Here is a 220157-nt window from a genome sequence, read left to right as displayed (position 1 = left end):
CCGTTACGTAAGCCGTACCGCCTGTTGCCGTAAGCAGGTCCGTTTTGGAAACTGTTACTTCCGTTGCGCCTTCTGCTACCGTTGCAGTCTCAAGTACCGTGCCGCCTGTTGCTACGCCGTATACGTTCACGATGTCGCCTTCTGCTAGGCCTGTTACTTTTACCGTATCTGCACCGCCTGTTGGGCTGTTTGTTATGGTAATCGTCGCTGCTGCCGGCGCTGCACTAATTTCAGCATCATACGCTTTTGTCGTTCTCGTGCTGACTAGCTTGTCCACGCTCTTTACGCCGACATATACGCTGCTTGCTGTTGCGCCTAACTGTTCTATCGTAACCGTCGCTGACGTTGCACCTTCGGCCACCGTTGCTGTTCCGATTGCTGTTCCGCCTGTCGCTGCTTTATACACGCTCACAACGTCGCCTTCGATAAGACCTGTAACGACCACTGTATCGTTCACGCCTACTTTGTTGTTCAATACTGTAATATTCGCTGCTGCTGGCGCTAGCGATACGGTTTCCGTTACGTATACTTTCGAGGTACGAGTACTCTCCAGCTTGTTCACTTTCGTTACCGTTACGTAAGCCGTACCGCCTGTTGACGTGAGCAAATCTGATTTTGAGACCGTTACTTCAGTAGCGCCTTCTGCTACTGTTCCTGTTTCTAAGACTGTCCCGCCTGTCGCAACGCCGTAAACGTTCACGATGTCGCCTTCTGCTAAGCCTGTTACTTTTACCGTATCCGCACTTCCTGTTGGACCATTCGTTATCGTTACGTTAGCCGCGACTGGTGCTACGCTGATTTCAGCATCATAAGCTTTAAGCGTTCTTGCACTCTCCAGCTTATCTACGTTTTTCACGCTCACATACACACTGCTAGCTGTTGCGCCAAGCTGATCAATCGTTACCGTTGCTGATGTTGCTCCTTCAGCTACTGTAGCTGTTCCGATTGCCGTTCCGCCTGTTGCTGCTTTGTAGACATTAACTATATCGCCCTCTACAAGACCTGTTACTACTACTTTATCTTGAACTCCAGACTTATTATTAGCTACATTAATGGTGCTGGCAGCTATTATAGTGGATATTGGCTCACTGATATACGTTTTTGATGTGCGTGTACTCTCTAGCTTATTTAGCTTTGTCACTGAAACCTGTGCTGTTCCGCCTGTAGCAGTAAGCAAATCTACTTTGGAAACGGTAACCTCTGTTGCGCCCTCCGCAACAGTTGCGCTTTCAATTACGCTACCATAGACAGTTACAATATCGCCTGCAGTAAGCCCGACTACTTTAACAGTATCAGCACTTCCTGTTTTTTCATTGTTAACCGTGATATTAGCTGCAACCGGAGCTATGGATGTCTCCGAATCATATGCTTTAAATACGCGAGTGCTTTCCGAATCCGCACCACTCGTAACTGTTACGTAAATGCTTCCGACTCCGCTGCCGAGTTGATCAATTTCCACTAATGCTTCAGTTGCATCAACGGCAACGGTTGCTGTTCCCATAAGCGTGCCGGATGTTGCAGCATTGTAGACCTTTACAATATCGCCTGCTAACAGGCCTGTTACTTTTACCGTATCTTTAACTCCTGCTTTATTATTAGCAACAGAGATAGAAGCGGCTACAGGAGAAGTTGAAGCTGCTGCATACCCAATGGCTGGGCTTATTGCGGATAAAAGCAATGTTGCGCTTATTATTCCTGTTGCAAGTCTAACAGAATTAGCTTTTGCTCTAGGTTGTACTTTTGACTTTGGCTTCAATTTCATCGGCTTTGCCTCCACAATAGATCTAGTAGTATACTACTATTACTATCGGAAATAGCTTTCATATTATTTAGGTATTTTTTCAGCCTGATACCTCATTCACAAAGTATTAATATTATAGTTGTAGAATGGGTATGCGGCTGTAGTTCAAATAAACCCCAGTAGTTCAAAGAAAAGACTTAATGAAAACTATAAAGTACATAGTAATAACCAATAAGCTATAATTAATATTTAATGATAATCAAGATAGTTCTTTGGAACTACCCCCTTCATAAGCTTCCTCTTGTTTATAACTTAATGCTCTGTAATTTAACGATCTCCATAATTAGCAAAATCTATATTCAGTCTACATAAAACCTACTTATTAAAAATATGTGGATGTTATGCAGCTACAGGACCGAAGCGTTCATGAACTCAGCCAAAAGACCGTAAACATCTACCTTCCCTTTATCTCGGGACCAGCAAGATCTAAGTGCTCCTCGAAGCGCATGACGCTCATACCGTGGTTTTCAGACGAAAAAAAGAGCTGCTTCCACGAGATGGAAAGCGGCTCTTTGTACATTCATTGTGCAGCTATACGATCACTTTGCCAAAAGCCTGAATGATATCCGCTCGGAAGGAAGTTCCAGCCAGCTTCCGAATTTCCTCGTAAGCCTCCCGCTTAGACATCGCTTGGCGATAGGATCTTGGCGTTGTCATGGCCAAAAAGACTTCCACTACGCCGAGCATTTGCGATAGCAGCGGTATCTGATCCTCTTTCAGACAATAAGGGTATCCGGTACCGTCAATCTTCTCATGGTGATAGAGGAACACGTTTTGCACTTCCAGAAATCCTGGGATGCCCTCGCATAGCTCCTTCGCCATATAGCAATGCTCCTGCACCACTTCAAGCTCAAATTCCGACAGCTTTCCTTCCTTTTCGAACATGTAATCGGGGAGCTTGACCCGGCTTACGAAATGCAGCAGCGACAATAGCTCGATCTCCCAATCCTTCGTCTGAGTGCCGCCGCACTCCATCCACAGCCCCTTCAGCAGCAGGCTCATTTCGCTTATTTCTTTGCGTGAGGTTTGCGTTTTGCGCTCCCCGACGGGTACGAAGCATTGCAGCATATGAATGATTTGCTGCTTCTGCTGCTGCAAAGCACGCACTTCAAGCTGCTTTGCCTGCTGATGGCGCGCAATAACGACAATGCCCCCAAGCAATACGCTCCCAAGCGCAAGCAAGATTCGCATAAAGGCAGATTGCACAGTCGTATCCGCCTCTCCGCCCATGCCAGTCGTCCCGGCAACCGTATAAACAACGAAATACGCAAAAAAGAAAATACATGAGTAAGCGTACTCTCTATAAGTCGTAAGCAAGCTGCTCATGACCGGAATAAAAAAAACAATGGCCCATATTTGTCTAAACAGCATCGGGTAATAAAGAGAAAGAGCAAGCATGATCAGATATAAAAATAAAACGACAACAAGCTTTATGTATTTGCTGTCCCCAAACCATTTTTTCTGATAATCGAACATTCCCCATGCGAGGATGGCGATGGTCATCGCAGCCATGACAAATGTTAAAGACATATTGCTTCTGCTAAATGCAGCATCCACGATCGCCAACAAGGCGATCATAGACGTCATACAGCCAATCAAGATCAGAATCATATGATGGATAGGCATGGAAAGCAGTTTATTGTATTTCATGGATCTCCCTCCTGATTTCCATGAAATCAACGTTCTCTTTGGACTGGAAGACACTCGCCCCATTCATGACTTGCTGTATGGCGTGCAATATGTGCTCAGGGTCCGTATCCTTCATTAAATAACCGTCAATCCCGGCCTTAAAGGCAAGGTAGATGTCTTCACAATCGTCAAAGGCCGTTAACACGACGATTTTTATATGCGGTATTTTGTTTTTCAGCCGTTTGGCACCCTCAATAATGGAGACACCAGGCATCTTCAGGTCTGTAAGCAGGAGATCGGGAAGCAGCTCCTCAGAAACCTCAACCGCTTCATTCCCATTCGAGGCTTCCCCTACAATGCCATAAATATCGCTGCTTTTAAGCAGCATGCGGAGACCTAGCCTTGCATAGGGCCGATCATCTGCAATCACTACCTTATACATAAGCCAAGCTCCTCTCACGCGGAATAGCCGCCATTATGGTTGTTCCCATCGTTCCGTCAGAACGAATGGATATCGACCCGTTCAACGCTTTTATCCGATTCGTCATGCCATTAATCCCCAATTTGCCTCCCTGAGCTGCCTCACTGTCATTCATAATGCCTTGCCCATCGTCTTTAATCATGATGTTCCATTGAACGCTCGTTACTTCAACCTTCACATGAATCATCGTTGCTTTTGCATGCTTTATGACATTATTGGCTGCCTCTTCAATGAAATGGTAGATGGTCTCTTCGATTTCAACTCTCTCTTGAGCAATCCAGCCTACGTTCTCGTAATCAAGCCTCACGCCAGTATGATCCGTAATTCGGTGAAGCATCCTTTCAATGGCATCATGAAGATTGAACCTTCGCTTCTCCCCTTTAAGCTCCGTAATGAATTTACGGATATCACGATGGCTCTCTTTCACCTTTTTTTCCATTTCCGTCAACAAGGACAGCGCTTCGTCCTTCGATTCTCCCTGCAGCACATTTTTCAATTGAAATAGTTGAATGGAATAGAAGAAGAGTTCCTGCGCAATGCCGTCATGAATATTTTGAGCAATGGAGTCTCTCTCCATCGCAATCGCGATATCCTTTATTTCCTTTATTTTTATATTAATGTCATAATATGTTTCAAATTTCATTAAAACGAGCTGAATATACGCTTTTTGCAGCATAGATAACTCTCCCGTATTGGCCTGTACGAGCAACCACCCATATCTGTTTCCGCTCCGGTCTTGCATTGCACGCATATAAAACGAAGTCATCTCTCCTGTCGGCGAGGGCAGCTGAATGTACCCTTTAGAAGAATGATCAGCTATTTGCTCCATGCCATTCGAAAAGTAGGTATGCGTCCAGGTCTGATCCAGCTGGTGTGAACCCGCTCCGCTTATGCATAACCATGCCTTGCGCTTTTCCAAAATCTCTTTTAGAAACTCCTCCACGTATTCAATTGCAGCCTGATAGCTAATTCCATTATGCAAGTGGCTGGAAGAATAGAGCTTCACTAAGGTTCGAATATGGGCATACAGGCGAATGGAGCAATAGTGTACCGTCGCCGCCATACTATAGAAGAGGACGACGTATAGGATATACGCCCCATGTATCGTTAAATAGGCGTTTATGGTGATCCCCTCCAGTAAAGAGAGAAGAATCGGATTAAACAAGAAGAAAAGGAACGTGACCGCGTAATAAGTCTTCCACTTCGTATATGCTTTCAGCATGGCTAAACTTGATAGGCTATAAAAAATGAACGGACCGGTTAGCCCGCCCGTAGACCAGAGAAGATAGATTTGGAAAAGCAGATCCATGCTTATCGCTAACCACGCAAGCCTTTTCAGAGATTTGTTCAAAAAAAACAAGCTGTAGAGCGTTTGAAGGCTGACTGCAGCAAGCACGAGTCCAGCGTCCCCGCTTACGAACTCTCCAGAATGGACCAAAAGACCTATTATCAATGAAAGCCAACGACATCCGATGACAATATATAAACTGGTACGACTATGCAATATCATTATTTACTCCTAGAAACAACAAATTATAGTAGTCAAATAGTCTTACATCATATACAATGGTAATTAGTGTAAAGGTAGGACTAATTAACTAATATCAGTATAGCATAACTTATTTATATATGGAGGTAACCGGCATGATAAATATGATTATCCTCGATGATCATCCACTTGTACGCCAAGGGATACGAATGATTGTATCTATGGAAAATAAAATAAACATTGTCGGAGAGGCATCCAACGCGAAGGAAGCGTTGGTTATCATGGGGCAAACGCACCCTGATCTTGTGCTTGTCGATTTGAACTTGGGTAATGACAATGGTTTGGATTTCATCCAGCACGCTAGAAGTATGGGACATCATTGCAAATATCTCATCTTGACGTCCTCCGCTACAAGCAACGAGCTGCGATTGGCGCAATCGCTCGGTGTCGAAGGCATGTGTCTGAAGGAAGCGCTGCCGGAGGACTTATTATATGCAGTTGATGTCGTAGCAAGAGGGCGTAAATATTATGATCCTGTTTTTATGGACTCTTTAATGGATACTGCTCCTACGACCGGAGAGCTCGCGTTCGCAGAGCTGACCCCCAAGGAGCTTGAAGTTCTTATTTCGCTAGGCAAGGGCCGCTCGAACAAAGAGGTTGCAAGCGATCTATACATAACGGAATTTACAGTCAAAAAGCATGTCAGCCAAATATTAGCCAAGCTGAGCTTAGCTGACCGGACACAAGCGGCCTTATATGCTTTGTCGAAAGGACTCGTTCAGTTTGAGCTCGCCAAATAGATGAGCTTGGTACAATAGGAAGCTCCGCCTATAATACGGCGGAGCTTCTGCTGCTTACAGCTTTAATGGCTTAGCAAGTGTGTGCATCGGCCATAGCGAGAAGGCCGCATAGCCTTTAATGTCACGAATATGAATAGGACCCAGTTCAGGATCCCTGCTGTCCAGGCTTTCTCCGAGCGTACGATTGTCACCCGCGACAAACAGCTCATCCATTCCTATAACAACCTCTTCCATATCTTCAGATTGGCCATAGGTGTAAGACTCCAGCAGCGGCAATCCGTTTACATAGGTCACACCCTCTTCTATGGCAACCTTATCGCCTTCAACTGCTATGACCCTTTTCACAAGGCTATAACCCAGACGATCCTCATTTATAATGACGATATCCCCGTACTTGGGAACGCCAAGAAACAAAGCCAGCTTATTGATAAGCAGAACGTTGCCGCTCTGCAGCGTGGGATTCATGGAATTTCCTGAAACTCTCATTAGCCCGGTCAAGTTGTTAAGCACAACAAATATGATGCCTACAATTAAAAGAAGCCGTACCCAGCTCCATACCCCCTGTTTCTTTTGAGGTACGTTGGCTTTACTGTCCAACACTTCCAGCTCTTCTGCCATTCTCCGATGTCACCGCCTTCAAATTAATATTCGTATACAGCGTCTGTGACGGATTGGGATTCTGAGGGAACGAATGTCAATTGAGGCGGCGCATAACTTCCTGCAAGTGATTGTATAGCTTCCTTCGCACTGTCTACAATAACCTGGATCTTGTCTAGCATTTGCTTACGGTCTTGCTCGTTATTGATGACCACGTTTTCTAAAATCGCTGCTGCATATTGTTCAATTGCCTGAGTATGCACAAGCTTCTGCTCTTCCGTATATGCATCCAGCTGCTTGGATGACGCCTCTAGTCGAAGCTGCAATTCTTCCTTCAACATGGCCTTTTGCTTATCGGTTTCGGACTGGATAGAATGCTCCAAGCTCTCCATAACGATCTCGGTTTTCTTGTTGAACCAGGCTTCGATTGTAGCCCCAAGGTCTACATCTGCATAAGCAATACCCGTTGTCGCTGTGATCGCGACTGTTAAAGAAACAATTCCAGCTGCGATCTTTTTCTTTGACCACAAAGCTTTATGTCTGTTCGTTCTGCTTTTCATATGAACCACTCCTTCCTTTCATGCTCAAAAAAATAACCGGGAAGCCCCTTTCAAGGGCTTCCTGCGGTTTCATTCTACATGGATAGGGAACTACTGGATGCTTAGAACGATTTCATCAAGTTTATCAAGAGCATCTTTTTGAAGAGCTGCACCATTAGCCGCAATTGCTGCTTCTGCATCAGCGACGCCTTTGTTTGTCAAAGTAACAAGTTCTGCTTGAAGAGCAGCGATTTTGTTATTCAAGTTCGTTTGAATTTCAGTAGTTGCCGTTGTGCTCTCACCAGCCAGCAATGCATTCAGCTCGGATTGCGTTTCAGCGATTTCGGCGTTCAAAGCGGCAACGGCTGCGCCTTTAGTAGTAGCTGCTGCATCATTTTGTCTATTCAAGTAAGTGTTTTGGTGGTTTTTAATAGCTGCGTTAAGCTCTTTCTTGTTCGAAACTCCGATAGTATCAATTGCATCGTTTGCGGAAGCATTGGTTGTACCAACAAATGCATCATATTCAGCTGGCATACTGCCTGTAATTGCATCTTGAGCCGTGTTGATTTGTGTTGTATATTCATTCACTTGATCATTGATCGCTTTATTAACGTTTTTGATCTCTGCATTTCCAGCATCTCTGATGTCTCTTTGAGCTTGGCCTTTCAGGTCGCTTACAGCAGCCGCATGAGTTGTTTTGCTAGTCGCATAATAATTTGCGAAGTCTCCGGAAATGGTTGATTTTACAGCTTTAGAAGCCGTTGTGTACCAGCCTTGCAGTTGAGTTCCCGCATTAGTTGCTGCGAATACCGTCCCCATGGAAGCTACCATACCTACTACTACTACTCCTGCTACTACTTTGCTTTTAATCATTTTCATTGTCGTCAATCTCCTCTTTTTTGGTTTATTGGTTTAGACTATCTCATTCTAATTGCTGTCTACCCGAGCTTCGCCGCCGTCTAATTGCTGCGTCAGTTCTTTAATTGTGGCCTCAGCAAGTTGTTCAAGCTCTTCGTTATTCTCGTTAGTCACTGTTCTTATGTAAGGTTCAAACGTCTGTTCCTTGGTGATACGGGCAAGTTCAGAGGCTTTTGCCTCGATTTGGCCGATATAAGCTTGGCTCGACGATTGTATGGTCAGCTTCGACTCTTCAAGACTTACACTCAGCGCATTCGACAGGTCGGCATCGGCCTTATCTGCCAAGTTGCCTGATGCGCTGCTCACGCTCTGTGAAGCTTGCAATAATCCTTCCACGACAACATAATCCAAGATTTCAGCGGTTAGCTGATGCGATCTATCCTTGTACCAATCCTGTACAAGCAAGCTCTCATTGGATTGTGCGTACACGCTGCCGATGGCTAGGAGAGAGGAGATCCCCACCGAAGCAGCAATCCATTTATATCGACTACGTTTCAATGTGGGGCCTCCTTTCGTTTCTCGCTAAAGCAATTATATCGCTTGCGCAAATTCGAAACGTCACCCATCCGTGTGATTTAATTGTCTCCATTAGAGGGGATGCATGGTATACTTTCGTACCAGATCGAAGCAACTCCGATTCCAGGTCCTCCTTCTAGGCCTCCAAGCGCTATCTCTTACTTCATATGAGAACCTACCTGCCGCACAGCTATGGATGGGAAGAAAATGATAAAAAGGACTGCCGAGGTGAAAAAATGTGAATGCTATGCTACAATACTACAATTGCACAGGCATAGATCATAGGGAGGTTTATTGCAGCGCCATGCTTATCATTGGAATCGCCGGCGGCACCGGATCCGGCAAAACAACGGTTGCCCGTTCTGTCATTGATCGTCTTGGATCAGACAAAGTAACATTTATATCCCAGGATAATTATTATAAAAACCCGACGCATCTCAGCTTGGCTGAGCGTGAGCTTATCAATTATGATCATCCGCTTGCATTCGACATCGAGCTGCTCGCAAACGACCTCATGACGCTGAGAGCAGGTCAAATGGCTTTTGCACCCGTTTATGATTTCACCATCCACGGACGATCAGAGGATGAGACAATAGAGCTTAAGCCGAACAAGATCGTTATTCTGGAAGGGCTTCATGTGCTGGCTGAGGAGAGTATCCGCAAAGTGCTCGACATTAAGGTTTTTGTCGATACCGATCCGGATGTACGCATATTGCGCCGGGTATTGCGGGACATCGAGGAGCGTGGAAGGACAATCAAGTCCGTACATGACCAATATTTGAATACAGTGAAACCGATGCATGAAGCGTTTATTGAGCCCTCCAAAAAATATGCGGATATTATCATCCCGGAAGGCGGACACAACGAGGTAGGCATCCAGCTGCTGTCGATACTGACAGAGAAATATTTGACGGACAGCCCGGGTATTCTGGAGTTATAGCTGCTGCGGTCATCTATGGCATCAAAAAAGAGCACCCTCTCGGTGCTCTTTTTAATACTTGCCTATGGAACACTACGGCTTAGCGAATTGAAGCACGGCTATCGCTGCACGTTCTCTTCGGTCTGCATCACCGCTTCTCATCGCCTTTCTTAATATATCCAGCGCCAATGTAATGGTCTCCTGATCGACTGCACATGAGCGTTCCGTATCCGCCGCCTGTCCGAAAGGCTTATCCAGCCAGTGCTCAATCTGCTCCGGCGTTACCTTCCGTTCGAGCATTGAGATGGTTACCTTCCTGTCTACAAAGGACTTCAGCTCCGGATGCAGCTCCGACCTCAGCAAGCTCTTCAGCCAAGTCACGCCTCGCCGATGGCAGAGGCCCGCTTCCTCCTCAGACGGTCTATCTACATAGTAATAGTCGCCTAAATCGCCCATATGAACATGATCGCCATCTGCCAGAAAGAGATAATCCCCATCCTGCATATCGTAAACAAAGGAGCCGATCTCGAGCAGCCGATCCAGCAGCACCGCCCCCTTTTGATCGCAGGCTTGAACCACCTTTTCCTGTCCAGCCTCCTTGCTTAACTGCTCTAAATCCCCTATTCCCGGCCATTCGAAACCTACGTAATGGTCTCTCAAAAATGTAGGGACATGCCGCGCACCGTGAAATTCAGAATTAAGAAGAAAAACATTCATTCGTTGTGCCTCCAATCGTATGCAAGAACCGCACTGATGCTTACTCTTAAATTTTCTTTATTATCCAGTATAGATAGCTGGAAGTAAATATGAGGGCACTCCGCAACGAAAATAAGCAGCTGCAATCTCGTTAGAGAATGAGCCGCTTATCCGAAAAGATCAATCCCGTACCCTATTTAACGTTTTTCTTATTTCGTTTCCTTGACGAGCTCTACTTCCTTCTGAAAAATAACCTTTGCATTTCCCCCGGCTGCATTCAGCCATACCGCTTGAATAATCGCTCTCCCGCTTAATCCTTTATTCGAAAGGGACACCGTTCCGTTCAGCTTTACGTTTACCGCTTGGTCTCCAGATAGCTTAATCCACTTCACGAATGCAGACGGCAGCTCTACCCCTAATACGCTAAGCCTGTATTGATGCTTCGTGCCATTATCGCTAATAGTCACCGTTTCCTGAACCTCGGAACGAATATATGCCATTAGCCAAGCATGCATGGCCGGCTTCTCCTTCTCCAGCGCTTGCTGAAAGCCTAGGGAAACGGCTTGCCACTCAGCCGCCGTAATGCCCAATCCATGAAACCATTCACTTAAGGCATACCGGTCTTTTTGCTGCAATACCTCGGTTAAAGATTGATTGATAAGGGTGCTTGCCGCTTTCTTATTAGCAAACAGTGACGTGATCTCCTTCGGTTTCTTGGCTGCTAGAAGCTCGCGAACAGTTCCCTCGATTCCCTTTGCCTGACTCCCATCGCCGAATAGAAAAACAACCATATCGTTGATATTCACATCTGTAGTGCCGCCGGCTTCCGTCAGGATTGCTAGTGCAGCCTGATATTCGGGATTCGCCAACATGGCCTTAAGCTCTGATGCTTGAGGATCATACTGAAAGGCTCCAGCAGCCTTGAATATTCGGAATAGGCTGGTCTTTAGCTGTACAGCATCAACGGAGGCTGGCAGCTTATCGCTTAATTTATTCCATATCGGATCTATGATGTACTGCATCTCGGTATCATCAAGCCCGGCTATCTCTTCTTGAACAGCGTGTATTTTCTGTGCCGATTGGGAGCCTCCAGCTGCAATAGCCTCATGCAGCCTGTTCATACGCTCCAGCAGGAGCGCCGGGATAACGGGCTCGCTTCCTGTATCGGCGGCCTTCAATGTTATTTCTTTCCGGAAAAGAAGGCTCTCCGATTGTCCATCCGGGCTGATCGCCTTTGCCTGGATGACAGCAGACACCTCCGGCGTATAGGGCGGGATCGTAACGACGCCATCAGGCAGTACCGTCACAGCATTGCTGCCTGATACTTTGGACCATGTCAGAAGCTCGGCAGGGACGGACTTTCCAAGCACAGACAACGCATAGGCATGCTTCAGCCCATCATCGCTAATGATCGCCGTTTCCTGTGCTTCTGAGCGAAAGTAGGCGCTCAGCATGGCACTGGCAGCTGATTCGCTATGTGCAAGCTTATCTTCAAAGCCGCTCAAGACGCTTAGGATATCCTCCGTTGTCACCCCTCTTTGCTTAAGAGCGCTGCCCAAAGCATAAAAATAGGTCGCTTGCTGCCCGTCATCCGATTCGCTAAAGACCGTATCGATTGCCGATCGAAGCTGTTGCTTGCGCTTCTCATCATTATGAAGCAGGGCGATCAAGTCCTGCGGAGATTGTCTTGCAAGAAGTCCCAGCCATTCGCCTTGCACCCCGCCCCTTGCGGCGTCATCGCCGAACAGTAGGATCAGAAGCTGCTCAGCGCCGTTGGAGTAAACCGGGATGATGTTATTAAACAGCAGCTTATAGTCAGCGTTAGTGCGAATGGCATCCAACCGGGCCTCCTGCGGGTCGAAATACAAGCCTGCAGTCTCTTTCAGCAGTTGAAACAGGGCCCGTTTCATTCGGTCCGCTTGTGCTGCCGAGAATCGGATCGCCAGCTTATTCCAAATGGGATCGAGCAGTTGCAAATTTGAATCCACATCAAGAGCCGCCCACTCGTCCTGCAGGCTGCGTACATTTGACAAGTCAGAAGGCGGCCCCTCTGCGAGCGTTCCGTACAACTTGCTCATTCTCGCGAAGAAGGGCTCCTCCGGAAAGTCCGCAAATGAATGCGAATGCCTCATCTCTTCCTCGAGGATTACCTTGTCCGGACCGCCGTATGGATGAAGCAGGTTGACTTGAATAAGCGCTTCTCCGCTGGCTGCAGGGTAAACTAATTGCATGCCCCCCCTAGGAAAGACCAACAGATCAGAGCTTCCCGAAAGCTTGGACCAAACCAGTTGATCAGGCAAAACATAGGATCCGAATACGCCTAGATCATAATGATAAATACGGCCGTCCGTGACATTGCCATCGTAATGGGCTATACGGTAGCTGGTGCTCACATTCGAGCGCATATAGGCGACGGCGATTCCGACAAAAGCATCCGTATCGAGCTGTAGCCTATTCCCGAAGCTTTGCAGCACCTCCTGCATGTTCAGAGCGGTTATTCCTAGATTGCGGAAAACCCTGCTAACCTGATAGTCATTGGATAACCCAAGCACCTCCTTCAGTTCGGAGAATAGAAGATCGTTTACCTTCTCTCTTTCCTGCGTCAGCGCCATTAGCGAAAACGGATCCATATTACGGATTTCTTCTCTGATGGTCCCTTCAAGCCCTTTGCGGCTGTTGCCGTCGCCATATAAGAAGATTAGAAAATCCTCGAGTGTCAGGCTTGGCTGCCCCGCCGCAGCAGAGATTGCTTGAAGCGCCGCACGGTAATCGGAATTGCTACGGATATTTTCCAATTCGCTGGCCTGCGGATCCAATTGAGTTACAATGACTGCTTTGAAAAACCGAAAAAGATCGGCTTTCACTTTTACTTTATCGACATGTGCAGGAAGCTTCAGCGCCATCTTGTTCCATATCGGATCAATAAGCGACTGGTCATTCAAGTCATCCAGCCCATCAAGCTCGTCTCGCAGATTGAACACATGCTGGGCATCGGCCTGATCACCAGCGGCAAGCGCCTCATGAAATTCCCGCCACTTAACCAAGCTAGCTTTAGGCACCGCTTCGGCGGCGCTCGCAATCCCCAAGCTGCCTCCACCTACTGGCTGGTTCCAGCTTCCCAGCGGCAAACCCGTGAGCAGCGCGGCGAACAAGCTTGAAATGATAACGGATACCATTATTTTGTTTCGTACATTCACTTTCTTCATCCTCCATTTCGATTTAAATTCTATGCATGAATAGGCATCTATCGTCTTTCTCTGAGCTGGAAATAATGTGCATGGTAAGCATTATTATATACAAAATTATTCTTTTTGAATAACTAATTATATAATATATTCATAAAGAGAACTTTTTTTACTCATAGATAGCAAAAAGAGCGCCCGATATAGGCGCTCTTCTAACTTATCACTGCATTTATTTCACCGCACCAGCCGTAATTCCGCTTGCGATCTGCCGTTGGAAAATAATATAGACGATGAGGACCGGAATAATCGTAATCAGCAGTGCCGCGAATAACGGGCCCCATTCGGTACGGTACTGCATCTCTGCCTGCATAACCCCGATCTCTACCGGCAAGGTGTATTGCGTAGGATCATTGATGAGAATGGTGCCTACGATATACTCATTCCATATATTTAGAATATTGACAATGCCGATTGTAATTAGGCCAGGTTGGGATAACGGCAGCATGACCTTGAAGAACGTCCCGTAATAAGAAGCGCCATCCACGATAGCCGCTTCCTCCAGCTCCTTCGGCAGCGATTTGAAGAAGCCGACCAGCACGAAGATGCCGAAAGCGAGCAAGCTTGAGGTATATACGAATATCAAGCCTAGCTTCGTATTGATCAATCCCATGGCATTCATTAAGAAAAACAAAGGAATGAGCGCAAGGACAAAGGGTACCATCATCGAGGAAATATAAAGCAGAAAGAGCGTATTGCTGCCCCTGAATTTATATCTCGCCAGCACGTAAGCCGTCGTTGCCGAGAGCAGCAGCGCCAGCAAGGTTGACCCTAGCGTAATGACAAGCGAGTTGACAAAATACGTACTAAAGTTGTATTTGCTCCATACATAGGAGAAATTGGACCAAAGCAGCGGCATTTCCGGTAAGGACCACGGCGCATTCAAGAAAAATTGCTCATTATCTTTTAAGGAATCGAACAAAGTCCACAGCAGCGGGTACAAAACCGATATGCCCCATAAAAGCAAAATCACGTAAATAATTAGCTTTGCTATCGGATTTTTAATTCTGATGTCCATCTTATTTCCCCCTTAGCTCATCTCAACGGAATCATGACGCATTAACCGCTGAAGCACGATGGTCGTAATTAGCGACAGGACCAAGATGACAAACCCGATCGAAGCGCCGTACCCGAAATGGTATTGACGGAATGCCATTTGATACAAGTAAGAGCCCATAACCTGCGTGCTGTTGTCCGGCCCGCCCTCGGTCATGATCCAGACGATTACGAAAGAGCCGTTCAGGGTGGTCATCATAATGTTCAAGATTGACACTTTTATTTGCTCCCACGTCAGCGGTACCGTAATGCTCCAGAACTGCTTCCACTCGCCTGCGCCTTCTATGTTCGCCGCTTCGTAATACGATTCGGGGATGCTTTGAATGGCTGCGATGAGCAGAATCATATAGAATCCGATTCCCGCCCAAATAGCAGGAGGAAGCAGCATCCATATTGTATGGTCCGTGAAGCCAAGCCATGTTATCGTGACCTGCTCCTTCGTAAACAAGGACAAAAACCCATTCAAAAACCCAATTTGCGGATTATATATGAAATTCCACAATACGCCGATAACAACGACGGAAATAACGTTCGGAATGAAGAAGATCGAGCGGAAAAAGCCTGCCAAGCGGAAGCCAAAACGCGTGAGCGCTACGGCGAAAAAAGTCGCGAGCAGCATAATGCCGACTACTTTGCCTGCCACCAAAAAATAATCGTTGCCAATCGCTCGCCAAACGATAGGATCGTGGAACATCTCTACGAAATTGTCAAAGCCTACAAACGTTTTTTTGTCCGACATGCCGGACCAATCAAAGAAGCTGTAATAAAGCCCTTGCACAACCGGATAAATCGTAAATACGCCGAAGAAAAGCAGCGTAGGGATGATAAACGATGCGATAAATATATTTCTCTGCCACTTTGCCGTACCTGCGTTCATCTTTCCATCCCCCCAAGTAAACTCGCAGAGGGCGATCGAGGCAGCATGCCTTGATCACCCCGCTTTGCATGCTAGTAAAGGCTATTATTTGCTCGCTTTTTTCACGGCGTCCGTAACCCGCTTTACCCATTCCTCCGGCGTAATGGAGCTGATGGTCAATGCATCTGTCGCATCCATCATCGCTTTGTCTACATCGGCATTGTAAGTAATCGTCGGAATGACAATCGTGTTCGGGTCAGTCAAATATTTGGCAGCGTCCTTCACAAAGCTTGGAGCGTTCGAAGCGCTGATGTCGCCTTTAATGTTGGAAGGCGCACCGCTTAGCTCTGCCCACTGGGAAGCTTGCTCTTTGGAGAAAATAAACTGCAGGAACGCTTTTGCGGCTTCTTTGTTTTTGCCGTTTTTCGCGATCGCTACGGTTGCCGTAGACGTATTCGCGACAACCTTGCCGCCTGCTTCTTGCGTTACGGAAGGAATAAAGCCAAAATCAAAGCCGGCTGGCACATCTTTTGCCATCTCGTTAGGCAGCCAGAGGCCGTTCGGAATAAATGCATCTTTATTTTGCAGGAAAAGCATTTGGGAATCGGTGTGGTTGATTTGAATCGATGCTTTATCAATGAAGCCTTTGTCGCGCAGCTCCACGATTTTGTTCAAAGCCGTAAGCACCGCCGGGCTCTCGAACGCTTCGACCTTGTTAGCCGCCATATCTTGAAGAATCGTGTAATCGTTATTGTTTGCCGACACGATAGCCGGATAAAGAATGGAACCGTTAATATAGTACGGGTATTTGCCTGTGTGAATAAAAGGCGTTACGCCGTCTGCTTTGATTTTGTCGCTGATCTCAATGAACGATGGGAAATCAGTCGGCTCGGCCCAGCCTTTTTCCTTGAAGAGCGCTTTGTTCCAGAATACGCCCCATGAATTAAGCACGAGCGGAATGTTATACACCTTGCCGTCGAATTGCTGCGCAGGCTGTGCAAGGATATCCGTGATCAAGTCGCCATCGACATTCTTGGCTTCTTTCAGCCATTCCGTCAGATCCTCAAGCTGGCCATCCTCGACCATTTGGCGGTCATTAAGCACGGGGCCGTCAATGTATACGAAGTCCGGCGGATTTCCCCCGATCCAGCGAGGCCTGTTTTGATCATTTATTTTTGGTCCGGCAGATTCTTTGATTTTGAGCTCGGGGTTTGCGGCTTGGAAATCGGCAATAACCTTTTTCCACCATTTGTCTCCATAACCGCCAACGAAGTATTGAATTTCGAAATCGCCAGTCAGCTTGGTTGTCTCTGTTCCTGCATCGGGGGTTTTTGTTTCTTCTGCGGCAGGAGCCGAGTTAGAAGGGGCATTCGTCGCGTTGCTGTTTCCATTGTTTGATCCGCAACCAGCTAGCGATACGGTTGCCAATACAACGGCAATCCCGAGCGCTGCAAATTTTTTCTTCATCATCATTAAAGCAAACCCTCCCAAAAATAATGTTTTACGCTGTTTGTACGAGCATGCTGCTGCGCTCTTTCGCGTAAGTTCATCATAAATTGGGAGGGCTTTTATCTCTATTGAATATCTTCCATATATTCTTTATTATCTTCTTTTCTATGATCTAGTTCATTTGAACACGTTTGCTCTCAGCGAACTGCTGCAGCTGGTCGAGTGCCGCTTTTGGCGTCATATGCTCATAAAGGACGGCATCGCCCATTTTGCGGGCGTAATCTAGCACCGCCTGCCAGGAAGGCTGTTTTATCGGATAAAATTTCGCTTTGCTGAGCGCCTCGAGGTCGCTTTTTATGGCATCGTTCTTTGCCGACAAACTCGATCCAACCGTCGTCGTGGCGGGCAGAAAGCCCTCCCGCTTGACCATTTCCTCATATTCCTTGTCATCGTACAAGAAATCCAAAAACTTCGACAGCGCTTCTTTGTTCGTGTGGTCCGTCTTGAATGAAACGAGTACGTCATGCACCCCGAATGTAATCGGCGGCATTCCGTCTTTAACGGGAATCGGGCCCTTGCCCCAGTTCAAATCCGGAAATTCCTTCGGCACGACGGATGAGAAATAATTGCCGGAAATCATCATGGCAAGCTGTCCGCCGCCCAGAATCCGCTGCTTCTCATCCCGCGTCGTTACGGTGGGCTCTGGATCCGTCAAGCCTTTGTCGAATAGCTCCTTCAGAAAAGCTACCCCTTCTACATTAGCCGGTGAGTTAATGCTCCACTTCCCGTCCTTTGTCCATTCGCCCCCTGCACCATAGAAAATATACGTCAGTGAAGCCTGGGTTTCATTATCGGTAAGATCCAAGCCAAATCCTTCCGCTATGCCAAGTTCCTTCACTTTCTGCGCGACTTGCTCTAGCTCGGACCAGGTGGTTGGAGGAGCATCCACACCTGCTTTCTGCAGCAAATCCTTGTTGTAATAGAGGTTACGGGTTGTCGCTACATAGGGAACAGCGTACTGAATGCCGTCCATCTGATCCATTTCCACTAAATTCGGATATAGCTTAGCCGTAAGCTCCGGTGATAAAATATCACCCATGTCGTTTAGCAATCCATCCTTGGCGTAATGCGCGTACACATTCGTATTCAGCAAATCCGGCGGCTGGTTTTTACTAATCATGGATGTATAGATTCCGTCGAGAATATCCCAGTTCGCTACCTGCAGCTCCACATCGATCAGCGGGTTTCTTCGTCCGAATTCCTTCACCAGCTTCTCGAGCAGCGGTTTTGTCTCCGTGCTGTATTCGGCCGCAACGAAACGAATCAAGGCTCGCTCCTCCTTCGGGGGCGCAGTAGGCTGCGGCGCCGCATTCATGCAAGAAGCGAGGAGAGCCGAAAGGAGAAGCAATGGAATAGCAGAAATCAACGGCTGCATCAAACGATATTTTTGCACCATCTTGTCATCGTATCCTTTCACGGAAGTTCTACTTGCTATTAATAAAAGGAAACAATAACTTCTGATTTTCGGAGGTATACATGTTCTGTTTCGTAATGACGTTTGAATCCATGTAAGTAATTGGCTCGACAGCGCTGCCTTCTATCAGCTTCAGTGCTGTTTTCACACCAAGATAGCCCATGTTGAATGGCTTCTGTACAATCGCGGCCCGGATGATGCCTGCTTCCAGCAGCTTCACTTCATCGCTGGTGCTGTCGAACCCAATCAGGCTGATACTCTTTGCCCGGTTATACTCCATGAGAGCCCTTGCGGCTCCTTGCGATGCCGATGCATTCATGGTGATGATCGAATTAATCGGCGAATCGCTGAGGAGCAATTGCTTAGACAGTTCATAGGCACGCTCCTCGGAGCCTTCTGCATATAAAGGAGAAAGCATAGAGCCCGGATAACCATCCAAAGCAAGCTTCATGCCTGCCAGACGCTCCTCGGAGGTAAGCGAATCCGCAAAATCGCTTATGACAGCTATAATCGGCTTTCCGCTTGTTTCCTCAATGGCCGTAAGACCAGCTAACTTCCCCGCCTCTGTATGGTTGCTGGAGACTACCGCAGGAGCAGGCTTCATAGCAGGCGAATAATTGATAATAACTAGTTTTATCCCTGCCTCACGTGCCTTGGCAAGTGCTGCCGGCATGCGATTATGCTTAATTGCAGCAATTACAATAGCCTGGGGCTTACGTACGATGGCTTCTTCCAAAAGCCTAATTTGCGAGGCTGCGTCCTCTTCGGATAGCGGCCCCTCCACATTCAGCTTTGCGCCAATTTCCTTGGCAGCGGCCTCGGCACCCTCATTGACGGCTTGCCAGAAATCGTGGCGAACGTTTAAAGTTTGCAGGATTAACGTTACGCTTTTCTCGTCATGTGCCGCTCCGGAAAATAGCCTAAGATTAAACAACAAATAAATCGAGACTACCGCTACTACAACGATAAGTCCTATCGTAAATCGATGCTTCCGCACAACTCTGCACCCCTTAACCGAGCTTAGGTATGACGATGGTAATGCAAGTACCCTCCTCGATTTCACTGCGAATGTGAATGCCGTATTCATGGCCAAAATAGAGCTTAATCCGCTCGTTCACGTTGCGAATGCCTATTCCTTGATGGCGGGAATCCTCCTCCTGATTGATGAGGAGCKTTCCAAGCTGCTCTTGCGACATGCCACGGCCATTATCCTCGACCTCGAATATGATATGCTCGCCCGATTGCCTTCCCCGTATCGCAATTAGTCCGTCTCCCATGCCGTACATGCTGCGAATGCCATGATAGATGGCATTCTCGATAAACGGCTGAAGCAATATTTTTAGCGTCTTATAGCCGAGAATAGATTCTTCCATATCGATGATATAATTCAGCTCATCGTTGTAACGCATTTTCTGAATCAGCAAATAGTTGGTAATATGCTCAATCTCCACACGGATCGGCACAAGCTCTTGGTCCTTCGTAATGCTGGCACGGAACAGCTTCGCAAGCGCGGACGTCATCAGCACGACCTCCTCATGCTGCTTCTGCTCGGCCATCCAGACAATCGAATCGAGCGTATTGTACAGAAAATGCGGGTTGATCTGCGATTGAAGCAGCAGCAGCTCGCTCTTTCGCTTGTTCTCCTGGTTCTGGATCGTCTCTTCCATCAGAAACTTCGTTCGACTGACCATTAAATTGAACGACCGGCCAAGCTGGCCAATCTCATTCATCTGCCCGATCTCCGTCTGAATGTCGAAATTCCCTTTTTCCACCTGCTTCATATCCGACTGAAGCACTTTGATCGGCTTCGACAGCCGGTGCGAGAGACCAATCGAGATCAGCAGGGATATGGCTAAGCCAAACAGCGAATAAAAAATAATCGAATTTCGCAAGTCATCCTTGCTTGCAATAAGATCGTCCGTATAGGCGACACCGGCGATGCGCCAGCCAAAGTTAGTATCCTGGACCGAGTAAATCCGTTTGCCGTCGCCTTCGTTAACGACAAAGGATCCGCCGCTCGATGCTTGCAGCACCTCGGGAATGCGCTCCGAGCGCAGCTTGCTGTCAATAAGCTGCTGCTGCGGGTGATACACGATATTTCCTTTCTCGTCGACTATGAACAGATAACCCTTTTTGCCGAGGTTGATTCTGTTGCAAATGTCGTTGATCACGCTTAGGTTAAGATCGACAAGGAGAACGCCCTCGGCCGTTATGCCGTCGGTGTTCTTAAGCTCGCGGCTGAGGGATACGACCCAGCGGTATTCGTTCTCGATCAAGTTTTGTACATGCGGCGAGGAAACAACCGATTGCCCGCCTGCCGCCTTCGCCAACTGGTACCAGCCCTGGTCCTCGAGCTTCGTGTTCGGGTTAAGCGCTGTAATCCTCCGGTCAGATACGAAACGGCCATTGTAGCCAAATACCATGATGGAGGCTATGTCATTGCGCGTATAAAGAATCGCCTGGAACAGGTCCGAAATACGTTTCTCGTAGGTGCGGCGATTCTCGGAGCTAATGAAGCTGTTGTCGGATATGTAATATTTCACGTCCTTGTTTGTCAGGGCCAGCAGCGAAATATTCTCCATATTATCGACGTAGGATTGAATGTTTAAGTTAACCTGCTTTATGATTTCCTCGATGTAGCCCTTCGAATTGCGCTCGACGGCTGCTACCGATATCTGGTAGCTGACTAAGCTTGTCAGCACAATGGCCGCCAGAATGAGCAAAGAAAACGCTAATGAGATGTTGGATTGAATGCTTTTGAGGGGGAATAAAGGAAAGAAACGTTCTTTGAGCATGCTAGGCTCCGCTCCCCTTCACTTGTTTGTCCCGATAATCCTTGGGCGTGATGCCCGTATGCTTCTTGAATAAAATACTGAAATAGTTCGGGTCCTTGTAGCCGACTTGCTCGGCAATTTCGTAGAGCTTCATCGTCGTGTTATGCAGCAGCTCCTTGGCCTTGGCTACGCGTACGCCTGTCAAATATTCAATAAAGGTTTCTCCAGTATGCTGCTTGAATACAAGGCTGAAATAGCTTGAACTCATCAGGACATGACGACAAAGATCCTGAAGTGACATTTTTTCGTTCGCATAATGACTATCGATGTATTCCACCGCCCGATGAATCTGCTGATTGGTTAAATAATTGCGGTTTTCGGAGAGGGTGGCGATAACCGAGCCCACGACTTCCTTCAGCCATGCTTCCATTTCATCCAACGTCTTGAATTTATACACATGCATTAAATTTATCCGCTGCTCCAGAGGGGGATCCAGCTCGTGGATAGCCAGCTCCTGGACCGAGTTCATTAGTGACAGCACGACCTTCTGCATTTGCAGCAAACAGGACTCTACGGGAACCAATGACCTTTTCAGCTCGGCTACCCCTGCTTCGATCAGCGTATAAGCCTCTTTAGCCGCTCCCGTCTTTACCGCCGAGGCAAGCTTTCGGTCCAAGTCAAAGCTAAGCGGCAGCCCATTAGAGGGCTGGCCCTCCATATCCATAATGCTAAGCACCCTGTTTTTCCCAAACAGAAACCGGTAGTCCAGCACGGACAATGCGCTTTTATAAGAGAATGGCAGCTGCCCAGCGCTCGTGCAAGCCCTGCCGATTCCAACCGTGACCGTGAATTTCAAATATTTCTCCACCTGATAACGAACTTCCTCCGCAAGCGAGAATACCTGCTCATACAGCAAGCTCTCACTCTGCTCGCCGAAAACGATTGCAACCATCCGCTCCTCGCGAGTCCGGAAAGTGAGCACGTGGTCTCCCGCAAGCGTCTCCCTCAAAATATCATAAGCCGCAAATCGCAAAATCTCAGCATCATGCTCATAGGAAGTAAGCTCACGCTCGCCGAAATCATCAATATCAACGACCATGACCAAAAATAAAGGAGAAAGCGGCCGCAAATTGAAATAGGCGAAGCGCTCCGCAATCTCCGCTTCACCTAAGCCGACAGCGACCAATCGCTCCAAAAAACGCTCCTTAAGCAGCGGCAGGCTCTGCTCCAGCTGACTGGTCAGCCTGCTCAGATCCTCGCGGCGCTGCTTCTCTTCATCCATCTCCGCCCGAATGCGATCGAGCAGATTGCGAATTTCCTGCGCCGTAATCGGCTTTAGGATAAAGTCGGATATTTTCAGCCGAATCGCCTGCTGGGCATATTCGAATTCATCGAAGCCCGTTAATATAATCATTTTGATATACGGAAACCGGGATGATATTAATCCCGCCAATTCAAGCCCATCCATGAAAGGCATGCTGATATCGGAAATGACCAGCTCCGGCCGGTCCAGCTCCACCGCATCCCAAGCTTCCCTGCCGTTGGCATAGTCGCCGATTAGCTCGAAGCCATGCTCATTCCAATTAATCGTATTTTTTAACCCAATCCGGACTACTGCTTCATCATCGACAATAATTACTTTGTACATCAAAGCCTCTCCAGTCTGTTGGCATTGCGTATCACACCGTACAATATACACCAATTATGCATGAGAAGGGAGCTGCTTACAATTCATTCATAAACGCACACATAAAAAAAACGACCTGCAGAGGCCGATATTTTGGCGCTTATATGAAATTGGCTGACTTGAAAGCCTTTATGATGCTTTCTGCCTTAGAAGTATCCAGCACAGCAAATATGATTTCATCAAAATGCGTATCATACCCCTCATCCATAAGCAGCTCTTTCCACCATCGGGCAACGTTAGCGGGGTCATTGCGGAATACGCCACAGCCGTATGCCCCGAGAACGACAGTTTGATCTCCTTTTGCCGCTAGGATAGTTAGCGCTAAACGCATGCGATCCTTCATCGTTTTTTGCGCTTGCTTGCTGTCCTCTCCCTTTAGAATGACCTGTCCGTAATTGACAGCGGGCAGCGTAAGCACCGAAGCGGTAACCGGCTTCTCCAGCAAGTTGAAACGCTCATCACGGAAAAAGACCACGTCAGGCGAGTAAATCGCATAATCGGTGTACATCATGGAGCTGAAAGCACGGTTGGCTAAGTAATAGCCTTCATGGCAGAGCTGTGTGGCGTACAAACCGCTGGATGCGGCGAGGCTTTCCTCCTGTGCCATGGCTCCATTAAGGAATCCGCCGCCGGGATTTTTGGCGCTTGCAAAATTGAGTACGCCAATCTTGCTTTTCCTCGCCTCATTCAGCTGCAAAATGGCTTGAACCGTAGCTATGTTCGCGACCGTCTTTTTCGCTTGCGGCGCATCCGGCCTTGAATGATAATTTGTTGCTAGTTTTTTTCCTTCTTCAGGCGTAATGAGTACGCTCTTTTCCTCTGAAGCTTTTTGCTGCTCCGCGAATGCAATCCGCTTTCCTTCACGCATATAAAAGCCTTGCTGCATGATATGAAGCGATTCCTGTGCTATTTTCTTACGATCCATCTAACTTCTCCTCTTTCTCAAGCCGCTCATTGCGCACTTCGGTTAGAGCAAAGCCCAGCAGGTTTGTGCCGCGCCATTGCATTGGATTGAGCGCATGAGGGTCGCTCTTCTCCATGCCGATTCCCCAAATCCGGTCAAACGGACTGGCTTCAACCAGAATACGGTTTCCCGTTTGCTGCAGAACGTCCCACAGCTCCGGGTTCTGCTCAAATTTGGCTGCGTTGCCGCGTTTAACGATGTCATAGCTGCGCTGCTCCCATAGATGGCTATCAAAGTTTTTAACAGCCCGGCCGTAGGCTTTAATCGCTTTGGGCTTATTGGTTTGCATGATTTTCTCCAGCATATTCTCGTCTTGGAATAAACGGGCTTTCTCCGCCATCATATATTGTTCGGTACTGGAATAACGAGTGCCTTCGATTTGAAAAGAGCACAGCCACCATTGGCTAAAGCAGCTATGATCGATTTTTCCTTCTGCAGGCGGTGTATGACCCCAGAAGAATAAGAAGCTCATGTTTTTTCCCGTACGGTACTCCTTTTGTAATAGCTCCAAATGATTTTTCATTGGTTTCTCCTTTCCGGTTTGAAACGCTCCGTTTCAATAAAGATGACTTACGGGGATTCATATTTCATTTAATGAGGCAGCCTCTACACGATACGTTAATATCGTTGTAATATTATCAATATGATAATATTAAAATATATCATTTGGTTCCTTATGTCAAATGCTTTTTTAGCCACTGGAATCTGCAAAAGGAACAACCACAGCCCTCTTTTAACAGCTGCGGTTTATCACGTAGGGACAACTAACTCATTTTTTAGCTAACTCAGTTCCCGCCTTTTCCATATCATAGAGTTGCAAAAGAACCTTTAACTCCACTTTCACAGTGTGTTAAAGGTCCTTCTATTCTTGTCATGGAATTGCCCTACTCTGGGTACCCTTTTTGGGACAACCTTTTTTACGAATATCAGCTTTATTTTATAGCGGTTATGTTCACGAATTGCGTCGGTTACTTTCCTTTTCCTGCTTCATTTACTATCCTTTGTCCCCGTTATTTACTTTCCTTTTTATAAGCGCCTATCAGCTATCCAGCAATCCAACCAACAGACGGACCACTCTTACCTCTCCATTCCCGCCCGACAGCCTGATCGTGTTGCGATCCCCCTGTTCCAAAGGAACCGTAATTCTCGCTTCACCACTAAATTCGGACAAGCTGCCTGTCGAAAGCGCATTAAGCAAGGAATAATCGCTTCCGTTTACCGTCAAATGCAGCTTCGCTAATCGATCCTCCGTTGCATATTGGATAAGAAGCGCTGCTCGGCCACCCTCTTCGCCTGCAATATGTTCAAACTCGCAATATGAGCCTGCATTCTGCAAGCCGCTGACGAAACGATTTCCTTGTTCATCCACTTCAAGGCTCGCACCTCCGCCCGTGCTGCACGCTGCTGCCTCATAAATTTGAAAATCCAACGTTTCGCTTGGCGCATCGCCTGCTGGCAGCACGCCCTCTTTTGTCTGAACAACGGTCTGAATCGTACCGTCCTCATTAAAATGAAGATAATCGATGCACACGCTTCTTAAATTTCCTTCGCCCGAAATCTCTTGATTATGGTAGAACAAATACCATTGGCCTTTAAATTCGGCTACGGAGCCATGGGTAGTGGAGCAGCCGGTCGGCTCAAGGAAAATACCACGGTACGTCCAAGGACCGAGCGGCTTGTCGCTAGTCGCGTATCTCATCCGGTTGTTTCCTTCTAGGTTATCCGCGTAAGTGAGGTAGTACAGCCCCTCGCGTTTGAACACCCAAGCCGCTTCGTGGAAATCCTCCAGCCCTTCCATTTCCAGCATGCCGCCCTTAATTGACAGCATATCGTCGTTCAACTCGCCGCCCTCGCATCTGCTGCCGCCGCCATAATACATATACGCCCGATTATCCTCATCAACCAGCACGCAAGGATCAATTAATGCAAATCCGCCTAGTCCAGGAACATAGCCTTGATCAACAAAACCGCTTGCCGGTTTTTTGCTCGTCGCAACACCGATTTTCCATGTATCGTTCCATGCCGAGCCGCTTGGATGCGGATAATAGAAATAATAGGTCCCGTTCTTATACGCACAATCCGGCGCCCACATAAAGCCGCCCTCCGGCCGGCCCCAGGATACATCTTCCGAGCGCAGAATCTCCCCTTCATCCTGCCAATTCACCATGTCAGCCGATGAGAATACATGGTACCTGTCCATGAGATCGCAGCCTCTTGCCGGGTCCATGTCATGGGAAGCATAGATATATACGCGGCCATCCTCCCACACATGCGCGGACGGATCAGCCGTATATATCGTGTTGATAATCGGATTGCGTGAAGAAAGCTTATCGGCTTGCCTGTCTTTCCTATTCATAATGGTTATCCTCCCATATATCATGCGAATGAAGTGAAGCTTTCTCCAGCATAACCCGCACCGCATCCTTGCTGCCATGAGGCAATCGTAAACAATATAGGGGGTTTATAAATTTAAAAAGCCTGCTCCGTTATATCCATAACGGAGCAAGCTGCTTGACTGCTTAGTCATTAAAGCACATATTCGAATTTGACCGCGTCAGCTATGACAAAACCGTTTGCTTCAGTCTCGTTACATGCCGCGAGACGGGGCGGTTACCAATATAACCGCCACTCCGTCATTACCCTAGCCAGCGCCTCCACGTAAAAATAATCACCCCAAATGGTGCATTCATCCACTCCCATTCCTCTTGGCTTGTTGTAAACGGCATGCTGTAATATCCCATTCGATGCCGAATCGCCTTTTGTCGTGTAGTTTTTAGAAAGCGAGCTCAGCATGGTTAAAGCCGCTTGCTCATATCGCTGCCTATCCGGATCACCCTTTGGCAAATGCTTCACCAGCTCCAGCAGCCCGCATACGGCGATGGCCGCTGCCGAGCTGTCCTTCTCCTGCTCTGTTCCTTCGGTAAAGATCAGATCCCAATAAACAATCCCATCCTCTGGCAGCCTGGTTAGAAAATAATCGGCAAGCGACTTCGACAGCCCAAGCAGCGCTTCATCCCTTGTGTAGGCATAGCTAAGCATAAAACCATAAATGCCCCATGCCTGCCCTCTCGCCCAGCAGGAATCATCGGCATAACCCTGATGGGTATTGCCGTATTTCGGCTCCCCCGTCTCCACGTCCATATAATAGGTATGATAAGTCGAGAAATCCGGCCGCACGAGAAAAACAGCAGACTGCTTCACATGGGAGCGTGCCATTGCCGCATATTGGCCATTCCCTGTTTCTTCCGAAGCCCAGTACAGCAGCGGCAGGTTCATCAGGCAATCAATAATCATTCTGCCGCATTGCTCCGGATCATTCAGATCGCCCCAAGCCTGAATGATGCCCGCCTTCGCGAAATACCGCTCCGCCAGCAGGTCGGCAGCCAGCAGCGCCGCTGCCCTAGCCTCCTCATTGCCTGTAATCCGATATTCCGCAACAGCGGATAAGCTGTAGAGAAAGCCGAGATCATGCGTATCAACCGCAATACGCTCTCTGGCCCGTTTCTTAAAGCTCGGCAGCTGGCGCTCTGCCGCGTTACGGTATTGTTCTCCCCCCGTCAGCTCATAAGCCAGCCAGAGCTGGCCGGTCCAGAAGCTGGCGGTCCAGTCTTCGTTCACGATGCCGGCATATACTAAGCCCTCGCTGGCGGGGGATGGGAAAAGCTCCGTAAACGTTGAAAGATTATGATGAATACGTTCAAGCGCAAACTGGACAGCTTGCCCATAACCGCCGTAATTCGTCATCGTATTTGTCTGCATGCCTTACACTCCCTCTGCCCGCTTCGCAAGCGTCAGCTCGATTCTTACAGGCTTGCCCGGCAATTGAAACCTAAGAAAGGCCAATCTTTCTTTAATGAGCTGCACCTGAACCCCATCCGAGCATGATTGAAGCTCATAGCCGCTCAAGTCGTCCCAGTAGGTCAGTCCGAACGGCATCGGATTCCAATAGCCAATATCGAAGGCCATATGGATGAGATCCGTTGTTTTCTCATATTCCTTCACGAATACCTGAGGAAGCGGCTCATTAAATTCCTCATTCATGTTGCCTTTTCCGATGTAATTCCGAAGCCTATGGGGTCTGCATTCACCTTGTACGAACGACAATTGGCATTCATGGTCGTAATAGAGGAAGGTCGTCGGCCAAGGCCCCTCTCCCGTTCCGCCCAGCGTAATTGTATACTCATTAACCTCGGGACGAATAAGCGTATCCCGAGTAAGCATGGATACCGGCGCCGTAATTTCGTTTTGCTCATGGTAGAGCTCTATGGCGTTAGGCAATGTCGTCAGCGTAATGGGAAATTCCGTAATATAAGCGAAGAAGAGATCCAGCATGCCTTCGCATGCTTCCACATGGGAGGCAGGGAATACGGCAAAACGTTCGGTGAACTCCATCTCATGCGCTTCCTGCTGCTGCAGGAAATACACTTGCTCGTTATGGTCCGTATTGTCCAAATAGTCGTCAAATAGGTTTTTCCAATAGGTAATATCCTCACCTGTGCAAAGCCCCGCGCGAAGCACGTCATTCGGATCTGTCGAGTATACGCACGGGCTTCCCGAATGATAGGTTAAATTCAAGTCGCGTGCCGTCCATTCGCATGCGACGATCTTCCCTTTGCCGGAATGAGGAACCTTATATCTGCTGCTGTCCACGTACCAGGAGCCCCAAGGAATACCCTTGTGCGTAATGCCGTCCCACCAAACCTGCTCCCAGCAGTAGCCCCACATGCCTTTGAAATCAAGCTCCTCCAGCACTTCAATTAATTCGTTATAAATTTTCCCGCGCGCAGCAACCTTCGTTTTTGCCCATGGGAAAGCTTCTTCCACGATGCGCCAATCGCTCTCCAGTTTGTTCTTCAGCTTCTCCTTAGACATCCCGGTATCCTCGATGAAGAATGGGCACTGAAGGATGACATCATCGCCGTACTGGTCATGCCACTCTTGAATACGGTCCTTCAGCACAGGAACCGAGCCTCCATTAACAATCCAGGTCACGGGAATCCCGTATTTGTGGGCAATTTCAGCTGTTCGTTCGACGCCCTCTACAGCTGTCCCTTGCCCCCATGGGGCGTCATAATGCGATGCGTAGCTGACAAACGTATAAATTAACTTCTCCGGTCTCAAGGAAGCGTCCCCCTAATCGTATGTTTTCATTTTTAGTAAACAAAGAGCCCCCATCGGAGACTCTTTGGCTATCTCTTCGCATTTGTCTATTTCTTGTTCTCGGCCCACCAAACGTCAATTTGCGATTGCAGCTCGGCTTGAACCTTCTCAAGTCCAGCCGTTTTCAGCTTTTTGTTTCTCTCCTCCAGCAGCTTGGATGGATCTTTCACCGCTCCCGTGAAGATCGATTTGTATTCCGTCACGACAGCCGTAATTTGCGTAATCTCGTTTTTCACTTTCGCGTCATCGAATACGAAGCCCATAAGCGGGAAGCGAGTCGCTTCGTTGTTGAACTTCTCCCAATTGATATAAAGGTCATCCGGCTGTCCTGGCTTCAAATAGTTAATCATTTGATTGCCGACTACCCAGAATAGAGCTGTCTTGCCATAACCCGAATCCGCAATGGGTTCGATGCGGTTATCGCCGACCTTTTTGTAATGCTTGCCTTCGATGCCATTAACGAACAAGTTGACCACGTACGGATCGGTATGCAAATAGTTCAATACCATCATCGCCCGATCCGGATCTTTGGACGTTCTGGAGATCGCAAACATGGAGCCCGCAGCCAGATCCGTCGTTACGATCGGCTCCTCTACGACATGGGATACATATTCATACTGGTTGTTGTCAGCTATCTGCGCTTCAATATCCGCGCCTGGCTTCCAAGTCGCCGATTGCATCCAAATCTTTCCTTGCTTTCTCAGCTCGCCAATATCCGTTGTGCTCGTGCCGGCATCCGAATTGATATAGCCTTTTTCATAGAAAGAACGGAACATTTCGATTTCGTTTTTGTTAAGCTCTACAACTTCAGGGTCAAGCACGGACTTCACCTTCATATCCAATGCTTTGTAATCAATCAGGAACATCGGTGTTTTAGCTGGAGTAGGTCCGATTGGACGAAGGTTCGAGTTCGTTTCATACATCATAAAACCGCCGCCGAAGTTGCCAGATCCACCCGCTACATACTGGTTAATCATTTCCGGCTCATCTTTTTTCATTTTTTCATACCAAGGCTCTAAATCTTGTACCTTATTAATGGAATCAATGGGAATGCTATATTTCTCCACAATATCCTTGCGGTACGTGAATGCTTTTCCTTGCGTAATCTCCTTGTTCGTCGGAACCGCATACAGCTTGCCTTTCAGGCGCGGCGCTTCCAAGTAGAGCGGGTTAATCCTCTCTTTAATGCCTTGGCCATGCTTCTCCAGCAGCTCATCGAGCTCTAGATAAGCGCCCTTGGATGCGTTGCCGAAGAAATTGAGCCACGAAGCCGAGAATACGAGGTCCATCTTCTCGCCCGTATTCATCATCAGCTCCGTACGGTTCTTATAATCGCTTGAAGCGATAGGCTGAAGAGATACCGTCGCATTGATCTTCTCTTTGAAAAATTCGTTCAGCTTCTCCTCGATCAGAGCATCATCCTCTTGCGGCGTTCCGAAGTACACGATGGATACCTCGTAGGGCTCAAGCTTCGGCTCTTCTGCCGGCGCATTCGTCGCTTTATCCGGCTCTGGCGACTTTTCCCCGTTAGTTTCGGCAGCTGCGTTGGTCGGCTTTTCACTGTTCCCTCCGCCTGAACACGCTTGCAAGAATACGGATAATACCATTACCAAGGCAAGCAGCATGATGAATGTCTTTTTCTGTTTCATTTCATTTAACCCTCCCAGAACTGATTTATAATAGCTCGCCCTTGGCGTGATAACCTCAGGCCGTTACTACCGTACCGTAATGCTTCAGCCTTTAACGGCGCCTACCGTCAAGCCTTTTACGAAATACTTTTGAAAGAACGGATAAACGAGCAGGATTGGGCCCATGCCGACGACAGCCATTGCCATCTGCAGCGACTCATTGGGCAAATCCTTCATCAGCTGCGGATTCTGCGCTGCCAGCTGGACGTTGGACCGCATAAACTGGACATCGTTGAGCACACGCATCATCAAATATTGCAGCGGGTATTTCTCTTCCGTCCGAATAAATAGGAGAGCATTAAACCAATCGTTCCAATACACGATCGTACTGAGCAGAGCCATCGTCGCCATAACGGGAAGAGAGAGCGGAATAACGATCCGTATAAAGATTAAGAGTTCTCCGCCCCCGTCAATTCTGGCCGATTCGATTAACGCAGGATGGATCGTCGTCTGAAAGAATGTCCGCATGATGATGACGTTAAACGGAATAATGAGCAGCGGCAATATTAAGGCGGCATACGAATCCAGCAGTCCGATCGTTTGCGTGAATACGATGTATTTGCTTACTATGCCCCCGTTGAACAGCATCGTGAAGAAAAGAAAGAAAGTAAATACTCCGCGAAACGGATAATCTGATCTGGAGATTGGATACGCATAAAGAGCCATAAATATGACGCTAAGTATCGTCCCAACGACCGTAACACCGATGCTGACGCCATATGCGCCAAAGATCGTGGAGTAATCCTTAAACAAGCTTTCGTATGCGATCCATGATAATTTCTCCGGCAAGAAGCTGTAGCCTCTATTCAGCAAGGAATCATTGTGGGTAACGGATACGATAATGACCAGAATGACGGGTAGTACGCACGCCAAGGATAAGAGAATGAAGCCGATGTTCAATACGATATTGGTCAGCGGCGAAATTTCATTTTCCCTGCGGCTTGTTTGCGAGCTCATCGTTATCACCTCTGCTTCTGCCTTAGAAAAGGGCCTGATCTTTATTGATTTTGCGTACCGCCGAGTTAGTCAATATGACCATAATGAAACCTAGAACAGATTGCACCAACGCCGCAGCCGAAGACATTCCAATGTCATTAAGCTCCATCAATACACGATACACGTACGTGTCAACGGTATCGGTGACCGGGTACAGCGCCCCCGAATCCATCGGCACTTGGAAGAACAAGCCAAAGTCCGAGTTAAAAACATGTCCCATAGACAAAATCGTCATAATAATGATAATGGGCTGGATGGATGGCAGCGTAATATGAAAGATTTGACGCCATTTCGAGGCTCCGTCTATAACCGCCGCTTCATAGTATTCCGGGTCGATACCCGCAATGGCCGCAATGTAGATAACCGCCCCAATACCGACACCCTTCCAAGCATTAACCAAGGTCAGAATATACGGCCAGAAGGCTTGCTCCGAATACCAGAATACGGGGTCTTTGCCGAACCATTCAAGAATGGACGTATTCAGAAAGCCCTTATCCGGATTCAAGAAGGCATAGGCCAGATAGCTGATGACGACCATCGATAGGAAGTAAGGCATGATGAGAAAGGTTTGATAGCCCTTCGCCAGCAGCTTGCCGCGAAGCTCGTTAATGGCAACGGCAATGGCTACCGATAAGCCTAGATTGATAACCATGAATACCAGGCTGTACAGCACGGTGTTTCTCGCAATGCGCCATAACGATCCGGATGAGAACAAGAATGTGAAATTATCAAAGCCTACCCACGGGCTTCTCCATATGCCATCGATGTAATTGATATTTTTGAATGCAATGAACACCCCGAACATAGGCAGATAGTTATTCAGAATAAGCACGATGAGAGTAGGCAGCATCATCATCGTCAAATATCGGTACTTCCATAGCAAGTGGAAAAACAAGGCCATGCCCGTTTTCGAATGGCTCTTCAAGCCCGTGCTCTGGACTGCTGTTTTTGCTCTCAATATGTCAACCTCCCTTCTGTTGACTTTAGTATAGAATGGCCGCCCCCTAATGACGATGATGTATTCCTACTAGAATGTGATGTAAACTTGGCTCGCTATTCCGGAATAAGTCACAGTACCTCAATCCCCAAAAGAAAGAGCCCCGGCGATCTGCCGGAGCTCTTAACTACACACTTTGTTCCTGAAGCGGAAGGTTGATGATTGCCCTGATGCCGCCGCCTTCCCGCCGCTCGTAACGCAGGCTGTACGCTTCGCCGAAATGCAGCTGAATGCGTTGGTTGACATTACGGATGCCGTAGCCTTTGTCGGTCGCATTTCCATTTACAATCTGCTCCAGACGCTCCATATCAACCGGCAGGAAGCCATTATCCTCCACCGTCATATGAATCTCGTTCACCGCGCGGTGCACCCTTATCCAGATTTCTCCTTCCCCGTCCATGCTGCTTACGCTATGGAAGATTGCGTTTTCCACCAGAGGCTGCAAAATTACCTTTGGCGTCATGTATCCTTTCAAGGAATCGTCAATATCCCAATAGACCTCGAATGTATCCGGGTATCGCTTCATTTGAAGCCGGCTGTACGCCTGGACATGCTCCATTTCCTCGGCGATTGTAATAATGGACTTGCCTTTGCTGAGCCCGATTCGGAGCAGCTTCGATAGATCCTTAACCATGTCGCCAACGCCGGTATTTCCGCTATCCAGCGCATACCAGTAGATCGAGTCGAGTGTATTGTACAGCAGATGCGGGGTAATCTGAGAATGGAGCGTCGCCAGCTCATTCTCCTTCTGCTTAATCTTCATGACATAGTTTTCATCGATCGAGTTGTCCAATCGGGTGGTCATTTTGAGAAACGCGCCATACAAAATACCGAACTCGTCCGATCGCAGCAGCTTCCCGTCCATATCCAGCTTTTTCCCCGGCTCATAAATTTTCGTAATGGACACTAATCGAACTAGCGGCTTCACGATAATCCGCAGCAAGTAGAGGACAAATACGAGCACGAATGCCAGGTAAATAGCCGATATGCCCATAATCATCCACTGGAATACCGTTTGGTTTCCGGTAATGGACTCGAACGGTATTTTATAAACGAGGCGCGTATTGAACGCAGAACGCTGGGAATACGCGTACAGCCATTTCTTGCCCCCCTCGCTGGCAAAATAATAGCCGTCTATCTGGTTTTCCGCTTCCTTGGGAATGGACGTCATTTGCAGAGCCTGCGATCCTGCCTTCATAAGCAGTTCATTCTGGTCGTTGAACAAATAAATGCCTGCATGGTCCGGCAATTGCACGGAAACGATATCCCTATTCAACAGCACCTCTACCTTCGTCACAACGAGAAAGCCAATCGATTCGTCATACTTCTCCGGATTCAAGATGCTCCGCAAAAAGCTAACCGTAGCCGCTCCGCCTTCCGCTTGCAATAAATGCAGCGTTCCGCCGCCGCCTTCCCGCAGCGAGCGCTCCGCCCATTCAGGCTGCTCCGCGATTTCCTTATTAAAGTATTTGAACCCCTTGGTCTTGTAAGAGAGATCGAAGGGTGTGCTTTTCCCTGCCGTGTTCATCATATACAGCGTATAGTCGGTCCCGTCCGACGACCATCGCTCCAGAATGTCGTCTGCTTCCCTAATTTGTCCCAGCGTCTCGATGTTCGTCCAGAAGCCGTATTGCTTCGAATCGCTAAAAAAATAGTTGTCGAGCAGCGTCACCGTTCGGTCATTAACCGACGACAGCGTCTTCTCGATGGTGACATGGTTCTGTTTCACCAGCTGCAGCGTCGTCCTGCCCACCTCATCCCGCATCGAATCAGAGGCTTTGTAAGCAGAAAACCAGGCGACGACTAGGCATGGACCCACGATAAACAAGGCAAACGCAAGCGTAACCTTATATTTGAGCTTCAGCCTAATCCCCCCTGACCTTCTTTTCTATACTCAGCGGGACTGACGCCTGCATACCGCTTGAACATGCGGCCGAAATGCTCCGGTGACTCATAGCCCACCTCATAAGCAACCTCGTATCGTTTTTTGTCCGTAGTGGCAAGCAAATGCTTCGCCTCTTCAATACGCAGCTCGGTTACGTAATCCCAAAGGTTCTTTTTCATCTCCTGCTTAAACAGATAGCTTAAATACGCCGTACTGAAATGGACCTCATTCGCTATATCTTGAATTTTGAGCGCAGGATTCCGGAAATTCAGACGAATATAGCCCGTTATTCTCGCAAGTATGGATTGATCCCGTTCCTTGACGAGCAGCCGGACCAGCTTGGCGGTCTCCTGAATGTATTCCCGCAGACGTTCAATTCTTGCCTCTCCAGCCATATGCTTGAAATAAACGTCCGGGTCAAACCGCTGCAGCGAGATGCCATTTGCCGTTCCGTATTCCAGCATCAAGCCATATAAGCGGTAAACCAGCATGCCGAAATAGCTGTTAAACAGCTCGGCTGATTGGCCAAGCTCCTTCAGCGGCTTGATAATCGTTCCCGTATCGACTGGCAGCGGTTTGTCGAGGCCCGTTTTTAGACCCTGCACGTACTCGTCAACCTTTGCCATCCACTCCACGACACTGAGGTTTTCCTGCGCTAGAACATCCTCGTAATAGAAGACGTGGTTGCTTGGGTGGAGGGTTTTCCACTCGGCTGCCGTATTGGCTTCCTCCATAAGCTTAGGCAGCATGAAAATGTCCGAATGAAGCGTGCTCATCCCGATCGTTGTCTCGACATTCAAATATTGCTTTAAGTTCATATGGATCATCTGTCCGATCAAATGCATTTGCGACTTGACATGAAAGCGCTGGCCGGACATCTCTTGCTCATTTAGTTGAATAATGCCGATCAACTCATTGCCGAACCCGTTGAAGGTTAAGCCATGCCACTCGGACAGGCTTTCCTCCATAATATTAATCGATGCGTATTTAAGCAGCTTGCGATCCTGAAGCGTAATTTCGCGGTTGCTGAAGCCGCCGTGATTCAAGCCTAGCCGAATGGATACAACCCCCAGATAATGGCCCTTAATCTGCTCGCCAAGCTCAGCGATCAGCTCCTTATAGTCCCTCTTGGTTAGGTTGCGCTCCGTAACGAGCTCCATTAGCAGCTCATTGCGGCTTAACGCTTCCGTTTTTTCCTTTTCCCGCTGCCACTTCGATAGCTCCAGCGACTTCCTCCCTATCTCTTCCTTTTCGTTCAATACTTTTCGCACGACGCGCAGCAGGTCCTCCTGCTCCACCGGCTTAACGAGGTAATCACGGGCTCCGAGGCGCATCGACTTTTTGGCAAAATCGAATTTCTCATGCGCGGAAATAACAATGATGGGCAGATTCGGCTGCTCCATATATATCGTCTCCATCAGCTCGATGCCGCTCATTCTTCCCATCTGGATATCGGTAAGCACCAAGTCGAACGTATCCATTCTCAAATAATCGATCGCTTCGAAGCCGTTCAATGCCGTCTCTACATAGGTAATATTCAAATCCGAGCTGAGCAAAAAATTTTTAATGCCCATGCTCACACGCGGCTCGTCGTCTACAACCAATATCTTGTTCATGAATGTGAGCCTCCAATTTGAGCAGAATAGCTAGCCTATCGGGACGATATAGATCCGATTCCAATCTTCTACTAACAGTCTAATGACGCTGCCTCGGCTTAGCCATGATCTTTCCTTCGCGAATTGTGATGTATATGAGGAACCTTTACGTATGATCGGTGAATCTGGAAGGAGGCTGCTGATGAAAGCGTTTAAATATTTTGGAAAACGTATAAGGATCGGAAAAGCCAAGCTGATAGGCGATCTGCTTGACCGTCAGCTTGCGGCCCATGAGCAGCTCCCGAGCGCGGTTCATTTTCATTTTGGTAATGTAATGCTGTGGCGTCAGCCCTATATTCGCTTTGAAAAAGGCATAAAAATATTTAGGGGACATGCTGATCAGCTCGGCTAAATGTTCGGCTGAGATTTGTTTTTCGATATGGTCGTCGATATATTGAAGCACTGGCTTTAGCTTGTCGTAGCTCCCTCTTTGAGGAGCGGAGGGCATCTTGTCTAAGGGGTTACGTGCAGACGCAGCAAGAAGCTTGGCAAGAAGTACAAGGAAATACCCCTTCAACACAAGCGCTGACATCGGCTCCTTGTTTTTGAAGGCGTCAAAGCTGGCTCGAAACCGCGGTCCTTCCTCTTGAAAATAACGCTGCGGAATTAACCCCATCAGCCCAAACTCGTCCAGAAAGTTGATCCGCTTGCCTACGGGAAAATCGAAATGAATAAATATATGGGTACAAGCCGCAGCATGGCATTCCGCGGAATAAGGCACGCCTGGATTAAAAAACACAATATCGCCTGCTCGGGCGACAGCTCTGCCTCCATGGCATTCAATTGTGATCTCGCCGCTTGTCACATACCACAAATCGTAGTCCGGATGCTTCTTCTTCTCCGACCAGCCAATCTCATGTGCAGCATACCCGCTGTTGTTGAATCTCAGCTCGACGTCCTCGATTAAGGCATTCATCCTGTTTCTATCCAGCACCGGCTATCATTCCTTATCCTGAAATACTCTCAGCCATCAATCCATACTTGTAACCATTTTATGTGATTACTCCCCTTTGTACAATGAAATCAATGACTAAATATCCCGTATAGGAGTGCTGAAAAATGAACCGAATAGGCTGGTGCATGGGCATTGAGCAAGCAGCTTTTCTGGCAAGCAAAGGCTTCGATTATATCGAATGCCCTTTATCCTCGCTTCCCCTTGAGGATGAGCTCGCTTTGGCGGAGCGGCTGCCGCTGTTTCTGGACTCCCCGCTTCAGGTGGGCGCCATGAACCTGTTTCTTCCGCAAGGCATGCTTGCGGTTGGACCGGAAGTTGACCGGGAACGACTTCGCCGATATGTAAGTAAAGCCGGTGAGACGATAAGCGCAATCGGAGCCCAGATTGTCGTGCTTGGGAGCGGCCGACAGCGCATGATTCCCGAAGGCTGGTCGAAGCAGCAGGCGGAGGAACAGCTGCTTGAGCTGCTGCAGTGGATTTCGGAGGAATGGACAGGCAACGGAGCCGTACTCGCGCTTGAGCCGCTGAACCGAAAGGAATCGAACCTGATTAACCGTGTCGAGGAAGCTGCACAGCTTGTCAGACAGCTGGGTCATGCGAATATACGCGTGCTCGCCGATTTCTACCATATGGATGAAGAGGAAGAGCCGCTTGATACTCTGCTGATTCACAAGGAATGGATTGCCCACATTCATGTTGCGGATACGGGAAGATTGGCTCCGGGAACGGGCTCCTATCCCTATGAGCGGTTTTACCAGCTGCTGCGGAAGATGAACTATACCGGCATGATTTCAGCCGAATGTACGCTGACGGCGGCAGATACGGAGCTGGCGGATAGTTTGGCGTTTATGAGGCGAATGGCGGCGAATGGGGCCTAGTATACGGAGTAGAGCTTGCGGTGAATAGGTGTTAGAGCATGAAAGAGCTGCCCGTCTATAGCGGCAGCTCTTTCTTTATTTTTTAATTTAGGTCAGCTTTTTTGTGAAAATAATTTCTAATGGCTGGCTTTCGAGTAATAGGCTTCCCGCGTCTTTGTAACCTAATTTTCGATAAAAGTGCTGCGCGCCTTCGTCAGCTTGAGTCGATGTCATGACCATCGAAAAACCTTGCTGCTTCATTTCATTTTCCCAAAACTCGACGACATGCTTTCCTAGGCCTGTACCACGGTACTTCTCTTCGATCCAAATCATATTCATAAACGGAGTATTATCCCAAAAGTAACCGAAGCGCATCCATCCTATTATGGCTTCACTATCATCCCGCAATAAGTAGATTTCCCTCTCCCTTATTTTGGGTGCAATTAATTTCTCCGCCAGATGATGATCCCGGCCTCTGATCCAATCCGAATCCTTTTCCGTTGCAGCTGAGATTTTCATGGTTTGCTTTTCCTCATTTCAACACCTTACATGCTTGCGTTTGAATCCAATTCGCCCTTTATCTACTGCTGTTTGAATATTATCGGAAGCGCATATCAACTTGCTTTTTGCTTTGTCCTTGTTCACTTCTACCGGACCTACTGCCTTCGCCGTCTCGAATGCCTGATCATGAAGAGGCGCATAGGATACTCCTACAGTAAAAAGAAAATTATTCATCGAGTATACGGCTCGTTCAGGAACATCGCGAATCGTTTTTTGTACGATTTCAAGCATATTGGCAAGCTTGCTTTCGGAGAATTCATGGTCCGGCCGACTACCCAATAGCCAGCAATAACAGCTCCAGCCCGCTGACATCTTCAGCTCTTCACCGCTTGCGATCCATTTGTCGGCAACTTCCTGTGCAATATCGGTTTCGGACAAGGTTACGGCCACTACAAAGTCAGAAATCATATAAAAATAAGCCGCGTCTATCCAACGGTCAAAATCAGCTTCCGTCATGGCTTTCGGATCTGCAATGACGCCCGCAAAGTACATCGCGTCATAATTCCCCGTGGCATACAGCTCCTCTGCCAGAGGTTGATCCTTTTTGATTTTCTTCGCGATGGGCTTCATCTCGCCTGTAGTCACACCGAATAGCGGTTCCTGTGCGCCATTGGATACATATATTTTTTTCATTCGTTCCTTGCTGAGACCTTCAAGCTCCTGCATGACCATTTCTACATTCATTGTTTAACACTTCCCTTTAGGTGAAGGATATCATCCATTCTATCATAAAATAGTCGGTACCATCCCTCCATCCATACGAATCGGAGAACCTTTAAACGCGGAAGCATAAGGACTGCATACAAAGGCCGCTAGTCTACCGATTTCAATAGGCCTGATAAATCGCTGTATTTCAGATTGAGGCAGGTTCGTAGCCATGAAATGTTTTTCTTTTTCCGAAAAAGCCATACCATCATTAGCGTATATGCCCTCAATAATGTGCTGCACCTTTTCCGAAAGCGTTGGGCCTGGCAGAATCGTATTGACGGTGACTTCCGTTCCTATCGTTAATTTGGACAAGCTTTTGGATAAGGATAACAGCATGGATTTGGTCATAGCGTACTGCGGCATTTGTCCCGAAGGCATAATGGCTTCCTCGCTCGCAATAAAGATTATGCGGCCATATTCGTTTTTTAACATTTTGGGCAAATAAAATTTAGATAATGCGTTTGCAGCCAGAACATTCGTCCGGAAGTATTTTTCCCACACTTCATCGTCAATGTCCTCGTATCTCATTATTTCATAAATACCCATGTTGTTAACCAAAATATCGATAGTAGGGTATTTCTCAAATAAAGCTTCCCTTTGCGCAATATCCACAATATCGGCGGCAGCATTCTGTGGAGAGGTACCTGGAAATCGTGACTTTATTTCATTTACCGTTTGTTCGACCTCTTCATTATTCCGTCCGTTAATGAGTACATGCACGCCTTCTTTGGCGAGCTCTATGGCGATTGCTTTGCCTATCCCTTTCGTCGACCCTGTGACTAAAGCTGTTTTATTATTTAATCCCATATCCATCATTTATTTCTCCTTTATATGTCGGATAGGGATTATGTTACCTTGTACGTTTTATTCAGTAACTAGCCTATTGCGCCAAAGTTCTTGTTTAACACGCCAATTCGAAGGCGTGTCCCCTTCCCATAGACGGAAGGCGCGGTAGAAGGAGTTCTGGTCCTCATATCCAATCAAGAAAGCTACCTCTTTAATATCGAGCGAGGGGTCTGCCAAATATGCCAACGCCTGTTCATGCCTAGCTTGTGTCAACACCTGCTTAAAGCTCATGTTTTCATCCGCAAGCCGGCGCTGCAAGGTACGATTGCTCAACCCCATTTCCTTCGCGGCAGTCTGGATGTCGGGGCGCCCTCCAGTGAGGCTGCGTTTCATAATCCATTTGACCGTCTCGGTAAAGGAGCGGCTGCTCTGCTGTTCATCCAATGATTGGTCCAGAACAGGAGTCAGAACCTCCAGCAATTCTTCGTTGTATGAGACAAATGGACGGTCCAGATCGCTTCGATGCAGCGTTAAACGATTATATGGCGTACCCATCCTCACGGGACAGCCGAAGTACGCTTCAAGTGTCTGTGTGTCACCCATTGCTTGCGAAAATTCGACAAGCCTTGCCGTCAACGGTTGACCCGTGCCCCGGCGCCCAAGCTCCAGAAGGCATGCCAATGTGATGCCAACCAGCATCGGCGGGCCGGATTGCTCGTTATGCAGCCATTCCAATTCGATTGCGCAGAGCTCGCCTTCCTCCGTGATACGCAGGTTTTCAGGCGGGCACAGCTGTTTGTACCGTGCCATTCGATTTAGAGCGTCGCGATAGTCACGAGCGTGGTAAGTCGCTAAGACGGTCGGCGGGTACTTCGCTGTTTCAAAGGCGGTCGCAAGCAAGGTGATTCCTTTCGCCGTATCGCCAATAAGATCGGAATACGCCTGCCAGATCGCGAAATATTGGGCGGTATTCACGATAGGTTCATTCACAATGGAGAGCGGCAGACCTGCTTTGCGTGCTACTTCATGGGTGGCGATGCCTAAATCTCGTATTCCTGCCCAGAGACCTAACGGAATTTTAATACGCTCAGAAACATGAGACTTCATACATATGGACTCCTTTATCTGCTTGCATATTCATATATGTTCATTCCTGTTGGTTGAAGCTCGGTATCCTGCATGAAGTCGCCTTGAAAGGTTCTATTATAGTCGTTAATATATGCGTTCCGTTAATCATCCATCATTATCGATCTTCTTGCAAACAAGCCTCGATGAATTCGAATAAACTTTTTCCTTCTACGGAACGGTATCCCCAATCATGCCAGAAGTATAACACTTGCCCCACGACTCCCGCTTCTGCTGGGTCCGTATCTATGCATAGGTAATCCCCGCCGCCGTTTCCGGCAATGGGAATCCACTTGGCATTCCATAGAACTGGCTTAATTTCACTGTCTATACTCATCTCCAAATCATCGGGATCGAATTCCTCTTGGAGGAAAGTCCAGTTGTCTATGATTTCCGAAATCGGGGAAAGAGTCAGGTTCCTAACAAAAGAACGAACCCCCACTCCGCCATTTTGTCCGTTATGCACGCTATAGAAGCTTTTTAACGATTCAGGTAGGGTGATTTCCAGTGTACGCTCGATGAGCTGGAAATCCTCATCCCTTGCGCCTGGTTGCAGATGCAATGATTCTTTAACATTCGCTTCCGTATCCGAACTTCTATCCACTATACGCTCCCATAGCCGATCAGCTTGGTTGTTCATGACATTAGCCTCCCTTTCTTTGAACGTTTCTTTCCGATCCTACAAACCGCATATACGATTGATCACGTTCGGCAGATCCATCAAGTTATCACAAATCGCGTCAGGCTCTGTATGCGATTCATCCTTGCTTTTAAGAATGGCAAACATCCCGAGCTCTTTAGCGGGAATAATATCTGCCCTGAGACTATCCCCTATAAATACGGTACGCTCACACGAGGAATCTAAATCTTTTAAAGCAATGTTGAAAATGGCGTGATCCGGCTTTTTAATATGGACCTCACCTGAAGTAACAATGACGCTGAAATAATCGGTTATCCCTAATGCGGAAATCTTATTGCGTTGATAGAAATCTCTGCCGTTCGTAATTAGACCCAGTTTATAGCCTTGCTGCTTTAATATGACGAGCATCTCATGCAACCCGGGGAAACCCACGCTGTGCAAATGAAAATTTGTGTTCAAATCAGTTAACAGCTCCGCGTACAGGCTCTTCTCGATATGGAAGATGTCTATCAGCTTCGCATAAACTTCCTCTTTAGGCATAACGACGTTGTTTAATTCGGTGAACTTGTCTATGAACTCTCTTTTATTCGGAATAAATCTAATTAAACCAAACTGATTATACTGGTAATTCGCAAAGCTTAGAAGTGACTGGTTTTTATCGAACAATGTCTGATCCAAGTCAAAAATGACGGTATCTATTTCCCTTAAAACAGTCCTCACCCCTTACAAGCTGCTTATTATGAAAATACTGTTCTACAAAGTTCGACAAAAAGAAAACAGGACTTCTATAACATTACATTGAATCAATGGCTTTATCCATATAACATCTTTCATTTCTTGATTATGATTGTTTTTGCAATCTGATATAAAGCCACTTTATGATCAGTTGAAGCTCCAAATTCCATTAACCCCACTTTCTTGAACTTACCATCATCAGTAGGTGTTGCAATATACCACCCTTTCTTATTTTTGCGGTATCCAACAATAAACAAATATCGTAACGCCAGTTAATTATTTTTACCCAAACGTCTTTTTTTCGAATACTCGGTTGTCCGTCCGTTGAATAGTACCGTGAATTTTTTGACTTAGCGACCATGCCTTCAAGTTCAAATTGTTTGATTTTTCCGAAGAGCTCAATGCCCTTTTCTTGTATATAAAATAATTGTGGTTGATTAACAGTCACCTCATCTAGCAGCTGCTTTCGTTCGAGAAGCGGCATATTCATTACTGACTTTCCACGATGTTTTAATATATCGAAATATTTTTTATCTTGTCCAAAAAAAAATAAAACTCCGACGATTGGAGTTTTCAAATGACAACAAAAAAAGACTAGTCCGAAGATTAGTCGTTTGCATGTAATTTCTATATTGACTACCTCGTAGTTTCATCAACTTCACGACGGGCATTAATCATTTCCTTTTGAGCAGCGACTTTCCGAAGTTGTGTATTGTGTTTCTAGCGCTCGTTTGCCATATGAGCCTTCATTCCAGCTTTCGCTTCCTTATGGGCTTGTGCAAATAACATGGCTCATTCCTCCTTAAATATCTACGATAGTTTCTGCGAGGTTTTTTCTCTAGAGACTAAGGATTTGATTCTAACTGGAGGGGTTGTCCTTCTTGTGCTAAAGTCTCATCTTTTATGAGTCTATCTAACTCTGTAACCTTATTTGAATCTATTACATTTAAAAATTTACGTACAACTCTTGATTTCGTGGGGTCTTCCTTTATCGTATAATAGCAGAAATCAACCAGTGTGTCTTGTTCCATTAATTTGTTCGGATTATCTTCATCCCATGTCACTAAAATAGGAGTATCTTGAATAACTTCTCCAATATCATAGTCATTACTACATATAATCGATGCACCTATTAAAAGTGCTGCTGCTAAACTATGTATTTCACCGAGATTATTCGTATGTTTTATTGGACGATTTTGTGCTTTTTTCTTTTCATCTAATTTAGCAAAGGCTTCTCTCATATCGCGAAAATAGCTTTGGTACAAAGCAAAATCTTCGTCTGTTAATGCTTTCTCATCTTCTGGATTGAATAATTTCCATTTTCCTTGGGCAATATAATCTTCGACGGGTTTTCTAACTTCAGATTTCAACAATTCTTTGAGTACGACTTGATGGATATATATTTCACTATACTGTGAATCGATCCATGAAAACACGTTGGCGGATCTAAAGGTTGCAGCATGAATCAATATATTTGAATCTACAAATACTTTACCTTTACGCATCTTCTTCGTGCCTCTTTGTAAGTGAGTCATGCTGAATCTGTTCTGCAATCTTGGGTGAATATTTTGATATTTTATTAGCGGCTGTAAGAATATCTAACCCTTTGTGCTCAACATTTTCTAAAACTACTTTCTCATACTCAACAAAACGCACTTCTGGACTTGAATGGTCTGAAGCGGAAGCTGGAAGACCTAGTTCGTTACGCCGAGCTAGCCATTCTAATTCTTCCAATTTATTAAGTTTATTACCTGATATGATTTCACCTAACTCGCCCAGTCTTCTAACTACAGTTTTATAAGGAGCGTAAGAAAGATCTGCAATTTGTAGAATAGCTCTTTCTTCACCATATTTAGTTTTAAATTTATTCCAGAAGTGCTTTGTTAGAGCTTTAGGAAGCATAATTGCTGCTGAGAAACGATCTGCAGCACGTTCATGGTCAAAATCATTATCTTGCATCTTACTTCCTTCTATTAAATGCCACAACTCATGAGCTGCTGTAAAATAACGTGTACGCAACGAATGAAAAGTATTCAATGCAACAAACTGATCCCCATTTTGATGAGAAATAGCTGCACCAAAATATTTTTCATCTTCCACATATTGATATATTATTTTCACTTTGTCAGATAGCAAACGCTCAATATGAGAACCAATGAATATATCTTGACCTATTGCATCTTCCAAAAAGTCAGCTGCATAAGCTTCGGCAACCTTTTCAGCCTTTTCTCGATGATCCATTAAGTCACCTGCTCTGTTAACTGCTCTTTGAGTCCCACATAGTCTTCAATTGCAAATAACAAGGAATCAAATTCTATTTTTGAATGACGATTTGACGTACTGCCTCTTAACTGATACGTCAATACCCCCCGCTCTTGTGTTTCTGGCTGAAGAAGATCTGACATCTGTTTGTTCAACAATTTTGCTAGTGGTTCAATATAATATGGCTGTAGCACACGTTTTCCTGACATCACATGACCTACCATAGCTTTACTAATGTTAAGTTCATTTGCTATATCTTGATAAGATTTGCCCTCTTTGTCCAACCAAGCCTTAACTTTGCTAATTATAATTTCATCTGTTTTCATACATACTTCCCCCTGTTCCGTATACAAATATAATACCATTTTCTGTAGACGTATACAAACCGACTCATCTTATTATATGCATTTTAGTAAGAAATGATACAGACGTTGATTATTTAAAATTCTTAGAGCCTGTATTCTTTTAACTAACGTTTCCCGTTAAGAGGATAACTAACTCCAAATTGGCGACCTACTTTAAATATTATGATTTTCATGTTTGTCAGTTATCATCCAATTTCCATTTTTTAAGTTTTACCTTTAATTTCATTGGAACTTTTGATGAACCATATATAACTTTCTTTGAGTCTTTGTCTAATCATCTGCTTCACCAACTGATTGAATTATTGTTCGAGCAGTGCAGGTAGCTATTTATTCCCGTATTAATTGTACTTATAGTATTTGGGATATGGAATTTAGTCTGGTTGACATTAACAAAGAACAGGTATCAGGACTTTATTGTAGCTGTGCCTAAAAATGAACGGAGGACATATGTAATTCAAGAAGAGGGGTATGCCTATAGTGTGAAACTACCCGATTACATAAGCTTCACTGGTAATCTAGCGATTACCAATTCCGAAAAAGGGGAGCTTTTAATTATATGGCCATTAATTAATGGCGGTTATGAATATGGAATGAGATTTCAGAAAGACGGAGAAGCCTATGAGATTTATGTCGATGATAATATGCAACCAGTGAATAAGGATGATGTTCAAACGGTACAACTCGTACAAAAATACAAATCTGAGATAGATGAATTATTTGAAAGAGCCCGGGAAAGTGGAGTCTTAAATAATGATGGGTTCGGGTCAATAAACTAGTTAAGGGTGCAGTTCATACGGCATCTGCTCCCTTTCTTTATATGGCAGCTAATCTGGATTCACTTGCATGTGCTTACTAATAACTTCTACTTGTTCGGCTCCTGTACGTTTATATCTATTCGTTGAAGGTTGGTGATGAACGATAGTGTCACGTTCATACCAATCGTACAATCAGACAAAACATGGCTGCAATAAGCTAGAATTGATCACAACATAAAGAGATTACATCATCGTTGGCCATCGCTTGTTCTTCTATACTTTATAATGTAAGCGATTACATATTAAAAGGAGGCGGATTGATGATTGCGCTTTGAGGCGCTCATTGGAATGGTAACATGTACGGCGTTATACTCAACGATTCAAAAAAAATGGAGGAATGAAAAATGATGGCTGCACCCCCGAGAGCTAATCGGGCAAGAAGAGCTTTCTACTACTATTTGGGTCTTATTGTATTCCTGAATACGCTATTGCTGGTCCCTGCCCCCTCTTCAGCTGCTGTAGCACCTTTCCCCGGTCCAAACAATCCGCTTATCTATGATGATTTCAACGGTGGCGGCGTGTTTAAACTGAACTGGATGAACTGGTTTAATCAAGCGGGCGGCACCGGAGCCTTCACGAAAACGACGGTTGATACGCGCTCCGTAGGCAAATTTGCACAAACGCCGGCAACGAACGCCTCTTGGGCCAAATTCCAGCCATGGAATGAGGTTGTGAATTTAACCGGCTACCGCTACCTGAACTTTACCATGAAAAATCCTGGATATGCCGATTCCCTCATTCGTATCGTGATTAACGACGGTTCGAGAAACTATACCCTTACCAACAACTGGGTAGCCGTGTCTAACGATTGGAGCGTAAGCCAGTTCGATCTCGATGCGCTCGTTCCGGCCATGAATAAAGAGAAGATTAAATTTGAAATTTGGCTGAGACAAAACGGCGGCGCTTACGGTGAAATTTTAATTGATGAGATATCCGCCACAACCGCTTCCAGCGGTACTGCCCCAACGCTAACCGCTACAAGCATGACCTCCAACTCAGATTCAGCGAGCAATCAGAACACGCTGTTCACCTTTCAAGCGACATATACGGATGCAGATAATCAAAAGCCTTATGCCATGTAGGTTGTAGTTGACGATAAAGCCTACGACATGCGGGAAACGGACAGCGCGGACACCACCTATTCGGATGGCAAAAGCTATGTCTTTATGACGAAGCTGCCGGTGGGCAGCCATGCGCATTACTTCCGCACAACGGATCTTACCTCGAACGAGGTCAAAACCGCTGTTCAAGCTTCACCCGTCGTGGCCTTCTCCGAGCAGGTCATTGACGTGGTCGTCAGCCAAGTCGGCTACAACACCAACGATTTCAAAAACGCCAAGGTCACCTCCTCAGTGAAACTGACGGATACCTCCTACGCGGTTAAGGGTGGCGGAAACGTCGTCGCATCAGGCAGCATGGAATATGAAGGCGTTGTGTGGAACAAGCATGTCTATTCCATCGATTTCTCCTCTGTGACAACAAACGGCAACGCATATACGCTCAAAAGCAACGGAGTTTCTTCATTCATCTTCCCGATTCAGTCCAACATTTGGGATGGATTTAAAGACGAAATGACAGCCTTCTATCGTCTCCTGCGCGCGAGCGCAGCCACCTCGGATGCCTATCCGGCAGGCTATAGCAGCGTAGCGCCTTCGGCGAAGATGTTTCATCCGGCTGGGCATCTCGATGATGGGGCGTCCGCCGACGGCAGCACGCATTATGATCTGACCGGCGGCTGGTATGACGCTGGCGACTACGGCAAATACGGCGGCAACCAATGGGTTGGCGCGCAGATTGCCCTCGCCTATGTCCGCTATGCTGATTCAAGCAGCGTTAAGTACGATAATGACAACAACGGCATCCCCGACCTTGTCGATGAGGCGATCTTTGGAAGCGAGTACTTAGTCAAGTATGCCGACCAGCTTGGCGGGGCCATGTATGATCTTAAGAATAACGCTTCGTTCGTCCACCCGCATAAATCAACGGATAACATTGTCGGAACGGCTGATGACCGTAAAATTTCCGGCTATGGCGTAGGAGGCTCCGCCAAATCCGCAGGAACCCTTGCCGCTACGGCGCGTGCCATACGTATTGCGATTGCAGAAGGCGACATTGCTCCTGCCAAAGTCACGGCACTCACTGCTTTTGCCGAATCATGCGAAGAGGCTGCCGTTACTTTTTACGATTATGTCGTAGCCCATCCCACTGACCCGCATGGCTCCTACAGTACGAACGGCGGTATTGCTAACGCAAAGCTGCTGGCGGATGTAGAACTGTATCTTTTGACGAACGACGCGAAATATAAGGATGCTGCGACTGCTAATATTAATACGCTGACCTTCGGCGACCTATATGCGACTAATTACTGGGATATGCGCCCGATGTCGCTTGCTGAGTTTTACCCGGCTGCCGATTCCGCAACGCAGACTCACATCCACGGCTTGCTGAAGCAGCAGTTAAACTACTTCCTCTCCAATACAGACGATACGCCTTATGGCGTTTTCAATCAGTTCAAAAACTTCGGCGTCAATGAGCCGCATGCTTCTTACTTGGGCGACTTGCTTCGGTATTACGAGCTGTTCGAAGATCCTGCCGCCCTGCGCGCCGTATTAAAGGGCATGTACTGGATTTTTGGGGAAAATCCTTGGAATATTAGCTGGGTTTCCGGCCTTGGCTCCGACTTTGTTGACTTCCCGCATACGAGATATGACGAGGAATCCAATACGGCCGGCGGTACAGGCGTTGTATTCCCAGGCGCCATGGTCAGCGGACCGAATATGAAAAATACAAAGGACAAAAAAAGCGTAAGCCCTTGGTATGAAGACCGTTCGCTTTTCTTGGATGATACGAATCAATGGCGGTACAACGAATTCAGCATAAGCATTCAGTCCGGGCTGCTCTACACGATTATGGGTTTAAGCGCGACCGACACCTCCAATACTTCCGGCGGCACCTATCCGGTAGAGGTTCCCATTCTATCGCCTATCATTGGCGATTACGTCCGCGGCAACGTAACGGTATTTGCGGATCCAGAGCCTGGCTTAACCGCCATGGAGTATAAGGCCGGCGGCGCATACAGCGCAATGACGGTTTCCGGTTCCGTTTATTCTGCCACTATTAATGAGAGTGCTTCGGCTCCTTATAGCAACAAGCGGGTTGATATTAGAGGCACTGACACGCTCGGCAACCATACGTTCAGCTCCACCCACTATACCGTTGCGGCACCGCTGCCTGATCCATCGACACCGCTGCTTTATGATGATTTCGGCGGGGGCGGCCTGTGGGGATCTACGGGCGGCAATAACCAATGGGTAAATTGGTACAGCCAAAACGGCGGAACGACAACCTTTGCCAAAACGACAGCGGATAGCCGTACGGTTGGCAAATTTACGCAAACGCCAGCTTCTGCTACCTCCTATGCCAAATTTCAGCCATGGCATGACGAGGTTGATTTATCCGGCTACCGCTACTTGAACTTCGGATTAAAAAATCCTGGATCTGCTGATCTACGTGTCAAAATCGAGCTTTCAGACGGTACCCGCACGCATAACCTGACAGGCGGCTGGGCGACTGTACCTGCCTCGTGGACGAACCTGCAGGTTAATCTGGACGGACTCGCTTACAGCGTCAATAAGACAAAGGCAAAGCTGGCTATATGGCTCAGCTCAACCTCCGGCGTCTACAACGAGCTGCTGGTCGATGAAATTACTGCGACAAATATAGCAAGCGGAAGCGCGCCGACCCTCACATCGGGCAGTGTAGATCTCGCTGCGGGAGATGCCGCAACCGACTTCACGTTTAACGTGACGTATACGGATGCAGATAATGAAGCGCCTTTTGCTATGGAGCTTATCCTTGACGGCGTCGTACGGAACATGACCCCAGTAAATACAGGCGATACCACGTATTCGGATGGCAAAGCCTATACGTACACGGCGAAGCTGCCGCTCGGCGTCCATTCCTACTACTTCCACACGACGGACACGACTTCTAACGCAGTCAGTAGCGCCGTGCAGTCTGGTCCCGAGGTCAGCAAGGCGCTTTTCTCCGATGATTTTGGCGACGGGAATGCCGATGGATGGTCCCCCGTCAGCGGAGCATGGGCCGTACAATCCGGGCAATATAACGGCCAAGCAGCCGGCGGCAACAGCCACTCCGTAACCGGCAGCGTCTATTGGACGGACTACACGCTGGAGGCCAAAGTGAGCGTCACCAACAACTCAGGCGGCAATAAGGATGCAGGCCTCGTATTCCGTTACACGGACGAGAGCAACTATTACGTGCTTTATCTTAAGAACAACGATAAATCAGGCCGCAAAATGGAGCTCGTCAAAATCGTTGGCGGGGTTAAAACCTCGCTTGGCTTCGCTAACCCGAGCATAGCTGCGGATACTCTGTATCCTTATAAAGTAGTTGTTGATGGAAGCTCCATTACCGCCTATAAGGATGGCATTGCCGAGATCAGCGTAACCGACAGCTCCTTTAGCAGCGGCAAAATAGGCGCACGAGTATATGCGCACACCAAAGCCATTTTTGATGACGTGATTGTAACGAGATAAGAGGGGCTGTATAGAAAACAGAGCTGTCTCTGAGGTCAATTCAAACCTTTTAGACAGCTCTATTTCTGCTATAAAGATATGTAAGTTTAAAATCACCTCAGTGTACGCTCTTCTCGCCCGCCCCTTCTTCCAGCTCATAAAACGATTTCCGCCCCCAAACGATGAATGCCGTAGCGGCCACACCAATCACGGCGCACATTAGATACATGGTTGAATAAGAGGTCAGGTCGGCAACCGGTCCCATAATTATGCCTCCTAAGGATACACCGAGATCCGCTGTCGCGATAAACAATCCGATTAACACGCCTCGTTCCGCCTTAGGCAGAACAAAGCTCAAGTATGTCGTCAACGTTGGATAGAGCATTGCCTGCGCGATACCGAGCAATATCGCGCCTGCATAGAACAAAGCAGCCCCCGCGCTCGCGGAGAAACTGACGGCAAGCAAAGCTGAGATGAGAAGCAGCATCAGCCCTCCGACGAAAGAGGAACGCCACTTGCCATCGGACGGTATCCATTTTCGGAGCAAAAATCTTGCAGCCACCACAACCGAGGCCTGAATCATGAGGTAAACTGCCGCACTGCCTCCACTGATCTGCGGTGCATACAGCGGTACAAACGTGGTTACTGCACCAAACACCAATGAGGCACTTAGCATCAACACGCCGCATCTGAATAGATGTGGATTCCTAATAAACTGGCCCATGGCTTTCATCATTGACCTTTTAGGACTCCGCTGTTCACTCCCGTTTCCCGCTTCCGCTGTCTTTTGCCCAATGCGTGCTGTAAAGCCCACAATGCCAGTCAATATCGCGATTGTAGTCATCGATATGGCAAATGCGCTCATCTCTCCCGTCTCCCACATGCCAATAGCCAGCAGCGGTCCGAATATTCCAGGCAAATAGGAGCATAGAGAATACATAGAGATACCTTGCGAGCGGTCCTTGTCGGGCAGTGCGTCGATAATGCCAAGCTGCAATGCCATTGAGAAGAAGGCGGTGCACACACCTTGCAGCATGCGTGCCAAGAAGTATCCCTCAAGACCAGTAAACGTGTATAACAGAAGCGCAAGAGCATTGACGGTAAGCAGGACGCGCAGCACATGGACCGGCCCGTAACGCTGAATCAGACCGCCGGCCCACGGCCTTAAGACCATCGTCGTTAACAAGTAGGCTCCCATAATGATGCCGATGGTCGTATTTGTCGCCCCCAGCGCTTCTCCCTTCAATGGAATAATGACATTCAGAATCGAGTTGGCACTGAAATAGAGCAGCGTAAGCACATACAGCCGAAGAAATGACCAGGATAACGCACCTTTCACAGCTTTTTCTCCTTTCCTTATTCCCTCGGGTATAGCTCTCGTGCATCGTTACGATATGACCTTGCTTAGCAGTTCTTTTGCATACGGAGATTGGACATGCTTCAGCTCCACGGTTTCTACGAGCTCCACAATTTCTCCGCCGCAAATGATCATGATTCTGTCACATAGATAAGCAGCCGCCTGAATATCATGGGTGATAAAGATATAACCCATGCCATATGAATTTCTCAGCTTTTTCAGCAACTCCAGTACTTGCATTTGGACCGAACCGTCGAGCGAGCTTATCGCTTCGTCCAGAAGGATGCATTGGGGCTCCGCGGATACCGCCCGCGCGATGCATACCCGCTGTGCCTCACCGCCGGACAGCTCATGCGGATATCTCGTAAGATAAGATTCGTCTAGCCCAACTTGCCGCAGCAGCTTGCCTATGTCGAACGATCCGCTTGCCATCCCTGTAAGTCTTAGAGGCTCGAGAATGGCCTGGCGAACCGTAAAAAACGGATTTATGGATGACGTATAATCCTGAAAGACTGCGCTGATAGCTCCCCGTCGCGTCCTTCGATCCGCGACGGGTTTATCGCCGAATGTTATGATGCCGCTATCCGGTTCCTCGATGCCGAGAAGCAAGCGGCCCAGCGTCGATTTGCCGCTGCCGCTTTCGCCGATAATGCCTAATGTCTCGCCCTGCCTCCATTCGAACCCGATATCGCGAAGCACTTGATTACGAGCTTTGCCGAACCAGCCCGTCTGCCGATATGATTTATTAACACCCTCAACCTTCAGCAACGTCTGCATCTCCCATCAATTGTTCGAAATGGCGACTCATCGCCTGCTTGGAGGAAACCAGATAACGGGTATACGGATGGCGCGCGCCGGCGAAGATGTTGCTGGTCGTACCGTGTTCGACGACTTCCCCGTCTTTCATGACGAGCATATTGTCCGCAATGCGTCTGACTACGCCTAAATCATGGGACACAAAAATCATGGCGCTTCTCAACCGCTCACGCAACTGCACGAATTGCTCCACCACCTCATATGCATTGACGGCATCTAACGCAGTCGTAGGTTCGTCGGCGATGATAACATCAGGCTCCAGCACAATGGCAAGCGAGATCATGACCCGCTGCAGCATGCCGCCAGACAGCTCATGGGGGTAGCTGCGCATCACCACAGCTGGCTCCTTTAAGCCTACGCTGGACATCGTCGCCGTGAGTCTGGTCTCCATTTCGACACGACTCCAATTGAAATGGACGCCTAGCGTCTCTAACAGATGAGCGCCGATTGGTCGCGAAGGATCGAACGCGCTCATACCGTTCTGCATAATCATGCAGAATCGCCGCCCTCTGAACTTTCGCATCTCCTTGTCAGACAGCTTTGACAAATCCTCTCCGTTCAAAGCCACGAAGCCCGACTGTCTAACGCCCGTCCGATTAAGCCGCATGAGAGCTCTGCACGTTAACGACTTGCCGCTTCCGCTCTCTCCGACGATGGCCAAGCATTCCCCCTGTGCGAGCCGGAAAGAGCTGTCATGCACCAAAACGCGATTGGAGCGCTCCTCCCAAATTTTTAAATGTTCGACCTCGAGTACATTCATTCCGTTCATGCTACCTCCTTTCCGCGCAGCCCCGGCGGAATAACGCCTGCGCCTGCCGTGGCGCGTTTTCCCGAGAGCATCAGCTTGGGGTCAAGTGCCTTCTGCAGGCCATCCGACAGGAAGTTAACCGCCGACACCAAAATGATAATCGCCAGACCCGGACCCAACATCAGCTCGGGGCGAGTGAACATGACCGATCTCGCCTCGTTCATCATCATTCCCCACTCTGCGTGGGGAGCCTGAATACCGAGACCGAGAAAGGACAAGCCGGATATTTGGAGAATCATCGATCCGAAAGCACCGCTGGAAATAACCGCAATCTCCGGCAGCGCAATCGGCGCGATATGCCGCGTCATAATGCCAATGTGACCGATACCCAGCACTTTGGCGAACTTCACGTAGTCAGCATCCGCGTATTGCATAACCGCTGTGCGGAAGACGCGGGCAAACCAGGCCCACTTCATCATAACGAACGCGAGCAGAATATTGGTCAGCCCAGCCCCCATTATGCCGACAATCGCCAGCGTCATGACGTAGCCTGGAAACGAAAGCATGACGTCGCAAATTCTCATGATTACCGCATCGGTCTTTCCACGGAAATAACCCGCGGCAAAACCGAGAATGGCACCGATGATGGCGGTCGCACCAAGGGCTGCAAGTACCCATAGCACGCTTGGACGAATGCCGTAGATTAGGCGTGACAGGATGCATCGTCCCAAATGATCGTTGCCGAGCCAATAGCCCCAGGAAGCGCCCGAGAACCGCAGCTCCATATTCACTTCGTTTGGAGGGTGCGGGACAATTAGAGGAGCGCATAAACCGATCAATAACGTTGCCGCCACGACGCAGAGAGATGTCGCCGCCAGTTTATCCTTCATCAACCGTTGAAGCAGCTTCATTAGATCTCCTTCCTTAGCTTCGGGTTCACCGCCGTGTTTAACAAATCGGACGCCGTATTAAAGAGAACGAACGCGATGGCCAACACTAGAACATAAGCTTGTATAATGGGGAAATCCCGGTTCAAAATTGCATTGACGGTAAGCGTCCCGAGACCCGGCCACGCGAATATATTTTCTACGACGACCGTACTTCCCAAGATGACCGGTATGGCAAGACCGAACACCGATACGGCGACTTGTAAGGAATTGCGTAGCACCTGCAGGGTCAAGCTTTTTTCCGACAATCCGCAAGCCCGGCCATACAAGACATAGTCCTCGTTCAGATTGCTTAGCATTGCGCTCCGAATGATTCGGAAATACAAGCCGGCGTAACCGATTACGATGACGGTAACCGGAAGCACATAACTGAGATGCGAATCCATGCCGCTTGTCGGCAGCAAATCAAGCTTGACGGAGAAGTACCATACCATAAGTGCCGCCAGCCAGTAGGAGGGCATCGAGGTGAGCAGGAAGGAAAAGCTCCTTACCGAAAGATCCAGCCACTTGCCTTCCCTCAGGGCACAAACGATGCCAAGTGCAATCGACAGAACGATAATGAACAGCGAGGACACCAAGGTCAGATTCAGCGTGTTCATCAATGCAGGGCCGAGCAGCGACCAAACCGGCTTGCCACTCACATAGGAACTTCCGAGATCAAGCTGAAGGCAAGACAGCAACCAATCCCAGTACCGTGCCAACAGCGGACGGTCCATGCCAAGCTCACTCCTTGTCGCCGCAATCAATTCATCCGTGATGGTCGGCACCCCTTGCGCATGCAGAACGACCTCGGCTGGGTCCATTGGCGACAGACCGTTCAATATAAAGGTCAAGAATGAAATAACAAAAAGCAGCGGAATGACCGCGCCAATCCGTTTCAACGCGTAACCGAGCATAGCTCTATCCTCCACACCTCGTTTGGTCTCTGAATAAGTGGTTTGACGTTATTCGAAGCGCATCTGCTCGAATGGAAGCTCATATTGCGTTTGTTTGAATGAAATGCCTTGCAAATCCGAGGGGGCTACTATCGTAACGCTGCCGTTCGTAATCGGAATAAAAACGGCTTCGTCATGAACAATGGTAAGAATATCCTTATAAAGCGCCTTTCTCGTCTCTTCATCCGTTGATACCATTACAGCTTCGATTTTACGGTACAGCTCCTCCGCCTGAGGTATGCCGCTTGTCGTGAAGCGATAAGCGGATTCGGTGGCAAATGCGGTAATCGTGCTTTGCGGATCGTATGCCAGACCCCACGTCTGATTGAATAGCAGCTCATAATCGCCCGTTGACCGCCTGTTGGCAATCGCGGGAGATTCCTCACCGACGAGTTCCAGCTTCATGCCAATCTTGGTTGTCTCGCTCTGCAGCAGTTCCGCCTGCGTTTTCTGCGATGCAGCGTTGACATCGTAATACAGCTTGATCGATAGCTGACGTCCATCTTTTGTCCGAACCGCCGCGCCTCCATCATTCGTCCAGCCTGCATCCTCCAGCAGTTTGGCTGCCGCTTCAAGATTGTAATCCCGCTTCTGCAGCCCAACATCGGCATAATTCACGTTTAAAGAAAACAACGTCTCCGCGGGGGTTTCCGTTTCATTGAAAATCGTGCGACTAATAGTCTCCCGGTCGATCGATTGCCAGATAGCCTCCCTTACCGCCTTCTCGCTCACTGGGCTTGCGGTATTACTGCTATTCGCCACGATCATCTTCGTATTCATTGACTTGCTTCGAACAATCTGGTAGTCGCCTGAATCAGCGAGCCGCTGCATGGCGTCCACGTCAATGCTGTCGGTGCCGCGATCGTCAGTAAACACGAAGTTGACTTCACCCTTCTGCAACGCCAACAGTGTCGTCTCGCCCGCCGGCAGCACCTTTGCTGTAATCGTCTTTACTAGGGGAGCTCCGTTCCAATATTTTTCATTTGCAGCAAACCTAGCGAATTGCTCTGTCACTTGCTCGTCAAGCTTATAAGGACCTGTGCCGTTATAACCCGCTACGCCGTCTTTTGTCTCTCCGTTTAGGAAGTCCTTTGGCGAGAGGAAGACATACGGACGTGTCATCGACAGTTCAAGCAGCGTTGGATAATAAGGCTCTTTCAGCTTCAATTGAACGGTGTGTTCGTCGATTACGACGACGTTATCAAGCTTGGAAGACAGCTTAATCCACGCATGTTTGGCCGCATTGCGCTGCACGGCTTCGATGTTCAGCTTGACCGCTTCTGCATTAAATGGCTCACCATCATGAAACTTCACGTTCTTTCGCAGTTGGAAGGTATATACCTTGCCGTCTTCCGAGATGTTCCAGGATTCTGCTAGTTGAGGCTTAATGCCTTCCGGTGTATTCTCTACCAGCGATTCATATACAATGCCTTGCGCCGCCAACGATCCCGGATACAGATGCGGATTCATGTCGTTAACGTCTTTCGCGGTGGCATACACCAGCTCCAACACTTGCTTCTCTGCCACCTTTTTATTGTTGTTGCCTTTACCGCATCCTGCCAATAATACGATGACCAGAAGGAATGTAAGCAGCACGGCTGCTTTGTTTCTTTTCATTTTTTAACGCTCCTTTTTACTAAATAGTAATATTTACGAATAACAACCACTTGATTGTAATAATAACTATTATCATTGTCAATCCATTTTTTTTCTTCTCTTCTTTGTTCAAAAAAACGTTGACTGGGTTCCAATAACTTACTATGATAAAGTAAGTTTATTCGTAATTATTACGTTTAAATTCGAATACAATGTTGTCCGCACTCTGCATAACGGAACGGAGGATTGTCCGCATGAATCATGAAATGGATTTCGTCAAATGCAATCCCGCGAGCAATATGACGATTCTCGTCATGGGCGAGTTCCCCGCAGAACAGCATCCCCGAATCGCCTCGCAAATGATGGATAACAGCCACCTGTACGCCGAACAGGTCGGATTTGTCGAAAAACCCACGCACTCTGGCTTCGCTGCTAAGCTCCAGATGGCGGGAGGCGAATTCTGCGGCAATGCCTGCTTGGCGCTGGCCGCTTGTCTCGCATCTGAGCGATCAATGAAGCCGGGCGAGACGCTGGAGCTATCGCTGGAGGCTTCTGGCTCGGAGCTTCCTGTGCTCTGCCGTGTGGAGAAATTGGAAAATAAATATTTGTGCGAGGCTGGCATGCCGGTTCCGAAAGAAGTGAAGGAGGCTGTCATCCCATTTGAAGGTATGATGCTGGAGCTAGGCATCGTCCGTTATGACGGATTCTTCCATTTAGTAATCGACTGTGAGAGATTCGGAATTGAACGGGCATCGGCTGAACGTCTGGCGAAGCTACTTGGTATCGCTTCGGGAGATCCAGTGGTTGGTGTTATGCTTTACAGCCCCTCCACTCATGAGCTTACTCCACTTATCTATGTTCCCGCACTCGGCAGCTTGATTTGGGAACAAGGTTGCGGCTCGGGAACGGCTTCGCTGGGCTGTTATCTCGCATGGAACAGACGCAGTACCATAGACATGCCCGTGCGTCAGCCCGGAGGCACCATCCATGCAAGCGTTTGTTGGAGCGAGGGGGAAATAATCGGCATAACTATAAGATCCGCCGTTAGCATTGTCGCCCGAGGCAAGGCTTACATAGACGATTGCATCCAATATTCTTTGCAAGGAGGATGATCATAATTATAAATCGACTTTATCAATCACTCATTCTATTCCGTGACCGATTCGTACAAGCAGCCGCCATGTATGACGGGACCACTCTGTACCATTCGGAGCTGCAGCAGACGATAGACGACTACACCGCCTTCATCACCGATGAGAATAATCAACAGTTATGGTCTGCGCTTAAAGCCGGCGACATCGAGGAGCTCCATCCGCTTATTATGCAACTGCGAGATACATCCGCTCATTGCGTCGCTATTATGGAGAAGTATCGCGCGCTCAATCTGCTGCTAGATGGCGATGACATCCATGAGTACTTTCACCATATCGAGGCTTCTATTGAGAAGGAGTTTGGCAGCTTTACTGTGACAGCCGATTCCAAGGTGTTGCTAATCGGCTCCGGCTCGTTCCCGATGACGCCGTTGCTCATAGCGAAGCGCACAGGTGTGGAAGTGACTGGAATAGACATTGACAGCGAAGCAGTAGAATTAGGCAAGCAGGTAGTCAACCGGTTAGGCCCGGAACTGCCTATCCGGCTGGAGAACCTTCCGCTGGAGCAATTGCATGACATCGGCAAGTTTAGCCACATTATTTTTAGCTCCACCGTGCCGGTCAAATACGCGCTCCTCGATTGGCTATATGATGTGGCTCGCCCCGATGTCATTGTGGCCATGCGTTATGGGGATGACTTAAAAGCACTCTTCAACTACCCTATGAAATCTGTAGATGAGCACAAATGGCAGCTCTCCGAAACGGTTGTTCGACAGGGCCATGTATTCGATGTCGCGTTGTATCGCAAAACGTTGGCCCCCGTCTACGCAGGGGGGACTAAGATATGAGCCTGCTTCGCAAAGTCCTCATTGCAGGAACGGGTCCAGCAGCCGTGCAGCTCGCCGTGCTGCTTAAGCGATCACGAAGCAGCAGTGTCGGCATTGCCGGACGAAAGTCCGTCCGCTCGGAGCCATTCTTCGATGCGCTTCGTCAGAGCGGCGGAGCTGTTTCCGTCGATGCGGACCATCCGAGGCTGGAAGCACTTAAAGGCGAATGCTTCATCGACGCAGTATTCTATGAATATAGTAGCATTGAAGGACAGTGGGATACGCTCATTCTGTCAGTGACTGCGGATTCATATATGCCTGTGCTGGCGCAGCTGCGAACAGAGCTTTTGCAAAACCTGCGCTGCGTGGCTCTCATCTCCCCGACGTTTGGTTCCAGCGCGCTTATTCGAAATTATCTTAAGGAACAAGGCTGCAACGCCGAGGTCATCAGCTTCTCCACCTATTTAGGAGATACGCGCCGGTTGGAGGACAGAGCGCCAAATCATGTTTTGACAACTGCTAAGAAACGAAAGGTGTACGCCGGAGCCGCAGGAATTTCTTCCGAGTCCCTAGAGACGTTTCGTCAGCTCTACGGTGAGGCGGGCATTACGCTGGAAGCGATGGATTCGGCGCTCGAAGCCGAGACGCGCAACATTTCCCTGTACGTGCATCCGCCTTTATTTATGAACGAGTTCTCCCTCAGTGTCATATTCGACCGACCAGCCGTTCCGAAGTTTGTTTACAAGCTGTTTCCTGAAGGTCCGATTACTCCGGTCCTCATACGGGAGATGCTGGAGCTGTGGAAGGAAATCTCTTCACTGGTAGAAAAGCTAAATCTGACGGCGCTTAACCTTCTTCGATTCATGGTCGACGACAATTACCCGGTTAGGCCGGAAAGCCTGGCACGTCAGGATATAGATGAATTTCCGGAGCTCCATCCTTTTCACCAGCAATATTGTCTGTACGTCCGTTACGCATCGCTGTTAATCGACCCTTACTCGGAACCTGATCGGAATGGTCGATACTTTGACTTCTCAGCCGTTCCACTTCGGCCCGTATTTCTCAACCACGAAGGTGCCTGGGAAATTCCCCGAATGCCGAAGGAAGATTATTATCGAGTCAAGATCATTCAAGGCATTGCCCGTTCGACCGCCGTGTCTTGCCCTACCATCGACAGGTTTCTCGCGCGTTACGAGCGGTATCTGCTAGACGCTGCGGGATCGCTAACGGGCAGTCCCCTAACAGAAGCCTTTACGCCTCAAAGCTTCGAAGGGGATATTGGGCGAATTTGTACGGAGTTGCAGCTTACTAACGCTTTCGAAGCGTAAACGGTTTGTCTGGGATCGGATTGGATCAGATTGGATTGATTCAACCTCGCATAACAAAAGCATGGCCGCTCACGATGAACGGCCATGCTTTTGTTTGCCTTAATCTTAATGGTTTTTTCGATGGATGGGGGGACAACTTCTGGAATCCATTCGTTATGGCATCTCATTACAAAATCCCTGATGAAATTGTCAGCGGAAGGCAGCTTCATTTTGTTTTTCACGCCCTTCAGCTTCAGCCTTTATATGACGCTCTCCGATAAACCGCTAATGAGCGAATCATACAGGAGGAGCAGGTCCTTAGACGGACGAATGCCAAGCTCTCGCTTTAGGAGCTTAACGTAATCGGTATATTGAGCGGTTAACGCCTTTTTGTCGCCAATCTGTGCATGCTTCCTCATGAGCAGCGCGACGACTGGCTCATCCATTGGATTGCGTGCATATTGCTTAAGAAGCAGCTTTGACGCAGCTGTCGTATTCGCTACGGCGAGAAGCGTTTCAGCCAATTGTCTAACGAAGCGTGCATACCGTTCGGCTAACCGATCCGTTTCGTAGATTGCCCACACGTAAGCTTTGCTGCCAAATAGGTCTCCTGTATACAGCCTCTCCACAGCCAGCGCTTCCTCCACGTTATCCGCCCGTATGCTTCCAAGCTTCTCAAACAGCCGCTCAAACTCCACGTAATCAATAACCGCATCGTTTAGTTCGAGTGCATAACCATCGTTCTCTGATCGAATGGCCTCCCGAAGACCAATGGGCTCCAGTGACTTGCGAAGCTGATAGACGGTCGTATTTAAATATTTTTCGGCATTTGCGCTTGCCATTCCCGCGAATATATCCATAATTAGGCGAGATCGCGAAATCCATTTGCCGCGGCTAAGAAGCAAGTATGCGAATAGCTCGGCGCTCTTGCTAGAGATCCATTTCACGCGTCCCGTTTCGTTTCTAACGAAGAAATCGCCTAACGTCGCAATGCTAACCCGGCTAACTGCCTGATTGGCAGCACCAGAGCGATCCTGCGATTGTGTATTTTTCCTGCTCTCAAGCGCGCGGTGAACCGTTCGCTCCAACCGCTCCTGCGTCACTGGTTTCACCAAATAATCGAGCACAGACAGATCGAATGCTTCCACGGCATAATCCTTATGGGAGGTAACAAACACGATTTGTGCCTTGCACCCCGTTTCCTCCAGCTTGGCTGCAAATGCCAGCCCGCTGCCGCCAGGCATGGAGATGTCTACGAACGCAAGCTCAGTATCAGGGTTATCGCTTAGAAAAGCGGCTGCGGCATGCGTATCCGCAAATGTACCCGTTAGTTGCAGCTCCGCGTATTTGGCTAGCATTTTCCGCATAATCAAGTGCATGACCGGCTCATCATCAACTAATATGACTTTCATTCGCTATCACCGCCGACCTCTCGTTTTCATTCTGCACCTCGCGGCCCACTGATCCTGGCAGCGTAAATATAAAGGTAGATCCTTGTCCAGGCAAACTATTAAAGTTTAGGTTGCCGCCGTGCATACGAAGAAATTCACGGGTTAGAACAAGCCCAAACCTCATATTGCCGCTATCTTCCCGGCTAGCAAAACCCGGCTCCTTAAAGTACATCTCATCGTGGCGCAGCATCTGCGCCGTTTCTTCATCAATTCCGCTGCCGTTGTCGCTCACCGACACCATAACCCAATCGCCTTCAAAGAAGGCGCTCAGCTCGATTCGACCGCCAATATCGGTATACTTAATTGCATTCGACAATAAATTTCGGAATATAAGATCAAGCATTTCTTTATCCGCATTCACCGTTAGCCGCTCATCGATTTGCTCTGTAAGAGTGAGATCCTTCATCGCTGCTCTTGCTCCGGCTATGGATAGCGCTTGCCTGGCCACCTGCTGCAAATTCCACGCCGCCGGGCGAAACGCAACCTCTCCATTCTGGCTGCGATACCAATCGAGCAGGTTGTCGACTAAATGAAACGTGTCACGTACTTGCCGCCTTATTTCTTGAAACACTTCAGCATTTGCAATATCACTGTCTGTCGGCTCTTCAACAAGAAGCTCAGTGAGGCTGACAATTAGAGCAATGGGGTCGCGAATATCGTGAGCCATTACAGTAAACAGCTTGTCTTTGAAGGTGTTTAGCCGGGATAGACGCTCCGACTTCTCACGCAGTCTTTCCTCATTTTCCTTCAGCTCCGTAATATCGTTAAACATAACCATTTTACCGATTGGAGCTGCTCCGGTATCGTAAATATAAGTCAAGCTGCATATATAATATCGCTGCTGGCCGTTCAGTAAGCGCTGGAGCGAAAAACGGTCATCCCGGTATTCCCTCGATACGATGCGAGTAAGCAGTTCAGGACAAGCCGACAGCACATCCGCACTAAGCACCGGCAAAAGCTTCGCTAAACCCAGCTCGGGAAATATTTCTTCGGCCGCATGGTTGTGGTTTACGATTTGATCCTCGTAATCCAGCAGGATGACGCCATCGCGAATCGTATCGAACATTTTGGCGTAGGCAAGCGGAGTTAAACGAAGCAGCCTGAAGCGGAAGATACCCCACGCGTACACAACACCCGATACAGCGAACCCAAACGGTGTAAGGTCGATGATTTGCCCGAACATATAAACAATATTTAAGAGCATCGGAGCTGCCGCGCCAAGGATAAGGACGACAATTTGCTTCCGTACAATCGGCATTGCCCGCAGGTACATAGGAATGAAAAGTAAAATGCCGAGGAGCAATATCGTATAATTATAAATGGCGTGTACGGCATACCACGGCCCCTTTAGGGTCGTAAACACGGGCACCGATTGGTTTCTATTCGGGATATATTCTAGATATACCAGATGATGCCACTCATTCGTGACGTGCAGGAGAAACGTTACCGTGGGAACGAGAAATACGAGAAACGTTAGCCATTTCCGATAACGGGCAGCGAGCCCGGTAAACTGGATAACGAGCAGCAGCCAGAATGCAGAAACAAAAGGAATACCCAAATATTCAATCTGAAGTGACAGCTTTACGCCGCTCAAGCTTTCACTTACAATCTCGAACGCGTAGCCAAGCGAATAGCAGGAGGCCGTAATCATCATGTAAATCATCGTTCTAGCCACCTGCAGATGGCGTTTCCGATAGGATAAAAAAGACACAAACAGCATGATTGCCGTCGCGAAGCAGAGCATTATAGACATCCATTGCCTTGTATCCACGACGGTTCCTCCCTACTTCTGATCTTTCTAATATTCGACAAAATCATCCATAATCCTTGTAAACATGAGCTTTAATTGCCTAATAGCTTCAAGTGCGACGAAGTTAATGCTAATTTATTTATCGTAATTCTTCCGTTGAGAAGCCATCCCTTTTTGAAGGGATGGTTTATAAAGGGATATATATAAACACTATGGTTCATTGAATTGAAATAAATGAATAAAAAAGCTCTGCTAATGTAGGGGTAATACTAAGAGACACTTGGTAACACCACACAAAAAAACCGCAAGGATTAATATCCCCGCGGCAACGATTTAGCTGCTTATGAGCAGCCCGTCAATGACCTTCTTCAGTTCTTCCTCGTACATGGTGCCGAGCTTTCGATGTGCGATTTTGCCATTCTTGTCGATGAAAATAGATACAGGAAGAGCAGTGACCCCGTACTCCTGTGCCACTTTCTTATCCGGGTCCACGAGGGTTGTCAGATCATAGCCATGCTCTTGCATAAAGCCGCTCACCTGTTTTTGACTCTCGCCCACGCTTACGGCAAGCACTACCAGGTCTTTATCTTTGTACAACCCATTTATCTTGTTGATATCAGGTAGCTCTTTTTTGCACCACTTGCACCAAGTAGCCCAGAAGTTTAGATAAACGCTCTTGCCTCTTAAATCTTTCAAATTCACTTCGTTTCCATCGAGATCAGTCAATGTAAAATCAATCGAATCCTCTAGCGAAACGGTTTCAATCGGAGCAATGCTCTCAGCAGGCGCAGCACTTTCACTCACTGCGTCATCCGTTATGGCTGCGGTAGGCTGCGGAAGCTCGCTCGTTTCCGCGCCGCTAAAGCTGTATTGATTGGTTGCATAGGCTGCAATTACGAATAGTAGGAGGGCTATACCCCCTATAATCACGTTCTTTTTCATGTCATTTTCTCCTTTAACGGTTGGGAACGCCTATCCTGTGCGCGCAACTAATCCTCACTGTTTGTAAAAAAGAATAAAAAAAGGGCAGCGAATGCACTGCCCCATCCCTAAGTATGTTGGCTATCTGATGATTAACAGCCCTCTTCGCAGAATTCCTCATTAGACGAGGATTCTGACGACGATGAGGATGAAGTCGCCTCAACTGCCGGTATAACCACTTTGGTTTCTTGCTTCTTGATAACGGTAATCGATTTTTTTGTCTCTTCTTGCACGGCTGGAGCTGGCACCGTAGGCTGCTCTTTTTCCTTCTCAACAGCCTTTGTCTCCTGCTTTGGCGTTGTTTTCACAATCGGAGCGGACTCTTTGTCAGCCGAAGTATCAGCCTTGTTCACAGGCGTGCTTATTGCTGGCGCAGGCGCTGCTTCCTTCTTGATCGACGTGGCGCTCGATATAGCCTTTTCCGTTACCGCTGATTTTTCTTCTGCCTTTACATCAGAGTTTTTGAAAGTTGTTGCCGGGTTTGCTTCTTCCACAATCGTCGTTGGCTTTACTTCTTCCACGATCGTTGACTCTACTTCTTTCACGACCGTTATCTCTGCTGCTGGCTTTGCTTCTTCCACGACCGCGGGCACAGCAGCTTTTTCTTCTGCCGCAACGTCCAATGTCGCCGCCGTAGCTTTCACTTCATCTGTTTTGACCGGTTCTACCTGCGGCTTTTCTTCCGTATTGGCTGCTGGAGCTTCCACTGCGTTCCCGCTGCCTGAGTCGCCTTTCTTATTGGCAGAAACGACGGCATAGGTTAAGGATAATAAGGCTACGGCTGCGATCATAATAAATACGGTCAGCTTTTTCATTGATTCATAACATCCCTTCCCGCTTGATAATCTTCTTTTGTAATAACACGGATCTGATATGCAAATTTAACATAAAAAAAGACACAATACGCGTGCTCATTCGCACTCCGATTGTATCTCTGGTGGTCCAGTAGATCAGTTGGCTCTAGGCCACTGCCTCGCTATTTAGTTGAATCCGTAATCTTATTGTATGAGTACGAAATGCGCCTGTCAATGATTTTATACTTATTTCCTATGGATTTAATCGGATTAACGGGTAATGCCATAAGAGCGCTCACTCTGAACAGCCTTTTAGGAAAGAAAGGACAGCCTAAGGCTGCCCCTTCCCATTCAAATATGAAAAAGATCCTAAGGTTCTTAACGGGACAACAAGTTGTACAGAACCTGTGCGACTTCCGCTCTGCTAGACTCATTGCCTGGAAGCAGCTTTCCATTCGTACCTGAGATAATGCCCGCTTCCACAAGCGCTTTGAACGCCTCGTCCGCATAGCTTGGAACCTTCTCGGCATCCGTAAAGCTCGACACTGGAGTCGATCCGGCTTGTGCAGCAGGAAGCTCTCCAAGCTCACTCAATGCTCTGTACAGAAGCGTGAATAGCTCCTGACGGGAAATCGTTTGCTCTGGCGCAAATCGGTTTCCTTCAAAGCCGTTTGCGATACTTAGCCGCTTCGCAGCTGCTAGATAACCCGTGTAGTACGTGTTGCCGGCATCAGTGAAGTTGCTTGCACCTTCAGCCTCTGGCTCAATGCCATAAGCTTTCAATAGCAGCACGATAAATTGACCGCGGGTTACCGTTGCTTTTGGACTGAAGTGGGTATCGTCCGTTCCGCTTGTAATATCGCGTGCTGCCAAGAAGTTAATCGCTGGAGCGAACCATGCCGACGCAGAAACATCGGAGAAGTCGATTTTGTTGTACCCAATGATATATTGGGAGAAATGCTCCGTGGCATATTCAACCGCAGCGTTCGTTTTGTTGTATTGGCCTCTAATCACTTGCAGCTCGCCTTCATCCGTTACGTAGTAGACGATTACAGCGTTTGGATCTTCGCCAGCTTTCAGTGTGTATGGCAAGGAAACGAATACTTTCGAGCCGCCAAAGGCAGTCACGATCGTTTGTCCTGCAAATACGTTCAAGTCATATACCGGGCGGTCTCCAAGCACTTCTTTATTTTCTTCCGCAAGCTCGGATTTCGAAATAATGAAGCTGATGTCGCCTGAATCGCTGTTCGCGCTGATCAATTTCAACGTGCTCGCATCAAACGAAATTGAGCCGATACCAACCGTAACTTTCAATTCCGCGTTTGCTCCCGATACAAGCCCGTTGAATGCGCTTCTCGGAATGGTAACTTGAATGTCGTTCTGCTGCTGTGAATCTTCCACTTTAATTTCTAGGACGGCTTTCTTGCCTTCGCCTTCCGCTTGTTTCGCTTTATCCAGCAATCCAGTCACGGTAGCCGCAGGTACTACTGCAACAGCTGTACCGGAAGCTTCATCCACTTTGGAAGCAATTGTAGCGACTACTGTATTACCGGATTGCGTAATGTTGCTTGGCGTCGTCGCTCCGCCGCCGCCAGTGCCGCTTCCGCCTGTTGGAGGCGCAACATATTCAGGAACAATGACGGTTACCGTTGCGCTAGGCAGCGTGCTCGCCGTTTCTTTGTATCTAACCTCGTAGCTGCCTGTCAGCAAGCCAGCAATCTCAGTGCCTGTCACAGGCAGATAACTCGATTGGTTGCTTGAACGATACTCCAAATCTGCATTTGCACCTGTAATTTTACCACTGTTTTGCAAGGTGCTGGTCGGCGCTACGCCTGCAAGCCCTTGTGGCGCAGCTACATTTGCTTTAATGCGAAGCTCCACAGCCGGACTTGCGCTATAGTCTTCATATGTTGCATAACGAACCGTGTATAGATCAGGCGTCAAGCCTGTAAGCTTGCCTGCGCTAATTGCCGTTTCAGGAACCGTTACGTACACTTCGTCCGTGCCGTTTCCTTTTTTATACTCCAATGTATACTCGGACTTGTACTCAAGACCTGCTGTCAGGCCTTCAATTTGTCCATCGTCATTGGCAAGCGTAGACGGATGTACAGCATTCAATGCTGACGGAGGTCCAAGCTCCTTGTAGCCGCGGGCATACACAGTTACGAATGCGCTTGGTGCATATGCAGTGCCGTTTTCTGTTTTGGCAGCAACCCGCACAACATATTCATGGCCCGGCTCAACGTTAATCGCATCGCCTGTTACAGGCTCGTAGGACGAGTCTGGATCGCCTTTCAGCTTATATTCCAGACCAGCCGGAAGAGCAACTTCCTTTCCGTCCACAATCCTTACGATTTTACCTTGACCTGAAGCTGATTCAGGTGCCAAGTTAGCTAGATCGGCCGGAGGCGCTTGGAAATCCGGAACGACGATCTCTACTACTGGCCCTGGAGCATACAAGGTTTCTACTGCACTCGTGTAGCTTGGATTTTCCGAGTCAAAACCTGGTTTAGCCGCATAGCGGAACTCATATACGCCTGGTGTTAAACCGTTGATTGACGTTTCTTGTGTTGCTTTATATGGAACTGGTATATAGTCCTTAGGTTGAACCCCATTCGCCACTTTCAATCTGTATTCCAATGACTTGGTCGCAATAACTTGGTTTCCACCAATTGTCGTTACGTTAGCAATCCCTTCAACTTTCGCATCCTTTCCGCCTTCAGCCGTCGGAGGTACCGCAGTTAATCCGCTTGGTTTTAATTCTGTTCTGGAAAACAGAGTTCGAAGACTATTAACCTTCAAGCTTTTTGCAGCTGCGTTACTGTGAGTAGCACGCCAATATCCCATAAGTTCCACATGTCCAAGAATTGGAGCTGGGTTGCCATTCGCGTCTTTATTGTCCTTGTTGTAAACCAATACATATGGAGCTTGAACTCTCTTTGCTATAGTTGGTGTATTGTTCGCTTTTGCTTCAGCATTTTTAAAATAATAAATATTATTACTAATAGGAGTTTTCTTTGTGTCTTCTGAAGAAATGTTTGGCAAAAATTCATTAACTAAATTCGTATAGATCGGTGTAATCAACTGGGAATTGTCTCTCGTGTGCAGGAAACTGCCTCCACCAAGATCCCATGTTGGGCGGGGATTCGTGGCATAGGAAAGCACACCACCAACACCGCCATCTAGCTTCGCATCGAAGTTATATACTTTTTCAACGCCATATTCATTTGCCACTTGGTTTACGTATTTAACGATACCCTGTGTATCTCCGCACCAAGCGCAGCCAACGAGCAGCACATATGTACCTTCTGAAGAAAGCGTATATTTCAACTCATCAAGCGTAACCGAGTCCAGAACAATCTTGGGATCCTCATTGGTGAAAATAACAGGCGTTTCCTGACCACCAGTTGCTGGCGATCTAAACTCATTATAAGAGCCGGATATATAGCCTTGGTTCGTAAGCACTTTGTATTTCGCATTTTTCGTGCCTGCTGGGGAGATTTTATCAAAAACGCCACGAAGTGCCGTTTTGTAAGATTCTGCTCCGCTGCCGTTCTGCAGAGCAGTCAAGCTTCCTGCGCTGCTTATGCCCTCAAGGGAGGCAATAATAGGTGTAGGCTTACCTTGATCATCCTTATTGTTCTTGTTATAGATAAACAAAAATGGGGAATCAACGACATTTACTTCTACTGTTCCTGGAGATACAGATTCTGTATAATCAAATGCTACTTTACCTGAATTACCAGCTGTAACATCGTTAAGGTTGGTCAAGTACCGAGCTCCCAAATCCACGTAACGTCTAGTAAAGTCTTTATTTAATTGGGCAGTGGTAGCCGCTTTGGTCGGTTCCGCCAAAGTACCTCCTTCACTAACTTCATACGTTACCACCGGGTTCGTTTTAGTAATGTCCAACCAACCTTCCGGACCATCCAGCTTCGTATCGAAGTTTTTGATTGACGTTACGCCGTATTCCTTAGCTACATCATTGATATAACCGATAGCGGCTTGCGTCTCCGGCTGCCATGACCCGCCGAATAGAAGGATATAGTTATCATCCGGTGCAGGTGCCGTGCCATCCGTAGCATTTCTCAGTAAATAGTCCAGCTCGTAATACGTAAGTGTTTCAAATACATGGTCTTTGCCCGCAAGCGCTTCATAGCGTGAGCCAAAATAGTCCAGCTTGGCGCTGCTTCCTGCCGATTCTGGGGCAGCAACCGCGCTGCTTGCTCCGAAGACCGGCAATGCCAATACTGCGGCAAGCAGCAAAGCGATCCATCGCTGTGATTTTATTGCTCTTTTCATATTTATGCACCTCTACCTATCAGAATAGTTGGAATTATAATTGCAAAAATCAACCTGTACTTCCCTCGCAAGCCCTTTTCCAATAAACTCGCATACGCTCTTATGTATCTGTTAGAACGTTATTGCAACCTCTGCAAATGACGCCGCCCCTCCCTGTTACGGAATATGTGGATAAAAAAAGAGATTCGTAGCAGGTATGCTTGCGCCTGCATCGAATCTCTGGTTGTCCAGTGGATTATTGTGCTCTTTAATTATCCGACGAAATGACTCGTAATTCATTCCATGCACCCATCATAAAACGTTGTTCCACCCGATGTCAATGGTTTTTACTTATTTCGCATCAGATTAGTCGGAATTAAATTTTTATTATCTGCATTAGCAAATGATTGGATTATCTCATAGTAAGAATTCCCCTTTCAGATAACTCATGCAACAGCGAGAGTGGATTAAATAAATCCATCCTTCGCATATTTACACTTACAGTCATCATCATTAATCATCCATTAACAAATCAGCTTTATACTAGCTGTAATGCACCGCATAACGATTTGGACTAAAGAGAGAGAGGATTTGCTAGCCATGGGAATTCATACGTACTTTCAATCCCTTAACGATCTCGAGCGCATTATTCGCTGCCCCGGTAAATTCAAATTTGAAGAGCATAGCGTATCCGCTCACTCCTGGAAGGTTGTCCAGTACGCCAAAACATTGGCAGATATCGAGGAAAGCAACGGCGTCACCATCGACTGGAAGAAGCTTTACGAAATTACGAGCAGTCATGACTACGGAGAAATCTTCATTGGCGATATCAAAACACCCGTTAAGCATTATTCCATGGAGCTGCGCGGCATGCTGCAGCAGGTAGAAGAAGGAATGATCGCTCTCTTTATTGAAGAGAATATCCCTGAGGAGCTTAAGCCTATCTTTCGCAGACAGCTGCGCGAGGGCAAGGACGATTCCGTCGAAGGACTCATTCTCGAAGTCGCGGACAAATTAGATCAAGTGTACGAGGCGCTAACCGAATTGCAAAGAGGCAATACCGAGAAGGAATTTGTCATTATGTACCGCGAAGCGCTTGTCAAAATCAAAAAAATCAAGCTGCATTGCGTGGACTACTTTTTGAAGCATATTTTACCCGACATCGTGAAGGAAAGCTCTAATTGCCCCGTTGATATTCAAAAGATTACTAAGGAAGCTTTGGCGCTCTGACCATTGCTCTTCCTTTAGCCTCAACCCCCTGCGTACTTCCATCCTTTTATTTATTCATTTATTCACATTTTCAATTCCAACCCACCATGAAAGAAATTCCGCTCCATCACCTAATCCGATAAGAAGAACCATCCTCTCTTGGACGGTTCTTCTTCGTTGCCTATCGTTCTAAACATCTAATGGTCCCGGTGAACGATATAATTCAATAAATGCTCCAGAAAAGAGGTACGGCGCGGCATGCCCTTCAATGCGCCAATTGCAGAGCAATAGTGCTCCCACATCGCTTTTTGAGCGCCCTCCTGCCCGAGGACCGTAACGAAGCTTGACGTATTATTCTCAACATCCTGGCCGACCGGCTTGCCGAGCAGCTGCGCATCTCCTTGCAAATCAAGCAAATCGTCCTTAATTTGAAAGGCGATGCCTGCGTGGTAAGCGTATGTTTTCAGCACAGCGATTTCCCGCTCGTTCACTTGGGCAAGAATCGCGGGCATGACGAGCGCTGCCTCGAAACCAATGGCGGTTTTGTAGAAACAAATCGTATTCAATTGCTCCAGGGTAAGCGCTTTTCCTTTGGAGCTCAAATCCATTGCCTGCCCCATGCATAGATCCTCCGCCTTCTGGGCGGAGTATCGCATCAAGGCGATCACGGCTTTGGCATCAAACGACTCTAATGACGATTGCTCCTGAATCGCCTTCTGAATGAGCACCAGGCCGGTTAATTCTGCTGTCGCGCTATCGTGCATCTGATGCAGCGTGGGGCGCCCCCTGCGGGTAGAAGCATCATCCTGAGACGGAAGATCATCGAATATGAGCGATGCCGTATGCATGTATTCCAATGACCGCAGCAAAGGCATTAATGACTGTGCTTGCAGGCCATATTCTTGCACGCCCATGACCCATGACAAGATAGGACGCAGACGTTTGCCGTCCCCTTCGAGACTGTAATTCGCCGCTTCGATTAGCATTTCATTCATGGACGGCATGCTGTCGCGCTTGGCAATTAGCAGATTGCTGTTAATCTGCTCGCGAGCCGCTTTGATCGTCTCGAAGAAAGCTTCCTTCTCCTCGCGGTCGCTTTTGAGCGTGGTAACCAGTTCGTCCCGTAGCAGCTTATCGAAGAAATCTACGTCTACCGCTTTCTTAACCAGTTTTTGAATAAGACGATGAAATGCCGGGTCTCCACTGGCAAATATGTTCATTACGCTGACGTACTTTTCCGTGCCGTGCTTTATTTTAAACCGTCTCAGCCCATTGATGGCACGATCCAGTATCACCTCGCGGGTGCTCGGATCGGATTGGTACACGTTATGAATGAGATGGGCAATGACCGTCCAGTATAACTCATAGGGATTAATGAGATCCTCGCGCTGATCGCGATAGGTTAAATAATACGTATAAGGAGTCACCGCGCCGTCTTGCATGTCGTCGAACATATCCGCGAAATCATCAGCAAGCTGGTTGTAGATGCCGTAATAGAAGGTTCGGTTCTCAAAGCCCTCATCCTCGGGAGCTTGAATGACGGAACGGGCGATCAAACGGGAAGAAGAGGACTTTAATATAATCGGAATATAAAGCTCATCGTTCGTATAGGACGCGTTGGATAACGCCTTGGCGCGATCCAGCTCCTGTGAGTGGAAAAAAACATAGGTCTGATCGAAAAATAGCTGCTGCGTCTCCGGCTGCTGCTGCTGCTTAATATACTCAAAGGCTTCCCGCAGTTCCGCATGGATGTACTGCAGCATAGCTTTGTTCGTTCCAGCCCACTCTCCCAGCTCAGGCACCGACCACGTCAGAAGCGCGCTGCGTATCATATCGGAATATTGGACTTTTTCCAGGTCGGTTAGCGCCTGCGAATCCAGCAGATCGTCTATGAACGGATACGTCAGACCGTAGGAATAGCCAAGTCTCATCGCTTCATCCAGTTTCCTGGCACGTTCCACAGGAGAGCGTTCATCGCCAAGCTCCTCGAACGCATGGAGCACTACGCCAATAATAATTTTAATGAGCTTGCGCTGGGCATGCTCGGCATTCAATTCCTCCGGAATGTTGGTCGATACCGCCTTAAGCTTATCGATCACCCAGATTGCGGCCGTTTCGATGCCCTCCTGCTGAGCCCACCTGTACAGTCCAGCCAAGCTTATGAAATCCGGCTTTTCTTCCCCCTTTGCCGCGGAGGAGGGAACCAGGCGATGTTTGATGTCGGCAACGACCCGCTGTATTCTTGCTTTCGTATCGGGGGAATTTATTGCTTTGCCAAGATCCCTCATATAAATGTAGGATATGCTTCTGTCCAAGTAATCATCTAACTTGCCGGTATGCTTCAGCCATAGCATGTAACGATTATAATTCTCTTGGTCGGAATTCTTCTTTCCGCCTGGCAAGAACGACAGCCAAGCAAGACTTCGAATATGACTTCGTTTCCACAGTCGGATGTCTTCTGTTAGGGCGGGTACGTACTTTCTTGCCTTAGCCTGCTCGTAAAGAGAGGCGAAGTATTGCGCGGCCTTCTGCTCAGCCATCCGATAGCTGGTATTGGCCTGAACCGTTAATTCCTTATTCATAAGGTGTATGACCTCAGCTTCTATTATTAATCTAACGATAGGATCATAGGAGGAGAACGTCCTCCACTCGTCGTAACCGACGGGAGCGCGTATCCCTTGGAGCCTCTTCAGAACCATCTTCATCTTCTACATACGGGAAATGCATTTATAGGTTACGGAAAAGCAAAATCCACAACCTCGTACGGTCATGGATTTATATGGCGGAGGCGAAACGCAGCCATATGCTTGCGACATCCGCCTACTTGAGCTTATTTCCGCTTGCATGCCTATGTTGGCCTAAAGCACACCCACAGCAATGAGCACCCATCCAATCATAAAGGAAAGACCGCCTAGCGGTGTAATAGGACCAAGAAACCGGGCCTTGGCAACGCTTAGCGCGTATAGGCTACCTGAGAACAAAATAATGCCGGCTGCCAAAAACCAGCCACCCGTAACGATAATCCGAGCGTCCGGATAATGGCTTACAAGCATACCGACCAGAATCAAGCCCAGCGCATGCGCGATATGGTATTGCACGCCCACCTCGTATACCTTCAGCTTATCCGGCGTTAATTTACTCTTCAGTGCATGAGCGCCAAAGGCGCCAATCGCAACCGCGAGCACCATAAAAATACTGCCCAGCATAACAAAAGTCTGCATGGAAAACGTTCACCTCATTTTTCGAATCGTATCTCTAGCATAACATGATTGTAAGGGAGTGGGAATTATGTTGCTGCCGGGCTTTTCTTTATGCAGGACCTGGATATCTATTTCTCATGGAATTAATTTCAATTGATTTGCGGAGTCCGGAATAGTAGAGTTGCTTTGTACGTCATCAGGAGGCCCTTACATGAAATTCGTTCAATCTACCGCCGCAGAGTGGCAAAGCTGGCCGCGAAACATCCGGCTGTTCTTTCTGGCTAACATGCTCTACCAAATCGGGACGGGAATGTTCTCCGTCCTTTACAATTTATACATACATGAGCTGGGTTATCCCGATGCCATGACCGGGACAATCGTCAGCGTGCAATCACTCGCGACAGCGCTATGCTTTATCCCGATCGGGTTTTTCGGGGATCGTGCCAGCCGCAAGCGGCTGCTCGTTATCGGCGCATTATGCAGCGGCATCGTATTGGCGGGCCGTACTTTATTGGAGTCAGAGAGCAGCCTGCTTACAATGGCCGTTCTTACTGGCTTATTTGCCGCTATTTTTCAGGTGCTCGCCATTCCCTTTCTTGCCGAAAATGTAGCAAAAGCTGACCGGCTGCGCATATTCAGCTTCTACTCCGCGTTTGTTCTCGCCTCCCAAGTGGCGGGCAGCCTGGGCGGTGGCATTATTGCCGATGTGATGCAATCCGCAGGATTAGGCAAGCTGCTGTCCTTTAAACTAGTTTTGCTTGTTGGCAGCTTTGCAACCATTGCAGCGTTTCTGCCTTTGCAAGCTATTCGGGAATCAGCACGTCCCAATCTTCAAGCCGCCCAGCCGCCCGAGCAGCAGCAGCCAGCAAAAAATACCGCCCAATCTCATGGTGATCTGAAGTTTATTGCCAAATTTGCCGGCATACAGCTCTTGATTGGGATTGGATCGGGACTTGTGGTGCCTTATTTGAATTTATATTTCACCAACCGATTCTCGGTCTCCCTTAGCGCCATGAGTCTCTTGCTTTCGCTAGGTCAGGTAATGACCATCATCTCCATGCTCATTGGCCCCACGCTCGCTAATCGGGTTGGACAAGTGAAAGCGATCGTTATTTTCCAAACGCTTTCGCTGCCGTTTCTGCTGCTTACAGGCTTTACGAATCTGCTGATCGTCGCATCGATTAGCTTTCTCTTCCGCCAAGCGCTGATGAATGCGGCTAATCCGCTGCAATCCGCTATTCTGATCGACCGGGTCTCCGCCCCGAAGCGCAGCCTTGCTAACTCCTGCATGCAGACTGCCTTTATGCTCGGATGGGCCACCATGGGGCCGGTGCACGCTCATCTCATCGCTGCCCACGGCTACTACTGGGGATATGCGATTACGTTCAGCATTACTGGACTATTATACGTCACCGCATCGCTGCTATTCTTTATGTTATTCCGAGAGAAGACTCGCAAATGACGCATCGATCACGTCCTGATCCACAGAACCGATGATGGAATCCACTACGATGCCATCGGTATTTATGAAATAAAGCGACGGGAATCCTTCTGCGCCATAATACTCGTATACAGCTCCATCTTCATCAAGGAGGACGGGATATTCAATGCCATGCTCCTCCACGTAGCTCTCCACCTCTGATCGTTCATCACGGTTCGTAACGTTAATGCCGTATAAATTAATCCGATCCTTGTATTTCTCATGCAAATCGACCATTTTGGGTGCATCCTCATTGCAATAGGGACACCATGACGTGAATACGGATAAGACCGTTGGCTTCTCTGCAAAATCAACCTTTACCTGCTCTCCGCTGCGCAGCTCCGACAGCTCCATAGGTAAGTTGTTTGCGTTTATTCTGCTCGTATCCTGAAAGGTCAGGTAGAGCATTACACCCACTACTAGAATAAAGATCGCGCCTGTCGTTATTTTGGCTATTTTGTCCATCGCCGTTCATCCCTTCCCGCTCAGCAATCGTAAGTATATGGACCATGGCCCCATTTATCACCTATTCTAACAGAATTATGATGAAAATAAATCAAAAACCCGACCTCGCACGGTCGGGTTCTTTCCTTATATAGGCAGTAAAAAACTACCATGCCGTTTAGCCTAAGCCGGGCACTCAGAACGCCCGGCCGATTATTCGATCCGCTAATCAATTCCTGCCGTAATACAGCTTCCTATTGACCACGTCAACCAAATACAAAATGTCGGTTCCGTTCGCGTTCCGATCTACGCTAAGCCGCTCAATGGGTTTGCCCGAGGCTATGGATGTAAGGCTCCAACCCGCGCTGCCTGAAGGGACGGCCATATAGGCCCGGTCCGTGCCGCTATACTTCGTATAGTATACGCGAGGTGCTGAACCCGACCACGTAATATCGATTGCTGCCCTCGTCTGCGTAAGGTCGTAGACTGTCTGCAGGCTCCAGCTGCCGGAAACGAATGAAGCATATTTGATCGAGAAATTGGTACTGCCCTCTTCCCGGTACCGGTAGACGATCTTCGGGCTGCCCGCCGAATCGACGGCAAGCTTCGCGCTTTGGACGCCTGGTCCGCCGGGGTCCCCTCCGTTCTGTACGTAAGCCTCCGAAGGAGCAAGCGGCTGCACGATATCCGCTGTGCCAAGAGAGACGGGAACGGAAACCATGCTGCCGTCTGCTTTGTAGAAGGAGCCGTTGGAAGGCTTATATTTAATATAAGACAATTCATGGCGCAGCCCGCTCGATACGAAGGCCGACCACTCGAACAAGATATGCAGATCGCCGTTCGCATCAAACACGAGATCATCCGGATAAAATGACCGGCTTGCATGCGTACCGACAACCGCTGCCTGGCTCCAAGTCGATGCTGCGTTGTTCCAACGGAACAGCCTGCCTGAGCGGTAGCCTGCCGAGTCATCTCCTGATCGGATCAATAAGTATACATCGCCATTTGGGGCTGTGGCCAGCACCGGATAAGTCCCCTTGAACGATGCTGCGGTGGGCATATCGGCTGAGTGATTCTGCGGTGCTCCGCCTACCGTGTCCGAGCGGAAGTAGCGCCAGCCGTCGTTGTGCATGGAAGCGAACACATGAAACCTGCCGCTGCCGTCCCGTGCGATCGAAGGCTGGTTATGGCCAACATCGTCGTTGTATTCGGCCACTGTGCTGCCATTCATGACGGGAATATTCGACCACGCTCCGGTTCCGTCGCGTCTGGCAATATACACTTTATGGGTACCCTCCGTGCTGCCAGGCGCATTGTATGCCATATAGGCATATTCAAGGCCGGTGCCGTACGTCTCCAGCGGTGTCCACCACCCTGCCTGATTGCTCGAATCAATCGCATACGGAACCTCCGTTAACGCTGCAGCTGCATTTCCAACGCCTGCCGGCAGCAATGAGGCCAGCAGCGTGCCTACGGAGAGTATTTTCCACAACCTGCTTTTTACCATTATCATTCGCCTCCTTTGAAATGGTGTTACACGAATGGAAAAAACGGCATTGCTCTCCGGCCGGGAGAAGTGAAGCGCTTATATTTTTTTTTGCTTGTGGCGCCACGGCTATCATAACATAGCGATGATTTCGCGCGTCATATACAAAATCATGCTTCTAATAGAACAAAACGTTGAAATTTTCACCGCTTTATGAGCAACGATAGAACATTTACACGACGTTTTCTGCATACACCTCCGCTAGGGAAAGACCATGCCCGTATTTGCTTGCAGGTCAATTGTGATAAAAACCGATACATAGCGTCAAATCCCAAAACTCCCGACCGCGAGAGGTCGGGAGTTTCTTTGTGTGATGAAAACGAGAGATTTATTTTTTGTTCTAACGATCCTGTCATCTTATACATTCAAGCTTAAAGGGGTTGCCATTGCTTTAGCTTTCATAAACTTACTGAATACATACCGGACAAGCGGCCCTATGACGATGAGCTGCAGAGGGAAAGCGAAAACCACATTTTTAAAAACGATCGATACATAGCTCTCAAATAAGGATTGTCCAACCAAACCGTTGGAGAGGTAAGCATTCAATAGTCCATAGACAGACATGCAGAGGACCATTCCGATTACCATGAAAAAGGAAAGGGATAGAACCACGAGCAGCTTCTTCGACTTGTCATAGGGCAGCGAAAAAGCCAGTTTCTTGGCAATTGGACCGACTATAAATAATTCTAATAAGAAAGCAACCGCAAACCCTAGAACAAGCTGTATGAGTATTCCTTTCAACGATATTTTACCGATTAAGTCGTTTGCAAATAAATTGTAGACGGTCATGCAGATGACCATCCCTACACACATCATGAGTCCAAAATAAAAATTTTCTTTCTTCGTTGTTGGCATTGCCATCATCCTCTCTATTTACCTTTGTCATTATAACGATTGCGGCAGCCTCCACATAAGTGAACAGTCTGTGAACAATTTTGCGAAAATGACTGTTTTCCTTCGAAACGATTCACCATTATCCTAGTCATTGCTGGAGGATGTAAGTTGCGTATTCCTCACGCCATTAAAAATGCTATAATCCTGAAAAGCAATAGCGGCACCTTGAATTTGAGAGCGACATACACGAAAAAATAGCTGGGGCTTCCCTAGCACCTAAAATGAAAGGTCTGAGGGAATAATGATGAAGCAGCTGCTTCTTGTTGACGATGACGCAAATATAAGGACGCTCCTTCGGTTTTATATGAGCAAAGAAGGCTATCAATTGCACGAAGCAAAGGATGGATTGGAAGCGGTCAAGCTGATGAAAGAGATCCCTATTGATCTAGCCGTTATTGATGTTATGATGCCTCGAATGGACGGTCTCGATCTGTGCGAGCATATCAGGCAAAATTACGATATTCCGATCATTATGCTCACGGCAAAGGATCAGCTATTGGACAAAGAACAGGGTTATCTGCGCGGCACGGACGATTACGTAACGAAGCCCTTCGAGCCTGAGGAGCTGGTATTCCGGGTCAAAGCCCTGTTTCGCCGCTATAACCGCACCTCCAATGACATCATACGGATGAACCGAATCGTGATTGATCGGAGAAATATTGAGGTTTCTGATGGCCAGTCCATACTCTTTCTCCCAATGAAGGAATTCGAGCTTCTCTCGCAGCTCGCACAGTATCCAGGGCGGCTGTTCTCGCGCGACGAACTGATTCACCTCCTATGGGGAGCGGACTACGAAGGGGACGAGCGCACGGTTGACGTCCATATTAAGCGGCTGCGCCAACGCTTCGCCGAATACGCGGACGATTTCACGATTCAGACGGTGCGAGGGATCGGCTACAAGATTGAGGTGAAAGAACGTTGAGATCGTTGTACTTCCGGGTCTTTCTCACGACCATTGCGGTTATCCTCGTCAGCAGCATGCTGAGCTTTCTGTTAGCGAATACCTACTACCATGTGAAGCTGAAGCCCTTTAATGATAAGAAGCTGATCGTTATTGCGCAGCAAATGAAGGCTTATGTAGAGCGGGATCCTAACAGCTTGGAGCCCTATTTGCGCAATGCCGCGGCGCTTGGCTATCAGATCTACTTGACGGACGGTCAAGGCGATGATCGTTTTTTTGGGCGAGGCTTCCGCGAGAAGGATTTGGACGAGCCCTCCAGAGAACAGGTGCTAAGTGGCGGCTTGTACCATGGCGTTGCCGAGTTCCCGAACAAACCGTTTATCTCCGGCTTTTTCGATAATTCATTGAGCAATACGGTCGGGACAGGCGTCCGCGTCAGTGATCGCAAGTATGCGCTGTTCATACGCCCGGACGTACTCCTGCAGTTCGGTGAGCTGCGCATATTTTTTGCAATTATCGTCCTACTCACGATTGTTATCAGCATCATCTTATTTTTAATCAGCACAAGATATTTGGTCCGTCCGATTGCCCGCTTATCCGATGCGACCAAACGCATTGCCCAAGGCAGCTATAACCTAAAATTACCGATGAATCGACGTGATGAAATTGGGCAATTAGCCGAGCATTTCATGACCATGAGCCGCGAGCTCGAACGAGTCGATCAATCGCGTCAGCAGTTTGTCTCGAATGTTTCGCATGAAATTCAATCTCCGCTCACTTCGATTCAAGGATTCGCTAAGGTGCTGGCTGAGCGTGATCTCCCGAGGGAGGAGCGTGAGCATTATGCATCCATTATTCAGGGAGAAAGCCGCCACCTGTCCTTGCTCAGCAAGCAATTGCTTTTGCTCTCTTCACTGGAACAAGGGCAAGAGACAATCAACAAAAAGACGTTTTCACTGCAGGGTCAAATCCGCCAAGCGGTCCAAGTGCTGCAGTGGCAGCTAGAGGAGAAGGAGCTGCTGATTAAGATTTCCGTACCTGCTGCCATTAAGCTTCGCGGAGACGAGGTACTGCTTATGCAGGTTTGGATGAACTTGCTTAGCAATGCAGTGAATCATATTCCAAGCGGAAGAACCATTGAGATACGTGCCGAGCAGACACATTCGCAATGCGTGATCTATATTGCGGATACAGGCAACGGCATTGCCGTAGAGCATTTACCGTTCTTATTTGACCGTTTCTACCGAGCCGATCATTCACGTGAGCGTTCCTCCAGTCGAACGGGACTTGGTCTTGCCATTGTAAAGAAAATCGTCCAGCTCCACGAGGGCAGCATAGAAGTGAGCAGTTCTGCCGAGGGAACGCTCTTTACAATTGAATTTCCCCAACTGTAACATGCCATTCATGCGCCGTTCATTTTCGCTTCCTATACTTAGGTCATTACGAAGGAGGGAAGCAGCATGTATTTGGCTATTCGGGAAATCAGATTCGCTAAGGCACGTTATACGTTAATCGCAACCATTATGGTTCTGGTAGCATTTCTTGTTTTGTTTGTCACAGGTCTTGCACAGGGGCTTGCCTATGATAATGCGGCTTCTATTAAAAATATGGCTGCCACTCATTTTGTCTTGGAACAGCATGCTGAGCACCGCCTCACCAGATCTCAGCTCGATCAGAGCCAGCTTGAGGAAGCCAGCCTGATCGTCGGGAAAGAGAACGCGGAGCCGCTTGGTGTGAGAATGACAACGGTCAGCCCCTCTGGCGATTCAGCCAAAATAGACGTCACACTGCTCGCGGTGAATCCGGAGGGCTGGCTGGCACCCGCCATAACAGAAGGCTCGCCGCTTTCGGATCAGCTAATCGGGCATGTTCTCGTTGATGAGAAGCTATCTGATGCTGGCGTCAAGCTTGGTACAATTCTTGTGGATCAAGCTTCGGGTATCAGATGGACAGTAAACGGATTCGTGAAAAACGAGTCATTCAGCCATACGCCTGTCGTTTTCCTCCATAAACAGGATTGGCTTAGCCTTCAAGCGCAGACCGTTACTCATGAGGGAACTGGATCAGCAGATCATCCCTCTTACAATGCGATTGCTATTAATACAGCCAATGAAAACGTTCAGAAGCTTCAGGCTGCGCTTCCCCATACGGAAGTGATCAAAAAATCTGAGGCAGTGTCCGCGATTCCCGGCTACAAAGAAGAGCAAGGCTCGCTCATGATGATGATTGCATTCTTGTTTGTTATTTCCGCTTTTGTACTGGCCGTATTCTTTTATGTCATTACGATTCAGAAAACGAGTCAATTTGGTATTTTGAAAGCGATCGGTACACGAACTGATTATTTGGTTAGAAGCGTGGCGCTGCAGGTGCTCGTCTTATCCATCGGCAGTCTGGTCATTAGCGTCCTGTTGGTGCAGCTGTTTGAGATCATGTTGCCAAGCTCGCTGCCCTTTCAGTTAGGCTTCACCACGCTCGCCATTACCTGCCTATCCTTTGTCATCATGTCGCTGGCTGGCTCGCTGTTCTCGGTATGGAAGGTCGCCAGAATTGATGCCTTGGATGCGATTGGGAGGACAGCAGCATGAGAAAAAGACTTGTATTGCACGCAATCACGCGGACTTTTGAAGATGGCGGTAGCGAGAGGACGATTCTGAATCAGCTTAGCCTTGAGGTTGCCGAAGGCGAGCTGGTCGCTGTTATGGGCCCTTCAGGCTCGGGAAAAAGCACATTCCTATCCATAGCAGGAGCGCTTCTCGAACCCACGAGCGGTCATGTTCTGCTCGATGGGGAATCTGTCGGCGGTAAAAGCAAACAAGAGCGTTCGGAAATGCGGCTTCGGAAAATAGGCTTTATTTTTCAAAGCGCCAACTTAATTCCGTACTTGAAAGTAGAAGAACAATTGATGCTGGTAGCCAAGCTTGCCGAGATGGATAAGGCAAAGGCAGCCAAACGAGTGAGAGAGCTGCTCGATAAGATGGGACTGTCTCACCGACGAAAGGCCTATCCCGATAAGCTTTCTGGCGGGGAGCGGCAGCGGGTCGCTATTGCTAGAGCTTTAATGAACGACCCGGCTGTCCTGTTTGCAGATGAACCAACAGCAAGCTTGGATGCAGCACGAGGGCTCGATGTAGTAAGCATGATTGCGAAGCAAGTCAAGGATCAGGGAGCGAGCGCGGTTATGGTCACGCATGATGAACGAGTTCTACAACTATGTGATCGCGTGCTTTATCTAGAGAATGGGAAGCTGATCCGTCAAGCGTAAACGGCTGTTGTCGCCCTCTGGCGGCTAAGCTTACGTTTCGCAGAGATATATAAGCGCATTTATATGTCAAACAAGTAAATGCGCTTATATAAATAAAACAAACCTCCACGTCACTTAAGTGTGCCGTGGAGGTTTTTGTTTTGATGCTGCTATCTAATTCGGATAGGAAGGATTAATAACCGCTTGGCCGCGATGCGTCTCGCGTTCCCCCTCCGCGTTCGGGTCCAGCACGCTGCATATTTGGTCATGGCTGAGTTCAAAGGACGGGTTAAACTCCTCCGATGCCGCATATTGCTGCAGGCTATGAAGAAGCTGGCGTACCTCCGGTTTATCTTGCTGACCAATAAGGTCACTTGCACATATGAGCAGGCTTCCCTTGCCCACCTTAGCTTCAACGATCAAGCCGAGCTTATGATTGCGCTCAAAGTTGTCAATGACCTGCACGAGAGGGCGGAATGCTTCCGGCCACTTATCCAGTATAAGCGAATGGGAGTGAATCAGAATCGGCCACCACTGCCAGTTGCTATGAAACTCGGTTGGGAAGGCCTTGAACACGGGATGCTTCTCATCACATAGGATTCCGAGCGTTCCCGGAGCAGGAGCCGCATCTTTCCCCTCACAAATGGATCTAAACATAGGATAACACCAGAAGTCCGAAGCAAACGCTCCATCGACATGAGAGGATAGCTGCTCTTGATGGGGAATGAGCAAAACGCGTCCGCCTTCTTCGAGAATATCGCTTGCCTCTTGATCGAATGACCTGCGCAAGTGAAATTCAGCTTGCGGCTTGGCTTCAACCTGCGCCGATGGATATACCCAGATCGGATAATGATTCGTGACGTCGCTGCCCTTCCATTTCAGCTCAAGCTCCAGCTTGGCGGGAGCCTCTACTGCGGACAAGTCGATCTGCAGCGTACCCACGTCCTCCAAAGCTCCTTGCCGAACATGCTTGGCCGCCGTCACTCCAGCCTCGATCAGCCGGTCTCCTTGCTTTAACGACCACTCCAACCGTACGGCTTCAAGCGAACCAGATCCATAATTCGCGATCTCCAGCTCAGCGACAAGCGTCTCCTCCTGGGTGTACGTAAATTTCGGAATCCTGGCCAGCAGCACGATTTCCGAGCAAAACTCGCGCCACTTCTTCGGCTCTATGAAGCCCTTGGAATCCATGAACGCGTCCAGCACGCCAACCAATGCCGTTCCTTGACCGGGAAAGTCCTGCAGATCTAGCAACTGAAATCCGCCGAAGCCCGGCGTACGCAAAGCCGCTTCAATCTCTTCGCGGTAGCAAATAACCGCAAGCTGTCCGGATGCCTGGAAAAATTGCTCGGCTTGATCAAGCATTCCCGCAGCCTGAAGCCGTTCGCGAAACACTTCAAAGTTACGTGCCTTCAGGACGCCTGTGTATTTCTCTATTTCGCCAAAGTTCGGGAAGGATTGATATTGGCCAATTTCATGGCTGATCGTAGGCACTTGAATGTCCGGAAGGTTGTCCCGATAATCCGTTACGGTTGAAGGGTAGCTGTCCTGCACATGTCCAAGCGGCAGGTCCGCATGGGAGAACGAAGCTCGAACCATCGATTCGCCATGCCCCGTTCGCATGGTAACCCAGAAGTCGGAGTCTTCCGAGAAAGCCGGCGCCCAAAAATAGTTATTCGCCCCTTCTGCGTATAAACGCCTGTTATCTTGCTCCCGATATTCCTTCAACAAGCTCGACATGGCGTTGCGACTGCCATGCAATTCGTTGCCGAGCGTAAACAGAGCAAATGACGGATGATTGCCATAAGCCTTTAATATGCGCAACCCTTCCTCACGCAAGTAGTTCGATCTCGCCTCATCATAGCCCTCATCCGCCGGTTCTTGAAATGCGCCCCAATACGGCAGTTCAGGCTCGAAATAAACACCGAGCAAATCCGCAGCCATAAATCCCGCTTCCGGCGGGCAGCAGGTGTGGAAGCGATAATGATTAATCCCGTAGGACTTGGCGGTAGACAGCACCTTGACCCATTCTTCCAACGTCATCGGCGCATAACCGGTTAAAGGAAAGGCCAACGCATCATGTTTTCCCCGCAGAAATACTTTACGGCCGTTATTCGTGAACTGTGTGCCTTCCGTACCGAACTTGCGCATGCCAAAGCTGACGGATTGCTCATTCCGGTACGACTGCCCGTTAGCATTCGCCTCCAGACTCACAAGCAAGCGATATAACACAGGGTTAAACTCATCCCACAGCATGATATCTTCGCCGAGCTCAACGTACAGTTCAACAGACTGGGTGCCCGGTACGGATTGAATGATAGCCGTCTTTACTGCAGCAGCAGCATTTCCGTTGCCTTGGATTGCCCCTACCATGTCTGCTAATACGATAGATAGATTAGCATCCGCATTGCCCTTCGTATCGTTGATCACCTGAAACCTAAGCTGAACGGATTTATTGGTAGCATCGGGGAATGCCTGGACATTGTCTAGTCGAATCAAATCCGATGCTTGAAGCTCCATTCTGCCGAGCAGTCCGTTCCAGTTCGTCTGCGTATCGGGTGATGTCATATGACCGCCTTTTATCGGCAGGCCGCTGTTATCGACCAATATGGTTAGCGTATACGTGCCAGGGGCCATGATCCCGAATTCATAGACATGCGGTGCGCTTACGCTGTTCTGCATGCCTTGCAGCTCATCGCCGATCCAAACCTGCGTCACTCGTGACCGCTCCACGTACAGCTGGATATGCTTGCTCGCCCATTCCGTCTTGATTTCAATCTCTCGTTGGTACCAGGCATAACCGTTTAACGGATAAGCCTCAGTCAGATGGGCGACCTCTCTGGCCTTGTTATATTCGCCTTTTTGATGCTCCGAGGTAGTCCCCGGCAGCTGAATGTGATCCTGCAGCCGCTCTTTATACCATTTTTGATCGATGCCTTGCTTCGTCTCGTCCAAGCTAAATCTCCACGTTCCCGCAATTGACTCAATTATCATTACTCATAGCCTCCAGCTCTTAGCAAATGCCTTAATGGTAGTCTCTATATTCTTGCGGCGTATAGCCCGTTGTCTTCTTGAACAAATAGGCAAAATAAGCGGAGGTCTGAAATCCGACCTGCTCCGACACCTCGTACACCTTGATGCTCGGATTGTTAAGCAGCTCTTTGGCTTTGTTCATTCGCGTTTCCTGAAGGAAATCTGATATCGTTTTGCCCATTTCTTTTTTGAACAGCACGCTCAAATAACTCGCATTCAGATGATGGATTTCCGCGATTTGCTTTACTGTAATATGTTCCTGGAAATGTGTCTCCAAATACTCGGTAACCTTGCCGATCAGATTATGCCTTTGGCTCGCTTCGCTCTTCTTTTCATTGACCATATGGCGTTGAACGTAATCAAGCACGACCTCGCGAATTTGCGCCTCGCTTCTGCAATCGATAAGCTTCTGCCACATCTCCAAATTCATTTCCCCGCCAAGCTCCTTGTTCCATGTCTGCTTACGGGCCAGTTCGCTGAGCAATGCCATGCCAAACGCCTGTACATACGTAAATAGCGTAGAAGATTGAGGCAGCAGCATGTCAAACACGTTATTCACGTAGTCCACGACCTTATGAGCATCGGCAGCGTCCTCCGTCAGCTGTATAATCTCGGGTATGATCTCTTCACGCAGTCGAAATTGTTGAAATTCCGATTCGTCCAATCGATCGTAGTGCAAGATTTGCCCGCCCTCCATTAAGCGGAATCTTGCCATCATGAATTTCACTTCCTTATACAACGACGGCACATCATCCCAAGCCGTGCATACCCTGCTACTGCCAATCGTGACAGTTGAACCGTATTGCTCATGCATGACGTTCTGAATGAAAGCGAGCTGCTTCTCGATCGACGCTCGTTCAAGCGGGCTTAGATTAATATGCAGGGCGACAATTTCGTCGGTGCCGGTTTTTGCGACATAAACATGGTCATAATCGTTTAAGCCAATATGAACCGTTTTCAAAAATCCGTTGCTGATCACAACCCGCTCCCTTGCATCCTGCACCGAGGAGTGAAAGTGATCATATCCCAAAACGATTAACCCTATTTCTTGATTGCCTGCGGGAAGCTCCAGCAGATTGCCCCATGAATCCAGCATTTCGACCTGTATGTCTGCTACCCCAATCACATCGGATACGAACCGTTCTCTAACGATATCCAGGCTGCCGGATACTTTCTGCTGCAGCTCCTGTGCCTGACTCTCGATTTGCTTCAGCTTCGTAAGCGTCTTCCGAAATCCGGTCAGCTTGCTCTCAACCTCTTCCACTTTAATCGGTTTCAATACATAGGCCTGCGCCCCAACGTTCATCGCTTCCTGTACGAATTCGAATTCGTTGTAGCCGCTGATCATAAGCACTTGAAGCTGCGGCTGAATCGCCTTAGCCTTTGCAACAAGCTCAATTCCCGTCATAACAGGCATAGATACATCGGATATCAGCACATCAATAGAAGCATTCTGCAAGATGTCGAGCGCCTCTTGACCGGACTCTGCGGTGAAAGGCATATCATAGCCCAGCTCCTTCCACTTGATATAACGCACAAGCCCCTGAATATGGGTTGGCTCATCATCCACGATCAACGCTTTTAACAACATTACATCACCTTCCTAATCTGCGGCCTATGATCACTTGCAGGTATTCTGATGGTAACCGCCGTCCACTCGTTCTCTTTGCTGTCTATGGTAAATTCATGCTTATTCTCAAAATAGAGCTGAAGCCGCTCGCGAATATTGGCCGTGCCGTAGCCGTTGCCGCTCCCCACCTGTTTTCCTAATCGAATTTGTTCCAGCATCTCGCCCGAGATGCCTATCCCGTTATCAAATACCTCGAATCGAATATGGTCTTGCTCCAGCTGCGCCGAAATGCGGATGACGCCGTCTTTTCTGCCTGTAATGTTGCCATGCAAATAACAATTTTCCACAATAGGCTGCAATAACAGCTTGATCGTATAGAGCTTCAGCAGCTCCGGATCAATATGCCATTCAATAGTCACCCTGCCCGGATAACGCATCTCTTGAATGTCCAAATAAGCTTTTACATGCTCAAGCTCGCCCTTTATTTGTATGACATTAATTTTATTGTCCAGCGCCAGTCGGTAAAAGGCGGTCAGTGCATCAATTGTTCGCAGCTGCGTATCGTCTTGTAGATCCAGCGCTCGCCATCTGAGCAGACTTAACGAATTGTAAATAAAATGCGGATGGATTTGTGCCTGCAGCGCTTTGAACGATTGCTCGCGTTCCTTGAGCTTCGCCTGCGTGATGTCTTCAACAAGCATGCCTAGACGGCCGGACATCGAATTAAACAAAATCTCCAGATCGCCAAGCTCGTCCTTAGCCGTGTTGCGGATGCTGACATCGAATTGGCCTTGACTGACATCGTACATACGCGTTCCAAGCTTGTGAATACGCCATACAACATTTTTAAGCACCGTCATAATCAAAAAAATGGAGCAAAGCAGAAACAGAAAAATAACAGCAATGATGCCGTATAAAATCGTCTTGGACTGGCGCTCAAGCTGGTCCATCTGAATGAACGCGGCCACATGCCAATTCGAATCAATCGGCCTTACCATTAGCAGATTGCCATCCACCATTACGCCGTCAGATAAGCTCGCCTCTTCCCAGTGATGGTTCAGCGTAGTGGATTGCAGCTTTAATCCGATTTTTTCCGGATTGGAGGAAACGATAATCGTGCCGTAATCGTCAATAATCATTAACTCGCCAGAACCGCTGAACGGCTGGTTGAACAGATTGCCAAAGACCGATCTATAGTCTAGCAGCATATAAATAATGCCTTGCAAATTGCCGGCCGGGCTCATTACTTTATGAGAGATGACAAGCTTATCCTTATTCACGTTGCTCCATATTAACGCGCTGGTAGCCTCGCTCGTTTGGGTAAACCAATCCGTCTCATTCAAACCAGGCTGCAAGATGCGCCCCTCTGGCTTCCACAGCAGCCGTCCATCCTGCACCAGCATCGGGTTCGTGTGGTAAATTCGGAAATCATCGATACCCGGCAAGTATTTGCTCGTATATACAAATGAGCGGTCCACATACTCAACCGTGTTCAACTGCTCGAACATATCCGTGTAATTACGGCTTAGCCGTGAGATCAGCTCCCCATCCGTTGCCGTACGCGTAGCAAGCACATCGTAGCTTTGCTTGCGGAATTCAATATTTTGAACGGTTTGGCGCATCGCTTCATTAATGGTGACCAAGTAATTGTCCCTGAAGCTTTCAAGCGCAAGATAGCCCGCAACAATACCTAAAAAAATGGTTGGAACAAAGATAATGGCTCCATACAAAATCAATATTTTTCGGCGCAGGTTCATTTTCTGGGTGTACTTTATAACAAATCGTTCAAGGCTGCGGCGTAATTGCATCGTATCCCTCCTTTCCGTATTGTAATCGTCTTCGCAACAATGGAAAAGGGAGCAACCTCCCAGAAGGGGTTGCTCCATTTATAGTTTAAGGCTAGCCTTGCTCTTTCAGCAATATTTCATATTGCTCCTGCCATTCTTGCTTTACTTCAGTCCAGTGTCCGCGTTTCTCAAGCGCATCGCGGAAAGCCGTCCAGGTTGCTTCGAACTGCTCGTCGCTTTTGGACATGATGAATTTCGCTCTATACTCTTTGCGAATGTTTTCGAGCTCAGGCAAATATTTCTCTAGCAGACCGCCTGCCTTCGCTTTAACCAAGTCATAGGTTTGCGTGCTGCGCACGGCGCCCATCTGTCCTATCGTTGCCGTGAATTCCGACGTTTTTTCGTTTCCGACTTTATCGCCTGTGCCGTAATTCCACCACGGATACCAGTCGTTATTGTAGGAAGAAATCATGTACAGCTCTGGCGTTACTTTCGCTTTCTGTGCAGGCTCGCCAGAATTACGCGCTTTATCATATTCTGCGTCAATATAATTCCATCGTCCTAGCGGCTGATCGATCCAGCCCCAGTACTTCCCTTCCGGTCCTTCGTTAATGACTTGTTGCTGTTCCGCTCCAGGCTTAAGCGAGTAATCAAGAAACTTCAATACCGCCTCTAGATTTTTGGAACTTTTGCTAATGTAGACGTCATATCCTGGATACGGATTGATGACAGTGTTCGCTCCAAGCTTCTCGACGCCCTCTACCTTAGGGAATGGAACGACTTGATAGAACCAGCCTGGCTCAGTCGGGCCGTCCAGCGTCTCCCAGATCGAATTATCCACGTTAAAGAAGGAGCCTACGTTCATCGCTACGCGTCCAGCTTTATTTTTCTCTTTGTAGCGTTCCTTTTTATCGGTTACGACCTCTGGGTCCACCAGATTGGAACGATACATTTTGTTCATCCATTGGTATGCCGCTTTATACTGTGGATCGTCATACATGAGGACAAGATCGTCACCCTTTTTCTCTGCCGGGATAATACCGCCTCCCGTCGTTACGCCAAACGTGCTCAAAACCGTATTTTCATCGTTCCAGCCTGCCGTATCGTTAGGATCCATTAAGAAGCTAAGCGGAATCAGCGGCTTGCCTGACGCATCCTTTTGCTCAGCGGCTTTTTTCAAGTACGCTTCAACGCCTTCAATCGTAGCCAAATCAGCTGTGGTCATTCCCGCTTTCTCAAGCACGTCCGTACGGACAAGCCATGTTTGCGATGCCCAGCCCGGCCATGGATTGTCGGGGTTTTGGTCGAACCAGGTTGGAATGGACCAAATATGTCCGTCCGCATCCTTCATTTGATCCAAATATTTCTTAGGAATCGCTGCAAGGTTGGGATATTGATCAGGCATATCGAAATATTGCTCGACTGACAAAATTTTATTGGAGCGAATCATCGCTGCTTTCACGATTTCACTGCGATTGAAGACAGCTGCATCTTCGAAGCCGCCGGTATTCAGCTTCAAGTTAAGCGCCGTAACGGCGTCACCTTGCGTAGCTTCAAGCACAACCTCAATGCCTGGCTCCTCTTCCTTCCAATTTTTTTGGACAAGGCTATCATTATTAACCGTTGCCGACCAGCCCAGCCATAGATTAAATTTCTGCGAGCCTTTTGTCGTTTCCGTTCCGCCTTGTGCCGCATTCGTGCTTTTCGGATCGTTCTTGGATGCGTTCGAACCGGAACATCCTGCGACGACAGAAAGCAATACAACTGCGGACATAGCCATTAAACCGGTCTTCTTTACCCATTTGCTCTGCATGCTTATTTTCTCCCCTTTTCGCTTGCCTAAATAATGGTATATGATGAATCCCAATACCCTCAAGTAACGGCTCTTAACCTTTAACGGAGCCGATCAATACGCCCTTCACGAAATACTTCTGAAGGAACGGATACACACATAGAATCGGAATCGCGCTTACCATTACGGTTGCCATTTTGACTGACATGAGTGTCACGTTCTGCATTTGCGATCCTCTGGCAAGTGCTTCCTGATTCGAGTTCGAGCCCAAGATGGCTGACATATCCTGCGCCGACAATAACTGCTGGAGAAACGTTTGTACCGGAATGAGATCCTGTTTGGTTACGTAGAACGCTCCAGCGAACCAATCATTCCAATGCCCGACAGCGGTGAACAATCCGATTGCCGCAAGCATTGGCTTCGACAGCGGAACGATGATTTGGAGCAATACGCGGAACGGCCCTGCACCGTCCAGCTCCGCCGACTCGACAAGTGCCTCCGGAATGCCTTGAATGAACTTCAGCATGACAAACATATTCCAAGCCGAGAACATGCCAGGTATGATATAAACCAAGAAGTTGTTAATAAGCCCCAAATTATAAAGCTGAATATAGAGAGGTACAAGCCCTCCGCTGAAAAGCATGGTCAGCAAAATATAGCTTAGAATCGATTTGCGGAATGGAACCTTCGTATACGATAAGCCGAATGCCACCATCAGCGTAACCAGAAGGCCGGCTATCGTGCCAGCAATGGTACGCAAAATCGTAATGAGATACGCATGCTGGATCACTTCGTTGCCGAGTACGATCTCATAGTTGATCAATGTAAATGCCCTTGGCAGCAAGTACACGCCGCCCTTCGCTGCGTCAGTTCCCTCATTCAGCGAGATCGCCAGCATATATGCGAATGGATAGAGTACGGACAGACATAACAGGATCATTAGAACGACAAGGATGGTTTGTGAAATGATTTCTCCCGTTGTACGTTTCATCGGTTACCACAACCCCTCGCCGTTCAATTTTCTAGATACCTGATTCGTGAGCACGACTAGAATAAGGCTTATTACGGATGACAGCAGTCCGATAGCGGTAGCCATACCGAAATATCCCTGTTGCAGGCCGGTTCGAAGAACATACGTATCAAGAACGTCCCCCACCTGCATGTTTGCCGGATTCAAGAGCGGATAAATCTGATCCATGCCTACGGTAATCAGGCTTGGGATACTAAGGATAAGCACGATCGAGACCGTTGGGATCATGCCTGGCAGCGTGACATGCCGAATCTGTGCCCATTTGCCCGCGCCCTCCACCTTGGCCGCTTCATACTGCTGGGGATCGATCGCCGTAATCGCCGCGAGATATAGGATTGTATTCCAGCCCACTTCTTTCCATAAACCGCTGGAGACGATCATTGGCCGGAACCAACTCTCCGAGCCTAGGAAAAAGATAGGCTCTCCGCCCATTTTCGTAATCAAATCGTTTGCCAAACCGCCGTCTAGCGTAAGAAAAGACTGTAAAATATAAGCGACGACAATCCATGAGAAGAAGTGAGGCAAGTAGCTGACCGATTGAACGAATCTTTTGAAGCCTGCGCTCACCAATTCATTAATCATAATAGCCAATATGATTGGAGCCGGAAATCCGAATACGAATTTCAATACCGAAATGAACAACGTATTTTTTACGACGATCCAAAACTGAGGCTCTTGCAGAAACGTGAAGTTTTGGAACCCAACCCACGCGCTGTCCCATATCGAGGACCCGATCTGAAAATCGCGGAACGCGATTTGAATGCCCGCCATAGGAACATAGTTAAATAGAAACAAAAGCAAAACCGCCGGTAAAATCATGACATACTGCCAACGATATTTGTATAGTTGTGCCAACATGATGTCGCATCCCTCCTTCTGATATACATTGTAAGGGGATTCAATTAGGGAAACCATATAACGTTGATTGGATTTTCATCGTAATGATTTGCTCTTTGTGCGAGAACAAAAAAGAAAGGCGGCCATGAGGCCACCTGTTAATATCTTCTATTTTTCTCGAATTATGCGGTCATATCCAGCGTCACCTTTACTTTATCCGTTTAAACGTCGTCGTCATCCTTTGGCCTTCGTGGATCGAAAGTGCGCCTACTTGAATGACGCAGGCAATCGTACATATGTTACGACTTCTGATAGCTGCGGCGGAAGGCGCCGGGTGTGAGCCGTTCCAGCTTCTTGAAGATTGCTCCATAATAGCTGGCAGATTCAAAGCCGACTTGATGAGCAATATCCTGCATCCCGCGCTGCACATTATCGAGCAGCAGTTCCTTGCTCTTGTTGATCCTTACCTGATTGACATAGCTGATAGGACGAATACCCGTCGTCTTCTTGAACAAATGGCAGAAGTATTCCGGTGTGACGAACATCAGTCCGGCGAGCGTCTGCAAAGTAATCTCTTCGGCATAATGCTGGTCAATATAGTCCAGGACCGGCTTTAATCGCTCATACTGCTGTCCCACGGTATCGCTGCCCTCGATAGAGACGCGCTGAATAATCTCCGTCAATAAGGTATAGAGGATGGCGGAGCATGCGTAATTGCTTAACGTTTGCTCATGCGGCGTAAGGGCAGCTTGCAGCAGCTCCCGCATTCGGGATAGAAGGTATTCGGGCGATACGAGCTCGAATACGCATGTGTCTACAATGCCGACTGTTTCAAACAAGTTCGCTGACCCACTGCCATCGAAGATGATCCAGTCGACTTCCCAGCTCCCCGATAAAGCATAGTATTCGTGCTTCTGACCGGGGAACAGCAGCATGCCCATGCCCTGCTTGATGATATGCTCCGTTTCACTTAGCTTAAGCTTGCCCTCGCCGCTGCGGCATTGAATCCACTGATAATCCTGAATGCCTGGGTCTCGTCGTATATGCTCCTGTTCGTGATGCAGGCCAATGCCAAGCAAATAAAAAGGAAGCAGCTTGTCTCTGGTGGATAATACCGGGAAAGCGCGATTGGGATGAGGCATGCGACCAACTCTCCTGTTAGCTTAATATTGTTATATCATATTAATTATTTAAGATATTCACCCCAATTAATATAGCATATAATCGCAATATATTGATGCACAAAGGAGATCACAGGATGACGATTAAGATCGGAATTGATTATTATCCAGAGCAATGGGCTCCCGAGCTTTGGGAGAAGGATGCTGCGCTTATGCAAGAAACAGGTGTTGCAGTTGTACGATTCGCGGAGTTCGCCTGGAGCCGAATGGAGCCAACCGAGGGTAATTATCGGTTTGAATGGTTGGATGCGGCTATAGAAGTATTCGCCGCACGCGGCATGGAGATCGTATTATGCACGCCTACCAATACGCCGCCGAACTGGATGACAACCCGCTATCCGGATGTGCTGCCAATGGATGAGCAACGTCAAATCATCCGGCCGGGCGTGCGTGGACATCGCTGCAACAACAGCTATTCCTTGAGAATGCTGGGCTCCAAATTTGTGGAGGCGATGTCACAGCGTTATGCGAAGCATCCCGCCGTCATAGGCTGGCAAATCGATAACGAGATGCACTATCAGGAATGCCATTGCGATACTTGCAATCGTGCATTTGTCGCTTGGCTGCAGAAGCGTTATTCCAGTCTGGAAGAGTTGAACCGGGAATGGGGCACGGTCGTCTGGAGCGGGGAATACAGCAGCTGGGCCGAGGTAACGACGCCGCTCGGTACCAGCAAGCCGATGAATCCTTCCTATCTTTTGGAGTATAAGCGGTTCTGCTCGGACAGCGTGGGCTATCTGCTGGGATGGCAGCTTGAAATAATACGCAGGAACTGTCCTGGCCAATTCGTGACGCATAACATGTGGCAATTCCCGAATAGCCTTGACTATTATGATCTCTACAAAGAGCTGGACTTCGCCTCTGTCGATTATTATCCGAATGAGCTGTATCGCGATCATGGCGATCGGTTTCCGAGGAACGGAGCGCTGACGCTGGACTTGGTTCGCGGCATCAAGCGCCGCAATTTCTGGGTAATGGAGCAGCTGAGCGGAGCGCAAGGCGCCTGGATGCCCATTCAGCGCACCCCTTATCCCGGACTGATCCGAGCTCGTTCCTGGCAGACAATCGCCCGCGGCGCCGATATGGTCGTCCATTTCCGTTGGCGGAGTGCTGCCGTGGGAGCCGAACAGTTCTGGCACGGGCTTATCGACCATAGCAATGTTCCTGGACGCAGGTTCAGGGAGTTCGCGGAGCTTACTCGCGAGGTGAACCAGCTAGGAGAACGACTGGCAGGCTCGACAATCGTTACCCAGGTTGCGATTCTGCATTCGCATGATCAGCATACGGCGCTTTCCCTTCAGGCGCAAGCGGAGGGGGGGATGCACTATATGGACAACTTGTCCTCCATGCACAATGCATTTCTGAAAATGGGCATCGGTACGGACGTTATCAACTGGACCGAAGAGCTCGATGGCTACAAGCTGGTCATTGTCCCTTCCCTCTTTCTGTTAAGTGAAGAAGCAGCGCAGCGGCTGGAGCGATTCGCAGCTGGTGGCGGCACGATCATCCTCACCAATCGGACAGGCGTGAAGAACATGAGGAATGTATGTGAGATGCTGCCTCTGCCGGGGCTGTTGGCGGAAGCGGCGGGTGTTGTCGTTAGTGAATATGATGCAATCGGCAGCAGCGAGCATCGAATTCGGAACGCGGAGGGCCAGACATTCGCTGCGAAGCAATGGTGCGATCTGCTGGAACTGCGAGGAGCAGAACCAATTGCCTGGTATGACAACGACTTTTACGAGGGTGTGCCGGCGGTTACTGTCAATAAGCTTGGTGAAGGTGAAGTGTATTATGTCGGCACTTGGCCGGAGCCATCGTATTTCTATCAGCTATTCGAAGGCATATTGAAGGAAAAGGGTTTGGCGCCCAAACTCCAGCTGCCGGAAGGTGTCGAGCTATCGATTCGAACGAAGGGTGAGGAAAGCTTCCTGTTCCTGATCAATTTGACGAATGAGCAACGCGAGATTACGCTTGACGTTCCCTATCGCAGCTTGTTGACGAGCGAGAGATTGGAGCAGAAGATGACGCTGCCAGCTCTGGGAGTAGATATTTTAACTTTATAAGGTCAGCGGCACTTTGCGAAGGGCTGTCTCACAAGGCTGAATACCTTGAGGGACAGCTCTTTATCGCTGTTTAACAGAAATGTCGATGAATGCGCGTTAAAATGAGAGCATTTTCATTCTTATTTATTCAATTTCCAATGAAACCTTTACAGCTCCAACGTTGGTTAACAATGCTATTGCGGCAACCGCATGGCAATTGGCTTAATCGATCCAAGAAAAAGCCAAGTCGCCCTTCAAAAGGACGACAGTGAAAACGAGAAGGCCGTGTACTGGAAGGCCCACTCTCATTCCACTCGTGAACATATAACATAAACGATAATGGGTTATTATACTGCGGATACCGCTTCTATAGATCAAGTATTTTCCACATTGCTCGGCCTTTATCCAAAAATGGGTACTCTCCTTTACACTCGCGGCATCCCGGCAGAATATGATTGTTTAGATAAGCACCGGAAAAGTAACGCAAACGTAGAAGGGACTGTGATCCGTTGGCGCAAAGCTCACGTTCATCGCGACCTCCAAGGTCGTTGAGACATTATTCAAGCCATACACGCCACTTTATTAAGAAGCTTGGCTGTAAACCAAACGAGCTGCTGCATTTTATACTGGTCTATGATCCTAAACACAAAAACAAGGTTTACAGTCGTTCTTCCTATTACCCCGCGATGACGCTGCATAAACCTTTAAAGCTGCTTGAAAAACGCACACCTCGAATGACTCTCTTTTCCAAAAAAAACGAGCTCATTCATATCCTCAGCCAAAATAAAAAAGGCTACGCGGTTTTTATGGAGATTAATAATCGCGAAACCTGGAAAAGCGAGTTCAAAAAAATTAGGGCACAGTTCATCGACGTTGACTTAAACAAAATTTCTGAACAATTTCACACAAACGAGCAAGCTCAGCAGCGAATCGAATCGCTGCAAGCAGATCCCGCGGAGCAGCTTGCATCCATTACACTCAAAAAAAACAAACAAGGACAATATCGCCTTTTGGCTGAGCGAACGAGAGAGAGAGTCGCCTATTTAAAAAAAGCATATATAAAAAAACATAAGCGACGTATTAAGGACACGCTGATTATCGAAACAAAAAACGGTTATCACATCTATTGGGTCCTTCAAGGCGGTTCGATTAGCAAATTCGTTCCGATTCAAAAGGCTTTAGCACAAAAATTCAGTTCCGACCCCGTGATTACCAATCTATCTAGAGTCATGCGCGTACCCGGCTTCTACCATATGAAAAACCCGGAAAGCCCTTTTATGGTTCGCATTAAGCAATGGGGCAGGAAAAAATCGTTTACGCAAAAAGAACTCGTTCGTTCACTGGCATTAAAACCTGTTTTCACAGCGAGATCCAGACAAAAGCCTCACTAATGCCATGCTTCTACAGCGATTATCTGATTCATCTTTTTGAAAACAACTATACAGTGGATTGAATATTGAAAGGGGCCGCCTTAAAAGTCCGTTGCAATACTCAGTGCCGCTAGTTACGTCGTACCGGGTTATCAAGAGCGTTCAGCTCCACTATTATAGTGGCGTTGAAGGCTCATTTTTCATTTTATTGAACTGTGGCCGGCTCTGGGTTCCCTTTTGGACAGCTTCTTGGCATAGGCGAGTGAAGTTTTGAACAGCTTCTAGCGTAATCGAGTGAGTTTCGCCCTCATTATTCATTCCATATTTAAAAAACACAGTATATTCTATAGTTCTTCTGGTCAAACGTTTTTGGGATACACGATATAATAAAGCTCTGGAAAGGAGATCCAATTTAAATTATGTAAGCGCTTCACTTGCTTCGCCAAATTATTTTAGGGGGAATATAACCCGTGCGAACACATTTCAAACCTATCATCTCGATCTTGCTTGCAGCAGCTTTACTCCTGCCTTCAGGCTGGCTTGCACAGGCCGTGGAAGCTGCCGAACAGAGTCACTACATGATGAGAAATACGACACTGAGCGAATTTGCTGCAAATGTCGGCGGACCTGCACCGACAGAACAAGCGGATACGATTACGGTTTACCACGAAACCTTTGCAAATGGCAAAGGAGCTGCGACGCAATCAGGCGGTGCCAGCCTGGCGCAGACCACCGATAAATTATTCGCTGGCAATGATGATGGAGCAGCTTTATCGGTAAGCAATAGAAATAACGATTACGACGCGGCAGATTTCAAATTCAGCGATATTGGCCTCGGTAACGGAAAAACTTACACGGTAACCGTTACGGGCTACGTAAACGCTGACGTAGTTGTGCCTGCCGGCGCACAAGCCTTTCTTCAAACGGTGAGCAGCTACAGCTGGTTGGCAGGAGCAAATTTCACAGCCGGAGAAGCTTTTACTTTAACGAAAGAATTTACGGTGGATACTAGCAAGGATACGAGCCTGCGCGTTCAATCCAACGCTGATGGGGCGACTGTTCCGTTTTATATTGGAGACGTACGGATCACCGAGAAGGCAGCTTCAGGCGGCGGCGAAGAGGAGACACCTAGACCGCCGGCGTCAGACTTCGACACCATCACCTTCGAGGATCAAACAGCGAGCGGCTTTGTAGGCAGATCCGGTACCGAAACGCTCACGGTCACCAATGAAGCCAATCATACCGATGGCGGTTCCTATGCTTTGAAGGTGGAGAATCGATCCGATAGCTGGCACGGGCCAACCTTGCACGTGGAGAAATATGTGGACAAAGGCGCCGAATATAACATTTCGTTCTGGGTCAAGCTGATCTCGCCTACTAGCTCGCAGCTCCAGCTGTCTACCCAGGTTGGCGAAAGCAGCCCAAGCTATGTTAACCTTTCATCCAAAACGATCAATGCCAGCGACGGCTGGGTTCAGTTCGAAGGCACCTACCGTTATACCAACGTAGGCAACGAATTTCTGACCATTTATGTGGAAAGCTCCAATAATAAGACGGCCTCTTATTATATCGACGATATCAGCTTTGAAAGCACAGGATCAGGTCCGATCTCCATACAAAAAGATCTGACTCCGATCAAACATGCTTATCAGAACGAGTTCCTAATCGGAAACGCGATATCGTCGGGGGATCTGGAAGGCGTTAGACTTGAGCTCCTCAAGCTCCATCACAATGCCGCCACAGCAGAAAACGCGATGAAACCGGATCAAATGCAGCCTACAAAAGGCAACTTTACCTTTACTGCTGCGGATGCGCTCGTAGATAAGGCTTTGGCTGCGGGAATGCAAATGCATGGGCATGTTCTCGTATGGCATCAGCAGACGTCGGCGTGGATGACTACGTCGAACGATTCTCCGTTGGGACGGGATGAAGCACTCGTTAATATGAGGACTCACATCGAAACGGTCATGGAGCATTACGGCAGCAAAATGATCTCATGGGACGTCGTTAATGAAGCGATGAACGATAACCCGTCTAATCCGTCGGATTGGAAAGCTGCGCTGCGTCAATCTCCTTGGAAAAGCGCCATCGGATCAGACTACGTAGAGCAGGCGTTCTTAGCGGCAAGAGAAGTGCTGGACGCCCATCCGGAATGGGATATCAAGCTTTATTACAATGATTATAACGAGGACAACCAGAATAAAGCCCAAGCTATTTACAGCATGGTCAAAGAAATCAATGATAAGTATGCGCTGACTCATCCTGGCAAGCTCCTCATCGACGGCGTTGGCATGCAGGCGCACTACAATGTGAACACGAATCCGGACAATGTTAAGCTGTCCTTGGAGAAATTTATTTCCTTAGGCGTTGAAGTAAGCATAACCGAGCTGGACATTCAAGCGGGAAGCAGCTACCAGCTCCCCGAGCAGCTTGCGAATGCTCAAGGCTACTTGTATGCGCAGCTGCTTGAAATCTTCAAGGCTCATGCCGCTAATATCAAGCGCGTAACCTTCTGGGGACTGAATGACAGCTCGAGCTGGAGAGCCGCGAACAACCCGCTGCTGTTCGATAAGAACCTGCAGGCTAAACCGTCCTATTATGGAGTCATCGATCCCGTTGCCTTTATGGAAGAGCATGCGCCTGTCACGGCGGATGCCAAACAATCAACCGCTCAATTTGCAACACCAACAATTGACGGTTCAATCGATTCCGTTTGGAGCGAAGCGACTGAGATACCCGTTAATCGCTATCAGATGGCATGGCAAGGCGCGACAGGAGTTGCAAAAACGCTGTGGGATAATCAAAATCTGTACGTATTAATTCAAGTTAACGACGCGCAGCTGGACAAGAGTAATACAGCTGCTTATGAGCAGGATTCCATTGAAATCTTTTTAGACGAAAACAACGCTAAAACATCGTTCTATCAAGATGACGATGGGCAGTACCGCGTTAATTTCGATAACGAAACTTCATTTAATCCGTCAAGCATCGCGGAGGGCTTCGAATCTGCAACTAAAGTTTCCGGCACAAGCTACACGGTAGAAGTGAAGATTCCGTTCAAAAAGGTAACCCCAAGCAGCGATAAGAAGCTTGGCTTTGATGTGCAGATTAATGACGCAAAGGACGGTGCCCGTCAAAGTGTTGCTGCATGGAACGATACGACTGGCAACGGTTATATGGATACATCCGTATACGGTGTGCTGACACTTGCTGGCCAAACGGTTCATCCAGGCGATACGACTAGCATCGGATCTAATCCCTCCACAGGAAACGTAGAGGTTAAAGACGGTCACGTTACGATCCACCCTGGAGTGAAGAATGAAGGCGGCCTTGTAACGGCATCCGTCTCCAACGAAAATCTGAGGAGAGCGCTTGAAGTAGCTGCGCCAGCAGCAAACGGCAAAAAAACAGTCGCAATCGATGTTCCGAAGCAAACCAACGCGAATTCGTATGAAGTACAATTGCCGGCTCAAAGCTTGAAAGGTCAACAAAGCTTTGTACTTTCATTGAAGACGGAGCATGCAGCCATTGAAATTCCAAGCAATATGCTGGCGAGTGAAGCCGAGAATGCGGAGCAAGTATCCATCCGTGTAACGAAGGCCTCTACCGCTAGCCTGGATGCAGCCTCTCGCGAGCGGATTGGGAACCGTCCGGTACTGGATCTTAATATGGTCGTCGATGGAAAACTCATTGCATGGAACAACCCGAACGCACCTGTTACGATCTCTGTTCCATACACGCCCACAGCAGATGAGCTTAGCAATCCGGAGTCGATCGTCGTCTGGTACCTCGCTGACAATGGCGACGTGACATCGATTCCGAATGGTCGATATGATGCCGCCACCCGAGCAGTCGTATTCCAAACGACCCATTTCAGCAGCTATGCTGTGGCTTCCGTCGTCAAAACCTTCGGGGACCTGAAGAATGTACCCTGGGCAAAGCAAGCGATTGACGCAATGGCAGCGCGCGATGTTATCAAAGGATTGTCCGTGGACAGCTTCTCTCCCGGGGCTTCCATTAAACGAGCAGACTTCATCGCCCTCCTTGTAAGAGCGCTTGAATTGCAAGGTACAGGCAAGGACGATGCGATGTTCAGCGATGTTCAGGAAACCGCTTATTATTACGATGAGCTGGCCATCGCCAAAGAACTAGGAATCGCAACTGGCTTTGGAGACCATTCGTTTAAACCAAACCGCGATATCTCCCGTCAAGACATGATGGTGCTGACGACGCGCGCGCTGGCAGCATCCGACAAGCTGCTTGAAGCGAGCGGCGATTTAGAGGCTTATCCTGACGCGGCGAGTATTTCTGAATATGCACAAGACAGCGCAGCCGGCTTAGTGAAGGCCGGAGTCGTGAACGGTAAGAACGGCAAGCTTGCTCCGAATGATTCGCTCACTCGCGCAGAAGCAGCCGTTATCTTGTATCGTATTTGGAGTTTATAATCACAGCCGATAAGACGAGCGCGTAGGTAGAACTCCTTTTTTGTCCGATGATTAGGCATACATGTTAAAACGGTATGCGAAGCAAGATATCCGCTTAAGCAACAAATGAGCCGAGCCATCTTACGAATGGCTTGGCTCATTTCAGTCTTCGCTTCATTCGCTCAATTATAATTCCGAGCTAAGGTTTCCAAATACTGCTCGATAGGTACGGAATTCCGATAAGCTAGCAGCTCATTCCCTGCCTGGCCAATAACGGTTCGGAATTGCTTGCTCTCTCCCGTTGCTTGTGCTGCAATGGCATCTACAATCGTCTGCGGATCATCCAGTTGAGTACCGTCCCGGTTTTCCATCAAGTTCTCAATTTTGTCCATTAAATTATCGTAAGCCGTTATCGTTTCATCCTTATTCCAAATGATGCTATTCTTAAAAGGAATTTACGGATAACATTGATCGGTCCCCGCGTATTAACGGCAAACTGCCAGTCAATCGTATCCTCTGCCGCTAATTCCAATGCTCCGTATGAGCCCATTCCGGCATTATTTACAACCACATCGATTGTGCCAAAGGCGGTAATAGCTTGTTCAATAGCTGATTCAACCTGCTCCAAAACCGTAACATCCAGCTTAAATATTCGAATGCTGGGGTACTTGATCAATTCCGTTTTCTTCTCAAGCGTGCGCATCGTTGCTGCAACATTCCAACCCAGCTTTGCAAAATGGATCGCCGTTAGCTTACCCAGAGTGATATCCTTTTGATCATCGAAGATTAAACGGTTAGTACCATCAGGCACTCGTCAAAGTACTCACCCTTGTACTTTAAGGAATTACTTTCCAAACCATATTCCTTGAATCCCAAGGACTGATAAAGCTTTTTCGCACAACCATTGCCGGATATAACGTTTAAATTGATATGTTCCAAACCTTCGCAATTGCTTGCTCGGCTAATAAGATCTTTCATGAGTAATTTCCCCAAGCCTTGCCCTCTCTGTTCCGGTGCCACATACATCCCATAAACATTACCTTTATGAGCCGTTTTCAGACCGCTCTCCCGTACAAAGGAAACCAATCCTACGAGCGAACCATTATCGTCAAAAGCCCCAAGCACAAACTTATCTCCAGCGGGTTTCAATCGTTCTGTTACTATTTCCAGTGAAAAGTCCACTTCCCGCTCGTACGTTGAACCAAAGGCCTCCGGGTTACATTTCAGGGCACTCAATCTTAATGCTTGATACAGCACCGCATCGGGCTCATCCAACACTCGAATATTCATTCCCAATCCTCCCGTCTCTTTCGTGCCCATTCTAACATAAATGATACTCAAGCCAACCGGAGAAACATGCCATTCTCCTCTTAGCAGCTATGATCATCAACATAACATCAGGAATGATATGCGCTGATCGCGTTCGCTTTCTCCTCGCGGGTACCAGAGGTGCATCCAGTGATAACAGCATATCCTCGAGACCGAGACCGACAATAGATAACCATTCACAGTGTCAATCAAATATGTATTTCGGGTCATTATGTGCGATTTATTGGGCTGCTTTCATCAACTTCTTCGCCGCCTTTTGAACGGAGCTTTTGGGGTGAGACTCATATTCATAACCATACATTAAAACTTCGGCCGCCAAACTAGGGGAGACCTTCGCTATCCCAATCATAGCGGTTAACAATTTTGATAAAAACTTATCGCCTAATTGAAAGAGTCCCTGCTTTAATACCGGCAGAATCATTCTGGCTTCCTCTTCACCGCAGGATGCCACATTCCCCAAACAAAGTATCGAATAGTCCTTTACAATTGTACTTTGATCTGAAAGCATCCGTTCTTGTAAATCTCCAATTGCAGAGATTATCCGACGAGGTATAAGAGGACTTATGAATGCAACAGCATGCATGGACTCCCATCGTACCCGCGTATGTTTATGATGAATCGAAGAGAGGAGCTGTTCGGCGTATAGCGCAACTAGGCGGGGATGAGTTTCTGCTACCTTTGAAAAAACCTCTGCACAATCTCCGGCAATTTTCACGTCCGAGTGTAATAGGCCTTCTGCAATTTGTTTTAATAAAGTTGGGTTTTCTTTGCACGTTAACGCTACCTTTTCATTCGATTGCTGCGTCGAATCTCCAGTCTGCGACGATAACATCGAGACAACCGTTCCTCTATCTTCCACTTTACGGTCACACTCCTTGTTTACTCGTACATTATATTATAGTCGAACACCAGTCCGAAGCTCACGCCAAACAGGCTCCTGCTTGTAGTCATATTTTTTTATAATCACCTGAGCAAACACCCTGACTATTTAGTAGCATACCTTATGTCGAAAAATGGTTATTGCCACTTACTCATGCGTCCTCTTTCCAGAATAAGACTGTTCGGAAAGTACCGTAGACGTAACGCCTGCTTTAGCGCCCTTTAAGACGAATTGTAATAGGACATGCTTCAATATATGAATTAAACAAACTTAAAAGTCGCGATAGGTTTACATTGGTATAGCTTGAAGATTGCTTTCATAAAGCTGTATTCCTTTAACAAACCAACTGTTTTTTGAACCTTTATCATCAGGAAGATAGTTTTCTATGGATGATGTTAACTTTGCTTTCCCTTTATAACGGCGAGCTATAGTTAAATGAGGACTAAATGAACGATTTTCCCTCGGATAGAGTCCCTCCAAGCTGTCTTCTATTCTTCGGTAGATACACTTGCCCAAAGTACATTGGGTGAAGTTTGAGAGCCAAAAGTTCCCCACCCTTTCCCTCTTAATTCAAATGGTTCAGTAGCGAGTGCAACGTCGTATAATAACTTTTTAATCTGTTGTATTTTATGTACCGAGGTATCACCTAAAAATTTTAAAGTTATGTGATAATCCTCCGGGTGCGTCCATTTCTGAAAATGAAGGTTTGACTTGAGTAGTCTAGATTGTTCGGTCAATTGCTCTCGCAATTGTTCATCAATAGGAATTGCAATAAACAACCGTAATGTTTCAGAGCTCATTTATGATAACCTCCCCGTGTTATATAACATTCAACTATAGTCTTGCCTAAAATTGATGGAAATAGAATTATCAGAGCGAGCGTGCCGTTAATCCCGGCCTTGGCGAATACAATCTTATGTGTCCGAAGCGCTCTCGCTCTGCCGCGGCGCGGATGGCGCGCTCCATTCTGCCCGGATCAGGCACGTCGACATTATTCATCCTGTCTTCGGTTCATCGCCGATAAGCCCTAACAGCTGCTTAATATAAAGCATCGCAAAAAAAAGACGATTTCCCATTTGTTTCTTGAATGGAAATCGTCCTTATTTCGTCCCAGATGGAAAAAAATGTTTGAATATCCTTGTAAAAGCTATTTCAACTACTACGGTCCCATTCATAGGAAATCGTTCATACAGCTACTTCTGGATAATCTGAAGAAGGTTCCCGCATGTGTCGTCAAAGACAGCTATTGTAAATTCGCCCATTTTTGTCGGCTCCATAGTAAATTTCACGCCGTGTCCCAGTAATCGATTGTACTCTTTATAAATATCAGCAACGCCAAACATTGTCGCTGGGATGCCTTCGGCAAATATCTTCTTTTGATACTCTTTGGCGGCAGGATGTTCATTTGGTTCGAGTATAAGCTCGGTACCATCTTGCTGATCGGGAGAAACAAGCGCTATCCACCTATATTTACCCATGGGAACGTCATGCTTGATCTCAAAGCCCAGCGTTTCTGTATAAAACTTCAAGGCCTTGTCTTGATCTTGAACGAATAGACTGGCAACAATGATTTTCATCCTGTTTTTGCCTCCTTTATTATTTGCAATGTTTATGCTTCACTCTGATCAGAAAAGCAAACAATTCTTCAGCGTTTTTTAATTAGAATTACTCTATCCATCCCTTCAGCAAATTTTTTAGTGGCTCGTTATTGAAAATAATCATTCGAAATTTCCCTTTTTTTTTCGAGTTGACGAGCCCCGCACCTTCCAAAACAGACAAATGCTTAGCGATCGCCTGTCGCGAAATGACAAGGTTGTGCTTCGTAATGAGACGTACCGTAAGTTCATACAACGTCTGCTCGTTGCGCTCGGATAGTTCGTCTAATATAAGCCGACGAGTCGAATCGCCAAGAGCCTTGAATATAGTGTCTTTGTCCCATTTCATATGCCGATTATAAGCAACCTAGTAGTTGCTTGTCAACAGTAAGCAACCGCTAGGTTGCTTATTTAAATCCAGCAATTCCAGAAACTTCGACCGATATTTGAATTAAATAGTCGTACGGGTTTTATCTGATAAATAGTTTAGCAGCTCACCCGTATATGTTTTTCCGTAATTTTACACTAAATTTCCCCCTAAACCTCCAATCTTTAAAGGACTTTAATATCTCCATAGAGAAGTACTAGAGAGGAAACCCTTCCTCTGTGAGGGAGCAAGATTGATGACACTAACCACCGCTATAGGTAAATATGGTTTAAGGCAACAATACGATTGCGGGTCACTTCAATGCGCTGCTCACATTTGTTGGAAGAGGTTAAAACATCCTGCGAACAAACTCCATCGAAGGCGGTGTTCATGTTGTCAAATTTGAACGTAGAAACTTGGAATTCAATTTATTCGCAAGGCAGAAGTTTATTACAGTATCCTGATGAAGAAGTCGTATCCTTTTTTAACCGTAACAAAGGTAAATTTCAAAAGGGTATCGACATTGCTTGCGGAGCGGGGCGGCATACTTTTCTTATGGCCGATCATGGTATCGAAGCAGTGGGGGTCGACAGTTCCACGTCCTCGATTGAATACGCAAAAGCAACAGCTGCAAAAAAACAAATAACAAATGTATCTTTTGAGTGTAAGTTAGCCCAAGATCTGAGTTTCCCAGATCAAACGTTCGACGTTGTTGTCGTGTGGGGACTTATACATTATCTAGATTTAGATGCTCAACAAACGACTTTAAAAGAAGCTCATCGTATTTTGAAACCCGGAGGTCAACTTCTATGCACGCTTCGCTCCGAACAAGATACGCGAGCGAAGGAAGGAATCGAGACAGAGCCGAATCGGTATTCCGTTGAGTATTTCGATGCTGGTTCTACAGACCCCAAAAAAACACTCATGTATTTTTGGGATGAGGCAGGCGTTCGCGCAAAACTAAATGACTTTCAATCTATCGAGCTTGGCCATCGGATAATTGAACCGATCAGTAAATTGGGCAACAAAACCGCACATTGGCTTATCTCCGCGACGAAATAAGATATGATATCAGATCGTTTCGTAATCAGCGTAGGTGCGGGCCATCACCAGTTGCCGTTTATTAGGCGTATGGCTGAATTAAATATTCCGATTGTAGCTTTCGACCTAAACCCGGAAGCCCCTGGAAAAGTTTACTGCCAGCATTTCAAGGCTATAAGTACATGGGATTATTCCGAAGCGCAAAAATGGTTGCTCCAGCTGGATTTGGAATACATGGGAATTGGGTGTTTCTCTTACGGTAAAGCGCTCGTTACGCAACAAAGACTCGCCTATTTTTTCAACCTTGCGGGTGCATTACCTGAGAAGACGCTCTTGATGAATGACAATAAAACAACGTTGCGCCAAGAATTAAAAGCTGCTGGTCTTAGCCATCTCATGGAATGGCGCGCAAGTGAATTGCTTAATTGCTGGCAAGGCATTATTCAAGTAGATTCAGATTATATCGTCAAGCCCGCCATGGGCGGATCCAGCCGTGATATTCAAATGTTTAACGGAGAGGCATTAATTCAACTCTTAGATTCGAATGAACTCGACCCATCTGCCGTCGTTCAATCTTTTGTCCAGGGACCGGAATATCGAATCATAGCCATGATAGAAGATAATGGTATTGTGTTCATGAGCGTGATGCAAAAAGAAAATCACTCTGGCACTTTTTGTACGGGAAGACTGGTTCCGGATCATTCGAAGGAAGCCTGGGGAAGACGTATCGTCGAAGCTCTAGTCTCTCGCTTTGCTTTGAAGAGAACTGTATTGAAACTCGATATCATTGATCAGGATGAAAGATTTGAAATCATCGAAATGGACTTCGGCATTCCCGGTGATTACTTCGAATCCCACTTCTCACTTTTCTCTTATGGTTTCGAATACATAGATCATTACATTGAATTGATCTGCAACAAGGAAGTGCAACCTCATCAACAAGATATTAGAAATAGTTCGATATGTTTTGATTATTTGTATTGGACGGACGAGCAACCATCCGTAATTAATCAGGATTTAATCGAACAGAAGCTAGTGTCCATGTTAGGAGAGACTGCGCTCATCATTCCCAACAAGCTTGATGGGCAGGTTGCAATAAAGCCGAATAGCAACATGGATAATGTGTCTGCCGTTTTGCATCACAGGCCTGAGTTCCCGCATTCTGTGGTATGCAGCTTCCTGCATTCCGCCTTACAATAATCAAAAAGACAACCGCCCCATGATGGGCAGTTGTCTTTTTGTTATTTTAATCATTACTCGAATCTCATTCAACGAACAAAACGTCGAGCTCCTGATACAAACGTTCTTTTTTCTCTTGCAGAATTCCATGAGATAAAAGGGCGAGTTCCAATGTTTCCTGATTAGAACGATAACACCCCATGCAATATAATCCATATCGTCCTAATATTCGTTCAACGTCATCTCCATACCGGTCGAACAAATCTGCTATAGTCATTTTATTTATATCGTTCTTGGCATTCAATTGGGATAATCGGTTAATTCTTGGATTCTTTCGATAATATGGCGCTTGAAGCAATCTCCAAAAGTCAGCATGATAGATATCCGAATCTCGATAAAAGCTACACCAGTATCCTATAAATGCTTCATCCCATGATATATCCTTCTGCACGATCGAGCCTAGAATTTCATTCGGCATACTAATCGTTATTCCCGTTCTCTTTAATCCCACTTCTTCAATCGTTAGTTCACCATTCGCGATGCGGAAAGAAACATCAAATGCTAAGCCGGGCATCTTCCCCGTCGATGTCAGTAAAACCTCAACATCCTCTGAGAAAATAATCTCGGGTACCTCATTTAACTTCAATAAGTAAGAAATAACTTCCTGTCGAGAGATATCGATAGCGGTCGGATATGATTTCATAAAGATTTCTTGGTCAAACTGATTCTTTAGCCAAAGGTGTTTGTTAATTGGATCATATAATTCTCTGCGATTATAACCTATACGTTCAATCTCATCCGATTCCGGTATCCATTTTTCCCCAGCTAACAAATCAACCACACGTATCGGCTTATTTTCGAAGTATTTGAGCACATCATCCAGGCTGTTTTTGAGAGATTTATGTACAAACGGCTCGTGTTCCGGGTTCCACAGCTCAAAATGGCTTGCAAAGGGAATTATATTTTTGGTTTGGTACAGAGATGCCGCATTTTCCAACATCGTTAGAAGACCGCTGCAACTTTTTCTCATAATCGTTGATTTTTCGTCTTCACTTAAATGTCCCCATGTTAAAGGGAATCCCGATGCGCCAGGCGAGAATGCTGAGGCGATGGCGTCTACGGGACCAACCTGTCTAGCAATGTGAGGGTTTAACCCTGCATCGTTTAAATTCAAGAAACGGAAGCCTTTTATTTCGATGAGTACAATCGCATCATTCCAGAGGCTTATTGGTTCGTAACAAGTAATAAAAATTTGATCCGCGATTTGAATTTTCTCTCCGAACGGCATTGCATGGACTCTACTGAAACCAAGAGCCCTTAATCTGTGCTTCAACCGCTGATTGGGAAAATCGGGCACATAAACTGGGATCTCTTTATTGAAATGGGCGAGCGTCGGTTCATGGAAGTGATCGGAATGTTCGTGCGAAATCCAAATTGCATCTGGCCGCAAATCCGAGCCATTTGTTAACGGGGTAGGATAGTGAGTCCACGCACCTAAAAAGCAGGGCCCGTCAAGCCATGGATCAGTCAATAATCGAAAATTATCAGTCTCGAATTCCAAGCATGCATGAGAATGGAGCTTAATGGACAAATCCACCGGAATTTGATTTGTCGACTTTTTGACGGATGTCTCCTCTTCTTCACTTTCTAAAAGAGCAAAGATCATCCCATCTTCAATGATCGTATCTATGGGTTTCATACTCTGATTCTTATTGGTTAAACATTTCCCTGACTTCTCATCAAACTTCCACATATGTACTGGGCATTCGAAAACGCCATCCGTATGACAAATAGTACCTCCCATATGCGGGCAAGTGGACGAGAGAAGTTGAATCGAATCGTTTTCCCGGACTAAAAAGAACGGTTGCCCATCGATTTCGAGTGTAGTAGGCCAAGTATTAAATTGCGCAACCTCTCCGATTAACACTTTTTTCATAAGTTTGATTCTTACCTCCATAAAAATTAAATTCATTCAGTCCCAATATCTGCGATTGATTATTTTGCTTGAAAGACTAATGCGATTGCCTTCGATTCCAACCTTGTAAACGTTATAATACTTGCGAACTGCGATGACGCTCGACTGTCGTATTCGTCCAGCGACAGTTGCGATATATACAAAAAACTTTTCACCCTTATTACTGTTGATTATATCTTACAACAATACAGGATTGGCATATTATTTTCCATACTTGACCATGCTTTTTTGCGTCCTGCGTTGAATTTTTTTTGAGCCCAAAATGAAATAATAGGTCAATGATCTGAACCTTAAAAATTATGGAGGGGATCGGCTATTTCCATTTCATTTTTGAAAGAAGGCGCTCATTTTTTAGTTATTCGTGTATGGGTCGCGATATGAATCTATTGCAGGGGTACAATGGAAGCTTCAACGTCTAGCTTTCGAATTGGTAAGAAAGCAGCATGAAAGCGGAAAATATCGATGTAGATCTATGCATCCTTTTTCACCATTCGATAATTGATTAATCAATCACTTCAGTGCAAGAGATGCCTTACCTTCCTGCAATGCCAACACCGTCGCGGTAATACCCTCTTGGAAAGGCGTCGCGGTAATCGGTCCAATTAATCGTTTGTATTTCTCTCCACTCAGCGTCAGCGGATCTTCGGTTAAATAAAGCATCTCGACGACTTCTTTCATCACGGGCACACTCATACCTATCAACGATAAACCTATTTTTTTCATGGGTATGACTAGTTTGGCTTGACCGATGGCCTTTTGTGCAATCCGTACAATTTCTCGCCCCGAAATAAGCCCAGCACCCGGTATATTCCAGTTCTGCCCATAAGCGAAGTTTTTGCCTGCCAGCTCAGCAACCATCGAAGCCGCATCAGGTAAATAGACGAATTCGCGTGGAACATGCATGTTGCCGACAAAAAAAGCCATTTTTCCAGCAGCTATCGCTTCCAAGGTTGAGCCTAAATACGAAGCTTCATTAGCCGTAGGTCCATAATAATCGGGTAAGCGAACAATCATGACTTCGGCCTTAGTCCAACGCTTACTGAACATCATCCGTTCATAGTCCAGACGTACTTTTCCTTTTATCGTATGAGGTTGTTTGGGATGTTCTTCCGTGACAAGATCCATCTGCTTTCTTCCATAAGGATAAATGCCGTCAATCGCTACAACTTTAATCGCAAGCCTCTCTGCCGCCTCCATCACCGATTCGCCTAGCGGAATGAGTTTGTTCACCATCTCGTGATAGGGTACATTCGCACAATGGAACAATACGTCTGCGTCGTCTGCCTGGGCTACAATATCATCAGGGCGCATAGCGTCCCCTACGGCAAGCTTCAAGTGCTTAGGATTACCAAGCTTTCCAGCAAGCTGCTCCAATTTCTGACGCGAACGTCCAAAAGCAATGGTATGTATTCCCCGTTTGACCAATTCTTCCGTAATAGCTGCTCCCGTCCCGCCCGTTGCTCCAATAACAATCGCTTTTTCCATTTTCATTAGCCCCATTTCCTTTGTAATTGATCAATCACTAACATTTGTTTATCTTACCACCCTGTTAGTGATTGGTCAATCACTAATTAGAGATTTCTTATTTGAAGTGCATCAAAACCATTTGGCTGCAACCGCGATCGGAAAAATGACTTTGTTCACGCAGCGTTAACGGCATACTCATGTTTAGTTCATCTTATATAGGCTAACATCATTACACCACAAACGTCCAAACACAAAGGACCATCTTCACATAATCTACAGTGTACTCAAGACTTTGGGAGGTGAAGATTTAATGGGTGGTTTTGTAGGTGGCGCTAATAACAGTATTGGTTTTATATTGGTACTTTTTATTTTGTTGGTAATTATCTCTTGTAGCTGTGGAATATTTGGTGGCGGATACGGCGGCGGTTACTAACTTCTGCTAATATACAGTCTAGACGTAACCTCCATGCGTTCGGACTGCTTGGTTTATAGCGTTACTCGGTAAGGCCCATTATTTGGGCCTTATTTACTTTAATTACCGGGGGAGTACAATCGCTTCGTGTATACACACTCAGCATATTCCGAGTTCCGTTCATGCGTCGTAGCTAACCAAGTAGGGATGCAGCTGCGTGTTGTAAATTCCGATGCTGTATTCAATGAGATTGCCTTCGCTATCATAGGAGTGCCGCAGCCGTTTGAGCACTGGTGCTCCCGGCTCCACCCCTAGAACGGCGGCGCTCTCCGCTGCTGCCGCCTCTACAAGAAATCGATCACGGAAGCCCTCCAGCGTGATGTCTTTCTCCTCCAGCCATTCATACAAGGAAGAGAATAATGCACCTTTATCGTTTTCGGCCTGTACCAGTGCGACGCCCGGCGTAATATAATGCTGAAAATGAATATAAGGCTGCTCATCCAGCAAATACAGCCGCTCAATGCGTTGGCAGCTCTCTCCGAACAGCTCCAGCAGCTCAGCATTTGTCTTCGTATTCACCATCTCTGCTCTGAGCAGCCGTTTCTCCATGCGATGTCCCTGCTCTACCAGCAGCTCTGTGAAACGCTTACCCTTGGATAGTTTGGTGGAGGACGTATTGCGCAGCACGATTGTGCCTACCCCGCTCTTTCTCTCGACGTAGCCTTCTGTGGAAAGCTCACGAATGGCATTGCGCACGGTCATCTTGCTTACTTGAAACTCCTGCTCCAAGAGCGGCTCCGCAGGGACGAAGCTCCCAAGCGGGTATACTCCGTGCATAATCCGATCCTTTATAATATTTTTGATTTGCAAATAGAGCGGACCCTTTTTTCGCGAAATGGACACCGAATGTCCCCTACCTTTCCACATCACCTGTCTCGTTATGGATAGCCTTCTCAACTTCCTCGCGCGTGGATAACGGCGTATCTCCCGGAATTGTGTGGGCGAGCCTTGCAGCTGCCGCTGCAAATTCAACCACTTGCTCCAAAGGAAGCCCGCGCAGCAGGCCGTCTATAATACCACTGGCATACGCATCGCCCGCGCCTACGCGATCATACACAGAGAAGCTATGCTCTCTGCCCAGAACGAGACGATCATTGCTGTATATAAATCCCTTTAGCGAATGAGTGTTGTCTCCATTTATGCGGCGATGAGTGCCTGCGATCGTCTGGATATCATATTGTTTCGCCACTGCCGGAAGCAACTCCTTCAACTGCTGCTCCCGCTCAAGTGCAGCTGTCGGCATTCCCAGCACTAACATGGCATCCTTTTCGTTCATCATAACGATATCCGCAAGCTGTAGCATCTGCTCATAATGACATTTTGCCCGCTCATAACCATCCTTTCCCCACAGCGTCGGCCGATAATTGCAATCAAATACAATCTTCCGTCCCTGTTGCTTGGCTTCCCGAGCAAGGCGGAGCATGCTGCTGCGAACCTGATCGTTCATCGCCAGCGTAATACCGCAAAAGTGGAGCACCTCCACCTCTGCGACCGCTGCAGCCAGCTGCTGATCGCCAAACGTTGCCGTATTGAAGCTGCTGCCTAAGCGGTCGTTATACGTAACCTTGCTTGCCCTTGCGCCAAACCCCTTCTCCAAAAAGTACATGCCCAGATATTGTCCCGAGCGCATAATATGGCGGATGGACAAGCCCAGCTTGCGCAAGTTCGCTGCGGCCGCCTCGCCCAGCGCATTGTTCGGCAGCGCAGATATGAGATAAACCTCATGACCATACCGGGACATCGCTGACAGTACATTGACACCGGTGCCCGAGAAGGAATAGTTAAGCTGATTCTCCTGCGCAAGCGTACTGTAGCCAGGCGTTTCAAGCCTCATCATCACCTCGCCGAACGCAGCAATTTTACTCATATTTGTCCACCAAATGCTTGAGAGACGCTAGCAGCTGTCTCACCTGCTCCGGTCTTGTTTCACCAGTAGCCGAGTCAATAATTGAAGTGTATACATGCGGAATGACTTGAGGCACGCCGGCCTTCAGCGCGATTTCCAAAATATCGGAAAAGTTGTCCATATCGATGCCGCCTGTAGGCTCCAGCGCAAATCCCGCCACGGCGCAGGCCGCGGCCACGGCACGGTACTCCTCCTCGTAGCGCAGCCCCTGCATCGGATAATACTTCAAGGCATTTCCGCCCATATCTCGGACCAGCGCAATGGCCGCTTCTACAGGGACAATCGCCTTCTGCTCAAGCTGCGCACTGTGGACACCGGTTGAAATATTTACATAGCCTGCCTTGCCGCATGGAGATACGAGCGCATTGATCCAGCCCGCGCGTTCCTTGAGGTTAGCTCTGGTAGCCCCTACAGCAGGGAAAATCTGATTGATATGCGCGCCCTCGTATTCCCGCACGATCTCCGCCACAACCGCCGCCTGGCGATTGTCGCCTGCGCCCAGTCCAATCGATACCGCGTCCTCAACATGCGACCCATGCTCACGCATAGCCTCCACAGCCGCTTCGACCGTACTATAGCTTTTGGACAAAATGCCCACTACGACATACCCTTCTGCCGCAGTGAAAACCTGCTTCGTATTTTCCAATGATCCTGTCAGCACATTAAGTGCCGCCCTATTTTTGTATAGGCGTTTCTCCAGCTTAGACATGTGTTGCCCCTCCTACAATTTGTTGTATACGCTCAATGATAACTTCAAGATCATCTCCCTGAAGGGAACGCGGATCCAGATCAAAGTAGCCTTGGCGCACGCCGTAATCCCGCGTATACACCGCAATATCCCCATCACGAAGCTGATCGTTCACTTCACCCGCGCTAATGCGCGCGGCAGATGCATCCAGCCTAATCCTGCCTCTGAAGATGGAACGGCCTGCCTCATCCTGTACGATAGCCACAGACACTCCCGGCAAATCCGACAGCACCTTCAGCTGCTCTAGCGCCTGCTTCTCCTGCCCGCTTTTATCTTCCTTGACCAGATATTCGTCAAGAGCGGCCAGCAGCCCAAAAACAACCTCCTTGCCCACCTTCATGCTGCGGCCGATTCCGTGAAGCTGCATGCGCACCCAATCCACATACGGCCTGCGACCTGCCACAATCCCCGAGGTCGGGCCTTCTATAGCCTTGGAGCCGCTGTAAATGACTAAATCCGCAAGCTTGACATAGCTATAGAGATCCTCCTCAGCCGCTGCGTCCACAATGAGAGGTACCCCATGTCGCTTGGCTACTTGCTGCGCTTCCTCTAGGCCTATCATATTTTTTTGCACGCAATGATGGGATTTGACAAACAGGATAGCCGCCGTGCGCTCGCCAATCGCCTGCTCGAGATGGTCCGCACGTCCTTCATTTGCGTAGCCAACCTCGACGAGCTTCCCGCCACCTAAATAAATCATCGTTTCGACCGGCACCCCGTATTGGACATTGTGGCCCTTGAACATAATGATTTCGTTTTTCAAGATAGGGTCCTGATGAAGCCGAAGGGCGGCACGCTCCGATCCTCTTGTCACTACAGCCGCAACAGACAGCGCGATGCCGCTAGACGCCGAATTAACAACGACCGCTCCCTCCGCACCCATAACTGAAGCGACATGCTCTCCGGAACGCTTTACCAATTCAGCGATTTCAACATAGCTCTGACCGCCTTGCTTCATCGCTTCCATTACGTTATCCGTCGGAGCGGATACGCCAAGAATGCTCATGCGCCCACTGGCATTCACAACCCGTTTAAGGCCATATTTAGATTGCAATGTAATTGCCATTTACAACTACCCCTTCCGGTCTAATATGCTGCTTCCCCAGACGAGTTTCTCCCTCTGAATCTGTCAGGGATACCTCTTCCTCTTGCACTGAAAAAATCGTTAAATTCGCGATGTCACCCTTCTGTATCCGCCCTAGCTCCGGACGCTTCAGCCAGCTTGCGGGCCCGCTTGTCACCCGTGCAATCGTTTCTTCAAGCGAATAACCAAGAAGAAGAAATTTATCAAGCGTATGCGCCATGCTGTACACGGGCCCGTGCAACCGATTGCCGCGATAGATATCCGTACTGATTGTGTCTGGTGCAATTCCTGCCGCACGCGCACGCTCTGCCACCTTGAACGAGAAGCTTGCCGTGCCATGGCCGATATCCAGCAGCACACCGCGCTCCATTGCGGCAACAAGCTCGGGTATCGCTCTCCCCTGTTCATCAAACAAGCCGTTAGCCTTGCCGTTGAAAGCATGTGTAATTACATCATTGCCGCGCAAATAAGGCAGAATCTCCGTGATTGAAGGCGGCCCCGAGCCGATGTGCAGCATGAGAGGCAAGTCCAGCCGATCAGCAAAACCGCGAGCAAGGCGCAGCGGTTCAATTCCCTGCCCTTTGACTACGCTGCTGCTGACTCTCGCTTTCAAGCCCACAATAAACTTGCCATACCGTTCTACCGCTTCGCGCAGCAGCTGCTCGTTTAACCAAGCCAGCTGCGAGAGCTCATCCGTCCGTGTCAAGCCGATATGCGATACATTCAGCAGGGCAAGCACATTGGTCAACGCTTTCTGGCTTGCTGCATGCATACCGCCGATGCGATCAGCTCCACAGCTGCCCGCATCCACAATCGTGGCAACGCCCTGAGCGATGCCAATCGCGTCAATTTCATCTCCGTACGGCTCCAGAGCAGCATCTGCGTGAACGTGCAAATCAATCCAACCGCTGGAAACGTAGGCCTCCCTGCCATCCATTCTGCAGCCTGCCGCATCTGCCTGGAGCTGTGGCGCTATATCGATAATCCGCCCGCCGCTGACTACAATCGCCGTCTTCTCGCCTGACAATAGCCTGACATTGTGCAAAATAAAATCCTTCACTTCATTCCTGCCCCTCTCTGGCTCATTAACACCATGCCCATTCGAAAAGCTGATCCACATATTTTTTCAAAAACAGCTTAACACAATCTAGCATCAAAATAAATATAACGTTATAATGTTTATATGAATAAAGAAAAGGAGCGTTCTTGTGCATCAATTCAAAATAAAAGCAAACACACTGACTCAATACATCAGCAAATATTGGAGCCAATACAAATCTCGCCTGCTGTTCAAATATGCGGCTTCATATATTTTCATGTTTCTGGTTCCGCTTACAGTCGTAACGATCTTTATTTATGAAAATGCAGCCTACAATTTGCGCTCAGAAATTGAACGGGCCAATCTTAATCAATTAACGCAAGTCAAGCTGACGATTGATGGCCATATGTCTGATCTCTACGAAATCGCCAGCCGTATATCCTATGACGAACATTTGACTCCCTATATGATGAGCGATCCCTACCGCAGTCGGGAAGGCATTAATACGCTCGCGAGCTACACCGCCAACAGCAGCATAGTAGAGCAGCTCTTTCTCTATTACCATGACAGGAATGAAATTTATTCCTATGAAGGTATGACCAATCCTAAGACCCTCTTCAACAAAGTATATATCTATCATAACTGGAGCAGCGCAGGTTTATTGAAAGCGCTTAACGAAACCACTGCTCCACTTATTCGTCCCGCTGAGCCTGTCTCCATTTATTCGAGAGAGGAAGCTCTGCTTACATTGCTCATCCCGATTAAACCCAATGATCCCTACCCGTACGGGTCGGTCATGTTTCTGCTCAAGGAAGCCAAGCTTACCGGTCTTATGGACACCATACTCAACCAGTACAAGGGCAACAGCTACATTCTGTCGCCCACCGGCGAGGTACTGACCTCCAATACGAACGGAACAGCGCTCTCAAGAGAAGCACTGACTGACATTGCAGAGCTTGAGACAGGCATACACAGCATCCGTCTGGACGGGGAGACGCAGTCCGTCGTAGCGGTCAAATCCACCGAGAACGGCTGGAGCTACGCGACCACTATGCCAACCTACCAGTTTTTTGAAAGCGTGGTCCACATCAAAACGCTGATCATGCTTGTATTTGCTATCGCGGCTCTGACCGGCATTGTGGTCGCCATTATTTTGGCGAGACGCCAGTATCATCCGATTAAAAATCTGATAGACTTTGCCCGGCTGCAAACAGACAGCCGGGATGAAGCGCTCAAGGTACGCAACGAATGGGAATGGATTACCCAGACCTTTCGCGACTATAAGGCGCGTATTCACTGGCAGACGCCGTTCGTCCGCAACCAATGCCTTATGCTGCTGCTGAAGCACGGCAAGCCAAACGATCCCGAGATCGAACGAATGATTATGGAGACGGGGCTTGAGCCGCCGGATGCCGGAGTAGCTTATTTCACGGCTGTGCTCTCCTGGGATTCTCCGCCGGAGGACGAGCCTCGGCAGCCGGATCATATGCTGCAGCTGGAGCTGCTCAGCCAATTGTCATTTCCAGAGCTTGGCATTCAAGTATATGGCGTCGAATTTTCTGTCCGTGACCGTTTTGCGCTTATGGTATTGTTGCCAGACCAAGGACCCGAACGGCAAGAAGCTGCGATTAACAGCCTTTTCGATAACATTCGGGCGATGCTGCTGGAACAGACGGATGCGCTGCCGCATATAGGCGTGGGCACAATATATCCCAGCTTGTCAAAGATCAACCAATCCTTTATTGAAGCCTCCACCGCTCTTGATTATCGACAGCCGGGAGAGCCGGGCATCACCTTCTTTGATCATCTCCAGAATAAGCAGGCAGTGTCGCAGGCAACGTTCTGGCTGTCCAAAAAAACGATTCTTAGATTGGAGCAAAGCCTAAAGCAAGGAAACGAGCCGCTGGCGCAGTCCATGCTTGCAGGCATGGTGCAGGAAATCAAGCAGGAGTCGCTCTCTGTCCCTATATTGCGTCTTATATGCTTCGACATACTCAACACCATTTTACGAACCGCAGCTGATTTGGACATGGGCGACGTGTTTGGCCGTGTGCCTGCGCTCGCTTCCTTTGACACGCTGGAGGAATTCGAGAACAAGCTGGCCGTGCTGGCCGGCGAGGTTTGCAGGCAAGTCAATCATCAGATGGAAACCAGCCAGCCCTCATTAATTGATGATTTGGTTGCCTACGTCGACCAGAACTTTGCTGATTATACGCTGAGCCTTGAGCATATTGCCCTGCGTTTTTCCGTATCCACTTCTTATCTTAGCCGCAGCTTCAAAGAAAAAATGGGTATGAATTTCACTCATTATATTTGGCTGCTGCGCATGAACGAAGTAAAAAGGCTACTTATCGCTACCAACGATCCGCTCCAAATTATTATTGAACGGGTAGGCTATCTGGATGCCCCAAATTTTATCCGCAAGTTCAAGAAGGACAGCGGTCTAACCCCGGGGCAATTCCGCAAGCAGCATTGCCAGAGCAATACTCCTTCCTATTAGCAGCCCAAACAGACCAGGGGCAAGTGAATGGCCGCAGCCGGATCACTTGCCCCTACTATCCCGTTATTGCTTCGGCTCGTTCAGAATATATTCTACCAATTCATCCAGCGGCACTGTGGCAAGTGCAATCGCTGTATCGGTCACGCCATAATAAATATATAACAGCCCATCTTTGACGACATTGCCTGTCGGAAAGATGACATTTGGAATTTGAAAGCCGAACTTCTCATAATAAGCCTCCGGCTCCATAATGAAATGACGGGTACGCGCGATTACCTTCTCCGGGTTTTCCAGATCAAGTAAAACTGCTCCAACACGGTACACGATCTCCTCGTCCACGCCATGATACAGCACAAGCCAGCCCTTGTCGGTCTTGATCGGAGGTGTGGAGCCGCCGATTTTGCGGGATTCCCACTCCGGATTTTCTCCTTTGATAAGCAGCTTCGGCTCCTCCCAATGGATTAGATCCTCGGAATAGGTAATCCACATCGCTGCTTTTTCTGTTCCGTACTGCTCGCCTACATATTCCTCCGGCCGGCGAAGCAGAACGAACTTGCCATTAATTTTCTCAGGGAACAAAATGTTGTCTCGATCGTTAATATCTAGCGGCGTAGTGTCCGCAACAAACTCCCAATCCAGCAAATTCTGCGATTTCAGAATGGAAGAGCGAGTCAGCCAATGCCCCTCCTGCTCCCCCCATCCATCCGGATATTCAGGAATGGATCTGGCAGGCACGCCAGCGCCTGTCGGATAATAGCTCATCGCACACGGACGCAGCGCATAATTCAAATAGAAGGTACCGTCAATCTTGACCAGACGCGGGTCCTGTACGCTGCCATAAGGAAAACCGAGCATATCCGGCGTTACGATCGGCTCGTCCTTCACATGGGTGAAGTTCACGCCATCCTCGCTTTCCAGCAAGCCCAAAAAGTTTTTGCATGGCGTCAGCGACTCCGCGGTTCTTTCGATCATATAAAATTTATCGTTATCAATGATAACCGCCGGGTTAAAAACCGTTACTTTCCGCCAGTCATATCCTCCCGGCACAACAATCGGGTTGTTCGGATGCCTCGTAATTTGCATGATCGTTCTCCTCCTGCCAGACGCTCTCCCGCTCGGCAGCCAGTAAGAACCACCGCTTTGGGGGAGATCGCCAAGTTATAATGTTGTCGTTATTTTAATTGTTCTGATCTCAAAAGGCTTGAAGCTTAGCCAGAGCCTGTCGCCGCTCATCGTCAAGTCCGCCAGTCGATCCTCTAGAATATTGACCTCGGTTACAGCAAACCGTTCACCGGCGGCAAGCAGCTTTCCGCTTAAGCCGATATTAGCTTCCGAGCGGCCGCCAGCTGCCTCATACAGCCGCAATACGATTCCTGTGCCGTCCTCCGCTGGTTTTACCGTATCCAGAATGACCTGATCGCTTGCCAGATCGATCCAGGAATGCTCAAAGCCCAGGCTTTCCTTGGCGATATCGGAAGTAGAATCAGACTTGATCGCCCGCAATGGCTCGTTGAGTCCAGCTGCAACACGAACGGTCTGGGCCTGCTGCCAGCTGCCTTCATGCGGATATAACGCATAAGTGAAAACATGCTCGCCTCGATCGGCTCCCTCATCCGGCCAGTTCGGAGCGCGAAGCAGCGAAAGGCGCAGGACAGCATCCTTAATGTCATAGCCATACTTGCAATCATTCAGCAGGCTTACGCCATACCCATGCTCAGACAAATCCGCCCAGCGGTGGCCGCATACCTCGAATTGCGCCTGCTCCCAGCTTGTGTTGCGATGGGTCGTGCGCTCCAATGCGCCAAACGGAATTTCATAGGTCGCTTTGCCGCTCACCAACCCAAGTGGGAAAGCAGCCTTAAGCAGCTTGTGATTCTCCTGCCAATCGACGTAAGTACGGAATTCGATGCAGCGATCATGAATCGGAATCATCATTTGCTGTCTGATCCGCGACTGGCTTAGCTGCCAATTCAGCTCGATTATGATACGTTCGGCGCTATGCTCCAGTATGCGCCAGCCCGTCAGCCGCTGCGCGTCTGCCCGTTTGTTCTCGTAGTCATGGGCAATGTCCCATGCATCCCACAGCAGCGGCGTATCATGAAATAGCTGCAATTCGTTGCCGCGCCGCCCTGACTGCAGCAGCTCGCGATCGCAAGGCTTGTCGTACAAGCGGCTGATAAGCCCTTGTTCATCCAGTTCAATCGTATAATAATCGGTTTCAAATATGCCGATGCCAGTAGGTTTATCAGCTTCTGCAGCCTGTTGTTCAGCGTGTTGCTGTGCCGCACCTGAACGCGCATCCTGAGGAGCGCTATCCACCTGGCGCAGCCAGATCGTTTTGCAGCCAAAGGCTGGAATCGATCCCGTCCGCACAGCCAGCTGCTTGTCTTCTCCCGGTACCAATGAGGCTTCTATACGATAAGGCAGTTCTCCCTCCGCATCATAAGCCGCCAGCTGTTCCATGCCAGGCTGGAGCGGAATATAGACCCATCCATCCCTTGCCCAGCCAAGGCTATTAAAAGCAATAAAGGCAGCTCCCTCGTTCTCCGTATGCATACGGCCGGCCAGCATCCCCATCGCTTCCTCCAGGGCAGCATTGCCCAGCCTCATAATTTCCCCATACTGCTTGGATGAGGTTTCGTACACCTCCGGAATGGATGTGCCAGGAATAATATCATGAAACTGATTGAGCAGCAGCAGCTTCCAGCCCTCCTCCAGCCGCTGTCCCGCTTGGCTTTGGCGCTGCGGGTCAAGCATGCCGGAGAGACTTAGCCATACTTCGGCAGCGCGATACAGCTGCTCGGCCTGACGGTTGCTTCGTTTGTTCTTCGCATGTGTCGTGTAGGTGCCGCGATGCAGCTCCAAATACAAGTCGCCATGCCAATCGGGCAGCTTAACCCCACTGCTGCTTACTCGATCAAAAAACTGCCGTGCAGTTGAATATTTCGCCTGAGGCTGGCCGGGGATACAGGCCGAGCGCTCGATGTACTCCAGCATTTCATGCGTGACTCCACCGCCTCCGTCGCCATGGCCATACAATAGCATCAGCTCGCCGTGTCGGTCCTTCTCTTTATAGGCCTGCCAATGCTCTTGCACATCCTTCGGACGGGTATCCTCGTTCAAACCGTGATTCTGATAAGCTACAATGCTAGTGCCATCAATGCCAACCCAGTTGAACAACGTATGCGGAAACTCATTCGTATCATTCCAGCCAAGCTTGGTCGTCATGAAATAATCGATTCCGGCCTGCTTAAGCAGCTGCGGCAGCGAGGCGCAGTAGCCAAAGGTATCGGGAAGCCACTCAATCCCTGAGCGCTGACCGAACTCCTCCTCGTAAAATCTTTGGCCAATCAGGATTTGGCGAACAAGCGACTCTCCGCTTGGTATATTGAGATCCGGCTCAACCCACATGCCGCCTACAAGCTCCCAGCGCCCTTCAGCAATCCGCCCTTTTATGTTTTCATACAGCTCCGGGTAGTTTTGCTTAACGAATGCATACAAAATAGGCTGGCTTTGCGAATAATAAAAATCAGGATAACGATCCATCAGCGCACAGATGGTAGAGAAGGTGCGGCTTGCCTTGCGGACGGTTTCCTTTATCGGCCATAACCAGGCAATATCGATATGCGATTGTCCAACCATATGCATCAGGCCGTTATTGCCGCTTGCTTGCTGCGCTGCCTCCGCTGCCAGTCTCAGCTTGGCGTCCGCTTGCTGGCAAGCAGACACATCAATGAAAGTATCTCTGTCCGGCTCATACAGACTGCCGATAGCATCCTCCAGCGCCAAGATTAGCTGGGTTCGCTGCAGATTTCCTTCTGGAAGCAATGCAGCCGACTCCTGCACTGCGCGTACGGTATGAAGCAGCTGGTAGACTGGCCAATTGACCTGTACCAGCGAGACCGAAACGCCGTTAATCGGCGGCTTTTGTCTGGATTGCCGGTTAAGCGGATCTACCGGCTCAGGGATTGGGTCGAACAGCTCAATCTCCAGATCAAGCACGTCGCCTGCTTGATAAGATTGCGGCAGCGGCACAAACCAATGATTGTTGTCCAGACCGTGATAGGGTGCTCCGCTCAGTCGCAGCAAGCCTTCGCCTCCGCCATAATACAGAAGGGCAGCGTCTCCCGCCTGCCAACTTTCTGGCCATGCAACCTGATGACGCAGCATATAGGTTGTGCCATGCCCTTCATTAAGCTGGGCAAGATCGGTCGACGCCCAGCCTTCCGAAATAGGCTCATAGACGCCGGGCTCGATATAGCGCAGCTTATTCAATTGCCAATGGGTCAGCTGGATCTGCTCCACCCATTGCCGCTGTTCCAGCCAGCGGACAAAACGATGAACGGATTTCAAGATGATCTTCCCTCCAAGCTGACGCGCAGCGGCGCCTCCAGATAATGCACGCTGCTGGACCCGACCATAATCGTGAAATCGCCGTCCTCAACAATTCGCTGCAGGTGCTGGCCGACAAATTCCAGCTGTTCTCTTCCAATGACGAAGCGTACCTGCTTGCTCTCTCCCGGCTCCAGCCAGATTTTACAGAAGCCCTTGAGCATTTTTTGCGGACGCGTAACCGTGGCGGCATGATCTGTCACATATAGCTGCACAACCTCATGCCCGGCCATTTGGCCGCTATTACGCACTTTTACAACCGCCGCCGCATAACCATCTTCGCCCGCGGCGGCATCCTCGATTTGCAGACCCGAGTATTCAAAGCTTGTATAGCTAAGCCCGTAGCCAAACGGATATTGGGCCTCAAAGTCCATTTCTAGGTAACGTTTGCCACGTGTACGGCGCTTGTAATAGTAGACTGGCAATTGTCCGACATGTCTAGGAATGCTTACTGTCAGCTTGCCAGATGGATTAACGTCACCAAGCAGAATATCGGCAATAGCATGTCCGCCCTCCTGCCCCGGGTACCAGGCCTCAACAATCGCGTCGGCCTGTTCCACTATCCATGGCTCGACAATCGGACGGCCGTTTATATAAACAACGATAAGCGGCTTGTCCAGCTTACGAAGTTCTTTCACCAGCTCCAGCTGTGAGCCGAGCAGGTTTAACGTCATTCTGTCAATGCCTTCTCCGCACTCCATTTCGCTCTGCGCGTTGTCGGTCACTACAGCTGCGCCCGTCACCAGATCGATGGTTCCCTCGCCAAAGTCCCGGGCGCTTGAGCCTCCGATTGCCACAATAACGGCGTCAGCCTGCCGTGCACATTCAATCGCAGTTGCGAAACCTTCCCGTGCCTCTTCCTTAATGCGGCAGCCGGGAGCATACAGAACCCGATCCTCGCCTAGCGCAGCTCGCACACCATCCAGAAGGGTTGCTATTTGTCCTTCCTCCTGAGGCGAGGTATAGTCTCCCAGTTGATTATATGGAGCATTAGCATTAGGGCCAATCACAGCAACCTTGCCTATATTCTTATTCAGCGGCAAAGTTTGCCGCTCATTTTTCAACAGTACAATTCCTTCAGCCGCCATTTTGCGAGCCAGCTGCTCGTGCTCCAGACTGCCGATGACCTGCGCTGCCTTTGCTGGATCGACCGTGGGACGGTCAAACAATCCCAGCTCAAACTTCAAGCGCAGCACTCTCAGAACCGCTTTGTTCAGCGTCTCCTCGCTCAATAGCCCCTGTTCAATCGCGGCCAGCAGATGCTTGCTGAACATCTCTCCCGACATCTCCATATCCGTTCCGGACTCCAGCGCCAGCTTAACCGCTTCCTCGCCGCTTGCTGCGACATTATGCCCGTTAACAAGCATTCCAAGCGCACCGCAATCCGTAATGACAAAGCCGTCAAATCCCCACTCCTGCCGCAGCACCTCGTTAAGCAGATATGGATTGCTTGTGCATGGAATACCGTCAATCTCATTGTAAGCCGTCATAATGGAGCGTGCGCCGGCCTCAACCGCCTTACGAAAAGGCAGCAAATCGACCTCATGCAGCTCGCGCAGCCCCATATGCGCCGGCTGTGCGTTGCGCCCGCCTTCTGTGCTGCCATAACCTGCAAAATGCTTGAGCGTTGCAAGCAGACTGTTCTCGTCAGCAAGATTCTCGCCTTGCAGGCCTTCAACTGCCGCAACTGCAAACTCGGAAATGAGATAAGGATCCTCGCCAAAGCATTCCTCTGTGCGGCCCCAGCGCGGATCGCGAACAACATCAAGCACCGGCGAGTAAGTCACGGCGCCTCCCTGACTGCGTGTTTCAAGGGCAACCGCACGGCACATCTCTTTGTACAGCTCTACGTTCCAGGAGCTTCCAAGCAGAATGGGTACAGGGAATACCGTCGCTCCGATCGCCATATGTCCATGCGAGCATTCCTCGCCGAACAGCACCGGAATCCCGAGGCGGGAATGCTGCATCGCATATTCTTGAATTTCATTGATGGCCTTTGCCCCCTGCTCGGGAGACAGTCCTGTGGCAAGCGTAACTTCTGTCCAGGGATCTGCTCGCAGCACGCCATACAGCGAACCAACCGCTCCTTGCCGCAGCTGCTCCTTGAACTCGTCTGTCAGGCGAATGCTTCCATCCTCCTGCTTCTCATAGCATTTCCAGCCAAAAGGCTGTATTAATTGTCCGATTTTTTCGGGAAGCGTCATGCGGGCGAGCAGATCCTGTGCCTTCCTCCCCGCTTCAGCCTGCCTGTTGTCTTTGTCCACCTGGAAGCACACCTCCCTAAATGATCAGATTTCATGCCATTTGCCGGCTGCGGATGAAGCCGCAGCCGGCGAATGCAGTCCATCTTCATTGTTTTTTATCTGATAGCTTTGGTTCGCTTGGACTAGCTGTTTAAGCTCTAATCGTTAGCTTTGCTTCCATCTGTCATACGCGGCCTGATAGATTTGGCTCATGCGATCGCCGCCCATTTTGGTAACCGTAGTAATATATTTATCCCAGTTGTCAAACGTATCGGCGCCCGTAATGAATTTGGCTTCCATTTGGCGTACATACGTAGTCAGATCCGAGGTCAGCGTCGTTACCTCTGCTTGCTCCTCTGCTGTGAGGAATAAAGTCGGGTATGGTATCCGCGAGCCTTTATCCAATAGCTTGGTTTTGGATTCATTCATTACCCACTCATCAAATTCGGTAGTCAATCCTAGTTGAATTTCGGGAACCGAAATCGTTGGTGCTGGAATCCCGTAGTTCGGCGTCAGCGTCGCGCGATAATCTTCGCGGTCTCCGCCGCCAGGAACCGGCAAATATTTCTTGGTCAAGCTGTCGCGGTCCGTATACTCCCACAAAACGCCCTCAGGCCCTTTGTTGAATAGCATTGCACCCTCATATCCATAAATGTAGTCCACCCAGCGCATCGAAGCTTCAGGATAAGCGTTGGTTTTGGAGATGGCAAAAGCTCCTGTCGTTACGCCCTTGCTTTTGGCGATGACAGCCTTGTCCACCATTTCACTCTTGACTGGCAGGAACATTGGATCATCCGTGCTCGGCTCGCCGCCCAAGGTCATGTAGGCATTCCAATCGGAGAACAGCGCCACCTGATTGTTTTGGGCCTTTGCTTTTTTCTGCTCCGCCGTCTGCGAGAACGTTTCATGATCCAGCAGATCCTCCGTCCACAGACGGTTCAGGAAGACCAAATATTCCTTATAGCCATCCTCAACTGGCGTGTAATGAACGACATCGCTATCGTCAACATAGATTTCTTCCTCGTAAATACCGTAGGCGCCAAGCAGCCAAGTGCGAATATCACGCAGATTGACGGATGACAACGGCACCTCGTCGGCAGCTCCATTTTTGTTCGGGTCTTCTTCCTTTACGCGCTTAAGGTACGTATACAGTTCCTCTGTTGTTTCCGGAAGCTTGTCATAGCCAAGCGCCTTCAGAAAATCACCGTTATACCACATCGGATTGCGGTACCACGGCTGATTGAACTCGATAACCGGCAAGGAGTAAATATGGCCGTCTGGCGCCGTAATGGACTTGCGCACCTCTGGATTATCCTCTAATACCTTTTTGACATTTGGAGCGTAGTTTTCAATCAAATCCTCAAGCGGAATGAGAATTCCCTGCTCGCCGTAATTCATTTGCTCCGCTGGGGTAAGTCCCGCTGCGTAGAATACATCCGGATATTCACCGCTGGAGAAAATAAGGTTTTTCTTCGTATCAAAGCTTTCTTTCGGTGCATTGTTAAAAACCATCTTAACGTTCGTACGTTTCTCCATTTCCTTCAGGACGTCCATGTCCTTCCAGTTCTGAATGCCGACATCAGGCGCAGTCAGCGTTAACGAAATCTGCTCGTTCACGATGGGTAAGCCTTCCTTGGCTACCACTACCTCAACCTCTGCCTCTTCCTTGTTCTTGTCGTTAGACGATCCGCAGCCCGCCAGCAAACCTGCCACTAGAGCGGCAGACAAAAGCACTGCTGCGCCTTTTTTCTTGTTCTGCATCGTAAATCCTCCCTTTTTGTATAATCATAACGCTATAACAAATGATTGCGAAATAACTGGCCTTGCCTGCGCAAAGCCCGTATCCCCATGCATCTATTACCATTTTGATAACATCACTCTAGCCTTTGACCGAACCAATCATGACCCCTTGAACGAAATACCGCTGCAAAAACGGATATAAAGCGACAATCGGCAGAGTAGAAACGATAATAACGGCATATTTGACCAATGAGGCAATTTCAGCTTTGTTGTTCATGGCTTGGGCAATATCGCCGCTGATGGCCGCCCCCGTCGTTTCCGCCGACATCTCCTGCAGCACCAATATTTGGCGCAGTACCATTTGCAGAGGATATTTCATTTCATCATTCAAGTAGATGAGAGCCGGAAAATAGCTGTTCCAATGGCTGACGCCATAGAACAAGGCCATAACGGCAATAATCGGAGCGGACAACGGCAGCACGATTTGGAAGAACAACCGCAGATTCGTACAGCCGTCCATATGCGCAGCCTCCTGCAGCTCCTTCGGAATCGTGGAATGGAAGAAGGTTCTGGCTACAATAATATTCCATACGGATGCCGCAACAGGGAGAATTAATGCTCCCATCGAATTAATCAGCCCCAGATTCTTGACTGTCAGATAGAGGGGGATCAAGCCGCCATTAAAAAACATCGTGACGAGAAACATCGCCATAAAAAAGTTGCGTCCCACAAAGTCGGAACGACTTAGGGCATAAGCTGCCGGCAAAGTGACTGCCAGGTTCAGCAATGTACCAACTACGGTATAGAGAAGTGTGTTGCCATAGCCATTCCATATTTTAGGATTCGAGAAAACAAGCTTATAGCCATCCAATGTCAGACCTTTGGGCAGCAGCCACATTTCCCCCGAATTGACGAACTTTGGCGTACTGATCGAAGCGCTGACGATATAGATAAGCGGATAGAGCACAACAATGAGCGCAAGCGCCAAATAAATATAGTTTACTGTCAGAAACAGCTTGTCCGAGGTGGACTCCCTCATCGACTTCACCATTTTAAACCTCTCCTTTCCTTTACCATAAGCTTGTGGCACTTGTACGTTTGGCAATTTGGTTCACTGTAATCAGCATGAGAGCATTAACAATTGAATTGAACAGCCCTACGGCCGTTGAGAAGCTGTATTGTGCGCTTACAAGACCCGTTCGATAAACGAAGGTCGAAATGACATCTGAGCTTTCCAGATTCAATGAGTTTTGCAGCAGTAAAATCTTCTCATAACCTACACCCAAAATATTGCCCGTATTCAAAATAAGCAGGATCGTAATGGTCGGTATAATGGTTGGCAGGTTAATATGAAGCATCCGTTTAAATCTGCTTGCTCCATCCACAATGGCTGCTTCGTGCAGCTGCGGATCAACCGCTGATAGCGCTGCCAAATAAATGATCGTTCCCCATCCCGTATTCTGCCAAACGCCGGAAATAACATAGACCGTCTTAAACCAAGCAGGATCATTAAGAAACTGCGGCGCATCGATGCCAAGTGCCTCAAGCCCGCGGATAAGCATCCCGCTTGACGGAGATAAGAATGATATGATCATCCCGGTCATGACAACGATAGAAATGAAGTGCGGTGCGTAAGTAATCGTTTGCACGCTTTTCTTGAAATAGCCGTTGCTGATTTCATTAAATGCCAAGGCCAAAATGATTGGCAGCGGAAAGCCGAGGGCCAGCTCATAGAAACTGATGCTCAGCGTATTCCAGAGCAAATCCCAAAAATAATGCGAATTAAAAAAACGTTCAAAGTGCTGAAAGCCGACCCACTCACTGCCAAAGACACCTTTGGACGGAATGAAATTTTTAAATGCAATTTGAATTCCGTACATCGGTCCATAGTGGAATACCGCAAAATATACAAACGCGGGAAGCATAAATAAGTACAATTCCCAGTTTTGAATCATTCGCTTGACGATCCCGCCTGACGCTCGCAGCGGAGGCGTTCGCAAAGCTTGCTGTCCTTTACTGTTCATTTTTGAAGCCCCTTTCCTGTTCCTGTACCGCTCTGCTCCAAATTATAGGCGGGTATCAAGTCAGGATAAATATGTCGTATCTGAAGCAAGCGAAAAAAAAGGCCAAACCCTTTATGTTACTGGGTTTGACCGGGTACCAAAGCAAATTCGACATGCCTGCAGCAAAGCGTTGTAAGCGCTTTTGTGTTGTTTTTGAACCCGTTTTCTTACCTGCAAAATATACATATTGCCGTCCTGATGGCCTTGTGACATCCTGTTGGGTAAGTCAAGTCAGGACATGACCAACTTTCAGGAGGCTAATAAAATGACATTGCCAAATTCGATTACAACATTTCTAGAGGAAGCCGATAAGCGTCTGGCCCATCGCCCCAAGCTGCAGCAATTATTTCGAAATACGTTTCCTAACACACTAGAAACAACAACCAAATTATTGGATGACGGTACGACGTTTGTATTCACTGGAGACATACCGGCCATGTGGCTGCGCGATTCTACCGAGCAGGTTCGCCATTACATTCCGTTTGCCAAAAACGACGAGCAGCTGCAGCGCATCATCGGCGGTCTGATCGCCAGACAAATCTTCTATATTAATATTGACCCGTACACCAATGCTTTTAATGAAACGGCAAGCGACCGCCATTATCGCGACACCGACGACTGCCATTTGAATCCATGGATGTGGGAGCGGAAATACGAGCTGGACTCGCTTTGTTTTCCCGTTCAGCTGATGTACTCTTATTGGAAGGAAGCGGGACAAACCGATATATTCACCCATGAATGTTATCAGGCCCTTACCTCCATCGTCGAAGTAATGATCACGGAGCAGCGTCATCAAGAGCGATCCAATTACCATTTCATCAGGCAGACCAAACAAGAAACAGAAACGCTGCCAAACGATGGACGCGGCATGCCTGCTAACTATACGGGCATGACATGGTCAGGCTTCCGACCAAGCGATGATGCCAATGTGTTTGGCTATAACATCCCTTCGAATATGTTCGCTGTCGTTGTGCTAGGCTATATAATTGAAATCGCAACCGAGATTTATAAGGATGAGCGCCTTGCGGAGCGGGCAGACAAGCTGCGTAGAGAGATCGATTTCGGTATCCGTCATTACGGTATCGTGAACCACCCGACTCATGGCCCAATCTATGCCTATGAAACAGATGGCTTCGGCAATTATTGCCTGATGGATGACGCGGGGACACCAGGGCTTATCTCCATCCCTTATATCGGTTATGTAGGCACGGACGATCCGATTTATCAGAATACGCGCCGCTTTGCCCTTAGCTTTGATAATCCGTTCTACTTTGAGGGCAAGCATGCCAAGGGCATCGGCAGTCCCCATACCCCCGGCGGCTATGTATGGCATATGGCACTCTCGATGCAGGCACTGACCTCAGATAATGACGAGGAGATCAAAGAGCTGATTCAAGTGCTGCTGGATACGGACGCCGATACGGGCTTTATGCACGAGGGCTTCCACCCGGATAACCCGGCAGACTTCTCCCGCGAATGGTTTGCCTGGTCCAATAGCTTGTTTGCAACCTTAATTGTCAAAGCGATGGACAAAAATATCATTTAATTTTCTAGGACCGCGCAGCCATGAAAATTAAGCTACCGAGATTTTCTCGACAGCCTTAGCGCCTGAATCCTCTTTAAGAAGTTTTAGGCGCTTTTCTAAGATTACATCCCTGTATTCTAGCCTGGCTTATTCTTTATAGATTGCAACGCTGAGACCAACATCATGCAAGTGATGCGAAAGTGATTCGAAAAAAGGATGAATTCGCCCTGTAGGATCAGGCGAATTCATCCTTTTTGTTACGACTTATCATCGTTAGCAAGCTGAGCTTGGGCTTGACGGATCATTTCCCGAACCATGGAACCGCCAATTTTGCCACCGATATGGCCTGCTGACTCCGTACTTAAATCACCATTATCGCCAGGCTTTAGTGGTACGCCAAGCTCCTTTGCCACTTCATATTTCACGTCATCCGGACGATTAGGGTCAACAGCATAACCTTCACGCCTCATTACATCCGCTTTGAAATTCCGCATCTCTTGTTCAATCCCCGGCACCGCATACCGACGTCTTCTTGCCATTATGATACACTCCCTTGATGCTTTTCCTCTAAGATGCGCAAAAGCATGTTTTTTAATCCGTATCATCAAAAATAGAGTATCACCTTCTGCTTCCTGAATATTTAAAAATTCATCTGCTGTTATTCAATGAAAATGATCATATTTGCCGACATTTGGAACAGATACTAAAGGTAAGCGGAGAAAACGCAAAAAAAAGCGACCTAACACGGTCACTTTTCCGATGATATTGGTGGAGGCGAGGGGTGTCTTGGCTTATCCACAATTTGTCGAAAAGCGGAAGATTGCCTCCTCGTGCGTATTACGGCCTTTATGGCTTCCCCCGTTTCTACTCTTTTAAAGCGTTATTTTTGCGATAATCATCAGGTGTACTGCCGAACCTTGCTTTAAACACCCGATAAAAATATTTATCGTCTTTGAATCCTACTTTTCCGGCAATTTCGTAAACCTTCATATCCCCATTTTCAAGCATCTGAATCGCTTTCTTTAACCGAATTTCTGTTAAATATTTAGTAAATGACACGCCTAAATGATCTTTAAGTATTTTGCTCAGATAATTTGGGCTGAAAAAAAATTGCTGAGCGGCAGAGTCCAAGGAGAGATCTTCCATGTAATGATTGTCTATATAGCCGATGCATCTTTCGACAATCGTCTCATGTTTCCTGGTTCGGCAGCTTTGAAGAATCGCCATAATTTGCTGGAGAATATCAAGAAACTCCTTCTTGCAATCAAGAAATGTTGCGCAAGCGGTAATTCGTTTCTCGATTTCGGCCAATGTACTCCGATAATCTTCCTCGCTCAGAAAATCCTTAATTACAGTCGCGATATTATAAATGAGATACACGATTGATTTCTGCCATTGCTTAGGATAAGGCAGGCCTTCTTCCAAAGCCCTATGAAATACCTCGTCCGTATGCTGAATAATCAGCTCTGTTTTCATCGCTCGAATGCAATCTTTGAATAATCCTGCAGCCTTTAAGAAATCGTAGTGCATCGGTTTCATTCGGCCTGCCAGCTCACGATAATAAATCACCTGATCGCAAGTGAGAAAATACCGAAATTCGGCTGCCTCCAGAGCTTCTCTATACGACTTCGCTGCGCTTAAATAAAAATCAGATCCAACATCCCCGACTCCAACGGTCACATAGAGATTATATCGTTCCGACAGTTGTCGGCAATAATTGTGAATAGATTCATTCAAACTATTCATTAGGCTAACCGGATTATCGTCCGTCATTACGGTGATGATAATCCGCTTGTCCTCCGGGGGGAAAAAGGACAGCACTTTGCCGTTAAAGCCAATCGGAGTCAGATATTGATCTGGCATTAATCCCCTAATTTCCTCCATCCGTTCTGCGGATAAGGGTTCCTCATGTAATTCAACCAGTCTGGTCACGAAGACAGCTCCATACATGCCGAGTGAATATTGTTGCTGAATTTCTTGTAGTTGAGCGCCGGTAGTCGCATTTCCGAGAATCCACTCCTGAAGCAAGTGCTCATAGTATACATTGAGATTGCTATCCAGTTGTCTCTTCATATTTTCCTGCTCAATGTTTTGCTGCTTTTCCTTGAGGATAATTTCCTTGACCTTCCTCAACAACTGCGCAATGCTCTCTTCCTTGATGGGCTTAAGCAAATAATCGAACGCACCTAATTGAATCGCTCTCTGCGCATATTCAAAGTACCGGTATCCGCTTAATATAATAATTTTACAATCGGGTGCAATCTCCTTCATATACTCGATAAATCCAAACCCGTCCATGATCGGCATTCTTATATCCGTAATAACCATATCGAAGTCATGCATACGCGCAAGCTCCAGCGCCGCCATGCCGTTGCCAGCCTCCATGACTTCACCATCCGGCAGAGCCTCCCGCATCATCTTGCCAAGAACTCTGCGCTGAATAGCTTCATCATCGACTACCATAATTCTGTTCATGGAGCATTCACCTACCACATCTGTTTTAACAGGGAGAACTCTTCCCAGACGCTATCTTGCAAACCAAGCCTTCCTTCGCCACAGATCTTTTTCACCTTATCTTAACCTTTTATCCCCGAGCTAGTAATCCCTTGAACATAATATTTTTGAAGAAACAAAAATAATATAATAATCGGAATCGTCGTAAAGGTAAGCGTCGCCATAATCTGACCGTAATAGATTGGTGGCAACGTAAAAAAGGTCTGTATGCCCAATTGGACATTACGCATGGACTCGCCTGTCGTAACAAGGATGGGCCACATGAAATCACCCCAGTGGCTGATAAAGTCCAGAATAAACACCGTAGCAAATACCGGTCCTGACAAGGGTACGACAATACTCGCAAAACTTCTCATCGCAGTAGAACCGTCTATTGACGCCGACTCCAGAATCTCATTCGGAATATCCATAAAGAACTGACGGAACATAAAAATACTGAAACAGTTCGCCACAAACGGGACGATCATAGCCAGCCAGGTATCGACCCAGTGGAGACTATTCACGATAAAGTACAGCGGCATTAGAATGCTTTCAAAGGGCACAATCAACAAGGCGATAATAACCGTGAGAGTGACATCCTTGCCTTTGAATTCCAGCTTGGCAAGCGCATAACCGCAAATTGAGTTGACTACAAGGCCGCTAATAGAAATAATCGAAACATAAAACAAACTGTTAGATAAATATTTCATCATAGGAATCCGGCTGAATGCGTCAATGTAATTGTCAAAGGTGATATTCATCGGAATGAGCGATTTAATTGAGCTCAAGTCTGCAAAAATCTGATTTTCTGGTTTTAATGAGGATACCACCATCCATAGCAGCGGGGTAACGAAGAGCAGAGCCATTATCATGTTGACTATATTCAAAACCAAGTTCGTTCTCTTGAAGGACATTTAGGGAGCACCTCCTTAGCGGTCTTTAAAAAATCTTTTGATGGAAAAAGAGATTAACACGACCAGGAGGAAAAAAATGACGGAAATTGCTGATGCATATCCCGCGTTCCTGAACTGAAAACCTTGTTGGTAAATAAGCAGAGCAAGCGTTCTCGTCGAATTTTCCGGGCCGCCATTCGTCATGATGTAAGGCTGTATGAACAGCTTAACGGCTTGAATGGTTGTAATCGTCACCACAAATACGATGACGTTGTAAAGACTCGGAATCGTAATATATCGAAGCTGTTTAAACTTGTTCGCTCCGTCTATTGCAGAAGCTTCATACAAATCTTTAGGAATTCCTTGAAGGCCGGCAAGAAAGATCATCATCTGGTAACCGGCTGCCTGCCATACGGACATGAAAATAATTGAATTCATCGCCTGACTCGCGCTTCTCAGGAAAGGCTGGTTGGAAATTCCCAAGAAGTTTAAAGCCGAATTGATTAAGCCTTCGTTAGGGTTGTAGAGAGAAATCCAGAGAATGGAAATTACCGTCATTGATGTAACGACAGGGCTGAAATAGGCGATTCGGTAAATATTCCGAAGCTTTAGTTTATTATTGATTAGAAGCGCCAGAATGAGGGCAACGGTACATTGAACGGGTACAACGATAGCGGTGAAATATAGTGTGTTCCAAAGCGATTTATAGAACAAGCTATCCTGGAACAACGTTTTATAGTTCTCTAGGCCAATGAACTGGATTTTATCCGGCCTTAAAAGATTAAACTTCGTGAATCCGAATGAGATCGCGAGCAAAAATGGTAGAATTAGAAACAACAAGAGCAGTAATGTCGCCGGTGTGATGAACGAATAACCGACAAGCCGCTCTCTGCGCTTCTGGCGGCCGAGCGACACCGTTTCACTTTTGGGCTGGACAACACGAGTCGCCTCCATCATGAATCCTTCCTTTCTTCAAGTGGGGTAAACGAAAGACGCGGCGAGAGGCATATGTGGGTATGCCCTTGCCGCATCCATTCGTCAAGCTGGCTATTCGGCAAAGTTGCGCTCGTATTCTTCGTCATACGTCTTGGCTACATTATTCAGCGATTTTGTCACATCCGCTCCCATCATGATATCCGTCAATGCTTCGGCAAATTTCTGCGTAAGCACTGGATAGGCCGGTGTAACCGGTCTGGCATTGGAAACGGTCGTCACCTGTTCCTTAATGACACGCAGCGGAAGTTCGTCATACTCCGACATGCCTTCAAATGCAGATTTCCGGCTGGCCGGCATGCTGATTACTTTCGCCATTCCCATAGAGCCGTCAGTATTTGTGAACCATTGTAGGAATTCTGCCGATTCTTTCGGATATTTACTGTCTGCGGATATGCCCACAGCCCAACTGCCTGAAGGCGCGGTTTGAGTACCGCCTGCTTTTTTAGGAAAATATGTGATGCCCCACTCTAAATCAGGATAATTTTCAAATCCCGGAATATTCCACGGTCCACCAAGCTTGGTCGCCGCTTTGCCTTCTTCAAATTCGGTTGGTTTCGGATCGATATTGAACAGCTTCTCGTCAGCCAATTTTTTCAAAAAGGTGGCCGCTTCGATTCCTTGAGGACTGTTTACAAATCCCTCGGCTTTCGTCCCTTCTTTATTGACAATATCCGTTCCATTGGATATCCAGAATTGCTCAAAGGCGTAAGTCATCCATTCACCTTTGTCATTGATCATGTTCGTCCCGAACACGCCCTCCTTAGAGGTCTTCTTCATAACGTCATACCATTGGTCCCATGACCATGCATTCTCCATTTTGTCCGGAGGCGTGATCCCGTATTGATCCATGATTTTTTTGTTATAGAAAAGAACAACCGAAGACTCATTCAGACCTGCCGCATAAAATTTCCCCTGATATGTGCCCTGCTGAACGATAGAAGGTACGAAATCGCTCATATCCTCTGGAGTAAAATAATCATCCAATGGAATAATGATATCCGAGGACGCGTAATTGGCTACGTTCGGACCATCCATAGCAACGATATCGGGTAGCGTATGAGAAGCTACGGCCGCATTTATTTTGTCTTCATAAGCAAACGAGTTGCCGCGGGTGATGACTTCCATCTTGACTTTAATTCTTCCTTCATTTATTTTGTTGAATTCTGCAATTCGCTCCACGTAGAAATTATCTTCTACTTCCTTTGCTTGGGGACGCCAGAAATTCAGTTCAATCACCTTGTCGCCTTTCCCCGACTCCTCTTTCACATTCGAACTGTTCGATTGTCCGCTGCAACCGGTTAACAGAATGACTGCCATAAGAGCAATATAAAATCCTTTTTTCAATTGATCCACCGTCCCTTTTGTATGTTTTTATTTACCTATTAATCATAAGGGGAAGGATTGTTGCCAGCCTACTCTAAAAATCGCTGAATAGTGGATTTTTCAATGGAAGGGCTTTCACTCTAGAGGGAGTACCATCGAAACCGTTGTCCCATGACCGATTTCTGATATAATTTGCACACCATAGTCAGAACCGTATAACAATTTGATGCGCTGATTAACATTTTTAATGCCAATGGAGCTGTTAACCTGTGTTGGATCATCATCTGTCCGAAGTACGCGTCGGATGGTTTCCCGGCTCATGCCTTTACCATTATCCTGAATCGCAAAGATCCGTGAATTCTCCTCCATTTTCCCCAGAACGTGAATCGTTCCACCCTCTACCATGTCCTCTAGACCATGAATTAACGCATTCTCGATAAAGGGCTGCAAGAAAAACTTCGGCACCGAATAATGGTATAATGCCGGATCAATGTCATAGGTTACGGAAAATTTATCTTCGAATCTGCTGCTCATAATAAAAACGTAGTTTTTAAGGTATTGAACATCCTTCGAGAAAATCACTTTGCCCGTGTTCTTAGCCGTATACTCCAGCATTTCAGAAAGCTCGACCAGCATCCTGCTGATCAATGCTTGTTTATTTTCAATCGCTAAATAATTAATAATGTTCAAAGTGTTATACAAAAAATGGGGATTAAATTGAAAATTGAGAGCTTTCAGCTCAGCCTCCATCTCTTTTAAGTGAGTTTCATAATTTTCTATGATCAGATTGTGTATATTATCATTCATTTGATTAAATTTGCGAATGATGACATTAACTTCTTTGGTGTCGGAAAGCTCTATTTTGTTATTGAAATTGCCGTCTCCCATTCGGTTGATACCGTACATCAATTTCGTTAAAGGCAGGACAATCCTCCCGGATAGAAAAGAGGCCAAAAGAATAGACAATAAAGCAATGAGCACCATGGAGTAAATCGTGTAATCATTCATATTAGGAACGGTTTTTTTCAGATTGTCATAAGGAATAAACACAGCCGATAACCACCCGGTTACTTTCATCGTATCAAAGCAAACGACCATCTTCCTGCCGTCAATCGTTATGTACTCTGTACCGCTTTTTTGGGCAACGGCGTGGCGTATCCATTCCTGGCTGACGGATGCCTGATTTCTGATTTGAGCAGAACTAGACACATAGGAGCCACCACTCGTAAAAATAGTATAATAGGAGTCATCGACAGTCAGACTTCCCTTCAGGGCGTTCTCTAACATCGATTCACTAAAATTCACGATGAGAACAGGACGCTCAATATGATCATCCATCTGAATAAGAATATTATTGCGTACCATGGCGAAATTCATTAATCTGGCTGCGGTAAACACATATTGCTCTCTGTCAGTAGGAGCTGTGGAATAAAATTGCTCAAGCAGATTGTACGTAGGAATCCAGCTCGTGTTGCGAATGGATTGTTGGCCGATTTTATAAATATTGAACTGCGAATATTCCTTTCGTGGAATCCAGAAACTAGGCGACTCCCCGAATGTAAAGTCTTTCGTTACTAGATTGACGGAAAACAAATTAGCGGAAGTAGGAAAATACTTCTGAAGCGTTCTTGTTATCTTACGATCCGATTCGTAATCAAAACTTTTTTGTTCAAAATCCCCCGTATTAAAAAATTGAAAAAAATCAGCATCCAGATGCATGTTGATTGCGCTTTGTTCGACGCGATCCAGCTCTGCTTCTATGGATTGATTGCTCATTCTGACGAGACCTAACGATGTTTGGCTTGCATTGCTCAAAATCACGTCGGAGCTTTTAATGAAATAACCAAAAGCCATGATCGCAAGAGATAAAACGATCATGGCAATAAATGAGATTGTAAGCTTGGCACGCAAGCTAATATTGTTTAACCGCATTTTGAAACGCTTCACAAGTTTCACCCCTGCATTAAAGTGACTATTATTATTCCACTGTATGCGGGGTCTGTCCATTATTTTTATCTAAAGCACTCCACTTTAGCACCTAACAGGAAAGACGATCAATGGCGCTACCCCACAGGCTGAGCGACAGATCACCATTGTGAATCGGTGGCCAACCGCTAGCCTAAGTATTCCAGCCAATACGAATTAAAATAGACCAACACAATTAACGATGGTGCGTCCTCTTGATGGATGCTATATTTCATCAATCTTTATTCTAAATTATCAAACTTTTTTCTAAGTCTACTGAACGAAGGCAGGAGGGCTTCTTACATATACACGGGTAAAAAATTTTCACTTCACTGAACCTGTATTCTGTGAAGTAAAAACTTCGAAGATGCATAGCTTCAAAGCTGCACCACCGACATTTCGAGATGAACGGTTTTAAACGTGATTTCTTTATATCAGTTGCTGGCAGAGCATGTCTCGAGTAGGCCGCTGTATGGACAACGGCTCTATGGAATCCTTTTGGGGGTCAGTAAAATGAGCGACTACAATCAAACTAAACGGCCTCAGTCCTATGGAATTCAGGACAAAGGCCGCTTAACTAACTTTACTATTTCTATTGTCTACTTGACGAGGCGGTTGGTACGCCCATCCAGTAATTATGCATCTCACTGCAACAGATGATGCAAGTGGCGTGGAAAAACATTGTATAGTGTTTGATGAAGAACTGCACCTACCCCTTAATAACTTCCCATTCCCATAAGCCAACACCATTACTATCATTTGCTGGTTTTGTAATTGTAACACGCAGCGTTTTAACTTCTAAAGCCGGGTTAAAATTAAATATATTTGAGGAACCCACTGGCGTATTTAAAGCTACGATGCCTGTCGTAATGGTCCCTGCAGTTACCCATGCATTCGTACTGCTATTCTTCGGAATGTACGAATATTCTAACTTTACAGGCGTTTTTATACCTTGTCCATCATTCCACACCATCAGATCTGAACTTCCGATTGTTGCTCCCTGCGGCCAATTATATTGCACGTATTCCGAAGCGCTTGCATTGCCCCAGCTACCCCAATGCGGGCTCGTTGTAGCAGTTTTCAACCCGTCTTTAACCGCTGGTAGACTCTCCCACGTTGAAGTGTGGCTGGCTGATACACTCGCTGCAAACGCCATATTATTATTGAGCGGAGTGAGCAATCGCAAATCTGTCAGCAGCTTATCATTTGCTAGAGTAACTTCAGCTTGTGTGGCAGCTGCGTTTGCTAACACAGCGGAAGCGCCCGTTTTCGCATCAGCAATCGGTGTAAGTCCTTGACCGGTAAAGTTCGCAGCTAATAATGAATTTGCAAAGTTATAGTTGTTTGTCAGCTCCGACTTGTCTACGTTACCGCTACCACTACCACCCAACACAAAGGTCAGTAAGCTAGAGGTGCTCAATGCACCATCATTAGCGGTAAGCCTAGCCGTATAGGAGCCTGCTATTGTACCTACAGCTTTTGTGACTGCTGCTTTATTATTGGTAAAGCTTAGTTGGCCACCTGACGGAGTGCTGACAACTTCCCATAGGTAAGTCGTAGCGCCATTCGGTGCGCCGTCGTCGGTCACAATTCCGTTCAACAAAATCGGAAGATTTACCGAAGGGCTTAGTGTCACCAGCTCTGTAGTAACCTGTGGAGCTTGATTTGCTCCAGTAAGTGACTTTTCAATGATCACTTCAGCAGTAGTTAGCGCACTGCTCATTTGGAACATAGCAACACCTTTATTGTTCTGCACATAGAACTGTCCGGCATTTGCACCATTCAGCTTGATTGTATAATAGCCATTCTCTACTCCTGGCCCATCGAGAGTAATCCTTGATGCGTGCGTTTTTTGAGAAAGATTCGAGATTTGAAGGGTAATTGCCTTACCGTCTTTTTGAATCAACGCATTTTGTATTTTATCGCTTTCCGAAACTAGGTAAATTTTCTCTTTGATTAGGTTGATACGCTTTCCAAAACCGTCTTTTGGTGTGATATTGTATTTGTTGCTTACGTCAGTGACCGTAGCCCCATAGCCGAAAAGCCCAAATACCGGATCGGTGACAATATCAGAACTGATACGTAATAGCGAGCCATAGAGTCCTTCCTCTGATTCTCCAGAAAAGTCCTGCCAACCGTTGTTCATAACGCGTGTACCACCATCGTATACGTCTTTGGTACCTGTTCCGCCCTTATGAGCATTAAATCTCCAAGCGATACTTCCTACAGACTGAGCTGATATCTGCCCCATATTAACGGAGTTGAAGTTTGAAATCTTCGCAGCATAGTTGCGCTGCTGTGCGACAGCCGTTTGATCTGCAGTTCTGCCATCAGCCTGATAGCGAAGCATATCATCCATAATGGATCCTGCCAAAGACGCGGTATATTGGAAATTCCACCAGCTTTCGCCGGCGCGGAATGCCGGTACGGAATAGAAGTACCAAGTAGGCTGAATACCACGCATTGCACGAGTTTTCAAGTCATCTGCTTTCATGCTTTCCAAGGCTTTGGCTACCTTCGAGTCTTGTGGGTAGTAAGTGCGCAATGCCTTTGCTGCTGCATAGGCACCTTCTTCACCAGTATTGTCATATTCGAATTCCGACCCGTAAGGATAAGGAGCGTTTAAGATGTTTGTTGCTTTATTTTGAGCAAACTTCGTTTTTAGATTATTATACTGAGTTAGCATTCCTTCTTCTTTAAGTGCCTCAATTAAATCTGGAATTTGTTGTTCACCGTAGAATCCGGTTGCTCCGGTGCCGACACGGTTATAGTAAATGCCATAGGCCTTTTCCAGATAGAATTGCGGAGATTCGCGATACTGTATCATATTGGGATAAGCCTTTTGGATTCGATACATATTGAAGAATCCAGTCGCTTCCATCGCTTCAGAAAATGTCCGTACATAAGGTGCACTTGAAGTTGAGTAAATACCTGAAGCATTGAGATAGTTCGCAACCGTAAAAGTTGATTGCGTATATTTCATATAATTCTTCCACATAAAGTCGATCAGGTAGTTTTCAATGGATTGGATTTCATTAGCATTTGGATCGAGATAATTCTTCATAGCCATGAAGTTGATGTTATCGTGGCTCCAGTCATCTCCCCAATGGCTGTTCGCCGTATCAAGACCGGTTGTAAGGTACCAGTCACGGTAGATGCCGAAGGTAGGGCTAGTCGTGACCTTATCCTGAGTACTATTCACCATAAATTGGCTGTGGGCTTGCGATGTTTGGTCAAGCTCAGCTAGAATATTGAATTCAAGTTGGGTAAATTTATTCACCCCTACAGGATCAGATTTTAGCTTATAATTCACACGAACGCTGTTATTGCCGATGTTGTCAAAAGTGAGCGCATAGATATGATGCTGTTCACCGTTTATTATCTTGGTTTCCACAAACGTTGCGGATTTTGTATATCCCGGGTTCCCGGAAGGTAAACCACGTCCGGTACGAGTATTGTTGACCATAGCGGCTCTGTTCGTACCTTTAATAACCGGGATATGTGCTGCATCATAGGAATCATTCTGGAGGATGTTCTGAATCTCTATCGACTGAAAATCTATTTTAGTATTGTCGAAATGCAGATCCAGCTTGACAGGCATATTGATTGCAGCCTGGAAGCCAGGCAGCGCCACTGCGTCAATCATTCCTGATTTGTATAGAATGGAACGAAGGTTTTTCTCACGGTCTTCCATAGAAGTAGAAGCATTATTTGAACTTGCGGCATTTACTTGAGGTGTGTTGTCGCCTGCGCGTACCGCTGAAAACTTAAACTTATATGTTTTTTCCGCTTGAGGCGCCAAAACCAAGCTAGTGGCATCAGTAAAATATCCACGACCTGTTTTCGATATATCCTTGGAATGAATATATAGAACACTCAGTCCCGGGAACCAGCCGCCACTGTCACCGACCCAGTTGGAGTACGTAGATCCAGCACGAACTTCACCCGCGTCACCCAACCAATAATCAACATATTCGATGCGTGCGCCGCTTTCTGGCACGGGGGAGAACATCATGAAATTCCCTTCGCCGCTCGTGCGGATGGCATAGGAATACCCACTATCAGCACCGGCAAAATTATGTACAGTAACTCGGTTGTCATAGGTATCTGATGTACTTAAATACTTGTTATTCCATGGCATCGGCAAACCGATATCACCGAATTCAATATATTTGGTGCTTTTGTTTTTCAAGGTGATTTCCCACTGCAATGAACCGTCAGTGGTATCCATATTAAATACAGACTTCACGTCAAAACCTTTCATCACGCGAGCCGCTGTAGAAGTAAGCGCCTGTCCGATAAAATTGACTTCAACTTTCTTGCCGTCTGACGCAGCCACCTTCGTAAAATATTGGTTACTAGCATTGATGGTTGTATATTTAGTCGATCCGCCCGCCGCCAGTGTTTTATTTGTATCAACTTCTACAAAACCAACTCTGTCGTTAGGGAATACTGCCGTGTCACCGGTACGGTATGAAAAAAGCATTTCGCCCATCCATTGGTGCTGGACGTCGTTCTGTGGTGATGTAGAGTTTGGCAAAACAAAATTGACAACAGCATTTTTTTTGTTTAATGGGTTATTCTTGATATTTAGTACTTCAATCTGCCCTAAATCCCCGATTGTAGCAGAAAGGCTATCATTGGCGATAGCATTCGCTGCAGCGGATACCGAAGGCGCCTCGTTAATCCCAACCGGCAGTAATCCGAAAAACAGTGCAAATCCAGTAATCAATGATGTCATTTTTTTGTTAACCGCTCTCATAATATCCTCCTGTTCACATTTCAAAATTAGATTTTTAAAGATTCAATCCATTGCTTGTCCGCTTACTGAACTAACTTATTACTCCCGTAATCGTAAATCCCTTGCGAAATACTTTTTTTTCAATTTAATAGAAGATGATATTGACCCTCTGCAACGTTCCTATACCTAGTCATTGGCCTTTTTTTGGAAAGCGCTTTCAAATATGCACCGAGTAATCCTTTCAATTAATCGCTAGAAACTTTTCTTCCATTCTACATTCCGCAGCAATATACTGGCTGGACACCGTACAGGTAGCTGCCCCCTCCCTTCAAAATAGCTATAGTTGATAGTTGATACATCTAGCCATTTAATTAAATCACTCAAAACCTTTAAGCTCTCCAGAAAAATTCAGCATCAACTTTGTGAATTTGCCCAATAACAGCTGCTTTTTGAGCTGCTGCATATCTTCCATTCTTCACCATGACACTACAACAGAAAGAACTTTATACAAGTGTACTAGATTCACATGAGAAAGGAATTCAAATTTTCACCCTGTTTTTTTGAATTTACAACTTTTATAAATAACCTCAGAATTTAAATGATTAATCCATATACATCCATGAGTGCGGTGTATGTCAAGTGGAGAGATACTCGGGCGGCAAGGAACAATATTATTTTGTTTAGCACCTTTCCCTGTTCCTTTAGTAGCCACTGCTTCAGCTACGATTTGTGCATCATACTGTAGCTAAACCGTAAGTTTAGCAGAAACGCCTGTTAGACTTTCTTTCGATTCAAAAACTTTAAAGGCTAGTAAGTCTGGGCATATCATTTTATAGGAATTCATATTGGACTGGACTTGGACAGAACCAAATAAAAAAAGCTCCAAAAGGAGCTTATCATCACGCATCTAGTTCACCAAGTTTTAATACCATGTTATAGAGCTCGCCATTTCCACGTTGCCTTGAACTAACTATAAAACCATATATTTTATAAAACCTCAATATGCTACGCTTTTTAGACAGACTCTTACTGTCTGCTCTTGTAATGAAATCACTCGTATATACTAGCTAGCCGATTTCCATCTGAGACATTTACGGGGGCGATTGTTAATCAAACGAATGGCATCCGCGAGTTGGCTATCGGTAACGGAAGCGAAGTCATGCCCTTTGGGGAAGAACTCCCGAAGGAGCCCATTGGCGTTCTCGTTAGAACCTCTTTGCCAAGAGGAATAGGGATCAGCAAAGTAAACCTTCACGTTGTGAACAGCTTCAAGGCTCGTATAGCAGGCAAACTCTTTGCCACGATCCGTTGTGGCGGTTTGGCAGGTGCCACATGGGTATTGGCTGAGCACAACACAAAGGCAACCTCCATCGAGTGTGCCGTACGGTCAGGCATCTTCAGTGCAACGTAGAGTCGCGTTTTTCGTTCGATGAAGGTAGCCGCGCAAGCTTTGCTTTTGCCTCGGCTGGAAACGACGGTATCTAGCTCCCAATGACCGAACGCCGTACGCTTATGGACTTCTTTCGGTCGCGCTTGCTGATTGGCGTACCAACGAGGAAACGACCACGTGTTTCCATTGGCTTTTGGCTCTTGCCCTTATGTCGCAGTACGTTGATTCCCGCTGTGAGGCGCCCCTTGTACAGCCATCTGTAGATTGTCTTGAAACAAACCAAAGGCTTCCCCTCGCTACGACGCTTCTCGGAGATCTGCTCAGGGGACCAGGTCTCCTGCAGCTTCAACTGGAGTTCTTCGCCGAGTACCTTCGTAAATTTGCCGACAGGCACGATAGAAGATCTTCGCTCATAGGACGCTTCTTGGGCAGAGCTAGCCGTATAATTTCCGTTCTTCTTACTTCCGCTACGTGCTATTTCTCGTGCGATAGTAGAAGAATGTCGGCCTAGCTCATGCCCTATTTTGCGGCATGACCAGCCCAATCGATGTAGCGCTTCTAGTTGTCCTCGTTCAATTATGCTAAGATGGGAGTAGCTTATGTTGGGTTCTCCCGTAAAAATGGTATGTTGTGGTGACTTCCATTTTACACGAATCCTTTCATGGGCATCTTTGTTTTTAGCTGTCGCACTTCATATTACAATCCGTCATATGAAAAAAGCATCTACAGCGGCGGTGGCTGTAGATGCAATAAAGTTAATGAGTTGCCAATTTGCAAGCGTAGACATGGCACAGCCATACTTTTTAACAGCTACCCTCACTTCAATGTGACCAGCTTCGATCTCTTGAAGGATATTCAATTTTTCCAAAGCATTCCGTTTATTTCTAGGCATAATAAATGCTCCCCTGCAGTAAACAGGCTTTGAGTATTTCACCTGCCTACCGTATGAGGAGCATATCAGGATTTCCTCCCTAGCACCGCCATTTCTTTATTTTCACTGACTTTTCCGACAAGTGCACTGTCTTGTCAAGTAAATAAACCCATTTTTGGGAAATCTCTATCCGGTTTTGACGATTCCATTGTTATCAACTATGATCTTTTATGGCAAAACCCGAATGGAATCGAGCAGCATGTAGGTGCCGGATTTCTTAACAGCTTTAATTGTATGGCTTCCGCTTGTCAATCCCGACACCTGGTAGACGACTTGATTGACCTGACGAGCTGTGCTCGACGTGTTGACCGTCGTCTGGAACACATTGTCGATGTAGATGTCGATATTGCCCTGTGACGCGTCTTTCTCCGTAATGAGCTCGACGCCAGTGCCCGTGAAAGCGAACTGGAATGAATCGTTGTTTGTTTGGGTGAAATGCACGTCATTGTTGTAATCGCCAAAACCGCGATTGTTGTTCAGTGACCAAGAACCTGTATAGACGATGCTGGGGTCGGTGTCGTTATACTGAATGCGCTGGCTTTTTATTTTCAACTGATCGACTAGCATGAAAGCACCGTTTTTTTTCACAGCTTTGATCGTATGCGTACCGCTTTGGAGACCGCCTATGCTATACACCGTTTGCTGGACGAGGCGCGAAGGATTGTAGGTGTTAACAGTTTGCTTAAAGACATTGTCGATGTAAATATCGATTTCGCCTTGCGCTGCTTCCTTCTCAGTAACGAGGTCGACCCCGGTTCCATTGAATGTGTATTGCACGAAATCATTGTTAGTCTGTGTGAAGTGAACATCGTCTTGATAATCTCCGAAACCTCTGGCGCTGTTTAGCGACCAGACACCCGTATACGTGAAGCCCGGATCCGTATCGTTCACAAGGAGCGGCGACGCCACGAAAAAGCGCAACTTATCGAAAAGCATATAAGTACCGGATTTCTTGACGGCTTTCAACGTATGTGAGCCGTTCGCAAGTCCACTTATGCTGTAAACGGTCTGCTGCGTCTGCCGAGTGGCGTTATACGTATTGACCGTTCCTTTAAAGACGTTGTCGATATAAATATCAATATTACCTTGGTCGGGAGCTTTTTCCGTAATCAGATCAATCCCAGTGCCCTGGAAAGTATACTCAAAGGCATCGTTATTTGTCTGGGTAAAATGTACATCATCTTGATAATCACCGATTCCACGGTTATAGCTGCGCTGCCAGGCCCCCGTATACTTGACGCCAGTATCGTCGTTATTGGCTGTCACGGAGCCGCCGGCTACCCTTACCTTGAGCAATCGCGATGCGTGTGGCGGCAAATTGATGGAGCTGTAACCCGTGTTGAACAAACCGAGGTCGCTGCGGCTCCAGAGATCGCGAACCGTCGCGGCACCGTTCAGGCCGATGTCGTTCCAATTGACTGTCACCGTCGCGGCAGTGGAACCGAGATTGAATAATCCGACGGTATATGTGCCATCGCCGTTGTTAGCGTACCAGACTTGTTGGTTGGTAGAGGTAGATACGGGATGGGCAGGCCTACCTGCTTGGTTGACGGCAATCACTTCGTCGTTTGTTAGTAATGCCAGACCGAAGGCGTCTAGGTTTGTAAGATCGTTGCCAATATATAGCTGTGCTGAGGACATCGCCCACAGTGACATTGCTGTCCGCCGCTCGTCCTGTGTAAGGCCATCCATTGCGCCATTGCCGACGTTGAGCGAGTCGAAATCGTTCCAACCGCCCGGTCCAGCGTCCCGCCACCAGACTGCCGCATCTGGAAACAGCCGCGCTATGTTTGGCCAGCTCGTTAGAGCCGTATTGACACAATAACATTCGACGTCCCAATTGACCCGCCATCCGTTGGCATATTGCTTCCAGGTATCGACGTAGCTGTGATCGAGTGCCCACGAGAGTTCGAACCATATACCGCGAGCGCTCAGCGCTTGCGACCAAGCGATGACGTCATCGCGGGCATCAATCGACGTATTATTATGTCCAGAGCCGGGGGTAACACTGTCGAACTTTACAAAGTCGACGCCCCACGAATCGATTAGGTCTACAATTGAATCAATGTACTTTTGGGCACATGGGTTGTCGAAATCAATTTTGTAGCCCAAGCCCCAATAATCCGCGGTAGCCAGCGGTTGGACGGCAATGTCCTGCGTCGAGCAACCAGGTGCATCGTATATCGGCAGATCGGCGTTATAGATTTGAGGCGAGATTCCCGGAATAAAATAAAGGCCGAACTTTTGCCCGTTGGCATGCACATAATCAATGACTTCGGTCAATCCGTTCGGATAAAGCGTCGTGCTCGGAACAGGCCGACCGTAACCGTCTATGCCATCGTTCCAGCCTGCATCCACGTTAATGTACTCGTATCCGTGAGATTGCAAATTCTGATGCATCGCGTCCGACTGCGCTTTGAGCTGCGCCGCCGTAATCCAGGCGCCGTTACCAGAATACACCTGCATGCTGTAGCTGCTCCATCCCATGAGCGGCTTCAGTGCCAATCCGTTGTTTGCAGCCTTCGCGACTTGAGGCGGTGGGAAGCCGTACCCTCCTAAAATGGCGGTCAGCAACATGGTGAGTCCCAGAACGATCGAGACTGCCGGTTTGACCATTGCATACATCTTAGCGTTTATTGCTTTACTTATTGCCCATATTGCCTTCTTCATAAAATCCACTCCTTCAATTTGATAGAATAACATCAAAAACGCTTAGAAGATTATTGGAGGTGTATTCTGGTTAGACCGCATTTTCTTTGCTTAGTTCATAGTTGCTGAGACGACCATTAGATTAGGTACAATAAAGCGCTTTCAGATATGAATATCCTATTAACATCGTTTAAAAAGAAATGTTTTGGCTGAAGCGCGACCTTGCCGGCTCAATACGAAGGAAACGTTAAATTGCCGTCTGTGTAGGTAATTACACTATCGAAGTATTTTAGACGGCATTGTTACCGTGACCATTACAGGCTCTTCTAAGCAATAGTCGGAAGTCGACGTGGTTGTTAACCATTGTAGTCTAAAAGCGTTGAATCTACCGACTCCCCCCCCGTTTGCATTACTGTCGCGAAACTCGCAACTTCGTTTCTTCATCCGTTTTGTACCCGTAGTTGCGATAATCTTGCGGCGTGCAGCCTACTATCTTCTTGAACAAGTACGTGAAGTAGGCCTTCGTCTGAATGCCAACTCGGTCTGCCACCTCATACATCTTGATGTTCGGGTCCTGCAGCAACTTGATCGCCATCTGAATCCGAGTCGCCTGTACGAACTCCGAGATCGTCTTGCCCATCTCACGCTTGAATAGCACGCTAAGATAGCTAGCGTTCAGATCAAACTGCTCGGCGATTTGTTTTACCGTCCAATTCTCCTGCAAACGCTCCTCGATAAAATCAGCTACCATACGAATTAGATGATGCTGCTGTTGGAGTCGGTCCTTCCTCTCGACCTGCATGTAACGGTCCACGTATTCTACGAGAAGCTCCACGATCTGGCCCGAGCTCCCGCAATCGAGCATGCGACGCCACATGAGGAGGTTCGTGTCACCATCCGGCGCGTTGTTCCATTTTAAAGTTCGGATCAACTCACTTAGAAAACTCATGCCGAACGCCTGTACATACGAGTAGGAAACCGGCTCTTGGGACAGAACCACATCCAGTATTCGGTTCATATATCCGCCTACTTTCGCCGCGTCTCCTTCTTCCATGAGTCGGACAATGTTTGGAATCAGTTCCTCGCGCACCCGGTAATCTTTAAACTCGCTCGCGTCGCTGCCGTTGTATCGGACAATTTGCCCATCCTCAACAAGGCGCGACTTGGCCATCGCGAACTTGATCTCCTTGTACACGAGCACGCAGTCCTCCCATCGGTCGGCCAGGCGGCTACAACCGATCGTTACCTGCGCACCAAAGCGATCGCGCATCATACTCTGAACGAAGACAAGCTGTTTCTCCAACCTGACTTTCTCCTCCGAGGACGAATTCAACTGTATTGCGACCAGTTCCTCTGGACTCGTCTGAGCGATGTAAACCGACTCCATATCGGACAGCGAGACCTCGACCGTCTGTCTAAAGCTGTTGCCGAGAAGCATCCGCTCCTTCGCTTCGCGTCCCGCCGTGCCGAACGAATCAAGGCCGAATACTATAGCCTGATACCCCTCTAAGATGTCTGGGAGCTCTAACAGCCCCTTCCACGACATGATCAACTCGTTTGTCAGCGGCATGTCTGCGATCAGATCACTGACGAACCGTTCCTTGACGAGCTTCATGCTACCAGTTAACTTTTTCTCTAGTTCGTTTGTCTGCTCGACGACTTGGCGCGTCTTCTCGATGGTTGTTCGGAACGACGTCAATCGGCTGCTCACCTCGTCCGGCTTGAGTGGTTTCAGTACGTAGGCCTGTGCACCGACATGAATGGCGTCCTGTACGAACTCGAATTCGCTGTAACCGCTGATCATGAGAACCTGCAGCTGCGGGTGCAGTAGCTTCGCTTGTTCAACGAGTTCGATCCCGGTCATACCGGGCATCGCCACGTCGGAAATCAGTACATCGAACGATGCACTTCCTAATGCCTCCAACGCCTCTTCCCCCGACTCGAAAAGTGACGGGGCCCCATAGCCAAGGGCTTCCCAATCGATATTGTGCGCCAGCCCATATAGGTTGTACGGCTCATCGTCGACAATTAGCACGTTAATCATTTTAAGCCTCCCTTCTGATCTGCGGCGGCGAAGACCGGGTCGGCATATCCAGCTCGACCCTCGTCCAGACGCCACGCTCCCCAAGGAACTTTAACGTCGCATCTCCACCAAAATAAAGTGCTAACCGTTTTCTAATATTGGCGATGCCAAAGCCATTCCCGTTGCTCCACGCCTTAGACGAGGTGCTCACGTAAGTGCCCGCCTCAAGTTCCCGCTTCGTCGTCTCCGCTATGCCTAAGCCATTGTCGTATACGGATAGGCGAAGCCGTCCATTTACCTCAACCGCGGAAATGACGATCCGGGCATCCGGCTGACGTGCGATTGCTCCGTGCTGGTAACAGTTTTCGACAATCGGCTGCAATACTGTTTTAATCGTAAAACAATCGAGTGCAGCCTCCTCGATCTCCCATTCGACGCGCACACGGCCCGGATAGCGGAACTGGCAGATGTCCAAATAAGCCTTCACATGGTCCAGTTCGTCCCTCACGCGAATAACGCTAATCTGATTGTTTAGTGTCAGTCGGTAAAAGGTCGTTAACGCGTCGATGATGCGAATCTGCTTGTCGTCTTTCACATCCATCGCCCTCCATCGGAGCAGACCGAGCGAATTGTAGATGAAGTGTGGGTTAATCTGTGCCTGCAACGAACGGAACGCTTGCTCCTGCTCCATGAGCCCGGCGCGGGTAATGTCCTCAACGAGCCTCCCGAGCCGCTCAGACATCGAGTTGAAAACGCTTTCTAGATCCCCGAGCTCATCCCGATTCTGGTCGCGCACCGTCACATCGAATTCACCCTGAGCAACGTCGCTCATACGGGCACCTAATTTGCGGATACGCCAGACGATGTTCTTGACGATCACCATCATGAGCGACACCGATAGCAACAGGAAAAGCGCAGTAATGCCAACGATTAGCAACAAAATCGATAGACTCTGGTTATCCATGCGCTTCTTATGAATCAATGCGACAACCTGCCAACCGGACTGTAGCGGCTTGATGATCTGCAATTCCTGTGTCTGAGTTAAGTCCAGTACGTTTCCATCATTCTCAATCGTACCGACGTTGCTTATGAGAGTGTCGTAAGAGGCGGCTTCTCCCTTCATTAGGATATGCTTACCAATACTGGCTGGGTCGGAGGCAGTCAGAATGCGATGCTTCTTATCAACGATATACAGCTTGCCACTGCCTTTAAACGGATGATCGAGCAGTTCGCCAAACACGGCGTCATAATTGAGCAAAATGTAAACCAATCCAAGCAATTCGCCGCTCGGACTAATGATTTTGCGGGTGATGATGTTCATCTTTGGATTGTTAGGTACATTACTCCATAACAAAGGCGTGTCCGATTCCATCCCTTTACGGTACCAGGACCGCTCGTCCATGCCGGACAACTTCCGATCCTCAGGACGCCACAGCAATTGGCCGTCCTGAACGAGCGACTCGTTCGTATGATAGATACGGAAGTCAGCGATACCAGGCAAATATTTACTCGTGATCAAAAATGTTCGGTCGACGTAATTGACGGTGTCTACAATCTCAGGCATATCTGTATATTCACGTCCGAGCCGAGCGATCAACTCTCCGTCAGTTGCCGTCCTTACCGCTAGCAGGTCGTAACTCATCTTGCTGAATTCCACCATTCTAGCCGATTGCCGAACCGCCTCGTCAGCAGCAGACATGTAACTCTGATTAAAGCTGTGGATGACCAGATAGACAGCACCGGTTCCTAGCGCGAGCGTCGGTAGCAGCAGAATAAGACCGTACAGCACGAGAATTTTACTATGCAAGTTCATCTTGCGGGTAACCCCGATGATCCACTTTTCTAGATGTCTTCTCAAGCGTTTTCCCCCCTTCGATAAACGGAGTATAATACGGTCACCTTTATTCGGCAAGCATACAACCTCTCACCAGGAATGCAGCAGAAAACTTCCATAGCTCGTCGAACTGTTTGTCTACTAACTTCAGCATCTTCCAGAATCCAGAAAAGGAAGCCATCATGAACGCGACGGCTTCCTTACGAACTTCGGAGACGCAGGCGATCAGCTCGTCAGAGGCAGCTCCGCATGCCATTCTTCCTTAAGTTCGCTCCAGTGGGCCCGCTTTTCTAGCGCGGAACGGAAGTCATTCCACACCGACTCAAACTGCTCGTCGTCTTTGGCCATCAGCAATTTAGCCTTGTACTCTTTACGCACGTTCTCAAGCTCCGGCAAGTACTTCTCCCACAGCCCGCCGGTTTTGGCTTTCACCCGGTCGTACTGCTCGGCTACACGAACACCGCCCATCTTGCCAATTGCTTCCGTAAAGTCGATCGTCTTCTGCCGACCTTTCGGCTCCATAACCGCGACGTTCCACCACGGATACCATTCATTGCTGTAGGAGGACAAGCCGTACAGCTCCGGCGTCGTGCTTGCCTTTCTCGCTGCATCCCCGGAGTCGTGAGGAACTTGATACGCCGGATCGGTATACTGCCACTTCCCTAACGGCTTGTCAGTCCAATCCCAGAAGACGCCTGCCGGGCCTTCGTTTGCAATTTGCTGCATTTCCGGTTTCGGCTGCAGCATGTAGTTCATAAACGAAAGTATCGCATCGAGGTTTTTCGTATCCTTGCTAATATAGATATCGTTTCCTGGGTACGGATTAACGATCTGATTCGCCCCAATTTGGTCGACGCCCGGCACTTGCGGATAAGGAATCGTGTCGTAGAACCATGCCGTTTCCGTCGGGCCGTCGAGTGTTTCCCAGATGTGCGCATCCATATTGAAGAAGCCGCCGGCGTTCATTGCAATGCGTCCGGACTTCACCTTTTCCCGATAACGCTCCGTCTTGTCTGTTATAACTTCGTGATCGAGCAGCTTTTCACTGTACAGCTTATTCATCCACTGATAGGCTGCCTTATACTGTGGATCGTCATAGATGAACTGGTAGTCGTCACCATTCTTCTCGACGGGTATGACGCCACCCGCCGTTGCCGTCGAGACGCCGAATGTACTTAAAATGACGTTTTCGTCGCTCGCATCTGATAGGAAGCCGAACGGTATGAGTTTCTTTCCTGACGCGTCCATCACTTGAGAGGCAGCTTTTAAATAATTTTCCAAACCATCGAGCGTTTTCAAGTCGTCTTTCGTCAGACCGGTCTTCTCAAGCACGTCGGTGCGAATAAACCAGCCGAGAGAAGCCCAGCCTGGCCATGGATTGTCAGGATTTTGGTCGAACCAGCCCGGAATAGACCAGATATGGCCGTCCGCGTCCTTCATTGCGTCTAAGTACTTCTTCGGTATGGCAGCAAGGCTTGGATACTTTTCTGGCATGTTGAAATATTCCTCAAGCGGTAGTATTTGACCAGAACGAATCATTGCTGAATTGACGACATCGTTACGAGCGAATACTGCAGCGTCATCGAAGCCGCCTCCGTTCAGCTTCAGATTAAGCGCTGTCAAACTGTCCCCCTGCGTCGCTTCCAGTTGGACGTCGATCTTCGGTTCTTTTTCCCGCCAATACGTTTGAACCATGCTGTCGTTGTTGATCGTAGCATTCCAGCCAAGCCAAAGTTTAAAAGCCTTCGGCTCAGCAGAATTTTCCAGATCAGACGAAGCAGGCGCAGACGTGCTGGTTCCAGACGAAGCAGGTTCGTTGGTGTTGCCTCCCCCGCTAGAGCATGCTGCCATCCCCATCATTAACAAGGTAAGCCCGAATGCGATCACACTTTTCCTTTTTTCCATCTTCTGTAAAACCATGGATATGTCCCCTTTCTAGTCTCAATTTGGTATAGGGTGAAGCGTTATACCCAGTAAAATGGCGCAATTACTGCGCGATGTTTGCTTGGCCACTTGCCGGCTAGCCTTTGACAGAACCAATGAGCACGCCTTTAACGAAGTACCTCTGAAGAAACGGATAGACGCACAGAATCGGGATAGCACTCACCATGACAGTTGCCATCTTGATCGACATCAACGTAATGTTTGACAGTCGCGTTCCACGGGCCATCGCTTCAACGTTGTTGTTGGAGCCTAGCACGGACGACAAGTCCTGTGCCGACAGGAGTTGCTGCAGGAACGTTTGTACTGGAATCAAATCTTGATCCGAGACGAAAAAGGCGCCGGCGAACCAGTCGTTCCAGTGCATGACGCCGATGAACAGCCCGATCGCAGCAAGCATTGGCTTAGACAATGGAACTATAATCGACCACAATGTTCGCAGAGGACCGGCACCGTCTAGTTCAGCCGATTCAATAAGCGCATCGGGGATACCCTGAATGAACTTCATCATGACAAACATGTTCCACGCCGAGAAGGCGCTCGGGATGATATACACCCAGAACGAATTGAGCAGTGACAGATGATGAAGCTGGATATAGAAAGGAACAAGGCCGCCGTTAAATAACATCGTAACAAGTACGTAGCCGAGTAGCGTCCCCCTCAAAGGAAGCCCGCGGTAGGATAATCCGAAAGCCGCCAGCAAGGTGATAAGCAAGCCAAGAGCTGTCCCGATAATAGTACGCAGTATGGTGATGCCATACGCATGACGGATTACTGCGTTGCCTAGCACGACCTGGAAATTCGACAGCGTGAACTCCCTTGGCCACAGGTAGACGCCGCCCTTGGCTGCGTCGCTGCCGACGTTAAGCGAGATGGCGAGCATGTACAAAAACGGATACAGCACAGAAAGACAGAGTAACGCGAGAAGCCCTATAATGAGCGTTTGACCTATCGATTCGCTTGCGGAACGTTTCATAGGTTACCAGAGTCCCTCCCCATTTAGCCGTCGGGACAACCGATTTGTCCCTAGCACAAGAATGAGACTGATGGCGGAGGACAGCAAACCGATTGCTGTCGCAGGCCCGAAGTAACCTTGTTGTAGGCCGTTGCGCAAAATGTACGTGTCGAGTACGTCCGCGACTGGCTGGTTAGCCGGATTCATTAGTGGATAAATCTGGTCCATTCCGACGGCGATCAGGCTCGGCATGCTCAGAATCAGCACAATCGAGACGGTCGGGAGAATGCCGGGGAACGTAATGTGCCGAATTTGAGCCAGCCGACCGGCTCCTTCTACCCGAGCTGCTTCGTATAACTGCGGATCGATTGTCGTAATCGCAGCCAAGTACAAAATCGTGTTCCAGCCTACTTCCTTCCACAAACCGCTTGCCACGATCATCGGCCGAAACCATTCGGTCGAGCCGAGGAAGAAGATCTGCTCGCCCCCGAGGTCGGTTATGAATTGATTAACAAGACCGCCGTCTAGCGTCAACAGCGACTGTAGAATGTAAGCCACAACTATCCAAGAAAAGAAGTGCGGCAAGTAGCTGACGGACTGCACCAACCGCTTAAACCCGCTGTGCCGTACCTCGTTGATGAGTAGGGCTAGAAAAATCGGTGCGGGAAAACCGAAGACGAACTTAAGCGCAGCAATCCACAGTGTGTTGCGGACCACGGTCCAGAACTGTTCGTCGTGTAAAAATTCAAAATTGTCGAGCCCGACCCACGGGCTGTTCCAGATCGTGCTGCCGATGTGAAAATCCTTAAAAGCAACCTGAACACCTGCCATCGGAATGTAGCTGAACAGGAACAACAAGACGACGGCTGGTGCGATCATGACATATTGCCAACGGTATTTGGCTACTCTTGCTAGCATAAGATCACCTCTCTTGGACCCATTATACGGGCGGGCCACAGATGGCAACAATGTCACAACGATGGGATTATTATCTCTCTTATTGGATTTGATAAAAAAAATTAGTTCCGACTGCGCTAGAGAGATAGCTATTTGGGTTAGCTATTTCTCTTGTAGGCTAAAGGAGGATCGATAAGTTCATCTGGAGCGGATTCTACCTGGGGATACGCCGTATTGCTTCTTGAAAAGATGATAGAAGTGACTCAGATTGTCGAAGCCTGCTTCATAGGCCGTTTCTATAATATTCAGGTTCGTCGTGAGCAACAGGTTTCGGGCATAGGTGAGGCGCAACCGGTTCAAATAAGCGGTCGGAGTCGTCTGCAAATACTGTCTGAACACGCGGTTCAAGTGCCCCGTGCTGCGATTGGACAGCTCGTTCAGACGAGCCAAACCACCTATAAAGTTCTCCTTCTTCTGTAACTCAAGCAATAGATGCTCAAGCCACGCCGGCATCGCCTTCTGATTTTCATCCCGGTCCTCAAAGAAGTAAAGCGCCAGTGCATCAACCAGCCAGCTTCGAGCCGCCGAACGCGCTTTCGACTTATCGATCGTAGCGTAAACCATGATCTGGCTGCCTTTGCGTGTCAAAGAGTCCATATCGGGCGGTGTTAGTCGAAGGAGTGGCGGTTGCTTCGCCCGCTTCAGCCTCGCTGAGAAACTGGGGCTGCCTAAGAAATCGAAGGCACTCTCAACCGCTTCCGAATAGAAATTGACATTCATAAATCTGCAGTCAGATTCACCGCAGAAGTCGTAGGCGTGTTTGTCGCCAGGGCGGATGAAAACCATCTCTCCCTCTTCAAGCGTCTGAATTTCACCATTAATTAGATGCATGCAACGACCGGAGAGAATGACGAAGATCTCGTAAAAGTCGTGATCATGTAGTGGATAAGCGTATGTAATAGATTCTACGATATGGTAATTGGATTGCACCTGCGGATCGATTAACGTTGCAGCGCAAAGCATGTTAGCTTTAATCGTTTATTCCCCCTTGTTCCAATTGAAAACGAACAGAAATCTGATGTTAATATAGCACAATAACTCGCGATTTGATTACAAGACATACCGATTTACTGATGTTATGATCTAGCTGTTTCTGGTTGCGAGACTCCATTTTTGAGTTTGGAAGAATACGCAATTTGCACAAATAAGAAGTGAAAATCAGGAGGTATTGAAATGCAGTTACTAACGCTGAACGGCAATTGGCGATTGAAACGAACCGACGAGCACGAATGGATCGACGCCGTCGTTCCCGGCTCAGTCTTCAACGATCTGCTTCTCGCAGGAAAAATGGAAGAACCGTATTATCGAGATAACGAAATGGACGCTCTGGCGCTGACGAAATTTGATTACGAATACCAACGAAGCTTCGAGGCGGACCCGAAACTGCTCGAGCGCGACACCGTCCTGCTCCGCTGCGAAGGTCTGGATACGCTATGCGAGGTATTGATTAACGGCGTACTCGTGCTGAATACAGATAATATGCACCGCACATACGAGACAAACGTCAAGAATCTGCTTCGGAACGGGCTAAACGAAATTCGAGTCGTCATCCGTTCAGCAACGCGGTTCGTCATAGAGAAAGACAAGGAATTTCATCTATCAAGCTGCGCCGACGCAGTGCCGGGCATCTCTCATCTGCGCAAGGCACATAGCATGTTCGGTTGGGATTGGGGGCCAAAGATACCCGATGCGGGCATTTGGCGTGACATATCGATTCTCGGCTATGATCAAGGCCGAATTGACGACGTCAACTTAACGCAGCACCATGAGGCCGGTGCCGTTCGGCTGGATGTCCGTATTGAAACGGAGCGATTGCTGCCGGACACCGAATTAACCGTGCGTGCCGTGTTAGAAGCGCCAGACGGTACTTTATTAGAGCACGAAGCAATCTCAGGTACTGCTAGCATATCGCTCAGTTTCGAAATAACGAATCCTCAGCTTTGGTGGCCTCGCAACTACGGAGAGCAGCCACTGTATACACTCCGGGTCATTTTACTGAGCGATAAGGTCGAAATCGATGGTCGAACGCTCCGAATCGGCTTGCGTACGCTTGTTGTCAGGCAAGAGAAGGACGAATGGGGAGAATCGTTCGAATTCGTCGTTAATGGCCGAAACGTCTTTGCCATGGGGGCCAACTACATCCCAGAAGATAATGTATTTGGCAGGTTGAGCCCTGAACGTACAGAGCGGCTGTTGCAGAGCTGTGCGGAAGCAAACTTCAACTGCATTCGTGTCTGGGGCGGCGGCTATTATCCCAACAATCAATTCTACGATGCATGCGACCGGCTAGGACTGATAGTCTGGCAGGACCACTTGTATGCATGCGGTGCCTATGACTTCAATGATGCCTTCCGTGAGAACATTCGTCAGGAGACTATCGACAACGTGAAGCGCATTCGCCACCATGCTTCTCTCGGCATATGGAGCGGAAATAACGAGCTGGAATACGCTTGGGCTAACTGGGGCTGGACGGAAAGATACGGCGAGAAGCTGCGTGATGCTTATCTGCTCCAATTCGAGCAATTTCTTCCCGAGTTGAATACGGAAATTGATCCGAACACGTTCTACTGGCGTTCGTCTCCGTCATCGTACGGAGGCATTGACGATCCCAACCTGGAAAACGTCGGAGATATGCACTACTGGGACGTCTGGCACGGCCGGAAGCCGGTTAACGAGTTTCGGACTTTGTTCCCGCGGTTTATGTCCGAGTTTGGGTTGCAGTCATTCCCGTCACTCAAGACGGTAGAGTCGTTTACACTTCCGGAAGACCGTAACATCTTCTCTTACGTCATGGAAGCACACCAGAAGAACGGCACCGGCAACGAGAAAATTCTCTACTATATCAGCGAATATTTCAAATATCCAAAAGACTTTGAATCGCTATTGTACGTCTCTCAGCTCATTCAGGCTGAAGGGATGCGTGTTGGCGTCGAGCACTGGCGGAGGAACCGCGGTCGATGCATGGGCGCGATTTATTGGCAGCTCAACGACATCTGGCCCGGAGCATCCTGGTCAAGCCTCGATTACTTCGGCCGTTGGAAAGCAACACAGCACGCTGCGAAGCGCTTCTTCGCCCCAGTGTTAGTCTCTGCTTGTGAGGAAGGGACCGACGTGTCGCTGCATGTAACGAACGATACGCTCGAGCGCTTCGAAGGACTGCTGAGTTGGCGTCTGCTCGATCGCCGCTCCGAAGTGATTCGAACCGGGGAAACGCCGGTGATTACGGATGCGCTCTCTTGCCGGGAAGTTGTCGCGCTGGAGCTCGGTACCGAGTTGGATACGCCGGACAAGCTGCGACAGCGTTACCTAGAGTTTACTCTGACGACTGACGGCCGGGAAGTGAGCGGCGGTACGGCTCTGTTCGTCAAGTCGAAACACTTCAATTACCTCGACCCTCGCATCACTGCTGAAGTCACCGAAGAGGAAGACCAATACGTCATAAGTCTAAGTGCAGATGCGTTGGCAAAGTTCGTGTTACTCGATCTGCGTGATGCGGACGCATCTTGGAGCGATAACATCTTCGATTTGTCAGCGTCGATCACGAAGCGAGTCGTGGTACCGAAGAGCAGCTTATCGACATCGCTATCGCTGTCGCAATTCCAGAAACAGCTCTGCGTCAGCAGCCTGTTCGACACTTACGTCTAAATGCACAAGTGACTTAGAAACGCCATTCCCTTCTTTGAACTGAAATGAATGGCCTCGTTATCGATAATTGCGGATTAGATGGTGGATAGCAAGGTATGTTGACAACAATTTAGCTGGTATAGCTTAGAAGATGCAGCTGCTCGCTCTGATCGGCTGCATCTTTGTCATTATTGAACTATTTCACATTTTTATCGCACCAGACATGACGTAACACCGGGAGTCATCTATCATTAACATAAGACTCAAACGGAGAGCATTCCCAACCTGCATGTGTTTGCGACTGGCAGCAGTTTCAATTTCATCTTTACGTCATCAATTACAAGAAAACGCCAAGGCTGAAGATTGCCCCAAGACGGTGCAAGAATGGCTTAAGAAAGGTTTAGTTCTTATTTCGTTAACCCGCAGAATTACTACCAAACTTCATTCTGAAAGTGGATTTGCTTACCGCATAAACGGATACCAAAATAAATGCTATTCCAGTTATGATCCCCAGTGTCAAGAAAGTTCCTCGAAGTGTCGAGACACCAAATAGTTGAATACCATTTAAAACGATTGGTGTAACGAACTGGCCTAAATATGTGAAAATAAGTAGCATTGAAATGGCCGAAGTAAGTCGACTTTTTGGCGCTGCCTCCATAATGCTCCCCATGAGCATTGGATAAACTAACCCAAACCCAAAACCTATTAAAGAAACACTCAAAATCACTAGGCTTAGCAAATGGGTTACGCTAATCATCACAAAGGCAACACCATATAGCAGTACTACGAGAGGAATAATGGCCTGTTTAAATCGTTTCGCCATAACTTTTACACACAAACCACCAATGAATATGGCCAATAGAGACACAGCAGTCACATAACCCGTTGCAGTTGCATTGCCGAATCCGTTATCAGCCATATAGACGGCTAGATTCGTGGGAATCGTATAATATAGGATGAGAATCCCTAATGTACCTAACGAAACCCAATACACTTTGGCAGGTAAGCGACTAGGCTTTTCTTGATTTGATAAAACAGTTGATCGTTCAGGCTTATCTCGAGGAATAAATAACAGAACGAGAATGGCAAGTATAACTGCATACGAATAAGTTAGGAATACGCCTCTCCAACCCAATGCAGCTATGTTTCCTCCTATTGACAGAAAAACAGCTCCGCCAAGTCCACTGACCGCTTGGATCAAACCGTTCATTTTAAACCGTTCATTCCCTTGAAAGTTTTCGGCAATCAGAGTATTCAACATTGTAGTTACGAGGCCAATACTTATTCCTAGAATCGCGCGGAATACTAAAATGCCAGTTACTGAATGCATGAATGCTGGTCCTACTCCGCCAATGATATATAGGATTAGTCCAAAGATCAGAATCGATTTTTTCGAAAAATAAGTCGAAATGAAACGTACAGATAAAAGAGACGGAACAACGAAAAAAGATGCGAAGGTTACAATGAGCTGAATCAGAACAGGGTTTGCATCAGGAAAATCTACCGCTATCAGATTAACTGCAGGGGCTGCGAGCAGTGGTGCTAAATTTGATGTTAAAGCAAGTGATAACAAGGCTATTTTAAATGCGTTATTCATAAATGTTTTCCTCTCCAAAAAAACTCATGGAAAGGACACATGGATTCGCGTCCCTTTCCATCGGTTTTCGTTATCTAAGCTTTTTGAATGTTCCTCGAATATCTTCAATTATGGCGGAAGGGTTTTCCCAAGCCATAAAATGCCCGCCATTTTCATGTGCATTCATATAAACATTGTTGAACCATTTGGAATCGGGACTGTTAAGGTAAGCTTGGACTCTTGTTTCCGTCGTAACACCAGGAGGATTCTCATAGCCAAGGAACGTCGTCCCGGTAGGTGCTTCAACAATGGGCTGACGATCATGGGAAGGACGCCATGGATACCGATTGGCGTTTGCATACATTCTCATCGTCATTTCGACACTGTTACTGAACCAATAAATCGAGACCATTGTCAATATTTCGTCTTTGGAATATAGGTTCTCAATGTTTCCATGCGCATCTCCCCACTTCAACCAGCGGGTCATAATCCAGGCGAGTAGTCCAACCGGTGAATCGTTAAGCCCATAAGCTAAGGTTGTGGAGTCAAGCATGTGAACGGCCACATGAGAAGCAAACCGACGTTGGAAAGCTAAAATACCATCGCGGATCTCATCAGGTACGCCTGCCGGTACCTTATTTCCTTCAGTTACGTCCCAAGGTCTTTCACTTTGGAACATATTGAGGCGGAGTCCGCGTCCGAGATGAATACCGTAAAGAGAGTCTGCGTATTTATGTCCTAGCTGACCTGTAACCAACGATCCGTAATCCGAGCCAGAGGCAGCATACTTCGTATGACCCAGTGTATCCGTCATTAGCTTATGGAAGAGATCGGCAATCTTCCAGAAATTCATGTCCGGTCTTTTGAGCGGAGTAGAGAATCCAAATCCCGGTAACGAAGGAATATAGACGTCAAAAGCATCTGCGGGATCACCGCCGTAAGATGCAGGATCAGTCAGCGGATCAATTATTTTGCTCATATGCCAGAAAGACCATGGCCATCCATGGCTAATGATGAGCGGAATGGGGTTCGGTCCCTTACCCGGCTTATGCATAAAATGAATTGGCACGTCTTCCACTTCGACACGATAATGTTTGTAAGCATTGATGCGTTCTTCCGCTTTTCGCCAATCAAACTGGTGAATCCAATAATCAACAAGTTCGCGCATATAGTCCGCGTTTATACCGTAATAATTATCCTCGTTCCCAGGATTCCCAGGCAGACGTGCGGCTTTCACACGAGCCATGAGATCTATTAGGTCTTCATCCGATACGTTTATTTTGATTTGATATTGATCAATGGACATTTTATTTCTTCCCTTCTTTGTCTTCTGCATATGTGAATTCCATTCGAGTCCGTTTAAGCTTGACTGTGCTGATGAACCATTTCCCATCCACTTTCACATAGGTCTCGTGATAGTGACCAAAGCCATGCATCATTTGAAACTTAGCCTTAGCACCCTCCGGAAATATAATAAGATCTTCCATCGCCCAAATGGCACGGGCATTCGTCAGAGAGGTCACTTCAATTTCCCTAGAAAAGAGATGATGAATCGGCTGCGCCGAACCTACATTTCCACCGATGGTTTCCTGTATCTCTTCACGGCCTTGTCGCTTACCCGTTAAATTTCCGGCAACATCATAAAACTCCATGTTCCCGTCTGGTGTAAATAGTTGTGCGAGATCGGCCCACCGTTTTTCATCAGCATAGCGAGCGTATCGAGCTTTCAGATTGCTGATTTCCTCGATGATTTCAAGCTTCTCAATTGTGTCCATAGCTTCTCCTCCATGAGTATTCTTATGTGCATTAATCTGTATATTTTAAGGGTATTATTAATTAGTGATGCCCATTTTAAACTATACAGTCTAAAATATTTATAAAAAGTATTCGATTATAGACTATACAGTGTAAAATAAACAAAAAAATTCAGTCTAAAATGGAAAGCGTTGTGGACACGATGCTTTCTAAAAGATGACGTTCTGGCTTTGTACGACCAAGAACCCTTAAACCCATATATGCATTAAGAAAGTAATCCGCTAGGTTCCTTGGATCGTACTTCAAAGTTAATTGGCCAGCCTCTTTTGCTGTAACAAGTATCCGGTAAAACGCTTCACTTGTCCTATCCAAACATGCATCGACTCTTTTCGCAACTTCTGGATCATGCTGAGCCATTTCGAGCGCAGCATTCACCGTAAAACAGCCCTTCCGATCCTGATCACAAACCGACTCATTCAAGAGTGCCTCAAAGAATGGTTGAATAATATCTTTAATATTCCCTTTTCGGTCCTCCAATTGTGCCAATCGCCAATCGTTCGTTTTTCCATAAAACCGAAGAGCAGCTAAATACAATGCTTGTTTGTCACCAAATGTATCATAAAGACTCTTCCTCCCAATTCCGGTGACGGCTAAAATATCGTCAATGGAGGTGGCATAATATCCATTTTTCCAAAATAACTCCATAATCTTTTTCAATACCTGTTCAGGATCAAACTCCTTTGGACGCGCCATATGAAATCCCAATCCTCCTTCCATTTGTTGATAAATGATCGCTGCAGTCGGATTCAAGTACACTTTCGGTTGCAACAAAGTAAACCAGCGTCATTATCTAACCTCAGGCATTGAAACCTACAATGATAACAGAATCTCTATCGAACATTCGATCTATGTTTTTCAAAAAAACCAGGTCGAAACTACTCGTTCCAACCCTTTTCTTGGCTTACCGCGTTCCAACAAGCGAGGATCGCTTGATCCGCGATATAATCTGTCAGATCTATCTGGTTTTGGTGATGGCCCTTAAGGAGATAGACTAGGGAGCCATAATGCATCTGTACCATTATATGAGGCTCAAGTCGAACGAACACGCCCTCATTAAATGCCTGCTGGTACAGCTTCTCGAGCGGACCGCACCATCCACCCTTGTAAGCCTCTAACTTAGACTCCTCGTAAATATAAGGCGAGAACGAGTACTGCTCTATAAACCGAAACCCTTTTGGGTACTTCATACCCAAATTGATTACGTTGCGCCATGCCTTGCGAAAACGCGTCTGAATAGCATCGGTCTCGTATATATCCTTCATTACGTACTGTCCGTTAAATTGTACGATTCCCTTGTACAACTCGTTAATGATGTCTTCCTTGCTACTGAAGTAGTGATAGATGTTCCCGGTGGAAACACCTGATTCCTTCGCGATCAATGACATAGACGTTGCTTGCAACTCCTTGTCTATAATCAAATTCAGCGTCGTCTCGAGAACGGCCTTCTGCACCTTGTTGTAATGCTCGAATATGCTCTCCGCCTCCTTTAGCTATATAGATCGAATGATCATTCTAACTTTAATACATAATGATGCCAAAGTCAAGCCAACTGTCGAGTTGTTCCGTTTGAAAGCAACTTCCATTATTATGGTTCGACATAGCCTTCTGAATGTTGTATAGAAGCTAAACAGCAACAGCCTAATGCTGGAAATCAGGTTTTAGACTGTCGCTGTTGCTTTCATTTCATTTCATTTATCTTAGTTTTTTAAACGTTGCACGGATATCTTCAACGATCGCATCCGGGTTTTCCCATCCTGTGAAATGCCCGCCTCTTTCATGGGCTTTCAGGTAAATTGGGTTATACCAAGCTGCATCTGGGCTGTCAAGGAACGCTTGAACGCGCGTTTCAGTAGTCGTACCTGGAGGGTTTTCACCTCCTAGGAACGTGATACCCATAGGCGCTTCAACGATCGGTGTACGATCATGGGATGGTGTCCAAGGATAGCGATTCGCATTCGTATACATACGAATTGTCATTTCAATGCTATTGCTGAACCAGAAGATGGATGCCATCGTCAGAAGCTCATCTTTCGTGTACTTGGCTTCGATGTTATATCCCGTATCGTCGCCCCACTTCAGCCAGCGTGTCATGATCCAAGCGAGTAATCCGACTGGAGAGTCGTTCAGTCCATAGGATATGGTCGCTGAGTCAAGCATATGAACGGCAACGTGGGAAACATACGTGCGTTGGAAATGAAGAATGCCGTCCCGGATATCATCCGGTACGCCAGCTGGAACCATACCACCGTTGGTTAGATCCCATGGACGCTCGCCTTGGAAGAGATTAAGCAGAATCGCATGACCCAAATGAATGCCATAGAGAGAATCTGCATATTTGTGACCAAGTTGACCTGTGATTAACGCGCCGTAGTCTGAACCACTTGCTGCGTATTTTTTATGACCTAATTCCTCTGTCATCAGTTTGTGGAACAGATCCGCAATCTTCGAGAAGTTCAGATCGGGCTTCGTAAGCGGCGTAGAGAATCCGAAGCCTGGAAGTGAAGGAATGTACACATCAAATGCATCTGCTGGATCGCCACCGTATGCCGCCGGATCTGTCAATGGACCAAGTACCTTGCTCCAGTGCCAGAATGTCCAAGGCCAGCCATGGCTGATAATGAGCGGAATTGGGTTTGGACCCTTACCAGGCTTGTGCATGTAGTGAATCGGAACGCCATCGATTTCCACTTTATAGTGATTAAACACGTTCATTGTATCTTCTGCTTTGCGCCAGTCGAATTCATTCGCCCAGTAGTCAACCAATTCATTCATATAAGTGGCATCGATACCATAGAATCTATCTTCATTCCCTGGATTACTGATCATGCGTGTTTCTTTCAAGCGTCTTTTGAGATCGGCAATTTGTTCATCCGGTACATGAATCGTCATTTTGTTTTGTTCCTGTGACATAATATATTACCTCCAAATTGTTTTTTTATTTATTTAATAAATTCCATTTTTACTCGAGTAATGTTCAGGGACTGGATGAACCATTCCCCCTTGATTTTTACGTAAGTGTCATGATAATGCCCATAGCCGCGAATGGATGAAAACTCCGCTCCCTCTGGGAAGATAATGTTATCTTCCATGGACCATACCGCCTTCGCCGTAGTGTCCGATGTGAAGTCAAACTCACGTGAGAAGATATGATGGATCGGTTGTGCCTCACCTACACTTTTATTAATGGTTTCTCGAATCTCCTCAGGGCCTCTCATCAGAACGAGCGGGTTCCCTTGCTCATCGTTGGCTGTAAAAGTTGCATCAGGGGTGAACAATTCTGCGAGCTTCGACCATTGCTTCTCATCTGCGTAACGAACGTAGCGAGCTTTAAGATTGCTAATTTCCTCGATAGCTATAAGTTTTTGAATATCGTCCATTCGGGTCTCCTCCATATTCGTTTTCATTTTCGTTTTCGTTCTCTTTACTGCACACTATTATGAATAAAATGCTCAGTCCAAGCATGTCGAACTGACGATGAAAGTAAACCGCGATAACGATACTTAAATCCTTTTCAATTAAGCAAGTTTACCAATTTCTCGCATCACCACCTTTCAGAAGGTTTATTCATTTTTGAATTGAACGTTCATTCTAATCTATCTAAAAAAAAGAATTGCGACACCATCTAACTCCTACTCAATCAGATCTAAGGATGCTGTCCGGATGGCGTATTGTAGCCTTCAAACGAAATGAATATCTTAACAAGGCTTATGGATCGAATGTTCATTCTATGCTGTAAACTAACTATAATCGTCTTACTTGATTTAGTCAACAGGTTATTTTATTTATGCGGCGATAATTTTTGAAAGAGCCTGTCAGTACTATTCTGCAACATCATTTGTACTTACTTTTCAATCAGCCTCTTACAGCTTATTCAAAACATACCGCACTCACTTCCTCTAACCGAACCGATGATAAGGTCGTATAGTGTGCTCAGGTCAATATAGCATTACGTCATTCGCTTGAAGATAAAGACCGCCCATAATAAGAGCGGGATACCAATTACACATACTGGGACAACAAACAGGCTCCATATTTTAAGAAACACTGTCATGAAGGTAGGCCCATGAATGAATAGGGCAATGATTAAAATAATTGGTACAACAATCCATACCATACGTTTCCAGTTTTCGATATTTAGCCATTGTGCCATTTCATAACTCGCTATAAATGAATAGGTCGATAGCTTGACTACAATACCGAATATGGAGATGAATATAAATAAAACATCTAGGTTCTGGATGAAGTCCATTATATCAATCGCTCTGATCAAAACGAAAAAGGGTGTGTTTATTTTTATGGTTAATTCAGGTCCTAGTACAACGATTAACATCATAACTGTTAATAAAACCATTATTGAAGAGACTCCAGCTGCACCCGCTGAACGCGATGGCACTTGCTTCGGATTGGTCATAAAAGATGTCAAAACCAATAATATAATCGCTTCTCCCCCAAGCAATGGGGCATGAGGAGCCATACTCTTTAAAATCGTTAGCCCGCCGTGGTCAACATAAACAGGTAGTAATCTATCTAATCTGATGTTTCCCAAATTAAAGATAATGCTTATAAAAATGAGTAAATAAAGCATCGCCCCTGCAATTTCACTAAAACGGCCGATATTCGTAATTCCCCCATATGTTAAATAAGCTGTTAAACACAATAAAATACCCATAATTACCCACACGGGAGTTTGCGAAAGCAAAATACTTTGTATAAAGTCGACTTGCGCACGAACAACTACAGCAGAAATTCCGATATAGACAAAAAAATACGGCAAGACGATGAGTCTTCCCAACCATTTGCCAAGAAGCTTCTGACTGACCTGAACCAATGTTTGATCGGGATGAAGAATAGCCAGCCGCGCAAGAAGAAACGTAACAGCCACTCCAACTGCTCCGGAGGCCAGCAGAGATATCCACGCGTCTTGTTTCACTAAGGATACAGTCGGAGTAGCCACAACTCCAAGCGCCATAATTATATTACTAGTGGCAACTATCCAAAAAAGCTGCGAGCCTTTTAGTTTCATCAGTCGTCCACTCCTCACCATTCAACCAATTTAGAATTTAATCGATTTATTGGTTTGACCAGGATCATCACACTTAACATTGAGACCAACCGAGATTTGAAGTCCAGAAAAGGTTCGGTCCCACTGGTCTTGATGAATTTTCCACTGCTTTGGAAGTTGATGATGGACTTTTTCCCCAAACCCAAATATGTCAATGTGATACTTTGTCTGTGCTTGTACGATAAGCTCCTGGATCTCGTGCTTTAATTTCATTTCTAGTTTCTCCTCAATGATTCGAAGATCCGCAGTTTTAGTCGGATCAAGGTTCGTATTGTTTTCGACAATGCTTCCTTTTCCCGTCAGTTCGATGTGTATCCGAATTTTATCCCCAGTCATTCGAGCTTTGATTCGACTGTGCAAAAATTTAAAAATGACACTTATATTTTGATTTTGCTGCTCGATGTAAGAGGTGTAAACAAAACTGTCTTGTCTGTCCTTAATCCAATTCGCATAGGCAGATTCCTGATTATCTAAAAAGGCTACCAATTTCAAACCATTATTTTTATTTAAAACAGCAGATCCGACGTATACGGGCATGGAAGAAGGCGATAAACTTATCGCTGGAACGATCGGCTGAATACCCTGACTCAATGAGTCCGCCAGCAAACTCCTAAAATAAGTATGTTTTAAATGTAATATTTCCTCTTGCCGTGTCAGTGACGTTTGAGTAAATGGGTCAAATATCGGACTTGATGATAGAATATCCTTAGCTACTCCGTCTTTCACAATAAATACTTTAGAACGCAACTCTGAACGGGGATTACGGACGATCTCGTCGAGCAAGTTTCCGATGCCATGTTCGGCCATCTTCTGTCCGATTAAAATAATTTCACGGTGTCCAAAAAAAATTTCTCTTGGAAGTTCCCTTTGCATATTATTCAACCTATCATAAATATTTACGCCATTTGCAGTCATCGTCCGAAAACCCTTATTATTTTTTTCGCCCCCTCCTATTTGTTGTCCACCAGCACTTGCGGGTATTGCAATTTGGGCAGTAAGCAGTATCCGCCCACCTTCCTCGTAATCCCACCCTTCTCCCAGATTAAAGGCGAGTCGATCTGGTTCTCTCAAATTCCAGCAGCCGGTTGTTAATAACAAAATGAACAACACGCTAAGCTTTCCTACGATTTTCATGCTGATTCACCTATTAGTCTGATTTGGATTTTGTAAGCTTGCGGGGGGATCGTGCCAACCAATCCTTGAGCCATCCATTCACAAGTGGCGCAACTGGTGTGAGATAAGGGGTACCAAACGGACTGAGCCGGGTCAGATGAATCAAAATCGCAATCATCCCCGCCGCCAAGCCAAACAAGCCAAACATTCCACTCAGAAACAATAGCGGAAATCGAAGCATGCGTAATGGGAATCCAAATCGATATCGTGGAACGATAAAGGAAGCGATACCAGCAAATGATACAACGATTACGATTGGTGCCGAAATAATGCCAGCGCTTACAGCAGCCTCTCCGATCACGAGTGCTCCGACAATGCTCACGAGAGGACCGATGGTTCTTGGCAATCGGATACCAGCTTCCCTTAGCCCTTCAAAAATTACCTCCATCATAAACACTTCAATGACTGTTGGAAAAGGTGCATTTTCTCGAAGGGAAGCGATACTGATCATCAATTTTGTTGGAACCATCTCCTGATGGTAATTTGTTAGTGCAATATACAGAGCAGAGGAAATAACACCCAAGCAAATAAATATAAAGCGAAGCAAACGAGTCATAAATACATATAGAGCACGTTCATAATAATCATCAGGCGCATGAAGTCCAGTCCAGAACGTCATTGGGACAAGTAGCGCAAATGGAGTACAGTCTGTCAAGATTGCCACTTTACCCTCCAACAAACCGGCGGAGATAACATCGGGTCTTTCACTGTTCAGCATCTGCGGAAATGGAGTGAAATGTGAATCTTCGATCGATTCCTCAATATACCCGGATTCAAGAATCGCCTTGGTTTCGATTTGGCTTACCCGATATTCGATTTCTTCCAACAACTGAGGTTGAACAACACCTTCAATATAGGCAATGACGACATCCGTTTTCGTTAACGTACCGATCGTAACGGACTTCATTTTGAGTTTTGGTGTTGTAATTCTTCGGCGAATCAAAGACGTGTTTGTTCGCAGGTTTTCCGTGAAGCTTTCTCTTGCTCCACGAAGCGTTGGCTCGGCAGAAGATTCTTCAATCGAGCGGGTCTCAATTTGTCTGATATTGGCCAAACATGCGGCATCTTCACCATCGGCCAGAATGGCGATGCTTCCTTTTAAAATATGTTCTGCCGTTGCCTCGAATTCGGAAAGTTTAGTGATTTGCATAACAGAGAATAGTTTCTGTTCACACATGAACGCAATACTATCAATAGCTCCAAGGCCTTGGGGAACTCCTTCATAGATTAAAGGCTTGAGGACGTTGGATACAAAAGTTTCAGTATCGATCATACCATCAACATAAATCATGAGTAGTTTGTTTTTTTCATTAATCGTAAGCTCACGAAAAACAACATCGGAACAATCTTGAAACATGATTTTAAATATCCGTTCGTTCTCCACAATATTTTGACTAAGTTTCTGTTTTGTCTGCTCAGCGGATAATTTTTGATTGCATTGTTCGCTATTTTTTGAAATACTCGACTCACGCCAATTCATAATCGGTACGACCCCTCCGTTCCTCATGTTAGCGCTGTTGCCAAAGGTCAAGCACCCCATTTTACTTCTACAATCTTTTCCATGAACACTGATATTTAAACATCTAATATTAGTTCGAGAGAGGATTCAGTTTACATCAGCAACCCAACGGATTCGCGCTGTATCGAAGGATGATCGAGCCGGAAAGTATATTGGATTACTTAAGAGCATTCAGGGATTACGGCGAATTCTACTTCACGAATTCCAAAAGTGGGCAATGAGGTCAGGTGGCTGTCGCTCATTCACGTATGCTTAAGAAAGCTACTTTATCTTACCTCCTTCTGGAGGAATGGATGCTGCTCTTATTCTTGCCCGAAACGCGTTATGTTAGCAGGTTTGCGCGCAGCAAATATGGAAACTAAAACAAATGCTGCTCCCGTTATAACCCCAAGCGTTAGGAAAGTTCCTCGCAGCGTTGACACACCAGCTAGATGAATAACGATTAAGACGATGGGAGGAACGAACTGACCTAAATAAGTAAAAATGGACAATAGTGAAATGGCAGAAGTAAGCTTCTTTGGAGCTGCATTCGAGATGCTCTCCAAGAAAACCGGATAAGCAAACCCAAATCCAATACCAAATAAGCAGACGCTTAACATCACCAATCCCAGCGTGTGAGTTGAGCTGAGTATTAAGAAAGCCAAAGCATATAGCAGTACTGCGAGTGGAATGGCGGCACGTTTCAGTATTTTCACCATCCATTTTGCGCTAGTACCTCCAATAAACAGACCCAATAAAGAGATAGCCGTCACATAACCTGTAGCAGTCGCATTTCCAAATCCGTTATCTGCCATGTAGGCAGCAATATTCGTGGGGACCATAGAATAAAGAGTGAGAATCCCGAACGCACCTAACGAGACCCAATATACTTTGGCGGGTAATCGACTTGGCTTTTCTTGCTTTTTGTTCACTGCTATATGTCGTTCCGGTTTATCCTTGGGAACAAATAAAAGAACAAGTATGAAAAGTATAATGGAATAGGAATAAGCCAAGAAAACTACTCTCCATCCCATGGCTGATAGGGATCCAGAGATCAACAGAAAAGCAGCTCCGCCTAGACCGCCGATTGCCGTGACTAAGCCGTTCATTTTGATACGTGCATTCCCTTGGAAATTTTCAGCAATCAACGTATTCGTCGTCGTAAACACAAACCCCACACCCAAACCTAAAATAGCGCGGAATACCAAAATGCCCATCACAGAATGCATAAATGCAGGCCCTACTCCGCCGATAACATATAGGATCAGCCCGAAGAGTAGAATGGATTTTTTCGATAATTTAGAACTGACGAAGTTCATTGACAGCAAGGATGGAATGACAAAAAACGACGTGAGAGTGATGATGAGTTGAATCAGGAACTGGCTCGTATCAGGAAAATCATTTGCAACTAGATTTAGTGCAGGCGCTACGAGTAGTGCTGCTAAATTCCCTGTTAAACCCAGCAATAATAAGACTGTCTTATAACTAGCTTTCATGATGAGTCTTCCTTTCCCATTTGAATTAGATAACTTTTCTTGGAGGTCAAAAGAGGAACGTTCAATCCATTCAATAGACCGAACGTTCAATCTATTCATATAAAAAAAATATCACTCTTTCTCCAAATTATTCTGTGACACCTTTATTACATGTTTTTTGTCTCCGGATGACAGCATATCGAACGTTCATTCTACTATTACTTTTTTAATATATGTTTATTCTTTGATTTAGTCAAATGGTAATTTTATAGTTTGTTACCCCGTCTGAATAGAAGGTAGCGCTGCACTTCCATAAATGGTGCAAAAAGGACAACAAACGCATACATCACTTATTGTTGAGGCGATCATTGATTGTCGTTCTTGCAGTGATTTTTGATTATTTATACCGTCTAGCTTTTCCTTAATCAAAGAATTCAAGATATGATCATCTATTAACAATAGATAACCAGGCTCTTGGTTTGGTCAGCGAGCAGAAAATCGTGGATAACATTTTACAAACAGTTATGATATTTTTTCTTGACATCCCCTAATTATGAATTATGTTCTACATTTATGGATATCCCGACAGTACAATTAACGATGGAATGGCTTCCCTCCATGTTCGTTGGTATACTTCCACTTTTGTAACCTATGTAGGATCAAAACATAATAAGAGTCCTCTAATATCATAATCATATTCATAAGATCCACTAATGTTTATGCTATAATATTTTTGTTGCGGCTTTGTATTGAGCTTTGTATCTAAACCCTGTATTCGACGATAGTCACGCCCAAAATGCACAAGAATTCACTTACCGCGACTTTGCGTGTTTTTTTAAAAATGTAATTGCAATGAAGGGAATAATGAGATTATGTTTTCGGCCACATATTTATCCAGAAATGCTCTTCTGTTGTGGAAACTCTTTTTCGCACTAAAGCTGATTGCGAACCTCGCGGTAACAGGGATCGTTTATTATCACACATCGACTGCGTTCTTCTGGAGGCTTAGCTTTATCGGTCTTTCGATAGCCGTTTTTTTGTTTGTTCGGTTTCTTTTACCTAAAGCCAATTCACACAAGAACGTATTGATACGAGTCCTGATTCTTGATTTTCTGGTTTCGGCAGCTTACGGCTACGTCTTTATCGGAGGACAAGTTCCTAATCAGCTACTAGTTGGCATAACAGCGTTAGCCATTCTTATGTTACAGAAGAGCTTCCGATCCCTCGTCTTCACTTGCGTGACGCTTCTCTTAGTCTACCTTGCGATCATGATCGCCATTGATTTGCACTTATACAATCGACTGGACGCGATCAGTTACTTTATAACATGCTCCTTTATTCTTTTTGCTAGCATCGTGTCCGTATTGCTTCAATTCTACCAACGCGCTCGTCAGGATGTTATTCACTTGTACACCCACTTGAAGGAAACCCACGAAAGGCTCCAGGAATATGCTCTTCAGGCGGAAGAATTAGGAGCGGCCAGGGAGAGGGTCACTATCGCGCGGGAGCTGCATGATTCGGTGGGACATCAATTAACAGGACTGATCGTACAGATGCAAGCGGCCCGCAAGCTTAGACTAGTAGGTCCAGAACAGAGCGAAAAGATCTATGCGGAATGCGAGGAATTGTTGCGAGCTTCCTTGCAAGAGATTCGGTTAGCGGTACGAACGATACGGGACGAACCTGTTCAATCGATATTTCTGCCTGAGAGTCTGAAGAAACTGGCGGAAGAATTCACGAAGTACGCGGAGGTCGAGACAAGGTTTTACCTGAAAGGTGATCCGGTTCCGCTACCGGGCGATCTTCAGCTTACCGCATACCGCATCGTCCAAGAGTCGCTAACGAACGCGAAGAAGCATGGGCGGGCCAATAAAGCCTCCATTGAATTGCTCTACGATGCGAGGCAGCTTTCGATGTTGATAAGCAATGACGGGGTGCTGCCGGGTAAGCTGAAGCCAGGTTTTGGCTTATTGAGTATGCAAGAAAGAGTAAAAGAATGGTGCGGTGCGGTTTCTTTCGGGGAGAGAGGAAACAATGACTTTGCTGTGAAAGTGAGTCTTCCGTATCCGGTACTAGCCGTGGGGGCAGAACAATGAGGATTCTCGTGGTGGACGATCAGAGGCTCATGCGCGAGGGGTTGGCGACGATTTTGAATTTGGAACCGGATATGGAGGTAATCGGCACTGCGGCAGACGGGAGAGAAGCTTATACCAAAGTGATAGAATGTCGTCCCGATGCGGTGTTGATGGATATTCGGATGCCGGGAATGGATGGTGTGGAAGCCTCTGCGCTCATCCTCAAGCATTTTCCAGAGACCAAAATACTCATCCTAACCACGTTCGACGACGAGGAGCTTATCCTGCGGGCGTTGGAGCATGGGGTGCACGGCTATCTGCTCAAGGATATGCCCTCCGAGGCGATCGTCAGTGCGATTCACACCGTTTGCAACGGAGGAACGGTTCTTCAGCACGAGATTACGTCGATGCTGCTGAAGGGGTTGAACAAGAGTCCTGAGGGAAGCATGAGGCAATTCCCCTCTTTTTTGAAGGACGAGAACGAAGAACTTGCCAGCTTGACAGAACAAGAGAAGAAAGTGCTGGCCTTACTTGCGGATGGCTTGAACAATAAAGAAATCGCGAGTTCTCTTTTTATTAAGGAAGGCACCGCCAAGAACCATCTGTCCAGCGTGATGGCAAAATTGGGGTTGCGTGATCGAACGCAGGCGGCAATATTTGCGGTTCGCCGTCTTCCTTAAAGCAAAGGCATTACTTTTGGCATAGAGCCTACCTTGAATATTCATGACGGTTCGCACATTTACGTAGCTGCTGTCCTTGTTACAATCATATTTAGTCGGAATACTCCGATTGATAATGGACAAGGGAAGGAATATGCGCTATGAAAGAGGACTTTATATTTCATGTACTGAACGACCAATACTCCAAGCTTCTGGAGTTTGCGGAAAGATGCCCGGTAGATGCGCGGAATAAGGTGCCGGACGGCTTCAACAATACGATAATCTGGCATTTAGGACACGTTCTCGTCTCCACAGAGCTTCATATCTTGTATTTATCCGGCAATGCACAAGAGATGACACTCCCGGCTGAGTACATGGTTTATTTCGGTTACGGCACGAAACCTTCAGATTGGCAAGACGAACCTCCACAATGGGAAGTATTGATTGACCAACTGATTGCACAGCCTTTGCAACTGCGGAAATGGCTACATGAAAAGATCGAACAACCTGTGAAGGAAAACTTCTTTAAAGCCGAAACGATAGGAGATCTGGTCGTCTCCACGGCGCTTCATGCCTCTTACCATGTTGGCAATGTCGCCGCCATGTTGAAAGCATTGAAGTAGAGTAATCCCATGAGAATAAAAGTAGACCAATGGCGATTCTCTATTCAAAACAAACTGTTATTCGTAACTCTAGCCATTCTCGTTGTGACAATGTTAACGATGGCTGCTATGAGCCTATGGGTAACGGCACGTGAGAGCGATTTGCAGATGAGGGCGAACCTGCGTAACACGGTCAAAATGGCTTCCGAGGTTATGGTAGCATTCGAAGATTCAGCGCTGAAAGGATCGCTCGACAGGGAGACCGCGCAGGAGCAAATGAAAGAGATGCTCCTAGGTCCCAAGCAAGCGGACGGATCGAGGACGATCAACACGAATATCGATCTCGGAAAACACGGTTACTTCTTTATACTTAACGATAAAGGTGATTTGCTGGCGCACCCTTCGCTGGAGGGACGAAACCTCTATAATCAGCAGACGAGCGATGGTTTTTATCATATTCGGGATATGCTTAGTAAGAGCGGACAACAGGACGGCGGCTTTACCGTCTACAAATGGCCTCTTCCTGATAACTCTGCAGAGGCCATGAAAATTGCCTACTCACTGAAAGATTCGAATTGGGGATGGACCCTCGTCGCGGGATCGTATATTCAAGACTACCAGGCGGGGCAAAAACGTATCGTGCAAGGCACGTTGTATACTCTAGTCGGCTGCTTAGTGGCCGGTGCCGTCGTTATTATTCTGTTTGCCATGCGGATCTCCAAGCCGATCGTATTGTTGAACCGACAGGTCAAGAAGATCGCGGAAGGCGATTTGTCGCCAAACGATAGCGAAATCATTCAGAGCCGGGACGAGATCGGCGACTTGTTCCTCTCGTTCACCATGATGCGTGACAGTCTACGAAGTATGACCCGGGGGCTGCTTGATCATGCCGCCGCCTTGTCATCGGCCTCGCGAGACCTGTCGGCGACTTTCTTGGAGACGACGGAAGCGACGGACAGCATCTCCGCCTCCGCGCAGGAGGTTGCTACTAGCAACGATACGCAAAAGAGAAGCCTGCGGGAAAGCACGCTCGCCATGGTGGAATTGGCGGAGGATGCGCAGCGCATAGCCGCTTCCTCTTCGCTGGCTCATGAGGCTTCTCTAACTACATTAGACCATGCGGAACAAGGCAATGAGCTCATTATTCGATCTTCTGAGCAGATGGGGGCGATAACTTCCACCGTGGAGGACCTGTCTTCCATAGTCAGCCGACTCTCCGAGAGATCACGTAATATTGGAGAGATTGCTGAAGCGATGGGCGAGTTGTCCGCGCAGACAAACTTGCTATCACTGAATGCGACTATCGAAGCGGCAAGAGCCGGGGATCAGGGCAAAGGTTTCGCCGTCGTCGCCGGTGAGGTGAAAAAGCTGGCTGAGCGCTCGCAACGATCCGCCATGCAGGTGGCGGAGCTGATCGGCGATACACGCGGAGATATCGACACCGCCGTTGCGGCCATGGGCAAGGGGGAACGCGAGGTAACGGTCGGAGCCCAACTCATTCAACATTCCGGCGAAGCGTTCAATCGCATCCTATTAGCCACGCGCGGCGCCGTTCACCACGTGCGTCAGACCTCTTCGGCTTCTGAACAAATCTCCGCGAGCTCGCAGGAGTTTACCGCGTCATTGCTGGAGATCGACCATATGGCGGAGCGTTCCAATGATCTGGCACAGGGAATTTCGACTGCCGCTGCGCAAAATTTCGCCGCCATGGAGGAAATTTCGGCCTCGGCCGACTCAATGAACCGAATCTCAGAGGACATGCTTCGACTGGTTCAACGGTTTAGGTTGTAAAGAGAGATTCGTTGGTCTAATGATCATGATACTGGGAAGCGGAGGTTTTGCTCATGAGCACGAGACTATACTTGACGCGCCATGGAGAGACGGAATGGAATGTGGTCCATCGCATGCAGGGGGAACTGGACTCCCCTTTAACCGAGCTAGGCGTACGCCAAGCTGAAAGCCTAAAAGTCGTCTTGGATAAAGTGGATATAGATATGATTTACTCAAGTCCAAGTCCGCGGGCGATGCGAACCGCCGAGATCTTGCGAGGAGCAAGAGAAATTCCACTGACAGCATCCGAATCGCTTATGGAGATGAGATTCGGGATATGGGAGGGACAAGTCCATTCGGAGGTTCAAGCTCATTACCCCAAGCAATGGGATCGGTTCTGGAATAACCCAGAAGAGTTCGCGATCGCAAATAGTGAAACGTATACTCAAGTGCAAACGAGAGCGTTAAACCTGCTCAATGATATCATTCGGAAACACTCCTCGAAGTCGTTGCTGATTGTTACTCATACCATCGTCATTAAGCTACTCATGGCGCATTTTCAGGGAACTGACATGAAGCATCTATGGAAATCGACTGAAATCGAACCTGCTAGCTTATCTAGGGTCGACATCTCTGGTCAAACTGCCAAGATCGTCATGCATGGGGACATCAGCCACTATCCATTCTCGTAATGTGGGGTTGCGGCGCAACAAGTTGCTCACCATCCTCTGACGGTGCTGCAACATGGGTTTAGATCGACTACAGCATTTAGAACTAGCCTATAAGTCGATAATGGATAACCAAATTAATTAGGATTTTCGAGTACAGTACGACCAATTCAGATTGTCGTCTCTTCGGATATCACGGTCAATGATTATTGAATAATAAAAAACATACACACCTCGCAACCGCGAAGCGTGTATGTTTTTGTCCATTCGAACGTTCAATCCGTTTCAGCCGCTTCAAAGAATACATCCTCTGATGATCGTCCCCATGATTAATCCTATTTAAGCAATGAGGACTTTATATGGACGAAATTCGGATTCCTCTAGTCACCGCCGTGCCAGCGAATACCGTCCTCGAAACCTCCGAATTAATTATTAAATAGCGCCAAGTGAATTATTAAAAATTTCCACATCGGTGCAAGCCGTTAAGCGGATGCCCTCATTCACCTCCGTTATACGTTCGAAGCCGGGCACCGTCAAGACCACATTGTTTCTGAAGCTCAACGTGTGGGCGCACTTGGCGTCCAAGAGCCGTGCTTGTGACATAAGAAAGAGATTTTCTTCAATCCGAATATTGCGATGGACTGGCGATTCTGGATCGATCTCCTCGTTTTCCGGCACAATGGAAATAACCGCCAGCTCGCTGCTCCCGCATTCGATGAATCCGTTCTCCCGAATCAGTAGATCCTCCACCCGGCCGGACTCGTACCACGACGCCGCATCGTCGGCGACAAGTACGGCGCTCATCCGCATCCGCTCGAATACGTTGCGCGCAATAACCGTCCGCTTGCGCGTCGTCGCCAGCACGCCTCGTGTAGGAATGCGGGCGAAATAGTTGTCCATGATTTCCACTTCCGGTGTCCATGTTGCATTCTCCACGACATCTCCCTCCTCAATGCCCTCCGGTGGGCTCGCTTCCAAGGTAAGCAGCATCACGCGAGGCTCGATCAGCTTTGCATCCATTACCCGGGTGCTGCCCGAAGATACAAGCGAACGCTCCTTGATCCATTCGATGTCGTCGCCTGCATGGAAGGCTTCGAAGCCGTACGTTTGCGGATGCATGAACCGAACGAGAACCTGATTGGCGGACGGAAAGCCAACAATGCGCAGATGTGTGCCGTGCACGTTGATGGCATCGTCATGAGCACCGACAAAACGGCTGTTCTTAATGAAGATCCGGCCCTTGCAGCCGGACAGGTGCACGAAATCCGCAAACGCCGCAACTGTCCGGCCCGTCTCCGGACGCGGGGACATGTCGAGTCGGTTGAAGCTCAGATTGTCGCTGAACTGGCCTACAATGCCAAGTCCATGCATGAAATGGACGTCAATTCGCTCCAGATGAATGTCGCGGCTTCTGTGAATGAACGCTCCCGCTTGGTCGCGGATACCGTCCCGCGCCTGCAGAATCCAGCCTTCGGCAATATCGGGCAACAGCTCGTAGTGAAGCCTGATCCTCCCCGGATTCAGCTCTTCGGCGCGGAGAGCTTGCTTGATCACGTTAGCGATTCGCCATGTCGAATTGCTCGCTTTATCAAAGACTTGCATGGGACCGTCCCGAAAACGCCAGCCGTCCCCAATCCAGCACAGCAAACCTTCCCTAATCTCGTATCGGGAGTCTGAGTGTACACAAATGTCCAAATAGGCGCCGGTATCCGCATTCTCCACCGTCTTCTCAACTTTCATCTCTACGACCGTCGGCCAGGCGTAATCTAACTTCAGATTGCAAATCTCGATGCGCTCACAATCGTCGATCACGAGCATAGTCATTTTCCCGTGGAATAGGAAGAGAGCGCCGCCGCCGTCGAGCACAAAGTTGTTCAGGCCTTTCAAGCAGATCCCAATCGTTTTCACCGGATTCGGATTTTCCGTTTCGCTGGCCGTATTAGACATATAGTAGACGGCTCTTTCGGCGGATTCGGCATAAAAATCATACCGTCCCGGTTCTACGACGAGCGTCACAGCCGTCCCGCTTATCCGCGAGGCCGCTTCAATCGCGCGTTTCATCGCAGGCACGGCATCTTCTCCCGAGTCCGGCTTGCCGCCAAACTGTGCAAATTCAAGTTTCACCGTACTGCTGTCATTTACGCTTGCTGCTGCCATACAACCTCCCTCTCCTCACACCAACAACAGAATTGCCTATCTATTTACATTAACTCCAAAATTACAGGAACATGTGGCTCCAGCTTGATCCGAATCGATCCGTCCTCGGCGGTATAATCATCATAGAATTCGCGGCCGTCTTTCGTTAGACGATAGGCTTGATACTTCTTCCCTTGCCAAGTCCGCGGAAGCGTCCATGCTCGTTCGCTCCCGTGCCTGCTGTATGCATATATCCGATTATCCATCGGGATGAAACGGTCGTCGTTGTCCGCAATCACAAGATCTCCACAGGTAACCGCGAGACGATTGGCCCCTTTGTCCGCCTTCATCGTTACACCGTCGCCGAACCGCATCATAACGTTGTGTTCATCCTCGCGCATTTCGACCAGTTCCCTAGCCAAATAAAAGCGGTAAAGCATCGAGCCCAAATAGAGGATATCCACGATTTGATTCCAATTCGAATCAAAGGAGGCCGATTGAACCATCTCGCCTTCGAGTCGGGTAGGCTCGCCACGGTACAAAATATCTGCATCGATCGAAGCGCCTTTGCCCCATGCGATCGCATTCATGTCCACGCTGCCTCCGCCGACGATTTTCCCGTGATACATCTGGGTCGGAGAGAAATGCCAATATGCGCTGAATACGCCCGCATCCTCGATTGGCATGCCGTTCTGGCCTTCCGTGGACACGTCAATCCCTCTTTCATTGAAATACGTGATAATCGGTTTCATTCCGCAGACAAGCTCTTCCATGGGGCCGATGTAGCCGTCGCCGTCCCAGCTTGCATTGGTGTTGCGGAATGCATCGAGATGCACCGTCCGTGCAACGGGCACGAGCTTAAGAAATTCGTCCAGTCGAGCAAACGCATGACCGCTCTCCACATCCTTTGTATGCGAAATGTGGTACACCCGCTGATCCAAATCCAGCCAAACGCGCGCCGCGCCGTCCGGATCGCGGCTCAAAATATCCGGATGCCAGTCCGGGGAGTCTTCATAAGCATCGTCAACGTTTATGTGATAACTGACCGTACACGCGTATTCCTCCTTAGCCGTTCGAACTAGCTCCACCAACTCTTCGCGCGCTCTGTCCGGATTTACGGCAAGCTTCGGATTAATCCGGTTCAGCGACGGATAACCTGTATCGTGACCGTCAAATTGCCAGCCGACCAAGTAAACGATTTGAGGAATCCCCCCGGTAATATGGTGGACTTGACGTATAATGTCCAGCGTTTCCTTGAAAGTTGTAAGAACGCCCCGTTTTCTCTCCGCACAAAACACTTTGTACCAGATCGCTTCCTTGTAGATCGGGTTTGCATCCGGAAACTGTCGGTTCATCCACAGCTGATAGTCGCATTCATCCGCCTTGCCATCGCCGTTGACGTCTGTCAAAAAAACAATTCTCATCTCTAGAGGCTCCATAGCTTGGCCGCGCACGCGATATTGGTACGTATTCAGAGTAATGTCGTACGCTTCCGACCGCTCCGCGTATTGGCTGCCGCCCGAAACTTTGCTGAGCAGCGGGATGACCGGATAGTTGGTGTGCACGAAGCAACAAAGCTCGCCATTAAACAAACAGGTATGCATCGTCGGTACATCATGGCGGTCGGGAACGGCATCGCCGATTTTATCCTTGATCTGCTTTCTATCGTATAACCCTCTGCCCCCGCCGGGTATCAATTTCCAGCTTTTCGGATGAATTTCGGTCCGGGCATATGAGAAGCCATCGTTGGTGCACCTAAGCAAGGGCTGATCGACCCAATCGATCCGCTCCAGCCACTGCGTGGCATCTTCTTTCACTTGCAGATGCACGGATACTTCGCTTTCCTCTAGACGGTAGATGACCGATAGTTTCACATCATTGCTTTTTAATTTCATATCGTAAGAGACCGTTGACCGCTCTGAAAGCTGTCTGACCTCAATCTCCCATTCATCCCAAGACTTCACGCTTCCGTTCAAGGACCATTTTCCTTCCGGACCACTTCCGTTCATCCCGATGCCGGTATCCTTGTGCACATACCGCCTGATCCCCGGCCAATCGTACAACTCCACTAATAAATGATCATTCTCCAATAGAAACATACCATGGCCTCCCGCCTAACGACAAAGGAGAGGAACGAATCAAACCCGCCGCCCCTCCCCTTGGTCATATCGATGTCATTGCTTGCTTTATTTTGCTATATTGTCGGCATACTGCTTCGTATATTCTGCCTCCAGCTTGGCAATCCCGAGCTCTTCCGACTTGTCCAGCAAAAAGCTGAAGACAGATTCGAACTCTTCTTCGGTTTCAGCGAATACGAGCTTTGTCAAATAGTCGGTTCTCAGGTTATTTATTTTCGCCTCTATGATGCCAAGCTCGCTTGCGCTGTCGAGAACAAAATCGAATTCAGGGAAAAATTTCATCTTCGGAGCCATCAATTGATCATAAGCCTGCTTTTCCTGATTTTGGGGGTCCCAGAACACGGAGTTAGACACTGCCCAATTCGCCACTAGTAAAATCGGCTCGCCTAGCCCCGCCTGCTTCCAGGTACCTCCCCAATCCTCATTCAACGAATCACTAAAACCGGTTGTAAATGTCGGTTTTCCTTGCTTAAAATAGTTATTTGCCACCGAATTGTCATAGTAGAAGTGTGGACCGTTCTCCAAGTCTACAAACCCCTCTTTCCCCGTCCCCTCAACACCGAAGAAAAAGTCAGCCTGTCCTTCTTTTGAAGCCGCATATTCCAATAATTTCATCGTACGCTCAGGATTTTTGTTGCTTTTCGGAATAACAAGTGCCATCCATCCTTTAGGAATGGTCGGATACATATAGCTAGAAAACGGCGAAAGCATTTCAAAGCTGGTATCCGGATTGTCCTTTGGAGGTGTATTATTCTTCGCTGCCGAGTTCAACGCGGAAACGATAACATCGCCTGCTGCCACCTTTTGCGCGGTAACTTCTCCGGTATTAACGAACGATTCCTTCGTCAGCAATCCTTTGCCGGCCATCGTAAAGGCGAACTTCACCATTTCTTTCCACTGCGGATCTTTGATTTTGTGTTGAACGTTATCGCCGTTTAAATAATAGTCCGCGATTCCGAATTGAGGCAGGAACCAGCCCAGATCGTTCGAATGCTGCCCTTTGTCGCCCAGGTAAGGAATTTTGTCGGGATGATTTTTAGCCATTTGCTCAAGCGCGGCCAAAAATTTGTCCGGGCTTGAAGTGTCAGGACGGCCAATCTCATCGTAATAATCTTTGCGGACGACGAATTGCGGCAGCCAGACAGGAGCCAGACCGGCGTTTAGCTTCGCTTCATCCAAATACTTTGTCGTTTGATAGCCAGAAATGAGCTTATAGGTTTTGCCGTCTTCTTCCTTGAAATTCGCAAGCAGCTCCTCGCCGTATTGCTCGTTCAGGATGCTGCGCAGGTTCGGTGCATATTGCTCGATCAACTCATCCAAAGAATACAAATAATTGCCTTCGACTAATTGCTGCAGCATCTTGTTTCCTCTGTCGACGACCATAATGTCCGGCAAACTGTTGCTTGCGATCATGAGCGAAATATCTTTGCCGTCGCCGTCGTCTTGTACCGGCTTTTTGACATTAAAGCTGATTCCGGTCTTTTCCGTAATCCTCTTCGCTCCCGCACCAGTCCAATCGCTGTACCAAGCCCGATCGGAATACAAATCAAGTGTCAACGGTGAATCGCCGGCTTGCCCATTGTCCGCAGGCGGTTCAGCCGATGTTTCTGGCGTCGCGACCCCGTTGTTATTGTTTGCGCATCCCGCGAGCACTGAGATTAGCAGACTGGCAATCAGCAACGCAGACAAGCTTTTAAACGATTTTTTCATTGAAAACATCCTCCCCTTATTTTTTCTATATATCATAGGCTTGCAGAAGACAAGCCTTCGATACCGCTACTAAGCTTTGATAGCTCCAACCATCATGCCCTGCACAAAATACTTTTGTATGAAAGGATAGACGAGCGTGATCGGCAATATAGTAACGATTAATGTTGCGTATTTGATAGCCAGCAATGTCGATAACGGATCCAACCGCATATTGGGTGGCAAGTTCTGCATATTGTCGATAATAGCCGTGTCGGACAACATGCGCACGATAATCGTCGGCAGCGTCCATAGCTCCTGATTGGAAACAAAGTAGGCGGAACTAAACCAATCGTTCCAATGATTAACCGCGACAAACAAGGAAACGGTAGCCAGCACCGGCTTGGAGAGCGGGAGAATGATTCGCATGAAAATGTAAAAATCGCCGCCGCCGTCCACTTTGGCCGATTCCTCCAGCTCATTCGGCATCTGCCGGAAAAAGGCCATAAATAGTAGCGCATTGAATATATTGAACATTGCCGGAATGATGTAAACCCAAAAGGAATTAAGAAGATGCAGCTTTTGCAGCAGAAGATAGGTTGGAATTAAGCCGCCGCTTACGTACATCGTAACCAGACCGACCAAAGAATACACCTTTCTGAACAGCAGCCGTTCCTTTGATAGCGCATAGGCGCCTATTGCCGTAAATAGTACACCGGTTAGTGTGCCGAGCAGAGTACGGGCTACCGTGACGAGAAAAGAATGGAGCAACTGCTCGTCTTGAAAAATAACGCTGTAGTTGGACCATGTAAATTGTCTCGGGAACAGGTATAGCTGACCGCTGGCCGCATCGACCGGGTCATTTAAGGAATAGATGAGCAAGTAATAAAGCGGATAAAAGGTCGCAAGAAACGCAATAATGCCAATGATTATGACGGTAACGTTCACAACCTTATCTTCCAGCGTTAGCTTAATGGATGTACGCATTGCAGTCACTCCCATGCAGTCAAATTAAAACAATCGGTTGCCGGATACTTTGCCGGAGAACCAGTTGGCGAACAATACAAGCACCAAAGACATGACGGCTTGGAACGAACTGATGGCCGTAGCATATGAGTACCTTGTTAGTTCGAGCCCCATTTGTAGGGAATAATATTCGATCACGTACGACGTTTCTTTGTTAAACGAATTGCCGAGCAAGATAGAATGATCGAGATTTCCGCTGAACAAGGTGCCGATCTTCAGAATGAACAAAATGGCGAATAACGGAACGAGATTGGGTAGCGTTATATGGATCATCTTTTTGATTCGGCCAGCCCCGTCCATCGTAGCCGCCTCATAGAGATCCGGATTAATGCCGGCGATGGCTGCCAAGAATATAATAGCGCTCCAACCCGTCTCCTTCCAAATACTAACGAGCGTCGAGAGCGGCCGGAACAGCCCAGGCTCCGTCCAGAACTCGATCGGATGCCGGATCATATCCAGCAACAGCAGCGATTGATTAACCATTCCGTTGTTGTCGAGCAAAATGATCCACATGGACGCAACCATTGCAAAGGAAATAAAATGAGGCAAGTAGCTTGTCGTTTGCACGATCTTTTTAAATCGCATAAATGGAATTTCATGAATTAACAACGCAAACAACAACGGCACCGGAAAAACGACCAGTAAATAAAGCAGGCTCAAAATGACCGTGTTTCGCATCGCCATATAAAAATTCGGGTCCGAAAACATCTCCGCGAAATTTTCAAATCCGACAAATTCGCTTCCTGTAAATCCGGACGTGATCTTGAAGTCCTGAAAAGCGATTATATTGCCCGCGAGCGGAATATAAGCGAATATAATGAGAAACAGTATGCATGGTAAAATCATCATTTGCAGTGTAATTTGAGATTTAAATAAGTTCCAGGTTCGATTATTCCTTCGATTCCTTACTGCTTCCAGCTCCTTCATTGCGCGTTCCCCTCCTGTAAAAAGAATACTATGAGTTCTCCGAGCTGCCTATGAGACAAGTCTAAGCTTTACTGATACAAAACCAATGTATCGGATTTTCTTCATTTATAAAAAAAAACGCCCTCCATTAAATGGAGGACGTTCTGCTTACGCTTGTATCCGAGCGTTAAATATCTAGATCTGTCGTATTCAGCGGCAATAAGGGATGTAGTAGAATAATTGTCGTTCCTCTGTTTTTCTCACTTTCAATCTCCAATCCGTAGGACTCTCCGAAGTAATGCCTTAAACGCTCATGCACATTAATCAGCCCCAGTCCTCCTTCAAAGTCGGTTCTCGTTTCCCTTTCGGGATCAAGCAAGGTTAACCTGATATCATCCGGAATTCCAGGTCCGTTGTCGGTAATCCGGAAGCAAATGCTGCCCTTCTCGAGGCTGCCTTGAATAAGAATCATTCCCGCGTCGCCCTTATCCGCAATACCGTGCCGAATCGCGTTTTCCACCAGCGGCTGAAGGACAAGACGCATAAACGGCAGATGCTGAATTTCTTCTTCTATCCTGTACATGATGCGAACCAGACTCGACTGCCTAACCTTCTCGATTTGAATATACGAACCCAGCAGCTCCAGCTCTCTTCGCACGGTCGTCACTTCCTTTCCGCCGTTCAAGCTAAGGCGGAACAAAGATCCCAGGGAACTGACGATTTCGCTAATTTCGTCGATATGGTGGGCTTCAGCCTTCCAACGTATCGTATCTAGCGTATTATACAGAAAGTGAGGATTGATCTGGTAAGCAAGCACTTGGAATTCAAGCTGTTTTTTTCTTTTTTCTGATTCCTTTGTTTCCTTGAGCAGCTTATTAATTTCCCGGATCATATTGTTCATGCTGCGATAAAGCCATCCCACCTCATCGCTTCTTTCGACCAGCTTTGAATTGTTTATCGCGTCTTCCTTGAAATTATTTCTGGCCAATATTTTCATCTGCCGAACGAGCAAGGATATCGGATTCGTATATTTGATCGTAATATACCCCGCTAGAAACAAAGATAACAAAAAATAAAAAACGAGAAACGCCACAGTCAGCTTATTAAGTACGGCAACTGGATTGTTTAAATCTTTGAGCGGAACGATGCTAACCAGCCTAAGCTCATCTCTCAGTATGGCAGACACGTTTACAAGCGATTCTATTCCTTCGTAATCCAATGTTTTTGAAACAAGTGGACGATCGAGCACTTGCCACAAACCTTTATCGATGCTTCCGTACTGATTATCCGTGCTATAGATGATTTGATTATTTTTATTGATTAACATCAGCCTCTGATTATCGAATTGCTTCACCGGATCAATAAATTCCGCCAGAATTGACGGCCTGATCTCCATAATGACGATGCCAAGCGGCTCGAAGGTTGTTAAGCTGTGGAGTCTCTTGACGCTGCCGAGCGTAGCCTGAACGAACAAGCTGGGATGATCCGTGGTTTCAAATAATTTCCAGAACGAACGGCCATTCGTCGAAATATCGGCAAACCATGGAACCTCCTTCATATCGATAGACCGATACGTTGATTTCATATAGGTCGGATGCTCCGAAGGATCAAGTGGAAACAATCGAATCTTAAACAATCGATTGGAATAATTGAGGGTCTCGGTAAATGAAATCAACTTGTTGGCGAAGCCGATCTCGTCTTGCGAATCATTAAGCATAGGATTAAACAGCGCCTGCATATCATCCGACGCCATAATTTTATCCTGCTCGTTCATGACATAATAAAAAAACTGATCCAAGTTTTTGCCCGTTTGCACGACGGAATCAAGATTGCTGGCATAAATCGTCTTCTCTGAATTGGATAAGGCGATATATCCAACGAGCACGAACGGGACGACGATCAGAATAAAAAAAACGAACATAAACCGATACCTCATTGACATCGGATAGCTGATAAGACGCTTAATCATCACCGTCTATCCCCTTCATGTTGCGATATTCCCTCGGCGTGCAACCGAAATTCTTTTTGAACAGCTTCGAGAAATACACGGTGTCTCGGTAGCCGACCTCGCTGCTGATTTGATATATTTTCATGGAAACGTCCTGTAGCAGCAACTTTGCTTTTTCCATTCTTAGATGAGTGACATAATCCAGGAACGTCATGCCAACGTTTTTTTTGAACAAGGTGCTGAGCCACTCCGGGGAAACATAGACGTGATCCGCTATCGTCTGCACCGTGATCGGCTCTGAATAATGTTCCCGTATATAATGCTCCGCCTTTTGCATAATTTGATTACGCGAGCTCCCCTGTAGCTCGGCATTCACCTGCAACAAGCTGTCCAGGACCAACTGTTGAAGAGCTTGAATCGTATCGAATGCTTCAATCTTCTCCCATAAGAGGAGCGGTTTCTTTTTCCACTCCTCGTTCTTCCAGCCCATCCGTCTAGCTTCGTCGAATACCTCCAACAGCCATTCAAATACCTGATGATGTAAATCCCGCATTATGCCGACGCCCCACTCGCGAATCATAACGGGAAACTGCAACACGGCCTCCCGCACATCATGTTCTTCTCCATGCTTGAGCAAATCCGCTAACGCTTTAGGCTCAAGCAGAAGATCAACATCTCTGAACAAATTTGCCGGTTCAAGCTCAAGCTCGCCTTCCGATTCAACGTCTCCGTATATTCTGGCCTGAGTCAGCTTGTCGAGCGCTTCCTTGTACAGCTCCGGTAGCGAGTTCACGTTGCCTTCGGACGCAATCACGATTGTTGCGCTTACTTTAACGTACTTTTTAATCCGGGCGGCCATTGTCGATTTGAATTCCCGAATCCAGTAGTCAAATGCAGAAAGCGCATTTGGCTGAATACCAAAAATACCAATCCATTTGTCCCCCGGCACCATACGGAACAGTACATAGTTCCCGGCATGTGCGGTATGTTCCATCAGCGAATGCTCCAGCACGTTGCCAATCGCAAACATGATTCTGTTCTGTTCCTTGGAAGAGAGCCCCGGATTGGCATACGACTTCAGATTATTAGCTTCTAGCAGTAGCATAACCAACTTGTCTGTGCCGATCCAGCCGATATCATATTGGTCCAGCAATTGTTTATTGGGCGGAACCGCGCTTATGCTCGCCGAACGATCAACCATTTCCTGTAGCATTCTTTCCCGGAGCTTCGGTATGGCGCCTTCTATCATGCTTAGACTGCTCTGGCGTTTCTCCTCTTGCTGCAGGAGTAGCAGCGCTTTGATAACGACTTCCTTCAACTCCGCCATGTTGACCGGCTTCAGCAAGAAATCGACAACCCCGAAGCTCATCGCCTTGCGCGCATACTGAAAATCATCGTAGCCGCTTATAATGATAACTTTACCGTCAAATGAAAACTCCTCGTACAGCTTCTGAATAAATTCGAGGCCGGATAGGTTTTTCATTCGAATATCCGTAATAACGAGACTAATATCGGGAATCTCTTTAATAATCTCAATAGCCGTATACCCGTCATCTGCTTCATATAGCCGTTCAAAACCTAATTCATTCCAAATTTTATGACTGAGCAAACCATTGCGAATATCCTTCTCGTCTTCAACGATAAGCAATTTTTTCATAATGCCCAACTCCCTTCCAATCACGAACCGATTATACTCGATTTTAGCGAAAATGTGCAGCTTCCGCCGGTTCCGTCATGAAGTTTGTGTATGTATAGATGTATAGGGTAGTTCTCAATGGATTGCAGTGCGTATGTGTAGTGGCTGGCATGAGCATACAAAGCTCGACTTTATTTTCTTCTGACAATGAGCACCATAGCGAAATATGAGGTATATTCATTTTTACATTTGCCCACCCTCATGCTGTGGTTTAACTAGATCAGTTCATCTATGATAAAACTCATAAGGAGGTCTTACCGGTGAACAAACTAGAAATTAATACTCAAGCAAAAGATAAGGGAGTACCGAATACTAAACGTAAACTACGCAGATATATTGTACTCAGTCTCATTGTTACAGTAGAACGAAAAGGTGCTGGAAGAGCAAAGGGAGCAAAGCTTGCAGAATATCATGAGAGAGCAATTGAACGCTGAACGAGATTCACCTACTTTCAACGGAACATGCTATAACAAATGAAGATTTCCAAACCATAGTGTCTGACGCGGAATATCAGAATTTTTATGATATACAAACTACAATAGCTACTATTCGTGAATATTGGGAGGAGCTGAAAGTCGAAATCGGTAATCCAATGCAGCAGTCTATTACGAAACACTTACTAAAAAAATCGTTCCTGCTGGTTCATCTAGTTTGACTATACATGGTATTATGCTTGCGTTAGCATCCAGAAAAGATGATGAATTACGAAATTATTTGGAACTCGAATCTACTAAGCAACAGCGAACAAAAATACAATATGACAGTGGATCGAACCCTTCAATATTATGAAGGACGCGGTGCATCCTTTCAACGAGAAGATGCCATTCGAAATGAAAGTGTTTCCGCTATACGTTTATATTAATAGCAAAGGATAAGGACCGGGACACCTGCCCATTGCATTGTCTTGAAGAAGATGAATTGAAAGAACTATTTAACATTGATGAGAATCTCGTTCTCGTTATGATGATCGCATTGGGTAAATCAGCACCTAATAGTTTTCGACCTCGTGGTTATCGTAAACCCATAAATGAGTTTGTTCGATATTTTACGTAACAAGATGAACGGCAAGCGGTTATTTATCCGGCTGCCTCTCATCTTGTTTTTTAATTATTCAGATCATTCTTCGGGCAAATCTCCGCGTGGATACTGTTCATATATTCGTACTAACCTGACAGTTAGCTCAACATAAAGATTCGTCTTATCAAGTATTACAAATGCAAAAACCCGACCTCACGAGGTCGGGTTTTTCATGGTTTGGTGGAGGCGAGGGGATTTGAACCCCTGTCCGAAGATCACGCCACACAGGCTTCTACGGGTGTAGTCACAGTTTTGATGTCACCCGAGTATCGCCCCGTAACCGGCTATACGTTGGGTCAGCCTGATTGTCTTCTTCAGCTCACCGCAGGCGGAGATGAGACAGCGTATTCCACTACTTGTTAGCCCCTAATCCAGTCACATGGACGATGCTGGGTAGAAGCACGCACACAGTTTCTTAGGCTGCGAAAGCGTAGTTTGTTTGTTGTTTGCCGTTTAATAGGCTTTAGCGTTGATGAAGCAGACGACTCCCTGCTACCCGCAACCCGCGCTCGTCCAATCCCCGTCGAATCCATAAACGCCCCCAATTTTGCATAAACAATTAGCTGCATTCAAGCATGAATTTCATGTCTTGCTTGCACTAACGTTTAGCTCAAATTGAAGCTTTAGGATTAAGGATCAGATTCATCAGATTAGAACTCTGACTCACTGTTCCGATTGTATAGCACGAATGCACTTAATGGCCTAACTTTGCTTAGTGTTGCCTTTGCTTCTGCTTTAGTATACCACGAACGCACCTTAATTGCGCGCAATTGTTATTGGCAGCGCTAGACGTTTGCTTCCATGGAAAGAAATATAAGCTTAACGGGCAACCTTTTGTTTTTCGCGAAGAGCACGCTGGATATCACGCTGAGCATCACGCTTCGCAGCCGTATCCCGCTTATCGTATTGCTTCTTGCCTTTACCCAGTCCAATCAACAGCTTCGCATATCCATTGCGGACATAGATCTTTAAAGGTACAATGGCATAGCCCTCTTGCTTCGATAAACCTAAGAGCTTATGAATTTGAGCTTTGTGCATCAATAGCTTGCGTGCACGTGTTGGATCGGTAGGGTTATGCATATTGCCTTGCTCAAACGGGCTAATATGCATATTGTGAATGTAAATTTCACCGTTACGAATGGTTGCAAATGCATCACTGATGTTCGCTCTGCCATTACGTAGCGATTTAATTTCCGTTCCCAAGAGCACCATCCCGGCTTCGAACGTTTCCTCAATAAAATAGTCATGGGAAGCCTTCTTGTTCTGGGCGAGCTGCTTGCCGTCACTTTTCTTACCCATGCTAGTCACCTCAGCTTCATTCAGCTACAATAGTTGTTGTACGTAATCTGGTGTTCATTGTAACAATTTTAGGCACGAAAATCAAGGCGCCTGCAGAGAGCTGATCTCTCACTGTGCTATACATGAAGGAGGTACACCCATGCTGCTTGAAATCATAGCTACAACAGCCGATGAAGCGGTTACAGCCGCACTCCACGGTGCTGACCGCATAGAACTAATCTCAGACTTCGAGCAAGGTGGACTGAGCCCCAATATTGACGTTGTCGTCGAGGTGGTTGAAGCACTCAAACGACTGGAGCAATCCAACAGCTCAGCTTTTCCTAGAATTATTCCCATACATGCAATGGTGAGGCCACATAGCCAGTCCTTCGTATATGACGAGACAGATCTACAAGAAATGATTACTTATATGCGAAGTCTACAGAGCAAAGGTATCCATGCTTACGTTCTAGGAACGCTGCATACAGATGGTACAATAGATATTCAGTCATTAGAGCGCCTTTTAGACGCTGCAGGGGATATTCCGGTCACCTTCCACCGTGCATTCGATGAAGTCGCCGATCAGCAAGAGGCTTTATCCATGCTATTTCAATACCCTCAAATTAAATGGATACTCACTTCCGGTGGTAAACCTAGTGTAATCGACGCAACCGAACAAATCGTTAGGTTGATTGAACAAACGAATGGGCATGATATAACTATCCTGCCAGGTAGCGGACTAACCGTTGCAGCATTGCCCAGCTTTCTCTCAGCCACCAAAGCGCAAGCCGTTCACCTCGGGACTGGTGTTAGACATGCCGGAACTACAACTCCAATAGATGGCTCACTTGTGCGAAGCGCTCGTCAAATTCTTGACCAATTTCGTTAAAATATAATCTGCAAACTTCATACGCACATGCTGGATTACGCACAAAAAAAACCGCCCTCAACCCTAAGGTCAAAGGCGGTTTTATTAACGTTCGTAAGCTACTACAGCTTTACAACGTTTTCTGCTTGTGGTCCACGGTTGCCTTGAACAACGTTAAATTCTACGCGTTGTCCTTCTTCAAGAGTTTTGAAGCCTTCGCCAGTGATTGCGGAGAAATGTACGAATACATCGTTGCCGCCTTCAACTTCGATAAAGCCGAAACCTTTTTCTGCGTTAAACCATTTAACTGTACCTTGTTGCATGTGTAAAAACCTCCAAAAAAATAATATTAATATGCGCCTGGTTTGTCTTTAAACAAAAAATTCACACATTGGAAAGGGTTTCATGACTATAATGACACCCTTTTCAATATGTGAATTCAGGTTCATATTATCGATTGATTTGAGTTTACTATACCCAGAATTAAAAAGCAAGTGACGAGCTTAAATATATTTTCCCATATTGTCCAGAACGCGGTGGCTTCCATTTATGACATAGAACGGAAGCCACCCGCCTGTTATTTACTTGCGATTCTTGCGGACAAACGCTGCAGTGGCGTTGCCCCCGCCTCCGCTTTTCTTCTTCCGCTTGCTCTTGCCTGGAGCTGCGCCGCTACCATCCGGGCTTGGCGCATCCGCCCCGCGCTCGCCGCTAAACGCACCGCTCGGCGCTGCATTCTTCCGCCTCGCCGCATCACCGCCGCCTTCGCTCCGCCGCTTCCCGGCTCCGCCACGGCCACTGCCGCCTTGCCCGCCGCCGCCGCGGATGGGCAGGCCCCACATATCCGTGCGCGAGCCGCTTCCGCTTCCGCGCAACTGCTCCCGGCCTTGGCCCGGCGCTCCGCCTGCCTCTTGCCCCGGCCCGCGGTCCGACGCCGCCAACCCGCCGTCGTTCCCGCCGGCACCGGCTTCGCCGCTGCCTCCTCGGCCGCGCCGCTTGCCGCCGCGCCCGTTATCAGGCGCATCGATTCGCCACGGGTTGGCTTGCTCGACAATGCCAACCACGCTGCGGTCCACGCCGCTGTTGAATCCGCCGCGGCCGCCTTTACCGCCACGGCCTTTGCCGCCGCGACCACCCGCGCTTGCTCCACCACGGTTATCCGCACCGCTGCGTTTGCCTTCCCCTGCCGCTGCCGGACCATTGCCCCCGCGGCTGCGATCTCCCGATCCACCTCGGCTTCGTCCTTCTGCACTTGATCCAGAAGCGCTGCCTCCACGACCTTTTCCGCCTCGTCCGCCACGATCAATACTACCCGCACGATCACCGAAGCCTCCGCGTTTTTTACCGCCGCCGAAGCTGCTTGGAATGCCTTTTCCGCTGCGCGGTTTCATGTCCATCAGCTCGAAGTCAATCGTGTGTTCCGTCATACTGACGCGAGTAACCCGAATTTTCACTTCATCGCCAATCCGATAAATTTTGGACGTACGCTCACCAACCAATATCATATGCTGCTCATGGAAGTTATAGTAGTCATCTGACATATCGCTCAGGCGAATCAAGCCTTCCACTGAATTTTCCAGCTCAATAAACATGCCGAAGCTCGTTACGCTGCTAATGATTCCTTCGAACTCCTCGCCCACTTTATCGAGCATGAATTCGCATTTCTTCAACTGCTCCGTATCGCGTTCTGCATCAACCGCTACCCGTTCGCGTTCTGACGAATGCTGGGCAACTTCCGGCATCCGTGCCGTAAGCGTCTCATGGCGCGCCTCCGTCAAATGGCCCCCGCCATTCAGCACCTCGCGAATGATCCGGTGGATCACCAAGTCGGGATAACGGCGAATCGGAGACGTGAAGTGCGAATAAAACTCAGCCGCAAGACCAAAATGTCCTAGGCTCTGCGCATCATATTTAGCCTGCTTCATCGAGCGAAGCATCACTGTCGAAATAACGGTTGCTTCCTTCGTTCCGCGAATGTCCTCGAGCAGCGTCTGCAATGCTTTCGGATGAATCGAATTTCCTTTGCCCTTTACGGTATAGCCGAAGTTTGAAGCGAATTGCACGAAATTGAGCAACTTCTCTTGCGTCGGGTCCTCATGGATCCGGTAGAGGAATGGAACGCGCAGCCAGTGGAAATGCTCCGCAACCGTCTCATTCGCGATCAACATGAACTCCTCGATGATTTGCTCAGCCACGGAACGCTCACGCTTGATAATATCGACAGCTTTGCCGTTCTCATCCACGATTACCTTCGATTCTTGGAAATCGAAATCGATGGCGCCACGTTTCATCCGCTGCGAGCGCAGGCGCATCGCGAGATCCTCCATAAGTCCGAACATGTCGAGCAGATCGGCATATCGTTCCTTAAGCTCCGTCTGCGGTTCTTCTTCCGTAGCCGTCAGAATTTTTTTCACATTCGTATAGGTCATGCGCTCTTTCGTACGGATCACGCTCGTAAATACGTCATGGCGTACGCGCTTCAATGTCGCAGCATCGAATTCCATCTCACATGATAACGTAAGGCGATCCACCTTCGGATTAAGTGAGCAGATACCATTCGACAAACGATGCGGCAGCATTGGAATTACGCGGTCAACCAAATATACGCTGCAGCCTCTGCGGTAAGCTTCCTGGTCCAGCTCGGAATTTTCTCTCACGTAGTAACCTACATCCGCGATATGAACGCCTAGCAAATAGTTTCCATTCTCCAGACGCTTCACATGTACCGCATCATCAAGATCCTTGGCATCCTCGCCATCAATCGTAACGATGACCTCATCGCGAAGATCCCGTCTACCCTGCTGAACAATTTCTTCGTCGGTAATCGAATCCGGCGCAGCTTCCGCTTCAGCCATCACTTCATCTGGGAAGCCCTCCGGCAGCTGGTGTTTACGAATAATCGACAAAATGTCGACACCCGGATCGTTCTTATGACCTAAAATTTCGACAATTTCTCCTTCGGCCGCAGAACGCCCTTCCGGATAGGATACGATGTTCACGACAACCTTTTGTCCGGAAACTGCACCTTGATAGCCGCCCTTGGGAATAAATATATCGCGGTTAATCCGTTTGTCATCCGGTACCACAAACGCATACACATCATGGTCCTCGAATGTGCCTACGATCTGAGTGACCGCCCGTTCCACGATGCGAACGACCTCACCCTCCATCCTGCCGCCATGCTCGCTTCTTGTTGTGACTCGCACAAGAATAATATCGCCGTTCATCGCGCTCTTCAGATCATTCGCATGCAGGTATACATCGCCGTGATCCTTCTGATCCGGAATCAAGAAGCCAAAGCCCTTCGCATGCGATTGCAGCTTGCCTCTCAATAAGTTCATTCGCTCCGGCACTCCGTAGTGATCATTCGGTGTACGAATGATTTTGCCAGCGTCCTCAAGTAGGTTCAGCAGTTTAAGGAACTCCTTAAACTCCGCTGCGCCCTCGATACCAAAATGCTTCTCGAGCTCTTGGTACGTCATCGGCTTATAAGCCGTTTCTTTCATAAAATCAAGCAGTTCCTGCTCGTGAATGGTCATTAGTTGTTTTTCTCCTCATAAACCTGCGGCCAACTCTCTCTTCGTTGCGGCAGGCTGATAGAATATCATATATCATGTAGTATACACGAAATGGGGACCCAGCATCCGTGATTATACTGAAAATACAAAAAAAGCGAGGAATTATCCTCGCTTTCTGCGTGTGTGTCCATTATTGTTTTACGAAGTAAGATACAACAAGCGCTAATATAAAGAAGCCAGCCGCCAGAACTACTGTCAAACGCTGCAAGAACAAATCCAAACCGCGCGCCTTCTGTTTGCCGAACAAGTGCTCAGCTCCGCCCGTAATTGCTCCGGACAAGCCTGCGCTCTTTCCTTTTTGCAGCAATACTACAGCAATCAGGCCGACAGAGAATATAACGAGCACGATCTTCAATAAGATATCCATTCATTCCACCTCCAGCATAGGAGCTCCGTAAAAACACGTAAATCGAGTGTACCATAGCTGGGCCAAAATTACAATAGGACAAGCCCAAAACACGGCCTTTTATGCAAAGCCATGGGATTTTAGGAACTGATAGTTATTTGCGGCGCTCTCTAGTGAACTTGATTCGAACTGCTCCTGCTCCACGATCATGAACTCAACGCCTGCTGGCTCAAGCTCGGTTAACAGTTCGGCGTAACCAACCTCGCCTTTTCCGATTTCAGCATCCTTCAAGCCTTTGGAGAAATCCTTCAAATGCACCAAAGGAACGCGGCCCTTATAGCTTTTCAAATAATCAGCAGGCTTGTAGCCTGCAATATGCAGCCAGCCCAAATCGAATTCCATCACCATTAGCTCAGACGGAATTTGGGATAAAATCTGATCGATCACAGGCTTTTTCTCCACTAACTTGAAATCAAATTCGTGATTTTGGTACCCATACTTCATCCCCGCTGCTCTAACCTGCTGGCCGCATTTTGTGAATACATCAATCAAGTACTTCACGTTATCTTTAGTCGGCTGCTCCGGCAGCGGTGCCCAAGGCGTTATGATATACGTTACGCCAAGCTCTTTGGCATATTCAATTTGGCCTGCCAAATCGGATTCCATATTTTTCGAATCGCTAAAGTTTAATGGGACATGCACGGAAGGAGCCTTTAGTCCAAGCTCAGCCAGCTTGCTCTTGAGCTCAGGGGCCGGTGTTTTGAAATACCCTGCAAACTCAACTGCCGTGTAGCCGATCTCCGCTATTTTTTCGAGTGTGCCCAGAAAATCAATTTCGGTTTGATCCCTCACAGAATACATTTGGATGCCTATACCCGGTTTTGCCACAAGTCACACCGCCTAATCGAATAATGCTATACCAGCTTATTATGTCCGAGTTAAGGAATGATCTATGGCGCAAAAAAAAAGAAGGACATGCCCGGATGGACATGCCCTTCTCCAAAAGCCGCAATTCGCGTCTTATTTGAAGTTTTTCAAGTTGTAGAATGCGGATTTGCCTGCGTATTGAGCAGTTGAACCCAATTGGTCTTCAATGCGAAGCAATTGGTTGTATTTTGCAACGCGGTCCGTACGGGACGGAGCGCCTGTTTTGATTTGGCCAGCGTTTGTCGCTACAGCGATGTCAGCGATTGTGCTGTCTTCGCTCTCGCCTGAACGGTGAGAGATAACTGCTGTGTAACCAGCGCGTTTTGCCATTTCGATTGCATCGAAAGTTTCAGTAAGCGAACCGATTTGGTTAACTTTAACCAGAATCGAGTTGCCCACGCCTTTGTCGATACCGTCAGCAAGACGCTCAGTGTTCGTAACGAATAGATCGTCGCCAACCAGTTGCACTTTACCGCCAAGCTTCTCAGTAAGCAATTTCCAACCATCCCAATCGTCTTCGGAGCAGCCGTCTTCGATTGTGATAATTGGGTATTTGTCAGCCCATGAAGCAAGAAGGTCAACGAACTCAGCAGGTGTGAACGATTTGCCTTCGCCTGCAAGCACGTATTTGCCGTCTTTGAAAAATTCAGTTGAAGCAACGTCCATACCGAGGAATACGTCAACGCCTGGCTTGTAGCCTGCGCGCTCGATAGCGGAAATAATTGTTGTAATGGCTTCTTCGTTCGAACCTAGGTTAGGAGCGAAGCCGCCTTCGTCGCCAACAGCTGTGTTAAGGCCTTTGTCATGCAATACAGCTTTCAGGTTGTGGAAGATTTCAGCGCCGATACGAAGCGCTTCTTTGAAGCTTTCAGCACCAACAGGAAGAACCATGAATTCTTGAACGTCGATGTTGTTGTCAGCGTGCTCGCCGCCGTTGATGATGTTCATCATTGGAACTGGAAGCACTTTAGCGTTGAATCCGCCAAGGTATGTGTAAAGAGGTACATCAAGAGCATCAGCAGCTGCGCGAGCTACTGCCATCGATACTGCTAGAATCGCGTTAGCGCCCAGTTTAGCTTTGTTAGGCGTACCGTCAAGCTCGATCATTTTGCGGTCGATAGCTACTTGATCAAGAGCGTCAAGCCCGATGATTTCAGGAGCGATTTCTGTGTTTACATTCTCAACAGCTTTCAGAACACCTTTACCAAGGTAACGGGATTTGTCGCCGTCACGAAGCTCAACAGCCTCGTAAGCGCCTGTGGAAGCACCGGATGGAACGATTGCGCGGCCTTTGCCGCCTGACTCTAGGGAAACTTCCACTTCTACTGTTGGATTTCCGCGGGAATCCAATACTTCGCGTGCGTATACATCAACGATAATTGACATGTGAGAAACACTCCTTTAATGGTTTTATTTAGGGTTAATCAAGGAAACGCCAGTCATTTCTTTCGGCTTGGACAGCTCCAGAAGCTCAAGAAGCGTTGGCGCGATGTCGGCAAGAATGCCGCCGTCGCGAAGCGTCTCGCCCGCCTTCGTTACGATAAGCGGTACAGGATTTGTCGTATGTGCCGTAAACGGACGGCCATTCTCGTCAAATACCATATCAGCATTACCGTGGTCAGCCGTAATGATGCAAACGCCGCCTTTGGCAAGAACGGCTTCGACTACTTTGCCCAGACATTCATCCGTCGCTTCAACTGCCTTAATCGTAGGCTCCAGCATGCCGGAGTGGCCTACCATATCAGGGTTCGCGAAGTTCAGGATAATGGCGTCATGCTTGTCTGATTCGATCTCGCGCACCGTAGATTCGGCAAGCTCATACGCGCTCATTTCCGGTTGAAGATCGTACGTTGCGACCTTCGGGGAATTGATAAGCACGCGAGTTTCGCCTGGAAGCTCATGGTCGCGACCGCCGCTGAAGAAAAACGTAACATGCGGGTATTTTTCCGTTTCAGCTGTGCGCAGTTGTGTCTTGTTATTCTGTACGAGTACTTCGCCAAGCGTATTATCAAGGTTCTTTGGTGAATACGCAACGAATCCGCCAACGGTTTCACTGAATAGCGTCAAGCAGACGAAATACAGGTTAACCGGATGGTTCGCGCCACGGTCAAAGCCTCGGAAATCCTCGTTCGTGAACACTTGCGACAATTGAATCGCACGGTCAGGACGGAAATTGAAGAAAATGACCGCATCCTCGGATTCCACTAGACCAACTGGCTTGTTTTCACCATCCACAATAACCGTTGGCATAACGAATTCATCATAAACCGATTTCTCGTAGGATTCAACTACCGCTTGAATCGGATCGTAATACTGAGGACCTTCGCCATATACCATAGCACGGTATGACTTTTCGGTACGCTCCCAACGCTTGTCGCGATCCATGGCATAATAACGGCCTTGCACCGTAGCAATGCGTCCTACGCCAACCTCTTCGATCTTAGCCTGCAAGCGCTCCAAGTAGCCTTTAGCGCTATCTGGCGATACATCGCGTCCATCCAGGAAAGCATGGATGTATACATCCTCCAGCCCTTCCTTTTTCGCAAGATCAAGCAAAGCGAACAAATGCTCAATATGGCTATGTACGCCGCCGTCTGAGAGCAGACCGTACAGGTGAAGCTTCTTGCTGTTCGTTTTCACATGGCGAACCGCTCCAAGGATCGTTTCGTTCTCGTAGAACTCACCGTCCCGGATCGATTTGCTGATGCGGGTCAAGTCCTGATACACAATACGGCCTGCGCCGATATTCAAATGGCCAACCTCAGAGTTGCCCATTTGGCCTTCCGGCAGACCAACTGCTTCGCCCGATGCCGTCAAAGTCGTGTGCGGATATGTTGACCAATAACGATCATAGTTTGGTTTGTTTGCTTGCGCTACAGCATTGCCGACAACATCGTCACGCAATCCGAAACCGTCAAGAATAATAAGCGCTACAGGTTTGGGAGCAGCCATATTACTTGGCCCCCTCGACCAAAGCGATATAGGAAGCTGGCTCTAGGCTGGCACCGCCGACAAGTGCGCCATCGATATCCGTTTGACCCATATACTCAGCTACGTTGTTAGGCTTCACGCTGCCGCCGTATTGGATGCGAACGGCATCCGCAGTTGCTTGGTCATATAGGCCAGCAACAACGCCGCGGATGTAACCGATAACGTCCTGTGCATCCTCGGAAGTTGAAGATTTACCAGTACCGATTGCCCAGATTGGCTCATATGCAATAACGACTTCTGCCGCTTGTGCTGCAGATACGCCTTGGAAAGCTGCTTCCGTTTGCACTTTGCAAACATCCTTCGTTTGTCCTGCTTCGCGTTCTTCCAGCTTTTCGCCTACACAGACGATTGGCAGCAAGCCGTTTTTGAAAGAAGCATGTACCTTCTTGTTCACAATCTCATCGGACTCAGCGAAGTATGCACGACGCTCGGAGTGGCCGATAATAACGTATTTCACGCCAAGATCCTTCAACATCACGCCGCTGATTTCACCTGTAAACGCGCCATTATCTTCGAAGTGAACGTTTTGCGCTCCGATTGCGATCGAAGTGCCTTTCGCAGCTTCAACAAGGGCAGGGAGTGTCGTGTAAGGCGCGCATATCACGCTCTCAACACCGTCAACCTCAGCTTTGCCTTTAATCTCGGAGAAAAAGGATACAGCCTCGGATACTGTTTTGAACATTTTCCAGTTGCCTGCAATGATCGGTTTTCTGTTGCTCATGCGTAATCCTCCTCATAACATTTTATTTTGGTGAAAGCTATTATTTATCGTTAAGAGCTACAACGCCTGGAAGCACTTTGCCTTCCATGAACTCAAGGGAAGCGCCGCCGCCTGTCGAGATGAAGTCCATTTTGTCAGCCAGGTGGAATTTCTCAGCTGCTGCTGCCGAATCGCCGCCGCCGATAACCGTGTAGCCTGAGGTTTCTGCACAAGCGTTAGCAACTGCAAGCGTACCATGCGAGAATGGCTCGATTTCAAATACGCCCATCGGTCCGTTCCAAACGACTAGTTTGGAGTTTTTGATTACATCAGCATAAAGCTCACGTGTTTTAGGTCCGATGTCAATGCCTTCCCAATCAGCTGGGATGCTGTCTACGTCAACGATTTGCGTGTTAGCCGTAGCGCTGAAATCATCAGTAACGACGATATCAACTGGGATCAAGAAGTTTTTGCCTAGCTTTTTAGCTTTCTCCATGAACTCCAGAGCAAGATCAAGCTTGCTGTTATCAACAAGTGATTTGCCGATTTCATGGCCTTGCGCTTTGAAGAATGTATAAGACAAGCCACCGCCGATGATTACGTTGTCGGCAATTTCAAGCATTTTGTCGATAACCGCGATTTTGTCTTTTACTTTGGAGCCGCCTACGATTGCTGTGAAAGGACGCTCAGGGTTGTTCAAAGCTTTGCCTAGTACTTCAAGCTCTCTCTCCATTAGAAGGCCGGATACAGCCGGAAGGATATGAGCAATGCCTTCTGTCGATGCGTGCGCGCGGTGAGCAGCGCCGAAAGCGTCGTTTACGAACAAGTCAGCAAGCTTAGCGAAAGCTTTCGCTAGTTCTGGATCATTTTTCTCTTCACCCTCGTAGAAACGTACATTCTCAAGAAGCAAAACATCGCCGTTGTTAAGGGCAGCAACCTGCGCTTCAACCGCTTCGCCAATCGCTTCGTCTGCTTTCGTTACTTGCTTGCCAAGAAGCTCGGACAAGCGCGCTGCGGATGCCGTGTGGCGAAGCTCTTCTACCACTTGGCCGTTCGGACGTCCAAGATGGCTTGCTAGAATAACTTTGGCGCCTTTTTCAATTAGGAAGTTAATTGTAGGAAGCGTTTCACGGATACGCTTGTCATCGGTAATTTTGCCATCCTCTAGCGGCACGTTGAAATCTACGCGGACAAATACCCGTTTACCAGCAAGCTCAGCTACATCACGTACACTTTTCTTATTCATTTATGAAACCTCCCGAATAATTGTTATGGAAAGGGATAGCCGTCGATTTACAAAAAAAAAGAAGGGCGCTCCTTCAAAGAAGAAACGCCCCCGTGATTTACGTCTCCTAGAAGCCGCAAATCATAGACCTGTGCTCCGCCTGCGCGAAAGCCGCGGGTCCGTCCGCCTTCTTTGCTTACAGACCTTTGCTAGCGATGTAAGCAGCAAGATCAACTACGCGGTTCGAGTAGCCCCACTCGTTGTCGTACCATGAGATAACTTTAACCATGTTGCCTTCAACAACCATAGTCGAAAGACCATCGATTGTGGAAGAAGCAGGGTCGCTATTGTAGTCGCTTGATACAAGCGGCAATTCGTTGTAGTTCAAGATGCCTTTAAGAGGTCCGTCAGCAGCTTCTTTCAATGCTGCGTTCACTTCTTCTACAGTTACATCTACTTTAAGCTCAGCAACAAGATCTGTTACGGATACGTTAGGTGTAGGAACACGCATAGCCATACCGTTCAATTTGCCTTTAAGCTCAGGAAGTACAAGAGAAACAGCTTTTGCTGCGCCAGTTGACGAAGGAATGATGTTCTCAGCAGCTGCGCGAGCACGACGCAAGTCTTTGTGTGGAACGTCAAGTACGGATTGGTCATTTGTGTATGAGTGAATAGTTGTCATCATACCTTTAACGATTCCGAATTTGTCGTTCAATACTTTTGCGAAAGGAGCTAGGCAGTTCGTTGTACAAGAAGCGTTGGAAATAATGGTATGTGCCGCAGCGTCGTATTTGTCTTCGTTAACGCCGATAACCACTGTAATATCTTCGTTCGTTGCTGGAGCGGAGATGATAACTTTTTTAGCGCCGCCTTGCAAGTGAAGCTCAGCTTTTTCTTTCGCTGTGAAAATACCAGTTGATTCAACTACGATTTCAACGCCAACAGATCCCCATGGAAGGTCAGCAGGGTTGCGCTCTGCGAATACTTTGATTTCGCGTCCGTTAACAACAAGCGCGCCTTCTTTTGCTTCAACAGTACCGTCAAGTTGACCGTGAGTTGTATCGTATTTCAGAAGATGTGCCAGTGTTGCAGTGTCTGTAAGATCGTTTACTGCCACGATTTGAACATCAGGGTTGTTCAGTGCTGCGCGAAATACGTTACGGCCGATGCGACCAAAACCATTAATACCAACTTTAACCATTTGTAATTCCTCCTAAGCGTTTTTAAAAGAAATGAATATATTTCAAGATGCTTCGCGAATGGCCGGAGCCCTTTGCTAATCATCATGATTCCTTACTGCTGTTTGGCGCTAATTCTTTTCCTGCTCGATTAACGCTACCATTTCCAGTGCTGCCGCTTCATCGGTCACAAGCACGTCATTATGGCCGAAGCGCATAATCGCTGCTATTGCCTCGCCTTTGCTCTTCCCTCCGGCTACGCCTATAACAACTTCAGTCTTCACAATATCCTCAAGCCGTAACCCTACCGTTTGCATTTTGTGCACGACGGCGCCTTTTCGGTCGAAATAAAAACCGAATGATTCCGCCAAAGCTCCCTCGGCTTCCATAGCATCGATAATCGCACGATCCAATCGACGGCGTCTTGCCATGACCATAGCATCTCCGATTCCATGTACAACGATGCGAGCACTGCGGATAACATCTACAATCTCGCGAATATTCGGTTCGTTCATAATGGAGGCGAATGCTTCCTCGCCCAGATGATCCGGCACATGCAGAAGCCTGTATTGCGCCCCTGTTCGCTTGGCCATCATCGATGCAATCGTGTTGGCTTGATAGTCTAGGCTCTCTCCTAGGCCGCCTCTCGCCGGTACGAACCAATTCGTCTTCAGCTCCGATGAGCTCGCTAGCTGGTTTGATACTTGAGCAATCGTGGTCCCGCCGGTTACGGCCACAACATCGTTTGGCCGCATAACTTTGACTAGGATCTGACTGCATGCACGTCCAAGCTCTCGCTTAGTCTGTGCAGACACCTCGGAATCGCCCGCAACGATCACGACCTGCGATAAGCCGTAATGCGTACGAATCGTTTCTTCCAGCTCGGATAGCCCGAACATGGTTTTGTAAAAAGGCTCAAGCTGTTCTAGCAATACCTTGCCTGAATCGCTAATTCGCATACCCGCCGAGTGAATCTCGAGCAGCCCCTGCGATTTCAGAAAGTCGGTCTCCGCACGGAGCATCCGCTCCGTCATCGATAATGCCGACGCCAGCGTTCGGCGTCCGATTAAATCCGACAGCATCACCCGATGCAGAATCGAATACCGTTTCTTCATGACGTCGAGCAGATCAGGCACAAGCTGCTGCTGCAGTTCAACGATCTGACGCATCTCTCATCCTTCACTCCATCGGCCTCTAGCGTATTCGGTTCAAACACATTGGACTCAATATGTCCCGCGGTATCATTTCAAGTCCCACCTTTATTTTAGCGGAAAATGGTTCTTGAAGCAATAGCCGTTTCTGTTTTGAAAACGATTTCCGACACATTTTTAACAAATTTAATTTTTGAACTACTCTTGCTTTCGTTGCTTGAATATCATATAATAATTTTTGCGACTATTTTACGCGCCCGTGGTCCAATGGATATGACGCAGCCCTCCGAAGGCTGAGATCTAGGTTCGATTCCTTGCGGGCGCGCCACAACGCTATTTCAGCCTACTCGGCTTGCAATTTCTATATTGATACACACAGACCGTTCCTATACATGGGAACGGTCTTTTTTATTTTCACTCGTTCCATCTGTAGTCCATCCAGCTTTTTACCCACCCGTGTCCTTGTCCGAAGCATGCCGAAACGCACTAGATTCCCTGTTACAAGGCGCAACGTTCCCTTTTTCATTCAGGAATAACGGTAGATAACGGGATTTGTCTGACTATCTTTGACTTTTGCTTTTTCATCCGTTATTATGAAAATACGATTTAACCATTCATTGTTTTTCGAGGAGGGGGCTTACGTTGGATATGAATTTCGTTCCTATGGTTATTGAGCAAAACAATCGAGGTGAGCGTGCGTATGACATTTACTCTCGCCTATTGAAAGACCGCATTATTTTTCTTGGCTCGGGTGTAAACGACGTGGTGGCCAACTCCATCATTGCGCAATTGCTATTCCTGGCAGCAGACGACCCAGAGAAGGACATTTCTCTTTATATTAACAGCCCAGGCGGTTCGATTACGGCAGGCATGGCTATTTACGATACAATGCAATACATTAAACCTGACGTGTCGACCATTTGCGTAGGTATGGCTGCTTCTATGGGAGCTTTCTTGCTTACTGCTGGCGCCATTGGCAAGCGTTACGCGCTTCCGAACAGCGAGGTCATGATTCACCAGCCGCTAGGCGGAGCAGAAGGCCAAGCAAGTGATATTGCTATCCGCGCAAAACGTATTATTGGTATGCGTGATAAGCTGAACGGTATCCTTGCAGAGCGCAGCGGCCAATCGCTAGAGCGTATAGAGAAGGATACGGACCGTGACTATTTCATGAGTGCTGCTGAAGCGAAGGAATATGGTCTTGTCGATAAAGTAATCGAGAAGCTTGCTTAATACGTTTCACGCTCCATGACAAACGGGGCTGCTCCCATGGGTCTGAATAGACCCAGGGAGCAGCCCCGTTTTTTGTATGACGATTAAACGTCAGAATGAATCGCTGATTTCATAAGCTTCACCTATTAAGAAGAAACGTCTGACGGCGTCCTTTCTATAAACGCCATCGTTTCGGCGAAACGTATAGAAAAAGGATGAGCAACTCATATCCTTTCCTATACGTCAAGCGTAAACGGCTGTCGCTGATCTCTGTGGCAAAAGCAGTCGTTTCGCGGAGAGAAATTAGTACATTTATATGTGAAAACATTTAAATTCTTAGATATTAAAAAAAGCCACCCTCGGTCATGCGACCCTGGACGGCTTTTATTTAATTTTAACGAATTATTGGTTTTCCAGTTCTTCTTTGCTTACCAAAGCGACTAAAGCGTTTACAGCCTGCTCTGCATCCGAACCCTCTGCACTTATGGATACTTCAGTGCCCGAGCTGATTGCTAAGCTCATAATCCCCATTATGGATTTAGCGTTCACTTTTTTGTCGTCTTTCTCTACAAATACTTCGGAGGAAAATTTGTTCGCTTCTTGTACGAATAATGCTGCTGGTCTTGCATGTAGTCCCGTCTTAAGACGAACAACAACCGGAAGCCTTGTCATGGAAACCATACCCCCTATATTTTACTCAAGCATTAGCATGCGGCACATGCACATACGGCTGTAATGCCGCCGTCCTCTTGCTGCGAAAGCTTGTTTTCCGGTCAAAGACAAAAATGCTTTTGCTTGTTTGCTTCGCATTCCTATCTTCATAAATAAAGACATTTTAAATTATTATATCATTATACCAGCCGATACACTAGGATGAAAGTTCATACGCCGCGGATTTTTTCCGCGAGTTCGTCGATTTTGCGCAAACGGTGGTTTACACCCGACTTACTAACCTTTCCTCCCAGCATTTCGCCAACCTCTGTCAGATTCATATCCGGGTGCAAAAGCCTAATCTCGGCAACTTCCTTCAGCTTATCTGGCAGGCTGTCGAGGCCTACTTCGCGCTGCAGCAGCTTGATATTCTCAATCTGCCGAACAGCTGCGCCGATCGTTTTATTCAGGTTAGCCGTTTCACAATTCACGATACGGTTAACGGAGTTGCGCATATCGCGCATGATTCGAACATCTTCAAACTTGAACAAAGCTTGATGCGCGCCGATTATATTGAGGAGTTCGATAATTTTCTCGCCCTCTTTAATATAGAAAATAAAACCCTTCTTCCGTTCGATGCACCTAGCGTTAAGATCGAATTTGTTCGCAAGGTCTACCAGTGACTCGCAATGCTCTTGATACATAGAGGATATCTCCAAATGATAAGAGGAGCCCTCCGGATTGTTGACCGAGCCTCCAGCAAGAAAAGCACCGCGCAAATAGGAGCGCTTGCAGCAAGGCTTGCGAATAATTTCCTTGTCGATGCCCAAGTTGAACATAAATCCTTCGGATACAATTTTGAGCTCGCTCAATATTTCTTGTACCCCAGCCGGGATTCTCACGATATACACGTTGTTTTTCTTCAGCCGCATTTTCTTGCGAACGAGCAGCTCGACATGTATTTCATAATGTTTTTTGAGCAGGGAATAAATTCTTCTGGCAATCGCGGCATTTTCCGTTGAGATGTCCAAAACGACTTTGCGGCTGGATAYGCTAACCGAACCGTTCATCCGTATAAGCGCGGATAGCTCCGCTCTCTCACAACAGCTGTCCGCCTCAATTAGTGTCAGCTCTTTCTTCGTTTGCGCCGCAAATGACATTGTGTATCACCTCTTTCGTAACATCCAGTTCTCCACCAGCTTATATATATGATGGCTTAAACGCTCGGCATCATGCCGTAAAAAAGTTCGGAATAAAACAAGTCGGTCTGCTATAACCTCATAGCCCTTCTGTGTGACTGCATCCAAATCGAGATGCACCGCTTTCGCACCCAGCTCAGCATACTTGCTTTCAATCTGGGGCGGAATCTCACCGTCGTTTACAATTACATAATCGAATAAATGATGGCCAATGTGCGCATGAATCGCATCCAAATGATCGCCTACTGAATAATTATCGGTTTCGCCGGGCTGTGTCATAACATTGCACACAAACAGCTTCACAGACTCAGATTCCACAATGGCATTGGCTAGCTTGGGAACAAGTAAATTAGGAATGATGCTTGTATATAAACTCCCGGGACCAATTAAGATCGCGTCTGCTTGTTCGATGGCTTCTACTGCTTCCTGAAGCGGCTCCACATTGGTCGGCTCCAGAAATACTCGCTTGATTACTTTTCCCGCCTTGGGAATCATCGATTCCCCGGTCACGATCGTGCCGTCTTCCATCTCTGCTTTCAACACAATCGCTTTGCCTGCTGCCGGCAGCACACGTCCTCGAACGGCAAGAACCCTGCTTAGCTCACGTATGCCGGTAACGAAATCGCCGGAAATATCCGTCATTGCCGCCAGCATCAGATTGCCAAGACTATGTCCCGCTAAGCCCGGCACTGTTTTGAAGCGGTATTGCAGCACCTCGGTCAGAAGCGGTTCTGCATCCGCGAGTGCCATTAACACATTCCTTATATCGCCAGGCGGGGGGATCTGCAGCTCGTTACGCAAAATACCTGAGCTGCCTCCATCGTCGGCAACCGTTACGATCGCCGTTATATCGAGCGGTTTCTCTTTAAGCCCGCGAAGCATGACTGAGAGGCCCGTACCGCCGCCAATGACGACGATCTTCGGCCTTCTCAGAATTTTGTGCCTACTTTGCATTCTCTCACCTCGTCAATGCTTGTCACGTTCGGCATCGCGATGACTGACACGCACACGTTCCGTATCGCTGCTGCCGAGCATGCGTCCCAAATATTCAGCTATGGCAACGGAACGATGTTTCCCGCCAGTGCAGCCAATACCAATAACAACCTGACTTTTGCCTTCCTTGCGATAAAGCGGAATAAGGAATTGCAGCATGTCTAGCAGCTTTGTGAGGAATTGCTGTGTTTCAGGCCACTTCATAACATATTCGTACACTTCGGGGGTTTGACCGGTGTTGGGTCTCAAATGCTCAATATAATGAGGATTAGGCAAAAATCGAACATCATAAATTAAGTCAGCATCAATCGGAATGCCATACTTAAAACCGAATGAGGTAACGTTAATCGATAGGCTGTTTTGCTCAAGATTTGTAAAATGGGAAATAATCCGTTCTTTCAGATGCGTCGGCTTCAGTGTACTGGTGTCAATAACCTGAGAAGCCCACCCTTTCAGGTCTTCTAAGAGACGCCGTTCATTCTTGATTCCTTCAAGCGGCATGCCCTCAGGAGCAAGCGGATGTCGGCGACGGCTTTCCTTATAGCGTTGAACGAGCACGCCGTCTGTTGCATCCAGAAACAAAATTTCACAGCTAATCGTGTAATGCTCCTTGATATAAGCAAGCGACTCCGAAAGCGCCGTAAAAAACTCCCTGCCGCGCAAATCGATAACGAGCGCCACGTTTCCAATCTTACCGTTCGACTGTTCAATCAGCTCCGCGAACTTTGGTATAAGAACGGGCGGCAAATTGTCAACGCAGAAGAAACCGAGGTCCTCCAGGCTTTGGACAGCAATCGTTTTGCCCGCGCCAGACATCCCGGTTATAATGACAAGCTTCGCTACTGTTGCTGTCGTTTCCATGATCAAACCTCCTAAAGACTTTGCGAATGCAAAGTCACTTCGTAAGGATATGCTTAGACTTTGCGGATGCAAAGTCACTTCGTAAGGATATGCTCAGACTTTGCGGATGCAAAGTCACCTCGTAAGGATATGCTTAGACTTTGCGAATGCAAAGTCTCCTAATAACTAACCTCTAAGAATAAGTCCTGCTGCACCAACTACGCCTGCATTGTTGCCTAGCGTTGCCGCTACGATTTTCACGTTTTCCTTCGCTTGCTCCTGCGTGTATTTCTCGAATACTTCGCGGATTTGATCGAATAGGAAATCTCCCGCTTTGGATACGCCGCCGCCGATAATGAAATATTGCGGATTAAGCACTATAGCGATCATAGCCATCGATTTGCCCAAATAATAGGCAGCACGGTTTACAATACGAGTCGCTACCTCGTCGCCTGCTTTCGCAGCGTCAAGGACGTCCTTTGCCATAATATCTTCTACGGATGAAAGCGATGTGCGGTCGCCGCGTTCTACAGCGTCCTTCGCCATACGAATAATACCGGTTGCAGAGGATACCGTTTCCAAGCAGCCCATTTTGCCGCAGCCGCATTGAATGGCCTCAAGATCAGGCACGATTGCCATATGACCCAGCTCGCCCGCCATCCCCATATATCCTTCTACGATTTTGCCTTCTATAATAATGCCGCCGCCTACGCCTGTTCCGAGCGTATAGCATACGCAGTGTCCAATTCCTTTGCCCGCTCCGCCCCAAGCCTCGCCTAGTGCCGCCACATTCGCATCATTGTTAACTTTAACCGTCTTATTGAGCTCTTGCTCCAAATACGCTTTCAAATTGACGTTCTCAATTTTCAGGTTTGGCGCAAATTTCACAATACCGTTCGGAATATCCAAGAAGCCGGCAATGCCTACGCCTACACCGTCTACTTGCTCCCATGAAAAGTCGGATTCTGTTACGATTTGCTGCGCGTATTTTGCGATATTTTGAAGGATAGTGTCCGTTCCTTTACTCGCTTCCGTCGGCCCTTCATACGTGTGGAGCAACTGCCCATCCGCATTGCAAATGCCTACCTTAATTGCTGTTCCGCCGACATCGACTCCAACGTAAATCTTTTCAGACATCACTAGTCCACCTCATCAATATGTTAATCTTCTCTGTAACACTATAAGCGACCTTTATCCTCTGGTCAAGATAGATGAATACGGGTAAAAGGGGCATTCTTGGCTATTGAAAAGGCTATACCTTCAAGCGTCGCGCTCTGCCGGTATAGCCCTTTCTCTATCTTATGTTGCTTATTCGGCAAGTATTAAAGCGATTGGCTCCAGTCATGCGTCACGGTGCCCTCGAGGAATCTCTCGCAATCAAGAGCCGCCATACAACCGCTGCCCGCTGCTGTAATCGCTTGGCGGTATTTGCTGTCTTGTACATCGCCGCAAGCGAATACGCCTGGTACGTTCGTTTCGGAGGTGCCCGGCTTCACGACAATGTAGCCATTATCATCCGTGTCAATTTGGCCGTTTAGGAACTTTGTATTAGGCGTATGCCCAATTGCAATGAAGATACCGTCTGTTTCGATAACGTCTTCTTCGCCCGTTACATTGTCACGGACCTTAAGTCCAGTAACGCCCATGCCCGTTGCGACAACCTCAACCGGCGTACGGTTTAGGCTCCAGCTGATTTTTTCGTTCTCGCGAGCGCGGTCCTGCATAATTTTGGAGGCACGCAGCTCATCTCGGCGGTTAACCAGCTCTACGTTCGTTGCAAAGCGGGTTAGGAAGCTTGCTTCCTCCATCGCGGAGTCGCCGCCGCCGACAACGATAATTTTCTTGCCACGGAAGAAGAAACCATCGCAAGTTGCGCAAGTGCTGACTCCTTTGCCGACATTGTCTCTCTCGCCAGGAATTCCGAGGTATTTAGCCGATGCCCCTGTGGAGATAATGACGCTCTCGCCCACAATTTCACCTTGGCCTTCAACCTGAAGCTTGAAAGGACGCTCGGACATATCCACGCTGTTAACCCAACCCGTAATAAACTTTGCGCCGAAACGCTCCGCTTGCTTGCGCATGTTCGCCATGAGCTCTGGTCCCATAATGCCTTCCGGGAAACCAGGGAAGTTCTCAACCTCAGTCGTAGTCGTCAATTGCCCGCCAGGCTCAGGTCCTTCAATAATAAGCGGGTTCATATTGGCGCGTGCCAAGTAAATAGCTGCTGTAAGTCCGGCAGGGCCGGTACCGATAATAATGGATTTGTACATCGTCTTTCACCTCGTAAAAGTTTATTCGTCCTGCGCTTCCTGCGTCGAGAAGACAGAGCTCATCGACTTCATCTTTTCTTTGATACCGCATACCTCGTCAATCAGCTTGACGTTCTTGCTGACTGTCGCGATCGACGTTCCATACCTAACCGAGACTTCATGGTACGAGATCGACCTCCGGTGCATCTTGGCCGTCAAATATTCCAAAGCAGCTGCCCAGCCCTCAGGCTTCGCAAGCTTAGGGACATCCGGATACACGCGTGATAGAAACTCTACCCATAAGGTCATTAAGTCATGCTGCTGCACCAAATCGTATTGCTTGCTCATGCGGGAAAGCGCCGTTTCCACAACAGCCTGCCACTTGTCTTCCCAAACAGGAAGCCGCGAAGGAACCCGGTTAGGCTCAATGACGGTTTCTTTTCCTTCCAGGAAGATCGGCAACGGCTCTTGCACGCCCATGGTTCGAAGCACGAAGATGGCAATGCGCTTCAGGTAGTCATCCTCGTCCCGTTCTAGCAGGAAGGTTTGGAGCACATCCTTCACTTCGCTGTCCGCGATCATGCCTAAAGCCTGAATGACCTGTAGCTTCGTATGCTGGTCGCCATGGCGCAGCGCCCAGAAAAACGATGACCGAACGAGCGGGTCACGTTTAAGATGATCGGGAATGCCATCTGAGGATTTCTCCCACAGCTTGAATTGCTCCTCGAATGGCAAATGATAGTGATAGCTGATCGATGCCGTCATCTCTCCGCCGCGCAATAGCTCTAGCTGCTCCATATAATAATGGGGTATGCCCGATTTGGGGTCCAGCTTAATCGTCTGCTTCCATAGCCGTTCCGCTTCCTGCAAGCGTCCGATATTGCAAGCGGCAACAGCCGCATAATGATATAAGCTCGGATCCTGCGTCAGCTCAGAGTCTTTCAGAAGCCTTGTAAAATGCTTGTAAGCAGCTCCATGCTCTCCTAAGATGCCCATAGTCGTTGCCAGTTTAAACACATGCTCCTGATGAAACGGTACCGTCTTCGTAAGCAGCTCGACAAGCGGCCGCAGGCTTGCTTCGTCGTTCTTATGCTGATAGAAGATGGCGAGGTTGCAAAGCGCGTGGAGATTGCCCGCTTCAAGCTCAAGCACCTCATGAATGGTATCCATCGCCTTGTCGAACATGCCCATATAATAATAAGCCAGCGCCAAATTGTTGCGGGCAGCAAGGAAGTCCGGCTGTCCCTCAATAATTTTCTCTAGAATACGCACAGCCTCAGTGAATTTGCCTTCCTCCAGCAGAGTGCGGGCCAAATCATGCTCAACCATGCCTTCGCGCGATTTAATATTCGTCAGACGCGTCGGGCGCTCCAGCTCATAATGCAGAAGATCCATCATATCCTCTGCCTCATCTAGGAACTGTCCTTCCGAATCCTCTTCTAAATATCGTATAAGCGAGCCTTCGGCCGCTTCATATTGTTCCATATTCGCATAATTGTTCGCCATATAGAAATGGCATTCCGTCATCGTCGGATCAAGCTCATCCACAATCCAGCCCAGAATCCGGTTGGATTCCTCATAATTGCCCATTTCCGATAGGATGCCGGCCATATTGCAATGGTTTACCGGATTATCCGGCTCGTATTCCACGGCGCGACGAAAATATTTAAGTGCCTTGTCATAATGGAATCGATCTAGTGACCGAACCGCACGTTCGAAAAAAAACGTGGCGTCCCATTGAACCGGTATGACTTTCGTCTGTTGATCTACGGCAACACGTTTCTTCCCTTTCACTGGCAAGGCACCTCCCGTTACTTCCGATTTTCTACGATTATACCATAGCCATACCTTTGAGAACATGAAAGAATATGTGGGAAAATCGCGGACAGCAAATACGCCACCCGCGATTTCCCGCGTCCTTGCTATTCAATTCATGCAATCGGCATTCCTGAATGAGCGCTTATACGCCGTTGTTTTTGAACAAAGTACTGATGGAGCCGCCCTCCAAAATGATGCGTGTTGCTTCTGCAAGCAGAGGGGCAACCGATAGCACCTTAAAGCGTTCCGGCGTCGATTCCGGCAAGCTGATGGAGTCCGTAACGATAACCTCTTTAATATTAGGATGATCCAAACGCTCAATGGCTGAGCCGGAGAATAGCGGGTGCGTTGCGCATACGTATACATCCTCGGCGCCGCGCTCCTTCAAGCCCTCCACAACGTTTACGATTGTTGAGCCCGTATCAATCAGATCCTCAATGATAATAGGCGTCTGACCTTCGACATCCCCGATTACGTGTGTAATAACCGATTCGTTGTGCGCTGGGCGTTTCTTGATCATAATCGCGAACGATGTATCCAGGTAGTTCGCAAGCTTCTCTGCGGTTGAAGCACGTCCTGCATCCGGCGATACGACAACCGGGTTCTTGATGTTCTTTGTCTTCAAGTAATCGCTGATGAGATCAAGCGCCGTCATATGATCGACCGGAATGTTGAAGAAGCCTTGAATAGCTGGAGCATGTAGGTCGATTGTGATTACGCGGTTCGCTCCAACAGTCGTGAGCACATCCGCCAGCATTTTCGCTGAAATCGGCTCCCGTGGCGCTGCTTTGCGCTCCTGACGCGCATAGCCGTAATACGGCATGATGATGTTGACCGTTCTTGCGGATGCACGCTTCGCCGCATCAATCATAACGAGCAATTCGACAAAATGCTCGTTGATCGGATGCGAGAACGATTGCACGAGGAATACATCACAATTCCGAATCGTTTCCTCGTAATGCACATAAATCTCACCGCTTTTGAAACGGGACATCTTGATCGCGCCTAACGTCAGACCAAGCTCTGCACTAATTTTCTGAGCCAATACCGGATTAGACGAACCCGAAAAAATACGCACCTTGTCGCTTAACATGATACCCTCCTGAGCGTTAAAACCAATTAATTTTACGGAACAAGTACTCGTCCTTGTCGGATCATTCGACAAAGCTTGTTTGATCTTCTATATTATACATGTAATTTACGATATTTCAAAAATCAATCATCACTAATTTTCGACAATTAAATGTCGCCAGCTGCTTATATCCAACTTCTCTCAGTACGGAGTAGGCTTGATCCAAGTATTGCCCGAGTCTTTCCGGTTGATGAGCATCCGATCCTACGGTGAGCGGAATGCCTAACTCAAGCGCATATTCGAGCATTCTGCGGCTTGGGAACATCTCTGCGGCAGGCGTGCGCAGACCCGATGCGTTAAGCTCAATGGCCATCCCGCTTCGCTTGACCGCTTGAAGCGCCGCATTCTCCAAGTGGGTTACATCCTCCTCCGGCTTGAAGCCGAAGCGTTTGATCACGTCGATATGCCCAATATAATCATAAAAGCCGCTCGCCGCCGCTTTCCCTACAGCAGCGTAATACTGTTCGTAAACGGCCATGCGGTCACGGCCTTCCCACCCTGCCGTTTGCCGGAAATCGGTAATGTCCCATTCGCCAAGAAAGTGAACGGAGCCAATGACATAATCCCATGGGTAGGCATTCACGATTGCTTCGATCTGCTGCTCGCAGCCCTCGATATAATCGCCTTCCAAGCCTACCCGAATGTCGATCTGCCCCTTGTACTTTTCCTTGAGCGCTAGGCACTCCTCTACGTATCGGGGCAGCTCCTCCATTGGCATGGCCATCTCCGGATAATACGAAGCAGGGTCAACGTGGAGCAGCGGCATATGATCGGAAAGGCCGAGCTGCACGAGTCCGATCTCTATTCCCTTCCGTACGTATTCCTCCAGCTCGCCTACGGCGTGGCCGCAACGGGCATGATGGGTATGGTAATCGATAAACATGTGCGTACCGGCCTTTCTTTCATTATTTGAAGATAAGCGTTCGCTATCTCATTTTGTTCGTTGTCTTTTTCCCATGACGGCTATGGATTTCGCTAATTACATCATCAAGCGGCAGCCCTCTCTCGCGAAGCAGCACCATCAAGTGGAAAATCAGATCGCCGACTTCGCTTCTCAGCTCATCGTTGTCTTTATTTTTGGCGGCGATAATGACCTCAGAAGCTTCCTCGCCGACCTTTTTCAATATTTTGTCCACGCCTTTGTCGAACAGATAAGACGTATAAGAGCCCTCAGGACGCTCCGCATAGCGCTCAGCTATCGTGCCTTCCAGCTGTCCCAGCGTTCCGAAACGGTCCGCAGCCGGTGCTGCATCGCTTGTGGAAGCTGCTGCGTTTCCGTTCACCTCAACATGGTTGAAGAAGCAGCTATAGCGGCCCGTATGGCAGGCTGGACCTTTTTGATCAACCTTTACCAAAAGCGTGTCGCCATCGCAATCGTAGGCCAAAGAGACAATGCGCTGCGTATGTCCGCTTGTCGCGCCTTTATTCCACAGCTCATTGCGCGACCTGCTCCAGAACCAAGTCACGCCCGATTCTACCGACAGCTGCAGCGACTCCTTGCTCATGTATGCCATCATAAGCACTTCTTTGCTTTGCGCATCCTGCACGATTGCAGGAACGAGCCCCGCTTCGTCCCATTTAATGCTTGAGCTCAGATCGTTTAAATTGAATTCCGTCATCGTACTTCTACTCCCTTTAACCGCAAATCGTCTTTCACTTCACGGATCGTCATTTCTTTATAGTGGAAAATCGTTGCAGCAAGAGCAGCATCTGCATTAGCTTGCTTGAATACATCGTTGAAATGCTCGATTCTTCCCGCTCCGCCTGAAGCGATAACCGGAATGCCCAGCGATTCGGAAACCGCCTTGGTCAGCTTAATATCGAAGCCATCCTTCGTACCGTCGGCGTCCATGCTCGTCAGCAGAATTTCACCCGCGCCAAGCCTCTCCACCTCGCGAGCCCATTCTAGAGCTTTGATGCCCGTTGTTTTGCGTCCACCGTGCGTATAAACTTCCCACTCGCCCCACTCCGCATTAAACTTTGCGTCTATGGCAACCACAATGCACTGCGAGCCGAATTTGCGGGAGCCCTCCTGCACAAGCGCAGGATTAACGACGGCTGCAGTATTAATGCCGATTTTGTCAGCGCCCGCACGCAGCAGCCGTTTCATGTCATCGACATGGGAAATGCCTCCGCCTACCGTGAACGGAATCGTAATTTCACCAGCCGTCCGTTTGACGACCTCGATCATGGTTGCGCGGCCCTCTACCGAAGCCGAGATGTCCAAAAAGACAAGCTCATCCGCGCCTTCCTTGTCATAGGTAGCCGCAAGCTCGACGGGATCTCCGGCATCGCGCAAATTTACGAAGTTCACGCCTTTCACAACGCGGCCATCCTTCACGTCCAGGCATGGAATAATACGCTTCGCCAGCATGTTTCCCTCTCCTTTTTTCCCCGATAAACGGGCTTCAATATATTATCCATCCTATAAATAACGAGATTATGACTGCTCGTTTTTCGTCAGCGCAAGGAAGCTGCCTAGCAGCTGCATGCCCAGATCTCCGCTTTTCTCAGGATGGAACTGCATGCCGAATACGTTGCCGCGCCCGACAATAGCCGTTACCTGCTGGTAATAATCCGTAGTCGCAAGCAGATCGGAGGCCTGCTCCACCTTCGCATGGAAGGAGTGGACAAAATAGACATGGCCTTCAGTCAAACCATTAAATAACGGCGATTGCCCTTGAAGGAACGACAGCTTGTTCCAGCCCATATGCGGAATTTTGTAATCTCCCGAGAAGCGCACAACCTTGCCGGGCAAAAGATTCAGCCCCTCATGCATGCCGTACTCCTCGCTCGCAGTGAATAGCAGCTGCATGCCAAGGCAAATGCCGAGCATCGGCTTTCCTGATGCAGCGTAAGCCTTCGCTACCTCGTCAAGCTTCGTCTCGCGCAGGTTCTGCATCGCATCGCCGAAAGCCCCAACGCCCGGCAGGATTGCGCCTGCTGCTGCAGCGATTGTTGCCGGATCATCGGTAATGACCGCCTCATAGCCCAGACGCTCTACCGCTTTGCTTACGCTGTGCAGATTGCCCATGCCGTAATCGATAATCGCGATCATGCTATAGCACTCCCTTCGTCGAAGGTACTCCTTGCACGCGCGGGTCAATGCTCGTCGCTTCATCCAGCGCACGTCCAAGCGCTTTAAATACCGCCTCGATCATGTGGTGCGTGTTTTTGCCGTAGTGCACAATGACGTGGAGCGTAATGCGGGACTCCAGTGCCAGCTTCCAAAGAAACTCATGAACAAGCTCCGTAGAGAAGCTGCCTACCTGTGCAGAAGGGTACTCCGCGCGGTATTCGAAATGCGGACGGTTGCTCACGTCGATAATAACCTGTGCAAGCGCCTCATCCATTGGTACGAATACGCTGGCATAACGTTTGATCCCGCGTTTGTCGCCCAGCGCCTCGCGAAGCGTCTGGCCGATGCAAATGCCGATATCCTCTACCGTATGGTGATCGTCAATGTCAATATCTCCGCGCGCTTCAAGCTCCAGGTTGAACTGGCCGTGCTTCGTAAACAAATCAAGCATATGGTTCAGGAAAGGGACATCCGTTTCGATTTTCGTCTCGCCCGTTCCATCCACTGCAAATGTAAGCTTAATATCCGTCTCATTCGTCTTGCGTGCTACCGATGCTTCGCGTACCCGATTTTGATTTTCCGACACTTTCATTCCTTCTTTCTCCGTTAAGTTTAGTTTTGATGTTGATCTAAGTATTTGGTGCTGCTTTGGAAGCTAGCTTGTAGGTGCTGTATTGCGGTTTGTGCAAGGAAACCGCTTTGTTGCTACCGTTTGAATGCTGCGTTTTAGTTTTGGGCAATAGAAACGGCTTTTCTACTAGCTCTGATGCTGCGTTGTAGCTTGTATAGAAAAACTATAGAATAACCAATTTGCTACTTGCTTCCGGTACTACGTTGCAGTTTGCGCATCAGAAACCTCATTGCTATTTGCTACCTATACTACGTTGCAGTTTGTGCAATAGAAACCACTTGTTTCTACCCGTTCGAATGCTACCCCTGGTCGAACAACAATTTAAGCAGCACGTAAACCAGTAAAGCCGTGTACAACTGACCATACACGGCATTTGGGGTTGTTCCAAATAGCTGCGGTACGTTCAGGTGCTGCTTGATCCAACGAAAAAACACTTCAATCTGCCACCGTTTCTTATACATCGCGGCAATGTTCTCAGCCGAAGGCCTGTGTAAATTAGTTGCAAGAATGACTGGATTGCCCTGTGGGTCCTTTAGGATCACAACCCGAAAACGGTTTTTTGAGAGGGTTGCCTTTTTCCCTAGTTGGCAAGTCAAGTCCTGTTCAATAGAACCAGCAAGCGGACGTTTGCGTATCCGAAGAACAGGTTTATGAAAGTGTGTGTTATCTCTAAGCCTAATTACAAAATATTGATGTTGATCCATATACTCATCAAACCGTTTATGCTTGCCATACGCACGGTCTGCCACCAAAATGAAACGGTTATCCAGCACGTCTTTACAACTCGAAATGTCGGGGCTATTCCCAGTTGTCTCTGTCACTTTATGCAACTGAGCGGTATCCGCAATAAGTGAAACATGGAGTTTTATCCCTGCTTTTTCGGCTTTTAGTGGTGCCCAGGGCAGTCGTTCTTTACCTGTTGTTATCTTAGTCGAATCGACAACAAGCAACTGCTTCGGGATACGCAGACGGCGTCGCGCTGAACGATTGCATTTCTTTATCATCAAACTAAGCAACTGCTTAAACAGCTCAAATGGAACCTCTTTGGCTTTCTTCGAGATGGTGGAATAGTTCACTCTTTCAAGCCCGGAGAAGGGCATGCGTTTCTCTCCGTCCCGGTAGCCRTCCCACTGCTGAAGAGCCGCTTGGGATAAAAACAGAAAGAGATCATAYACCGTGAATTTTCGCGCAGAGTCCACGTAGCCAACCTGTTCTATGAAGGGAAGCACTTCTGCTTTCGGTAAAATAGTTTGCAGAATATTCGATAACCTAGTAGACTTTTTCATGAGGTCGCCTCGTTTCGGATGTTTGTAGGGGTACAAACAGTTTACCGAATAGGCGGCCTTTTTTCATTCCATTTTTTGGTTAATCAACAGACCTGAGACCTG

171 protein-coding genes, 1 tRNA gene, 1 other RNA gene and 3 pseudogenes are annotated in these 220157 nt (G+C 47.7%); 33 read left to right on the top strand and 143 right to left on the bottom strand.

From position 1 onward, the window contains the following. The 4 genes and pseudogenes from AB4Z29_RS18625 to AB4Z29_RS18610 form a co-directional block, all read right to left on the bottom strand. A pseudogene (locus AB4Z29_RS18625) lies at window positions 1–1762 on the bottom strand (hypothetical protein); the annotation flags it as partial. Window positions 1763–2332: 570 nt separating this feature from the next. After that, on the bottom strand, window positions 2333–3451 hold the full coding sequence (locus AB4Z29_RS18620; protein WP_441944515.1) for an HD-GYP domain-containing protein: 1119 nt from the start codon (window positions 3449–3451) through the stop codon (window positions 2333–2335). Then, entirely contained in the window at window positions 3438–3872 is a 435-nt protein-coding gene (locus AB4Z29_RS18615) for a response regulator (RefSeq protein WP_441944514.1), read from the bottom strand. The genes AB4Z29_RS18620 and AB4Z29_RS18615 overlap by 14 nt, the downstream gene beginning before the upstream one ends. Continuing rightward, window positions 3865–5364 (bottom strand): sensor histidine kinase, encoded by a 1500-nt coding sequence (locus tag AB4Z29_RS18610; RefSeq protein ID WP_441944513.1) that lies wholly within the window; start codon window positions 5362–5364, stop codon window positions 3865–3867. The genes AB4Z29_RS18615 and AB4Z29_RS18610 overlap by 8 nt, the downstream gene beginning before the upstream one ends. 191 nt (window positions 5365–5555) lie before the next feature. Here AB4Z29_RS18610 and AB4Z29_RS18605 point away from each other — a divergent pair, with 191 nt between their 5' ends. Next, window positions 5556–6200: a response regulator gene (locus tag AB4Z29_RS18605; RefSeq protein WP_441944512.1), complete on the top strand. Its 645-nt coding sequence runs from the start codon at window positions 5556–5558 to the stop codon at window positions 6198–6200. Window positions 6201–6254: 54 nt separating this feature from the next. Here the strand turns inward: AB4Z29_RS18605 and lepB are convergent, their stop codons facing one another. The 4 genes from lepB to AB4Z29_RS18585 form a co-directional block, all read right to left on the bottom strand. Continuing rightward, window positions 6255–6818, bottom strand: coding sequence for a signal peptidase I (lepB, locus tag AB4Z29_RS18600; protein ID WP_441944511.1), 564 nt, complete (start codon window positions 6816–6818; stop codon window positions 6255–6257). Window positions 6819–6841: 23 nt separating this feature from the next. Next, window positions 6842–7357: a hypothetical protein gene (locus tag AB4Z29_RS18595; RefSeq protein ID WP_441944510.1), complete on the bottom strand. Its 516-nt coding sequence runs from the start codon at window positions 7355–7357 to the stop codon at window positions 6842–6844. Window positions 7358–7447: 90 nt separating this feature from the next. After that, on the bottom strand, window positions 7448–8215 hold the full coding sequence (locus AB4Z29_RS18590; protein WP_441944509.1) for a hypothetical protein: 768 nt from the start codon (window positions 8213–8215) through the stop codon (window positions 7448–7450). Window positions 8216–8263: 48 nt separating this feature from the next. Then, a complete protein-coding gene (locus tag AB4Z29_RS18585; protein ID WP_441944508.1) occupies window positions 8264–8752 on the bottom strand; it encodes a hypothetical protein in 489 nt (162 codons plus the stop codon). A 322-nt stretch (window positions 8753–9074) separates the two neighbouring features. Here AB4Z29_RS18585 and udk point away from each other — a divergent pair, with 322 nt between their 5' ends. Beyond that, on the top strand, window positions 9075–9710 hold the full coding sequence (gene udk, locus AB4Z29_RS18580) for a uridine kinase (RefSeq protein ID WP_441944507.1): 636 nt from the start codon (window positions 9075–9077) through the stop codon (window positions 9708–9710). A 72-nt stretch (window positions 9711–9782) separates the two neighbouring features. On the opposite strand, the gene AB4Z29_RS18575 is transcribed toward udk, so the two are convergent. From AB4Z29_RS18575 to AB4Z29_RS18480, 20 genes are all read right to left on the bottom strand, one after another. Beyond that, a complete protein-coding gene (locus AB4Z29_RS18575; RefSeq protein WP_441944506.1) occupies window positions 9783–10406 on the bottom strand; it encodes a hypothetical protein in 624 nt (207 codons plus the stop codon). Between the two features lie 188 nt (window positions 10407–10594). Continuing rightward, window positions 10595–13582 carry a hypothetical protein gene (locus AB4Z29_RS18570; protein WP_441944505.1) on the bottom strand — a complete coding sequence of 996 codons (2988 nt, stop codon included), beginning with the start codon at window positions 13580–13582 and terminating at the stop codon, window positions 10595–10597. 217 nt (window positions 13583–13799) lie between these two features. Continuing rightward, on the bottom strand, window positions 13800–14645 hold the full coding sequence (locus AB4Z29_RS18565; protein ID WP_441944504.1) for a carbohydrate ABC transporter permease: 846 nt from the start codon (window positions 14643–14645) through the stop codon (window positions 13800–13802). 12 nt (window positions 14646–14657) lie between these two features. Then, window positions 14658–15560, bottom strand: coding sequence for a carbohydrate ABC transporter permease (locus AB4Z29_RS18560; protein WP_441944503.1), 903 nt, complete (start codon window positions 15558–15560; stop codon window positions 14658–14660). Window positions 15561–15644: 84 nt separating this feature from the next. Next, window positions 15645–17012, bottom strand: coding sequence for an ABC transporter substrate-binding protein (locus AB4Z29_RS18555; protein ID WP_441944502.1), 1368 nt, complete (start codon window positions 17010–17012; stop codon window positions 15645–15647). 148 nt (window positions 17013–17160) lie between these two features. Beyond that, entirely contained in the window at window positions 17161–18315 is a 1155-nt protein-coding gene (locus AB4Z29_RS18550) for an extracellular solute-binding protein (protein WP_441944501.1), read from the bottom strand. A gap of 157 nt (window positions 18316–18472) precedes the next feature. Next, window positions 18473–19459 (bottom strand): substrate-binding domain-containing protein, encoded by a 987-nt coding sequence (locus tag AB4Z29_RS18545; protein ID WP_441944500.1) that lies wholly within the window; start codon window positions 19457–19459, stop codon window positions 18473–18475. A 13-nt stretch (window positions 19460–19472) separates the two neighbouring features. After that, complete coding sequence (locus tag AB4Z29_RS18540; protein ID WP_441944499.1) at window positions 19473–21257, bottom strand: cache domain-containing sensor histidine kinase; 1785 nt, start codon at window positions 21255–21257, stop codon at window positions 19473–19475. A 1-nt stretch (window position 21258) separates the two neighbouring features. Next, entirely contained in the window at window positions 21259–22884 is a 1626-nt protein-coding gene (locus tag AB4Z29_RS18535; protein ID WP_441944498.1) for a response regulator, read from the bottom strand. 139 nt (window positions 22885–23023) lie between these two features. Further along, window positions 23024–23848 (bottom strand): TIGR02452 family protein, encoded by an 825-nt coding sequence (locus tag AB4Z29_RS18530; protein ID WP_441944497.1) that lies wholly within the window; start codon window positions 23846–23848, stop codon window positions 23024–23026. Then, window positions 23838–24410: an NADAR family protein gene (locus AB4Z29_RS18525; RefSeq protein ID WP_441944496.1), complete on the bottom strand. Its 573-nt coding sequence runs from the start codon at window positions 24408–24410 to the stop codon at window positions 23838–23840. The genes AB4Z29_RS18530 and AB4Z29_RS18525 overlap by 11 nt, the downstream gene beginning before the upstream one ends. Window positions 24411–24926: 516 nt before the next feature. After that, window positions 24927–26243, bottom strand: a complete 1317-nt coding sequence (locus AB4Z29_RS18520) for a family 43 glycosylhydrolase (RefSeq protein ID WP_441944495.1) — start codon at window positions 26241–26243, stop codon at window positions 24927–24929. Window positions 26244–26497: 254 nt separating this feature from the next. After that, on the bottom strand, window positions 26498–27646 hold the full coding sequence (locus tag AB4Z29_RS18515; protein WP_441944494.1) for a glycoside hydrolase family 88 protein: 1149 nt from the start codon (window positions 27644–27646) through the stop codon (window positions 26498–26500). 3 nt (window positions 27647–27649) lie between these two features. Next, a complete protein-coding gene (locus AB4Z29_RS18510; RefSeq protein ID WP_441944493.1) occupies window positions 27650–29008 on the bottom strand; it encodes a hypothetical protein in 1359 nt (452 codons plus the stop codon). An 86-nt stretch (window positions 29009–29094) separates the two neighbouring features. Beyond that, the gene (locus AB4Z29_RS18505; RefSeq protein WP_441944492.1) at window positions 29095–30696 is read right to left on the bottom strand and encodes an ABC transporter substrate-binding protein; all 1602 of its coding nucleotides are present in this window, start codon (window positions 30694–30696) and stop codon (window positions 29095–29097) included. A gap of 84 nt (window positions 30697–30780) precedes the next feature. Continuing rightward, a complete protein-coding gene (locus AB4Z29_RS18500; RefSeq protein WP_441944491.1) occupies window positions 30781–31692 on the bottom strand; it encodes a carbohydrate ABC transporter permease in 912 nt (303 codons plus the stop codon). A 22-nt stretch (window positions 31693–31714) separates the two neighbouring features. Beyond that, entirely contained in the window at window positions 31715–32689 is a 975-nt protein-coding gene (locus AB4Z29_RS18495; RefSeq protein WP_441944490.1) for an ABC transporter permease, read from the bottom strand. Window positions 32690–32855: 166 nt separating this feature from the next. Further along, window positions 32856–34493, bottom strand: coding sequence for a sensor histidine kinase (locus AB4Z29_RS18490; RefSeq protein WP_441944489.1), 1638 nt, complete (start codon window positions 34491–34493; stop codon window positions 32856–32858). 95 nt (window positions 34494–34588) lie between these two features. Then, on the bottom strand, window positions 34589–36229 hold the full coding sequence (locus tag AB4Z29_RS18485) for a response regulator transcription factor (protein ID WP_441944488.1): 1641 nt from the start codon (window positions 36227–36229) through the stop codon (window positions 34589–34591). A gap of 145 nt (window positions 36230–36374) precedes the next feature. Beyond that, complete coding sequence (locus AB4Z29_RS18480) at window positions 36375–37202, bottom strand: AraC family transcriptional regulator (RefSeq protein WP_441944487.1); 828 nt, start codon at window positions 37200–37202, stop codon at window positions 36375–36377. A gap of 125 nt (window positions 37203–37327) precedes the next feature. On the opposite strand from AB4Z29_RS18480, the gene AB4Z29_RS18475 reads away from it, so the two are divergent. Continuing rightward, on the top strand, window positions 37328–38101 hold the full coding sequence (locus AB4Z29_RS18475; RefSeq protein ID WP_441944486.1) for a sugar phosphate isomerase/epimerase family protein: 774 nt from the start codon (window positions 37328–37330) through the stop codon (window positions 38099–38101). Between the two features lie 87 nt (window positions 38102–38188). Here AB4Z29_RS18475 and AB4Z29_RS18470 read toward each other — a convergent pair whose 3' ends face one another. The 10 genes from AB4Z29_RS18470 to AB4Z29_RS18425 all read right to left on the bottom strand — a co-directional run bounded on the left by AB4Z29_RS18470 (window position 38189) and on the right by AB4Z29_RS18425 (window position 45223). Continuing rightward, window positions 38189–38599, bottom strand: a complete 411-nt coding sequence (locus tag AB4Z29_RS18470) for a GNAT family N-acetyltransferase (RefSeq protein ID WP_441944485.1) — start codon at window positions 38597–38599, stop codon at window positions 38189–38191. 18 nt (window positions 38600–38617) lie between these two features. Then, a complete protein-coding gene (locus AB4Z29_RS18465) occupies window positions 38618–39325 on the bottom strand; it encodes a DNA alkylation repair protein (RefSeq protein ID WP_441944484.1) in 708 nt (235 codons plus the stop codon). Window positions 39326–39367: 42 nt separating this feature from the next. Further along, on the bottom strand, window positions 39368–40162 hold the full coding sequence (locus tag AB4Z29_RS18460; protein ID WP_441944521.1) for an SDR family NAD(P)-dependent oxidoreductase: 795 nt from the start codon (window positions 40160–40162) through the stop codon (window positions 39368–39370). A gap of 51 nt (window positions 40163–40213) precedes the next feature. Further along, window positions 40214–41242, bottom strand: coding sequence for an AraC family transcriptional regulator ligand-binding domain-containing protein (locus AB4Z29_RS18455; protein WP_441944483.1), 1029 nt, complete (start codon window positions 41240–41242; stop codon window positions 40214–40216). A gap of 136 nt (window positions 41243–41378) precedes the next feature. Further along, window positions 41379–41900 (bottom strand): SMI1/KNR4 family protein, encoded by a 522-nt coding sequence (locus AB4Z29_RS18450; RefSeq protein ID WP_441944482.1) that lies wholly within the window; start codon window positions 41898–41900, stop codon window positions 41379–41381. Window positions 41901–41939: 39 nt separating this feature from the next. Then, window positions 41940–42620: an HAD family hydrolase gene (locus AB4Z29_RS18445; RefSeq protein ID WP_441944481.1), complete on the bottom strand. Its 681-nt coding sequence runs from the start codon at window positions 42618–42620 to the stop codon at window positions 41940–41942. Window positions 42621–42804: 184 nt separating this feature from the next. Beyond that, window positions 42805–43212 (bottom strand): ATP-dependent DNA ligase, encoded by a 408-nt coding sequence (locus tag AB4Z29_RS18440; protein WP_441944480.1) that lies wholly within the window; start codon window positions 43210–43212, stop codon window positions 42805–42807. Window positions 43213–43480: 268 nt separating this feature from the next. Continuing rightward, window positions 43481–44140: a PIN domain-containing protein gene (locus tag AB4Z29_RS18435; RefSeq protein WP_441944479.1), complete on the bottom strand. Its 660-nt coding sequence runs from the start codon at window positions 44138–44140 to the stop codon at window positions 43481–43483. Continuing rightward, window positions 44133–44876: an ImmA/IrrE family metallo-endopeptidase gene (locus AB4Z29_RS18430; RefSeq protein ID WP_441944478.1), complete on the bottom strand. Its 744-nt coding sequence runs from the start codon at window positions 44874–44876 to the stop codon at window positions 44133–44135. Before AB4Z29_RS18430 ends, AB4Z29_RS18435 begins: the two co-directional genes overlap by 8 nt. Continuing rightward, the gene (locus tag AB4Z29_RS18425) at window positions 44876–45223 is read right to left on the bottom strand and encodes a helix-turn-helix domain-containing protein (RefSeq protein WP_441944477.1); all 348 of its coding nucleotides are present in this window, start codon (window positions 45221–45223) and stop codon (window positions 44876–44878) included. Before AB4Z29_RS18425 ends, AB4Z29_RS18430 begins: the two co-directional genes overlap by 1 nt. Window positions 45224–45642: 419 nt before the next feature. On the opposite strand from AB4Z29_RS18425, the gene AB4Z29_RS18420 reads away from it, so the two are divergent. The 3 genes from AB4Z29_RS18420 (at window position 45643) to AB4Z29_RS18410 (ending at window position 50636) form a co-directional block, all read left to right on the top strand. Next, a complete protein-coding gene (locus AB4Z29_RS18420; RefSeq protein WP_441944476.1) occupies window positions 45643–46038 on the top strand; it encodes a hypothetical protein in 396 nt (131 codons plus the stop codon). A 383-nt stretch (window positions 46039–46421) separates the two neighbouring features. After that, the gene (locus tag AB4Z29_RS18415; RefSeq protein ID WP_441944475.1) at window positions 46422–47159 is read left to right on the top strand and encodes a hypothetical protein; all 738 of its coding nucleotides are present in this window, start codon (window positions 46422–46424) and stop codon (window positions 47157–47159) included. A gap of 27 nt (window positions 47160–47186) precedes the next feature. Beyond that, window positions 47187–50636, top strand: a complete 3450-nt coding sequence (locus AB4Z29_RS18410; RefSeq protein WP_441944474.1) for a glycoside hydrolase family 9 protein — start codon at window positions 47187–47189, stop codon at window positions 50634–50636. A 97-nt stretch (window positions 50637–50733) separates the two neighbouring features. On the opposite strand, the gene cntE is transcribed toward AB4Z29_RS18410, so the two are convergent. Genes cntE through cntA form a run of 6 tightly spaced genes read right to left on the bottom strand, consistent with a single transcriptional unit; the run spans window position 50734 to window position 57035 of the window. Beyond that, window positions 50734–51954 carry a staphylopine family metallophore export MFS transporter CntE gene (gene cntE, locus AB4Z29_RS18405; protein ID WP_441944473.1) on the bottom strand — a complete coding sequence of 407 codons (1221 nt, stop codon included), beginning with the start codon at window positions 51952–51954 and terminating at the stop codon, window positions 50734–50736. 48 nt (window positions 51955–52002) lie between these two features. Beyond that, window positions 52003–52740: an ABC transporter ATP-binding protein gene (locus AB4Z29_RS18400; RefSeq protein ID WP_441944472.1), complete on the bottom strand. Its 738-nt coding sequence runs from the start codon at window positions 52738–52740 to the stop codon at window positions 52003–52005. Continuing rightward, a complete protein-coding gene (gene cntD / locus AB4Z29_RS18395) occupies window positions 52727–53548 on the bottom strand; it encodes a staphylopine uptake ABC transporter ATP-binding protein CntD (protein ID WP_441944520.1) in 822 nt (273 codons plus the stop codon). Before cntD ends, AB4Z29_RS18400 begins: the two co-directional genes overlap by 14 nt. A 5-nt stretch (window positions 53549–53553) precedes the next feature. Beyond that, a complete protein-coding gene (gene cntC, locus AB4Z29_RS18390) occupies window positions 53554–54447 on the bottom strand; it encodes a staphylopine uptake ABC transporter permease subunit CntC (RefSeq protein WP_441944471.1) in 894 nt (297 codons plus the stop codon). Beyond that, entirely contained in the window at window positions 54447–55379 is a 933-nt protein-coding gene (gene opp1B, locus AB4Z29_RS18385) for a nickel/cobalt ABC transporter permease (RefSeq protein WP_441944470.1), read from the bottom strand. Before opp1B ends, cntC begins: the two co-directional genes overlap by 1 nt. A gap of 48 nt (window positions 55380–55427) precedes the next feature. After that, a complete protein-coding gene (gene cntA, locus AB4Z29_RS18380) occupies window positions 55428–57035 on the bottom strand; it encodes a staphylopine-dependent metal ABC transporter substrate-binding lipoprotein (RefSeq protein ID WP_441944469.1) in 1608 nt (535 codons plus the stop codon). A gap of 233 nt (window positions 57036–57268) precedes the next feature. Here cntA and AB4Z29_RS18375 point away from each other — a divergent pair, with 233 nt between their 5' ends. Genes AB4Z29_RS18375 through AB4Z29_RS18365 form a run of 3 tightly spaced genes read left to right on the top strand, consistent with a single transcriptional unit; the run spans window position 57269 to window position 60260 of the window. Then, window positions 57269–58126 (top strand): diaminopimelate epimerase, encoded by an 858-nt coding sequence (locus tag AB4Z29_RS18375; RefSeq protein ID WP_441944468.1) that lies wholly within the window; start codon window positions 57269–57271, stop codon window positions 58124–58126. Beyond that, window positions 58123–58953, top strand: coding sequence for an SAM-dependent methyltransferase (locus AB4Z29_RS18370; RefSeq protein ID WP_441944467.1), 831 nt, complete (start codon window positions 58123–58125; stop codon window positions 58951–58953). Before AB4Z29_RS18375 ends, AB4Z29_RS18370 begins: the two co-directional genes overlap by 4 nt. Beyond that, the gene (locus AB4Z29_RS18365) at window positions 58950–60260 is read left to right on the top strand and encodes an opine metallophore biosynthesis dehydrogenase (RefSeq protein WP_441944466.1); all 1311 of its coding nucleotides are present in this window, start codon (window positions 58950–58952) and stop codon (window positions 60258–60260) included. Before AB4Z29_RS18370 ends, AB4Z29_RS18365 begins: the two co-directional genes overlap by 4 nt. A 239-nt stretch (window positions 60261–60499) precedes the next feature. Here the strand turns inward: AB4Z29_RS18365 and AB4Z29_RS18360 are convergent, their stop codons facing one another. From AB4Z29_RS18360 to AB4Z29_RS18340, 5 genes are all read right to left on the bottom strand, one after another. Beyond that, window positions 60500–61651, bottom strand: coding sequence for a response regulator (locus tag AB4Z29_RS18360; RefSeq protein WP_441944465.1), 1152 nt, complete (start codon window positions 61649–61651; stop codon window positions 60500–60502). Beyond that, window positions 61632–63461, bottom strand: a complete 1830-nt coding sequence (locus AB4Z29_RS18355; RefSeq protein WP_441944464.1) for a histidine kinase N-terminal 7TM domain-containing protein — start codon at window positions 63459–63461, stop codon at window positions 61632–61634. The genes AB4Z29_RS18360 and AB4Z29_RS18355 overlap by 20 nt, the downstream gene beginning before the upstream one ends. Before the next feature lie 312 nt (window positions 63462–63773). Beyond that, on the bottom strand, window positions 63774–64382 hold the full coding sequence (locus tag AB4Z29_RS18350) for a TlpA family protein disulfide reductase (RefSeq protein WP_441944463.1): 609 nt from the start codon (window positions 64380–64382) through the stop codon (window positions 63774–63776). A gap of 131 nt (window positions 64383–64513) precedes the next feature. Further along, window positions 64514–65236, bottom strand: a complete 723-nt coding sequence (locus AB4Z29_RS18345; RefSeq protein ID WP_441944462.1) for a hypothetical protein — start codon at window positions 65234–65236, stop codon at window positions 64514–64516. Window positions 65237–65593: 357 nt separating this feature from the next. Then, complete coding sequence (locus tag AB4Z29_RS18340; protein WP_441944461.1) at window positions 65594–69517, bottom strand: S-layer homology domain-containing protein; 3924 nt, start codon at window positions 69515–69517, stop codon at window positions 65594–65596. Window positions 69518–70096: 579 nt separating this feature from the next. On the opposite strand from AB4Z29_RS18340, the gene AB4Z29_RS18335 reads away from it, so the two are divergent. Beyond that, on the top strand, window positions 70097–70726 hold the full coding sequence (locus AB4Z29_RS18335; RefSeq protein ID WP_441944460.1) for a YfbR-like 5'-deoxynucleotidase: 630 nt from the start codon (window positions 70097–70099) through the stop codon (window positions 70724–70726). A 176-nt stretch (window positions 70727–70902) separates the two neighbouring features. Here the strand turns inward: AB4Z29_RS18335 and AB4Z29_RS18330 are convergent, their stop codons facing one another. Next, window positions 70903–73287 (bottom strand): polyprenyl synthetase family protein, encoded by a 2385-nt coding sequence (locus tag AB4Z29_RS18330; RefSeq protein WP_441944519.1) that lies wholly within the window; start codon window positions 73285–73287, stop codon window positions 70903–70905. Between the two features lie 276 nt (window positions 73288–73563). Continuing rightward, window positions 73564–73926 carry a DUF423 domain-containing protein gene (locus tag AB4Z29_RS18325; RefSeq protein ID WP_441944459.1) on the bottom strand — a complete coding sequence of 121 codons (363 nt, stop codon included), beginning with the start codon at window positions 73924–73926 and terminating at the stop codon, window positions 73564–73566. 190 nt (window positions 73927–74116) lie between these two features. Between AB4Z29_RS18325 and AB4Z29_RS18320 the strand changes: the two genes are divergently transcribed. Beyond that, the gene (locus AB4Z29_RS18320) at window positions 74117–75367 is read left to right on the top strand and encodes an MFS transporter (protein WP_441944458.1); all 1251 of its coding nucleotides are present in this window, start codon (window positions 74117–74119) and stop codon (window positions 75365–75367) included. Here AB4Z29_RS18320 and AB4Z29_RS18315 read toward each other — a convergent pair. The 3 genes from AB4Z29_RS18315 to AB4Z29_RS18305 form a co-directional block, all read right to left on the bottom strand. Beyond that, on the bottom strand, window positions 75341–75850 hold the full coding sequence (locus AB4Z29_RS18315; RefSeq protein ID WP_441944457.1) for a TlpA family protein disulfide reductase: 510 nt from the start codon (window positions 75848–75850) through the stop codon (window positions 75341–75343). The two genes, AB4Z29_RS18320 and AB4Z29_RS18315, sit on opposite strands and share 27 nt — an antisense overlap. Before the next feature lie 208 nt (window positions 75851–76058). After that, entirely contained in the window at window positions 76059–77336 is a 1278-nt protein-coding gene (locus tag AB4Z29_RS18310; protein WP_441944456.1) for a BNR-4 repeat-containing protein, read from the bottom strand. A gap of 396 nt (window positions 77337–77732) precedes the next feature. Further along, window positions 77733–78230: a hypothetical protein gene (locus AB4Z29_RS18305; protein WP_441944455.1), complete on the bottom strand. Its 498-nt coding sequence runs from the start codon at window positions 78228–78230 to the stop codon at window positions 77733–77735. Between the two features lie 283 nt (window positions 78231–78513). On the opposite strand from AB4Z29_RS18305, the gene AB4Z29_RS18300 reads away from it, so the two are divergent. The 4 genes from AB4Z29_RS18300 (at window position 78514) to AB4Z29_RS18285 (ending at window position 82432) form a co-directional block, all read left to right on the top strand. Next, complete coding sequence (locus AB4Z29_RS18300) at window positions 78514–79191, top strand: response regulator transcription factor (RefSeq protein WP_441944518.1); 678 nt, start codon at window positions 78514–78516, stop codon at window positions 79189–79191. Continuing rightward, the gene (locus tag AB4Z29_RS18295) at window positions 79188–80564 is read left to right on the top strand and encodes a sensor histidine kinase (RefSeq protein WP_441944454.1); all 1377 of its coding nucleotides are present in this window, start codon (window positions 79188–79190) and stop codon (window positions 80562–80564) included. The genes AB4Z29_RS18300 and AB4Z29_RS18295 overlap by 4 nt, the downstream gene beginning before the upstream one ends. 66 nt (window positions 80565–80630) lie before the next feature. Beyond that, a complete protein-coding gene (locus AB4Z29_RS18290; protein ID WP_441944453.1) occupies window positions 80631–81755 on the top strand; it encodes an ABC transporter permease in 1125 nt (374 codons plus the stop codon). Then, on the top strand, window positions 81752–82432 hold the full coding sequence (locus tag AB4Z29_RS18285; protein WP_441944452.1) for an ABC transporter ATP-binding protein: 681 nt from the start codon (window positions 81752–81754) through the stop codon (window positions 82430–82432). The genes AB4Z29_RS18290 and AB4Z29_RS18285 overlap by 4 nt, the downstream gene beginning before the upstream one ends. 153 nt (window positions 82433–82585) lie before the next feature. Here AB4Z29_RS18285 and AB4Z29_RS18280 read toward each other — a convergent pair whose 3' ends face one another. The 7 genes from AB4Z29_RS18280 to AB4Z29_RS18250 all read right to left on the bottom strand — a co-directional run bounded on the left by AB4Z29_RS18280 (window position 82586) and on the right by AB4Z29_RS18250 (window position 93602). After that, complete coding sequence (locus AB4Z29_RS18280) at window positions 82586–85405, bottom strand: sugar-binding domain-containing protein (RefSeq protein WP_441944451.1); 2820 nt, start codon at window positions 85403–85405, stop codon at window positions 82586–82588. Between the two features lie 31 nt (window positions 85406–85436). Then, window positions 85437–87035: a response regulator transcription factor gene (locus AB4Z29_RS18275; RefSeq protein ID WP_441944450.1), complete on the bottom strand. Its 1599-nt coding sequence runs from the start codon at window positions 87033–87035 to the stop codon at window positions 85437–85439. Then, the gene (locus AB4Z29_RS18270) at window positions 87035–88822 is read right to left on the bottom strand and encodes a cache domain-containing sensor histidine kinase (protein WP_441944449.1); all 1788 of its coding nucleotides are present in this window, start codon (window positions 88820–88822) and stop codon (window positions 87035–87037) included. The genes AB4Z29_RS18275 and AB4Z29_RS18270 overlap by 1 nt, the downstream gene beginning before the upstream one ends. Before the next feature lie 91 nt (window positions 88823–88913). Continuing rightward, window positions 88914–90614 carry a hypothetical protein gene (locus AB4Z29_RS18265; RefSeq protein WP_441944448.1) on the bottom strand — a complete coding sequence of 567 codons (1701 nt, stop codon included), beginning with the start codon at window positions 90612–90614 and terminating at the stop codon, window positions 88914–88916. Between the two features lie 73 nt (window positions 90615–90687). Then, on the bottom strand, window positions 90688–91584 hold the full coding sequence (locus AB4Z29_RS18260; RefSeq protein ID WP_441944447.1) for a carbohydrate ABC transporter permease: 897 nt from the start codon (window positions 91582–91584) through the stop codon (window positions 90688–90690). 3 nt (window positions 91585–91587) lie between these two features. Continuing rightward, window positions 91588–92481 (bottom strand): ABC transporter permease, encoded by an 894-nt coding sequence (locus AB4Z29_RS18255; RefSeq protein ID WP_441944446.1) that lies wholly within the window; start codon window positions 92479–92481, stop codon window positions 91588–91590. Between the two features lie 278 nt (window positions 92482–92759). Next, window positions 92760–93602 (bottom strand): AraC family transcriptional regulator, encoded by an 843-nt coding sequence (locus AB4Z29_RS18250; protein ID WP_441944445.1) that lies wholly within the window; start codon window positions 93600–93602, stop codon window positions 92760–92762. A gap of 116 nt (window positions 93603–93718) precedes the next feature. On the opposite strand from AB4Z29_RS18250, the gene AB4Z29_RS18245 reads away from it, so the two are divergent. From AB4Z29_RS18245 to AB4Z29_RS18235, 3 genes are all read left to right on the top strand, one after another. After that, the gene (locus AB4Z29_RS18245) at window positions 93719–95704 is read left to right on the top strand and encodes a beta-galactosidase (RefSeq protein ID WP_441944444.1); all 1986 of its coding nucleotides are present in this window, start codon (window positions 93719–93721) and stop codon (window positions 95702–95704) included. Window positions 95705–96231: 527 nt separating this feature from the next. Further along, window positions 96232–97074 (top strand): DNA-primase RepB domain-containing protein, encoded by an 843-nt coding sequence (locus tag AB4Z29_RS18240; protein WP_441944443.1) that lies wholly within the window; start codon window positions 96232–96234, stop codon window positions 97072–97074. A gap of 449 nt (window positions 97075–97523) precedes the next feature. Then, the gene (locus AB4Z29_RS18235) at window positions 97524–101498 is read left to right on the top strand and encodes an endo-1,4-beta-xylanase (RefSeq protein WP_441944442.1); all 3975 of its coding nucleotides are present in this window, start codon (window positions 97524–97526) and stop codon (window positions 101496–101498) included. Window positions 101499–101659: 161 nt separating this feature from the next. On the opposite strand, the gene AB4Z29_RS18230 is transcribed toward AB4Z29_RS18235, so the two are convergent. The 8 genes from AB4Z29_RS18230 to AB4Z29_RS18195 all read right to left on the bottom strand — a co-directional run bounded on the left by AB4Z29_RS18230 (window position 101660) and on the right by AB4Z29_RS18195 (window position 105630). Further along, window positions 101660–101869 carry a hypothetical protein gene (locus AB4Z29_RS18230; protein WP_441944441.1) on the bottom strand — a complete coding sequence of 70 codons (210 nt, stop codon included), beginning with the start codon at window positions 101867–101869 and terminating at the stop codon, window positions 101660–101662. Window positions 101870–101886: 17 nt separating this feature from the next. Continuing rightward, entirely contained in the window at window positions 101887–102288 is a 402-nt protein-coding gene (locus AB4Z29_RS18225) for an SDR family NAD(P)-dependent oxidoreductase (protein WP_441944440.1), read from the bottom strand. After that, window positions 102264–102767: a GNAT family N-acetyltransferase gene (locus AB4Z29_RS18220; RefSeq protein ID WP_441944439.1), complete on the bottom strand. Its 504-nt coding sequence runs from the start codon at window positions 102765–102767 to the stop codon at window positions 102264–102266. The genes AB4Z29_RS18225 and AB4Z29_RS18220 overlap by 25 nt, the downstream gene beginning before the upstream one ends. A 259-nt stretch (window positions 102768–103026) precedes the next feature. Continuing rightward, window positions 103027–103665 (bottom strand): hypothetical protein, encoded by a 639-nt coding sequence (locus tag AB4Z29_RS18215; protein WP_441944438.1) that lies wholly within the window; start codon window positions 103663–103665, stop codon window positions 103027–103029. A gap of 509 nt (window positions 103666–104174) precedes the next feature. Next, the gene (gene thpR / locus AB4Z29_RS18210) at window positions 104175–104486 is read right to left on the bottom strand and encodes an RNA 2',3'-cyclic phosphodiesterase (protein WP_441944437.1); all 312 of its coding nucleotides are present in this window, start codon (window positions 104484–104486) and stop codon (window positions 104175–104177) included. Between the two features lie 70 nt (window positions 104487–104556). Then, a complete protein-coding gene (locus AB4Z29_RS18205; protein ID WP_441944436.1) occupies window positions 104557–104685 on the bottom strand; it encodes a hypothetical protein in 129 nt (42 codons plus the stop codon). Between the two features lie 194 nt (window positions 104686–104879). Then, window positions 104880–105263: a VOC family protein gene (locus AB4Z29_RS18200; protein WP_441944435.1), complete on the bottom strand. Its 384-nt coding sequence runs from the start codon at window positions 105261–105263 to the stop codon at window positions 104880–104882. 88 nt (window positions 105264–105351) lie between these two features. Further along, entirely contained in the window at window positions 105352–105630 is a 279-nt protein-coding gene (locus AB4Z29_RS18195; RefSeq protein ID WP_441944434.1) for an ArsR/SmtB family transcription factor, read from the bottom strand. A 408-nt stretch (window positions 105631–106038) separates the two neighbouring features. Between AB4Z29_RS18195 and AB4Z29_RS18190 the strand changes: the two genes are divergently transcribed. Together AB4Z29_RS18190 and AB4Z29_RS18185 are read left to right on the top strand one after the other, a co-directional pair. Next, the gene (locus AB4Z29_RS18190; protein ID WP_441944433.1) at window positions 106039–106710 is read left to right on the top strand and encodes a class I SAM-dependent methyltransferase; all 672 of its coding nucleotides are present in this window, start codon (window positions 106039–106041) and stop codon (window positions 106708–106710) included. 69 nt (window positions 106711–106779) lie between these two features. After that, window positions 106780–107889, top strand: a complete 1110-nt coding sequence (locus tag AB4Z29_RS18185) for a hypothetical protein (protein WP_441944432.1) — start codon at window positions 106780–106782, stop codon at window positions 107887–107889. 64 nt (window positions 107890–107953) lie between these two features. Here the strand turns inward: AB4Z29_RS18185 and AB4Z29_RS18180 are convergent, their stop codons facing one another. Continuing rightward, entirely contained in the window at window positions 107954–109804 is a 1851-nt protein-coding gene (locus AB4Z29_RS18180; RefSeq protein WP_441944431.1) for a Rieske 2Fe-2S domain-containing protein, read from the bottom strand. Between the two features lie 549 nt (window positions 109805–110353). Then, window positions 110354–111328, bottom strand: coding sequence for an SDR family NAD(P)-dependent oxidoreductase (locus AB4Z29_RS18175; RefSeq protein WP_441944517.1), 975 nt, complete (start codon window positions 111326–111328; stop codon window positions 110354–110356). 292 nt (window positions 111329–111620) lie between these two features. On the opposite strand from AB4Z29_RS18175, the gene AB4Z29_RS18170 reads away from it, so the two are divergent. Beyond that, on the top strand, window positions 111621–111743 hold the full coding sequence (locus tag AB4Z29_RS18170) for a sporulation protein YjcZ (protein ID WP_183570432.1): 123 nt from the start codon (window positions 111621–111623) through the stop codon (window positions 111741–111743). Window positions 111744–111902: 159 nt separating this feature from the next. On the opposite strand, the gene AB4Z29_RS18165 is transcribed toward AB4Z29_RS18170, so the two are convergent. From AB4Z29_RS18165 to AB4Z29_RS18145, 5 genes are read right to left on the bottom strand one after another with little or no spacing between them, the layout of a single operon-like run. Next, window positions 111903–112625, bottom strand: a complete 723-nt coding sequence (locus tag AB4Z29_RS18165; RefSeq protein ID WP_441944430.1) for a GntR family transcriptional regulator — start codon at window positions 112623–112625, stop codon at window positions 111903–111905. A 10-nt stretch (window positions 112626–112635) separates the two neighbouring features. Continuing rightward, a complete protein-coding gene (locus tag AB4Z29_RS18160) occupies window positions 112636–113649 on the bottom strand; it encodes a sugar kinase (RefSeq protein ID WP_441944429.1) in 1014 nt (337 codons plus the stop codon). Then, window positions 113642–114397 (bottom strand): 2-dehydro-3-deoxy-phosphogluconate aldolase, encoded by a 756-nt coding sequence (gene dagF, locus AB4Z29_RS18155; RefSeq protein WP_441944428.1) that lies wholly within the window; start codon window positions 114395–114397, stop codon window positions 113642–113644. The genes AB4Z29_RS18160 and dagF overlap by 8 nt, the downstream gene beginning before the upstream one ends. Continuing rightward, the gene (locus tag AB4Z29_RS18150; protein ID WP_441944427.1) at window positions 114390–115502 is read right to left on the bottom strand and encodes a DgaE family pyridoxal phosphate-dependent ammonia lyase; all 1113 of its coding nucleotides are present in this window, start codon (window positions 115500–115502) and stop codon (window positions 114390–114392) included. Before AB4Z29_RS18150 ends, dagF begins: the two co-directional genes overlap by 8 nt. Then, window positions 115480–116580: an amidohydrolase/deacetylase family metallohydrolase gene (locus AB4Z29_RS18145; RefSeq protein WP_441944426.1), complete on the bottom strand. Its 1101-nt coding sequence runs from the start codon at window positions 116578–116580 to the stop codon at window positions 115480–115482. The genes AB4Z29_RS18150 and AB4Z29_RS18145 overlap by 23 nt, the downstream gene beginning before the upstream one ends. A 148-nt stretch (window positions 116581–116728) precedes the next feature. Here AB4Z29_RS18145 and AB4Z29_RS18140 point away from each other — a divergent pair, with 148 nt between their 5' ends. Beyond that, on the top strand, window positions 116729–119059 hold the full coding sequence (locus tag AB4Z29_RS18140; RefSeq protein ID WP_441944425.1) for a helix-turn-helix domain-containing protein: 2331 nt from the start codon (window positions 116729–116731) through the stop codon (window positions 119057–119059). Between the two features lie 63 nt (window positions 119060–119122). Here the strand turns inward: AB4Z29_RS18140 and AB4Z29_RS18135 are convergent, their stop codons facing one another. From AB4Z29_RS18135 to AB4Z29_RS18110, 6 genes are all read right to left on the bottom strand, one after another. Further along, window positions 119123–120142 (bottom strand): glycosidase, encoded by a 1020-nt coding sequence (locus tag AB4Z29_RS18135; protein WP_441944424.1) that lies wholly within the window; start codon window positions 120140–120142, stop codon window positions 119123–119125. Between the two features lie 75 nt (window positions 120143–120217). Next, window positions 120218–123412 (bottom strand): alpha-mannosidase, encoded by a 3195-nt coding sequence (locus AB4Z29_RS18130; RefSeq protein ID WP_441944423.1) that lies wholly within the window; start codon window positions 123410–123412, stop codon window positions 120218–120220. Next, window positions 123409–125655, bottom strand: coding sequence for a glycoside hydrolase family 3 N-terminal domain-containing protein (locus AB4Z29_RS18125; protein ID WP_441944516.1), 2247 nt, complete (start codon window positions 125653–125655; stop codon window positions 123409–123411). The genes AB4Z29_RS18130 and AB4Z29_RS18125 overlap by 4 nt, the downstream gene beginning before the upstream one ends. Before the next feature lie 204 nt (window positions 125656–125859). Then, the gene (locus tag AB4Z29_RS18120) at window positions 125860–127455 is read right to left on the bottom strand and encodes an extracellular solute-binding protein (protein WP_441944422.1); all 1596 of its coding nucleotides are present in this window, start codon (window positions 127453–127455) and stop codon (window positions 125860–125862) included. A gap of 118 nt (window positions 127456–127573) precedes the next feature. Further along, a complete protein-coding gene (locus AB4Z29_RS18115; protein ID WP_441944421.1) occupies window positions 127574–128485 on the bottom strand; it encodes a carbohydrate ABC transporter permease in 912 nt (303 codons plus the stop codon). Between the two features lie 19 nt (window positions 128486–128504). Then, complete coding sequence (locus tag AB4Z29_RS18110; protein ID WP_441944420.1) at window positions 128505–129458, bottom strand: ABC transporter permease; 954 nt, start codon at window positions 129456–129458, stop codon at window positions 128505–128507. A 304-nt stretch (window positions 129459–129762) separates the two neighbouring features. On the opposite strand from AB4Z29_RS18110, the gene AB4Z29_RS18105 reads away from it, so the two are divergent. Further along, window positions 129763–131043, top strand: coding sequence for a glycoside hydrolase family 125 protein (locus tag AB4Z29_RS18105; RefSeq protein WP_441944419.1), 1281 nt, complete (start codon window positions 129763–129765; stop codon window positions 131041–131043). A 236-nt stretch (window positions 131044–131279) separates the two neighbouring features. Here the strand turns inward: AB4Z29_RS18105 and AB4Z29_RS18100 are convergent, their stop codons facing one another. The 16 genes and pseudogenes from AB4Z29_RS18100 to AB4Z29_RS18025 form a co-directional block, all read right to left on the bottom strand. Next, window positions 131280–131561 carry an alpha/beta-type small acid-soluble spore protein gene (locus tag AB4Z29_RS18100; protein ID WP_441944418.1) on the bottom strand — a complete coding sequence of 94 codons (282 nt, stop codon included), beginning with the start codon at window positions 131559–131561 and terminating at the stop codon, window positions 131280–131282. A 325-nt stretch (window positions 131562–131886) separates the two neighbouring features. Continuing rightward, on the bottom strand, window positions 131887–133497 hold the full coding sequence (locus tag AB4Z29_RS18095; RefSeq protein ID WP_441944417.1) for a response regulator: 1611 nt from the start codon (window positions 133495–133497) through the stop codon (window positions 131887–131889). A 101-nt stretch (window positions 133498–133598) separates the two neighbouring features. After that, complete coding sequence (locus tag AB4Z29_RS18090; RefSeq protein WP_441944416.1) at window positions 133599–134429, bottom strand: carbohydrate ABC transporter permease; 831 nt, start codon at window positions 134427–134429, stop codon at window positions 133599–133601. Between the two features lie 15 nt (window positions 134430–134444). Continuing rightward, window positions 134445–135365, bottom strand: coding sequence for a carbohydrate ABC transporter permease (locus tag AB4Z29_RS18085; protein WP_441944415.1), 921 nt, complete (start codon window positions 135363–135365; stop codon window positions 134445–134447). A 90-nt stretch (window positions 135366–135455) separates the two neighbouring features. After that, window positions 135456–136748: an ABC transporter substrate-binding protein gene (locus AB4Z29_RS18080; protein ID WP_441944414.1), complete on the bottom strand. Its 1293-nt coding sequence runs from the start codon at window positions 136746–136748 to the stop codon at window positions 135456–135458. Window positions 136749–136862: 114 nt separating this feature from the next. Continuing rightward, window positions 136863–138674 (bottom strand): sensor histidine kinase, encoded by a 1812-nt coding sequence (locus AB4Z29_RS18075; RefSeq protein WP_441944413.1) that lies wholly within the window; start codon window positions 138672–138674, stop codon window positions 136863–136865. Window positions 138675–139401: 727 nt separating this feature from the next. Further along, window positions 139402–143454: a DUF5695 domain-containing protein gene (locus tag AB4Z29_RS18070; RefSeq protein WP_441944412.1), complete on the bottom strand. Its 4053-nt coding sequence runs from the start codon at window positions 143452–143454 to the stop codon at window positions 139402–139404. A 1042-nt stretch (window positions 143455–144496) separates the two neighbouring features. Next, window positions 144497–145424, bottom strand: a pseudogene (locus AB4Z29_RS18065) (IS30 family transposase). A 105-nt stretch (window positions 145425–145529) separates the two neighbouring features. Continuing rightward, a complete protein-coding gene (locus AB4Z29_RS18060) occupies window positions 145530–145715 on the bottom strand; it encodes a hypothetical protein (protein ID WP_441944411.1) in 186 nt (61 codons plus the stop codon). Between the two features lie 207 nt (window positions 145716–145922). Then, window positions 145923–148424 (bottom strand): glycoside hydrolase family 27 protein, encoded by a 2502-nt coding sequence (locus AB4Z29_RS18055; RefSeq protein WP_441944410.1) that lies wholly within the window; start codon window positions 148422–148424, stop codon window positions 145923–145925. Window positions 148425–148812: 388 nt separating this feature from the next. Continuing rightward, on the bottom strand, window positions 148813–150447 hold the full coding sequence (locus AB4Z29_RS18050; RefSeq protein WP_441944409.1) for a response regulator transcription factor: 1635 nt from the start codon (window positions 150445–150447) through the stop codon (window positions 148813–148815). Between the two features lies 1 nt (window position 150448). Beyond that, window positions 150449–152284, bottom strand: coding sequence for a cache domain-containing sensor histidine kinase (locus AB4Z29_RS18045; protein WP_441944408.1), 1836 nt, complete (start codon window positions 152282–152284; stop codon window positions 150449–150451). A 201-nt stretch (window positions 152285–152485) separates the two neighbouring features. Beyond that, a complete protein-coding gene (locus AB4Z29_RS18040) occupies window positions 152486–154180 on the bottom strand; it encodes a hypothetical protein (protein WP_441944407.1) in 1695 nt (564 codons plus the stop codon). A gap of 100 nt (window positions 154181–154280) precedes the next feature. Further along, window positions 154281–155177, bottom strand: coding sequence for a carbohydrate ABC transporter permease (locus AB4Z29_RS18035; protein ID WP_441944406.1), 897 nt, complete (start codon window positions 155175–155177; stop codon window positions 154281–154283). 3 nt (window positions 155178–155180) lie between these two features. Beyond that, complete coding sequence (locus tag AB4Z29_RS18030; protein ID WP_441944405.1) at window positions 155181–156074, bottom strand: ABC transporter permease; 894 nt, start codon at window positions 156072–156074, stop codon at window positions 155181–155183. 177 nt (window positions 156075–156251) lie between these two features. Then, window positions 156252–157076 (bottom strand): AraC family transcriptional regulator, encoded by an 825-nt coding sequence (locus AB4Z29_RS18025; RefSeq protein WP_441944404.1) that lies wholly within the window; start codon window positions 157074–157076, stop codon window positions 156252–156254. A gap of 210 nt (window positions 157077–157286) precedes the next feature. Here AB4Z29_RS18025 and AB4Z29_RS18020 point away from each other — a divergent pair, with 210 nt between their 5' ends. Next, entirely contained in the window at window positions 157287–159758 is a 2472-nt protein-coding gene (locus AB4Z29_RS18020) for a beta-mannosidase (RefSeq protein WP_441944403.1), read from the top strand. 275 nt (window positions 159759–160033) lie between these two features. Here AB4Z29_RS18020 and AB4Z29_RS18015 read toward each other — a convergent pair. The 12 genes and pseudogenes from AB4Z29_RS18015 to AB4Z29_RS17960 all read right to left on the bottom strand — a co-directional run. After that, window positions 160034–160126 (bottom strand): annotated as a pseudogene (locus AB4Z29_RS18015) (nitroreductase family protein); the annotation flags it as partial. 26 nt (window positions 160127–160152) lie between these two features. Beyond that, on the bottom strand, window positions 160153–161334 hold the full coding sequence (locus tag AB4Z29_RS18010; RefSeq protein WP_441944402.1) for an MFS transporter: 1182 nt from the start codon (window positions 161332–161334) through the stop codon (window positions 160153–160155). Window positions 161335–161404: 70 nt separating this feature from the next. After that, window positions 161405–162619: an epoxide hydrolase family protein gene (locus tag AB4Z29_RS18005; protein WP_441944401.1), complete on the bottom strand. Its 1215-nt coding sequence runs from the start codon at window positions 162617–162619 to the stop codon at window positions 161405–161407. 1 nt (window position 162620) lies between these two features. Then, a complete protein-coding gene (locus AB4Z29_RS18000; RefSeq protein ID WP_441944400.1) occupies window positions 162621–163088 on the bottom strand; it encodes a nuclear transport factor 2 family protein in 468 nt (155 codons plus the stop codon). A gap of 151 nt (window positions 163089–163239) precedes the next feature. After that, entirely contained in the window at window positions 163240–163821 is a 582-nt protein-coding gene (locus tag AB4Z29_RS17995; RefSeq protein ID WP_441944399.1) for a TetR/AcrR family transcriptional regulator, read from the bottom strand. A gap of 182 nt (window positions 163822–164003) precedes the next feature. After that, on the bottom strand, window positions 164004–164579 hold the full coding sequence (locus AB4Z29_RS17990) for a TetR/AcrR family transcriptional regulator (protein WP_441944398.1): 576 nt from the start codon (window positions 164577–164579) through the stop codon (window positions 164004–164006). 241 nt (window positions 164580–164820) lie between these two features. Beyond that, window positions 164821–166038, bottom strand: a complete 1218-nt coding sequence (locus AB4Z29_RS17985; protein WP_441944397.1) for an epoxide hydrolase family protein — start codon at window positions 166036–166038, stop codon at window positions 164821–164823. A gap of 29 nt (window positions 166039–166067) precedes the next feature. Next, window positions 166068–166505, bottom strand: coding sequence for a nuclear transport factor 2 family protein (locus AB4Z29_RS17980; RefSeq protein ID WP_441944396.1), 438 nt, complete (start codon window positions 166503–166505; stop codon window positions 166068–166070). Between the two features lie 569 nt (window positions 166506–167074). Continuing rightward, complete coding sequence (locus AB4Z29_RS17975; protein WP_441944395.1) at window positions 167075–168151, bottom strand: GerAB/ArcD/ProY family transporter; 1077 nt, start codon at window positions 168149–168151, stop codon at window positions 167075–167077. A 30-nt stretch (window positions 168152–168181) separates the two neighbouring features. Beyond that, a complete protein-coding gene (locus AB4Z29_RS17970) occupies window positions 168182–169324 on the bottom strand; it encodes a Ger(x)C family spore germination protein (protein ID WP_441944394.1) in 1143 nt (380 codons plus the stop codon). 13 nt (window positions 169325–169337) lie between these two features. Further along, window positions 169338–170843, bottom strand: a complete 1506-nt coding sequence (locus AB4Z29_RS17965) for a spore germination protein (RefSeq protein ID WP_441944393.1) — start codon at window positions 170841–170843, stop codon at window positions 169338–169340. Window positions 170844–171184: 341 nt separating this feature from the next. After that, window positions 171185–172357 carry an MFS transporter gene (locus tag AB4Z29_RS17960; RefSeq protein ID WP_441944392.1) on the bottom strand — a complete coding sequence of 391 codons (1173 nt, stop codon included), beginning with the start codon at window positions 172355–172357 and terminating at the stop codon, window positions 171185–171187. 890 nt (window positions 172358–173247) lie between these two features. Here AB4Z29_RS17960 and AB4Z29_RS17955 point away from each other — a divergent pair. The 5 genes from AB4Z29_RS17955 (at window position 173248) to AB4Z29_RS17935 (ending at window position 178134) form a co-directional block, all read left to right on the top strand. Continuing rightward, window positions 173248–174432: a sensor histidine kinase gene (locus AB4Z29_RS17955; RefSeq protein ID WP_441944391.1), complete on the top strand. Its 1185-nt coding sequence runs from the start codon at window positions 173248–173250 to the stop codon at window positions 174430–174432. Beyond that, entirely contained in the window at window positions 174429–175091 is a 663-nt protein-coding gene (locus AB4Z29_RS17950; RefSeq protein ID WP_441944390.1) for a response regulator transcription factor, read from the top strand. The genes AB4Z29_RS17955 and AB4Z29_RS17950 overlap by 4 nt, the downstream gene beginning before the upstream one ends. Window positions 175092–175231: 140 nt before the next feature. Further along, window positions 175232–175693, top strand: coding sequence for a DinB family protein (locus AB4Z29_RS17945; RefSeq protein WP_441944389.1), 462 nt, complete (start codon window positions 175232–175234; stop codon window positions 175691–175693). Window positions 175694–175702: 9 nt separating this feature from the next. After that, the gene (locus tag AB4Z29_RS17940; RefSeq protein WP_441944388.1) at window positions 175703–177463 is read left to right on the top strand and encodes a methyl-accepting chemotaxis protein; all 1761 of its coding nucleotides are present in this window, start codon (window positions 175703–175705) and stop codon (window positions 177461–177463) included. A gap of 53 nt (window positions 177464–177516) precedes the next feature. Further along, window positions 177517–178134 carry a histidine phosphatase family protein gene (locus AB4Z29_RS17935; protein WP_441944387.1) on the top strand — a complete coding sequence of 206 codons (618 nt, stop codon included), beginning with the start codon at window positions 177517–177519 and terminating at the stop codon, window positions 178132–178134. Window positions 178135–178542: 408 nt separating this feature from the next. Here the strand turns inward: AB4Z29_RS17935 and AB4Z29_RS17930 are convergent, their stop codons facing one another. From AB4Z29_RS17930 to AB4Z29_RS17900, 7 genes are all read right to left on the bottom strand, one after another. Beyond that, window positions 178543–180267: an alpha-1,3-galactosidase-related protein gene (locus tag AB4Z29_RS17930; RefSeq protein ID WP_441944386.1), complete on the bottom strand. Its 1725-nt coding sequence runs from the start codon at window positions 180265–180267 to the stop codon at window positions 178543–178545. A gap of 44 nt (window positions 180268–180311) precedes the next feature. Further along, window positions 180312–182345 carry an endo-alpha-N-acetylgalactosaminidase family protein gene (locus tag AB4Z29_RS17925; protein ID WP_441944385.1) on the bottom strand — a complete coding sequence of 678 codons (2034 nt, stop codon included), beginning with the start codon at window positions 182343–182345 and terminating at the stop codon, window positions 180312–180314. A gap of 87 nt (window positions 182346–182432) precedes the next feature. Next, window positions 182433–184094, bottom strand: a complete 1662-nt coding sequence (locus AB4Z29_RS17920; protein WP_441944384.1) for an extracellular solute-binding protein — start codon at window positions 184092–184094, stop codon at window positions 182433–182435. Window positions 184095–184163: 69 nt separating this feature from the next. After that, entirely contained in the window at window positions 184164–185057 is an 894-nt protein-coding gene (locus AB4Z29_RS17915) for a carbohydrate ABC transporter permease (RefSeq protein WP_441944383.1), read from the bottom strand. A 24-nt stretch (window positions 185058–185081) separates the two neighbouring features. After that, a complete protein-coding gene (locus AB4Z29_RS17910) occupies window positions 185082–186023 on the bottom strand; it encodes an ABC transporter permease (protein WP_441944382.1) in 942 nt (313 codons plus the stop codon). A 166-nt stretch (window positions 186024–186189) separates the two neighbouring features. Then, complete coding sequence (locus AB4Z29_RS17905) at window positions 186190–187971, bottom strand: sensor histidine kinase (protein ID WP_441944381.1); 1782 nt, start codon at window positions 187969–187971, stop codon at window positions 186190–186192. After that, window positions 187964–189607, bottom strand: coding sequence for a response regulator transcription factor (locus AB4Z29_RS17900; protein WP_441944380.1), 1644 nt, complete (start codon window positions 189605–189607; stop codon window positions 187964–187966). Before AB4Z29_RS17900 ends, AB4Z29_RS17905 begins: the two co-directional genes overlap by 8 nt. Before the next feature lie 299 nt (window positions 189608–189906). On the opposite strand from AB4Z29_RS17900, the gene AB4Z29_RS17895 reads away from it, so the two are divergent. Then, window positions 189907–190080, top strand: a complete 174-nt coding sequence (locus tag AB4Z29_RS17895; RefSeq protein ID WP_441944379.1) for a hypothetical protein — start codon at window positions 189907–189909, stop codon at window positions 190078–190080. Between the two features lie 821 nt (window positions 190081–190901). On the opposite strand, the gene ssrA is transcribed toward AB4Z29_RS17895, so the two are convergent. Together ssrA and smpB are read right to left on the bottom strand one after the other, a co-directional pair. Then, window positions 190902–191266: a transfer-messenger RNA gene (ssrA, locus tag AB4Z29_RS17890) on the bottom strand. 276 nt (window positions 191267–191542) lie between these two features. Then, window positions 191543–192022, bottom strand: a complete 480-nt coding sequence (smpB, locus tag AB4Z29_RS17885; protein WP_441944378.1) for an SsrA-binding protein SmpB — start codon at window positions 192020–192022, stop codon at window positions 191543–191545. Between the two features lie 139 nt (window positions 192023–192161). Between smpB and AB4Z29_RS17880 the strand changes: the two genes are divergently transcribed. Then, window positions 192162–192890, top strand: coding sequence for a copper homeostasis protein CutC (locus AB4Z29_RS17880; protein WP_441944377.1), 729 nt, complete (start codon window positions 192162–192164; stop codon window positions 192888–192890). A 101-nt stretch (window positions 192891–192991) separates the two neighbouring features. Here the strand turns inward: AB4Z29_RS17880 and AB4Z29_RS17875 are convergent, their stop codons facing one another. The 10 genes from AB4Z29_RS17875 to AB4Z29_RS17830 form a co-directional block, all read right to left on the bottom strand. Further along, on the bottom strand, window positions 192992–193192 hold the full coding sequence (locus AB4Z29_RS17875) for a cold-shock protein (RefSeq protein WP_028609190.1): 201 nt from the start codon (window positions 193190–193192) through the stop codon (window positions 192992–192994). Window positions 193193–193450: 258 nt separating this feature from the next. Then, window positions 193451–196408, bottom strand: a complete 2958-nt coding sequence (gene rnr, locus AB4Z29_RS17870; RefSeq protein ID WP_441944376.1) for a ribonuclease R — start codon at window positions 196406–196408, stop codon at window positions 193451–193453. Between the two features lie 169 nt (window positions 196409–196577). Next, on the bottom strand, window positions 196578–196814 hold the full coding sequence (gene secG / locus AB4Z29_RS17865; RefSeq protein WP_183570711.1) for a preprotein translocase subunit SecG: 237 nt from the start codon (window positions 196812–196814) through the stop codon (window positions 196578–196580). A 99-nt stretch (window positions 196815–196913) separates the two neighbouring features. Then, window positions 196914–197681, bottom strand: a complete 768-nt coding sequence (locus AB4Z29_RS17860) for a sugar phosphate isomerase/epimerase family protein (RefSeq protein WP_441944375.1) — start codon at window positions 197679–197681, stop codon at window positions 196914–196916. A 132-nt stretch (window positions 197682–197813) separates the two neighbouring features. After that, a complete protein-coding gene (eno, locus tag AB4Z29_RS17855) occupies window positions 197814–199106 on the bottom strand; it encodes a phosphopyruvate hydratase (protein ID WP_308996222.1) in 1293 nt (430 codons plus the stop codon). A 24-nt stretch (window positions 199107–199130) separates the two neighbouring features. After that, the gene (gpmI, locus tag AB4Z29_RS17850) at window positions 199131–200672 is read right to left on the bottom strand and encodes a 2,3-bisphosphoglycerate-independent phosphoglycerate mutase (protein ID WP_441944374.1); all 1542 of its coding nucleotides are present in this window, start codon (window positions 200670–200672) and stop codon (window positions 199131–199133) included. A 1-nt stretch (window position 200673) separates the two neighbouring features. Then, on the bottom strand, window positions 200674–201432 hold the full coding sequence (gene tpiA, locus AB4Z29_RS17845; protein WP_441944373.1) for a triose-phosphate isomerase: 759 nt from the start codon (window positions 201430–201432) through the stop codon (window positions 200674–200676). 40 nt (window positions 201433–201472) lie between these two features. After that, window positions 201473–202657, bottom strand: a complete 1185-nt coding sequence (locus tag AB4Z29_RS17840) for a phosphoglycerate kinase (RefSeq protein WP_441944372.1) — start codon at window positions 202655–202657, stop codon at window positions 201473–201475. A 175-nt stretch (window positions 202658–202832) separates the two neighbouring features. Beyond that, entirely contained in the window at window positions 202833–203837 is a 1005-nt protein-coding gene (gap, locus tag AB4Z29_RS17835) for a type I glyceraldehyde-3-phosphate dehydrogenase (RefSeq protein ID WP_441944371.1), read from the bottom strand. A 108-nt stretch (window positions 203838–203945) separates the two neighbouring features. Further along, window positions 203946–204983 (bottom strand): sugar-binding transcriptional regulator, encoded by a 1038-nt coding sequence (locus tag AB4Z29_RS17830; protein WP_441944370.1) that lies wholly within the window; start codon window positions 204981–204983, stop codon window positions 203946–203948. A 235-nt stretch (window positions 204984–205218) separates the two neighbouring features. On the opposite strand from AB4Z29_RS17830, the gene AB4Z29_RS17825 reads away from it, so the two are divergent. Both AB4Z29_RS17825 and clpP read left to right on the top strand, forming a co-directional pair. Beyond that, window positions 205219–205293 (top strand) — tRNA-Arg (locus AB4Z29_RS17825). A 320-nt stretch (window positions 205294–205613) separates the two neighbouring features. After that, window positions 205614–206198 (top strand): ATP-dependent Clp endopeptidase proteolytic subunit ClpP, encoded by a 585-nt coding sequence (clpP, locus tag AB4Z29_RS17820; RefSeq protein WP_169091151.1) that lies wholly within the window; start codon window positions 205614–205616, stop codon window positions 206196–206198. 381 nt (window positions 206199–206579) lie between these two features. On the opposite strand, the gene AB4Z29_RS17815 is transcribed toward clpP, so the two are convergent. The 14 genes from AB4Z29_RS17815 to AB4Z29_RS17750 form a co-directional block, all read right to left on the bottom strand. Next, window positions 206580–206849, bottom strand: coding sequence for an HPr family phosphocarrier protein (locus AB4Z29_RS17815; RefSeq protein WP_028609180.1), 270 nt, complete (start codon window positions 206847–206849; stop codon window positions 206580–206582). Window positions 206850–207058: 209 nt separating this feature from the next. Beyond that, complete coding sequence (gene whiA / locus AB4Z29_RS17810) at window positions 207059–207988, bottom strand: DNA-binding protein WhiA (RefSeq protein ID WP_441944369.1); 930 nt, start codon at window positions 207986–207988, stop codon at window positions 207059–207061. A 6-nt stretch (window positions 207989–207994) separates the two neighbouring features. Next, a complete protein-coding gene (locus AB4Z29_RS17805; RefSeq protein WP_441944368.1) occupies window positions 207995–208981 on the bottom strand; it encodes a gluconeogenesis factor YvcK family protein in 987 nt (328 codons plus the stop codon). A gap of 12 nt (window positions 208982–208993) precedes the next feature. Next, the gene (gene rapZ / locus AB4Z29_RS17800; RefSeq protein WP_183570732.1) at window positions 208994–209881 is read right to left on the bottom strand and encodes an RNase adapter RapZ; all 888 of its coding nucleotides are present in this window, start codon (window positions 209879–209881) and stop codon (window positions 208994–208996) included. Window positions 209882–210046: 165 nt separating this feature from the next. Then, entirely contained in the window at window positions 210047–210997 is a 951-nt protein-coding gene (locus tag AB4Z29_RS17795; protein WP_183570734.1) for an ROK family glucokinase, read from the bottom strand. Between the two features lie 185 nt (window positions 210998–211182). Continuing rightward, window positions 211183–212130, bottom strand: coding sequence for a thioredoxin-disulfide reductase (trxB, locus tag AB4Z29_RS17790; protein WP_441944367.1), 948 nt, complete (start codon window positions 212128–212130; stop codon window positions 211183–211185). A 21-nt stretch (window positions 212131–212151) separates the two neighbouring features. Further along, the gene (locus AB4Z29_RS17785; protein ID WP_441944366.1) at window positions 212152–213903 is read right to left on the bottom strand and encodes a tetratricopeptide repeat protein; all 1752 of its coding nucleotides are present in this window, start codon (window positions 213901–213903) and stop codon (window positions 212152–212154) included. Between the two features lie 166 nt (window positions 213904–214069). Continuing rightward, on the bottom strand, window positions 214070–215020 hold the full coding sequence (locus tag AB4Z29_RS17780; protein WP_183570740.1) for a ribose-phosphate diphosphokinase: 951 nt from the start codon (window positions 215018–215020) through the stop codon (window positions 214070–214072). A gap of 115 nt (window positions 215021–215135) precedes the next feature. After that, window positions 215136–215942, bottom strand: a complete 807-nt coding sequence (gene hisJ, locus AB4Z29_RS17775; RefSeq protein WP_441944365.1) for a histidinol-phosphatase HisJ — start codon at window positions 215940–215942, stop codon at window positions 215136–215138. Between the two features lie 43 nt (window positions 215943–215985). Next, a complete protein-coding gene (hisIE, locus tag AB4Z29_RS17770; RefSeq protein ID WP_441944364.1) occupies window positions 215986–216678 on the bottom strand; it encodes a bifunctional phosphoribosyl-AMP cyclohydrolase/phosphoribosyl-ATP diphosphatase HisIE in 693 nt (230 codons plus the stop codon). Beyond that, window positions 216675–217433 (bottom strand): imidazole glycerol phosphate synthase subunit HisF, encoded by a 759-nt coding sequence (hisF, locus tag AB4Z29_RS17765; protein ID WP_441944363.1) that lies wholly within the window; start codon window positions 217431–217433, stop codon window positions 216675–216677. Before hisF ends, hisIE begins: the two co-directional genes overlap by 4 nt. Before the next feature lie 66 nt (window positions 217434–217499). Continuing rightward, window positions 217500–218117 carry an imidazole glycerol phosphate synthase subunit HisH gene (hisH, locus tag AB4Z29_RS17760; protein WP_441944362.1) on the bottom strand — a complete coding sequence of 206 codons (618 nt, stop codon included), beginning with the start codon at window positions 218115–218117 and terminating at the stop codon, window positions 217500–217502. Between the two features lies 1 nt (window position 218118). Then, a complete protein-coding gene (hisB, locus tag AB4Z29_RS17755) occupies window positions 218119–218730 on the bottom strand; it encodes an imidazoleglycerol-phosphate dehydratase HisB (protein ID WP_441944361.1) in 612 nt (203 codons plus the stop codon). Window positions 218731–219068: 338 nt separating this feature from the next. After that, window positions 219069–220055, bottom strand: coding sequence for an IS4 family transposase (locus AB4Z29_RS17750; protein WP_441944360.1), 987 nt, complete (start codon window positions 220053–220055; stop codon window positions 219069–219071). Window positions 220056–220157: the final 102 nt, after the last annotated feature.

It is taken from the genome of Paenibacillus sp. 2TAB23 (assembly GCF_052115165.1).
Classification (GTDB): Bacteria; Bacillota; Bacilli; order Paenibacillales; family Paenibacillaceae; genus Pristimantibacillus.
The sequence above is the reverse complement of the archived record's forward strand: the minus strand, read 5'-3'. Positions and strand labels throughout refer to the sequence as shown.

Bases quoted from the DNA above. Each gene is read 5' to 3' on its own strand.
- AB4Z29_RS18110 (WP_441944420.1), bottom strand. From the start codon at position 129,458: ATGAACAGTAAAGGACAGCAAGCTTTGCGAACGCCTCCGCTGCGAGCG.
- AB4Z29_RS18375 (WP_441944468.1), top strand. From the start codon at position 57,269: ATGAATCATGAAATGGATTTCGTCAAATGCAATCCCGCGAGCAATATG.
- AB4Z29_RS18485 (WP_441944488.1), bottom strand. From the start codon at position 36,229: ATGAACAAGATATTGGTTGTAGACGACGAGCCGCGTGTGAGCATGGGC.
- cntD (WP_441944520.1), bottom strand. From the start codon at position 53,548: ATGAATGTACTCGAGGTCGAACATTTAAAAATTTGGGAGGAGCGCTCC.
- AB4Z29_RS17965 (WP_441944393.1), bottom strand. From the start codon at position 170,843: ATGAATTGGCGTGAGTCGAGTATTTCAAAAAATAGCGAACAATGCAAT.
- AB4Z29_RS18180 (WP_441944431.1), bottom strand. From the start codon at position 109,804: ATGAAAAAAGTGTTAATCGGAGAGGTTGCGCAATTTAATACTTGGCCT.
- AB4Z29_RS18055 (WP_441944410.1), bottom strand. From the start codon at position 148,424: ATGAAGAAGGCAATATGGGCAATAAGTAAAGCAATAAACGCTAAGATG.
- AB4Z29_RS18185 (WP_441944432.1), top strand. From the start codon at position 106,780: ATGGCTGAATTAAATATTCCGATTGTAGCTTTCGACCTAAACCCGGAA.
- AB4Z29_RS18035 (WP_441944406.1), bottom strand. From the start codon at position 155,177: ATGAAACGTTCCGCAAGCGAATCGATAGGTCAAACGCTCATTATAGGG.
- AB4Z29_RS18465 (WP_441944484.1), bottom strand. From the start codon at position 39,325: ATGAATGTAGAAATGGTCATGCAGGAGCTTGAAGGTCTCAGCAAGGAA.
- AB4Z29_RS18010 (WP_441944402.1), bottom strand. From the start codon at position 161,334: ATGAATAACGCATTTAAAATAGCCTTGTTATCACTTGCTTTAACATCA.
- AB4Z29_RS18005 (WP_441944401.1), bottom strand. From the start codon at position 162,619: ATGTCCATTGATCAATATCAAATCAAAATAAACGTATCGGATGAAGAC.
- clpP (WP_169091151.1), top strand. From the start codon at position 205,614: ATGAATTTCGTTCCTATGGTTATTGAGCAAAACAATCGAGGTGAGCGT.
- AB4Z29_RS18430 (WP_441944478.1), bottom strand. From the start codon at position 44,876: ATGGATCATCGAGAAAAGGCTGAAAAGGTTGCCGAAGCTTATGCAGCT.
- AB4Z29_RS18305 (WP_441944455.1), bottom strand. From the start codon at position 78,230: ATGCCAACAACGAAGAAAGAAAATTTTTATTTTGGACTCATGATGTGT.
- AB4Z29_RS18490 (WP_441944489.1), bottom strand. From the start codon at position 34,493: ATGCGGGATGAGGTGGGCAGGACGACGCTGCAGCTGGTGAAACAGAAC.
- AB4Z29_RS18410 (WP_441944474.1), top strand. From the start codon at position 47,187: ATGCGGGAAACGGACAGCGCGGACACCACCTATTCGGATGGCAAAAGC.
- AB4Z29_RS18105 (WP_441944419.1), top strand. From the start codon at position 129,763: ATGACATTGCCAAATTCGATTACAACATTTCTAGAGGAAGCCGATAAG.
- AB4Z29_RS18335 (WP_441944460.1), top strand. From the start codon at position 70,097: ATGGGAATTCATACGTACTTTCAATCCCTTAACGATCTCGAGCGCATT.
- AB4Z29_RS17935 (WP_441944387.1), top strand. From the start codon at position 177,517: ATGAGCACGAGACTATACTTGACGCGCCATGGAGAGACGGAATGGAAT.
- AB4Z29_RS17805 (WP_441944368.1), bottom strand. From the start codon at position 208,981: ATGCAAAGTAGGCACAAAATTCTGAGAAGGCCGAAGATCGTCGTCATT.
- AB4Z29_RS17905 (WP_441944381.1), bottom strand. From the start codon at position 187,971: ATGATTAAGCGTCTTATCAGCTATCCGATGTCAATGAGGTATCGGTTT.
- AB4Z29_RS17795 (WP_183570734.1), bottom strand. From the start codon at position 210,997: ATGTCTGAAAAGATTTACGTTGGAGTCGATGTCGGCGGAACAGCAATT.
- lepB (WP_441944511.1), bottom strand. From the start codon at position 6,818: ATGGCAGAAGAGCTGGAAGTGTTGGACAGTAAAGCCAACGTACCTCAA.
- AB4Z29_RS18310 (WP_441944456.1), bottom strand. From the start codon at position 77,336: ATGGTAAAAAGCAGGTTGTGGAAAATACTCTCCGTAGGCACGCTGCTG.
- AB4Z29_RS18205 (WP_441944436.1), bottom strand. From the start codon at position 104,685: ATGAATAATGTCGACGTGCCTGATCCGGGCAGAATGGAGCGCGCCATC.
- AB4Z29_RS17880 (WP_441944377.1), top strand. From the start codon at position 192,162: ATGCTGCTTGAAATCATAGCTACAACAGCCGATGAAGCGGTTACAGCC.
- hisIE (WP_441944364.1), bottom strand. From the start codon at position 216,678: ATGACGGAATTCAATTTAAACGATCTGAGCTCAAGCATTAAATGGGAC.
- AB4Z29_RS18340 (WP_441944461.1), bottom strand. From the start codon at position 69,517: ATGAAAAGAGCAATAAAATCACAGCGATGGATCGCTTTGCTGCTTGCC.
- AB4Z29_RS17950 (WP_441944390.1), top strand. From the start codon at position 174,429: ATGAGGATTCTCGTGGTGGACGATCAGAGGCTCATGCGCGAGGGGTTG.
- AB4Z29_RS18120 (WP_441944422.1), bottom strand. From the start codon at position 127,455: ATGCAGAACAAGAAAAAAGGCGCAGCAGTGCTTTTGTCTGCCGCTCTA.
- AB4Z29_RS18615 (WP_441944514.1), bottom strand. From the start codon at position 3,872: ATGTATAAGGTAGTGATTGCAGATGATCGGCCCTATGCAAGGCTAGGT.
- AB4Z29_RS18195 (WP_441944434.1), bottom strand. From the start codon at position 105,630: ATGAAATGGGACAAAGACACTATATTCAAGGCTCTTGGCGATTCGACT.
- AB4Z29_RS18290 (WP_441944453.1), top strand. From the start codon at position 80,631: ATGTATTTGGCTATTCGGGAAATCAGATTCGCTAAGGCACGTTATACG.
- AB4Z29_RS18200 (WP_441944435.1), bottom strand. From the start codon at position 105,263: ATGAAAATCATTGTTGCCAGTCTATTCGTTCAAGATCAAGACAAGGCC.
- hisH (WP_441944362.1), bottom strand. From the start codon at position 218,117: ATGATCGCGATTATCGATTACGGCATGGGCAATCTGCACAGCGTAAGC.
- AB4Z29_RS18090 (WP_441944416.1), bottom strand. From the start codon at position 134,429: ATGTCCTTCAAGAGAACGAACTTGGTTTTGAATATAGTCAACATGATA.
- AB4Z29_RS18115 (WP_441944421.1), bottom strand. From the start codon at position 128,485: ATGGTGAAGTCGATGAGGGAGTCCACCTCGGACAAGCTGTTTCTGACA.
- AB4Z29_RS18085 (WP_441944415.1), bottom strand. From the start codon at position 135,365: ATGATGGAGGCGACTCGTGTTGTCCAGCCCAAAAGTGAAACGGTGTCG.
- AB4Z29_RS17920 (WP_441944384.1), bottom strand. From the start codon at position 184,094: ATGAAAAAATCGTTTAAAAGCTTGTCTGCGTTGCTGATTGCCAGTCTG.
- AB4Z29_RS18150 (WP_441944427.1), bottom strand. From the start codon at position 115,502: ATGGCAATTACATTGCAATCTAAATATGGCCTTAAACGGGTTGTGAAT.
- AB4Z29_RS17960 (WP_441944392.1), bottom strand. From the start codon at position 172,357: ATGAAAGCTAGTTATAAGACAGTCTTATTATTGCTGGGTTTAACAGGG.
- AB4Z29_RS18525 (WP_441944496.1), bottom strand. From the start codon at position 24,410: ATGAAAAATCATTTGGAGCTATTACAAAAGGAGTACCGTACGGGAAAA.
- AB4Z29_RS18370 (WP_441944467.1), top strand. From the start codon at position 58,123: ATGATCATAATTATAAATCGACTTTATCAATCACTCATTCTATTCCGT.
- gpmI (WP_441944374.1), bottom strand. From the start codon at position 200,672: ATGGCTGCTCCCAAACCTGTAGCGCTTATTATTCTTGACGGTTTCGGA.
- AB4Z29_RS18170 (WP_183570432.1), top strand. From the start codon at position 111,621: ATGGGTGGTTTTGTAGGTGGCGCTAATAACAGTATTGGTTTTATATTG.
- AB4Z29_RS17970 (WP_441944394.1), bottom strand. From the start codon at position 169,324: ATGAAAATCGTAGGAAAGCTTAGCGTGTTGTTCATTTTGTTATTAACA.
- AB4Z29_RS18260 (WP_441944447.1), bottom strand. From the start codon at position 91,584: ATGAAACGTACAACGGGAGAAATCATTTCACAAACCATCCTTGTCGTT.
- AB4Z29_RS18275 (WP_441944450.1), bottom strand. From the start codon at position 87,035: ATGTTGTTAAAAGCGTTGATCGTGGATGATGAGCCAACCCATATTCAG.
- AB4Z29_RS18555 (WP_441944502.1), bottom strand. From the start codon at position 17,012: ATGATGATGAAGAAAAAATTTGCAGCGCTCGGGATTGCCGTTGTATTG.
- rapZ (WP_183570732.1), bottom strand. From the start codon at position 209,881: ATGGAAACGACAGCAACAGTAGCGAAGCTTGTCATTATAACCGGGATG.
- AB4Z29_RS18360 (WP_441944465.1), bottom strand. From the start codon at position 61,651: ATGAAAGTCATATTAGTTGATGATGAGCCGGTCATGCACTTGATTATG.
- AB4Z29_RS18425 (WP_441944477.1), bottom strand. From the start codon at position 45,223: ATGAAAACAGATGAAATTATAATTAGCAAAGTTAAGGCTTGGTTGGAC.
- AB4Z29_RS17945 (WP_441944389.1), top strand. From the start codon at position 175,232: ATGAAAGAGGACTTTATATTTCATGTACTGAACGACCAATACTCCAAG.
- AB4Z29_RS18470 (WP_441944485.1), bottom strand. From the start codon at position 38,599: ATGAAAATCTCAGCTGCAACGGAAAAGGATTCGGATTGGATCAGAGGC.
- AB4Z29_RS18060 (WP_441944411.1), bottom strand. From the start codon at position 145,715: ATGCCTAGAAATAAACGGAATGCTTTGGAAAAATTGAATATCCTTCAA.
- AB4Z29_RS18315 (WP_441944457.1), bottom strand. From the start codon at position 75,850: ATGGACAAAATAGCCAAAATAACGACAGGCGCGATCTTTATTCTAGTA.
- AB4Z29_RS18435 (WP_441944479.1), bottom strand. From the start codon at position 44,140: ATGCGTAAAGGTAAAGTATTTGTAGATTCAAATATATTGATTCATGCT.
- AB4Z29_RS18255 (WP_441944446.1), bottom strand. From the start codon at position 92,481: ATGTTGGCACAACTATACAAATATCGTTGGCAGTATGTCATGATTTTA.
- AB4Z29_RS17930 (WP_441944386.1), bottom strand. From the start codon at position 180,267: ATGGCAGCAGCAAGCGTAAATGACAGCAGTACGGTGAAACTTGAATTT.
- trxB (WP_441944367.1), bottom strand. From the start codon at position 212,130: ATGTACAAATCCATTATTATCGGTACCGGCCCTGCCGGACTTACAGCA.
- AB4Z29_RS18330 (WP_441944519.1), bottom strand. From the start codon at position 73,287: ATGAATAAGGAATTAACGGTTCAGGCCAATACCAGCTATCGGATGGCT.
- AB4Z29_RS17925 (WP_441944385.1), bottom strand. From the start codon at position 182,345: ATGTTTCTATTGGAGAATGATCATTTATTAGTGGAGTTGTACGATTGG.
- AB4Z29_RS18325 (WP_441944459.1), bottom strand. From the start codon at position 73,926: ATGCAGACTTTTGTTATGCTGGGCAGTATTTTTATGGTGCTCGCGGTT.
- AB4Z29_RS18070 (WP_441944412.1), bottom strand. From the start codon at position 143,454: ATGAGAGCGGTTAACAAAAAAATGACATCATTGATTACTGGATTTGCA.
- AB4Z29_RS18590 (WP_441944509.1), bottom strand. From the start codon at position 8,215: ATGAAAATGATTAAAAGCAAAGTAGTAGCAGGAGTAGTAGTAGTAGGT.
- AB4Z29_RS18500 (WP_441944491.1), bottom strand. From the start codon at position 31,692: ATGAGCTCGCAAACAAGCCGCAGGGAAAATGAAATTTCGCCGCTGACC.
- AB4Z29_RS18505 (WP_441944492.1), bottom strand. From the start codon at position 30,696: ATGAAACAGAAAAAGACATTCATCATGCTGCTTGCCTTGGTAATGGTA.
- AB4Z29_RS17910 (WP_441944382.1), bottom strand. From the start codon at position 186,023: ATGAAGGAGCTGGAAGCAGTAAGGAATCGAAGGAATAATCGAACCTGG.
- dagF (WP_441944428.1), bottom strand. From the start codon at position 114,397: ATGTCTAAGCTGGAGAAACGCCTATACAAAAATAGGGCGGCACTTAAT.
- cntC (WP_441944471.1), bottom strand. From the start codon at position 54,447: ATGAAGCTGCTTCAACGGTTGATGAAGGATAAACTGGCGGCGACATCT.
- AB4Z29_RS18535 (WP_441944498.1), bottom strand. From the start codon at position 22,884: ATGTACAAAGTAATTATTGTCGATGATGAAGCAGTAGTCCGGATTGGG.
- AB4Z29_RS18605 (WP_441944512.1), top strand. From the start codon at position 5,556: ATGATAAATATGATTATCCTCGATGATCATCCACTTGTACGCCAAGGG.
- AB4Z29_RS18220 (WP_441944439.1), bottom strand. From the start codon at position 102,767: ATGAATATTCGAGTGTTGGATGAGCCCGATGCGGTGCTGTATCAAGCA.
- AB4Z29_RS18250 (WP_441944445.1), bottom strand. From the start codon at position 93,602: ATGCCTCATCCCAATCGCGCTTTCCCGGTATTATCCACCAGAGACAAG.
- AB4Z29_RS17780 (WP_183570740.1), bottom strand. From the start codon at position 215,020: ATGTTAAGCGACAAGGTGCGTATTTTTTCGGGTTCGTCTAATCCGGTA.
- rnr (WP_441944376.1), bottom strand. From the start codon at position 196,408: ATGACCATTCACGAGCAGGAACTGCTTGATTTTATGAAAGAAACGGCT.
- hisF (WP_441944363.1), bottom strand. From the start codon at position 217,433: ATGCTGGCGAAGCGTATTATTCCATGCCTGGACGTGAAGGATGGCCGC.
- AB4Z29_RS18530 (WP_441944497.1), bottom strand. From the start codon at position 23,848: ATGGATCGTAAGAAAATAGCACAGGAATCGCTTCATATCATGCAGCAA.
- AB4Z29_RS18460 (WP_441944521.1), bottom strand. From the start codon at position 40,162: ATGGATATGGGATTAAATAATAAAACAGCTTTAGTCACAGGGTCGACG.
- AB4Z29_RS17985 (WP_441944397.1), bottom strand. From the start codon at position 166,038: ATGTCACAGGAACAAAACAAAATGACGATTCATGTACCGGATGAACAA.
- AB4Z29_RS18320 (WP_441944458.1), top strand. From the start codon at position 74,117: ATGAAATTCGTTCAATCTACCGCCGCAGAGTGGCAAAGCTGGCCGCGA.
- cntA (WP_441944469.1), bottom strand. From the start codon at position 57,035: ATGAAAAGAAACAAAGCAGCCGTGCTGCTTACATTCCTTCTGGTCATC.
- opp1B (WP_441944470.1), bottom strand. From the start codon at position 55,379: ATGCTCGGTTACGCGTTGAAACGGATTGGCGCGGTCATTCCGCTGCTT.
- AB4Z29_RS18175 (WP_441944517.1), bottom strand. From the start codon at position 111,328: ATGGAAAAAGCGATTGTTATTGGAGCAACGGGCGGGACGGGAGCAGCT.
- AB4Z29_RS17830 (WP_441944370.1), bottom strand. From the start codon at position 204,983: ATGCGTCAGATCGTTGAACTGCAGCAGCAGCTTGTGCCTGATCTGCTC.
- AB4Z29_RS18095 (WP_441944417.1), bottom strand. From the start codon at position 133,497: ATGAACAGAATTATGGTAGTCGATGATGAAGCTATTCAGCGCAGAGTT.
- AB4Z29_RS18450 (WP_441944482.1), bottom strand. From the start codon at position 41,900: ATGAACAACCAAGCTGATCGGCTATGGGAGCGTATAGTGGATAGAAGT.
- AB4Z29_RS18025 (WP_441944404.1), bottom strand. From the start codon at position 157,076: ATGCTTTGCGCTGCAACGTTAATCGATCCGCAGGTGCAATCCAATTAC.
- AB4Z29_RS18455 (WP_441944483.1), bottom strand. From the start codon at position 41,242: ATGAAGTCTCATGTTTCTGAGCGTATTAAAATTCCGTTAGGTCTCTGG.
- secG (WP_183570711.1), bottom strand. From the start codon at position 196,814: ATGGATATCTTATTGAAGATCGTGCTCGTTATATTCTCTGTCGGCCTG.
- AB4Z29_RS18345 (WP_441944462.1), bottom strand. From the start codon at position 65,236: ATGAAAAAGCTGACCGTATTTATTATGATCGCAGCCGTAGCCTTATTA.
- AB4Z29_RS18280 (WP_441944451.1), bottom strand. From the start codon at position 85,405: ATGATAATTGAGTCAATTGCGGGAACGTGGAGATTTAGCTTGGACGAG.
- AB4Z29_RS18030 (WP_441944405.1), bottom strand. From the start codon at position 156,074: ATGCTAGCAAGAGTAGCCAAATACCGTTGGCAATATGTCATGATCGCA.
- AB4Z29_RS18475 (WP_441944486.1), top strand. From the start codon at position 37,328: ATGAACCGAATAGGCTGGTGCATGGGCATTGAGCAAGCAGCTTTTCTG.
- AB4Z29_RS17915 (WP_441944383.1), bottom strand. From the start codon at position 185,057: ATGCGTACATCCATTAAGCTAACGCTGGAAGATAAGGTTGTGAACGTT.
- AB4Z29_RS18515 (WP_441944494.1), bottom strand. From the start codon at position 27,646: ATGCAGACAAATACGATGACGAATTACGGCGGTTATGGGCAAGCTGTC.
- AB4Z29_RS18575 (WP_441944506.1), bottom strand. From the start codon at position 10,406: ATGAATGTTTTTCTTCTTAATTCTGAATTTCACGGTGCGCGGCATGTC.
- AB4Z29_RS18560 (WP_441944503.1), bottom strand. From the start codon at position 15,560: ATGAACGCAGGTACGGCAAAGTGGCAGAGAAATATATTTATCGCATCG.
- AB4Z29_RS18350 (WP_441944463.1), bottom strand. From the start codon at position 64,382: ATGAAAAAGAACGTGATTATAGGGGGTATAGCCCTCCTACTATTCGTA.
- AB4Z29_RS17815 (WP_028609180.1), bottom strand. From the start codon at position 206,849: ATGACAAGGCTTCCGGTTGTTGTTCGTCTTAAGACGGGACTACATGCA.
- AB4Z29_RS18135 (WP_441944424.1), bottom strand. From the start codon at position 120,142: ATGCAAATTACGAGGCATCCGAACAACCCGATTGTTGTGCCGGGAGGA.
- AB4Z29_RS18270 (WP_441944449.1), bottom strand. From the start codon at position 88,822: ATGCAATTACGCCGCAGCCTTGAACGATTTGTTATAAAGTACACCCAG.
- AB4Z29_RS18040 (WP_441944407.1), bottom strand. From the start codon at position 154,180: ATGGTTTTACAGAAGATGGAAAAAAGGAAAAGTGTGATCGCATTCGGG.
- AB4Z29_RS18520 (WP_441944495.1), bottom strand. From the start codon at position 26,243: ATGAATAGGAAAGACAGGCAAGCCGATAAGCTTTCTTCACGCAATCCG.
- AB4Z29_RS18565 (WP_441944504.1), bottom strand. From the start codon at position 14,645: ATGGACATCAGAATTAAAAATCCGATAGCAAAGCTAATTATTTACGTG.
- AB4Z29_RS18300 (WP_441944518.1), top strand. From the start codon at position 78,514: ATGAAGCAGCTGCTTCTTGTTGACGATGACGCAAATATAAGGACGCTC.
- thpR (WP_441944437.1), bottom strand. From the start codon at position 104,486: ATGAGCTCTGAAACATTACGGTTGTTTATTGCAATTCCTATTGATGAA.
- AB4Z29_RS17995 (WP_441944399.1), bottom strand. From the start codon at position 163,821: ATGGCGCGTCCAAAGGAGTTTGATCCTGAACAGGTATTGAAAAAGATT.
- hisB (WP_441944361.1), bottom strand. From the start codon at position 218,730: ATGAAAGTGTCGGAAAATCAAAATCGGGTACGCGAAGCATCGGTAGCA.
- gap (WP_441944371.1), bottom strand. From the start codon at position 203,837: ATGGTTAAAGTTGGTATTAATGGTTTTGGTCGCATCGGCCGTAACGTA.
- AB4Z29_RS18620 (WP_441944515.1), bottom strand. From the start codon at position 3,451: ATGAAATACAATAAACTGCTTTCCATGCCTATCCATCATATGATTCTG.
- AB4Z29_RS17975 (WP_441944395.1), bottom strand. From the start codon at position 168,151: ATGAAACTAAAAGGCTCGCAGCTTTTTTGGATAGTTGCCACTAGTAAT.
- AB4Z29_RS18050 (WP_441944409.1), bottom strand. From the start codon at position 150,447: ATGATTAACGTGCTAATTGTCGACGATGAGCCGTACAACCTATATGGG.
- AB4Z29_RS17900 (WP_441944380.1), bottom strand. From the start codon at position 189,607: ATGAAAAAATTGCTTATCGTTGAAGACGAGAAGGATATTCGCAATGGT.
- AB4Z29_RS18190 (WP_441944433.1), top strand. From the start codon at position 106,039: ATGTTGTCAAATTTGAACGTAGAAACTTGGAATTCAATTTATTCGCAA.
- AB4Z29_RS18000 (WP_441944400.1), bottom strand. From the start codon at position 163,088: ATGGACACAATTGAGAAGCTTGAAATCATCGAGGAAATCAGCAATCTG.
- AB4Z29_RS17840 (WP_441944372.1), bottom strand. From the start codon at position 202,657: ATGAATAAGAAAAGTGTACGTGATGTAGCTGAGCTTGCTGGTAAACGG.
- AB4Z29_RS18415 (WP_441944475.1), top strand. From the start codon at position 46,422: ATGATGGCTGCACCCCCGAGAGCTAATCGGGCAAGAAGAGCTTTCTAC.
- tpiA (WP_441944373.1), bottom strand. From the start codon at position 201,432: ATGAGCAACAGAAAACCGATCATTGCAGGCAACTGGAAAATGTTCAAA.
- AB4Z29_RS18595 (WP_441944510.1), bottom strand. From the start codon at position 7,357: ATGAAAAGCAGAACGAACAGACATAAAGCTTTGTGGTCAAAGAAAAAG.
- hisJ (WP_441944365.1), bottom strand. From the start codon at position 215,942: ATGTTTATCGATTACCATACCCATCATGCCCGTTGCGGCCACGCCGTA.
- AB4Z29_RS18230 (WP_441944441.1), bottom strand. From the start codon at position 101,869: ATGGACAAAATTGAGAACTTGATGGAAAACCGGGACGGTACTCAACTG.
- AB4Z29_RS17980 (WP_441944396.1), bottom strand. From the start codon at position 166,505: ATGGACGATATTCAAAAACTTATAGCTATCGAGGAAATTAGCAATCTT.
- smpB (WP_441944378.1), bottom strand. From the start codon at position 192,022: ATGGGTAAGAAAAGTGACGGCAAGCAGCTCGCCCAGAACAAGAAGGCT.
- AB4Z29_RS18365 (WP_441944466.1), top strand. From the start codon at position 58,950: ATGAGCCTGCTTCGCAAAGTCCTCATTGCAGGAACGGGTCCAGCAGCC.
- AB4Z29_RS18285 (WP_441944452.1), top strand. From the start codon at position 81,752: ATGAGAAAAAGACTTGTATTGCACGCAATCACGCGGACTTTTGAAGAT.
- AB4Z29_RS18100 (WP_441944418.1), bottom strand. From the start codon at position 131,561: ATGGCAAGAAGACGTCGGTATGCGGTGCCGGGGATTGAACAAGAGATG.
- AB4Z29_RS18125 (WP_441944516.1), bottom strand. From the start codon at position 125,655: ATGACGCTTCCCGAAAAAATCGGACAATTAATACAGCCTTTTGGCTGG.
- AB4Z29_RS18160 (WP_441944429.1), bottom strand. From the start codon at position 113,649: ATGAGTAAAATTGCTGCGTTCGGCGAGGTGATGATGAGGCTTGAAACG.
- udk (WP_441944507.1), top strand. From the start codon at position 9,075: ATGCTTATCATTGGAATCGCCGGCGGCACCGGATCCGGCAAAACAACG.
- AB4Z29_RS18020 (WP_441944403.1), top strand. From the start codon at position 157,287: ATGCAGTTACTAACGCTGAACGGCAATTGGCGATTGAAACGAACCGAC.
- eno (WP_308996222.1), bottom strand. From the start codon at position 199,106: ATGTCAATTATCGTTGATGTATACGCACGCGAAGTATTGGATTCCCGC.
- AB4Z29_RS17940 (WP_441944388.1), top strand. From the start codon at position 175,703: ATGAGAATAAAAGTAGACCAATGGCGATTCTCTATTCAAAACAAACTG.
- AB4Z29_RS18245 (WP_441944444.1), top strand. From the start codon at position 93,719: ATGACGATTAAGATCGGAATTGATTATTATCCAGAGCAATGGGCTCCC.
- AB4Z29_RS18265 (WP_441944448.1), bottom strand. From the start codon at position 90,614: ATGCAGAGCAAATGGGTAAAGAAGACCGGTTTAATGGCTATGTCCGCA.
- AB4Z29_RS17875 (WP_028609190.1), bottom strand. From the start codon at position 193,192: ATGCAACAAGGTACAGTTAAATGGTTTAACGCAGAAAAAGGTTTCGGC.